174 protein-coding genes, 1 pseudogene and 1 riboswitch (2 of these 176 only partly in view) are annotated in these 230,686 nt (G+C 36.2%); of the genes and pseudogenes, 72 read left to right on the plus strand and 103 right to left on the minus strand.

Translation table 11 applies throughout. The annotated features are described in order from the left end of the window. The 8 genes from D7004_RS02895 to D7004_RS02935 form a co-directional block, all read right to left on the minus strand. Nucleotides 1-435: the start of a bestrophin family protein gene (locus tag D7004_RS02895; protein ID WP_123204374.1), read on the minus strand. Its footprint begins 576 nt before the window's first position; the window shows 435 of its 1,011 coding nt (coding positions 1-435); its start codon is at nucleotides 433-435; its stop codon lies off the left edge, out of view. Nucleotides 436-696: 261 nt separating this feature from the next. After that, nucleotides 697-1,947: a sulfate adenylyltransferase subunit 1 gene (locus D7004_RS02905; protein ID WP_123204376.1), complete on the minus strand. Its 1,251-nt coding sequence runs from the start codon at nucleotides 1,945-1,947 to the stop codon at nucleotides 697-699. A gap of 153 nt (nucleotides 1,948-2,100) precedes the next feature. After that, the gene (gene cysD, locus D7004_RS02910) at nucleotides 2,101-3,006 is read right to left on the minus strand and encodes a sulfate adenylyltransferase subunit CysD (protein ID WP_123204377.1); all 906 of its coding nucleotides are present in this window, start codon (nucleotides 3,004-3,006) and stop codon (nucleotides 2,101-2,103) included. A gap of 322 nt (nucleotides 3,007-3,328) precedes the next feature. Beyond that, nucleotides 3,329-4,048 carry a phosphoadenylyl-sulfate reductase gene (locus tag D7004_RS02915; RefSeq protein WP_167459382.1) on the minus strand — a complete coding sequence of 240 codons (720 nt, stop codon included), beginning with the start codon at nucleotides 4,046-4,048 and terminating at the stop codon, nucleotides 3,329-3,331. After that, nucleotides 4,049-5,560, minus strand: a complete 1,512-nt coding sequence (locus D7004_RS02920) for a TSUP family transporter (RefSeq protein ID WP_123204378.1) — start codon at nucleotides 5,558-5,560, stop codon at nucleotides 4,049-4,051. It abuts the gene before it with no gap. Beyond that, entirely contained in the window at nucleotides 5,544-6,314 is a 771-nt protein-coding gene (gene cobA, locus D7004_RS02925; RefSeq protein ID WP_123204379.1) for a uroporphyrinogen-III C-methyltransferase, read from the minus strand. The genes D7004_RS02920 and cobA overlap by 17 nt, the downstream gene beginning before the upstream one ends. Before the next feature lie 156 nt (nucleotides 6,315-6,470). Then, entirely contained in the window at nucleotides 6,471-8,564 is a 2,094-nt protein-coding gene (locus tag D7004_RS02930) for a HEPN domain-containing protein (RefSeq protein ID WP_123204380.1), read from the minus strand. A gap of 234 nt (nucleotides 8,565-8,798) precedes the next feature. Next, nucleotides 8,799-9,245, minus strand: a complete 447-nt coding sequence (locus tag D7004_RS02935; RefSeq protein ID WP_123204381.1) for an RrF2 family transcriptional regulator — start codon at nucleotides 9,243-9,245, stop codon at nucleotides 8,799-8,801. Between the two features lie 385 nt (nucleotides 9,246-9,630). On the opposite strand from D7004_RS02935, the gene D7004_RS02940 reads away from it, so the two are divergent. The 3 genes from D7004_RS02940 to mgrA all read left to right on the plus strand — a co-directional run bounded on the left by D7004_RS02940 (nucleotide 9,631) and on the right by mgrA (nucleotide 13,572). Further along, entirely contained in the window at nucleotides 9,631-11,127 is a 1,497-nt protein-coding gene (locus D7004_RS02940) for an ATP-binding protein (RefSeq protein WP_167459383.1), read from the plus strand. Between the two features lie 102 nt (nucleotides 11,128-11,229). After that, nucleotides 11,230-12,456, plus strand: a complete 1,227-nt coding sequence (locus D7004_RS02945) for a metallophosphoesterase (protein ID WP_123204383.1) — start codon at nucleotides 11,230-11,232, stop codon at nucleotides 12,454-12,456. A 117-nt stretch (nucleotides 12,457-12,573) separates the two neighbouring features. Beyond that, on the plus strand, nucleotides 12,574-13,572 hold the full coding sequence (gene mgrA, locus D7004_RS02950) for an L-glyceraldehyde 3-phosphate reductase (protein WP_123204384.1): 999 nt from the start codon (nucleotides 12,574-12,576) through the stop codon (nucleotides 13,570-13,572). 81 nt (nucleotides 13,573-13,653) lie between these two features. On the opposite strand, the gene D7004_RS02955 is transcribed toward mgrA, so the two are convergent. Then, nucleotides 13,654-17,100, minus strand: a complete 3,447-nt coding sequence (locus tag D7004_RS02955) for a PAS domain S-box protein (RefSeq protein ID WP_123204385.1) — start codon at nucleotides 17,098-17,100, stop codon at nucleotides 13,654-13,656. 722 nt (nucleotides 17,101-17,822) lie between these two features. On the opposite strand from D7004_RS02955, the gene D7004_RS02960 reads away from it, so the two are divergent. From D7004_RS02960 to D7004_RS02970, 3 genes are all read left to right on the plus strand, one after another. Continuing rightward, a complete protein-coding gene (locus D7004_RS02960) occupies nucleotides 17,823-18,227 on the plus strand; it encodes a response regulator transcription factor (RefSeq protein ID WP_123204386.1) in 405 nt (134 codons plus the stop codon). Nucleotides 18,228-18,229: 2 nt separating this feature from the next. Continuing rightward, nucleotides 18,230-19,429: a sugar transferase gene (locus D7004_RS02965; protein WP_208646779.1), complete on the plus strand. Its 1,200-nt coding sequence runs from the start codon at nucleotides 18,230-18,232 to the stop codon at nucleotides 19,427-19,429. A gap of 339 nt (nucleotides 19,430-19,768) precedes the next feature. After that, a complete protein-coding gene (locus D7004_RS02970) occupies nucleotides 19,769-20,488 on the plus strand; it encodes a 3-keto-disaccharide hydrolase (RefSeq protein ID WP_123204387.1) in 720 nt (239 codons plus the stop codon). Between the two features lie 104 nt (nucleotides 20,489-20,592). Here D7004_RS02970 and D7004_RS02975 read toward each other — a convergent pair whose 3' ends face one another. The 14 genes from D7004_RS02975 to D7004_RS03040 form a co-directional block, all read right to left on the minus strand. Next, entirely contained in the window at nucleotides 20,593-20,796 is a 204-nt protein-coding gene (locus D7004_RS02975; protein ID WP_123204388.1) for a Sec-independent protein translocase subunit TatA/TatB, read from the minus strand. 1,907 nt (nucleotides 20,797-22,703) lie between these two features. Next, on the minus strand, nucleotides 22,704-23,747 hold the full coding sequence (locus D7004_RS02980; RefSeq protein ID WP_123204389.1) for an NAD(P)-dependent alcohol dehydrogenase: 1,044 nt from the start codon (nucleotides 23,745-23,747) through the stop codon (nucleotides 22,704-22,706). A 144-nt stretch (nucleotides 23,748-23,891) separates the two neighbouring features. Beyond that, nucleotides 23,892-25,859, minus strand: coding sequence for a glycoside hydrolase family 127 protein (locus D7004_RS02985; RefSeq protein ID WP_123204390.1), 1,968 nt, complete (start codon nucleotides 25,857-25,859; stop codon nucleotides 23,892-23,894). A gap of 28 nt (nucleotides 25,860-25,887) precedes the next feature. Beyond that, the gene (gene rhaM / locus D7004_RS02990) at nucleotides 25,888-26,202 is read right to left on the minus strand and encodes an L-rhamnose mutarotase (RefSeq protein WP_123204391.1); all 315 of its coding nucleotides are present in this window, start codon (nucleotides 26,200-26,202) and stop codon (nucleotides 25,888-25,890) included. 19 nt (nucleotides 26,203-26,221) lie between these two features. Then, entirely contained in the window at nucleotides 26,222-28,048 is a 1,827-nt protein-coding gene (locus tag D7004_RS02995; RefSeq protein WP_123204392.1) for a glycoside hydrolase family 35 protein, read from the minus strand. Nucleotides 28,049-28,119: 71 nt separating this feature from the next. Continuing rightward, nucleotides 28,120-29,232, minus strand: coding sequence for a glycoside hydrolase family 43 protein (locus D7004_RS03000; RefSeq protein WP_123204393.1), 1,113 nt, complete (start codon nucleotides 29,230-29,232; stop codon nucleotides 28,120-28,122). A gap of 100 nt (nucleotides 29,233-29,332) precedes the next feature. Next, nucleotides 29,333-30,958 (minus strand): RagB/SusD family nutrient uptake outer membrane protein, encoded by a 1,626-nt coding sequence (locus D7004_RS03005; RefSeq protein ID WP_123204394.1) that lies wholly within the window; start codon nucleotides 30,956-30,958, stop codon nucleotides 29,333-29,335. 10 nt (nucleotides 30,959-30,968) lie between these two features. Continuing rightward, nucleotides 30,969-33,962, minus strand: coding sequence for a SusC/RagA family TonB-linked outer membrane protein (locus tag D7004_RS03010; RefSeq protein WP_123204395.1), 2,994 nt, complete (start codon nucleotides 33,960-33,962; stop codon nucleotides 30,969-30,971). A 348-nt stretch (nucleotides 33,963-34,310) separates the two neighbouring features. After that, the gene (locus D7004_RS03015) at nucleotides 34,311-35,564 is read right to left on the minus strand and encodes a DUF2264 domain-containing protein (RefSeq protein WP_208646780.1); all 1,254 of its coding nucleotides are present in this window, start codon (nucleotides 35,562-35,564) and stop codon (nucleotides 34,311-34,313) included. A 16-nt stretch (nucleotides 35,565-35,580) separates the two neighbouring features. Beyond that, nucleotides 35,581-36,705: a glycoside hydrolase family 88/105 protein gene (locus D7004_RS03020; RefSeq protein ID WP_244214228.1), complete on the minus strand. Its 1,125-nt coding sequence runs from the start codon at nucleotides 36,703-36,705 to the stop codon at nucleotides 35,581-35,583. Next, nucleotides 36,702-38,873, minus strand: coding sequence for a family 43 glycosylhydrolase (locus D7004_RS03025; protein WP_123204397.1), 2,172 nt, complete (start codon nucleotides 38,871-38,873; stop codon nucleotides 36,702-36,704). Before D7004_RS03025 ends, D7004_RS03020 begins: the two co-directional genes overlap by 4 nt. Next, entirely contained in the window at nucleotides 38,866-40,221 is a 1,356-nt protein-coding gene (locus D7004_RS03030; RefSeq protein ID WP_244214229.1) for a BNR repeat-containing protein, read from the minus strand. The genes D7004_RS03025 and D7004_RS03030 overlap by 8 nt, the downstream gene beginning before the upstream one ends. A 126-nt stretch (nucleotides 40,222-40,347) precedes the next feature. After that, nucleotides 40,348-41,316, minus strand: a complete 969-nt coding sequence (locus D7004_RS03035) for a glycoside hydrolase family 43 protein (RefSeq protein WP_123204399.1) — start codon at nucleotides 41,314-41,316, stop codon at nucleotides 40,348-40,350. Nucleotides 41,317-41,390: 74 nt separating this feature from the next. Next, nucleotides 41,391-45,428 (minus strand): hybrid sensor histidine kinase/response regulator transcription factor, encoded by a 4,038-nt coding sequence (locus D7004_RS03040; RefSeq protein WP_123204400.1) that lies wholly within the window; start codon nucleotides 45,426-45,428, stop codon nucleotides 41,391-41,393. 212 nt (nucleotides 45,429-45,640) lie between these two features. Between D7004_RS03040 and map the strand changes: the two genes are divergently transcribed. The 6 genes from map (at nucleotide 45,641) to D7004_RS03070 (ending at nucleotide 51,773) form a co-directional block, all read left to right on the plus strand. Next, nucleotides 45,641-46,435 (plus strand): type I methionyl aminopeptidase, encoded by a 795-nt coding sequence (gene map / locus D7004_RS03045; RefSeq protein ID WP_123204401.1) that lies wholly within the window; start codon nucleotides 45,641-45,643, stop codon nucleotides 46,433-46,435. Nucleotides 46,436-46,824: 389 nt separating this feature from the next. Next, nucleotides 46,825-47,028 carry a hypothetical protein gene (locus D7004_RS03050; RefSeq protein ID WP_123204402.1) on the plus strand — a complete coding sequence of 68 codons (204 nt, stop codon included), beginning with the start codon at nucleotides 46,825-46,827 and terminating at the stop codon, nucleotides 47,026-47,028. Between the two features lie 146 nt (nucleotides 47,029-47,174). Further along, entirely contained in the window at nucleotides 47,175-48,263 is a 1,089-nt protein-coding gene (locus D7004_RS03055) for a glycosyltransferase family 4 protein (protein WP_123204403.1), read from the plus strand. Beyond that, complete coding sequence (locus D7004_RS03060) at nucleotides 48,260-49,399, plus strand: acyl-CoA dehydrogenase family protein (RefSeq protein ID WP_123204404.1); 1,140 nt, start codon at nucleotides 48,260-48,262, stop codon at nucleotides 49,397-49,399. The genes D7004_RS03055 and D7004_RS03060 overlap by 4 nt, the downstream gene beginning before the upstream one ends. Further along, the gene (locus D7004_RS03065) at nucleotides 49,383-50,714 is read left to right on the plus strand and encodes a bifunctional PIG-L family deacetylase/class I SAM-dependent methyltransferase (RefSeq protein WP_123204405.1); all 1,332 of its coding nucleotides are present in this window, start codon (nucleotides 49,383-49,385) and stop codon (nucleotides 50,712-50,714) included. The genes D7004_RS03060 and D7004_RS03065 overlap by 17 nt, the downstream gene beginning before the upstream one ends. Nucleotides 50,715-50,717: 3 nt before the next feature. Continuing rightward, a complete protein-coding gene (locus D7004_RS03070) occupies nucleotides 50,718-51,773 on the plus strand; it encodes a glycosyltransferase (protein ID WP_123204406.1) in 1,056 nt (351 codons plus the stop codon). Here D7004_RS03070 and D7004_RS03075 read toward each other — a convergent pair. From D7004_RS03075 to D7004_RS03090, 4 genes are all read right to left on the minus strand, one after another. Beyond that, on the minus strand, nucleotides 51,770-52,588 hold the full coding sequence (locus tag D7004_RS03075; RefSeq protein WP_123204407.1) for a galactosyltransferase-related protein: 819 nt from the start codon (nucleotides 52,586-52,588) through the stop codon (nucleotides 51,770-51,772). The two genes, D7004_RS03070 and D7004_RS03075, sit on opposite strands and share 4 nt — an antisense overlap. 3 nt (nucleotides 52,589-52,591) lie before the next feature. Further along, a complete protein-coding gene (locus D7004_RS03080) occupies nucleotides 52,592-53,791 on the minus strand; it encodes a glycosyltransferase (RefSeq protein ID WP_123204408.1) in 1,200 nt (399 codons plus the stop codon). A gap of 322 nt (nucleotides 53,792-54,113) precedes the next feature. After that, nucleotides 54,114-54,875 carry a DUF72 domain-containing protein gene (locus tag D7004_RS03085; RefSeq protein WP_123204409.1) on the minus strand — a complete coding sequence of 254 codons (762 nt, stop codon included), beginning with the start codon at nucleotides 54,873-54,875 and terminating at the stop codon, nucleotides 54,114-54,116. Between the two features lie 11 nt (nucleotides 54,876-54,886). Then, nucleotides 54,887-55,534, minus strand: coding sequence for a response regulator transcription factor (locus D7004_RS03090; protein ID WP_123204410.1), 648 nt, complete (start codon nucleotides 55,532-55,534; stop codon nucleotides 54,887-54,889). Between the two features lie 279 nt (nucleotides 55,535-55,813). Between D7004_RS03090 and D7004_RS03095 the strand changes: the two genes are divergently transcribed. Beyond that, nucleotides 55,814-56,236 (plus strand): DUF4385 domain-containing protein, encoded by a 423-nt coding sequence (locus D7004_RS03095; RefSeq protein ID WP_279634722.1) that lies wholly within the window; start codon nucleotides 55,814-55,816, stop codon nucleotides 56,234-56,236. A gap of 66 nt (nucleotides 56,237-56,302) precedes the next feature. Here D7004_RS03095 and D7004_RS03100 read toward each other — a convergent pair whose 3' ends face one another. The 3 genes from D7004_RS03100 to D7004_RS03110 all read right to left on the minus strand — a co-directional run bounded on the left by D7004_RS03100 (nucleotide 56,303) and on the right by D7004_RS03110 (nucleotide 59,270). After that, the gene (locus D7004_RS03100) at nucleotides 56,303-57,463 is read right to left on the minus strand and encodes a zinc-dependent alcohol dehydrogenase (protein ID WP_123204412.1); all 1,161 of its coding nucleotides are present in this window, start codon (nucleotides 57,461-57,463) and stop codon (nucleotides 56,303-56,305) included. A 64-nt stretch (nucleotides 57,464-57,527) separates the two neighbouring features. Next, on the minus strand, nucleotides 57,528-57,707 hold the full coding sequence (locus D7004_RS03105) for a hypothetical protein (protein ID WP_123204413.1): 180 nt from the start codon (nucleotides 57,705-57,707) through the stop codon (nucleotides 57,528-57,530). Nucleotides 57,708-57,980: 273 nt separating this feature from the next. Then, a complete protein-coding gene (locus D7004_RS03110) occupies nucleotides 57,981-59,270 on the minus strand; it encodes an MFS transporter (protein ID WP_341867662.1) in 1,290 nt (429 codons plus the stop codon). Nucleotides 59,271-59,413: 143 nt separating this feature from the next. Between D7004_RS03110 and D7004_RS21215 the strand changes: the two are divergent. After that, a pseudogene (locus D7004_RS21215) lies at nucleotides 59,414-59,542 on the plus strand (hypothetical protein); the annotation flags it as partial. A gap of 592 nt (nucleotides 59,543-60,134) precedes the next feature. After that, complete coding sequence (locus tag D7004_RS03120) at nucleotides 60,135-60,587, plus strand: GNAT family N-acetyltransferase (RefSeq protein WP_123204415.1); 453 nt, start codon at nucleotides 60,135-60,137, stop codon at nucleotides 60,585-60,587. Nucleotides 60,588-61,847: 1,260 nt separating this feature from the next. On the opposite strand, the gene D7004_RS03125 is transcribed toward D7004_RS03120, so the two are convergent. The 5 genes from D7004_RS03125 to D7004_RS03145 all read right to left on the minus strand — a co-directional run bounded on the left by D7004_RS03125 (nucleotide 61,848) and on the right by D7004_RS03145 (nucleotide 70,176). Further along, complete coding sequence (locus D7004_RS03125; protein WP_123204416.1) at nucleotides 61,848-63,338, minus strand: redoxin domain-containing protein; 1,491 nt, start codon at nucleotides 63,336-63,338, stop codon at nucleotides 61,848-61,850. Nucleotides 63,339-63,372: 34 nt separating this feature from the next. Continuing rightward, nucleotides 63,373-64,761, minus strand: coding sequence for a RagB/SusD family nutrient uptake outer membrane protein (locus tag D7004_RS03130; RefSeq protein ID WP_123204417.1), 1,389 nt, complete (start codon nucleotides 64,759-64,761; stop codon nucleotides 63,373-63,375). A 12-nt stretch (nucleotides 64,762-64,773) separates the two neighbouring features. Next, on the minus strand, nucleotides 64,774-68,067 hold the full coding sequence (locus D7004_RS03135) for a SusC/RagA family TonB-linked outer membrane protein (protein ID WP_167459385.1): 3,294 nt from the start codon (nucleotides 68,065-68,067) through the stop codon (nucleotides 64,774-64,776). 280 nt (nucleotides 68,068-68,347) lie between these two features. After that, a complete protein-coding gene (locus D7004_RS03140) occupies nucleotides 68,348-69,496 on the minus strand; it encodes a FecR family protein (protein ID WP_123204419.1) in 1,149 nt (382 codons plus the stop codon). A gap of 86 nt (nucleotides 69,497-69,582) precedes the next feature. Beyond that, the gene (locus D7004_RS03145) at nucleotides 69,583-70,176 is read right to left on the minus strand and encodes an RNA polymerase sigma factor (protein ID WP_167459386.1); all 594 of its coding nucleotides are present in this window, start codon (nucleotides 70,174-70,176) and stop codon (nucleotides 69,583-69,585) included. Between the two features lie 177 nt (nucleotides 70,177-70,353). Here D7004_RS03145 and D7004_RS03150 point away from each other — a divergent pair, with 177 nt between their 5' ends. The 16 genes from D7004_RS03150 (at nucleotide 70,354) to D7004_RS03225 (ending at nucleotide 85,125) form a co-directional block, all read left to right on the plus strand. Further along, on the plus strand, nucleotides 70,354-71,463 hold the full coding sequence (locus D7004_RS03150) for an XdhC family protein (protein ID WP_123204421.1): 1,110 nt from the start codon (nucleotides 70,354-70,356) through the stop codon (nucleotides 71,461-71,463). After that, a complete protein-coding gene (locus D7004_RS03155) occupies nucleotides 71,463-72,053 on the plus strand; it encodes a nucleotidyltransferase family protein (RefSeq protein ID WP_123204422.1) in 591 nt (196 codons plus the stop codon). Before D7004_RS03150 ends, D7004_RS03155 begins: the two co-directional genes overlap by 1 nt. Further along, nucleotides 72,050-73,030, plus strand: coding sequence for a GTP 3',8-cyclase MoaA (gene moaA, locus D7004_RS03160; RefSeq protein WP_123204423.1), 981 nt, complete (start codon nucleotides 72,050-72,052; stop codon nucleotides 73,028-73,030). The genes D7004_RS03155 and moaA overlap by 4 nt, the downstream gene beginning before the upstream one ends. A 4-nt stretch (nucleotides 73,031-73,034) precedes the next feature. Next, complete coding sequence (locus D7004_RS03165; protein ID WP_123204424.1) at nucleotides 73,035-74,213, plus strand: molybdopterin molybdotransferase MoeA; 1,179 nt, start codon at nucleotides 73,035-73,037, stop codon at nucleotides 74,211-74,213. Between the two features lie 8 nt (nucleotides 74,214-74,221). Continuing rightward, nucleotides 74,222-74,962: a sulfite exporter TauE/SafE family protein gene (locus tag D7004_RS03170; protein ID WP_123204425.1), complete on the plus strand. Its 741-nt coding sequence runs from the start codon at nucleotides 74,222-74,224 to the stop codon at nucleotides 74,960-74,962. Between the two features lies 1 nt (nucleotide 74,963). Beyond that, entirely contained in the window at nucleotides 74,964-75,461 is a 498-nt protein-coding gene (locus D7004_RS03175) for a molybdopterin-binding protein (protein ID WP_123204580.1), read from the plus strand. Nucleotides 75,462-75,465: 4 nt separating this feature from the next. Next, nucleotides 75,466-75,699: a MoaD/ThiS family protein gene (locus tag D7004_RS03180; protein ID WP_123204426.1), complete on the plus strand. Its 234-nt coding sequence runs from the start codon at nucleotides 75,466-75,468 to the stop codon at nucleotides 75,697-75,699. Nucleotides 75,700-75,705: 6 nt separating this feature from the next. Then, nucleotides 75,706-76,821 (plus strand): HesA/MoeB/ThiF family protein, encoded by a 1,116-nt coding sequence (locus D7004_RS03185; protein WP_244214230.1) that lies wholly within the window; start codon nucleotides 75,706-75,708, stop codon nucleotides 76,819-76,821. Then, nucleotides 76,818-77,261 carry a molybdenum cofactor biosynthesis protein MoaE gene (locus tag D7004_RS03190; RefSeq protein ID WP_123204428.1) on the plus strand — a complete coding sequence of 148 codons (444 nt, stop codon included), beginning with the start codon at nucleotides 76,818-76,820 and terminating at the stop codon, nucleotides 77,259-77,261. Before D7004_RS03185 ends, D7004_RS03190 begins: the two co-directional genes overlap by 4 nt. Before the next feature lies 1 nt (nucleotide 77,262). Next, nucleotides 77,263-78,168, plus strand: a complete 906-nt coding sequence (moaCB, locus tag D7004_RS03195; RefSeq protein ID WP_123204429.1) for a bifunctional molybdenum cofactor biosynthesis protein MoaC/MoaB — start codon at nucleotides 77,263-77,265, stop codon at nucleotides 78,166-78,168. A gap of 111 nt (nucleotides 78,169-78,279) precedes the next feature. Then, nucleotides 78,280-79,059, plus strand: a complete 780-nt coding sequence (locus D7004_RS03200; RefSeq protein ID WP_123204430.1) for a 2Fe-2S iron-sulfur cluster-binding protein — start codon at nucleotides 78,280-78,282, stop codon at nucleotides 79,057-79,059. 19 nt (nucleotides 79,060-79,078) lie between these two features. Beyond that, nucleotides 79,079-80,092 carry an FAD binding domain-containing protein gene (locus tag D7004_RS03205; protein WP_123204431.1) on the plus strand — a complete coding sequence of 338 codons (1,014 nt, stop codon included), beginning with the start codon at nucleotides 79,079-79,081 and terminating at the stop codon, nucleotides 80,090-80,092. Between the two features lie 16 nt (nucleotides 80,093-80,108). Beyond that, nucleotides 80,109-82,235, plus strand: a complete 2,127-nt coding sequence (locus D7004_RS03210; RefSeq protein WP_123204432.1) for a xanthine dehydrogenase family protein molybdopterin-binding subunit — start codon at nucleotides 80,109-80,111, stop codon at nucleotides 82,233-82,235. A gap of 41 nt (nucleotides 82,236-82,276) precedes the next feature. Beyond that, entirely contained in the window at nucleotides 82,277-83,104 is an 828-nt protein-coding gene (locus tag D7004_RS03215) for an MOSC domain-containing protein (RefSeq protein ID WP_123204433.1), read from the plus strand. A gap of 71 nt (nucleotides 83,105-83,175) precedes the next feature. After that, nucleotides 83,176-83,451: a hypothetical protein gene (locus D7004_RS03220; protein ID WP_123204434.1), complete on the plus strand. Its 276-nt coding sequence runs from the start codon at nucleotides 83,176-83,178 to the stop codon at nucleotides 83,449-83,451. Between the two features lie 36 nt (nucleotides 83,452-83,487). Then, a complete protein-coding gene (locus tag D7004_RS03225) occupies nucleotides 83,488-85,125 on the plus strand; it encodes an ArnT family glycosyltransferase (protein WP_123204435.1) in 1,638 nt (545 codons plus the stop codon). Nucleotides 85,126-85,208: 83 nt separating this feature from the next. Here D7004_RS03225 and D7004_RS03230 read toward each other — a convergent pair whose 3' ends face one another. Further along, a complete protein-coding gene (locus D7004_RS03230) occupies nucleotides 85,209-85,553 on the minus strand; it encodes a hypothetical protein (protein WP_123204436.1) in 345 nt (114 codons plus the stop codon). A gap of 155 nt (nucleotides 85,554-85,708) precedes the next feature. On the opposite strand from D7004_RS03230, the gene treZ reads away from it, so the two are divergent. Together treZ and treY are read left to right on the plus strand one after the other, a co-directional pair. Then, nucleotides 85,709-87,577: a malto-oligosyltrehalose trehalohydrolase gene (treZ, locus tag D7004_RS03235; protein ID WP_123204437.1), complete on the plus strand. Its 1,869-nt coding sequence runs from the start codon at nucleotides 85,709-85,711 to the stop codon at nucleotides 87,575-87,577. Continuing rightward, nucleotides 87,570-91,628, plus strand: a complete 4,059-nt coding sequence (treY, locus tag D7004_RS03240) for a malto-oligosyltrehalose synthase (RefSeq protein WP_123204438.1) — start codon at nucleotides 87,570-87,572, stop codon at nucleotides 91,626-91,628. The genes treZ and treY overlap by 8 nt, the downstream gene beginning before the upstream one ends. 420 nt (nucleotides 91,629-92,048) lie before the next feature. Here the strand turns inward: treY and D7004_RS03245 are convergent, their stop codons facing one another. Next, entirely contained in the window at nucleotides 92,049-92,489 is a 441-nt protein-coding gene (locus tag D7004_RS03245) for an Hsp20/alpha crystallin family protein (protein ID WP_123204439.1), read from the minus strand. 636 nt (nucleotides 92,490-93,125) lie between these two features. Between D7004_RS03245 and D7004_RS03250 the strand changes: the two genes are divergently transcribed. After that, nucleotides 93,126-101,891: an Ig-like domain-containing protein gene (locus tag D7004_RS03250; protein WP_123204440.1), complete on the plus strand. Its 8,766-nt coding sequence runs from the start codon at nucleotides 93,126-93,128 to the stop codon at nucleotides 101,889-101,891. Nucleotide 101,892: 1 nt separating this feature from the next. Further along, on the plus strand, nucleotides 101,893-102,879 hold the full coding sequence (locus D7004_RS03255; RefSeq protein ID WP_123204441.1) for a PorP/SprF family type IX secretion system membrane protein: 987 nt from the start codon (nucleotides 101,893-101,895) through the stop codon (nucleotides 102,877-102,879). A gap of 64 nt (nucleotides 102,880-102,943) precedes the next feature. On the opposite strand, the gene D7004_RS03260 is transcribed toward D7004_RS03255, so the two are convergent. After that, nucleotides 102,944-104,794: an alkaline phosphatase gene (locus tag D7004_RS03260; protein ID WP_244214231.1), complete on the minus strand. Its 1,851-nt coding sequence runs from the start codon at nucleotides 104,792-104,794 to the stop codon at nucleotides 102,944-102,946. A 412-nt stretch (nucleotides 104,795-105,206) separates the two neighbouring features. On the opposite strand from D7004_RS03260, the gene D7004_RS03265 reads away from it, so the two are divergent. Beyond that, nucleotides 105,207-106,244, plus strand: a complete 1,038-nt coding sequence (locus tag D7004_RS03265; protein ID WP_123204442.1) for an aldo/keto reductase — start codon at nucleotides 105,207-105,209, stop codon at nucleotides 106,242-106,244. A 47-nt stretch (nucleotides 106,245-106,291) separates the two neighbouring features. Further along, complete coding sequence (locus D7004_RS03270) at nucleotides 106,292-107,197, plus strand: helix-turn-helix domain-containing protein (RefSeq protein WP_123204443.1); 906 nt, start codon at nucleotides 106,292-106,294, stop codon at nucleotides 107,195-107,197. A gap of 60 nt (nucleotides 107,198-107,257) precedes the next feature. On the opposite strand, the gene D7004_RS03275 is transcribed toward D7004_RS03270, so the two are convergent. The 3 genes from D7004_RS03275 to D7004_RS03285 form a co-directional block, all read right to left on the minus strand. After that, on the minus strand, nucleotides 107,258-108,691 hold the full coding sequence (locus D7004_RS03275; protein ID WP_167459388.1) for a RagB/SusD family nutrient uptake outer membrane protein: 1,434 nt from the start codon (nucleotides 108,689-108,691) through the stop codon (nucleotides 107,258-107,260). A 21-nt stretch (nucleotides 108,692-108,712) separates the two neighbouring features. Further along, nucleotides 108,713-112,216, minus strand: a complete 3,504-nt coding sequence (locus D7004_RS03280; RefSeq protein WP_123204445.1) for a SusC/RagA family TonB-linked outer membrane protein — start codon at nucleotides 112,214-112,216, stop codon at nucleotides 108,713-108,715. 115 nt (nucleotides 112,217-112,331) lie between these two features. Next, nucleotides 112,332-113,492, minus strand: coding sequence for a FecR family protein (locus tag D7004_RS03285; protein ID WP_123204446.1), 1,161 nt, complete (start codon nucleotides 113,490-113,492; stop codon nucleotides 112,332-112,334). Nucleotides 113,493-113,661: 169 nt separating this feature from the next. Here D7004_RS03285 and D7004_RS03290 point away from each other — a divergent pair, with 169 nt between their 5' ends. The 4 genes from D7004_RS03290 to D7004_RS03305 all read left to right on the plus strand — a co-directional run bounded on the left by D7004_RS03290 (nucleotide 113,662) and on the right by D7004_RS03305 (nucleotide 118,640). Beyond that, nucleotides 113,662-114,237 carry an RNA polymerase sigma factor gene (locus D7004_RS03290; protein WP_167459390.1) on the plus strand — a complete coding sequence of 192 codons (576 nt, stop codon included), beginning with the start codon at nucleotides 113,662-113,664 and terminating at the stop codon, nucleotides 114,235-114,237. Between the two features lie 150 nt (nucleotides 114,238-114,387). After that, nucleotides 114,388-115,389 (plus strand): SDR family oxidoreductase, encoded by a 1,002-nt coding sequence (locus D7004_RS03295; protein WP_123204448.1) that lies wholly within the window; start codon nucleotides 114,388-114,390, stop codon nucleotides 115,387-115,389. A gap of 848 nt (nucleotides 115,390-116,237) precedes the next feature. Then, complete coding sequence (locus tag D7004_RS03300) at nucleotides 116,238-116,606, plus strand: hypothetical protein (protein WP_123204449.1); 369 nt, start codon at nucleotides 116,238-116,240, stop codon at nucleotides 116,604-116,606. A gap of 165 nt (nucleotides 116,607-116,771) precedes the next feature. Further along, complete coding sequence (locus D7004_RS03305; protein ID WP_167459391.1) at nucleotides 116,772-118,640, plus strand: sialate O-acetylesterase; 1,869 nt, start codon at nucleotides 116,772-116,774, stop codon at nucleotides 118,638-118,640. A 431-nt stretch (nucleotides 118,641-119,071) separates the two neighbouring features. On the opposite strand, the gene D7004_RS03310 is transcribed toward D7004_RS03305, so the two are convergent. Genes D7004_RS03310 through D7004_RS03330 form a run of 5 tightly spaced genes read right to left on the minus strand, consistent with a single transcriptional unit; the run spans nucleotide 119,072 to nucleotide 125,585 of the window. Next, nucleotides 119,072-120,265, minus strand: a complete 1,194-nt coding sequence (locus D7004_RS03310; protein WP_123204451.1) for an AGE family epimerase/isomerase — start codon at nucleotides 120,263-120,265, stop codon at nucleotides 119,072-119,074. Between the two features lie 9 nt (nucleotides 120,266-120,274). Beyond that, a complete protein-coding gene (locus D7004_RS03315) occupies nucleotides 120,275-121,450 on the minus strand; it encodes a glycoside hydrolase family 130 protein (protein WP_123204452.1) in 1,176 nt (391 codons plus the stop codon). Nucleotides 121,451-121,470: 20 nt separating this feature from the next. After that, nucleotides 121,471-123,297 (minus strand): sodium:solute symporter family protein, encoded by a 1,827-nt coding sequence (locus tag D7004_RS03320; protein WP_123204453.1) that lies wholly within the window; start codon nucleotides 123,295-123,297, stop codon nucleotides 121,471-121,473. Between the two features lie 30 nt (nucleotides 123,298-123,327). Next, nucleotides 123,328-124,458, minus strand: a complete 1,131-nt coding sequence (locus tag D7004_RS03325) for a glycoside hydrolase family 26 protein (RefSeq protein WP_123204454.1) — start codon at nucleotides 124,456-124,458, stop codon at nucleotides 123,328-123,330. Between the two features lie 5 nt (nucleotides 124,459-124,463). Then, nucleotides 124,464-125,585, minus strand: a complete 1,122-nt coding sequence (locus D7004_RS03330; RefSeq protein WP_123204455.1) for a glycoside hydrolase family 26 protein — start codon at nucleotides 125,583-125,585, stop codon at nucleotides 124,464-124,466. A 218-nt stretch (nucleotides 125,586-125,803) separates the two neighbouring features. Here D7004_RS03330 and D7004_RS03335 point away from each other — a divergent pair, with 218 nt between their 5' ends. Beyond that, nucleotides 125,804-126,679, plus strand: a complete 876-nt coding sequence (locus D7004_RS03335; RefSeq protein ID WP_123204456.1) for an AraC family transcriptional regulator — start codon at nucleotides 125,804-125,806, stop codon at nucleotides 126,677-126,679. Between the two features lie 624 nt (nucleotides 126,680-127,303). On the opposite strand, the gene D7004_RS03340 is transcribed toward D7004_RS03335, so the two are convergent. The 7 genes from D7004_RS03340 to D7004_RS03370 form a co-directional block, all read right to left on the minus strand. Continuing rightward, the gene (locus tag D7004_RS03340; RefSeq protein ID WP_123204457.1) at nucleotides 127,304-128,539 is read right to left on the minus strand and encodes a glycoside hydrolase family 27 protein; all 1,236 of its coding nucleotides are present in this window, start codon (nucleotides 128,537-128,539) and stop codon (nucleotides 127,304-127,306) included. A gap of 11 nt (nucleotides 128,540-128,550) precedes the next feature. Beyond that, the gene (locus tag D7004_RS03345; RefSeq protein ID WP_123204458.1) at nucleotides 128,551-129,525 is read right to left on the minus strand and encodes a glycoside hydrolase family 5 protein; all 975 of its coding nucleotides are present in this window, start codon (nucleotides 129,523-129,525) and stop codon (nucleotides 128,551-128,553) included. 5 nt (nucleotides 129,526-129,530) lie between these two features. Next, nucleotides 129,531-130,688, minus strand: coding sequence for a glycoside hydrolase family 26 protein (locus D7004_RS03350; protein ID WP_167459392.1), 1,158 nt, complete (start codon nucleotides 130,686-130,688; stop codon nucleotides 129,531-129,533). Nucleotides 130,689-130,788: 100 nt separating this feature from the next. Beyond that, entirely contained in the window at nucleotides 130,789-131,325 is a 537-nt protein-coding gene (locus D7004_RS03355) for a carbohydrate binding domain-containing protein (protein WP_123204460.1), read from the minus strand. A gap of 147 nt (nucleotides 131,326-131,472) precedes the next feature. Continuing rightward, nucleotides 131,473-132,612: an IPT/TIG domain-containing protein gene (locus D7004_RS03360; RefSeq protein WP_167459393.1), complete on the minus strand. Its 1,140-nt coding sequence runs from the start codon at nucleotides 132,610-132,612 to the stop codon at nucleotides 131,473-131,475. Between the two features lie 7 nt (nucleotides 132,613-132,619). Beyond that, nucleotides 132,620-134,272, minus strand: a complete 1,653-nt coding sequence (locus D7004_RS03365) for a RagB/SusD family nutrient uptake outer membrane protein (RefSeq protein ID WP_123204582.1) — start codon at nucleotides 134,270-134,272, stop codon at nucleotides 132,620-132,622. 10 nt (nucleotides 134,273-134,282) lie between these two features. Next, the gene (locus D7004_RS03370; protein WP_123204462.1) at nucleotides 134,283-137,444 is read right to left on the minus strand and encodes a SusC/RagA family TonB-linked outer membrane protein; all 3,162 of its coding nucleotides are present in this window, start codon (nucleotides 137,442-137,444) and stop codon (nucleotides 134,283-134,285) included. A gap of 478 nt (nucleotides 137,445-137,922) precedes the next feature. On the opposite strand from D7004_RS03370, the gene D7004_RS03375 reads away from it, so the two are divergent. After that, a complete protein-coding gene (locus tag D7004_RS03375; protein ID WP_123204463.1) occupies nucleotides 137,923-139,032 on the plus strand; it encodes an SGNH/GDSL hydrolase family protein in 1,110 nt (369 codons plus the stop codon). A gap of 241 nt (nucleotides 139,033-139,273) precedes the next feature. Here D7004_RS03375 and D7004_RS03380 read toward each other — a convergent pair whose 3' ends face one another. Continuing rightward, complete coding sequence (locus D7004_RS03380) at nucleotides 139,274-140,104, minus strand: transporter (protein ID WP_123204583.1); 831 nt, start codon at nucleotides 140,102-140,104, stop codon at nucleotides 139,274-139,276. A gap of 117 nt (nucleotides 140,105-140,221) precedes the next feature. Between D7004_RS03380 and D7004_RS03385 the strand changes: the two genes are divergently transcribed. Then, a complete protein-coding gene (locus D7004_RS03385) occupies nucleotides 140,222-140,743 on the plus strand; it encodes a GNAT family N-acetyltransferase (RefSeq protein ID WP_123204464.1) in 522 nt (173 codons plus the stop codon). 33 nt (nucleotides 140,744-140,776) lie between these two features. On the opposite strand, the gene D7004_RS03390 is transcribed toward D7004_RS03385, so the two are convergent. The 3 genes from D7004_RS03390 to D7004_RS21345 all read right to left on the minus strand — a co-directional run bounded on the left by D7004_RS03390 (nucleotide 140,777) and on the right by D7004_RS21345 (nucleotide 142,097). Continuing rightward, nucleotides 140,777-141,049 carry a UBP-type zinc finger domain-containing protein gene (locus tag D7004_RS03390; RefSeq protein ID WP_123204465.1) on the minus strand — a complete coding sequence of 91 codons (273 nt, stop codon included), beginning with the start codon at nucleotides 141,047-141,049 and terminating at the stop codon, nucleotides 140,777-140,779. 231 nt (nucleotides 141,050-141,280) lie between these two features. Beyond that, nucleotides 141,281-141,895: an alpha/beta fold hydrolase gene (locus D7004_RS03395; protein ID WP_279634718.1), complete on the minus strand. Its 615-nt coding sequence runs from the start codon at nucleotides 141,893-141,895 to the stop codon at nucleotides 141,281-141,283. Beyond that, nucleotides 141,876-142,097 carry an alpha/beta fold hydrolase gene (locus D7004_RS21345; protein ID WP_279634719.1) on the minus strand — a complete coding sequence of 74 codons (222 nt, stop codon included), beginning with the start codon at nucleotides 142,095-142,097 and terminating at the stop codon, nucleotides 141,876-141,878. Before D7004_RS21345 ends, D7004_RS03395 begins: the two co-directional genes overlap by 20 nt. Nucleotides 142,098-142,575: 478 nt before the next feature. On the opposite strand from D7004_RS21345, the gene D7004_RS03400 reads away from it, so the two are divergent. Next, nucleotides 142,576-143,673 (plus strand): adenylate/guanylate cyclase domain-containing protein, encoded by a 1,098-nt coding sequence (locus D7004_RS03400; protein ID WP_123204466.1) that lies wholly within the window; start codon nucleotides 142,576-142,578, stop codon nucleotides 143,671-143,673. 10 nt (nucleotides 143,674-143,683) lie between these two features. Here D7004_RS03400 and D7004_RS03405 read toward each other — a convergent pair whose 3' ends face one another. Beyond that, nucleotides 143,684-144,352, minus strand: coding sequence for a DUF4142 domain-containing protein (locus tag D7004_RS03405; RefSeq protein ID WP_123204467.1), 669 nt, complete (start codon nucleotides 144,350-144,352; stop codon nucleotides 143,684-143,686). Between the two features lie 100 nt (nucleotides 144,353-144,452). After that, the gene (locus D7004_RS03410) at nucleotides 144,453-144,731 is read right to left on the minus strand and encodes a DUF6958 family protein (RefSeq protein WP_123204468.1); all 279 of its coding nucleotides are present in this window, start codon (nucleotides 144,729-144,731) and stop codon (nucleotides 144,453-144,455) included. Nucleotides 144,732-145,033: 302 nt separating this feature from the next. On the opposite strand from D7004_RS03410, the gene D7004_RS03415 reads away from it, so the two are divergent. From D7004_RS03415 to D7004_RS03450, 8 genes are all read left to right on the plus strand, one after another. After that, the gene (locus D7004_RS03415) at nucleotides 145,034-146,212 is read left to right on the plus strand and encodes a sensor histidine kinase (RefSeq protein WP_123204469.1); all 1,179 of its coding nucleotides are present in this window, start codon (nucleotides 145,034-145,036) and stop codon (nucleotides 146,210-146,212) included. Between the two features lie 75 nt (nucleotides 146,213-146,287). Continuing rightward, complete coding sequence (locus tag D7004_RS03420; protein WP_167459394.1) at nucleotides 146,288-146,686, plus strand: sensor histidine kinase; 399 nt, start codon at nucleotides 146,288-146,290, stop codon at nucleotides 146,684-146,686. Nucleotides 146,687-148,132: 1,446 nt separating this feature from the next. Next, nucleotides 148,133-148,852 (plus strand): LytR/AlgR family response regulator transcription factor, encoded by a 720-nt coding sequence (locus tag D7004_RS03425; RefSeq protein WP_123204471.1) that lies wholly within the window; start codon nucleotides 148,133-148,135, stop codon nucleotides 148,850-148,852. Between the two features lie 357 nt (nucleotides 148,853-149,209). Then, on the plus strand, nucleotides 149,210-150,493 hold the full coding sequence (locus D7004_RS03430; RefSeq protein WP_123204472.1) for an OmpA family protein: 1,284 nt from the start codon (nucleotides 149,210-149,212) through the stop codon (nucleotides 150,491-150,493). Nucleotides 150,494-150,517: 24 nt separating this feature from the next. Then, nucleotides 150,518-151,099, plus strand: a complete 582-nt coding sequence (locus tag D7004_RS03435; protein WP_123204473.1) for a hypothetical protein — start codon at nucleotides 150,518-150,520, stop codon at nucleotides 151,097-151,099. A gap of 105 nt (nucleotides 151,100-151,204) precedes the next feature. Continuing rightward, nucleotides 151,205-152,218 (plus strand): hypothetical protein, encoded by a 1,014-nt coding sequence (locus tag D7004_RS03440; protein ID WP_123204474.1) that lies wholly within the window; start codon nucleotides 151,205-151,207, stop codon nucleotides 152,216-152,218. 26 nt (nucleotides 152,219-152,244) lie between these two features. After that, nucleotides 152,245-152,631 (plus strand): hypothetical protein, encoded by a 387-nt coding sequence (locus tag D7004_RS03445; protein WP_123204475.1) that lies wholly within the window; start codon nucleotides 152,245-152,247, stop codon nucleotides 152,629-152,631. Between the two features lie 205 nt (nucleotides 152,632-152,836). Beyond that, nucleotides 152,837-153,022: a CsbD family protein gene (locus D7004_RS03450; protein ID WP_123204476.1), complete on the plus strand. Its 186-nt coding sequence runs from the start codon at nucleotides 152,837-152,839 to the stop codon at nucleotides 153,020-153,022. Nucleotides 153,023-153,098: 76 nt separating this feature from the next. Here the strand turns inward: D7004_RS03450 and D7004_RS03455 are convergent, their stop codons facing one another. Further along, on the minus strand, nucleotides 153,099-153,377 hold the full coding sequence (locus tag D7004_RS03455) for a DUF427 domain-containing protein (RefSeq protein WP_123204477.1): 279 nt from the start codon (nucleotides 153,375-153,377) through the stop codon (nucleotides 153,099-153,101). Between the two features lie 291 nt (nucleotides 153,378-153,668). On the opposite strand from D7004_RS03455, the gene D7004_RS03460 reads away from it, so the two are divergent. From D7004_RS03460 to uraH, 9 genes are all read left to right on the plus strand, one after another. Beyond that, nucleotides 153,669-154,784, plus strand: coding sequence for a Gfo/Idh/MocA family protein (locus D7004_RS03460; RefSeq protein ID WP_123204478.1), 1,116 nt, complete (start codon nucleotides 153,669-153,671; stop codon nucleotides 154,782-154,784). 261 nt (nucleotides 154,785-155,045) lie between these two features. Then, nucleotides 155,046-155,417: a hypothetical protein gene (locus D7004_RS03465; RefSeq protein WP_167459395.1), complete on the plus strand. Its 372-nt coding sequence runs from the start codon at nucleotides 155,046-155,048 to the stop codon at nucleotides 155,415-155,417. A gap of 127 nt (nucleotides 155,418-155,544) precedes the next feature. After that, complete coding sequence (locus tag D7004_RS03470) at nucleotides 155,545-155,925, plus strand: hypothetical protein (RefSeq protein ID WP_123204480.1); 381 nt, start codon at nucleotides 155,545-155,547, stop codon at nucleotides 155,923-155,925. A 129-nt stretch (nucleotides 155,926-156,054) separates the two neighbouring features. Further along, a complete protein-coding gene (locus D7004_RS03475; RefSeq protein ID WP_123204481.1) occupies nucleotides 156,055-156,678 on the plus strand; it encodes a cupin domain-containing protein in 624 nt (207 codons plus the stop codon). A 459-nt stretch (nucleotides 156,679-157,137) separates the two neighbouring features. Then, nucleotides 157,138-158,388: an NAD(P)/FAD-dependent oxidoreductase gene (locus tag D7004_RS03485; RefSeq protein ID WP_167459396.1), complete on the plus strand. Its 1,251-nt coding sequence runs from the start codon at nucleotides 157,138-157,140 to the stop codon at nucleotides 158,386-158,388. Beyond that, a complete protein-coding gene (locus D7004_RS03490; protein WP_123204483.1) occupies nucleotides 158,385-159,452 on the plus strand; it encodes an oxygenase MpaB family protein in 1,068 nt (355 codons plus the stop codon). Before D7004_RS03485 ends, D7004_RS03490 begins: the two co-directional genes overlap by 4 nt. A gap of 6 nt (nucleotides 159,453-159,458) precedes the next feature. Beyond that, nucleotides 159,459-160,028, plus strand: a complete 570-nt coding sequence (locus D7004_RS03495) for a Crp/Fnr family transcriptional regulator (RefSeq protein ID WP_123204484.1) — start codon at nucleotides 159,459-159,461, stop codon at nucleotides 160,026-160,028. 53 nt (nucleotides 160,029-160,081) lie between these two features. After that, nucleotides 160,082-160,621 (plus strand): heme-binding protein, encoded by a 540-nt coding sequence (locus D7004_RS03500; protein ID WP_208646781.1) that lies wholly within the window; start codon nucleotides 160,082-160,084, stop codon nucleotides 160,619-160,621. Between the two features lie 32 nt (nucleotides 160,622-160,653). Beyond that, nucleotides 160,654-161,061 carry a hydroxyisourate hydrolase gene (gene uraH / locus D7004_RS03505; protein ID WP_123204485.1) on the plus strand — a complete coding sequence of 136 codons (408 nt, stop codon included), beginning with the start codon at nucleotides 160,654-160,656 and terminating at the stop codon, nucleotides 161,059-161,061. 313 nt (nucleotides 161,062-161,374) lie between these two features. Here uraH and D7004_RS03510 read toward each other — a convergent pair whose 3' ends face one another. From D7004_RS03510 to D7004_RS03585, 15 genes are all read right to left on the minus strand, one after another. Then, on the minus strand, nucleotides 161,375-162,856 hold the full coding sequence (locus tag D7004_RS03510) for a RagB/SusD family nutrient uptake outer membrane protein (RefSeq protein WP_167459397.1): 1,482 nt from the start codon (nucleotides 162,854-162,856) through the stop codon (nucleotides 161,375-161,377). 29 nt (nucleotides 162,857-162,885) lie between these two features. After that, complete coding sequence (locus tag D7004_RS03515; protein WP_208646782.1) at nucleotides 162,886-166,233, minus strand: TonB-dependent receptor; 3,348 nt, start codon at nucleotides 166,231-166,233, stop codon at nucleotides 162,886-162,888. Nucleotides 166,234-166,970: 737 nt separating this feature from the next. Further along, nucleotides 166,971-167,870, minus strand: a complete 900-nt coding sequence (locus tag D7004_RS03520) for an NmrA family NAD(P)-binding protein (protein WP_123204487.1) — start codon at nucleotides 167,868-167,870, stop codon at nucleotides 166,971-166,973. Nucleotides 167,871-167,905: 35 nt separating this feature from the next. Then, nucleotides 167,906-168,844: an alpha/beta fold hydrolase gene (locus tag D7004_RS03525; RefSeq protein ID WP_123204488.1), complete on the minus strand. Its 939-nt coding sequence runs from the start codon at nucleotides 168,842-168,844 to the stop codon at nucleotides 167,906-167,908. A 73-nt stretch (nucleotides 168,845-168,917) separates the two neighbouring features. After that, nucleotides 168,918-169,481, minus strand: a complete 564-nt coding sequence (locus D7004_RS03530; protein ID WP_123204489.1) for a Crp/Fnr family transcriptional regulator — start codon at nucleotides 169,479-169,481, stop codon at nucleotides 168,918-168,920. 812 nt (nucleotides 169,482-170,293) lie between these two features. Continuing rightward, nucleotides 170,294-171,772 (minus strand): glycoside hydrolase family 30 protein, encoded by a 1,479-nt coding sequence (locus D7004_RS03540; protein ID WP_123204491.1) that lies wholly within the window; start codon nucleotides 171,770-171,772, stop codon nucleotides 170,294-170,296. Nucleotides 171,773-171,897: 125 nt separating this feature from the next. Beyond that, entirely contained in the window at nucleotides 171,898-173,070 is a 1,173-nt protein-coding gene (locus tag D7004_RS03545; protein WP_244214232.1) for a glycoside hydrolase family 88 protein, read from the minus strand. A gap of 2 nt (nucleotides 173,071-173,072) precedes the next feature. Continuing rightward, on the minus strand, nucleotides 173,073-174,266 hold the full coding sequence (locus D7004_RS03550; protein WP_123204492.1) for an alginate lyase family protein: 1,194 nt from the start codon (nucleotides 174,264-174,266) through the stop codon (nucleotides 173,073-173,075). Between the two features lie 3 nt (nucleotides 174,267-174,269). Then, nucleotides 174,270-176,732 (minus strand): glycoside hydrolase family 2 TIM barrel-domain containing protein, encoded by a 2,463-nt coding sequence (locus D7004_RS03555; RefSeq protein ID WP_123204493.1) that lies wholly within the window; start codon nucleotides 176,730-176,732, stop codon nucleotides 174,270-174,272. Between the two features lie 86 nt (nucleotides 176,733-176,818). Beyond that, entirely contained in the window at nucleotides 176,819-179,458 is a 2,640-nt protein-coding gene (locus D7004_RS03560) for a glycoside hydrolase family 2 TIM barrel-domain containing protein (protein ID WP_123204494.1), read from the minus strand. A gap of 222 nt (nucleotides 179,459-179,680) precedes the next feature. Beyond that, entirely contained in the window at nucleotides 179,681-181,555 is a 1,875-nt protein-coding gene (locus D7004_RS03565; protein WP_123204587.1) for a RagB/SusD family nutrient uptake outer membrane protein, read from the minus strand. 11 nt (nucleotides 181,556-181,566) lie between these two features. After that, nucleotides 181,567-184,653: a SusC/RagA family TonB-linked outer membrane protein gene (locus D7004_RS03570; RefSeq protein ID WP_123204495.1), complete on the minus strand. Its 3,087-nt coding sequence runs from the start codon at nucleotides 184,651-184,653 to the stop codon at nucleotides 181,567-181,569. 603 nt (nucleotides 184,654-185,256) lie between these two features. Next, on the minus strand, nucleotides 185,257-187,146 hold the full coding sequence (locus tag D7004_RS03575) for a 7TM diverse intracellular signaling domain-containing protein (protein ID WP_123204496.1): 1,890 nt from the start codon (nucleotides 187,144-187,146) through the stop codon (nucleotides 185,257-185,259). Nucleotides 187,147-187,360: 214 nt separating this feature from the next. Then, nucleotides 187,361-188,794 (minus strand): SusD/RagB family nutrient-binding outer membrane lipoprotein, encoded by a 1,434-nt coding sequence (locus D7004_RS03580; RefSeq protein WP_123204497.1) that lies wholly within the window; start codon nucleotides 188,792-188,794, stop codon nucleotides 187,361-187,363. 6 nt (nucleotides 188,795-188,800) lie between these two features. Continuing rightward, a complete protein-coding gene (locus tag D7004_RS03585; protein WP_123204498.1) occupies nucleotides 188,801-191,974 on the minus strand; it encodes a SusC/RagA family TonB-linked outer membrane protein in 3,174 nt (1,057 codons plus the stop codon). A gap of 333 nt (nucleotides 191,975-192,307) precedes the next feature. After that, nucleotides 192,308-192,412, minus strand: a riboswitch (SAM riboswitch). A gap of 125 nt (nucleotides 192,413-192,537) precedes the next feature. Here D7004_RS03585 and D7004_RS03590 point away from each other — a divergent pair. Beyond that, a complete protein-coding gene (locus D7004_RS03590) occupies nucleotides 192,538-193,818 on the plus strand; it encodes a peroxiredoxin family protein (protein ID WP_167459398.1) in 1,281 nt (426 codons plus the stop codon). A 129-nt stretch (nucleotides 193,819-193,947) separates the two neighbouring features. Here the strand turns inward: D7004_RS03590 and D7004_RS03595 are convergent, their stop codons facing one another. The 22 genes from D7004_RS03595 to D7004_RS03705 all read right to left on the minus strand — a co-directional run bounded on the left by D7004_RS03595 (nucleotide 193,948) and on the right by D7004_RS03705 (nucleotide 216,036). Further along, the gene (locus D7004_RS03595) at nucleotides 193,948-194,505 is read right to left on the minus strand and encodes a hypothetical protein (RefSeq protein ID WP_123204500.1); all 558 of its coding nucleotides are present in this window, start codon (nucleotides 194,503-194,505) and stop codon (nucleotides 193,948-193,950) included. A gap of 27 nt (nucleotides 194,506-194,532) precedes the next feature. After that, nucleotides 194,533-195,069, minus strand: a complete 537-nt coding sequence (locus D7004_RS03600) for a hypothetical protein (RefSeq protein ID WP_123204501.1) — start codon at nucleotides 195,067-195,069, stop codon at nucleotides 194,533-194,535. 162 nt (nucleotides 195,070-195,231) lie between these two features. Further along, a complete protein-coding gene (locus tag D7004_RS03605; RefSeq protein ID WP_123204502.1) occupies nucleotides 195,232-195,780 on the minus strand; it encodes a T6SS immunity protein Tdi1 domain-containing protein in 549 nt (182 codons plus the stop codon). Between the two features lie 6 nt (nucleotides 195,781-195,786). Beyond that, nucleotides 195,787-196,227, minus strand: coding sequence for an immunity protein YezG family protein (locus D7004_RS03610; RefSeq protein WP_123204503.1), 441 nt, complete (start codon nucleotides 196,225-196,227; stop codon nucleotides 195,787-195,789). Between the two features lie 11 nt (nucleotides 196,228-196,238). Beyond that, nucleotides 196,239-197,072: a hypothetical protein gene (locus tag D7004_RS03615; protein WP_123204504.1), complete on the minus strand. Its 834-nt coding sequence runs from the start codon at nucleotides 197,070-197,072 to the stop codon at nucleotides 196,239-196,241. 322 nt (nucleotides 197,073-197,394) lie between these two features. After that, entirely contained in the window at nucleotides 197,395-197,739 is a 345-nt protein-coding gene (locus D7004_RS03620; protein ID WP_123204505.1) for a hypothetical protein, read from the minus strand. Between the two features lie 123 nt (nucleotides 197,740-197,862). Further along, nucleotides 197,863-198,450, minus strand: a complete 588-nt coding sequence (locus tag D7004_RS03625) for a hypothetical protein (protein WP_123204506.1) — start codon at nucleotides 198,448-198,450, stop codon at nucleotides 197,863-197,865. After that, complete coding sequence (locus D7004_RS03630) at nucleotides 198,451-199,581, minus strand: DUF4280 domain-containing protein (RefSeq protein ID WP_123204507.1); 1,131 nt, start codon at nucleotides 199,579-199,581, stop codon at nucleotides 198,451-198,453. Then, the gene (locus D7004_RS03635) at nucleotides 199,578-200,513 is read right to left on the minus strand and encodes a hypothetical protein (RefSeq protein ID WP_123204508.1); all 936 of its coding nucleotides are present in this window, start codon (nucleotides 200,511-200,513) and stop codon (nucleotides 199,578-199,580) included. Before D7004_RS03635 ends, D7004_RS03630 begins: the two co-directional genes overlap by 4 nt. Before the next feature lies 1 nt (nucleotide 200,514). Then, nucleotides 200,515-202,320 carry a type VI secretion system Vgr family protein gene (locus D7004_RS03640; RefSeq protein ID WP_123204509.1) on the minus strand — a complete coding sequence of 602 codons (1,806 nt, stop codon included), beginning with the start codon at nucleotides 202,318-202,320 and terminating at the stop codon, nucleotides 200,515-200,517. A gap of 7 nt (nucleotides 202,321-202,327) precedes the next feature. Next, complete coding sequence (locus D7004_RS03645) at nucleotides 202,328-202,909, minus strand: hypothetical protein (RefSeq protein ID WP_148042742.1); 582 nt, start codon at nucleotides 202,907-202,909, stop codon at nucleotides 202,328-202,330. Nucleotides 202,910-202,912: 3 nt separating this feature from the next. Beyond that, on the minus strand, nucleotides 202,913-203,716 hold the full coding sequence (locus D7004_RS03650; RefSeq protein WP_148042743.1) for a hypothetical protein: 804 nt from the start codon (nucleotides 203,714-203,716) through the stop codon (nucleotides 202,913-202,915). A 166-nt stretch (nucleotides 203,717-203,882) separates the two neighbouring features. Then, entirely contained in the window at nucleotides 203,883-204,278 is a 396-nt protein-coding gene (gene tssD, locus D7004_RS03655; protein ID WP_123204512.1) for a type VI secretion system tube protein TssD, read from the minus strand. An 87-nt stretch (nucleotides 204,279-204,365) separates the two neighbouring features. Beyond that, nucleotides 204,366-204,761, minus strand: coding sequence for a type VI secretion system tube protein TssD (gene tssD / locus D7004_RS03660; protein WP_123204513.1), 396 nt, complete (start codon nucleotides 204,759-204,761; stop codon nucleotides 204,366-204,368). A gap of 1,728 nt (nucleotides 204,762-206,489) precedes the next feature. Next, entirely contained in the window at nucleotides 206,490-207,062 is a 573-nt protein-coding gene (locus D7004_RS03670; RefSeq protein ID WP_123204515.1) for an NAD(P)H-dependent oxidoreductase, read from the minus strand. A 129-nt stretch (nucleotides 207,063-207,191) separates the two neighbouring features. After that, complete coding sequence (locus tag D7004_RS03675) at nucleotides 207,192-208,577, minus strand: DUF5458 family protein (protein WP_123204516.1); 1,386 nt, start codon at nucleotides 208,575-208,577, stop codon at nucleotides 207,192-207,194. Nucleotides 208,578-208,595: 18 nt separating this feature from the next. Beyond that, on the minus strand, nucleotides 208,596-209,042 hold the full coding sequence (locus tag D7004_RS03680) for a hypothetical protein (RefSeq protein WP_123204517.1): 447 nt from the start codon (nucleotides 209,040-209,042) through the stop codon (nucleotides 208,596-208,598). A gap of 53 nt (nucleotides 209,043-209,095) precedes the next feature. Continuing rightward, a complete protein-coding gene (locus tag D7004_RS03685) occupies nucleotides 209,096-211,606 on the minus strand; it encodes an ATP-dependent Clp protease ATP-binding subunit (RefSeq protein ID WP_123204518.1) in 2,511 nt (836 codons plus the stop codon). A gap of 2 nt (nucleotides 211,607-211,608) precedes the next feature. Beyond that, nucleotides 211,609-213,987, minus strand: a complete 2,379-nt coding sequence (tssR, locus tag D7004_RS03690) for a type VI secretion system protein TssR domain-containing protein (RefSeq protein WP_123204519.1) — start codon at nucleotides 213,985-213,987, stop codon at nucleotides 211,609-211,611. Between the two features lie 21 nt (nucleotides 213,988-214,008). Next, a complete protein-coding gene (locus D7004_RS03695; protein WP_123204520.1) occupies nucleotides 214,009-214,995 on the minus strand; it encodes a PKD domain-containing protein in 987 nt (328 codons plus the stop codon). Nucleotides 214,996-215,027: 32 nt separating this feature from the next. Then, entirely contained in the window at nucleotides 215,028-215,513 is a 486-nt protein-coding gene (locus D7004_RS03700; protein ID WP_167459399.1) for a type VI secretion system transmembrane protein TssO, read from the minus strand. 1 nt (nucleotide 215,514) lies between these two features. Then, the gene (locus D7004_RS03705) at nucleotides 215,515-216,036 is read right to left on the minus strand and encodes a hypothetical protein (RefSeq protein ID WP_123204521.1); all 522 of its coding nucleotides are present in this window, start codon (nucleotides 216,034-216,036) and stop codon (nucleotides 215,515-215,517) included. Nucleotides 216,037-216,212: 176 nt separating this feature from the next. Between D7004_RS03705 and D7004_RS03710 the strand changes: the two genes are divergently transcribed. Then, entirely contained in the window at nucleotides 216,213-216,647 is a 435-nt protein-coding gene (locus D7004_RS03710; RefSeq protein ID WP_123204522.1) for a GPW/gp25 family protein, read from the plus strand. A 23-nt stretch (nucleotides 216,648-216,670) separates the two neighbouring features. After that, complete coding sequence (locus tag D7004_RS03715; protein WP_123204523.1) at nucleotides 216,671-218,530, plus strand: type VI secretion system baseplate subunit TssF; 1,860 nt, start codon at nucleotides 216,671-216,673, stop codon at nucleotides 218,528-218,530. Here the strand turns inward: D7004_RS03715 and D7004_RS03720 are convergent. Beyond that, nucleotides 218,521-219,459, minus strand: coding sequence for a type VI secretion system baseplate subunit TssG (locus D7004_RS03720; RefSeq protein WP_123204524.1), 939 nt, complete (start codon nucleotides 219,457-219,459; stop codon nucleotides 218,521-218,523). The two genes, D7004_RS03715 and D7004_RS03720, sit on opposite strands and share 10 nt — an antisense overlap. A gap of 111 nt (nucleotides 219,460-219,570) precedes the next feature. Between D7004_RS03720 and D7004_RS03725 the strand changes: the two genes are divergently transcribed. The 5 genes from D7004_RS03725 to D7004_RS03745 all read left to right on the plus strand — a co-directional run bounded on the left by D7004_RS03725 (nucleotide 219,571) and on the right by D7004_RS03745 (nucleotide 224,773). Next, nucleotides 219,571-220,464, plus strand: coding sequence for a TssN family type VI secretion system protein (locus tag D7004_RS03725; RefSeq protein ID WP_123204525.1), 894 nt, complete (start codon nucleotides 219,571-219,573; stop codon nucleotides 220,462-220,464). An 11-nt stretch (nucleotides 220,465-220,475) separates the two neighbouring features. After that, a complete protein-coding gene (locus D7004_RS03730; RefSeq protein ID WP_123204526.1) occupies nucleotides 220,476-221,615 on the plus strand; it encodes a hypothetical protein in 1,140 nt (379 codons plus the stop codon). A 235-nt stretch (nucleotides 221,616-221,850) separates the two neighbouring features. Beyond that, nucleotides 221,851-222,372, plus strand: a complete 522-nt coding sequence (locus D7004_RS03735; RefSeq protein ID WP_123204527.1) for a GNAT family N-acetyltransferase — start codon at nucleotides 221,851-221,853, stop codon at nucleotides 222,370-222,372. Nucleotides 222,373-222,897: 525 nt separating this feature from the next. Then, nucleotides 222,898-223,854, plus strand: coding sequence for an NADP-dependent oxidoreductase (locus tag D7004_RS03740; RefSeq protein WP_123204528.1), 957 nt, complete (start codon nucleotides 222,898-222,900; stop codon nucleotides 223,852-223,854). A 10-nt stretch (nucleotides 223,855-223,864) separates the two neighbouring features. After that, nucleotides 223,865-224,773, plus strand: coding sequence for a helix-turn-helix domain-containing protein (locus D7004_RS03745; protein WP_123204529.1), 909 nt, complete (start codon nucleotides 223,865-223,867; stop codon nucleotides 224,771-224,773). 744 nt (nucleotides 224,774-225,517) lie between these two features. Here the strand turns inward: D7004_RS03745 and D7004_RS03750 are convergent. Then, the gene (locus D7004_RS03750; RefSeq protein WP_123204530.1) at nucleotides 225,518-225,811 is read right to left on the minus strand and encodes a hypothetical protein; all 294 of its coding nucleotides are present in this window, start codon (nucleotides 225,809-225,811) and stop codon (nucleotides 225,518-225,520) included. Between the two features lie 10 nt (nucleotides 225,812-225,821). Continuing rightward, the gene (locus tag D7004_RS03755; protein WP_123204531.1) at nucleotides 225,822-226,307 is read right to left on the minus strand and encodes a DUF6932 family protein; all 486 of its coding nucleotides are present in this window, start codon (nucleotides 226,305-226,307) and stop codon (nucleotides 225,822-225,824) included. Nucleotides 226,308-226,930: 623 nt separating this feature from the next. Here D7004_RS03755 and D7004_RS03760 point away from each other — a divergent pair. Together D7004_RS03760 and D7004_RS03765 are read left to right on the plus strand one after the other, a co-directional pair. After that, a complete protein-coding gene (locus D7004_RS03760; RefSeq protein ID WP_279634720.1) occupies nucleotides 226,931-227,092 on the plus strand; it encodes an Lrp/AsnC ligand binding domain-containing protein in 162 nt (53 codons plus the stop codon). Between the two features lie 352 nt (nucleotides 227,093-227,444). Further along, the gene (locus D7004_RS03765) at nucleotides 227,445-227,951 is read left to right on the plus strand and encodes a helix-turn-helix transcriptional regulator (protein WP_123204533.1); all 507 of its coding nucleotides are present in this window, start codon (nucleotides 227,445-227,447) and stop codon (nucleotides 227,949-227,951) included. Nucleotides 227,952-228,070: 119 nt separating this feature from the next. Here the strand turns inward: D7004_RS03765 and D7004_RS03770 are convergent, their stop codons facing one another. The 3 genes from D7004_RS03770 to D7004_RS03780 all read right to left on the minus strand — a co-directional run. Continuing rightward, nucleotides 228,071-228,685 carry a hypothetical protein gene (locus tag D7004_RS03770; protein ID WP_123204534.1) on the minus strand — a complete coding sequence of 205 codons (615 nt, stop codon included), beginning with the start codon at nucleotides 228,683-228,685 and terminating at the stop codon, nucleotides 228,071-228,073. Between the two features lie 158 nt (nucleotides 228,686-228,843). Continuing rightward, nucleotides 228,844-229,374 carry a sensor histidine kinase gene (locus tag D7004_RS03775; RefSeq protein WP_167459400.1) on the minus strand — a complete coding sequence of 177 codons (531 nt, stop codon included), beginning with the start codon at nucleotides 229,372-229,374 and terminating at the stop codon, nucleotides 228,844-228,846. 178 nt (nucleotides 229,375-229,552) lie between these two features. Then, on the minus strand, nucleotides 229,553-230,686 hold the 3' portion of the coding sequence (locus tag D7004_RS03780) for an FG-GAP repeat domain-containing protein (RefSeq protein ID WP_148042745.1). 381 nt of this gene lie beyond the right edge of the window; the window shows 1,134 of its 1,515 coding nt (coding positions 382-1,515); the start codon falls outside the window, past its right edge — the gene reads right to left on this strand; the stop codon is at nucleotides 229,553-229,555.

Consider the following 230,686-nt stretch of genomic DNA (forward strand, 5'->3'; position numbering starts at 1 on the left):
GTGATAATTCCTGGCATATTCGATGTTCCTTAAATCATCCATATTTTCCCAGGCACGTGTTTCTCTTAACTGGAAACGCAAAGCCGTTAACCATGCAAAGTGGCGATAGAAGATAATTTGCACATCTTGTTTTTTATCTTTTGAAGAAAGAAAATCTCTTATCATTACCCCAAAAGCCCGACTTCCATTGATGATTCCGCCATAAATTTGGCGAGCCTCCCAAAGCCTGGCATAGCTTGCATTGTTCTTGAAACTAATAATAAAAGAAACCGCAGTACCTAAAAGCGCCACCGGAACCCATGATATTGAGAGGAAAGTAAAGTTAAAAAAGTGATAGAGAACCGTAGGAATAATGGCCAAAATGGCTAAACGGTAGATGTCTCTGCGAGTCCATATAATAAATTCGAAAAACGTGTATTTTTTCCCAGCGTGCATAGTTTTGCTATTTATTTATTCGGGATGTTTGTTTGGGGATAGGCGAAGGTAAAGAAAATGTTTTGAACCACCTTAGACAAGACATCCAGGAAATTATAGGCAGCATTTTTAAATCATCTAAAAGAAAAACGGGGCTATCGTTACCGATGCCCCGCTGAAATTGCTTTCCCTCTAAATTTAGAGTTTTCATTATGATATTTGGTTATGGTTCTTTAGAATTTTGCCAAAAACATCGCCCATCACACATCTGCCAATTTTAAATTATTCAACTGCCGCTCTAAACATCAGCGCTCCAACTGTTAAATTCGTACGACTATCAATCAAAATCGCCGAACCATTGGTACGATTATCATCATATAAATCGAAAGCAAGGGCATCAGCTGTTTTTAATATCACTCTGCCAATATCGTTCAGTTTGAACTCGTCTGCCGCATGTTTCTCTAAAGTGTTAATATCCACTTTGTGCAGAATTTCACTGATTTTACATTTGGTGGTTTTGCTGTTATGCTGAATCAAATACATTATCGAGGTATCCAAAGCACGGGCATCCATCCAACATAAATCGGCCTCAATTAATTTTGATTCTTGTGGTAAGGCTGCAGCATTTACAATGGTATCACCGCGACTAATATCCACATCATCCTTTAAATGAATGGTAACCGATTGACCCGCATGTGCAACATCAGGATTTTGGTCGAAAAACTCGATTTTTTCTATCGTTGAGCTTGCACCTGATGGCAAAATAGTAACCTTATCATTTAAGCTAAATGTACCACTTAAAACCCGTCCGGCATAACCACGGTAATCATGCAGTTCTTCTGTTTGAGGGCGGATAACCCATTGCACAGGCATCCGAGCCAGTTGAGACTTATCTAAATTATCGGTATCAATTTTTTCTAAGAAATGCAATAAACTTTCGCCTTTGTACCAATCCATACGCTCCGAATTCTGAACAATGTTATCGCCCTTCAAAGCACTAACCGGAATGTAATTTACCTCCACCAGCTTTAATTGTTGCGCCAGAATTTGATATTTATCGATGATTGAATTGTAAACATTCTCGCTATAATCTACCATATCCATTTTGTTGATACAAACTACAATGTGTTTAATCCCCAATAAAGAAACCAGGTACGAATGGCGAATGGTTTGCTCTACCACACCGTTTCTGGCATCGATTAAAATAATGGCCAAATTCGCTGTCGATGCGCCGGTAACCATGTTTCTGGTGTATTGAATATGCCCTGGCGTATCAGCTATGATGAATTTTCGCTTTTCCGTTTGGAAGTATTTGTAAGCTACATCAATCGTAATTCCTTGCTCACGCTCGGCTCTTAAACCATCTGTTAAAATGGCTAAATCAATAGTTCCATCATCGTTTTTGCGGTTAGAACTTTGTAAGGCCTCTAACTGGTCGGCTAAAATGGAATCTGTATCATACAACAAACGGCCGATTAAAGTACTCTTACCATCATCTACACTGCCTGCTGTGAAAAATTTTAATATGTTCATGTTTTTCAGATTTGAGATAATAGATATGAGATGTTAGACCGCTGTAAGTCACAAATCTCAAATCACAACACTCGAATTTCTTTTGGTTTTTTATATATGAGATATCACACAGATGCAAGGTTCTCAAATCTCACATCCCAATACTCAAATCTCTTAAAAATATCCCCCTTTTTTCCTATCCTCCATTGCGGCTTCGGAAACTTTATCATCCAATCGAGCGCCACGTTCGGAGATTTTAGATTCGCTGATTTCGGAAATAATATCATCGATTAAAGTGGCCTCAGATTCTACAGCGGCAGTGCAAGACATATCGCCAACGGTACGAAAACGTACTTGCTTTTTGAAAACCACATCTTCATCATCCATATTTAAAAACGGCGATGCAGCCATTAACTGACCATTTCTGGTAATCACTTCACGCTCATGAGAAAAATAAATACTCGGTAATTCAATTTTTTCTCTCCGGATGTAATTCCAAACGTCTAATTCTGTCCAGTTGCTGATTGGAAATACCCGAACGTTTTCGCCTTTATGGATTTTTCCGTTGTAAATATTCCAAAGTTCAGGGCGTTGTCGTTTTGGGTCCCACTGCCCAAATTCATCACGAACAGAGAAAATACGTTCTTTTGCTCTGGCTTTTTCCTCATCTCGTCGGGCACCACCAATACAAGCATCGAATTGATGTTTGGCGATGGTATCCAGTAAAGTAACCGTTTGTAAAGCATTTCTGCTGGCATTTTTACCCGTTTGCTCAATCACTTTTCCCTGGTCGATAGATTCTTGAACGGAGCCAATGATTAATCGCTCACCAATTCTTTCAATCATTTTATCGCGATAACTAATGGTTTCTTCGAAGTTGTGCCCGGTATCAATATGAACTAAGGGAAATGGAAATTTCCCAGGGCGAAAGGCTTTCTCGGCCAAACGAACCAAAGTAATTGAATCCTTTCCACCAGAAAATAATAAGGCAGGTTTTTCAAACTGACCAGCCACTTCACGCAAAATGTGAATTGCCTCGGCCTCTAGTTCATCTAAATAATCAAAATTATACGTACTCATTTATTAAGTTTTGATTGATTGAATTTTGAATGAGCGAATTGACTTACGATAGTCTGTTCTTTCAAATATCCAATTGTTATATCATTTGTTGTTGTTGTTACCTCACTAAATCAAAGTGTAAGCTTTGGCTTATGTGTTGCATTTTCTTCCGTTTAAACAGGTGAGGTTTTATTTTCTAAAAACACCCCGCCCTGCGGGCACCCCTCTAAAAGAGGGGAATTACAAAGTGCATATACATATCGCTTTAGCTTTTGGTCTTTCAGCTTTGGTCTTTCCGCTTTAGTCTTTCAGCTTTAGCCTTTTACCTTAAACCTTTCTAGCCCTAAACCTTTCCTTCCTCAACCTCAGTAGCATGCAAACCGCACTCTTTTTTACTCTGGTCTTCCCACCACCATCTTCCTGCTCTAAAATCTTCCCCCGGCGCTACAGCCCTTGTACATGGTGCACAACCAATGCTTGGGAAACCTTTATCATGTAAAGTGTTATAAACGATGTTATTATCTTTAATATAATTTTTCACATCGTCTAAGGTCCAGTTGAAAATCGGATGGAATTTAACCAACTGATTGCCTTCATCCCACTCTAAATCATGCATATCTTCACGGTTTGCGCTCTGCTCAGCCCTGATTCCCGTAACCCAAATTTTGTTCCCTTTTAACGCCCGTTTCAAAGGCTCAATTTTACGGATGTAACAACATTCCTTTCTATTTTCAACCGATTCGTAAAAGCTATTTGGTCCTTTGGTATTTACCATATCCTGCAACAATTCATTTTGCGGATAATAAGCATAAATCGGTTGGTTATACACTTCTAAAGTTCGGTTCCATACGTAATATGTTTCTGGAAAAAGCCGACCAGTTTCCAATGTAAATACTTTTATTGGGATATTATTCGAGAAAATTAAATGCGTAATGGCCTGGTCTTCCCAACCAAAACTCGTAGAGAAGATAATATTATCGGCGTACTTTTCTGCCAAATATTTAAGTTTATCTACCACATTTAATCCAGATAATTCTGCCTGTATTTCTGATAAATTCACCATCTAAATTAATTTTAAAATAAACATAATTACACTGCGCAAACTTACAATCATTACGATAATTCCAACGGCCACCATAATGGTTTTTGCAGAAATTTTGTTTGAAACCTTTGCAGCAATAGGCGATGCTACCGCACTTCCAATAATTAAGCCTAAAACGGCCTCCCAATGTTTACCGCCCAACATCGTAAAAAAGGTTAGTGAACTTAATGTTGCGATAAAAAACCTGCTGATTTTTACCGTACCCAAAGAAAATAACGGGTGCCGACCGCCAGCAATTAAGCTTGATAATACGATTGAACCCCAACCGCCACCAAAAGCAGCATCAATAAAACCACCTACAAATCCCAGTAAGCCAATTCTTTTTATCTTTTCGTTTGCCTTTTTTCGTTTGATATTAAATGCTTTCATCAAAATTACACCACCCAAAAACAGTGTGTAAACTGCCACTATCGGCTTTACATATGAACTATAATGTTCTAATGATGATAAAATAAAAGCACCTAAAACTGCACCAACAATTGCAGGAATAATGAGTATTTTGAATAATTTCCAATTTACATTACCCATTCGGTAATGCATCCAGCCTGCAATACCATTGCTCATTACTTCAGAAATGTGAATGGCCATACTTGCCGATGCAGGCGGCAAACCCATTGCTAATGAGAATGATGCGGTAGTTACCCCGTACGACATGCCGATGGCACCATCTATCAATGCAAATACAAATCCTGCACCTAAAAACCAATAAAATAATGGGTCGATATTGATTAAGAAAGTTTGAAATTCGGGTTCCGTGTTCCATAAAGAAAAACCAATTGCACCGATTAATAAAATTGATGCCACCCAAATAAGCCACTTAATATTGCGTTCAGCAAAGCTTTTTCGAGGATTGATTAAACTCCGTGTAACCTTATTTAGTTTTTTGACTTTTGCCGAGAAATCGCCGTTTAAAGTTTGGCGCAAAGCACTCATATTTTGTAGCGTTTCGTCTAGTTCTGCTGGCAAACCCTCATTCAAAATCTGTTTTAAACGCTTGGCGATGGTTGGCGATTTTCCATTGGTAGAAATAGCAATTTTTAAATCGCCTTTCTGCACAATTGAACCCAAGTAGAAATCACATAAATCTGGCTTATCTGCAACATTTATCAGCAAACCTTTTTCATGCGTTACCGCTCTAATTTCTTCGTTTAAAATATTGTTGTTTGTGGCCGCAAAAACAATATCGATGTTTTCCAAATCAGTAACATCAAAACTTTTTTGCTTTATTTTTATTTGAGGAAAATTTGCTATTAACGCATAAACCTCTGGCGAAACGTTCTCGGCAACTATGGTAATTTTAGCCTGCTGACTATTATTTACAATCGCCGTTAGCTTCTCCAAACCAATATTTCCTGCACCAATTAATAATGTACGCAACTTGTTCAGTTTTACAAAAACCGGAAAAAGCTGATTCCCTTTCTCCTTTTCTGAGAAAGATGCTGTATCATTAGGTTGGTTAGGCAATACTTGCATATTGTTTTACTAATTTTTTAAATGATGGATGTAAAGAAACCACTTCACCAAAAATTAAAAGTGCGGGCGCTTTAATGTTGTTTTGCTGAACCAAACTCTCGATGGTTTCTACCACGCCAACCACTAATTTCTCATCTTCCGAAGAACCATTTTGAATTACCGCTGCAGGCAAATGATGTCTTCCTGCGGCTTTAAAAATCTCAACGATTTTCGCCAATTTTTTCAAACCCATTAATACTAAAACCGTTGCATTTGATTCTGCTGCCTGATAAATATCGTTAGAGACTTCGCCAGATGTAGTTGTACCTGTAATTACCCAAAAACTCTCGCTCAATCCACGGTGTGTAACGGGGATTTGTTGTAAACCTGGAACACCGATTGAACTCGAAATACCCGGAATCACATCCACCGGAATGCTGTAAGATGCCGCATAATCCAATTCCTCATATCCTCTGCCGAAAACAAATGGGTCGCCACCTTTTAGGCGTACCACATGCCCATAATTCAAGGCGTAATCAATCATCAGTTTATTAATCGTTTCTTGTGGATAAGAATGTTCTCCAGAACGCTTGCCAACGTAAACTTTTATGGCCTCAGCTGGAGCATGTTCTAATAAGGCCTCATTGGTTAAGGCATCATACAATACCACATCTGCTGCTTGCAAAGCTTTAACACCTTTCAAGGTCAGCAAATCCGGGTCACCCGGACCAGCACCTAAAAGCGTAATTTTTGATTCTTTATTTTGATTAACCATAGTTTTTTAATTATTGAATTTTGAATGACTGGATGAGTGAATTCTTTAATAACTAATTATTGAATTTTGAATGAGTGGATGAGTGAATGTTCTTATAGCGATTTGCATACATTATATAATTCTCTCAATCACTCATTCTATCAATCATTAATTCTATCAATCTCTAATTCTCTCATTTCTCTTTCCCTTAATCTGATTCAAAAATGCCTCAGCTTCATTAAAATATTTTTGCGCAAATTCTGCAGTAGGTTCGTTCTTGTTAATTTGTAAAACCAAATCTGAAAAGTTAGTCGATAAATTAAACTCCCCTGTTTCCACATAGTGATTATCAAATTCTCTGATTACGCCAACCTGAGTGCTGCTGTTCACACCTTTATCTAAAAGCAAAGATTTTGCTGCGCTAACGAAAGTGCTGTAAGTATGATAAATTGCATCAGCGTAAGCACCATTTTCTAAATTTTGCTTTGCCCAACCGAATTTCTCATCAGCCTCTAGCAGCAATGTAGCCACCAAATCAATGACTACCCCAGCACATTCCCCAACACCAATTGCAGTAACAAACTGCTCTACATGACCCCAATCCACAAATTCTTCCTGTTGAAGATTGGTTAAATCGGCCAAAGGTTTTAGCAACTGATAAAAATGGTCTTTACCCTTTCTATCATAATATTGATGGAAGTTTTCGTTCTCTTCATTGTTCGCTTTAAAATCATTCAAAATGAAATGCAAAACGCTTGTTGCTCTTTTTGATGGAACTTTGATTACCCGTTCTGCTACTCTACCCACTCCATTTCCAACCGTTCCACCGCCAAGCATAACCTGCACTGCCGGAACAACTTTACCTTCGGCTTTTACCGAGCTTCCATGAAAACCAATCTCTGCCAAACCATGCTGACCGCAAGAATTCATGCAACCACTGATTTTTATTTTGATGTTTTTTTCATAAATAAATTCAGGGAAATCTGTATAAATCACATCTTCTAAAATCTCGGCTAAAGTCATAGAGTTGGAGATGCCCAAATTACAAGTATCTGTTCCAGGGCAGGTTGTGATATCTGCCAAACTATCAAACCCTGCTGTAGTAAAACCAATTTTATTTAAGGCTACATATAAAGAAGGCAAAGCCTCTTCTCTTACATATTTTAAAAGCAAACCCTGGTTTTGCGTAATTCTGATTTCATCGGCAACGTAAGGCTTAATGGCCTCAACAAAAGCTCTGGCCTTATCGGTTTTGATATCGCCAACCTGAACTTTTACATAAACGGCATAAAAGCCATCTTGCTTTTGCGCCACAACATTCGTTGCCGACCAATGTTTGTAATGCGTTTCGTTTAGAATGTCAACCGCTCCGTAGTTTTGTTCCAAAGGTAACTCTGGTTGAGGAACGGTATCTGTATCTATTTTAAAGGTTTTCACTTTATTGGCAATTCGTTCTTCGGCAACCAAACGCAAAACCTCTTCCAAACCCAATTTTTGAACTAAATATTTTAAGCGGGCTTTATTTCTATTGCTACGTTCGCCATAACGGTCGAATACGCGTAATACTGATTCTGTGAAAGAAATAAGCTGGTCTTCAGGTAAAAAATCGTGAATAGCATTGGCTAAAAATGGTTGAGCACCTAAACCGCCTGCAAATAAAACCTTAAAGCCACGCTCACCATTTTCGTTTATTTTTGGGATAAAACCCAAATCGTGGATATAACTGAAAGCGGTGTCTTTATCACTGGAAGAGAAAGAAATTTTAATCTTTCTGCCCATTTCCTGGCAAATCGGGTTGCGCAAAAAATACTTGAAAACGGCATGTGCATAAGGAGAAACATCAAAAGGTTCATCTTTATCGATGCCCGAATTTGGCGATGCCGTTACATTACGAACTGTGTTGCCACAAGCTTCACGAAGTGTAATATCATCCTGCTCCAGTTTAGCCCAAAGCTCTGGCGTTTTATCTAAACTTACATAATGCAATTGAATATCCTGACGGGTTGTTAGGTGCAAATTGCCGCTACCATATTCATCAGCAATATCAGCAATGCGTAATAATTGCTTAAAAGTTACCTTTCCAAATGGCAATTTAATGCGAATCATCTGTACACCTGGCTGTCTCTGACCATAAACTCCGCGGGCTAAGCGTAAACTTCTAAATTTCTCATCGTGGATGGTTCCATCACGAAAAGCTTTTATCTTGTTCTCTAAGTCAATAATGTCCTGCTCGACGATATTGTTTTCGAGTTCTGTTCTGAAACTTTGCATATTGTGTTGTTAGCTTTATTCAAAAAATGCCTCTCTTTAAACGAGAAGCATCCAATATTTATACCTATAAATTACCTTATACCCTCACCTACTTTGTTTTAGTACAACAGCGCATCATTTGGGCAACCATATCCTTAGTTATAAATCTGAAGTTCATCTGTCAAATATATAAAGTATATAGGAATAGTCGTAATTTTTGTGAAAAGAATTTTATTGGATTATAAAAATGAGTTTTTACAAAATATTTATTTCAGATTTTAAAGTGTCTTCTCTACCGATAACATCAGCAATGCTAGTTTCGCTAAGAACTTTAAGTGTTGCATCTCTAACGTCGATAAATGCACTTCTAATTCCGCAGGTTTTTTCATCCACACATTCATCACATTTGTGGTAAAAATTTAAGCTTGCACATGGAACCATGGCAATTGGGCCGTCGGTAACACGCATTACCTGTACCAGTAAGATTTCTTCGGGTTTTTTATTTAAGCTGTAACCGCCACCTGCACCTTTTTTACTGTAAAGAAAGCCGGCATTACGTAAATCTAACAGAATTTGCTCTAAGAATTTTTTAGGAATATGCTCCTCTTCAGCGATTTTGGAAATTTGCATCGGAGGTTTTTCTAAATTTTTGCCAAGTGCAACGAGTGCTTTAATGGCGTATTTTGTCTTTTTGGATAGCATATATCATACAAAGCTAATAAAAGTAAGTAATAATTAAAACAACGATATATTATTAAACGTTGCAATAGTGCATAATTGCAAAAATAGCTAAGTAACTTATCCATAATAGGAAACCGGTATAATAATGCTGAAGAAGATTAAAATATTAAACATAGGAAACCGCGAGATTAGCATCGAATCGAAGTTGTTTGCGGTACTTTGTTTATGCCTGATTATCATTTCCCTTATTAGCATAGTTTGCAATTTGTTTTTAGGCTTAATTTGGACTATCAATTTATTAATTGTCTTCTATCTTATTGTTCATTCCTTCTTTTACTTTTATGCCTTAAAAGATAAAGTTTCGGAAAAGGGACGGCTTATTTACTTTATATTTAACTGTATAACCATGCTGCCCTCATGGTTTTTAAATGCAGGTTCGCAAGGTTCTACACCTATATTTCTAGTTTTTTACTTGAGTGTTGCTGTACTTTCTCTATCCAAAAATTCGAGATTATTATTTATACTATTTTTTATTGCAACTGCAGGTTTGTGTATTGCTTTAGAATATTTATTTCCGGCATTGGTAGTTCCATATCCTAATGAATTTGCCAGAAATTTTGATTTAATCCTTTCGTTTTTCATCATTTCATTTATGATGATTTTTATGTTGATTATGTACCGCAATGTTGCAGATTACGAAAGATTTTTATTAATAAAAAGTACAGAGCGGTTAGAAAATTCTCAACGGAAACTCATCATAGCCAAAGAAGCTGCCGAGGCGGCCACACAAGCCAAATCTACATTTTTAACAAATATGAGTCATGAAATTAGAACGCCGCTTAACGGGATAATTGGTGCTTCTGAATTGTTAAAAATGAGTAAACTCGATGATGAACAAACGCAATTATTAAATACGCTACAAGCCAGTAATAGCATTTTGATTGATGTTGTGAACGATATATTGGATATCTCAAAAATTGAAGCCAATAAAATGGAAATTCATAAACATCCATTTAACATAAAGAAAACCCTTCAAGATATTGGTGATGTTGTTAGGCCAATGCTTAAAAACAAAAACCTGAGCTACAATTTAACAATCGATGAAACTTTACCTCAAACCATTATTACGGATGAAATTAAATACAAACAAATTATAATTAACCTGCTAAGCAATGCCATTAAATTTACCGAAAAGGGCGAAGTTAATTTAATTGTTAAGTATCATCAATCATCTGGAGATGATGTACTTACATCAACAATAAAAGATACAGGAATTGGAATAGAAGATGAAGATATGAACAAGCTTTTCTTACCCTTTTCTCAGGTAAATCAGTCCATAACCAGAAAGTTTGGTGGTGCAGGTTTAGGACTAGTAATATGCAGTAAGCTTGCAGAAATGATGGGTGGGAATATTACTGCCAATAGCCAAATTGGAAAAGGCAGCGAGTTCACACTTAGCTTGCCCATTGAGCGTTTAGATATTCTTCCACAGAATATGATGGAAGATGTGATAACCAAAACAACTCCAGTATCAGGAATTAAAATTCTTATTGCAGACGATAATGTTTTTAATCAGGTAATAACATCAAAAATGTTGAAAAAATCGGGCTATGATTTTGATGTGGCAAGCAACGGCTTAGAAGCTTTAGAAAAGATTGAAGATAGCTTCTACAATGTTATTTTAATGGATATGCAAATGCCAGAAATGGATGGCGTAACCGCTACAAGAAAGATATTAGAACAATTCGCAAATAAAGATTCGGCGGCACCAATAATAATTGGTTGCAGTGCAAATGTAATGGAAAGCGATAGAATTGCTTGTTTGAACGCCGGGATGAAAGACTTTTTAGCAAAACCATTTACGCTTGCCGATTTAAGGACGATACTAATCAGATGGACATAGAAGTGTCTATTAATCAACAGATGGTAAAATAAATCCTCATTAGTTCTATAAACCTTATAATCTCTCAATAAAATATAATTTTACATCTTATATTTTATCTTAATGAAGAGAAGATTCAACTTAATACCCATAATAGCAATCGCTGCATTATTTATTTTATTAAACGCTTGTATTTTTTCAGGATTATCAACCATAATAAGTTCTAAATTATTAACGCCAATTTTTTGGGGCTTTATTGCATTTTTAATAACATCGCTGCTGTTAACCATCCAAAGAATTAAAGGAAGTGGTGGCATGGATAAGTATTTTCAAATTGCCAGTCATTTATTTTTAACTGTTTTTGTTGCCGAATTAATTTTCGCAGCATTTCTTCTCCTAGGAGATATCTACCGTTTGTTTTTAAGTTTAACATCAAACTTTCAACCGGAAGGTTTTCATTGGTTTGCAAGAAGCACATACTGGGTAGATTTTGCATTAGTGATGTTTTGTTTAACCGTAGTACTTTTTATTTACGGCATAACCCGAGGCAAATATGCTTATCGCGTAATTAAACACACTTTATACTTTGATGATTTACCTGAAAGTTTTAATGGATTTACGCTAACTCAAATATCTGATGTGCATGCCGGAAGTTTTACAAATCCAAAAGCTGTGCAGAAAGGAATAGATTTAATTAATGCACAAAAGAGCGATTTATTTGTTTTCACTGGCGATTTGGTGAATAATGCTGCCTCAGAAATTGTTCCATATCTAAAACATTTTTCCCAAATTCAAGCACCCTTCGGGCAGTTTTCTGTTCTTGGCAATCATGATTATGGCGACTACGTTAAATGGCCAACTGAAGCTGATAAAATCAAAAATTTGCAGCAATTAAAGGCTTATCATGCTGAACTAGGTTTTAAATTATTGTTGGATGAACATGTAGAACTCCAAAAAAATGGAGAAAAAATTATACTCGCAGGAGTAGAAAACTGGGGAATTGGTTTTGGCGAACGTGGAGATTTGAATAAAGCACTTCAGCACACGCAAAAGAATGATTTTAAAATACTTTTATCACACGATCCATCACATTGGGATGCCAAGGTAAAGCAATTTCCATCGAAAATTCAGCTTACACTTGCAGGTCATACCCATGGCATGCAATTTGGCATCGAAGCTTTCGGTATAAAATGGAGCCCGGTGAAATACAGGTATAAACATTGGGCTGGCTTAAAATCAGAAAATAATCGTGTTTTAAATATTAACAGAGGTTTTGGCTTTTTAGGTTTCTCTGGTCGCATTGGTATTTGGCCAGAAATTACAGTTATAGAATTGAAAAGGAAAGCATAAATTATTTAAGTTGATATTTCATTTTTTGAGATTGCTCCGTAATCAACAATTTAAATTTGTCTCAATTCAAGAGATAATTATCTTAATTTACGTCCAAATATTTAGTCACTAAAATTTATGAACACTATAGATTTAACAAACCGCTACGAATCGATGATTTATCGCCGTTGCGGTAATAGCGGTTTAAAATTACCAGCATTATCTCTTGGCTTATGGCATAATTTCGGGCATGTAAATGTTTACGAAAACAGTAAAAATTTAATTGCAACTGCATTTAGCAAAGGAATTACACATTTTGATTTAGCAAACAATTATGGTCCGCCGCCGGGCTCGGCAGAAGAAACTTTCGGCAAAATTCTAAAGGAAAATTTTAAAAGCTATCGCGATGAAATGATCATATCATCTAAAGCAGGTTATAAGATGTGGGATGGACCTTATGGAGAATGGGGTTCGAAAAAGTATTTGATATCTAGTTTAGATCAGAGTTTAAAACGCATGAAACTTGATTACGTCGATATTTTCTATCACCATCGTCCTGATCCGGATACGCCTTTAGAAGAAACTATGGCTGCTTTAAGTTTAATCGTTCAACAAGGTAAAGCATTGTATGTTGGCATATCAAATTATCAAGCACAAGATGCCGAAAAAGCTTTTCGATTACTAAAAGAAATGGGAACGCCCTGTTTAATTCATCAACCAAAATATTCGATGTTTGAACGTTGGGTTGAAGATGGTTTAATGGATGTTTTAAAAGAACATGGAGTTGGTTGTATTCCCTTCTCTCCTCTTGCCCAAGGCTTACTTACTGATAAATATTTACATGGCATTCCTGCAGATTCTAGAGTTGCTACAAGTGGTGTTTTTCTGAATGAAAAGAATTTAACGCCCGAAAAACTTGCCGTCATATCAAAACTAAACGAAGTTGCTAAATCAAGAAATCAAAAATTGGCTCAAATGGCAATTGCATGGTTACTAAAAGATGACCGTGTAACGTCCGTTCTTATCGGTGCGAGTAAATTAGAACAAATTATTGATTCGCTTGAGGGTTTGAATAACATTAGTTTTAGCAGCGAAGAGTTGAAAGAAATTGATTCAATTTTGGCGGGAAAAAGTTAAAAGGGAACACATTCAAACTAAAATGCCATACTAATCTTTTCTAATTAAAGCTTGGTATGGCATTTTAAAAACCCTTACATTTTAATTTGCTTCCTCATCGGGAAATTCTTTTTTAAGCTCTTCTACAACTCTAGAAATTATTGTTTCCGTGTCTTTCAAAGCGGTTGGTAATGAAGGGTTTTCTAATCTTTCACGTCCAGTACTTTCAATATCTCTAATGATTTTTTGAAGGGAAACAATGTTTAGATTATCAATGTTGGATTTGAGTTTGTGTGCTATCGCTCCCATTTGCTCCAAATCGTTTTCATGGTAAGCATCAATCATTTCTTTAACTGTTATCGGCGTTTGCTCGCAAAACATATCAACCATTTTTTTAACAAATGCCTCTCTGCCTTTGCTAATTGCCCTTAATCCAGATAAATCATAAAGATCTTCTTCTTGTAGTGATTGTTCCATATCCGATTCTTCTTGAATTTCTTCCTCTGTGACAATCCACTTATCAATAGTTTTTAGAAACTCTTCTTCATTAATTGGTTTTGTAATGTAATCATTCATACCGCAGGCAATGCATTTTTCGCGTTCGCCTTTTATGGCCGATGCCGTTAATGCAATAATAGGAATGGTACTACCCGTTTTCCGAATCTTCCTGGTGGTTTCATATCCGTTCATTATAGGCATTTGAATATCCATCAAAATAACATCAAAATTCTCTTTTGATATCATATCTAAAGCTATTTCCCCATTTTCTGCAACCATTACGGTAGCACCATAATCCAACAGAAGAATTGATGCAACAAGGCGGTTCAAGTCATTATCATCGGTAACAAGCACCTTCCTACCAACCAAAAAATCTTCACTAAATTCGGTTTCTGCTTTTTCAGGCATATCTTCAGTTGCCCCTTTTTGAAACTCTATAATAAAGGAGATTGTAGAACCGAAACCTTTTTTGCTTTCAACAAAAATTTCACCACCCATTTGCTCTACCAATTCCTTACAAATGCTCATTCCTAAACCTGTACCACCATATTTGCGACTAACAGATTCATATTCCTGACTAAATTTTTCAAAAAGGTGTTTAACAAAAGATTCTTCCATCCCGATGCCTGTATCTACTACAGAAAAATGAATGACCTGAGAATTTGGCTTATCTGTTATAACCTTACAAATCAAATCAACAGAACCTTTCTCAGTAAACTTTACGGCATTAGTCATCAGGTTTAATAAAATCTGATTTAAACGGTAAGGATCGCCAATTAAAACCTTGTTGATATTTCCATCGAAATAGAAATTATTAAGATCCAAACCTTTCTCTTCCCCTTTATGGGTAATTACCTGCATTGCATTTTGCAACACATCAATAAGATTAAAGCCAATATTTTCTAAACTTAATTTACCCGCATCAATTTTTGATAAATCAAGCACATCGTTAATAATAACAAGCAGATTTTTTGAAGCCGTATGAATGGTTTCTAAATAAAATTCTTGCTGTGGCTCTAAATTGGTTTTGGCAAGTTGGCTGGCCATGCTCATAATCGCGTTCATTGGCGTTCTGATTTCATGACTCATATTGGCCAGAAAAATTTCCTTAGAATATGCAGATTGTTCTGCTTCTATCCTAGCTTCGACAAGGTCTGTTTCCTGAATTTTCTGATCTGTAATATCTAAGTGAATGCCTATAGAACCAACAAGTTCTGCTTTATCATTATAACGTGGGGCACCACTAATTAACCACCATTTTTTATTGCCTTTTTTATCTTTGGTTTCAACCTCATAGGCATCACCGAGTCCTTTTTCCCTATTTCTCCATTTTTCTCGTTCCGCTTCCGAACTATCTTCTGCAAGAAATAATTTATCTGTAAACTTACCAATAAGCTCTGGCATGGTGTATCCACTCATGTAACAAAAGCTATTGTTTGCGTAGGTTATTTTGCCTTCGTTATCTACCTCGAGCAAGCCCAGCTTCATATTGGCTAAAATGCTACGGTATTTTTCTTCATTTATTCGTAAAGATTCTTCAATGGCTTTGCGCTCTGTAATATCAGACATGAAACCTGTAAACACCTTGGCGTTATTTTGGTCGGTGTAAGAATAAGAAGAATGCATGGCATACCATCTGGTACTTAAGCCTGGAATGATAATTTCAGTTTCATCATAGAATGGCTCTAATGTAGTCATGCTATGTTCTTGCTTTTGGCTTATTCTTTCCTGATCTTCAGGTGATATGTATTTCTGAAACCAGAATTCATCAGGTGTGATACCGAAAACACGTTTAATAGCCGGACTTATATATCTTAAACCGTCTGTTCCATCTTCTCTATATTCGTACTCATAAATTACACCAGGAATATTTTCTGAAAGCGATTTAAATTGCCTAACTCTTTGCTCTAATTCCTGTTCGGTGCGTTTAATTGGTGTTATATCAGTGTGGGTACCAACAACTCTTAAAGGTCTGTTTTGCTCATCTTTTTCGATGACAACACCACGATCTAAAATCCATTTTACATCACCATTTTTGTGTATTATCCGGTATTCTTCATTGTGAGAATCTATAGCACCTCGTCTGTATGCTTTAAAGTTTTTTAGCAATAAATGAAAATCATCTTTATGTACATTATCCCACCAGTTTAATTCCATTCTTTCCAGTTCATCCTCCTCGTAACCCCAAAATTCGTTATTCGTTTTAGAGAAGAAAGTTCTGCCAGTAACAAAATCGTGTTCCCAAACGTTTCCTATTTTTTCTAAAGCAACTCTAAATCTGTTTTCAGAATCCTTTAACTCTTCTTGAGCTTCTTTCTCGCTTGTAATATCTTCTATTAGAGCAAAAAACCCAGTTACATCACCTTTGCTATTGTGTATCGGCTGACCTTTAATGCGGCCCCAATATGGAACGCCAGATTTGGAGTAATTGTAAATATCTGCACTAAAAGATTGCCCGTTTTGTACCTGTTTGTTTAAATAATCTAAAGTTTGTTGATTGGTTTTAGAACCATGGAGCAAATGTTCGGGTTTTCTTCCGATAGCTTCATCAAAGGAATAACCTGTCATGGTTGTAAAACTTTGATTTACCCAGGTAATGATGTCTTTACTATCGGTAATGATAACAGTATTGGTGTTAACCTCAGCAATTTGAGATAAAATAAGTAATTGTTCTTGCTGAGCTCTGCTAGAGACTGGTTTTACAGGTGTTTCAATTTTTACAGCATCAACTATTTCTTTACCAGCAAATAAAATCAGATTTTCATCATCAAAGAATTCGAAATAACCATCGATATACTTTGTCAAATCAGATTTTAATAAAATTTTTGCTCGGCCTGTACCAATAAATTTTAATAAATCGGTATTAATCACCTCATCTTCAAAATTTTCGATTACAAAATTTTCTTTGAAATGCTTGTTGTTCACATCTATATTTAACTGTCCGAAACCAGAGCCGCTAGCATCGACAGTTAAATCGCTATTAATTAATATGTAAAATGGTAGTAAACGGTTTAGTTGATTTTTGTTAAATAAAAACAAAGATTTGCCCATATTTTTCAATAATATTTAGTTTTTGAAGTTTTTACGCCCCAAAGAGAGGTTAATAGTTAGTGGATGATTATTGCTTAAAAAAAACAAGCTATTTTAGTTCTTACAAAAAACAAATGCTTAATGAAGCGAACTAAAAATTAAAGATATGTGATTAATTTTTAATATTATAAATAGCTGATTTTATTTGTACTTAACACATAAAATGAATTTAATGTTTTTGGCACTTCGTCAAAAAAAAATAGGGTAAAGCGCTGAAATATGACTTATTTCGCTAACAAATATTGTTTTCATCAAATTAAAAAAAAAAATAGCATTATTTTACTTAAAAGGAGTTTGTAATTAGCCTGCTTTTCTCTATAATTGCAGAAATATAATCATCCTATTTATTTCATTACAAGTATTCTGCACAGTCTTTTATATTATTATTTGACTAGTTTGGCATACTTTATGAACGATACGGTTTTTTATTAAAGCCCAACAACTAAAATGAAACCTATTTTCGTCCCGACTATTAGCTTACAGTTTAAAAAATCTCGGCAGCTTTCAGGCAGTGTTTATCAGCAAGTGCCTAAAGGGCTTAAGTTATGTTTCGAAATTTAAGTACATAAATTATTGATTTATAAATTACTATCCCTTAAACTCTAATCAATATTTTTGACTAAAAAACCCGAAGTTGCGTTTTTACGTTAGTAGAACGCATAGTTTAAACCACATCCCAAAAAATGAATTTATCAGGTACAAGGACAATAAAAATCTTAATCGTTGAGGATGACGTTTTTATGCAGGCTATACTCGAAGAAATTTTATGCGCTACATATACGGTAGAAATGAGATCAAACGGATTGGATGCTTTAAGTTACCTCCAGAACGGAAACATTCCGGATGTTGTTATTGCAGATTTAAATACACCAAAACTTAATGGCTTAGAATTAATAGAACAAGTAAAAGTTAGCGATTTTTTTAATTCCATTCCTATTATCATTCTTTCTGGCGAGGAAAGTTCCGATAAAAGAATAAAATGTTTGGATGCCGGTGCTGATGATTTTATTGTTAAACCTTTTAACCCAGCCGAATTAGAAGCTAGGATTAGAGTAGTATTAAGAAGAATGGGTAAATTGACTACTTAACGATGAGTGAAAATATTTACGCTACTCAAGGTGCACCAACAATTGCGTTGGTTGGTTTCGAAAATGCTTTCTCAGAAATGTTTGCAGAATGCAACTTCAATAATAAAGAAGTGGTACATTTTGAAAACGGAATGAAAATGGTATCTGCTTGGTCAGATCATAATATAAATATCGTTGCCATCATATCATATAGCGAAATTATGGCTCCGGCAGGTTTAGCTTTAATAGAAACGCTTAAAAAAAGAGCGCTTCCGGCTGTACCCTTCTTTTTAGTTGTAAATTACTTTAATCCTAATTTAAGAAAACTAGCTTTGACGGCAGGAATATCTGATGTATTTAGAATTCCATTAAAAGCTAAGCGGATTGAAAAACGTGTTAATTTTTTAATTGATAACTGGAATTTATTAAAAGACAACATCATACCAAAAGTACCGCCAATAAAAAACATAGGTTTTGCAAAAAGAACTTTTGATGTGTTTTTTGCTGGTTTAGCACTTTTCTTTTTATCTCCTTTGTTTTTAATCATTTACATAATGATTAAAATGGAATCTAAAGGTCCTGTGTTTTATTATTCTCTAAGAGCTGGAACGGGTTTTAAGGTTTTTAAGTTTTATAAATTTAGATCGATGTTTGTAAATGCCGACCAACGCATTAAAGATTTAAAACATTTAAATCAATACGATATCGATGCAGGAGTTAAGGATACAACAGAAAAAATAAGAGAAACGCATTGTAGCCAATGTGCTGCAGAGGGCAAGTGTCAATATCCACTTTACGCAGATAACATCCAATGGTGCGAAAAAGATTTTAAAGATTCTAAAATGGCAAGTTCTGGTTCGGCATTTTTTAAAATAAAGAACGACCCAAGAATTACCAAAGTTGGCAACTTTATACGAAACACAAGTATCGATGAATTACCTCAATTGTGGAACGTTATAATTGGTGATATGAGCATTGTGGGTAATCGCCCACTGCCGCTTTATGAGGCTGAGAAACTAACAACCGATAAGTATGTACTTCGTTTTGCTGCACCAGCCGGCATAACAGGTTTATGGCAGGTTGAAAAACGCGGTAAAGGCGATATGAGTGAAGATGAACGATTAATGCTCGACAATACTTATGCTAAAAACCAAAGCTTTGTTAACGACATTAAATTGATATTGAAAACAATTCCTGCATTGTTGCAAAAAGAAAATGTTTAACAGAATTTTTCTTAAAAACTCCAGACATTCCCTTTCTGTATCCTTCATTAAAAAGTATTTCTTTTTTTAAATTTTGATAAGTAATTCTTTTGGGGCCGACTAATTAATATGGAATGTCATCCTAATCCTTTTTAAAGACTTATAAAAAACTTCCTTTTATAAGCGTTTCGAAAAGCTCAACGCGACAAGCCCCAAAGACCAATTGATTTATTAGACAGTCTCTTCCTAACTATTGAGAATATATGACTAAAACGATTTGTAACAGTCTTAACGCAATTTATTAGAAACAAATAAATATTGAAACTATTTATTACTTTCGAAATAAAAAACTAAAAACCAATGAAAAGAGCATTACTAGTTTTCACAATATTTGTTATGTTTTGCAGCGTAAGCATGGCACAAATGCCAAATACTTTAACCAAAAAAGAAATAAAAAAAGGTTGGAAACTTTTGTTTGACGGAAAGACAACCAAAGGCTGGCACACTTATTTAAGAGATACAGTTGGTTCTAAATGGACCGTTCAAGATGGTGCAATTGTATTTGATCCGTCTAAACCAAGAAATGGTGGTGGTGATCTAGTGACTAACGAATCGTACGAAAATTATGAGTTGAATCTGGAGTGGAAAATATCCAAAGGCGGTAATAGCGGTATTATTTTCGATATCCAGGAAGACCCTAAATACCGTGCTACCTATTTAACCGGACCTGAAATGCAGGTTTTAGATAATATCAATGCAGATGATAATAAGAAACAGAATCATCTTGCTGGTTGCTTGTACGATATGTCGGGCGATGCAACAGTTTCTAAACCAAAACCAGTTGGCGAATGGAACATGGTTAGGTTAATTCAAAACAAAGGACACTTAACGTTCTACCTAAACGGAACAAAAACCTTCGATGGCCAAATTGGTAGTGAAGAATGGAATAAATTGGTAGAAGGAAGCAAATTTAAAGATAAAGCCTTTGCAGATTTTGCCAAAGTTGCAAAAGGCAAAATTGCATTACAAGAGCATCCTGGTTCGAGCCAATGGAGAAATATTAAAATAAGACAACTTTAGGCGGTTGACAATTTATTGGCCTGAAAAATTAACCCATAAAAAAAACTGGTTTGCAATGCAAACCAGTTTTTTTATTTTATAATGTTAAGATATTGAAACAGATATTATATTGTAGAAGCCGGTTTAGCTTCTTTTTTAACATCTTGTTCATCAATACCGTCTTGTCCGTTTTTAAATTCTTTTATACCTTTTCCTAATCCTTTCATCAATTCAGGAATTTTCTTACCACCGAAAAGCAAAAGTACACCTACGGCTATCAAAATCATTTCAGGGCCTCCTAGCAGGGCGGCGATTGTAGTATTTAACATATCTAAGTATTTATATAATTAAACATACGCATAAAATTGATGATTGGTTCTTAATAAAAAAATTAAATTAATTATTATCCGGAGTTCGATTCTAAAACTTAATATTTTGCTATTTTATCATCGTATTGCCTGCACGAAACGTCTTGCTGAATTTATTTTAGCATCTTTCCTGCACAAAAGACCCTGAAATAAATTCAGGGTGACGTTAACTAAGAAAAGCAGCTTTACTAATGCTGATCTCTTCCTTGCACATTGCTATTTGCGCCATGTATCCACCACTGATACGAGTGAGGGTTTTACATTAATATTCTTATCTTTTTTATATGCCAATATCCAAAAATTGCTATAGTTTAAGCTTTATTTTTTTGAAAATTATCGTTAGCATTTCATTGGGAGTTGCAGCCCCGCTAACCGCTTTAGCCCTCATAGAAAAATTCGGGGCTGCCGCTTTTATCGGGTTCAAAAACAAAGGGAAGGTTTTCTTCGGTTAGTTTTTTCTCGCAAGCTTATATGTTCTTAAATTTATTATATGGTAAAGAATTACCAGGCTAACTTTGTGTTCTCTGTAAATTCTGATCTTTCCTTGCACATTGCTATCTGCACCACTTATCCCCCTCTGGAGAGCGTGAGGGTTTTATATTAAGATTCTTATCTTTTTTTACATGCCAATAGCTAAAAGTTGCTATAATTTAGGCTTTATTTTTTATGGAAATTATCGTTAGTATTTCATCGGGGGTTGCAGCCCCGCTAACCGCTTTAGCCCTCATAGAAAAATTCGGGGCTGCCGCTTTTATCGGGTTTAAAAACAAAGGGAAGGTTTTCTTCGGTTAGTTTTTTTGGGCAAGCTTATATGTTCTTAAATGTCTAATATGGTAAAGAATGATCTGGCTAACTTTGTGTTCTCTGTGGATTCTGATCTTTTCTTGCACATCGCTATCTGCACCACTTATCCCCCTCTGGAGGGGGCAAGGGGGAGGATTTTATATTAAAATGAGTTCAATTCTTAAACTAAATAAGCTTGCTGTTTTATCGCGGTATTGCTTGTATGAAACGTGTTGCTCAATTTATTTTAGCATCTTTATTGCAAAAGACCCTGAAGTAAATTCAGGGTGACGTTAACTAAGAAAAGCAGCTTTAATAATGCTGGTCTCTTCCTTGCACATTACTATCTGCACCATGTATCCCCTCTGAAGAGCGTGACAGTTTTACATTAAGATTCTTATCTTTTTTACATGCCAATATCTAAAAGTTGCTATAATTTAAGCTTTATTTTTTTGGAAATTATCGTTAGCATTTCATTGGGGGTTGCAGCCCCGCTAACCGCTTTAGCCCTCATAGAAAAATTCGGGGCTGCCGCTTTTATCAGGTTTAAAAACAAAGGGAAGGTTTTCTTCGGTTAGTTTTTTTGGGCAAGCTTATATGTTCTTAAATGTCTTATATGGTAAAGAATGATCTGGCTAACTTTGTGTTCTCTGTGGATTCTGATCTTTTCTTGCACATCGCTATCTGCACCATGTATCACCCTCTGGAGAGGGCAAGGGGGAGGATTTTATATTAAAATGAGTTCATTTCTTAAACTTAATAAGCTTGCTGTTTTATCGCAGTATCGCTTATATGAAACGTCTTGCAAAATTTATTTTAGCATCTTTCCCGCACAAAAGACCTTGAAATAAATTCAGGTGACGTTAACTAAAAAAAAGCTGCTAATTGATAATTTGAAGGATAGTTGAATCATCAACATCTCGTTATTAATGAAGGGAAATCAAAAAAGGTTGTATCAACAATCTAAACTTACTAAGCTAAGCTTAATAAGGAATGTAAAATTAATTACAAATCACTCAACAAGCTTAATGAGGCAAGTTTATAAATCGCTGTGATACAACCTTTTGTTTGAATACAAAAAATTATTACAATGTTGCCATGTCAATTACAAATCTGTAACGAACATCACCTTTTTGCATACGTTCGTAAGCGGTTTGAATATCTTTCATATCAATCATTTCGATATCAGAAACGATATTGTTTTCAGCACAAAAATCAAGCATTTCCTGTGTTTCTTTTATACCACCGATACCAGAACCAGCAAGGCTTTTTCTGCCACCTAATAAACTAAACGCAGCAATTTCTGCAGGTTTTGGTGGTACACCTACACAAATATGTGTACCGTTTGTTCTTAAAAGAGATAGATACATATTGAAATCATGTTCAGCAGAAACCGTATCCAAAATGAAATCAAACGTTCCTACTGCCGCTTTGATCTGAGCTGGATCTGAGGTTACAACAAAATGATGAGCACCTAATTTTTTCGCATCTTCTTCTTTTTTTGGTGAAGTACTTAAAACTGTAACTTCAGCGCCAAAAGCAACGCCAAATTTAACTGCCATGTGTCCTAAACCACCAAGACCTAATACAGCTAATTTATGCCCTTTACCAACTTTCCAATGGCGTAATGGTGAGTAAGTTGTTATACCAGCACATAATAATGGTGCAACAGCTGCCAAATCCAATTTATCAGAGATGTTTAAAACAAACTCTTCTCTAACTACAATGTTATCAGAATAACCACCGTAAGTAGGTGTTTTGCCATCTCTTTCTAAACCATTGTATGTTTGCGTATTTCCTTCTAAGCAGTATTGTTCTAAATCTTGCTTGCAGTTTTCGCAAACCTGACAAGAATCTACCATACAACCTGTTCCGGCTAAATCGCCAACTTTGAATTTTTTAACATGATCTCCTACCTTAATAACACGACCAACAATTTCGTGACCAGGAACCATTGGAAAAATACCCGGGAACCAATCGTTTTTAATTTGATGAAGATCTGAGTGACAAACGCCACAGAAAAGTATTTCGAACTGTACATCATGTGGACCAACTTCTCTACGCTCGAAAGTCCATGGTGCAAGGTCTGTTTCGGCTGTTTGAGCCGCATATCCTTTTGTTGTTATCATAATAATTTTAATTTACTATACCACAACAAAAATAACGTGCAATTGTTAAATAATTCTTACAGAAATCAAAGAATAGATTACGATATTCAAACAATGGTTTGAAATTACATAACAATGAATTTAAAGCAATTTGAAGCCTGAATATTATTTTGCTTCTGCAAACCAAACGCTCATCTCTCCCTTTCCTCGATTTGCCCAAGCGTAATATGGTATTACCGTAAGTTCAACATTCTTTTGAGCGACACTTGATAATGAATTAATTGCAGGAGTTTTAAGCTTAATTATTCCGTTTAAAATATCTGGGGAGAAGTTGGCTGTAAATTTAGCATTAGATGGAATTTTTATTGAAGCGATAACACCATCATTATCAATTGATTCGCCGCAAAACATTAGCGGACCGCGTTGCAAACTAATCTTTCCTTTATCATCAACCAATTGTTCATTTGCAATTATTTTCTTAACCTGCATCGGCAAGATGAATTCAACCTTATCTCCTTTTTGCCATTTACGGTCGATTATAACATATCCCTTTTCCATACGATAATTGGCTTTTTTACCATTTACTGAAACTTGAAAGGCTTGTTTTTTGTCTGTTTTAAACTTGTATAAGTCTGATGGAATTGCCTCTTCCCTAACCCATCCTGGTAACCGCAAATTAAGACTAAACTGTGTTGCAATGACTGGGTCAACACTAATGCTAAGGTTTCCATCCCAAGGATAATTATTGTTTTGACTAATTTTTACTTTTTCATTGTTAACCTCCAACTCTGTTGAACTGGCTACAAAAAGGTTAATGTAGATTTGATTGTTCAACTGTGCATAAATGTAGCCAGGTAAGGATGGTAAAAACCTAGCCATATTTGTCGGGCAGCAAGAGCATTCAAACCAGCCAGACCTAGCCGGTTCTGCATCTTTATGTGTTACTCTATTAATAATTTGCATTGCATTGGTATAGAAAAAAGACTTACCATCTAAACCAACACCTGAGAGTAAGGCGTTGTATAATACCTTTTCCATCACATCGATGTATTTTGAATCGCCGTGTAATAAAAACATACGCTGATTCCAGTACACATTTCCAATGGCTGCACAAGTTTCGTTGTAGGCAGTAGCATTTGGTAAGTCGTAATTATTACCAAACCGCTCACCATCGGGTACTGCACCTATTCCACCTTGCACATACATTTTTTTGCTGGTCATGTTCTCCCAGATTCTATCGATAGCTTTAATATAGGCTGGGTCGCCGGTTAAAGCAGCCACATCAGCCATACCAGCATACAAATACATAGCTCTAACTGCATGTCCAACAGCTTCATCTTGGTTTATAACAGGTTCGTTATCTTGCCAGTATTTCCCATTTTTCCATGGATTATTATCCTGAAAATCATACTTTTTTTTGCCTCTTTGATCGATAAAAAACTTTGCCAGTTTTAAATAACTTTCATTTGAAGTTGCTCGATATAGCCTCACCAACGCCATTTCTACAATCTCATGTCCTGGCGCTACACTTTGCTTATTATCGCCAAAAGTTGCTACCAAAAGATTTGCATTTTTTATGGCAATATTTAAAAGGTTTTTCTTCCCGGTAGATTGATAATGTGCTACCGCAGCCTCGATTAAATGACCAGAATTGTACAATTCATGGCTCATATTTGATTCATTAATCCATCTATCCTTTCCCGACCACGATGGTGGATTTGCTGGATCAATTGTTCGGGCAGTATATAAATATCCGTCAGGTTCCTGAGCTTTGGAAACCACATTGATTAGGGAATCCAAATAGGCATCTAACTTTGCATCAGGATAAACCGCTAAAGAATATGACGCACCCTCGATGGTTTTATAAATATCCGTATCATCAAACACATAAGCTGTACAAAATTTGCCTTTTTTGGCCGCAGCCATTTCGAAATTTTTAATTCTTCCTGTGGTTTCGCAGCGAGCGAATGATGTTGGAATGGTTACATTTTTATTGGTTTCAATCCGCGGAAGCCAAAATTTGTCATTCAGTTTTACCTTATTAAACTGAATTGGGTTGATTTTATAATCATGAAGATTTTGTGCGAAAGTAAATTTCGTAAGTAGTAAAAAGACGAAAATTGTGTATCTCATGATGATAAAAATTTTAATTATAATGCGCTTATGGCAAATAAAACACTTCTTTTAAAGGAATAGACACAGGAGAATTATCAGTATTGCTCTCCATAATATCGCCCATGTAAGCCCACCATTTTTGCATGATAGGTTGAGCTGGTAAATTACTCATCAATTCAGGATTTTCCACTTTTAAAACCCCAAACAAATCATTGGTCGTTTCATCAAAAAAAATAGAATAATCACTTATTCCGGTTGCGCTTAATAGATTAACCAATTCAGGCCAGATTTCGGTATGCCTTTTTTTGTATTCCTCTTCGTATCCTGCAAACAATTTCATTTTAAACGCTATTCTAGCCATATCTTCATCTCAAGATTTATTATGGATTTACCTTATCTAAAATAGGTGTATTTCTAGCTTTTAAGACATTTTGTTGCGGCTTTAACAATTCTAAAACAACAACATCATTTTTTCCAACCTTTAACCATTCTTTTGGTACATATAAAGTTTGTTGTGGTCCTACAGACCAATATTTTCCTAAATTATGTCCATTAAGCCAAACTACACCTTTTCCCCAATCGGTCATATCTAAATAGGTATCACCAACTTTTGTAAGCGTGAATGTACCTTTTTGCATAGACGGACTTTCGCTTAATTTATTCGATGAAGCATTTTTCTCCGAAACCGTGGCGGTATTGTTAAATGGCAAACTAAACATTTCCCAATTGTAAATTTCTTTGCCTCCAAACAATACTTTTTCGGTAATTCCCTTTTTATTTTCTAATAGATATTTACCAAAATTTATCCTGCCCATATTTTCAACAAAAATATCCAATTGTACTTCACCCTCCGGTAATTGAAGTTCCAAACTATCTAAAAGTGTTCTTCTATCTAAAACGCCTACCCTCTTTTGATTAACAAAAACCAAAGCATAATCTCTTAATTGTTTAACCTGAAGCAAACCTTTTCTGCCTCCAGCAATTTTAGTTCGATAAAGCATATATCCATAGTCTTGCTTTAAGTCTTCGAAAGTTAAAGGCTTTTCGTTTTTTACTGAAGTTGGTAATGAGTTAAGTAAACTCAAACTACTGGTTAGTTTAAATGGTTCTATCGAAATTGTAGGCTTTGCAGCAGGAATAGCAGGTAATTTTTTCCCTTCTGGAAGATGCTTTTCTATAACCGACCTAAATTGTCTGAATTTTTCTGTTGCGTTTCCTGCTTCATCCAGCGGTGCATCATAATCATAACTGCTTATTTGAGGTTCGTACGGAGAAGTATCTTTATAATTGGCACCATTCATAAATGCTCGGGTTGTACCACCGTGAAACATATACATATTAATGGAAATTCCAGCTGCCAATACCGAATCTAATTTACCAGTATATTTTTCTGCCGGAACGGTATGATGCGGCGTTCCCCACCAATCGAACCATGCAGGGTACCATTCTGCAATAAAATACGGACCTTTCCCATTGTGGTATTTATCAATCATCGCTTTTACCCGTAGCGGATTATCCTGACCATTGATAGCCGGCAATAAACCAGATAAGTAACCACCTTTTATATCGGCCTCCGGGTCGCAGGTATACAATAAGCCATCAAAACCTGCTTCGATAAACATTTTTCTGTTGATGTCTAAATATTCCTTATCAGCGGCATAAGAACCATATTCGTTCTCCACCTGCACCATCAACACATTACCACCATGATTAACTTGTAATGGCGCCAATTGCTTGCCGACTTCATTTATATATTTTCTATATTCTTCCAGGTATTGAGATTCTTTACTGCGAACCACTAAGCCTTTCTCGGTTTGCAACCAGTATGGATAACCGCCAAATTCCCATTCTGCACACACGTAAGGACTTGGCCTTAAGATAACCCACAGACCTTCTTCCTTTGCAATTTTTACAAATTCTGCAATGTTATTGTTCCCCGAGAAATCAAATTTTCCCTTTTGAGGTTCGTGCAAATTCCAGAAAACATAAGTGCCTATGGTATTTAAACCCATGGCTTTAGCCATTTTCATACGGTCTCGCCAGGCTTCTTTCGGTACACGTGGGTAATGAATTTCGCCGGAGATAATTTGAAAAGGTTTTCCATCGAGCAAAAAATCATTATTGCCCAATTGAAATGTATGTTTCTGCTGCGTAAATCCATTTAGTGAAAAACACAGGCAGATAATTAATAATATATTTTTTTTCATTTTGATTTTTAGGTAGCTGATTTAGTGCGAGCGTTCGCAAGCACAATTTTAATATCTTGTTCTATAATTATTTATTTGAAGACACTCATATCCCACTTATCTTTCCATTCGATTTTTAATTTGTCATCTTCAAACTGAATTGGAAGCCATAAATATCGCCCATCAATTGCATTTTTAGGTTCCCATTTATCGGCCATAAAAATAAATGCATTTTTTTTGCCTGGTGCAGGAAGCACATAAGTGCTCTGTCCGCCAAATGTTTTATCAGCTCCCGGTCCAACACACGGGTTGCCCATATATTCCCAGTTACCAAAAAGAGATTTTGCTTTAAACCACCTTGCCGGATTTGGTGCCCAACCCGTACAACCCGAACCTACCATGTAATAAGTTCCATTTTTTTTAAATAAGGCTGGCGCTTCGGTTTGTTCGCCAATGTAAATTCTTATAAACTTACCTGTGTGACCTAAATAATCTGGCGTCAATTCAGCTAAATGCAATGTAAAATTCTCTTCAGATGAAAATATATGATAAGCTTTTCCATCATCATCAACAAAAACAGTCATATCTCTGGCCATTTGTCCGCCTGGTAAATCGCGACAAAAAAATCCATCGCTTTTATTGGCGGGCTTATCGCAATTAACTTTTTCGCTTTCTGGTGTTTGAGCTGAATAAAATGGCATTTTGCCTGCATTTGGGCGGTAGCTTTTAATAAAAGTATAAGGTCCTGTAACTTTATCGGCTGTAGCTACTCCAGCCCGTGCAGCTTCGTAACCTTTACCTAAAAGTTCTAAATGAAACCACATTACATATTTTTTAGTCTTTTTATTATAAACAACCTTGGGTCTTTCTAAAATACAACCTTTGGCAATATCACTTTTTAAATCTTCAGAAACTGAAAGTGCGATGCCTTCATCTTTCCAATTATATAAATCTTTTGATGAATAACAATGCACACCCAATTGTGCTGTATTGCCTTTTTCCCCTGCTATTTTATGTTCGCCAAACCAATAATAAACACCTTTACTTTCTACAATACCGCCACCATGAGCATTAATATGAACACCATTATTATCTTTCCAGATTTTACCAGGCGTAAACGCTGTATAGGTTTCTTGTGAAAAAACCTGAAAACCAATAAAACAATAAATAAGTAAAGTGCAGATGAATGGAATACGCTTATTCATAGAAAAGATTTGAGGATGTATTAAAATTGAAATATAGCAATTGAGTTTTAAAAAATCGGGCCATCCGAAGACGACCCGATAAACTAACCAAAATATTTTATTAGTAACCTGGATTTTGTGTTAACACAGCATCCTTATTTAATTGTATTTCACTTAAAGGAATAGGCAACAATAATGCTTTTGATGTTAAACCAGTAATTGGTTTCGATGCATCGTTTGAATTTAAACGCAATGCTCTTTCTACCAAAGTACCTGTTCTCATTAAAGTCATACGTCTGTTTTCTTCGCCAATTAATTCTCTTGCTCTTTCGTCAAGAATAAAATCTTTTGTCATTTGAGCAGCAGTAACCTGATCTGCATTGGCTCTTGTTCTCAGCACATTAATAGTAGCAGCGGCTTCGGTAGTTTTACCTTGTGCAACCTGTGCTTCTGCAAGTAATAAATAAGTTTCACCCAAACGCATCAAGATAAAATCTTTAATCATTGCGTATCCAAATGTATCATTCGGATCGAACGCACCCCACTTAGTTGTACTCGGACAAATGTTAATTAAGGTATCAGGACCAGTAAATGGTACTTGTTTACCAAATCTTGCAGCGTAAGTTGGATTTGGGTCGTTGTAATAATATCTTCTACGGATGTTGTATTGAGAATTACGAATGTCATTTCCTTTATACAAACCATAAAGTACCCAGTTGCTTAAACGTAACCTACCAACCGAACGACCACCTAATGAATCTGCCAAAGCCATACCTGCAATGTTGTAATAAGCAGCACCAAATACCCTTCTTTGTTGAGGGCTATCACTTATTCCACCAACTACACTAGCCGGATTTTCCTGTTCCAACACCCAAATTGCTTCGGTATTGCCTTGAACTCTTCTTTGGTTTCCATATTGAAACATATCAGAATAATAATCACCTCGCTGACTTGTTTTTACGCCGTAACGGTTTCTTATCAAACTAAATTTACCACTGCTGATGATGGCTTGCGCTTGTTGTTCAGCCAAATCTGGTTTACCCATTCTCAAATAAACTTCTGCGAGCAATTGCATAGCCATAAATTTGTTGGCTCTGCCATACATTTTTCCTTTAGTGTTCGTTTTTACAGCTTCGATATCAGGAAGATTGGTTACCGCATATACCAAATCAGAAACGATTTGATTATTTACATCGGCTATTGGCGCTCTAACAAAATCGGTTTTTGGACCAGATAATGCCTGAGTTATTAACGGTACACCACCAAATAGCGTAGCTAGGTTGTTGTAGGCATAACCTCTAAAAAATTTTGCTTCCGCACTTACCAATTTTTTACCATTGGCACTTAAAGTAGTTACACTTGGGTTTTCAACACCATCTATAATGATATTAGTTAAGTTAACCATGATGTAATTTCTGTTCCAAGTACGTGCAGCACCATTATCAGTAGGCGTTAATGTTGCGTAATTGTAATACGGGATTTCTACACCTTGTTGGTTATTTGTTGCATTTGCTACATCGGTACCAACTTGCCACACGCTTGGCCAGCCTTGCTGATCAGACCATGTAAAGATAGTGCTGGTGTGGTTATACAATCCAATTAACGATGCTTCGAATCCTAAAGAATCTGTAAGCGTTAATGGAGTATATGCTGAAAATGGTTTCTCATCCAGAAATGCTTTTTTACATGATGAGAATGCAATAAACAATACTGATAATGATGCGAATATGGTTATATATTTTTTCATGATGATTATATTAACGTAATGAAACATTTAAACCCAGTACGAATGTTCTTGTTATTGGATAATTATTTACCCAATCGCCCGAACCTCTTGATGAGTAATTATTTTCTGGATCCCAACCTACCCAATTGGTAAATGTATGAAGGTTACGGCCGCTGGCATAAACAGTTAGGCTGCCCAAATGCAATTTATCAAGAATGTTTTGCGAGAAAACGTAGCTTAAAGTAACATCTTTAATTCTGGTGTAACTTGCATCAGATGCATATCCATAACCCAAGGTGTTGTTGTAAGATAATGCCGGACGGGTTTGGCTCATATTCTCTGGTGTCCAGTAACCAATTTCAGCAGGTGTATTTCTTCTACCTGTTTCATCACCATACGTTAAATCCTGATTGTTTTTAGTCATGCCTTGTGCGGTTTGAATAAACACACTTAGATTAATGTTTTTGTAATGAAACGTATTGGTTAAACCACCGGTCCATTTAGGATCTATTTGTCCTAAAATGGTTCTATCATCTGCTGTAATTTTACCGTCACCGTTTAAATCTGCAAATTTTAAGCTACCTGGCCTTGCAGTTGGATCTTGCTTAGAAACATCTTCACCTGTTTGCCAAATTCCGGTCATTTGATAATCGTAAACAACCCTGATTGGCTTACCTAAAAACCATCTGTTACCTAAATCATCTTTGCCATCGCCATACAAATCGGTAATTTTATTTTTATTGGTTGCAAAAACTATCATAGTTTCCCAGCGGAAATCTTTTCCGGTAAAGTTTTGGGTATTTAAAGTTACCTCTAAACCTTTGTTGGTTGTTTTACCAATATTTTCAAACACATTGCTATAACCTGTAATTATCGGCAGGCTTCTTCTTAATAATAAGCCGCTGGTTTTATTTTGATAGGCCTCTACAGTACCGGAAATCCTATTGTTTAAAATTCCAAAATCTAAACCAATATTTGCTGTTTTTGTAGTTTCCCATAATAATGAAGAGTTACCTAAATTATTAGGAACTACACCAATCGTACTAATACCATTAAATGGATAGCGTACAGATCCTTCTGTTGTAATTGTTCTGTAAACATCAACAGCCTCATTACCAGTTTTACCGTACGATAATCTTAACTTTAAATTGTTGATTAGCGTCACATTTTTCATAAAGCTTTCATTGGTAATGTTCCAACCCACAGCAGCCGATGGAAATAAGCCATATTTTGTAGTGTTAGCACCAAATACCGATGAACCATCTCTACGGGCTGTTAAAGTCAAAAGATAACGGCTATCATATGAATAAAATAAACGAGCCATTTGCGAATTAAGTCCGTATCTATCTCTATAAGAACCACTTGTTTGTGTTGCTCCAGCACCAATATTATCTAAACCCAATTCATCATTAATAAAACCTACTGCACCTGCTGTCGTTTCGTTATATTTACGTTCTTGCGAACTGTATAAGGCAGTTATATCAAAATGATGTTTTTTAATATCTTTAGAATAGGTTAAAATATTTTCTAATGTGTAGCTATTTGTTGATGCATTAAAACTTCTTGCTGTACCATTTAAATCATTAGCCAAACGGCCAATATAACTTCCTTCTCTTTTGGGTAAATAGGTGTAACCCGCATTTAACCTAAATTTTAAACCTGATAATGCACCAGGGAATTTAATTTCAGCATATCCATTTCCATTAAGATTTGTTGTCCTACTTAATCTTGTAGTAGTTAAGCCTAATAATGGGTTTGTGTATAGTTGCTCAGGCTCCATTGGAAAAATTTTGTATGTCCCATTTGCATTATATTCTTGTCCGTAAGGACTCATTGCAGTTGCAAACAATAAATTTGCTCTTCCACCATCATCGTTATTACTTGTTAAAAATAAAGATGTACCAACGGTTAAGAAACTGGTTACGTTTACATCTAGATTAGACCGTAAACCAATACGTGTAAAATTGTATCCTTTTATAACACCTTTTTGGTCTAAGTAATCTCCAGAGATGAAATATTTAACCTCTGGTGTTCCACCTGAAATACTCACATTATGATCTTGGATAGTTCCTTGCTGTGTAGCTTCCTTTACCCAATCGGTTGTTGTACCAGCATTGTAAGCTGGTAACTCGCCAATATTTGGTACCGGGCGTTGTTGCACCTGACCTGTTTGTTTCAAAAAGTCGGCATATTTTTGTGCATATTCTGGTCCGGTACGTGGTTCTAATATATTGGCTAAATTGTCGATACCAGCATAACCGCTATAACGAATAACAGGTTTACCAGTTGTACCTCTTTTGGTTGTAATTAAGATTACACCATTAGAACCATTTGTTCCATAAATTGCGGTAGCACTTGCATCTTTTAAAATTTCAACAGATGCGATATCGTTAGGATTAATATCATTTAAAGATCCCCCTGTTTTGCTTAATGGTACACCATCAACAACTACATAAGGGCCAGTGCCAGCGGTAATAGAGTTTTGCCCTCTGATTAATGCACTTGGCTGAGAGCCTGGTACAGATAACGTTGTAGTAACGTTCACACCCGCAACAGCACCTTCAATCGATTGTAAAATATTGGTAACCGGCAATTGCGATAATCTTGCTTTTGGAACGGAAACAACCGAACCGGTAACATCAGAACGTTTTTGCGTACCGTAACCAATTACAACAACATCGTTTAATGTTTTATTTGGTTCTTCGGCAAGTGTTACATTAACCTGTGTTTGATCGCCTGCAACAACTGTTTTTGAAGTATAACCTATAAAGCTATACACCAAGGTTTCGCCTTTTGCAGCGGCAATTTTATACCTTCCGTTACCATCAGATATGGCGATTTTAGTTGTGGTTTGATTTTTAATGGTAACACCTGGGATGGGTCCACCTTTTGCATCTAATATAACACCTGTTACATCAGTATTTGCTGTTTGTGCATACAAGTGATTTGGGTTTATCTCAGCAATAAGAAATACTGCAATTAAAACCATAATGCACCTTAATGGTGATAGTAAATTTTTTAGCATAATAGTTATTTGGTTAGTTTGTTCTATAATTAGGGATTGATTTTTTATCAATCTATTTTCAAAACCTAGAAGATTTTAAAAATTTTGGCCATGAATGGCACTGTTAGTTATGGATGACTTTCTTCGCTCATAAGCTTGTTGTATAATTTGGTTAAAACAAATAACAATAAATTATCTGCCATTGATGAGGGGTAATACGGTAATTAATAGGGGTATAATTGTTATTTTATAGTACAAATTGACATTTAAAGACAATATTGATTAATATGTTGCAAATTTTAAACGTAAAACAGACGTTTATTTATTTAAGCAAGAAATGCTCTTCATCTTAAATTTAGATGGGTTAAATTATCTTAAATCTGCACTATGGTCGTTAGGGAAATCTTCTCCAGCCCAGATTTTTTGCGAGCTCCACTTTGCGGGAGGATTTGCCCAAAAAGGATCTGTTGATGGTAAACCCAATGGAAGAAAAATATTTGTGCAGATGTAAGGGCTGCCCTGGTTATTATAAAAATCGCCCAAATCTGGCTGTGAACCATATAAGCCAATTGTTAACCATCCATTTTTATAAGTTGTAGGACTTTCTAAAGTCTTTTTAATTACTGCAGTTAATGCACAACGAACTTGCTCAGGACTAAGCTGTTTTGGTAAAGCCTTTCTTAAAGCCATATCTGCCAAATGATGAAACGCACCACCGCGATATACAATTGAACGACCAGTTGCCGGGTAAGTTCCATCCGTATTGATTAAGCGCTCCTGGATAATTGCATAACGCTCATTGCGTTTTCTGATTTTTTCGAACAGGTTGTTATAATCTTTGGTTTTGCTCCCTATAATCGCAGCTATGCCAGCCAAATATGGATGAATTACATAACTATTGTAGTAATCAAATGCATAAGTGCTGCCATCTTTATACATGCCATCGCCAACATACCATTGTTCCATTTGTTGCATGGCGTAATCAACACGCATAGGATCCCAGGTGTAGCCAAACTTTGCCAGGAATGCTTCATTCATTGCAGAAAACAATAACCAATTGCTAAATACTGGTTTAAATTTTCTGGTTGTAACGATAGATTTCATCATGAGCTCCTGATTTTTTTTATCCAAATTTTCCCAAAGCCATGGTGCACGAATAAATGCCAACGCAACATAAGAGGCATCTACCAACTGCTGACCGCCAATATCATAGTTCATAAAATCTTTGGCGTTCGAATCCAACGAATTTTTTAAACCTTGAATTACCCACTGTCTGTATTGATTTCTTAAGGCAACTTCAGCAGCATCTCCACCTTCTAACTGTAGCCAGGGTGCAATTCCGCTTAAAACCCGACCTAAAACCTCAACATACTGAACTTTAATTCTATGCTCTTTGTTATCAATATGGATTGATGTAACCTTTGGCATATTTATGCGTAGACTATCTTTTGCGAGATTATACAAAACGGGTTTCACCATTTTATCCATCTGTTGCAGCCAGAATTGCCTATCGCTTAAAACTGCTGTCTTTTTATTGGTTTTCTTTTGCTGAGCAAATCCAAATATTGAACAGCATGCAAGCATCAATACGGTAAGCGATAATTTTTTTATAGGGATATTCATGAGTATTTTAGTTCGGTTATTTTTTTAAGTATCTGTACATTTCGCAGTTGGCCAAAAGAAAAGCACCAACGCCAAAGTTTGCAGTTGAGTTGGCATCTACAATTTGTCCGGGAATTGCCTTTTCTCCAATCGGTTGAACGTAGCCAATCTTTCCATTATCTTGTAGAGCTGTTTTTGTTAGGTAATTCCAACCTTTTAATGCAGCTGGTAAATAGGTTTTTTTATCTAAGTAGCCATTGTTTATTCCCCATAACAATCCGTAGGTAAAGAACGCAGTTCCGCTGGTTTCACGGCCCGGAGCATGCTCAGCATCTAGCATACTGCGTGTCCAGTAACCTTCTTGCTGTTGGCTTTTTAAAATGGCATCGGCCATGCCTTTGTATTTTGCTAAGTACTCACTTCTGTGCTTATCCGATTTTGGTAAATCTTTAAGCACTTTGGCTAAACCAGCAAATACCCAACCATCGCCTCGGGCCCAAAAATCTTTCTTCCCGTTTGTGCTTTTGTGTTGAGGATAAACGTATTTAGCATCACGATAGTAAAGCTTTGCTTCCGCATCGTACATAATGCTGTTCGCATAGGTAAAATATTCATAAAGCTTATCCAAATACAAAGTGTTGCCAGTGGTTTTGTACAATTTTGTCATAACCGGCATTACCATGTACAAACCATCCGCCCACCACCAATAATCGTTTTGCGGTGTACTCATTTCATATTCCATCACTTCTTTTGCCCTGGCAATTTTATACGGTTCGGGTTTTAAATGGTATAAATCGATGTAAGTTTGAAAGCATATTTGCCAATCGCCAAATAAAACGTGTTCATCTGTTTCGCCATATTTATATTTCCATACACTTCTATCGGTCGATTTTGCACCCATCCATTGGTTATGAATCGCCCAGTCTTCTGAATATTTGCGATACGTTTCATTTTTTGTTAAAGCCACTACTTCCATATTTCCGGTATGATAAGCTGCGTTATCCCAAAAAGAGCGCACTTGGGGTTTATTATTAGCTTGCCAATAGGTATTCGCTTTATCAATAATGTTAAGCACTTCTTTTTTTGATGGCAGTTTTTGAGCGTTCGATACAAGCGCTACAAAAAGTAACATCAAAAAGCTGAGGTAGGATTTCATCTTCATTTAGTTATTGGTGTTATTCCGGTAATTGTTGGTATAATTTTTTTGATGCTTCCATCTGCATTGAATTCTAATTTATCGATGCAAACTTCTCTATTAAAACCCGCAGCACGGCCCATTGTAATTCCATTAGGACGCGTAAAACGGTGGTAAATCATGTACCATTCATCTTTGTCTGGTACCTGAATCACACTATTATGTCCTGTTCCATAAATACCATTATCCACATCTTTTACTAAAATCAGATTGTTATTGGGGATGGTAATTTTACCGGTTGGCGAATCAGAATAGCCATATCTAACGCGATAATTTTCGCTTCTTGTATCATCTTCCGACCATAAAAAGTAATATTTTCCATTGCGATAAAAAACCTCTGTTCCTTCTCTAAAATCTTTATTTGGGGTAATGATTTTGATAGCATTGGTATCGATGGAAATCATATCCGCATTGAGTGGTGCAACGGCCATGTAACCATTGCCCCAATACAAATAACTTTTATTGGTTTTTGGGTCGGTAAAAACATCAGGATCTATCTCTTGCCCACCTTTTATGCCAGCAGGCTTAGAGGCGATTAATGCTTTTCCACTATCTTTAAACGGACCAGTAGGATTATCAGCTACAGCAACACCTATTTTCTGTGCAGCGGTAAAGTAGTAGAAATATTTATACGTACCATTTATTTTTCGCTCGGTAATGGTTGGCGCCCAGGCGTTTCGTTTTCCCCAACTAACATCTTTAACCAAATCTAAAATTACACCTTCATCTTTCCAGTTAACCAAATCTGGTGATGAAAATGTTTTAAAGTAAGTCCCACTCCAACTCGTAAATCCATCGCTGGTTGGGTATAAATAATACTTTTTCGTTTTGTTAGCATACAATATTTCCGGGTCTGCATAAAAACCTGTTAATACCGGATTATTATTTACAGCGGCATGTACCTCATAAACTACACTTGGTTGTCCGGTAATTGAAACCGTTATTTTCTGTGGACCTTTTGTAAAATCTAACTTCCCTTTCGGGCTAATTACTACTCCAGGAAAGGCGGCAAACTCTGGGTCGAAGCTTTTTAAATTTGTACCATAACTTACAGGCAGGAATAATTTTTTATTAACACTATCTACAACGATATTATTCTTTTTGATGAATGTAGATTGTGCAGATTTAAATACCGATTTAGCATTGTACCACTTGGCAACCAAGCGTTCCATTTCCGAACCAGTAATTGGCAATACTGTTCCATGCCTTGGATGAAAATCCATTGAAACCTCATTATCAACAACTTTAAAGGTTTCTAAATCTTTGCTTTTTGTAAATTGATATTTCCCTTTCATATACACATCGTACATCAGAATGTAATCGTCACTGTTGTTTAACTTAAAAACACCTGCTCCTTCTACCGCATCTGTTGTTTGCTGCAAATATTTATCCTGCAAAACATAACCTTTTGTTAATTCATTCGATACGGCTTTTTTTATGCCATTACCATTGCCTTCGGTTTTAAAAAACAAGTTGTATTTTCCGTTCTGATAAATGATATCGCCATCAATACAAGAACCATTAGTCGGACTAAAAAACAATTGTTTTGGTTCGGTTTCTAAATCAGTAAAATCGGCGTTTGCGTAAGCATAATAGATTTTATCTGGGTCTTTTCCATGTTTCATAGACCAATACACCATATATTTTTTCTGCTTGCTATCGTAAATGGTTTGCGGCGCCCAAACCCGAAGCAAATTCTCGTTATTAGGAAATCGGTTTTGAATGTTAATAACAGAGGAAGTCCAGTTTATTAAATCGGTTGATTTTAACAACACCATCGCCCGATTAGAATCCCATCCTTTGGCCGAAACCATATCCGTAACCACCATATAAAATGTTTTTCCATCAACACCACGCAAAATATGCGGATCGCGAACACCACCTGTAGAGCTTATTTTTTCGGAAGAAATAATGGCTTCATCATTATTTAGAGCATTAAAAGAGTATCCATTTTTGCTTATGGCATAATGTATTGCTTCTTCTTTTTTATCATTTCCGGTGAAATAAACAAAAAGATAGCCTGAGTTTTTTTCGGTATTGCTTGCTGCTTTTTGAGCAAAAGATTGAAACGAAAAAAGGCAAACAAGCAAAGTAAATATGTAATTCGGATGCTTTTGTATGGTTGGTCTATTCATGTAACTTTATCAATTTTGGATTCCATTGTAACACTTTAACTGCCGTAGGTTTTGATGCTGCTTTTCCTTCACCATCAATTTGAATTACATTTTGAAGGTAAAGGTTTAATATGGTTTTATTTTTCCATAGTTCGGTGTCGTAACTCGGTTCCCAATCACCTACGCTTTCTGTTGTAAAATCTTTAATTTGCCATTTATTTGATGTGATGTCCTGATTTATAGCGATTGATGCTTTGTTTCCCCGCTCGGCATCTCTAAAAATTATACCCGCAGCAAAACGATTTTTGTTGGGCCAAACGATAATTTGCGGTCGTGAGATTGGAATTTTTTTAGTGCCACCGCCGCTTAAACTAAAAGGAGTTTTTCGGAAGGATAAATTGTTTACTTTCCAGTTATTTCCATCATTAAAAACAATATGGTATTGAGGAATTGAATCTTGATTTTCCCGCCAATAACCAGCTATAAAAACTTTTCCATTGGCATCGGCATACATCGATGTTTGATTAATCAACTCACTTTTTTGTGGAATTTTTAAAGCGTATTCTGCGTTAGATTCTACTATTGGCAAGTTATACTTTTCTCCTGTTGATTTTTGCCAGGTTATGCCACCATCTAACGATTTTGCATAACATAAATCATGATTGCTGGCTACATCCGGACTTTCTCTCCAAACCCATGATAGATGTATTGCACCTTTGGTATCGATTGCAACCTGCCAATATGCGTTTCGTTTCCCTTCACCGTCAATCATTCCATCCTGAATGCGCTGCCACGATTTGCTTTTGACAGCATAACGGTTTATCATTAAATTTCCGTTTCCAGAACCTCCATCGCGATAAAAGAAAAGTAAATCTCCGGCAGGAAGTTTATAAAATTCGGGATAACTGACCTTGCCTTCTTTATCGCCAACCATCACTAATTTTTCGCCTAATGTAAGCGAACCCGGAGAAATCCCTTTGGCATAATTTAACGAATTATTGTGCTGACCCCATGCTACATGCAAAAAACCAGAACCATCAATAATTATACTTATCGATTTATGCGCATCAGTAGCATCACCTTTATACTGTGTTTTGTTTATGCTCCAATTATTCGAGCCGCTTTTCCTCTTAGCCAAAACAACAAATTGTTCTGAATCATAATATGCGGCATATTGATAATTATTAAAAGTTACGAGAGAATTTTTTCTGAAAATAACCGCATTTACCGAATTATTGGCCCATCCGTTTTCGGCTATTGTACTAATTGAAATTTCTTGCGCTTTTAAAAAACTCGGGAAAAGGAAAAATAATGATGAACATAAAATCAGCCTAATGGCAATCGTTCTCTTGAAATTTTGGTTAGTCAACTTTGTATATTTGGTTAGCCGAAGTACCGAATTTAACCAATTTTGTATAGGGGGTGAAATCATATTTAAAAGGGGGCTTTTTGAGATTAAGACAGGTCTAATCGCACAATACACTTGAAATCACATTTAGTTGGCTTTCTTAACGCCTTCAGATGTCATTACAATTCTTTTTATTGTACCATCATTGTTGTAATGCAAATAGTCGATACAAACTGAGCGCCTGTAACTTCCACCATCGGTATTAATTGAACCATTATGGTAAATAAAATATGATTTGCCCTTGAAATCAATAATAGCTTGATGATTGGTATTTGAGTTACCGGCAATCTTATTCAAAATTCCTTTGTATTCCCATGGTCCGTTTATATTTTTGCTCATGGCATATACAATCTTTTCCGGAAAACCCGATGCATAAGAAAGGTAATACCAGTTTTTTCTTTTATGAATCCAGGGTGCTTCAGTAAAATCTGGAATATTGATGGTTTTTATTGATCCATCAAGCTCAATCATATTTTTTTTGAGTTTTGCATAATAGCATTTTTGATTGCCCCAGAAAAGATAAGCCTGACCATCATTATCTATAATAACCGACGGATCAATATCATCCCAGGTAATTTTCACATCTGTGGTCATATCGTTTGTAATCAAGGCTTTCCCAAGAGCATCTTTAAAAGGCCCTCTCGGGTTATCAGCCACGGCAACACCAATTGATTTCCCACGGATAGTTGCATGTTCTGTAGCCACGTACCAGTAAAATTTGCCATCTCTTTCTACGACCTGTGAAGCCCAGGCATCGTCTTTTGCCCATTTAAAATCTTTTACATTTAGCGGAGATGGATGCGCTTTCCAGGTAATCATATCTGCAGATGAATAGCAAAGCCACTCATGCATTTCGTAATTGTTTTTGGATTTGGGAGCCACATCATGACCAGTATAAAGGTAAACCGAATCGCCATAAACAAAAGCAGCCGGATCTGCAGTGTATTTATCCGTAATGACTGGATTTCCCTTTGCGATAATAATGCTTTCCTGGGCTTTAGCGTGTAGGTTGCAAAGCACAACAATCAGGCTTAACAGGGTAAATTTATATAACATATTTTTGTCTTTTTTAAATTGATTTAGGTATTTAATTATGAAATGACGACCGCGGTAAAAACCAAAACTTCAGCCTAATTCATTGCATGTATGTTGTAATATTTATGAAAAGTTCTCCGGTGTTTTTTTATAAAATCAGATGGTGTGAGCTTAAATAGTTTTTGAAATTGCTCTCTGAAATATTTGATATCATTAATGCCAACTCTAAATGCAGCTTCGTTAATATTTAAATTTGTATTAATAAGCAATTCGGCGGCTTTACGTAACCGTATATAGCGAACAAAGCCGTTAATGGATTGGCCAGATGTCGCTTTGATTTTTTTGTACAAATTAGAGTGGCTCATACCTAAATCTGCCGCTAATGTTTTAACATTAAAACTATCTTCGGTAAGGTTACTTTCAATAATATTTATACATTTTTGCAAAAAGCCTCTATCTTCTTGCGATACTTTATGCGTATCAGATTTTAAAGTTATCTCGTTATAAAAATACGATTGCAGGTTTTTTCGATTCTTAATAATTCCGTTTATTTTTGCGGTAAATAGCTCCTTATCAAATGGTTTACTGATAAAATCGTAAGCACCAACTTCTATTCCTTGCAGCCTGATTTCAGCATTTGGATCGGCTGTTAGCAAGATTACCGGAATGTGGCTCAAAGCAGAATCATCTTTTATGGCTTTACACAGTTCAATTCCGTTTAGTCCATCCATATTCACGTCAGAAATTACAACATCAGGAAGAAATTCTTTGCAAAGTTCTAAGCCTTCAATACCATTTGTTGCCCTATAGATTTTAAAATTATCTTTAAAAATTTGGTTGATGTAATCTATAATTTCTGTGTTATCATCAACAACAAGTATAGAATGTAAATCAGAAATTAATAACGCTAGATTTCCAATGTTTTCTTTTCCTGCCAATTCGTTTTCTAGTTCTTCTTCAGCAATTAATTCATTTACATAAGTAAGTTCGGTTTCCAGTGGCTTATCGTCATATCCTGCAGGTTCGCCAATAGGCATTTCAATAAAAAAACTTGTACCAATGCCACTTTTGGTTATGAAATATATTTTGCCCTTATGCAATTCAACAAAGTTTTTCGCCAGATAAAGTCCTATTCCAAAACCCATTTTTAAAGAGGTTTTATTGATCACTTTATAAAATTTATCAAAAAGTTTTTCGCCTATTCCATCCGGAATTCCAGGTCCGCTATCACTAACTTCAATTTTAATGTCGCCAACGTTAGCGGTAATTTTAAACTTTACGAAGCCATTATTTGGTGTAAATTTTAAGGCATTTGATAGGAGATTAAAAAATATAATTTCCAGTTTATCTCTATCTGCAAAGATATTTAACTCTTCATCATCACATTCGAAAGTATAATCAATATTGTTATTTTTTGCGAGGTAACTAAAGCATAAAAAAATCTCTTTTGCAAAGCGATACAAATTAATTTTTACAACGTTTAGCGTATCGTTTTCACTTTCGGTTTTTCGAAACAACAATAATTGATCGACCAAACTCAGTAACCTTCGCGAGTTGCGATAAACAACGTTTAAATCGTTTTTCTCTTGTCCTGATTCCTTGCTATTTAAAATATCCTTTATAGGATTTACAATTAAAGTTAGCGGCGTTCTCAATTCGTGAGAGATGTTGGTGAAAAAGTTTAATTTCTTTTCATTCAAATCTTTTGCACGCTCCATTTTCAGGTTGGTAAGCTCTACCTCGTGTTTAAGGTTTCGTTGCTTGTTTCGGTAGGTTTGCAGCACATAATAACACACCGAAAATAAAGCGAGGTAAATTGCGTATGCCCACCAACTGCGGTACCAAGGAGGAAGAATTTTTATCACAATTACTTTTTCATTGCTACTCCAAACACCTTCTGTATCCGTACTTTTTATGTGCAGCTTATATTCACCTTCACTTAACCTGGAATAAAATGCGGTTGTTAGTTTGTTTACATTGTTCCAGCCCCTATCCCATCCTTCTAAATAATAGGCATAAGAGATTTGCTCCTGAAACGAGAATTCGATAGCAGCATAATTAATAGATAAGGAAGAGTTATATGGGACGGAAATTTGTTGCAAATCAACAATGGATACATTCTTATACGTCGAATCCAAATCGAGCGGAATATTGTTAATTCTAAAATCGGTTAATACGATTTTAGGGATACGCTTGTTTTCTTTAATACTGTCTGGATAAAACAGGTTAAAGCCATTAATTCCACCAAATAGGAATGCACCATCTTTAAGTTTTAACGCTGCGTTATAATTAAACTGATTGCTTTGTAAGCCGTCAGAAGAAAAGTAGTTTTTGAAGGTTCCGGCTCTGGCATCAAACTTTGATAAACCATTGTATGTGCTGCACCACAGATTATCTTTTGCATCAATTAAAATATTTAGGATAGAACTGCTTGGTAAACCATCCTGCTCGGTGTATTTTTTGATGCTTTTTGTTGATGGGTTGAATTGTAATAGACCACCACCTTCGGTTCCAATCCACAAACGTTGTTTCGAATCCTGATTTATTGCCCTTACCGCCAAGTTAATGTTGGTAAACTGATGATGTTTTTTTAAAGGGTCTATTTTTATTAAAGCGGTATAATTGCCAGCCCAAAGGTTACCAGCCGCATCTTGAAACAAAGCATGAATATCTTTCAGGTTATTATCAAAAAGCTCAAATTTATCGGTTTGTGCATCGTATTTATAGAGTGCGCCACCTCTTGTTGTACCCGCCCAAATATTTTTATCCTTGTCTCGAAAAAGTTTCCAGATATTTACTTCTTCAACACCTTTTACATTGTTGTAGCAAGAGTAATGGATAAATTTTTGTGTTTTTTTATCAAGCCTATCTATGCCACCGCTAAAGCTTGCAATCCAAATGTTATTATCCGCATCGTTTAAAATACTGGTTATAAAGTTGCTCTTAAGCGACCCTATTTCATTGTTTTTTACAAAATTGGTAAATGTATTTTGCTTCCGGTTCCATTTGCTTAATCCACCTCCATCGGTTCCAATCCACACATTCTGTTGCTCATCTTCGCTAAAAGAAAGCACAAAATTATTAACCAAAGAATTACTCTTTAAGGCATCGTTCTTTATGGTTCTAAATTGAGTACTCTGCTGATCGATTAAATTTATACCACCTCGTAAAGTTGCAATCCATTTTCTTGATTCTCTATCCTCATAAACTTGTGCAACGGAGTTACTGCTCAGCAAACCCTTCTCTTTGCCTGCCGATAAATGATTAACATTATTGTTTCGGATATCTAAAACATAAATTCCTGAGCCATCGGTAGAAACCCAAAGTTTTTTCTGCTTATCCAGCATCAGGTTCATAATGTTATCGTTATTAGGATAGTTTTGAGGCTTAGCTAATATTGTAGATTTAGTATCAAATTTGTAAAGCCCTGCCTCGGTTCCTATCCACAAAACATTTTGTTCACCTGCAATAATTTTGGTTACATTTTTTACATCAGGTTTTATAAGTTTTAATTTGGCATTTGATGGGTTGTAGTTGCACAAACCTAGGTCTTTCACATAAAACCACAACAGTCCATCATTGGCTAAACAAAGTGCCTTTATTGCATAATCTTTATCATTTAATGAAACTTTATTTGCAATAGCACTTCCCTTTTTTAGCAAGTAAAGTCCATTTTCATCAGTAGCTATAAAAACAGCTCCGTTTTTATCTATCGCAATTGAATTAACTGAAGCCGTTAAAACAGTTTGCTTACCACCTTCTTTTACTTTTAACTTATGGAATTTTGAATCAGCATAGCCATAATATGAAACGCCCTTTTGCGTACCAATCCAAACACGATTCTGATTATCGCCATTTAAAACGGTTATATGGTTGTTTATAAGAGAATTATCTACGTTTTGATTGTTCCTGAAGACCTTAAAGTTGTAACCATCATACCGGTTTAAACCATCATAAGTACCCATCCACATAAAACCATAACCATCTAAATAAAGAGAATTAACGATGTTATTTGAAAGGCCACTTTCTACACCAAGATATTTAAGTAAAGGCTGCGATTGTGCGAAGCAAAACTTTATGCTGAGCAGGAAACAGGTTGCAAAAGCAATTAATATCTTGTTTGCAGATGGCATAAATTATAGAGAAGAGATATTTGGTATTAACGAATATACAATTTTTAGCAAACCATAAATCAGCTTTAACAAATAAACGTATTATTAACGTTAATACAAGAATAAACTGAATTTATGGTTAATATTTGATTATTTATTATGAAAAAATGAATGGTAACTTTTGATATTACTGAGAAAATACTTTTAAATATTTATTAGTAATTTTGCCACCAATGATTTTTTACAAAACTGATGAACAAGTAGAACTGATGCGAATCAGTGCGCTATTGGTAAGCGAAACCCTTTCTGAAATCGCTAAAATTTTACGCCCGGGTTTAGCAACCATTGAGATTGATAAATTAGCAAATGAATTTATTTTAGATAATGGTGCTGTACCATCTTTTTTCAACTACAATGGTTTTCCGCACCACATTATTACCTCTGTAAATGATGTTGTTGTACATGGTTTCCCCGGTAAAGAAACCTTAAAAGATGGTGATATCATTTCTGTTGATGTTGGTGTTATTAAAAATGAATACCATGGCGACCATGCTTATACTTTTGTAATTGGCGATGCCAGCGAAGAAATTTTAAAATTGGTTAGAACTACCAAAGAATCTCTTTTTGTTGGTATAAATGAGGCTGTTGTGGGCAGAAGATTAGGTGATATCGGTTTTGCTATTCAAAATCATAATGAGAAGCAAGGTTATGGTGTGGTAAGAGATTTTGTAGGTCACGGACTTGGAAAAAGCATGCATGAAGACCCACAAGTGCCCAATTATGGCAAACGTGGTTCGGGACTAATGCTTAAAGAAAACCTTGTTTTGGCGATAGAACCGATGATTAACCTTGGTAAAAAAGAGGTGTATATTGAAAGAGATGGCTGGACGGTTAGAACTAAAGATGGTAAACCTTCCGTTCATTTTGAACATGATGTATGCATTAAAAAAGGTAAAGCTTTAATTTTATCTGATTATACACCCATAGAATTAGCAGAGAGAAATAATATTAATCTAAAGGTGGTTTAGGCTTTAACACACTTAACGATAATAAATCTTATAAATCAGCTTATTCACCCAAGTTCGATTGTTAAACTTAATATTTTGTTGTTTTATCGGCGTATTGCTTGTACGACACGTCATGCTGAATTTATTTCAGCATCTTTCCTGCAAATAAGACCCTGAAATGAATTCAGGGTGACGTTAGCTATAAAAAAGTGGCTTTACTTAGGTGAAGAAAAATTAATAATCGAGCTCAGCTTAACATATTATAGCATAGCAATATTTAGTCTGGATTTGAAACTTGTGCTAAATTTTGTAAAACATAAACATTCAGTTGATGTTAAATAACTGGTAAATTATTACTGTGTTGAATATTCAGTTTTCAGATATTAATACAAATTAAAATCATCCAGATTATGAAAAAGAAATTAATGTTAATTGCCTTGAGTATAGGCATTTCAGTTGCAGCTTGTAACGGCAAAAAAGCCGATTCAGAAAATGCAGATAAGATGAATACATACAGCGATTCGACAACTTTAGATACGAATTCTAAAGACAGTACACAAGCAAATATCATGGCCGATTCTACAACAAATGCGCCAGCAGATGTGAATCATTAAAAAATCTATTAAAGACTTACGAAGTTTCCATCTGCTCTTTGCCTGTTGAAACTTCGTGAGTCAACCTTAAGCACAATATTTTTCGATTTAAAAAACTTAGCTGTCGTTTTGATTGTCATATATGATATAAATAATCGCTATCATTTATGAAGATTGGAATCATCGCACATTTAAAACATCCTATTTCCGCTCCGTTTGCCGGTGGATTAGAAGTTTTTACCCATCAAATCACCAAACTGCTTGTTGAACGTGGTCATGAGGTGATTTTGTTCGCAAGTTCCAATTCCGATTCATCACTTCCTGTCGAATCGATTTTATCTGATAATGATTACGATAAACAAACTGGTGTAAGGATTAAAAGAAAAGATTTGCCTTCAGAATATATTGCCGAACACCATGCCTATTTCAACTTGATGATGCATATTGACAATTACGATTTGGACGTAATTTTTAATAATTCATTGCATTACATTCCAATAACCATGGCAAATACAGTACAAACGCCAATGCTTACCGTACTGCACACGCCTCCATTTTACGAGTTAGATTTAGCCATTCGTTCAGAAAGGAAAAATCCGGTAATTAATTATGTTACCGTTTCAAAACAAAGTGCTGCAAACTGGCAAAAGCAAATAGAAAACTGTGCGATAATACCCAATGGAATTGTTATAGAAGATTGGGTTTCCTATCCAGATAAAAATATAGATGAGTATGCGGTTTGGTTTGGCAGGATACATCCAGATAAAGGATTACACCTAGCAATTGAAGCCTCCAAAAAAGCGGAAATTAAACTTAAGGTAGCGGGAGCAATAGCCGACCAACGCTATTATGATAGCAAAATCGCTCCAGTACTTGATGAAACCATAGAATGTTTAGGCTTATTAAATCACCAGGAATTAAATGCATTGATTGGTGGGGCGCAAGTTTGTTTAATTACGCCATGCTGGCAAGAGCCATTCGGTTTAGTCGTTGCCGAAGCCATGGCTTGCGGCACACCAATAGTTGGTTTTAAAATGGGTGCGCTACCAGAACTTATTGATGAACATTGTGGCATTTTAGTTGATTTCGCTAATACGGATGCACTTGCAGCTGCCATCCAATCGGCATCTAACTTCGACAGAACGTTAGTGGCACAATCTGCAATGAGGTTTGACATCCATAAAATGATTGATAAATACGAGCAAATGCTTGAAAACATAATATCGCAACATCCAGTTAAACAAGCATACCAATGATAGATACAATAAAAGAAGCTTTTAACCCAATTACCTTTCAAAATGCACTTGCTGAAATTGAGCAGATGGCATCTGTTTCAGAACATCATACCGATGGATTGAGTAAAGAATTTGAATTGTTGCGTGAAATTAGTGTATTAAAAATTGTGCTTCCTGGTGAATATCTTGATTTTAACAAGCCAAACACGCCAGCATTATTAACGCTTTTAAAAGACGTTGGAAAGGCAAATTTATCAGTTGGTAGAATTTTCGAAGGACACATTAATACTTTATACCTAATTCATTTATATGCTGATGAAGACCAAAAACGAAACTGGTTTGAAGGTGTTAAAGAATATGGCCATTTATTTGGGGTTTGGAATACACAAGCGCAAAATGGAATAGAGTTTAAGTCTATCGATAATAAATTGATTGTTTCTGGAAATAAAACATTTTGCTCTGGCGTTGGCTTAGTTAATAGAGCATTAATTACCGGAAATATAAATCATGGAGAAAGGGCTGGCTGGCAAATGTCAATCGTTAATATGGGGAAGATTAGCGATGACAAAGTAAATAAAGAAATCTGGAAACCTTTAGGAATGAAAGCTTCAGGAAGTTACACCGTTGATTTTTCGGGTTATGAATTAGCTGATAGTGAATTGCTATCAAAACCAGGAATATACCTCAAACAACCTTATTTCAGTGCTGGTGCGATACGGTTTGCAGCCGTGCATTTAGGCGGTGCAGAAGCAGTTGCACACAATACCATAAAATATTTAAAAGAGTTAAACCGTACTGAAGATCCCATTCAAAGAATGCGAATTGCCAGTATAATGACACAGCTGGTTGCAGGTCAATTGTGGTTGGAAAAGGCTGGTGAAAATTATGATAATTGGCTCGAAAATAAAGAATTTGAGCAAAATCTTATCGCTTTTGCAAATATGACACGTACAACTATTGAAGATATTTGCCTGCGAATTATGGATGAAAGCAACAAATGTGTTGGAGCAAGAGGATTAATGGCTCCATATACTTTAGAGCGTATATTCAGAGACTTAACATTCTATCTTCGCCAACCTGCTCCTGATGCTACTCGATTAAACATTGCCGATTTTTTCATCAATAAAAACAGTGTTTCTTATGGAACAAATATTTAATAAGGAGGCTTTTAAAAATTCGGCAACGGAGATTCGTGCTAATGATTTGGATGCTGTAAAACGATGCTTGATATTAGTGCCACATCCTGACGATGAATCTTTAGCTTGTGCGGGTTTAATTTGTTTGCTACAAGAAAAAGGCACTGAGTTTACAATAATTTTAACCACGGATGGAAGCCGATCGCATCCAAATTCTAATATATATCCATCAGAAAAGCTTGCGGCATTACGTAAAAATGAATTGGAGCAAGCGCTCAATTTCCTTAATTTAAGCAATAATATATTAACCTGTTACAATAGCGTAGATTCTGCCATGCCCGCAAAAGGTGAAAGTGGTTTTAATGAACTTGTTTCAAAATTAGCTGAAGACATAACTTCTTTCCAACCAGATTTGGTGCTGGTTCCTTACGAGCTAGACCCACACCGAGACCATCGTGCAACCTGGCAACTTTTAATGGCAGCTTTAGAAAAAGGAAATACACACAGACCAAAAATTTGGGAATACCCGATTTGGTTGTATGAAAATGCAGTACAAGATGATATCCCAAATCTCAAAGAACACGAATTAAAGTTTATCGATGTAGCTAAATACACCGAAATTAAGCAGAATTGTATTGCAGCACACGCATCGCAAACAACAAATTTAATTGATGATGATCCTACCGGATTTATGCTTAGCGACGAGATGATTTCAAACTTTACTAATGGTAAGGAATATTTTATGGAGCGCAGGAAAATAAATCCTTCATCAACATTAACAGAAGATTATTTTGATACGCTTTACAGTGGTAATGACGACCCCTGGAATTTTGAAAAAAGCGAATACGAGCAGAAAAAATATCAAAATTCTATTGCCGCCATTCCGAATAAAACTTACAATAATGCATTAGAAATAGGTTGTTCTATTGGTGTTTTTACCACAATGCTTTCGCAATTTTGCAATAATTTATTGGCTATGGATATCAGTTCTACTGCGCTTGCAATGGCCAAAAAACGCCTTGTTGATAACATAAAAGTAGAATTTCGCTTGGGAGCAATTCCAAATGATTTTCCGGATAAGATGTTCGATTTAATTGTAATGAGCGAAGTTGGATATTACCTTGTCAAAGAAGATTTACTTAGCACCAGGACAAAAATTTATAACCAACTTAACGATAATGGAATTTTATTGCTAGTGCATTGGACACATTTTGTTGTAGATTATCCAATTTCTGGCGATGATGTGCATGAGTGTTTTAAGGAATTACCACTAAAACATTTAAGCAATTTTAGAAATGAAGATTACCGAATTGATGTTTTTCAAAAACAATCTTAATAGATGAAATTCACCATCGCGTTTTATATTCATCACCATGGTTCTGGTCACCTGATGCGCACTTTACAAATTGTTGAAGGGTTAAAAGACTATTTAATTATATTGATAGGAAGTGGATTAAAGGATTTGACAGGCGTGCCATCAAACGTGAAAATCATTCACTTACCTTTGGATATTGCCATTGAAAGTGAAAATCTATCCGATAGAAATTCTAAATCAATGGGTTTCCATTATGCACCAATTGATGTTAAAGGCATTAGAGATAGGGTAGCCATACTAACTGAAGTTTTTCAAGAAAATTATCCATTGGTTTTAGTTGTAGATGTTTCTGTAGAGGTTGCATTATTGGCTCGCTTAGCTGGCGTACCAACCATAATAATAAGGCAACAAGGTAACCGTACCGATTTGCCGCATCAGCTCGCATATGATAGCGCAGAATTACTTATTGCCCCCTTTTCGAGTGAAATGTATGTGGGCGAAAAAGATAAAACGTATACAAAAACAGTTTTTACAGGTGGCTTCTCCAGGTTTGATTCTATAAAAAATAACGTAAATGGTAATTTAAATACGGTTTGTATTTTGGTTGGAAAGGGAGGCACGTCAATCACAGAAATAGTAATAAAAAAAATGGCTTTTTCTTGCCCTGAACTTCATTTTAAGGTATTAGGCTTGAAGCAAAGCGAGAACAATAACTTTAGCAATCTTGAGTTTCTGGGTAAAGTTGACAATCCAGTTGAAATCTTAAACGGAGCCCAAATCATCATCGGCAATACCGGACATAACACAGTGATGGAAGTTGCGAGTTTAAATAAGCGTTTTATAGGAATACCTGAAAATCGTCCATTTGATGAGCAAGTTGAAAAAGCAAAATCATTTCAAAATCGAAAGGGAATTAAGATTGTAACTCCAGATGAATTGCTCCAAGTAGATTGGCAAATCATTCTTCAAAATCTAAAGAATGAGCCAGTAGATTGGAAAGGTGTAATTGCGCCAAATGCTGTGGCTACGCTTGCAATAACAATTGTAAATACTGCCGAAAACCTTTTTAAGAATAGTTAATCTTTTAAGGCTGCATCAATTTCTGATTTGATTGGGTATCGTAAAATATCGATATGATTTACCTTTTTAAAAATCAACCCCATATCTACAAACTGCTTTAGCCAGCCTTCCATTGGCCAAATATTCCACTTCGCAAAAAACCTTTCGGCATTTGAAACGATATCTGCAAAATGATTAAGCGGAGGTGAATAACTAGCATGATATTGGTGATAAGCGCAAGCATTAAGCGTTTTTAATTCAATGCACTTTTCTCTTGCTGTAAAACTAAAGTCGGTATCTTCTGCACCATAGCCTTCAAAGTTTTCGTCAAAACCACCAATAAATTCATAATCAGCCTTATTACAGGCAAAATTGAGCGACCAAAATAGTTCATAAGAAATTTCTGGTAAATCCTTCCGAATGGGATCTGGCTTACTAAGCGATTCCAATTTAGCTAAAAACTCATCTTGCTCTGTCGCACCAATATTCAAATATCGAACTGAACCAACCAGTAATTTCTTTGGTTCAAAATTGTTGGCATACATAGAAATTAAATCCTTTGAAGGAATGCAATCCACATCTAAAAAAATTAGAGAATTAAATTCAGCTTTGTTGGCTGCTTTGTTTCTCGCTGCAGCAAGTGGAATCTGGTTTTCGTGAAATATTTGAAAGCATCTAACCGGAAAAGGCATTTGTGGTAATTCTCCTATCGGCTCATTCATAAAAACGATTACCAATTCATCGGGCAATTTTGTACTGATTTTAAGTCCGGAAAGAAAGTTTATTAGCGCCGACTTTCTACCATTAACCAAGGTTAGCACAGAAATTTTATCCATAATTTAAACAGCCAAAGCTTCAGCATTTAGACGCAAATCGGTATTGATAGATTTAATTGTTAATTCACTTCTATGATTAAAATACAAACGCATATCCGAAATAACCAGATTTATTGGTTCAAACTTTAAGACATTTTTATCGTCTGCATGAAGCAACTGCTCTATTTTTTCCCATAATGATTCGAAATAAATACTGGTGTTAAAAATATTGTTAAGAGTAGTTAACTCTACTTCAGCCCAATCAGCAACTTGTGCTAAACTTAATGCATTTGTAAGTTGTGCATCTGCATTCCAAATTTTTCTGAGCCTGTTTTTAAATTCAAACTTAAAAATTAAAGTATCCAAAGATTCTACGAGTTGCTCTTCACTTCCCAAACTCATTTCCGACCAATGTTTAAGTTGTACAGAAAACCCAAACTTCACTCTACCATCAAGTCTGCCGGAAGTATAAATGCGAACATTTGGCGAATGTCGAATCTTTGCATCAACCCTATTTAAGGCTTTTCTAAATTCTTCATCCTCTAAAAAAGGGATAACCGGCAAACGTCCGGCACGTTCGTACATTTCGCAGGTTACAGCTAAACTCGGTCCGTAACATTGAAAGTGGCGAGGCCATGGATTTGAATCGCATGGGTCTATCGATGATTCTAATCTACTTTTCAGAAAACGATAGGTTACATCTCTTAAATGATGCTTTCTGCTGACTTCAGGTGTATCTCGAGGTAAAATTCTACCACCAACAACATCAGCACCCGTTGCTATTTCCTTTAAAATATGATAAATCCAATCGGGTGCAACTTCGCTATCCGCATCAGTTGAAACAATAATTCCTTTTAAACCAGTTACGCTCATCAACCGGTCATGAGCCGCATCCATTAATAATCTTCTGGCTGTGCCAATATGTGCATGTTTTTTCTCAAACTGTATGCATTCTACATGCAAATGAAAAGTTTTATATCGCTGCTGATATTTTCTACAAATTTCATAAGTATCATCATTGCAATTATTTGCCAGCACCAAAACTTCATACAAACCAGAGTTGATAGCTATGCCCAAATCATTAAGCTGCATGCGAAGCGCATCAAGTGTTTTAACGATAAAGTCAGATTCATCTTTAGCCGGAACAATCACAGATAATTTTAATGAAGGATGTACTTTTCCCCGAAATAAAAATTTGGCTTCTTTTGGTAAACTTTGATTCATAAATGCTTCTTAATCGGATGGTTTGCTAAATAATTTACAGGATGAGAATTGATGCTGTAATTCGAACCATGTGTAATGAACTACAGTTTTACAACATCAGATTTCAATCAATTGTTTAGTTTATTTAGCTAGATAACTACTTAATTAGCAAAGCCGTTTAATACCACTCTTATTCATCTTTTTTTTGAGAAATGACAAAATAAATGGAAAATAAAACCCATTTAAAATCATAAATACGCAGCTACAGATATAAGTACTTGCTGTACGATGTGAAATACTCGGTTGTTTGTTTGGTTAAATTAGAATGTGAATCCGACCCGGGTTATCTGTTTTCATTAATCATATTTTGCAGCATTTTTAAATTGCCATGTGCATCACCCATGGTATTATTAAAATAGGTAAACACGGTTTTACCTTCATCAATCCAATCTGTAATGTAGCTGGCGTATTCGGCAAGTAATGCATCAGAATAACTGCCTTTATAATCTCCACCCGGACCGTGAAAACGTAAATAAACGAAAGGAGATTCATCTAAATGCATCGGACTAGAAGCATTGCTTTTATCATGAATAACAGAAGCCAGATTAAATTCGGTGAGCAGTTCGGTTATTTCTTCGGTGTAAAGAGATGTATGTCTAAATTCCAAAGCAATTTTCCATTCATTTGATGGATCATAGTTGCGTAATGATGCCATTAAATTTTGCAGTTGAGCAAAGTGAGCGATGCGAACACTTGGCGGAAATTGAACCAATACACAACCTTTTTTATGTGCAACATTTGCAATTACATCAAAAAATTTAGAAAGCTCTGCTTCATCGAAGTTTAAACCCGGTTGATGGGTAATGCCTTTAAAAAGTTTAAATGTAAATTTGAAATCATCAGATACTTCTGCGAACCATTTCTTTATAGTTGCAGGTTGCGGAATTTTGTAAAAAGAGCTATTAATTTCTATGCTATTTAACAAAGAACTGTAATAGCATAATCTAGAACGGTTTTGAAATTCTATCGGATAATAGGTTTTATTCGGAACAGGTAAAAGTAAACCGCTTGTACCAGAATAATAATGTGTTACAGAATTATCCATTTTATAAATTATTATTCGATAATACCGTTAACATAGGCATATCGCATCAGAACAGCCGTGTTTTTCGATCCTGTTTTATCAATCAAACTTTGTCTATGCCCTTCTACCGTTCGTTTGCTGATGAAAAGTTTATCGGCCATTTCTATATTGGTAAGACCTTGACTAATAAGCTGTAAAATTTCAATTTCTCGTGATGAAAAATCCATATTATTTACTTGCGCATTCGAAGATAACTCTCTTTCGATAACCTGATCTACAATTGGTATAACTAAGCTTGAACAAATATAACGCTCACCCATTAATAGCCTGTTTATGGCAAAGAAAAGTTCTTCAGCATCAACAGCTTTAGTTAAAAAGCCTTTTGCACCAACATTTATTGTTTGATATAAATTCGTGTAATTTTCCATCATCGACATAATAAGAACGGGAATTTTAGGATGAGATTGATTTAGTTCCTCAATCATTGCAATGCCATCCATTTCAGGCATGCCAATATCAGAAATAATTATATCAGGAATCAAACCTCTATCCAATGCATCAATAACTTCTTGTCCGTTGCTGGCTTCGAATAAAACTTGGTACTGGTTAGTTGATTCCAGTAACATTTTGACGCCGTTTCTAATCACTTTATGATCTTCGGCCAGTATAATTTGCTTCATTTATTTTCTTAAGGATGCCCACATTTATCTATAGATAAGTTGGTTAATTATTAACACCAATTATTCCAAAAGGTTTTAAATTCTGCATAATATTGGTGATATTAACTAATATCCTACTTAACAATTTTTGCTTTTAAATGTTATGTCTCCTTACTAAAAATTTCGAAAAAACATTTCCGAAAAACTTTAACTAAACCATGGCGTTATAAATTTATTCCTTCAAATAGCAAACCATCATACCTTAATTTTGAAATTGATAGTTATCCCTGGAAACCCGATATTGATTATAGGGCGCAACCTGAAAAATATAAAGTTGGTAAAGGCGAACAAGGAGTACTGATTTGCGAACCGTATAAATCGGAAATTGGACAATTTTGGCGATTTAAGACCCCTGAAATTGCTACCGAAAGCAGCAAAAAAATACTAGAAATGTTTTATAAGTATATCGAAGCTAATGATTTTGTTGGTGCAGATATGGCCAGAAAATACCTGCAAATGGGTTACACTCGAGCCAGACGATACGCCAACTACAAAGGCGGAAAGAAATATGATAAAGAGCATGATTATAAGGCGCTTGAGCGAGGTACAGGCTCAGAAGAAAAAGCAAAATCTGCTGAAATTTTCTATAAAGCGTATAAAAGCGCTGAAGCTAATCCGATTTACGCATCTATGAAAAAGGATTGGAAAAAACTAAAGGGTTGAGGTTTCAATAAATTTATCATAAAGAAAATGAGGCTGCCATAAATATGTACGACAACCTCAATCCTTTTAAAATGGTTTCAAAACCACCTTAACGCAATCTTCTTGCTTTTCATCGAATATTTTGTAGCCATGAGCTGCATCTTCTAAAGGCAACGTATGGGTAATGATATCATCCAATACAACTTTTCCTTCATCAACCAAACCGATAAGCTTATCGATATAGTTTACAACCGGTGCCTGCCCTTGTTTGATGGTGATGCCTTTATCAAACATCCTGAATAGTGGAAAATTATCGTAAGGCGAGCCATAAACTCCAACTATGGAAACGGTACCCATTCTTCTAACTGATTCAAAACACATTTCTAATACCTTCATAGAGCCTTTTTCAAAATTGAAAGTGGCTTTAACTTTATCCATTAAGCTGCGTTCAGGTTCGAAACCTACAGCATCAACACAAACATCAGCACCGCGGCCGCCAGTCATTTCTCTAATGGCCTCAACTACATCAACTTTATGAGGGTTTAAGGTTTCTACATTATTTGCCACACGGGCTTTTTCCAAACGATAATCTAGTGGGTCGATAGCAATAACCCGAGCTGCTCCATTAATCCATGCTGCTTTTTGCGCCATTAAACCAACCGGACCAGAGCCAAAGATTGCAACGGTTTCACCGCCTTTAAGCTGTGCCCAATCTATAGCCGACCAGCCAGTAGGAAAGATATCTGTAAGGAAAAGTGCCTGGTCATCGCTAAGGTGTTCGGGCACAATTCTAGGACTAACATCTGCATACGGAACCCTAACATATTGGGCTTGACCGCCAGAATAGCCACCATATAAATCGGTATAACCGAAGAGTGCACCACCTTTTTGGTCGGCAACGTTACCTGCCGGACCATAGTTTTTATAATTCGATTCTTCGCAAGCTGGAGATGCTTCGTGGGTACAAAAGAAGCATTTGCCACATGATATTGGGAAAGGAACAACTACCCTATCGCCAACTTTTAAATTTGTAATTGCCGAACCAACTTCTTCTACAATTCCCATAAATTCATGTCCCATAACCATTGGGTCTTTTTGAGGAACTGCACCACTCAAAATATGTAAATCGCTACCGCAAATTGCTGTTGAAGTAACTTTTAAAATAACGTCTCTTGGATCTAAAATTTCCGGATCCGGAACGGTGTCAACCCGGATATCGCCGGGTTTGTGAAATACTGCTGCTTTCATGTAGGTAGATTTTAATCAGGCTTTCACCCATTCAATTTTTTAGGTATAAATTTTATTGATTTGCTTAACTATCAGCATCGCTGCCCGGAGGTGTGTCAGTTTTTTTTGCATCTTTATCATCAACCTGAGGTTTTGCAAAATCTCCATTTTCATCGTAGGCCTTATCGGCATCACTTCCTGTAATATCCTCAGCCGGCACAACGCCAACTTTACCTTTCTCTTCTTCTTTTTTGTTGTTTTCCATGTTATTTTCCTTATCCTATTTCCTTAATTACAAAAGGCATAGTATTAGTCCAACATAATTTTTTGCCGATTGTTCCTTAAATTTTTTAATAGTTTTAACAGCCGTTTTTGATAGACGAAACGAGAAGAATAAGAATTTTAAGACTGTTTTAAAGAATGAAATTCGACCAATTAAAAAGTCATCTTACATAAAATCAATGGCTTAGGCATAGCAATTTATCAAATATTGATTCATCTGACACATCAGCTTATGGAACAGGTTTAAAGCTTTAAATTAGATATCGGAAGGTAAATCGTTAACCTTTCGCTGGCGATAAAAAAGAATTACTGATAGAATGGTCAGACCGCAGGCTATCCCAATTTGAGATGCAGAGGCAAATGTCATTGCCCAGCCAGAAAAGTACGATCCTAGTACATCACAAAAATTTACCATAGCCATATAAGCTGTAAATTGGGACCCTTCTATTCTCTTTCGGCAGAGCAGCATTAATACTGGCATTGCAGCAACGCTGAACATTGGGTCGGCAAAATTGAACAATAATAAACCCGTTATGCTGATTGATTTTACATACCAAAAACTTCCTAAAAGGGAAAAGGTGATTAGAAAAAGTGCGATGACTATCATCACCTTACGCTGGAGTTTTGCTGCACCAATTTTATCGGCAATGTATCCTCCAGTTAAAGTAACTGTAAGGGTTGCTATGGTTCCCCAACCGCCTTGCAAAACCGAAACGGCGTTATTTTCCCAATGTAAATTATGAATTAAATGATACGAAAAACCCCTGATAAATATGCTTAGGCAAGTATATACCAATGCAATTTGTAAAAAGGTTTTAATGCTGGTTTTCTCGGTTACTGCGCTATACAATTCGGTAAATAACCATTTTAATTTTGGATTTTCAAGAGATAGTGCATCGTTGTTTACAATTTTGGGTTTAAAAACAGGTAGGTAATTATCTGATGAATCGAGCTTAATAATGAATGTTAATAGCGTAAAAATTAGTAAAAGTGCCGACTGAGTTGCCGCTGCATAAAAAAAGCCGTAATGATTTAGAATTGTTGATAAACCCGCCGAACCCGCAGCAATTCCTAATAAATATCCGCCTCTCATAAAAGCATTTACACGTCCCCTTTCTTCTTCAGGCACTATAGAAATGGCAATGGCATCTACACTTGCATCCTGAACGCTCGCAAAATTACTATGGATGAAAAAGAGGATTGATAAAAGAGAAATTTGTTTAACCGGATCTCTTACCATAAGCAAACCCAATGATGCAATAAACGCCAAGATTTGAGTTAGTACAACCCAATGTTTACGATGACCAATAACGGAGAATTGATACCTATCTATTATGGGTCCCCAGATAAATTGCAACACCCAGGGCAAACCAACAATAGCGATAAATGAACCAACAGAATAGGATGATAAACCCTTGCCAGCCAAATAATTTGCCACAGCCGTAAGTGCAAAACCCGAAGGTATGCCCTGCATAATATACAAGTAGAAGAAACTAAAATACCTTAAGGTTTTACTTTCTTTTAATACGGGAAGGTTTCTTAACAATTTAGGATGATGAAATTAGTGTCCAGTGCAAAAAAATGGATATAAACTCAACAGCAATTTTAAAGGATTGTTCAGCAGGTTCTTAAATTTATTTTATTTCTATTGAAGTCTTTGTGAATGAAGATTAAACTGTCGAATACGAATTATCTGATTCAGGAAAATCAATTGCAGATGTTATGGATAAGATGATCGAATGGGGCATAGAACATAGATTGTCTGTGCTAAAAGTTCACATCCAAGTGAGAATTACCAACAGCCTCAAATTTTTGTGAAGATTTTTTGATTTCAACAAAATACATTTTCCGGCTAAATCGCCAGAACCTAAATTTATACTATGTATGGGATTTTTTTTACAGTTTATTAAAGACTATATTTAAACATACTGTCACTGAATAGATTATTGTTTATAGTTACTTGGAATATAGATTTATGAAAAAGAAATTTACTATTGAGCATTTTCAACAGTCACTCATTGTAGCCACACTTTGCTCTTTAATATTTTTTTTATTTGAATCAAGCAAAAACATAAATTGGGTACTGATGGCAATCATGTTTGTAATTTTTTTCTTCATCATCTTTTTCTTCAGAAGTTTTTACAGTTATTTTTCAGAAGCGCAGCATAAGATTATAAAACGAAAAAATAAGTTTAATTAAGCTAATAATTTTGTCCTCTGATAATTATTCCACAAGATAAATTCAACCAATTTCCATTCCCCTGATAGTATCTTGAATATTATATTTTTTCTACTCAAGAAGTGCTTATATTACCGACGCTTAATAAGCGACCTGTCGCAACTATGAAATTTATGTAATATCAAAAAAAAGCAAAATACTTTTATATTTAGCAATCTTACCTGCCTCCTGATGCAAAATCATAAGATTTTAAAAGCCAAAAAAACCGACTATGATTTGCTTATAATTCTTTGGGAAGCTTCGGTAAATGCAACCCATCATTTTCTAACCCAGAAGGATATACAGCAATATAAACTGCTAATCTATGAGTATTACTTTCAACAGCTCGAAATCTTTTTTGTTAAAAGAGAAGGGAATATTGCCGGATTTATAGGTTTAAAAAAAGATTTTATTCAGATGCTATTTTTTGCGCCAGGCGAAATGAGAAAAGGAATTGGGAATGCACTAATTGAATATGCTATCAAGCATCGAAATGCAAAATCTATTGATGTTAATGAGCAAAACATTAACGCCATACGTTTTTATAAAAAAATGGGATTTGAAATTACAGGCAGAACAGAAACTGATGCGGTAGGAAAACCATACCCAGTTATCTCAATGAAGCTTAATAGTTCATTAAAATGAAGGTATTGAGGTCATATCCTATCCAATTAATTCTGGTTTTTTATTGGTCCTTTTTGTAGGAAAGATGCTGAAATGAATTCAGCATGACGTGTCGTACAAGCAATACAGCGATAAAACAGCAAGATATTAAGTTTAAGAATCGAACTAAGGTTACAAAGACTTCTCGGCTACGCTCGAAATGACGCCTTGTATTCCTGTCATCTCGATTGGAGCGCAGCGGAACAGAGAGATCTTTGACCAATAGTTTTGCTAATTGTAAACTTTAGTTCGATTATTAATATTTCTTTACATTATTATTAAGCTGCTTTTCTCTAGTTAACGTCACCCTGAATTTATTTCAGGGTCTTCTTTGCTGAAAAGGAGTTGAAATAAATTCAGCAAGAAGTGTCTTACAAGCAATACGACGATAAATAGCAAAATAGTAAGTTTAAGAGTCGAATTCAGGTTACAAAGATTTCTCGGCTACGCTCGAAATGACGCCGTGTATTCCCGTCATCTCGATTGGAGCGCAGCGGAACAGAGAGATCTTTGACCAATAGTTTTGCTAATTGTAAACTTGAGTTCGATTATTAATATTTCTTTACATTATTATCAAGCTGCTTTTCTCTAGTTAACGTCACCCTGAATTTATTTCAGGGTCTTATTTGCGGGAACGATGCTGAAATAAATTCAGCATGACGTGTCATACAAGCGATACGGCAACAAATAGCAAAATAGTGATTTTAAGAATCGAACTTACGCTATCAAGATTGCCACAGAAACACAGAAATCACGGAATAGAGCGTTTGTAATGATAAAAAGTATTCGAAAAGCTGTTTTTCTTAGTTTACGTCACCCTGAATTTATTTCAGGGTCTTATTTGCGGAAAGATGCTGAAATGAATTCAGCATGACGTGTCGTACAAGCAATACAGCGATAAAACAGCAAGATATTAAGTTTAAGAATCGAACTAAGGTTACAAAGATTGCCACAGAAATCATGGAATAGAGCGTTTGTAATGATGAAAAGTTTCAAAGGTGTTCGAAAACCTATTTTCATTAGTTTACGTCACCCTAAATTTATCTCAGGGTCCTATTTGCGGGAACGATGCTGAAATAAATTCAGCAAGATGTGTCATACAAGCAATACGGCGATAAAATAGCAAAATATTAAGTTTAAGAATCTAACTAAGGTTTAAAGAAAAAACGAGATGCTTTTGCTAGGCATTTGCTCCAGTGCAAGCATCTCGCTTTTAATAAAATAATGTATCAGAAAATCCGGTTAAGATTTGGCTTTTGCAATATCAATCATCATGGTTAATTCATCAACAGCAGCTTCATTACTTCCATCAAAACCGGTAAGTTTAAACCTTACATCGCCATTTCCATCTATCACAAATTTAGCTGGGATACCAGCAACATTATAGCTGCTTACAACTTTATTCTTTTTAGTTTGTGCATCCTTAATATCCATTAAAACTTCGAAATTGTACTTTGCACCGGCTATAAATGCCTTCGCATCTTCGGTAGGATTGGCTACGTTTTCCCAGGTATGGATAAATAAAAACTTAACGTTAGAATCGTCTTTATATTTATTTACTGCCATTTGCATCGCCGGGAATGATGCCTTACACGGACCACACCAGGTAGCCCAAAAATCTAAAATCACGATTTTGCCTTTATAATCTGCCAGCGAAACCTGTTTGCCATCTAAATCAGTTAAAGTAAAACCTGCAGCTGGCTCCTTTACCATATCTTTTGTTAATTTTTTACTTAATGCTTCAAGGTAACTTTTTCTGATGGCGGAGGCATAAGCATCAAAACCTGCATCACTGCCTTTAACTGTAATGTACAGGTTTTTAAAATCTTCTGCCATTTTCGGGTTTGCTTTTCCGGCCTTAACAACTTCCTCCAGTTTATCATAAGCTTCTTGATTTCTATTCAAACCCATTAAAATTTGAGCGTAACGATAATTTAACTGCGGATTTAAAGTTGTACTTTTTTGATAAGCCATTTCCGAATATTTTAAAGCTTCGGTAAATTTTTTCCTTTCGAATAAAATATTGGCATAAGTGCTCGTTAAACCAGGATAGCCCGATGCCGAAAATTTAGCATAGTTTTCATTTCCTTTTTTACCATCCAAATATGAAAATGCATTATCCATTGCCATTTTAGCGTACATTTCTGCGTTAGCCAAATCACCATTTTTGTAAAAAGCAGTAGTTAAGCCCGAGTATGCGTTTCCTTTCCAAAAGTCAACTTCAAGCATTTTGGCATAAGCATTGGCTTTTGCAACATTTTTCTCTGCTGCAAATTTATTGGCTATCATAGAACGCACATAATCATAATCCAAACGATCTGGCACTTCTTTATTTTCATAATTTTCTGGTGGAAACTTTTTAATCCAAGCCTTATAAGCTGCCTCTGCCTCTGCAGCAGTTTTCAGTTCATAAAAACCTTTCGACGCTTCTCCCCTGGCCTGAGTACCTAAAGGAAAACGCGTTGGTAATTCTTTATACAACTTTTCAGATTGCTTCGTATCACCAATTTTATAATAATAATTTGCAGCTGTTAGAACAGATTTTTCTGTCTTCGCGGCAGATAAACTTGCCAATTTGCTTCTCAAAATTTGTTTATCGGCAGAATCTTTAGACAAAACCAATTTATCCAGATACTTAATTGTGGTATCGGCAGATGGCTTGCTTTGGGCGTTTGCTACATTCCCTATTGCAATAAGCAACAGTAATGCATAGGTTGATTTTATTAATTTCATAATACGTTCTTTGTTGGTTTATAAAGTTACAGGCTTAATTATAGCCGGGGTTTTGGGTTAAATTATTGTTCAAAACGATTTGAGCTAATGGTATTGGATACAATTGCGCAGTTGTTTTATAAGTAGATTTTAGTGGCCCTAAAACCGCATCAGCAGTACCAGTTCTTTTCAAATCGAACCATCGGTTTGCAAATTCTCCAAACAACTCTAGCTTTCTTTCTTTGGCAATTGCACTAAGCAGTGTTGCTGGTGTTGTAGCATTTGTATTCGCCAATCCGGCCCTGGTTCGAATGACGTTTAAATCACTTTGTGAGCCTGTTACATTAGTTTGTTGCGCTCTGGCTTCTGCTCTTATCAAATACATCTCTCCTAGGCGAAAAAGTACAGTATATTCATTACCCAACGTAGCAGCCGTTGCCGTTTGAACTTTATATTTATTAATTCTGTAGTATTTTACGGCATTAAAGGTTGTAGAATCTACCCAACTGGCTTTGCGACCATCATTTAATTCAAAATCCTTCGTAAAATTATTATACAATACATATTGTGGCGGCGCTACATTATTCGCCGAGCTTGTGGTACGATATGTTGTAAAACTAGAAGTGCCAAAAAGCGTAGAGAGTTGTAAAATGGTTTCCGGACTCGTATTTATGAAAGTATTTGCAACTGTTGCCATACTGTACGTACCAGAACCAATTACCTTCGTTGCCTCTACTTCAGCATTAACATAATCTTTGTTATATAAGTAAACCTTTGCCAATAAGGCTGTTGCTGCCCATTTATTTGCCCTAACTTTTAATGCCGCTGTACCTACATAGTTGGTTGGCAAAAGGTTTTGAGCATCTTTTAAATCAGCTAAAATTTGCGCATAGGTTTCTGTAACAGATGCTCTTGGTTTAAAAGCATTATTTAATTCTACAACATCCGAACTGATTGGCACACCTCCAAAATAATTCACCATATTGAAATACATCAATGCCCGAAAAAATTTAGCCTCACCAGTTAATTGATTTTTGGCATTGGCAGAAACGCCTGAAGATTTATTTACGCCATCAATAATCAAATTACATTCTCTAATCACCTGATACGGATAATCCCATAGGTAAGATGAGGATACTGAAGTGTTTGAGGGGATTGTATTTTGAGAAAACTGAATCAATTCAGAATTGGAGGTTGTATTTTGCAACTCATCTGCCGAAAGGCCGCCAAGCCAGCTAACATATTGAAGCGAATTAACGGTAGGATAGTAAGAATACAATGAAAGTGTAGCACTCGTTGCGGAAGCATCTGTAGCAAAAGCATTTTCCCGCGAAATTAGGTTTGTTGCCAAATCAGCTTCAACAAATTTCTTACAACAAGTAAAGGATAAAGCAACTAAAGAAAGTAGCATAATCCTTTTAAAAAATATATAATTTATTTTCATGATTTTGATGAATTAAAATGAACAGTTTAAACCAAAAACAATTGTACGCACTTGTGGCGCTGCGATATACTGACCTGTACCCAATGCCGAGCCAGTGCCCGGAACGGTAGATTCAGGATCGTAAGTATATTTTTGTTTAGCCCACGTGTACAGGTTTTGCCCCTGCACATATACTGTTAAATTGGATAATTTTAGTTTGCTGATAACCGATTTTGGTAAGGCATAATTTAAGCTTACGGTTTTTAATTTCAGGTAAGATGCATCACCCCAATTCACATCTGATGATGTTAAATTGCCATAAGATGGATCGTTCACTGTTGATGCAGCCGGGAAAAGTGCGGTATCGCCTACTGCTCCCCATCTATCAAGCAATGCTGTACTTAAATTGCTGTAATTTATGCCAGCAGGACTAGAACTTAACGTAGAATTTAAAATCCCGTAACGGTGATTATATTGAAACATAAAATCAAGAGATAAACCTTTATAGCTAATGCTGTTGTTTATCCCACCAAAATATGGATGACCGTAATACCCAATATATCTATCGCCGGCGAAACTGATAACGCCGTCACCATTTAAATCTTTATAAGTTGGTAATCCTGTAGCCGGATTTACGCCAGTATAATTATAAAACCTCCTGATATCGGTTGGTTCACCTACGACATAAGTACTTGCATAAAAAGTGTTAGCCAGGTTATCAAACTCCAAAAGCTTATTTCTCATTATGGTTAAGTTGATATTGGTTGTCCACCTAAAATCGCCATTAGCAACATTTATAGTATTTAACTCAAACTCAAAACCCTTATTTTGTACGGTAGCATCCAGATTTGCGGTATAACCAGTGCTTCCCGTTTGCGATGCAATTGTAATGGTGTTTAGCAAATCAGAAACGCGGTTGCGGAAATAATCTGCTTTTAAGAAAATCCTATCGTTAAAAAAGCCAAGCTCTAATGCGATATCCAATTTTTTATTAGTTTCCCATTTTAAATCCGGGTTTTGGATGTTTGAAGGTATAATGGCAGTAGAACCATCATAATTAGAACTTGAACCCGAAGTAGCATACAAACCTAGATATTGATAGTTCGGGATTTGGTCGTTACCTGTTACACCATAACTTGCCCTTAATTTACCGAAGCTTAAAAACGATAAATCTTTCATGAAATCTTCCTGCGTAAATATCCATGAGGCACCAACAGCACCAAAATTACCAAACTTGTTATTGTCGCCAAAACGAGATGAACCATCTCTTCTAAAGGTTCCATCAACAATATATTTGCCTTTCCAATTGTAATTCAGGCGACCAAAAAAAGCATTGTACTTATAAATACTGCTTGCATTTGCAGAAGTTGTAACGGCCGATGCGCCGGTTAATGAGTACAGCAATCCTTCGTTATTGTAACCGGTGCCTAACAAAGAAATGCCTGTTGCATTAGTTTTTTGAAAAGTTGTTCCAAGCAAAGCTTCTAAATTTCCTTCACCAAGTTTTACATTGTAAACGGCTTGTGGTTCGATTATATAATTATCGTTGTTATTATCTGCGTAGCGCAATGTACTCACCTGTGAGGTGGCAGGATTTTGTGAACTCGCAGGATTTATTTGTTGCTGTTTTAACCGTGTTGTGGTGTAACCTAAATTTGCTCTAAGCGTTAAATTCTCCAAAACTTTGTAGGAAAGGTTTAGGTTGGAAAACAGATTTGTAGTTTCTGAATCTGTTTGCTTTGGGTTATATGATAGTGGACTGGTTGATGTCCAGTTTACGGTTCCGTTTGCATTATACAGCGGGTAGTTTGGCGCTAAAGCATAAATCGTACTTAAATCTGTATTGGGCAATAAGTTTTTCATGTAGGCATAATTTACAGAAGCATCGATGCTGAATTTACCATCTAAACTTTTGTGCCCGGCATTTAACCTGCTAGAGAATGTTGTAGCTCCAAAGTCGTTTCCATAAATGGTTCCTTGCTTGCGATAAGTTGATGAAAACAGAAATGAATTCTGTGCGTTTCCACCCGAAACCGAGCCGGTTAAATTGGTTGTATGTGCGGTATTACCGATAAAATATTTCTGCCAATCTGTATATGCATTTTGGTCCCAGCTTACCAAATCCAATGCATTTGCAGTAGTTGGTGTAACGCCCGACCTTGCAAAAGCCGCTCTCCGGGTAGCCAGATATTCTTGCGTATTCATCATCGGTATATAATTGGCCACATCAGATACGCCTGTATTTAAATTAAAGTTGTAGCTAGTTTTGCCTTTACTGCCTTTTTTAGTGGTAATTAATACCACACCATTCGAACCACGTGAACCATAAATTGCAGTTGCATCTGCGTCTTTTAAAATATCAATACGCTCTATATCTTCTGGTGCAATAACACTAAAAGGGCTTACTGCTCCATTAGCAGCCGAAAAGCTATTCGAATTCAGGTTGTCAGAAGCAGGCTGAGTACCGTTAAATAAAGTAAATGGTACACCATCAATTACATACAATGGAATAAAACCAGCACCAGAAAGACCTGTATAAGCACCACGAATGTTCATTCTGACACCGGCACCTGGTAAGCCATTATCTTGCGTAATTTGAACACCAGAGATTCTTCCTTGTAAAGCTAACAATGGATTTTCGATGGTTTGCTTACCGATTTCCGCAGCTGTAATAGAACTTACAGCACCTGTATTATTTCGTTTTGTGGTTGTTCCGTAGCCAATTACCTGAACCTGATCTAACGAGGAAGCAGACATATTAAGTTTAATATCTAATAAACTCGCTACTCCACTTTGCAGTATGCCCTGGGTAATTTTGAGTTCTTTAGTTTCATATCCAATGTATGAAATTACCAAAACATCATTAGCCTCCAAATCGAGCACAAAACTACCCGTTGAACCAGTTATAGCATATTTCTTACTTCCTTTAACTGCTACAGTTGCACCAACCAATGGATTGTTGTTTTCATCAACCACCCTTCCATTAAATCGCGAAGCGGAAAATACGGATGTAATTTTATCTAAAAATGAAGGCTCTTCTTTTTTAATTAGGATGGTATTTTGTTCGATGGTATAGGTAAGTGACTTATCTTTTAATAGAGTTTTTAATACCTGTTCTAGTGGTGTAGCTTTAAAATTTACCGTAATTTTTGCATCATCATTTAAAATATTGGTTGCGTACAATACCCTATACTGAGTTTGTTGTTCAATTGCTTTAAATAGATTATCAACCGTAACATTTTTGCCTGAAAAAGTTAGTTTTTGGGCGAAACTGCTGGCACTAGCATGTATGATAATGGTCATCATAATCATAACGGTGAGTTTCATAATTAAAAAGATTTTTTTTGGCAGGCACGAGGAATGCCTTCCTTGATGAAAAGGATTAAAATTCATATTTTTGTTTGTTTGGGTTAATGCGTAAATGGACCTAAGAATTCGTTTTTATAGGGTTAACTCAGATATTTATCCATGGATGTGCTGGTAACACTTTCATGGTTTTTTTCTTTTAAACCTGTTTTCCTTAACGCTGCTGTTGTAGTTTTTTCTTCATGTTTGGTTTGATTTAGTTGATATTATTTGATAATTCGGGATGGTTAGTCCAAAAATGTTATGGTTTTACGGTTATGGTTTTGCCATTGATGTAGAATTTTATGTCGCCGGTTTCTTCTAGCATTTTAAGCACAACCGAAATCTGATCAAAACGTGACACCGAACCTGAAAACGCAGGGAGTTTATCAACACCTTTTTCTACAACAAATTCTACCTGGTACCATCTTGATAGCTTACGCAGGATACTTTCTAATCCTTCGGCTTTAAATCTAAACTCACCGTTTTTCCAATCAATTGCCGATGATGGATCGATTTGTTTTACATCAAAACGATTGCCTTTCAAGGTAATCTGTTCGCCCGGTACGATAATTTTTTCGGAAACGGAGTTGGAAACTTTTACTGAACCTTCTAATAAAGTAGTTCTTACTAGGGGTTCATTGCTATAACTATTTACATTAAAATGCGTTCCTAAAACTTCAACTTGTTGTGCATTGCTACTTACCAAAAATGGGTGAGTTTTATCTTTCGCAACTTCAAAATAAGCTTCTCCAGAAAGTTCAACTTTTCTTTTTGCATCGGCAAAGCGGTCTGGAAAAGTTAATTTTGTACCCGAATTCAACCAAACTTTTGTTCCATCGGGTAAGTTTATTTGATACTGTCCGCCAAACGGAGTTTCGATTGTATTAAAATTTATTTTACGTTTTGGTTCAGCATTTAAAACAGAAAATACCAACAATCCATCGGCTGCTTTCTTAATACTAATCCCGTTTAATTTTGCCAATTCGCCATTACCGCTATTGTTTAAATCTATTTTTTGCCCATTGCTTAAGGTTAAAATTGCTTTGTTTTTCCCGGGAGGAATATCATTTGCGTATCGTTCAGCTATCGATTGAGTTCTTAAAGAGAAGAAATAGATTGTTGTAAGCATTAAAACGGCGATTGTCGCAGCGGCAGAAAAATACCAAAGCCTTCTGAACTTAGGCTTATTTTTAGATATTGTATTATTCCGACCATCGTGCTGATGAATTTGAGTGCTTAAACGATTTCTGAGTTTCTGAGCAAATGCTAATTTTTCATCTTCAGTTGCTTCCCAGGTATGAGTTAGAAGTTGCTCTTCGATAAATGCATCTACCAAATGTTGTTCTTTCGGACTAACATTTTCATTGAGATATCTGGACAATAATTCTTTGGCTTGCTCCTTTTTCATAGGTAATCAACGTGTTGAAGGCGTTTTATACTATGATGTTCCAAAAAGATGTATTTGGTGGTAGATTTATTTTAAAATAATTTAACTTATTTTAAAAATTGCAGCAATAATGCATAAGTGACCACAGAAATTTTGCCTTTTAAAGATGTGCTGATAATTTTTAAAGCATTACTGATTTGTTTTTTTACTGTTCCTTCAGAAATTGAAAGTTTTTCTGAAATCTCACGGTAAGATAATTGCTCATCTCTACTTAATAAATAAATTGCCAGCATTTTTTTTGGAATTTTGGCTATCGCATTATCAATTTCTATTTGCAATTCTTTTAATGAGATGTTTTCTTCAATATCTTGCGAATTATCTGCTATAAACTCGGCAAGTTTTTCGACAAATTCTGTTGAATGAACATTTCTTTGAATGTATCTTAGCGATAAATTTTTAGCACTTTTAATTAAATAAGGCCCTAAACTTCCATTTATCGAAAGATGTTCTCGGCGATTCCATAACGAAATAAAAATTTCCTGAACAATATCAGCTGATTCTTCTTCAGATTTTGTCAATCCGATAGAATAAGAACTCAATCTTTCCCAGTAACGGTTAAAAATTTCAGAAAAAGCTGCTTCATCTCCTGTTTGAAGAAGCTGGAGCAATTCTTTATCCGATAAATGGGTTATAGAAACCATAATTTGTAAGCATACGAATATAATTACTAAATGGTAATATTGCCTATTGAAATTTAGTGCAGGAATTAGCATTTGCAAGTAATTTATTTCCTTCACCCACACATAAAAGCCATCAGTCTGTTATCTTTGATTAGGCTGAACATCTCAAACCAGGTTTTCAGGCAAAATAAATTCCCTATGAAAGAAATTGTTGATATTCTAAACGCCTATAAAAAAGCGATTTCGAGCGGTAAAAAATCTGCATTGGCAACTGTTGTAAACGTTGAAGGTTCATCTTACCGCAGACCAGGAGCAAGAATGTTGGTAACCGAAGACGGGATGTTAACCGGTGCAATAAGCGGTGGTTGCCTGGAAGGTGATGCACTTAGAAAAGCGCTATCTGCAATTCATCAGGGCGAAAATAAACTTGTTACCTACGATACAACCGATGAAGATGATGCAAAATTTGGTGTGCAATTGGGTTGTAATGGCATTGTACACATCCTGTTCGAACCCATTTTTGCCGATGATGCGCTTAATCCAATCGAGTTATTAAAATCGGCAAACTCCAATCGCGAAAACTGTGTTATTGCTACACTTTTTTCGATGAACGATAAACATCAGCCAGGTTCTGTAATGTTGTTCAGGGAAAAAAGTTTTATAGAAAAACTTGATGAAGAAATCGCTGGCGCTGTTAAAAATGATGCCTTTGATGTATTAAAACTTAAACTTTCACGAATTGAAACATATACCGTTAACGGAGTAGAATTTGATGCTTTATTAGAGTTTATTCCGCCGCCCATACAACTTGTTATTGCTGGTGCCGGCAACGATGCACAACCCTTAGCAGAAATGGCCAACATTTTGGGTTGGGAAGTTTTAGTTGTTGATGGAAGGCAAACGCATTGCACACCACAAAGGTTTCCAAATGCGAAAAACACTTTGATAGCAAAACCAAACCAAATATTAACGCAGGTGGCAATTGATGAGCAAACTGCTTTCGTGTTGATGACACACAATTACAACTACGATCTCGAATTGCTTGAGATTTTATTAAAAACAGAGGCAACTTACATCGGCACCTTAGGTCCGAAAAAGAAATTGGTTAGAATGTTGGATGAATTAAAACAAAACGAAAGTTTATCGAGGGTGTACGGACCAATTGGTTTAGATATCGGTGCAGAAACTCCGGAAGAAATTGCAGTTTCTATTGTTGCCGAAATTAAAACTGTTTTCACAGGTGCATCGGCAATGATGCTAAAAGAAAAGAAAAACCCTATTCATTTCTACGAAGTAAAAAACGATTAATGAATACCGCAATTATCATTTTAGCAGCCGGAAATTCGAGCAGATTGGGTAAACCAAAACAACTTTTAAAATACAAAGAGCAAACATTGTTGCAAATAGTTACAGACGCTGCCATGAATACTCAATTTCATCCTGTTATAGTCGTTCTCGGTGCTTACGCTAATGAGATTAAAGCATTGCACAATCATCCGAAGGTTGTTTATGTTATAAATGAACAATGGGAAAGTGGTATGTCATCAAGCATTGCCGTTGGGATAAATAAAGTTTTAAACGATTTCCCTGAGACAGAAAATGCAATTATAACCGTAGCCGACCAGGCGCATATAACTGCAAATGTATTTACAGCGCTATTAGAAAAGCACCAAACCGAAAATAAAAGTATTGTTACCTCTTCTTATTCGAAAACAACAGGTACACCAACGTTGTTCAATAAAAAGTACTTCGATAAATTGATTAATTTGCAAGGCTCGGTTGGAGCCAAAGAATTAATAAAACAAAATATTGTTGATACTGCTTCGGTTCCTTTTGAATTGGGCAGCATTGATATTGATACAGAAAGTGACTACAACAATTTAATAAATTATAAATGATAGCAGATTCGTTTGGAAGAGTGCATGATTATTTGCGCATATCGTTAACAGATAATTGCAATTTCCGCTGCTTTTATTGTATGCCAGAAGAAGATTATGATTTTACGCCTGCATCGCGATTAATGCAACCCAACGAAATTTTAGCAATTGCTAAAACATTTGTAGAGCAAGGAGTTAAAAAAATCAGACTTACAGGTGGCGAACCTTTGGTAAGAAAAGACGCTGCAGAAATTATTTTAGGTCTTGGAAAATTACCTGTAGAATTGGTAATTACGACCAATGGCACACGTATTTCAGAAATGCTACCGGTTTTGTTAGAAGCTGGAATTAAGACAGTTAATATCAGTTTAGATACGCTCCAACCCGAAAAGTTTTTTATGATAACCAGGCGGGATGTTTTCCACCAGGTGAGAAGTAATATCGAATTATTGCTTCAACATAAAATTACGGTAAAGGTTAATATGGTTGTGATGAAAGGTTTAAACGATGGCGAAATAAAAGACTTCATCAACTGGACAAAGCACAATCCTATTCAAATCAGGTTTATAGAATTTATGCCTTTTACAGGTAATAAATGGACAAGCAATAAAATGTTTTCGCTAGAGGAAATACTCAAAACCGTAGAACAGGATTTTATAGTTTTGCCGGTTAAATCTGCTCCAAATGATACGGCAAAAGGATTTATGATTCCCGGACATGAAGGTTCGTTTGCGATTATTAGCACCATGACAGCCCCATTTTGCAGCACTTGTAATAGAATGCGGTTAACTGCGGATGGCAAATTAAAAAACTGTTTATTCTCTGTTGGTGAAACTGATTTATTAACTGCATATCGTGCCGGAAACGAAATTTTACCTTTAATTAAAGCATCAATATGGGCAAAAGAAAAAGAACTTGGCGGTCAGTTAGGTAAACATTTCGAAAACCTTGATGCAGATACACTTACCAATAGAAGTATGATTACCATTGGCGGCTAAATTGATGATAACGGTACAAGAAGCAAAACAATTAATTGTTGAGCATACATTAAAATGTTCACCGATTATTCAGCACATTTCTGCGTCACATCAGCACGTTTTAGCTGCCGATGTTTATGCCATTTGCAATATTCCTGCTTTTAAACAATCCTCAATGGATGGTTATGCCATAAAATTTTCTGATAAAGATTTGCATCTTAATTTGGTTGGTGAAATGGCAGCCGGAACCTCGCAAAATCTTGCAATTACAACAGGACAAGCCAGTCGGACTTTTACGGGAGCACCTTTGCCACATGGAGCCGATACAGTGGTAATGCAAGAAAAAATATCCCTAGAAAATGGTAAACTCATCATTCAAGATAACAATCTTTCTTTGGGTTTAAATACAAGAAATGAAGGTTCGGAAATAGAAATTGGTGCGCTTGCCATGCAGAAGGGAAACTACCTAACTGCCGCAGCAATTGGTTTTTTAGCAGGTATAGGGATTACCGAAGTTTTAATTTATCCTTTACCAAAAGTTTCAATAATTCTTACCGGAAAGGAACTTACCAAACCTGGTTTCCCTTTATTGTTTGGCCAAGTTTATGAATCGAATTCCTACTCCCTAACCGCTGCTTTAAATCAATTTGGAATAACAAATGTATCGGTACTTGAAGCTGATGATGATTTAGAAATTTTAACTCGGGTTATTCAGAAAGCATTATCGCAAAGCGATATTATTATTTTAACCGGTGGTGTTAGTGTTGGCGATTATGATTTCGTTTTGGAGGCTTCCAAATTATGCAACATCGAACAGATTTTTCATAAAGTTAAGCAGAAACCCGGCAAACCATTGTTTTTCGGAAAGCTAAATCAGAAACTGATATTTGGTTTGCCTGGTAATCCATCATCCGTTTTAAGCTGCTTTTACAACTACGTTTTGCCGGCCATATCTTTGTTCTCGGGCAAGCAAAATCCAGTGAAAAAAATTAAGGCAGAATTGTTAAATGATTATAAAAAACCCATCGGATTAACACATTTTTTAAAAGGAAATTATAATGATGGAAAAGCAACTGCTCTTGGTGCTCAAGATTCGTATAGATTAAGTTCCTTTGCGCAAGCAAACTGCCTGATTATTTTAGATGAAGGAGAAGAACATTTTGCAAAGGGTGGTGTGGTTAACGTTTTATTAATACCAGAATAGCGTAGATAATGCAGGCAGAACTTTTACTATTTTTCGGACTTTTATTTATCGTTGCGTTCTTATATTCTTCTGTTGGGCATGGTGGCGCGAGTGGTTATCTGGCTTTAATGGCAATTTTTGCCATTTCGCCGTTAATTATGAAACCAACTGCACTCCTACTTAATCTGTTTGTTTCTTCAGTTTCGTTCATTCAGTTTTACCGTGGTGGCCACTTTAAATGGAAAATATTTTGGCCCTTTGCTTTAACTTCTGTACCACTTTCTTTTGTTGGCGGCACTATGGCAATAGATAGCAACATTTACAAAAAAATACTTGGCGCCTTGCTATTGATACCTGTAGCCCGTTTCTTCTTTTTTAAAAATACAGAATCTAAAGATTTTAAACCTGCAAATTTTGCACTATCACTAATTATCGGTGGTATTATCGGCTTACTTTCAGGCATGATTGGTATTGGTGGCGGCATCATTCTATCACCTATTCTGTTGCTCTTAAAATGGACAGACCAAAAGCAAACAGCAGCCATAAGTGCGGCATTTATTTTCGTAAATTCGGTAGCCGGGCTTGGCGGCCAGTTGGTTAAAGGCATCACTTTTAACACGGATATGATTGCATACGTTGTTGTTGCATTTGCGGGTGGCTTATGTGGCGCATACTTTGGAGCTTTAAAATTTCCACAAACAATTTTAAAAAATGTGTTAGCATGTGTTTTGGCACTTGCTGCTTATAAACTTCTTTTTACTTATGCTTAAAATGAAATATTTAACCATCATTATTTTACTTTTTGCTTCCAAATCATATGCACAAGAAAGCAAACAATTTACTATTGATGGTAAAATCAAAAATACTTTGAGTTTAGATTTAGGAGCGCTTAAGGATTTTAAATCTGTAAAGTTGGATAGCATGGTGGTTTTTAATCACTTAATGCAACGCAAAAGCGTTATACAAAACATTAACGGGGTTCTGTTAAAGGATGTCTTATCCAAGGTAGAAATACTATCCGAATCTCCTAAAAAGCTGAGTGAATATTATATTGTTTGTACTGCAACAGATGGCTATAAGGTTGTGTTTTCATGGAATGAAATTTTCAACACCGATTTAGGTAAACATATCTTTGTATTAACATCGTTCGATGTCAATCCTTCAAAAATTGAAAAAGGTAATATTGCCTCAATTTCACCTACAGATTATGCAACTGGAAGAAGATTTGTAAAAGGGTTAAACAAAATTTCTATACTTCAGGTAAATTAACAATATGGAAATCAATATTTTAAGCTTTGGCAAAATTGCCGAATTTATTACCATTAATCGTTTGGATACCGATGAGATTTTTGATACAGATGGTTTAAAACAGCAACTGGAAAAAACATATCCCCAGCTTAAAGAAATTAAATATAAATTAGCCTTAAACAAACAAATTGTACAAAAGAACATCGAACTTTTACCGGGTGATGTTGTTGCAATTATGCCACCGTTTTCTGGAGGATAAAATTTGATGAACGAGAGATACAGCAGACAAGTTATTTTAAATGGTTTCGGTTCAATGGGTCAGGATAAAATTGCTAATGCAAAGGTTTTAGTGATTGGTGTTGGCGGTTTGGGTTGCCCGGCGCTACAATATCTTGCGGCCGCTGGTGTTGGCACATTGGGTCTTATCGATGGTGATGTGGTATCATTAAGTAATCTACATCGGCAGTTATTATTTACAACAAATGATATCGGGAAATTAAAAATCGATGTTGCTACTGAAAATCTTACTGCATTAAATCCTGAGGTTTCACTTAAGCCTTATCCATTTTTTATCACTCAAATTAATATTCTAAACATTTTAAAAGAATACGATGTAATTATCGACGGTACAGATAATTTTGAAACCAGGTATCTAATAAATGATGCTTGTGTTTTGTTAAAAAAGCCCTTGATATTTGCTGCAGTTTCCGCTTATGAGGGTCAGCTGGCAATTTTTAACATATTTGATGAAAATGGAATTATTACAAACTATCGTGATATTTTTCCAATTCCACCGGCAAGTGGCGAAATTCCAAATTGTTCAGAAAATGGGGTGATTGGTGTTTTACCAGGCATAATTGGAACCATGCAAGCAGCCGAAGCCATAAAACTTTTAACAGGAATCGGTAAGCCGTTGATAAACAAGTTATTAAATTATAACTTATTACAGCAATCTTTCTATGAAATTGAACTTTCTCCTGGTTCGGTAAATAGCTATGAAATTCCGAAAGATGAAACCTCATTTTTAAATGCGAAATTTGGGTTTTCAAAAAATAAAGAAACTTACCGCGTGATAGAAATAGACATTGATGAACTTCAAAACATAAATAAAGAAAACGATACCATACTCATTGATGTTCGTGAGGTTTACGAAATACCGCAGTTAAATCAGGAAAACTATAAACAGTTTCCAATGTCGAATTTTGAAAAGCTGGTGAACGAAAATCTCGTACAAACCAATATTGTATTAATTTGCCAGCACGGCATAAGAAGTTTAGCAGCCGCAGAACAACTTCACGAGAAATACGGAACCGCTAAAAACATTTACAGCCTCAAAGGCGGAATTGCTCGTTGGAAGCACTTTTTTACATCCCAAAAATGACAGATAAAAAAATTAAAAATATTTTTGTTGAAGGTGCGATAAGTACCAGCTTTATTGCAGATAGCATTGCAAAACACAGTTCTAAAAAAGAAATTGGTGGCCATAGCATTTTCTTAGGTCAGGTAAGGGCCGATGATATTGACGGGAAAGTAGTATCAGCAATCGACTATACCGCATACCAAGAAACTGCATTAGCACAAATGCATGAAATTAGAGAAGCAATATTCAATAAATATCCTTTAACCTGCATGCATGTTTACCAATCTTTAGGCACTATAAAGGTGGGTGAAATTTGTCTTTTCGTATTTACTTCATCGGCACATAGAAAACCGGCAATTGCTGCTTGTGAGGAAATTGTAGAACGATTAAAAGCAGAACTTCCAATTTGGGGCAAAGAAATTTTTGAAGACGGAACACATCAATGGAAAGAAAATAAATAACATGGTTAACATCACTTATAAATCGAACACGCTCCGCATTGCCATTGCAACGGCCACCGTAAAAGTTTCAAAAAAAGAAACCATTGAAGCAGTAGAACAACGCAAAGTACCTAAAGGAGATGTGTTTGAATTTGCTCGTGCGGCAGGTTTATTGGGCGTTAAAAAAACAAGTGACGTTATACCTGATTGCCATCCATTACCTGTAGAATTTACAGCAATAACTTACGATATTAAAGACTTATCCATCATAATTTCTGTTGAGGTGCACACCATTTACAAAACTGGTGTAGAAGTTGAAGCCATGCATGGCGCCTCGGTTACGGCATTAACCATATACGATATGCTAAAACCAATAGATAAAGGTGTGGAAATCGAATCTATTAAATTGCTTAAGAAATCGGGAGGCAAAACAGACTTTAATAAATTAGATTATGTTGATTTAAAAGCAGCAGTAATTGTTTGCTCAGACACCATATCAGCCGGAAATGGAACCGATAAATCGGGTAAGGTAATTGTATCAAAACTCGATGCTTTTGGTATTAATACTGAAGTTCACGAAGTAATTGCTGATGATTTCGATATCATTCAGTCGAAAGTTAAAACGCTGGCACAAAAAGTTGATCTGCTAATTTTTACGGGCGGAACAGGATTATCTCCACGAGATGTTACCAGCGATGCTATTGCTCCATTGATAGAAAAACCGATAGATGGTATTATGGAAACCGCAAGGCGATACGGACAAGAACGGATGCCTTATGCCATGTTATCGAGAAGTGTTGGTGGATTAATTGGCAATACTTTGGTACTAACATTTCCAGGCTCCGTTAAAGGTGCACAAGAAAGTATGGATGCACTTTTCCCTCAGGTTTTACATGTTTTTAAAGTAATAAAAGGCGAAAGGCATTAAATTCTGTAATATTTCTGATTCCATAAAACCTTAGTTCGCCTTCGCTGTTCTTCCAAAGTATATCTGCTAATCAATTCTTTAGCAAATTACGATAACCATCAGAACAGAAGCATGAATCAGAATAAAACTCAACTCACAGAAGAGGAAATAAAACTTTTCGGCGACCTTATGCCCGAAGAATTAGCAGCAATTGTACATTCGGGACTAAATAGAAGGCATTTTATGAAATTGGTAGGCTTGGCTTCGGCAGGGTTACTGGCAAGTCACCTGATTGGTGCCGAGCAACTTTTCGCCCGAGCCATTGATATGGAAATTGAAGATTTACCTGAAGTTGCTATTGAAAATGGTGTAACCGTAAATTTCAAAGTAAATGCTAGCAGCAAGAAAGTTCTAATCGATTCAAGAAGCACACTACTTGATACTTTGAGAGAAAGATTAGGCCTAACTGGTTCTAAAAAAGGTTGTGACCACGGTCAGTGTGGTGCTTGTACCGTTATTGTTGACGGAAACCGCGTACTTTCCTGCCTTACACTTGCCGCAACATGCGAAGGAAAATCAGTAATAACTATTGAAGGCTTAGCCAAAGACAACGAGTTAAATCCAATGCAAGCTGCATTTTTAAAACATGATGGTTTTCAATGTGGTTTTTGCACTCCGGGGCAAATCTGTTCGGCGGTTGCCTTGATGAAAGAAGCAAAGGATGGTCAGGCAAGCTACATTACTCAAGATATTCGAGCAAATAAATCTTCCATTCTGCTTTCTGATGATGAAATAGCCGAAAGAATGTCTGGCAACATTTGCCGTTGTGGTGCATATCCAAATATTGTAGCTGCAATAAATGAAGCTCAAACTGGAAAAGATGTTGAACAAAACTGGCTTTTTGCAGGTTAAATTTAATCGATACTAAATTATGAGACCATTTAAATATACCAGCACGAACAGCACCTCTGACGCAACAAATCTTTTGGTAAAAAATCCAAACGCACATTTTTTAGCTGGCGGAACAAATCTAATTGATTTGATGAAGGAGGACGTTGAAAGACCTGATGAATTAATTGATTTAACCAGATTAGATTTGACATCAGTTTCAGCAATTACCACTGGATTAAACAATGGTGGTGTTACCATTGGAGCTGTTGGAAAAAATACAGATGCTGCAAATCATCAGCTTATCCGTCAAAATTTTCCATTATTAACTAAGGCAATTTTAGCCGGTGCTTCAGCCCAGATTAGAAACATGGCTACAAACGGAGGCAACTTGTTGCAAAGAACACGGTGCTCCTATTTTTATGATACGGCAATGCCATGTAACAAGCGTTCTCCAGGCACGGGTTGCGCAGCAAAAGAAGGCATTAACAGGATGCATGCGATATTTGGCTGGTCGGAAGATTGTGTAGCAGTTTATCCCTCAGATATGGCAATTGCACTATCTGCTTTGGATGCAAATGTAAAAGTTATGCAGGCTGATGGTAAAATACGAAGCATTCCGATACAAGATTTTCATAGGCTACCAGGAAATCATCCTGAAAAAGATAACAATCTTAATAGAGGAGATTTAATCACCTCTATTGAAATTCCGAAAAACAAATTTGCAGCACATTCGGCTTACGTAAAAGTTCGCGACCGTAATTCTTACGCTTTCGCTTTAGTATCTGTTGCAGCCGGTTTAGAGCTTGATGGCAATAAAATTGTTTCTGCACATATTTCTATGGGTGGTGTTGCACACAAACCATGGCGAGCTTTAAAGTCAGAGGCTTTTCTAAAAGGCAAAGCGGCAACAACAGCCAATTTTAAAGCTGCAGCAGAGGCAGAAATGGTTGATGCTAAGACCTTATCACACAATAAATTTAAGGTTGATTTGGGTAAGAACACAATAGTTAGCGCTTTAGAAATAGCGTTGAGAGGAACGGATAGTAAAGCATAGTTTACAATTTATCATCATGGAAGAAAAAAATAAATCGATTGGTAAAGCCGTTAACAGGATTGATGGAATTTTAAAAATAACAGGCAAGGCAACCTACGCTACGGATTACCCGGCTAAAAACATGGCTTTTGCGGTAATTTTTAAAAGTACGATAGCAGCTGGAACCATTACGAACATCGATACAACGTTGGCGGAGAAAGCTAAAGGTGTACTTACCGTTATCACTCACAAAAACGCTCCAAAACTTAACGAGAAAGGCGGGATACGTGGCGGAGCCTTGTTGCAAAGCCCCGAAATTCTTTTTTACGGTCAGAATATTGGTGTAGTAGTTGCCGAAACTTTTGAACAGGCAACGCATGCAGCTCATTTAATTAAGGTTGATTACCAAAAGAAAGAGGGTAAAACCGATTTTGAAAAATTAGCTCCGTCAGCAGCAACACCAAAAGGAAAAGAGCTTGCAGATTTAGTTCGTGGAGATGCAAAAGGCACATTAAATACTGCTGCAATAAAGGTTGAAGAGATATATGAAACACCAATTGAACACCATCACCCAATGGAGCCACATTCTACCATTGCAGTTTGGGAAGATGATAAAGTTATTTTATACAACGGCTCTCAAATCATCAATGGTGCTCAAACTGCTGCCGCCGAAACACTCAATTTAAAACCCGAACAAGTTAGAATTGTATCTCCATTTATTGGTGGAGGCTTCGGTTCAAAAGGTGGGCAATGGGCAAACTTAATTCTTACCGCTGTTGCTGCCAAAGCTATTAGCCGCCCTGTAAAATTGGCTCTGACACGCCAGCAAATGTTTAACTCGGTTGGTTTAAGGCAACAAAATATTCAAAAAATTAGTTTAGGTGCTACAAAAGAAGGCAAATTAATTAGCCTTGCACATGAAACTACCACACAAACTGCTATTGATAATGAATTTTTAGAACCTTGTGGAGATTGCTCTAAAATTATGTACGAGGTGCCGAATTCATTAATTTCTTATAAGGTGGCGCCTATGAATATTATTCTGCCAACTTATACTCGTGGACCAGGAAAATCGACAGGAAGTTTCGCTTTAGAATCAGCAATGGATGAGTTGGCTCATAAATTAAAGATGGATCCGATTGAATTGAGATTAAAAAACGAACCTCAAAAAGATCCATCCAACGGCAAACCATGGTCATCAAGAAAAACAGTTGAGTGTTTAAAAGAAGGCGCCAAAGCTTTTGGATGGGAAAAGAGAAAACCGACACCTGGAACCAACAAAATTGGCGATGATTTAATTGGTTATGGTGTTGCCTGCGGCACCTATCCTGCCCGACAAAGAGATAGTTCTGCCATTGTGAAATTAACAAAATCTGGAGCTAACGTTTTAGCAACTGTAGAAATTGCTGCATCCGATTTAGGGACAGGAACCAATACCATTTTGGCCCAAACTGCAGCCGATGGATTGGGAATTTCTTTAGAATACATTACGGTAAAACTCGGCGACTCTAACTTACCTCCTGCTGCAGGTTCTGTTGGTTCTGTAGGAGCGGCAAGTTTTGCAAATGCCGTAAACGATGCCTGTACAAAAATAACCGATGAACTTTTGGTTAAATCTGGAAAACAGTTTTTTGTTCGTCCTACAGCCTACCAATTAATGGTTTCGGAAAACATTAGCGAATTTCAAACCCGTGTTGATGCCAAAGCACCAAAGGAAGCAGACCAATATTCTGCACATAGTTTTAATGCAAACTTTGCCGAAGTAAGGGTAAATGCATTAACTGGAATGGTAAAAGTTACCAGATTTTTAGCTGTTACCGGTGCAGGTAAAATATTGAACCCAAAAACTGCCCGTTCTCAAATTATTGGCGGAAATATTTGGGGCATTGGTATGGCCTTAAGTGAAGAATCTGTTATCGACCCAAGATGGGGCAATTTCGCAACTCGCTCTTTTGGAGATTATCACGTGCCTTCAAATTTAGATGTCGGAAAACTCGATGCCATGTTTATTAATGAAGATGATAAAATCCCTAATAAAATGGGTGTAAAAGGTATCGGTGAAGTTGGCATTGTTGGTGTTGCTGCAGCCATTGCAAATGCAATATTTAACGCTACAGGAAAACGCATCCGTAAATTGCCAACTACACCAGATAAGTTGATTTAAACACTTTTGAATTGCATTAAACTCTTTGCTATCTTTAATGCATGGATAAATTACACCTTTCTGCCATTTACATTTACCCGATAAAATCATTAGGTGGAATAAAGTTAGAAGAGTCGATTATTGAGGAAAGAGGTCTTCGATATGATAGAAGATGGGTTTTAATTGATGGCGAAGGAATGTTCATTTCTCAAAGAAAATATCCGCAGCTATCTTTATTACAAGTAAATATTATGGATGATTCCTTAACGGTAACGCACAAGGAAAATTCACAGCATAAAATCTCATTTTTAATCGAACAACAAACCGGAGGCAATATCCCGGTTACCATTTGGGATGATTTAACCAATGGTGTTGAGGTAGCAGAAAACGTTAGCAACTGGTTTTCTGAGTACTTAAATATGCCAGTAAAGCTGGTGAAAATGTCTGATAAAGCTCATCGAGCTGTTGATAAGAAATATGCTTTAAAGAATGAAATTGTAAGTTTTGCTGATGGTTACCCATGCTTAATCATTGGTCAATCAGCGCTTGATAACTTAAATTCGAAACTTCAGATGCCAATTAAAATGGATAGGTTCCGACCAAATTTTGTAATTACAGGCGGCGAAGCTCATGTGGAAGACAGCTTTAAGGATTTCACCATTGGAGAAGTTTCATTTTCTGCGGTTAAACCTTGTGCCAGATGCGTTCTGATTACCGTCGACCAGCAAACCGCTATTAAAAGTGCAGAACCATTAAAAACACTTTCTACATATCGAAGCTGGAATCATAAAATTATGTTCGGACAAAATTTATTGCATCAAGGTTCAGGAATTATTCGAGTTGGAATGGAATTAGAAATTAAAACATTTAAAGAAAAAATCTGCTTGTAGAAGATTAATGGTTTTTGAAAAATAAACTGTTTTTTTTAAATCAATTTCTAATCTATTGTGTTTCAATTGATATGCAAACCAAAGAAATTCAGTTTAAATTAAAACCAATACTTGTTGAACAAGTCATTTTAGTTATTGAAAAACTGATTTGCAATTTCAAAAACGAGCAGGTTTCAATTGGTTTTCAAACTCCTGATACCATTTCATTACATTTTAAAGAAAATTTACCAATTTTAGTTATGGATAGAATTGTTAAAAATTTAATTGATGCCGATATTGATCTACCATTAAATTTACAATTAACCGTCTATCAGAACAATTGTCTTTCGCAGCAGTTTTATATTTAAAGAAATAGTAGAACTCCTATACTATATTTGCAAAATATGACCTATGCCAAAATCAATGAAAAGTTTGAGCAATTCCCAAAACTTGATACACTCATCTTTTCTTTTGGTATCCTAAAACTTTTAATTCATCTAATTGCCCTTAATGCTTACGGTTTACACGCAGATGAACTTTACTACATCGAATTAAGTAAAGATTTTGCCTGGGGTTTTTTAGATATATCGCCATTTGTAACTTGGATTGGTAAACTTTCATCCATATTATTCGGCTCATCTATTATGAGTTGGAGAATTTTTCCATGCTTATTTTCAGCTTTGACGGTTATGCTGACTGGGTACATTGCAAAATACCTTGGTGGTGGCAAGCTTGCCGTAATAATTGCATGCTCTGCAATAATTTGCTCACCATCATTTTTAGCCACATCATATTTACTGCAACCGGTAGTATTCGATGAGTTTTTCTGGACTTTATTAGCCTTTGCCGTAATTGCCTTTCAAAAAACGAAGAAAGAATCATTCCTTTATCTCGCATCTGCCGCTTTTGCATTTGGAATGCTGAATAAATACACCATTTTAATTTATGTGGTTTCATTGGGTTTTGCTTCACTCCTATTAAATCCAACATCTTTTTTTCCAGCATTCAAAAAATTTTTAAAGCCCGGTTTACTCTTTTTGTTAATTGTAGCTCCAAACATCATCTGGCAATGGCTGCATGGCTTCCCTATTTTCCACTATTCTACTATTGTTGGTAAGGGCTCGTTTTCGTTTGAGCCCGGCGATTACCTTTTTCAACTATTTTTCTTTCATGGGGCAAGTGTTGCTGTTTGGTCTGCTGGTTTTGTATTCCTGCTATTCTATCAAAAAAAAAGAGACCCTTTATTGATATGGCCAATTTCATTCCTAGTCGTTATTGTGGTTCTTGCTGTGTTAAAAGGCAAACTATATTATGGTCTTGGCATTTTCCCTTTATTTTTTGCGGCCGGAGGATATTGTTGGGCAATTTTGATAGGAAAATTTAAGTTAAATAGGCAAATAGCATTTGTAGCCACACTTTACCTTTTTGCATTATTTAGCTTGCCTGTAGTCATTCCGGTTTTATCAATTGCAAAGTGTAAAAGATATCTATCAGATGTAGTTTCATTAACAGGCTTTTCGCGACCATTGGTATGGGAAGATGGAACTCAAGGCTCTATTCCACAATTTTTCGCAGATATGTGTGGCTGGGAAATGCTGGCAAAAAAAGTAAATCTTGCGGCTGACATTAAACATGCTGAAAACACCATCGTTTTGACAGATAATTATGCAATTGCAGGAGGATTAAAATATTATGGCGGCAGTAAAATGCCAAAAGTAATTTCGGTTAATAATAGTTTCCTGCTCAATTCGCCTGAAAAACTAAAATCAGAAAGTATTATTTATTTATCTAAAGAGCAACCAAATCAAGTGATTAATTTAGCAAAGCATGTTCAACTCATGGAAATATTGAAGATAGAAAACTCACACTTAAATGGAATTAAGATTTATAAACTCTCTGGCTTAACTGATGTAATTAAGCGAAAGTATATACAGGATAGGTATAGTTTTTATCCAAATTTAGAAAACGTAAACCAACAAGAAATTTATAATAAAAGCACTAAACCTAATGGAAACTCTTTATTATGGAAAATTTTTAATTAACTGGTTTAGTTACATATAGATGAGAATGGTACAAGTTTGGAAATAACAGAGGTCATCTCCAAACTTGCAATTACTAACTGATTTTAGCCTTCGTTGATATGGCGATGCACATATTCTTCAACATTTAATAAGTCGTTGTCAACTTGTTCTTTTGCAGTCATAGAATCGTAATGCGTAGAATCTTCGTCAAACTTACTAAACAATGAAAGTTTAATTAATTCTTCGCCAGTAGCAGATTCTTCAGTATTGGCTTGCCCGATTACAGTAAATATTCCTGAAATACCATCATGTACAAAACTGTATTTCACCTGCAATTCGTTCACATCATCGGTAGGAATTTCAGAAATTTCTGTATATTCTCTATCCATAACTGTTTCTAATCCTTGTTTTATTAAAGCAATAGCTTTTTGTTTTTTCTCGTCGTTCATATTCTACGTCTAAGGTATTTTATTCTCCTAATTAACAGAAAAGGACATGCGTATGTTTTGAATCACACATATAAATATTTAAGGTCTTGTAATATAAATTCTCCGAAACTATAGTTGTTGAATTTTGTTGTTTCCAAAAAACAGATTAAGAATTGATGCAACTCGACATATCTAAAAGAAAAATTGGTTTAAATTTCGATGAATATGGTAGTGCAGAAATTTGGTTGTGGGCGCCAAATTTAATTGATGTTTCTATCGTGATAGAAGAATTGAATATCATTATTAAGCTGGAAAAACAAGATAAAGGCTATTGGTATTTAAAAACTGATAAAATAAAATCCTTGAACAGATATTGTTTTGAAATCACAAGGTTTTCTGCAGCTGAAAATCTATCAAACCAAAACATAAAAACGCTTCGAGCAGATCCGGCAGCTCTGTTTTTAGATAAAGAAAATTCAATCGCATTTGATACAAGTTCTTATCAATGGACCGACCAAAACTGGAAAGGAATTAAGCTTAAAGACTATCTTATTTATGAATTGCATACTGGTACATTTACACCAGAAGGAACTTTCGAATCTATCATTTCAAAATTAAATTATCTGGTAGATTTGGGCATCACCGCAATAGAAATTATGCCGATAAGCCAATTTTCTGGCGATAGAAATTGGGGTTATGATGGTGTTTTCCCTTTTGCAGTGCAAAACAGTTATGGTGGCCCGCAACAATTACAACGATTGGTAAATGCTTGTCATGATAAAGGTTTAGCCGTAATTTTAGATGTGGTGTACAATCACCTTGGTCCGGAAGGAAATTATTTTAGCGAATTTGCGCCTTACTTTACCGAAAAACACCACACACCTTGGGGAAGTGCTATAAATTTCGATGATTTTGGCAGTGAGGGTGTAAGAAACTACTACATTGAAAATGCGTTAATGTGGTTCCGCGATTTTCATATTGATGCACTGAGATTAGATGCTGTTCATGCAATCAAAGATTCAAGCGCAGAACATATTTTGGCCGAAATCAAACATCGCACCACTCAGCTAACTGAAATAACCGGACGTACTTATTATTTAATCGCAGAGTCTGATTTAAACGATAATCGATATATAAATCCTCTTGAGCATGGTGGCTATGGTATGGATGCCCAATGGATTGATGAATTTCATCATGCTTTGTGGGTTGCTGCCGGACAAGAAAAAAATGGTTATTATGCAGATTTTGACGGAATAACACACCTCGCCAAATCGTTTAATGATGCGTATGTGTATGATGGTCAATTCTCTAAACACCGCAACAAAAATTTTGGCAAACCGGCTAATAATCCAGGCGAACAATTCGTGGTTTTTTCTCAAAATCACGACCAGATTGGCAATCGTATGCTAGGTGAAAGAAGCAGCACTTTGGTGAGCTTCGAAATGTTAAAACTAATGGCTGCCACCGTTTTTGTTTCTCCATTTTTGCCCTTAATTTTTATGGGCGAAGAATGGGCTGAAACCAACCCTTTCCAATTTTTTATCAGCCATAACGAAAAAGAATTGGTTGATGCTGTGCGAAAAGGTAGAAAAGAAGAGTTTATTGCCTTTCATAGTGAGGGCGAAATACCCGACCCACAATTAGAATTGGCTTTTACGGCTTCAAAACTCGATTGGGAAAAACCTGCAATGGGCAATTATAAATTAATGCTCAATTACTACAAAAACCTGATTGCATTAAGAAAAAATAACGCTGCATTAAATACATTAGATAGAAAAGGCACTAAGGCGAAAGCCTATGAAGCCAAGAACACAATTGTATTAACTCGCAAAAGTACCAACCAAAAAATAATCTGTCTGCTTAATTTTTCAATTGATATTCAAAATATAGAAATAGAAAATTTATCAGATAAATGGGAACTTTTACTTGATTCATCAGATAAAAAGTATGTTGGACCTAACTTAAACAACACAAATTTTACGCACAACGGCATGGTAGATATTAATCCAGAATCCGTTTTAATTTTTTCACTTACCGATGAATAATCCATCTTCTACATATCGAATTCAATTTCACAAAGATTTTAATTTTAATGATTTTGAAAGAATTATCCCTTACTTGATAGATTTAGGGATTGACACCATTTATGCATCACCAATTTTTGAGGCAATTCCTGGGAGCACACATGGCTACGATGTAGTAAATCCACATAAACTAAATGCAGAAATTGGCACAGAAAAACAGCTTCTGGCTATTTCTAAAAAATTAAAAAAAGCAGGTATAAAATGGTTGCAGGATATTGTGCCAAACCACACGGCATTTCATCCTAAAAACCAAATGCTTATGGATGTTTTAGAAAATGGTTCCAAATCAAAATATGCTAACTTTTTCGATATCGATTTTGAAAAAAGCGATGGAAGATTGATGGTTCCTTTTTTGGGGGAAGATTCACAGCAAGCAATCAAAAATGGAAATGTTATTCTAAAAAAAATTAAAGGCAAATTTTTCTTAAGCGCAGGCGATTCAGATTGGCCGGTAAATCAAGAAACAGCAAATATTCTTCAAAAAGAAAACCTTAAAAAACGCAATAGCCAAACAGATTTCATACAGCAAATTGCCGATGCACAACATTACCGTTTATGCAACTGGCAAGAAACCAATAGCAATATCAATTACCGTCGGTTTTTTACGGTAAATGCGCTTATTTGTGTTAATATTCAACACGAAGAAGTTTTTAATGATTACCACAATTATATTTTCGAACTTTTTAATAAGGGCGTATTTCAAGGTTTTAGAATTGACCATATAGATGGACTTTACGACCCAAAATTATACCTGGAAATGTTAAGGAAAAAAGTTGGTGATGAGACATATCTGGTTGTAGAAAAAATTCTGGAACATGGCGAAGAAATGCCATCAGACTGGAAAATGGAAGGAAATACAGGTTACGATTTCCTGGCGATTTCAAATAACCTATTTACCAATACCGAAGCTGAAAATTCATTTAATAAACTTTATCAAAACGTTATCGGTAAAAAGCTAAACCCAGAAGAGCTTATTTATCAGAAGAAAAGCAACATTTTGTGGAAACACATGGCAGGCGAATTGGATAATCTATTTGAATTGTTTAATTCCTCAAATCTTTCACCAGAAAATGCAATTAGCAATAGGGATTTAAAAGAAGGAATAGCAGAGTTCTTGATTCAAATGCCTGTTTATAGATATTATCACTACGAATTTCCTCAGAAAGCGACTCATGTAGAAAAACTGCAAAGCATCATTCAAAAGATGATGGATAAAGAGGCTACAAAAGAGGTTGGTGAATTATTTTATAAGCTATTTATTCAAGAGCCACTTAAAAATACTGCTGAAGAAAATCAGAAACTGAGTCAATTTTACCAGCGCTGTATGCAGTTTACTGGTCCGCTGATGGCCAAAGGCGTTGAAGATACATTGATGTTTACCTACAACCGTTTTGTAGGGCATTCGGAAGTTGGCGATGCACCACATGCGTTTGGGCTTTCTATCAGTCAATTTCATGAAACCATGATTGACAGACAGAAAAACTGGCCTTTAAGTATGAATGGAAGTTCGACGCATGATACAAAAAAAGGAGAAGATTTTAGGGCAAGGTTAAACGTACTGACAGATGTTCCGCAGCAATGGAAAGAACTAATTAAGAAGCTTCAGGTTTCTGCAACCGAAATTCAAAACAGTTATCCAAAATTAAAAAAACTTCATAAAAACGACATTTACCTAATCTTTCAAACCGTTATCGGATCATTACCTTTTCCAGGTGAAGACAGCGATGATATTGGTATTCGCTTAGAACAATTCATAGAAAAAGCACTTAGAGAGGCAAAAAAACGTTCGAACTGGGAAAATCCAGATGAAAAATATGAGCAAAATTTGAAAGAATTTACTCAGAAACTTTTAGATAAAGAGCATCCAGCCTTAAAGTTGATAAATGATTTCATCAGTTCCATTTCAGAATTTACAATAATCAATAGTTTGGCTCAAGTAACTTTAAAATTTATGAGTCCTGGTGTTCCTGATGTGTATCAAGGAACTGAGCTTTGGGATTTAAGCCTGGTTGATCCAGATAACAGACGACCTGTTGATTATAATTTACGAAAGGAATTACTAAGTAGCATCAATGAAAATGCTTCATTAAAAAATATTTGGGAAGAAAGGTTATCAGGAAAAATAAAACTTTGGCTAACCCAAATTTTAGCTAAGTGCAGGAAGTCAGAAAAAGAAATTTTTGATTCTGGCACATACATTCCAATTTCAGTTACAGGTAAATATGCCGAACACATTTTGGCATTTGCCCGCCAGCTTAACGAAAAATGGATAATTACGGTAATACCTGTGGGTTTAGCAAAAGTAGCTGAAGAACAAAATTTGCCTGTTAATAAACTCAATTGGGATAATACGCAGATTATACTTCCACAAGAGGCGCCGCTAGAATGGTTAAATTTGTTGCATCAAAAAGAAGGGCATAAAGATATTTTAAATAACGGCATATTAATCAATCAGCTGTTTGTTGAGTTGCCAATTGCGATTATAAAATCTATACCGAAAAAGAAGAGTCGTTCTGCAGGTATTTTAATGCACATTTCATCTCTACCTTCAAAATTCGGTATTGGTGACATGGGTGCGGGCGCTTACAATTTTATTGACTTCCTACACAAATCAAGACAAAAATATTGGCAAATATTACCTTTAAATCCAACCAAGGCAGAAAATGGATATTCTCCGTATTCCAGCAATTCATCAACAGCGGGTAACATTTTGTTAATCAGTCCGGAAGAATTGCTAAACGAAGGCTTAATTACAGCAGCAGAGTTAAGTGCTGCAAAAATACCAATATCAAACAAAATAGATTTTGAAAAAGTAGAAACGCTAAAATTTAAGCTACTTAAAACGGCATATTCAAACTACTGTGAAAGCAGACCGAAAAGCCTTGAGAAAGCCTTTATCACTTTTTGCAAAACCGAAAGCGATTGGCTGGATAGCTTTGCTATTTATACTGCTATAAAAGCTCATCACCAAAATTTGGAATGGTACAATTGGCCTAAACCATACAAATTCCGCGATGCTGAAACCCTTCTGGATTTTGAAAAAACGTATAAAAGCGAAATAGAAGAAATAAAATGGCAACAATTTATTTTCTTTCGCCAATGGAAAAAGCTAAAAACTCTAGCCAATAAGAATGATATTCAAATCATTGGAGATTTACCTTTTTATCTGGATTATGATTCGGTAGAAGTTTGGTCGACACCTGAAAATTTTATTTTAGATGAGCAGTTAAACAAAGTTTTAGTTGCGGGTGTACCACCAGATTATTTTAATGAATTGGGCCAGCTTTGGGGTATGCCAATATTTAATTGGCCGTACATGAAGGGCAATAAGTATTCCTGGTGGCTAAATCGATTACAAAAAAACATGGAATTGTTCGATTTGTTGAGGTTAGATCACTTCAGAGCGTTTGCATCTTACTGGCAAGTTCCGGCAGAAAATACAGATGCAATTCATGGCAGTTGGGAAGACGGTCCAGGTGCCGAATTTTTTGAAATCATGAAATCGCATTTTGGCAAATTACCTTTCATTGCTGAAGATTTAGGAGAAACATCTGAAGCAGCGGAAGACATTATTAAAAAATTCGAGTTACCAGGAATGAAGGTACTTCAGTTTGCCTTTGGCGAACATATCGGAGATTCAATCCACGCCACACATAATTTTGACACACCGGATTGCACAGTGTATTCGGGAACGCACGATAACAATACAATTAAAGGTTGGTTTAAAAATGAAACCGATTCTGCTTTGCACAAACGCCTATTTGCATATACAGGAATACATGTAAATGAGAAGAATATAAATGAGATTATAATACGTTTATGCTATTCATCCATTGCAAAATTGGCAATTTTACCTATTCAAGATGTTTTAGGACTAGATAGCGAAGCACGAATAAATATGCCCGGAACAAATAATAATATAAACTGGAGATGGGTTGTTTCTGCTGAAGCTTTGAATAAAAAAGTTGCAGATAAGATTAAATTTATGGTAGAACTTTATGGCAGGGTTTAAGTTATATAGCTAACGTTTAAGTGTGCTTAATAAAAGCACTTATCACTAATAAATCAATGCCGGCTAAACCTCACCCTGTCAATGTCAGTAGTTTTTTGTTTTGTCATAACATCCCTCTCCTGAAAGAGAGGGAAAACAAGGACTGTGCTTTTAACCCTTGATAATGATGAATATAAAAATAACTTCATATTTCTTAAGCAACTTAAAAATCGACTATTAATACCCCATCAAAAAAACTGAATGTTAAAACCTGTGCATCACTCACTGACTGCAAATCCCTCTCTTCAAGGAGAGGGAAAGCACAACAAAGGCCAAATCAAAACCTTTGATAGGGTGAGGTAAAAAAGGTTTTTGATTTGGCCGGTACAGATTAGAAAATTTTAATAAATGATACAGCCTCTTTGCTATCCATTAAAAAAATTATTCAATTTCGATTTGACGAGAAACCATTTTAGCTTCTTCACGCTTTGCGATGTTTATGGTTAAAATTCCATCGTTGTATTTAGCATCGATTTGTTCTGCGTTTGCAGTTTCTGGCAGTGTGAACGACCTTGTAAATGAAGTATAGCTAAATTCACGTTTTGCATAATTTCGGTCTTGATAATCATCCTGATAAGATTTATCGACTGAAATTGTTAGCACATCTCCATCCAGTTTTATTCTGAAATCATCTTTCTGTAGCCCTGGTGCAGCAAGTTCGATGTGAAAATTATCGGTAGATTCACTGATATTGGTAGCAGGTACACGCGATACCAATCTATCTGCAAAAAATGTGTCGTTAAAGATAGAATCGAACACATTACTCATTTCTGGTAAAGCACCATTTTTCTTGTTTTGAGAATTAAATTTAACCAGTGTCATAGGTTTTTCCTCCTTAATTTGATTTAATGATTAAAACTAATAATTAATTAAACTCTTTATTTTTCGTGATGGATAAATCAAGCTATATGCCAATTGAATATTGAATAATAATTGCTGAAAATTTTTCATAAAATCCGCAAATTTTTCAGTTTAAAATGTCAAAAATTCAGACAGCTTATTCCAAAATTGGTATACATTCTAGCGATATCTAACGCATTTTTATTAAATAGAAAAATTGTCCCAAATCTGGGTTTTCATCACAAAAAATAGCAATTACAAACTCATAACACAATTTTTAATATTTCTAATGCCATTTTAATTTAAACAGCTGATAATTAACAACTTTACACGATGTGATCATTCAAAATAACAACACATACCGTATTATTAAAAATACAGACTTTTTAATTTATGTAATCATTTGTTTTACTGCATTTTAAGTTCGTGTAAAAATCGCTTTGATTAGAAACTCTACTCTTGATTAGGGGTTACTTTTGTTAGAAATTACAATCTTAAACTACATTCCTATTAGTTTTAAGATACGCTCTCATTAACCTAGTTTTTGAATTTTTTTTTCCAAATGTCCACTATAAATTATTAACGGACATGGGATTTATGTGCAAGTGATTAAGAAAAATGAATAAAAAAGCAGTATATACCCTATTATGCTTATTGTTTTTTAAAATACTTACCGTTGGAATTGCAAATGCATTTCCGAACAGTACACCTATTGCAGATGATTTCTTACCTAATGAAAAAGGGAATTTTAAGACATCATTAACATTTAAATCATCTTTAAACGATTTATTAGCAGATTCTGATAATCATAAATCCAATCTATTCGTACCAACCTACTCTACCCATTATATTGCACCTGCGCCTTGGCAATATTGGAATAAAGCCAATCAGATTGTAATTACGACAGAAAGTACATCAACTATTTCTGGTAGTATTTATAAAAGTAACGGAGCTAAACTGTATGATTTTACAACTGTTGCTAATACACCTTTTGTAAGAGTTGTAACTAATGATGCACCTTCAACCACTCCCACCCATCAACTCAATACAGTTTTAGCTGGTGCCGGTTTAATCGTAATTGCAAACGGAACAATTGCTGTAAACTTGCGAAACATCGCTTCTGATAATTTGGGCGGCGATGGAAATGACGCTCAGATTAAAGGAAATGCATCGTTATTCAGTTTTGGTGATGCTGCAATTGGAACTGCATTTAGGGTAGGCTATTATAGAGATGGAACACTAAGTGGTTCTGAATTACCTATTTATAGCATAATGGCTATAGAAAACAATACGGTGGTTAAAATTGCTGGTGTTGCAACTGCAACCTTAAATAAAGGGGAGAGTTATCTATTTCAAAGCCCCATTGGAACGCTGGTCGAGTCGTCAGGTCCGGCAGTTATGAATACCGGAGCCAGATTAGATGCACCGGAAGGATGTGGTGATGGCGCCTACAATCCTATTCCCCCAATCGTGTCTTTAGGTTCTGAATATGTTATTGTTAAAGGTGAAGGTAATCTTACAGCCGAACAAACCACTGTAATAGCTTCAGAACCAAACACAAAATTTTATGTTGAATTTTATGATGAGAACGGGGTTTTTAAGCGTAGAGAAGATTTTACGATTTCTGCAGCTGGAGGTTTTAAAACCTTTAAACATGGCTATATTAATGGTACAAACTGGAGTACGACAAATAATGGAAAGTTCTCATCATCAAGAATTGTAGCTGAAAAAGACGTACTTGTATTTTCGGGAACGGGTGGTATTTCTGTTGGTGGAGGTTGTGAAGTAGATGTTGCAGCACTTGTGCCAATTGAAAAATGCGGTGGTTCCAAAAATGTAGAAACTTATAAGTTTACCTCCTATACAGAAAGTGCATTAAGTTATTTTGGATACATTTTAACCAATTCACCAACTGACGTTATTAATCTAAAAACGACAACAGGTAACAAAAATATCGAAAGCATTCCATCAGTAGGAAATAGAAAACCACTAGGCACTTCGGGTTTATATCTTATTAAATTTACCGATGCTGATATTGGCAAACCAAACGTGATAACCTTAAGTAGCAACACGAGGCTTACCGTTTCGATGGTGCAGCAAGGTGATGGTTTCTCGATGTCTAATTTTATATCTCGATTTGCGGAAAAAGCCGGACAACCAACAGTAGATAAAACGGACTGTTCGGCTGCCATTTTAACTGCACAACCGTCTGATGCAAGAGGATATAAATGGTATTTCAATGGTGTTGAAATTAATGGTGCTACAGCTAATACTTATGTGGCTAAGGCTTCAGGAAATTATACGTTAACTGTAGAACTTGAATGCGGAATGAGTGCACAATCTTTGCCGCTTATTATTTCGCTTTGCGATATCGATCGCTCTATAAAAAAGACGGTAGATAAAGCATTACCAAATTTGGGCGAAGAAGTTTCATTCAAACTGGTAGCCGAAAACTTAGGTTCGGGCAATGCGATTGGGGTTTCGGTTTTAGATAAACTTCCGGCTGGATATACCTATGTATCACACACGACTGCTACTGGAAGTTATGACAGTGCTACCGGTATTTGGTCGATAGGTGGAATGAATAGTGGAGCAAGTGCTGAACTAATTATAAATGCGAAGGTTGCACAAGATGGTACTAACATAAATAAAGCAAAAATTACTGGCACGCAGACTGACATCAATCCTAATAATGATGAAAGCGAAATATCAACTCGTACAGAGTTGGGTACGGTAACATTAGTACCCCAAGGTTCTCCCGACCGAAGTGTTTGTTTGAATACTGCAATCGAAGAAATAGTTTACAAAATTGGAGGTGGAGCATCATCAGCTGTTGTTACAAATTTGCCTGCAGGATTTAATTATACCCAAGAAGGTGATTTGATTAAAATTACTGGTTCATCCAATGTTCCTACACTACCAGAAGGAACTACTTATACCATTACCACAGTTGGTGGCATTCCTGCTTCAAAATCAGGTATTATTGTAGTGAAACCAAATGTAAGCGCTCCTGTATTTATGTCTGAACTTGCTACAGAACGTTGTGCTGGAAGTGGTGAAATCACTTATTCGGCAACTGCTACAAATAGCGAATCAATTGTTTATCAACTTGCTCCCACGAATGCAGGTACGATTAATGCCGCTACGGGACTTGTTAGTTGGGCAGCTGAATTTGTAGGAGAAGCAACTGTTAGAGCTACCGCAAAAGGTTGCGATCAAAAGTTTACTGAATTTAAAATTAACGTATTACCTCGGCCGTTAGCACCAACTGCACCAGATCCAGTATATTGCCAAAACCAAACTGGAGTTTTAGCACTTACAGCAACCACCGAACGCGATGCAACTTTAGTTTGGTATGATTCAAACAAACAAGTTCTTTCGGAAGCACCAATACCTTCCACTGCTACAGCAGGAACTCAAATATTTTATGTAGCTCAGAAATTCGATATCGGTTGCGAAGGTGAAAAGACTGAAATTAAGGTTACCATCAATCCTACTCCTTCTAAGCCAACTGCACCAAATCCAGTGTATTGCCAAAACCAAACCGGAGTTCCTGAGCTTACTGCAACTGCATCAACTGACGCAACTTTGGTTTGGTACAATGAATCCGGACAGGTTTTGCCATCTACACCAACACCTTCAACTGCTACAGTTGGAACTCAAAAATACTATGTTGCTCAGAAATTTCCTACAGGATGCGAAGGTCCGAAAGCAGAAATAGTGGTAACTATTAATCCGCTTCCTGCAGCTCCAGCTGTTTCTGCTACTTTATCGTATTGCCAAAATCAAACTGGAGTTCTTGCACTTTCTGCAAATCCAGACGCCAATGCAACCTTAGTTTGGTACAACGAATCCGGACAAGTTTTGCCATCTGCTCCAACACCTTCAACTGCTGTTGCTGGAACATTTAAACATTATGTTGCGCAGAAATTTTCTACAGGCTGTGAAGGTCCGAAAGCAGAAATAGTGGTAACTATTAATCCGCTTCCCGCAGCTCCGACTGTTTCAAATTTAACATATTGTCAAAACCAAACTGGAGTTCCTGCACTTACTGCGAATCCCAATTCCAATGCAACCTTAGTTTGGTACAATGAATCCGGACAGGTTTTGCCATCTACACCAACACCTTCAACTGCTACAGTTGGAACTCAAAAATACTATGTTGCTCAGAAATTTCCTACAGGATGTGAAGGTCCGAAAGCGGAAATAGTGGTAACCGTTAATCCACTTCCTGGAGCTCCAACTGTTTCTGCTACTTTAGCATATTGCCAAAATCAAACTGGAGTTCCAGCTCTTACTGCAACCTCATCAAATGGTGCAACTTTAGTTTGGTATAATGAATCCGGACAGGTTTTGCCATCTACACCAACACCTTCAACTGCTACAGTTGGAACTCAAAAATACTATGTTGCTCAGAAATTTCCTACAGGATGTGAAGGTCCGAAAGCGGAAATAGTGGTAACCGTTAATCCACTTCCTAGAGCTTCAACTGTTTCTGCTACTTTAGCATATTGCCAAAACCAAACTGGAGTTCCTGAGCTTACTGCAAATCCAGACGCCAATGCAACCTTAGTTTGGTACAATGAAGCCGGACAAGTTTTGCCATCTGCACCAACACCTTCAACTGCGACAGTTGGAACTCAGAAATATTATGTTGCACAGAAATTTTCTACAGGATGTGAAGGTTCGAAAGCGGAGATAGTGGTAACCATCAATCCGATTCCTGCAGCCCCAACTGTTTCTGCTACTTTAGCATATTGCCAAAATCAAACTGGAGTTCCTGAACTTATTGCAAATCCAGACGCCAATGCAACCTTAGTTTGGTACAATGAAACTGGACAAGTTTTGCCATCTGCTCCAACACCTTCAACTGCTACAGTTGGAACTCAAAAATACTATGTTGCGCAAAAATTTTCTATAGGATGTGAAGGTCCAAAAGCGGAAATAGTGGTAACCATTAATCCGATTCCTGCAGCCCCAACTGTTTCTGCTACTTTAGCATATTGCCAAAATCAAACCGGAGTTCCAGCTCTTACTGCAAATCCAGACGCCAATGCAACCTTAGTTTGGTACAACGAAACTGGACAAGTTTTGCCATCTGCTCCAACACCTTCAACTGCTACAGTTGGAATTCAGAAATATTTTGTTGCCCAGAAATTCGCTACAGGATGTGAAGGTCCGAAAGCGGAAATAGTGGTAACCGTTAATCCACTTCCTGGAGCTCCAACTGTTTCTGCGACTTTATCGTATTGCCAAAATCAATCTGGTGTTCCTGAGCTTTCTGCAAATCCAGACGCCAATGCAACTTTGGTTTGGTACAATGAAGCAGGACAAGTTTTGCCATCTGCTCCAACACCTTCAACTGCTACAGTTGGAACTCAAAAATACTATGTTGCTCAAAAGCTTATAAATGGTTGCGAAAGTGAAAAGGCGGAAATAGTGGTAACCATTAATCCTCTTCCAGCAGCCCCAACTGTTTCAAATTTAACTTACTGTCAAAACCAAACTGGAATTCCTGCACTTACCGCATCGGCGTCAAGTGGTGCAACTTTGGTTTGGTACAATGAAAGTGGTCAAGTTCTTTCTGCTGCTCCAACACCTTCAACCGCTACAGTTGGAACACTTAAATATTATGTTGCGCAGAAATTTTCTACAGGATGCGAAGGTCCAAAAGCAGAGATAGTGGTAACCATTAATCCGCTTCCAGCAGCCCCAACTGTTTCTGCCACTTTAGCATATTGCCAAAATCAAACTGGAGTTCCAGCTCTTACTGCAACCTCATCAAATGGTGCAACTTTAGTTCGGTATAATGAAGCAGGACAAGTTTTGCCATCTGCTCCAACACCTTCAACTGCTACAGTTGGAACTCAAAAATACTATGTTGCTCAAAAGCTTATAAATGGTTGCGAAAGTGAAAAGGCGGAAATTACGGTTACCATCAACCCAACTCCTTCTAAGCCAACCGCAACAAATCCAGTATATTGCCAAAACCAAACTGGAATTCCTGAACTTACTGCAAGTACATCAACTGACGCAACTTTGGTTTGGTACAATGAAGCAGGACAAGTTTTGCCATCTGCTCCAACACCTTCAACTGCTACAGTTGGAACTAAAAAATATTATGTTGCTCAAAAGCTTATAAATGGTTGCGAAAGTGAAAAGGCGGAAATTACGGTTACCATCAATCCTACTCTTTCTAAGCCAACCGCACCAAATCCAGTATATTGCCAAAACCAAACTGGAGTTCCTGAACTTACTGCAAGTACATCAACTGACGCAACTTTGGTTTGGTACAATGAAGCAGGACAAGTTTTGCCATCTGCTCCAACACCTTCAACTGCGATAGTTGGAACTAAAAAATATTATGTTGCTCAAAAGCTTATAAATAGTTGCGAAAGTGAAAAGGCGGAAATAGTGGTAACCATTAATTCGCTTCCTGCAGTTCCAGCTGTTTCTGCTACTTTATCGTATTGCCAAAATCAAACTGGAGTTCCTGAGCTTATTGCAAATCCAGCCGCCAATGCAACCTTAGTTTGGTACAATGAATCCGGACAGGTTTTGACATCTGCTCCGACACCTTCAACTGCGACAGTTGGAACTAAAAAATATTATGTTGCTCAAAAGCTTATAAATGGTTGCGAAAGTGAAAAGGCGGAAATTACGGTTACCATTAATCCGCTTCCTGCAGCTCCAGCTGTTTCTGCTGCTTTATCGTATTGCCAAAATCAAACTGGAGTTCCTGAACTTTCTGCAAATCCAGACGCCAATGCAACCTTAGTTTGGTACAACGAAACTGGACAAGTTTTGCCATCTGCTCCAACACCTTCAACTGCTACAGTTGGAATTCAGAAATATTTTGTTGCCCAGAAATTCGCTACAGGATGTGAAGGTCCGAAAGCGGAGATAGTGATAACCATTAATCCGCTTCCAGCAGCTCCGACTGTTTCTACTACTTTAGCATATTGCCTAAATCAAACTGGAGTTCCTGAGCTTACTGCAAATCCAGACGCCAATGCAGCCTTAGTTTGGTATAATGAAGCAGGACAAGTTTTGCCATCTGCTCCAACACCTTCAACTGCTACAGTTGGAACTCAAAAATATTTTGTTGCTCAAAAGCTTATAAATGGTTGCGAAAGTGAAAAGGCGGAAATTACGGTTACCATCAACCCAACTCCTTCTAAGCCAACCGCACCAAATCAAGTGTATTGCCAAAACCAAACTGGAGTTCCTGAACTTACTGCATCTGCATTAACTGGCGCAACCTTAGTTTGGTACAATGAATCCGGACAGGTTTTGCCATCTACACCAACACCTTCAACTGCTACAGTTGGAACTAAGAAATATTATGTTGCTCAAAAATTTTCTACAGGGTGTGAAGGTCCAAAAGCAGAGATAGTGGTAACCATTAATCCGATTCCTGCAGCTCCAGCTGTTTCTGCTACTTTATCGTATTGCCAAAATCAAATTGGAGTTCCAGAACTTACTGCAACTCCATCGACTGACGCAACTTTGGCTTGGTACAATGAATCCGGACAGGTTTTGACATCTGCTCCAATACCTTCAACTGCGACAGTTGGAACTCAGAAATACTTTGTTGCTCAAAAATTTTCTACAGGGTGTGAAGGTCCAAAAGCAGAGATAGTGGTAACCATTAATCTGCTTCCTGCACTTCCAACTGTTTCTGCTACTTTATCGTATTGCCAAAATCAAACTGGAGTTCCTGCACTTACTGCAAATCCCGATGCCAATGCAACCTTAGTTTGGTACAACGAAACTGGACAAGTTCTGCCATCTGCACCAACACCTTCAACTGCTACAGTTGGAACTCAAAAATATTATGTTGCGCAGAAATTTCCTACAGGATGTGAAAGTCCGAAAGCGGAAATATTGGTAACCATTAATCCGCTTCCTGCAGCTCCAACTGTTTCCGGTACTTTATCATATTGCCAAAATCAAAAGGCAGTTCCTGCACTTACTGCAACGGCATCAAGTGGTGCAACTTTGGTTTGGTACAATGAAGCCGGACAAATTCTTCCGTCTGCTCCGACACCTTCAATTGCGACAGTTGGAATTCAGAAATATTTTGTTGCCCAGAAATTTTCTACAGGATGTGAAGGTCCGAAATCGGAAATAGTGGTAACCATTATTCCTTTAGGTACTAAACCTTTAATTACCAGTAGCGGCAACCTTCAATTTTGTTTAGGCGGTTCAGTTATTTTAACATCTTCAACTGCTCATCAATATCAATGGTATAAAGATAATCAGCCCATAAATGGTGCGACAGGCAAGAGCATAACAATTACTTTGAGCGGAGAATATCGTATCGAAACCAAGAATATCAATGGTTGTTCTTCCTTAATTTCTGATCCTGTTATCATTATAAATGAAGGAACGCCAACAAAGCCATCGATTACTGCAACTACTGCTATAGAACTTTGTAAAGGTGAAAAAGCAACGCTAAAATCATCTGCATCAACGGGAAATCAATGGTACAGAAATGGAAGCATCATCCCAGGGGCAATTGATCAGATTTTTCAAACCTCTCTAGATGGTAGCTACACAGTAAAAACTAAAACCCCAGCTGGTTGCGAAAGCTTAATGTCTGAACCAATTTCTATAATATTTAAAGATTTATTGCCTCCGCCATCAATTTCTCCTGTTGGTGAGCAAGTAATTTGCAGAGGTGGCAGAGTAACATTAAGCTCGTCATCATCTACGGGCAACCAATGGTTCAAAGATGGGGTATTAATTCCGGGTGCAGTAAACCAAACCTATGTAGCTACTTCAGGTGGCATTTATTCGGCAAAAGCTATTAATACAACGGGTTGCGGAGGTACGATTTCAAACATCGTTCAGGTTAACGAAGTTGATTTTAAAATTTCCCTATCAGCAAATGATGAATTTAGCCAACCAGATGGAAGCATCGTTTTAAAAACATCATCAAACTTAAAATATAAAGTGGTTAGTTGGTCGCCTCAAAATTTATTTCAAAAACAAGATGCTACAACTCAAAGCTTAAATTTAAAATCCAATGTAAATGTTGTTGTAAATGTGATGTCGGAAAATGGTTGTATAACCTCTGCTAGTTTGGCTTTAAACTATACAAAGAAAAGAGATTTATTTATTCCAAACACCTTTACACCAAACGCTGATGGCAAAAACGACTTCGTTAAAGTTTACGGTAATGAAATAGATGCCGTAGAATTTATGGTATATACCCAATGGGGCGAATTAATTTATAGATCAAAAGAAAAAGATGCATCTTGGGATGGGAATTACAGAGGTTTGCCTCAACCCGTTGGTGTTTACTTATATAAATGTGTGGTTCGGTTTAACGATGGAGAAGAACTTACAAAACATGGTGCAATTAATTTGTTGAGGTAGTATGAGGAACGTGTTTTTTTTAGTTTTTTTTCTGGTGGCTTTTAAAACCTATGCCCAGGTAGATCCTCATTTTTCACAATATTATGCTTATGCCCTTTGGATGAATCCTGCACTTGCAGGCGCATCTCAGATGGATTACAGAGCAACACTGATACACAGAAGTCAGAGTTTTGGTAATGTAAATACCTTTAATACTGATGGTTTATCGGCCGAGCTAACCACTAACCGAAACATAAATATTGGTGTAAATATTTTAAACCAAACGGCTACAAGTGGCGGCTATGGTTACATAAATGGTAGTTTATCTCTTGCCTACACCGGTATAAAATTTGGTTATAACGAAGATTATAATTTTATTTTTGGGATAAACGCCGGTTTTTTGAATCGAAGATTTGATAGCAGTAGATTTCAACTTGGCGACCAATATCAATCTGGAGTTGGTTTTAATCCAGTAATTCCTACTGCAGATAATTTCAACAACAATGCTTCTACTGTTTTAGATGCTGGTGCAGGTGTTGCCTTTTTTGATACCAACCCGCTCAAAAAAGCCAATTTATTTGCTGCATTTTCTATGAATCATTTAACCCGACCGGTAGATCCGTTTGTGAACTCGCAGGGGAAATATTATTTACCAATTCGTTATCTGGTAAATGCCGGTGTGAGTATTAAATTGAAAAATAATATGGTGGTTATTCCGCACATCATGTATGCAAGGCAAGGCAATGCACAAGAACGTATGGCAGGTGTTTATCTGTCAGTTCCATCGGGTAATACATCTGAAGTGATATTGGGAGGAAACATTCGTTATAAAGATGCAATCGTTCCTTACGGAGGATTTACATTTAATAATTTTACGCTAGGCTTAAGCTACGATATTAACCCAGCACTTAACACAGCAGGAACAAACACAAATACTTTCGAAATTTCATTAACTTTTTTCAAACGTAAATCAGAAAATTACCGAGGCATTCGGTGTCCGGTGTTTTAACAGGATAGATTATTTCCATCCTAAAGCTATTCGTCTCAACCTCTTCAAATCTAATTTTCGTAAATTATTTTAAGGTGATTATTACTTTTAATATTTTCTTAAAAATTAGGTTGTTGGGATATACTCCTCTAAATTCATCAGCATGTGGACCATAAGCAAAAACGGGCACCATAATGTTTGTGTGGTCATCTGTACTGAAATTTCCAGTAATTTTTCCGTTTTTCGTATCCGCATCAAGAAGTGATAAACCACCGGTTTCATGGTCTGCGGTAACGATAACAAGTGTTTCACCATCTTTATCGGCAATTCGCAAAGCAGCTTCAATCGTTTTATCAAAATCAAGCATTTCGGTAACCAAATAAGGTAGATCATTCGCATGTCCTCCATGGTCTATTTGAGCACCTTCAGCCATAATAAAATAGCCTTTTTTATTCTTTTTGAGTAGTTCAACAGTTTTTAACAGCGACTGTTTTAAAACATCTCCTCGCCCTTTCAATACCGAACGGGTATCTTCGTTTGGTAGCAAAACCAATTGCTTACCCGAAACCTGTTTCTCAAATTCAGGAAAGCTTTTGTTCAAAACAAATCCTGATTGTGTTAGTGCACTCGCTAAACCTGTATTTTTATTATTTAAAAAAGCTTGCTGATTGGAGCCAACCAAAATTTCTACTTTTGATTTTAACAAATCAGCAGCGATTTCATTGCTCATGGTGCGTTCGGTTTGGTGAGCATAAAATGCCGCTGGAGTTGCATCGGTAATATCGCCAACGCTTATAATTCCACTCTTAATACCAAAGCCGTAAAGCGTATCAACCAGGTTTGTTCTCTTTTTATTATCAGTTCCCATACCAATGTACCTGTTATTTGTTTTCTCTCCTGTAGCCATTGCTGTAGCTCCAGCTGCCGAATCGGTATTATCAGAATTAGCTGCACCAGTTTGAGAAAAGCCAATGTTTTTAATTCTGGCTAGATTTAAATCTCCGTGATTGGCAATTAAACCGGCATGAATCTGGGCAAGTCCCATCCCATCGCCAATTAATAAAATAACATTTTTAACTTTCTTATTTGCTCCATCTGATTGATAACTGGGTGTGTAAATCGGGTATGGAGTAGCGTTGGTAAAAGTCAATTTATCTTGATGAGCGTAAAAATCGGCCAATTGAGCCGGATGATCGGTATTTATCCAATCTACACCTAACCTACCAAGAACAATCCATGTATTCTTACTATCAACTGTAGCCCAAAACCTAAAAGGCTTTTTAAGATTATGTGCATCATCAACTACTTGTTTAAGCTTGGCATAATCTGTTGGCGTTGGTACGCCTTTACCATTCCAAACCGTATATTTTTTAATATCCTGACTTATCATTGCAACATGCTTCAATTCATCAGCAGAATATTTTATGCCTGGACGACCATCAAAAGAGATATAATCTGGCCAATCCATAAATTTTGAAGGAACAGGCATATCTCCACTAATTACGATTTTAATTGCTTTGCTATTTTTGCTTACATCGAATACATCGCCGAAGGCCTTCAATTCTGATATAAGCTTGTTCAAAACATTAATATGGTCTTGCTTTATATCGATAACCAATTGAAGCGTTTGCTCAGAATTTTTAAATGCCTGGTTGCCATTCTCTTTAAATAATTTTGCTAATGGCGATAGATAAAGCTGAGTTAATGTACGTCCAGGTTTAATCTCTGAATTTTCATGCGCTACGTAAAGTTCGTTGTCTTTTAAAAAAACATCAGCTTCTACTGATCCCATTTTAGCATAATAGGCCTGTAAAAGAGGAATATCTTGATGGTAATCGTTATGACTGTGTCCTCTAGTATTGCCATTTGTTTGTGCCCAAGTTAGTGAAGGGAACACCAACATGATGGCTAAAATTTTTATGTAGGAAATTTTCATTTTATGCAATGTGATAATATTATTATTTAAAGGACTTACCGTATTCAGGATTTTTCGCGGTGTTCGGCTAATTTTTTTTTGCAGCAAAAAAACAACTTTGGTGTGAAGTTAATATTAAGCTGATGATAACAAACAGAAGTGGAAGTAACAAAAGCTAATTAACCTGAGTTCTATTATTAATTGCCTTCACATTAGTAATGAGCTGCCTTTTTTTTTACAGGAGAGATGCTGAAATAAATTCAGCATGACGTGTCGTAGAATCGAACTCATGTAAATAGTTAACCAAAATTTAAAATCTCTTTGCATAATCAGCAAATTATTTATCGCTCATTTTGAACACAGATTCCTGCGTTTTAAATACAACCCAGAATCTGCAATCAATGATATTTGTATTCGTTAATCAACAGAAAAGATGAATTATAAAATTTTAGGAAATACAGGATTAAAGGTATCAACACTTTGCCTGGGCACAATGAATTACGGCGGAAAAGGTTTTTTTGGCTACATGGGTAATTTGGATCAAAAAGAGGTTGATGAACAAATTAAAACCGTAACGGATGCAGGCGTTAACTTTATTGACACGGCAAACATTTATTCGGAGGGGCAATCGGAAATTATGATTGGCAATGCTATCAAAAACCTTTCGATTAATAGAGATGATTTAGTACTCGCTACAAAGGTTAGAGGTTCTATGGGGCAAAGTGAGAACGACAGAGGACTTTCGAAAAAACACATCATCCAGCAGGTAGAAGCGAGTTTAAAAAGATTAGGTACAGATTACATCGACCTTTACCAAATCCACACGGTAGATCCGCTTACGCCAATTGAAGAAACGATTAGAACTTTAAATGATTTGGTTCGCAGTGGTAAAATAAGGTATTTTGGCGCAAGTAATATGGCTGCATGGCAATTGATGAAAGGTTTAGCCTATTCACAGTATAATAATTTAGATAGATTTGCTTCGCTTCAGGCCAATTATTCTTTAGATGTTAGAGATGTTGAGCGTGAAATTGTTCCTTTATTATTGGATCAAAAAGTTGGTATGATGATTTGGAGTCCTTTAAGTGGTGGCTTGCTTACTGGAAAGTACAAACGAGATGGAAACAAAGAAGCTGGTAGGTTGAACAGTTTTCCATTCCCTCCTTTCCACGAAGAACGAGCGTATGATGTATTAGATGTTCTTGCGCCAATGGCCGAGGAAAAACAGGTATCAATCGCTCAATTGGCATTAGCCTGGTTGCTACAACAACCTGTGGTAAGTAGTGTAATCATTGGAGCTACAAAACTGCATCAGCTTAAAGATAATTTAAAAGCCGTTGATGTTAAATTTTCACCAGAAGAATTAAACTTATTAAATGATGTAAGCAAACTACCAGTCGAATACCCTGCAAATGTGCTCGAAGCTATGACATCTGACAGAAGTTCGGGAGTTGACTTTTTAAATGCCTAAATTTATAAATCCCAAAAGCATAATTTAAAAAGGCTTTAGTTTTGATAATGAAAAATACATCTCCTAACATCAAAAAAATAGATTCGGTAAAGGAACTGCATTCGTTTATGGGTTTACCAAGTCCGTTAAATCCATTAATTACCATTATAGATCATTCTAAAATCAATAATATTAGCGACCAGAAAATGCTTTTCGCATTCTACAATATTTCGATTAAAAGAGGCTTTAAAGGGAAATTAAAATATGGTAGAAACCACTATGATTTTGATGATGGAAGCATGTCTTTCATAGCGCCAAACCAAATTCTAAGCGTAGATAAAGATGAGGATAGAAACATGGATGGATGGTCTTTAATGTTTCATCCCGGTTTAATTGTGCAATATCCATTAGGTACGGCAATAAAAAATTATGGATATTTTTCGTATTCCGTAAATGAGGCTTTACACCTTTCAGCTGAAGAAGAAGTTACAATAGAAACAATTGTAAAAAACATTCAAAAAGAGATAGAATCCAGGTTGGATAATTTTAGTCAGGATGTAATTGTATCCAATCTCGAATTGCTTTTAAGCTATTGCAATCGTTTTTACAACAGGCAATTTATTACCAGGAAAATGGCAAAAAGCGACTTACTAACTAAATTTGAAACAATTTTAGAACAATACTTCAGTGGGAATTCTGATTACATCATACCAAGTGTTGAAAAATTAGCCGGCGAATTAAATGTTTCATCAGCCTATTTGAGTGATATGTTAAGAACTGTAACCGGACAAAATACGCAGCAACACATACATGATAAACTCATTGAAAAAGCGAAAGAAATTTTAATGAGTACAAATTTAACTGCTAGTGAAATTGCATACCAGTTGGGTTTTGAATATCCACAATCGTTTAGCAAGTTATTTAAAAGCAAAACGAAGTTAACACCAATTGAATACCGAAACAGTTTTAACTAATCGATTTTTCATTTAAATCAGTTTTCCGAAACCGAAAAAGGTTTCGGAAAACTGTACATATTAGTAACCTGGATTTTGGGTTAGGTTTTTATTTAATTGAATTTCTCGGGTTGGAATTGGATACAAAGCCAATGTTGAAACAATATTTCCAATCTGACCATTTGCAGGAACAAAATTCGCTTTATGGGCTTGCATTACTGGAACCATGGTTCCCCATCTAATTAAATCAAACCATCTTTCTCCTTCAAAACAAAGTTCAACCCTTCTTTCATGTTGTATGGTTGCTCTTGCATCTGTTTGAGAAAGACCAGTTTTAGGTGCAAGATTAGATCTTGTACGAATAAGATTCAATTGCGTTAATGCTTGCGTTGTTTTATTATTTTCGTTCAAAGCTTCAGCATACAATAAAATCACATCGCTGTAGCGTAAAATCGGCCAATCGTTATCGCCCTCGCTATTTGCACCAACACTTTGGTAAACAAACTTTTTAGCATAGTAATAAATCAATGTACCAGAAGCGTACACACCAATTGCTGTATTTAGGCGATTATCGCCAGGTTCGAATGTGGTATAAAGATCCCGCGTTCCGCTATTGTTACTATTTCCGGTAACCGCTGTAATGGTAGTACCCGATGGTTGAGGCACAAAACTTCTCGCAAAAGTATTGCCTTCTCCAAAACCTCCACCAATGTACTGAACGGCAAAGATTATATCTCTGTTGTTATCTTTCCCCTGTCCAAAAATTTGATCGTAAGGCAACAATGTTCCAGAAGTAGATGCAACAGTAGCAAGAATTGCTTCAGCTTGCGGAAACTTACTTTGAAACATATATACTTTACCCAAAAGTGCGTTGGCTGCAATACTTGTTGCCCGACCTACATCTGCACTGGTATAACTTGCCGGCAAAACTGCTGCAGCTTCTGTTAAGTCTTTCTCTATTTGTGCATAAACTGCCGCGGCAGATGCCCGGTTATAACTATAAGCCTGGCTTTCTGATGTAATCTCATTAAGAACCAATGGCACACCACCAAACATTCTTACCAAATTAAAATACATTAAAGCACGAAGAAATTTAGCTTGCCCGATATAACTATTGCGGTTTGCATCCGTCATAGGCGGTGTAGCAACATGCTCTAATACAATGTTTGCGTAGGCAATGGCAGCATAAAACCTTGCCCAGGCTCCCTGTAAATTTGCTGAATTAGCCGTCCAGGTTAATTTATCTTGTTCGCCATACAAAACTTCGCTTTCTCCATACGTTTGAGCATTATCTGATGGAAGTTCTCCAAAACCATATTGTTCATTATAAATCGGTCGCAAACTACTGTAAGCACCAGTTAAAGCAGATTTTATATCAATTTCTGTATTGTAAAATGTGTTTACCGGAACAATACCCTTCGGCGTTAATTCTACAAAAGATTTTTTGCAGGACGTTATAACCAAACTAAAAGTAAGTAAGGATATACTGCAGATGATTATTTTATTAATTTTCATGATCATTTAGTGTTAAAGCAATTAAAATCCAAAATTGATACCCAATATAATTGTACGTGCAGTTGGATAGGTTCCCTGATCTACACCTGGAGTTGTAGGATCGCCACCCATTATATTTGCCTCCGGATTATAGCCAGAATATTTAGTGATAAGGAATGGATTTTGAGCAGTTACATATATCCTTGCAGATTTAATGGCTATTTTTTGTAATAAATTATCATTAATGCGATATCCTAAAGTGATATTTCTCAACCGCAAGAAGGATCCATTTTCAACCGCTAAACTTGATAAAGCTGGTCCGGGAAGTGCCCCTGTTGAAACCGGACTTGGATATAAAACATCTCTTGTTGGAAAAGCCGGATCGAAATAGTTATTAAAATATTTACTTAATGAGTTTTGATTGTTGTTACCAGTTATGGTTTGCCTGTTGTTTCCGTTAATAATATTAACACCTTGAACACCTTGCACTAAAATACTCAAATCGAAATTTTTGTACTGAAAGCTATTGGTTAATCCGTAGGTAAAATCTGGTAAACCATGTCCAAGTTCTGTAACGTCATTTACATCAATTTTTCCATCGCCATTCTGGTCTTTTATCATAGAATCGCCAATATTGTTTCCTGACGTTACTTTTGGATTATTGGCTAAATCATTCGCGTTTCTAAACACACCAACAATTTCATATCCGTACATAATGCCTAATGGTTCGCCAACTTTAACCTGATACACATTGTTCCATCCGTTAATTGCTCTTACTGCAGGCAACGCGGTTGGTCCACCCAAATCAAGCACCTTTGTTTTATATGTCGAGAAATTAGCATTTGCACTCCAGGTAACCGCTCCAATTTTAAAGTTTGTATTTGCCGTAAATTCGAAACCTTTGTTTTCCAGCTTGCCAAGATTAGCCTGGTATGATGTTGTGTAACCTACATCAAGCGGTAAAGCCTTGTTCAAAAGCATTCCATTTGAGTTTCGGATAAAATAATCAAACGTCAGCACGATTTTATTTTGTAATAATCCTATATCTGTACCAATGCTGGTCTGGTCATTTTTTTCCCAGGTTAAATCCGGATTTGCAAAACCAGTTTGTTGCGTACCAAATACTCTGCCGCCACCGAAAGAATAGTTTTTGTTTAAGGCGATGGAATTAACGTAGGTAAAACTTCCAATATTAGCGTTACCTGTTCTTCCATAACCACCACGCAATTTAAATTCATTAATCCCGATTGATAAAAGTGGTTCTTTTAAAAATGGTTCCTCAGCCAATCTCCATCCCACAGAAAAAGATGGAAATACTGCAAATTTATTATTGGTTCCAAATCGAGATGACCCATCCTGACGAACGGCTGCAGTAAATAAATATTTCTTGTTATAATCGTAAGTGAATCTTCCTGCATAAGAAACAAAAGTATTCGCATCAAAAAGCTCAGTTCCAACCGTATTTGGCGAAGCCAACGGACTTTGAACTGATGTTGTGATAAATGTACCCGGTAAACCTGCGGTATAGTTGATTTGAGCTTCAAGTTTCTGGGCAGAAAATAAACCCAATAAATTAAAATGGTGCTTCCCGATTTGTTTATCATAGGTTGCCGTATTTTCCCAAACCCAATCAAAGCTATTACGAACGTTATCTGAGGCAAAAATACCAGCAAGTTGCGGATTAGCGCCCGATGCCGTTGGTGCAGAACTGTAAGCCATTGTGCCTGGAACATATCCGTGTACAATTTCATTTTCTAATGTAGCACCGATATAACTTTTTATCTTTAAACCCTCTATTGGTGCGTATTCTAAAAATGCATTACTCAGTGTTCTGAATGCTCTTGAACGATTAATTGATTGACTTAATATGCCAACTGGATTGTAAAAGTTAGAGGCAGAAAATACCGCTGTTGGCGATAAATTGTAGTTCAAATCCCTATCATAAGGCTGAGCGAAATCGCCATTAGCCCGATATACCGGAACGATTGGCTGAAATGTTAAGGCCTGGTTTAAAGGACTCGGCAAATTCAAATCGGCAAGTAGGCCTGGTACACCAATAATGTAATCATTCGGATTTGCCCCTGCTCCACTAGCCTGACCAGAAGAAGGCTGTCTGTATTGCTCTGAATAAGATGGAGAAACAGAAAAACCAAATTTCAGATTTTTTACTACATCTGCATCGAGATTTAAACGGGTTGTATAGCGGCTATACTCCGTACCAATTAAAACCCCTTTTTGTTTAAAAATACCTGCCGAAGCACTAAAACGAACTTTTTCACTACCACCAGATGCATTAAATTCAAAGCTTCTTATAGGGGCCGTTCTAAAAATTTCCTTTTGCCAATCTACATCAGGTAAGTTAGATATATCGCCATCTAAAATAGCAGGGTATTGAAGATTTTTGATTCGGCTAAGTGCTTTAACTTGTTGTACATATTGGTCTTTAGATAAAACATCAATGTATTTATTTACTTGCTGAATGCCAGAATATGCAGAAACAGAAAATACAGTTTTTCCCGACTTACCTCTTTTTGTGGTTACCAAAACAACACCGTTAGCCGCTCTTGAACCATATATTGCAGCAGAAGCAGCATCTTTTAAAACTTCAATAGATTCGATATCACTTGGATTGATAAGGCTAAAGTTGGCTCCAGTTTGTAAAGGATAACCATCAACAACGTATAAAGGATCGTTTGACGAACTAAGTGAACTAACTCCTCTAACCCTTATCGTTGGTGCAGCACCAGGTTTTCCACCCTGATCTGATTGCACTTGGACACCTGCCGCAAGACCGGCTAATGCTTCTCCTGGCGTACTAACAGGCTGATTGCCAATATTTTTACCTTCAACCTTTGTTATTGATGAGGTTACAGTAGAGCGAGATTGCGTACCATAACCTACAACCACCACATCGTTAAGTGATTGCAATGTTTCTGAAAGGATTACGTTAATGCTAGTTCTATTTGTTACCGGCACTTCCTGACTAACCATCCCGATAAATGAAAAGACGAGTATTTCATTTCCTTCCGGAACTTTTATGCTGTAATTTCCATTATTATCAGAAACTACTCCGGTTTTTGTACCCTTAATTAACACACTTACACCAGGAATTGGTCCGCCTTTACTATCTGTAACTTTACCACTTACGGTAATGGCATCTATTACAGGTTTAATAATCTGGTCATTTTTTTTGATGATAATCGTCGAGTTGTCTCCAAAAAACATCTCTACTTTTTGTTTTGAAAAGCAAGCTTCAAGAACTGTTTGCAGCGATGCATTTTTCAGTTTTAATGTAATGGGTGTAGCGCTGTTAATAACTGCCGCATCGCAAATAAAGTTATAGCTGGTTTGTTTTGTTAACTGGCTAAGAACATCTCTTACAGGCGCTGCCTTAACATTTATGCTTACCAGCTGCGCAAAACTGCCAGCGCTTACCTGCATAAAAGCAGCGAGTATTATTATAGTGGTGAGTCTCATAACTCTAAGGATCTTTTGCTTATAGCAAGGGCTATCCCCACAATGAAGTGGAGTAAAAATTTTATACATTTGGTTAGGATTAATTTAATTGCTTGAACGATTAATATGATCCGTATTGGCTAAGCCAATCAACTCCGGGAGTGCTGAGAACACTTCCGGTTTTTTGGATCTATGGTTTAGGTAGTTATTTTGCGATAACGGTGATCCTCCTTCCTTCTATTTTAAAATGGACTTTATCCGTTAATTCGAAATTTTTAAGCAGGCTTTTCAGGCTTTTAGAACGTGCATAATTTCCTTCAAAATTGATTGCTGAAACATCGCCTTTAAAATCCACATCAACATCATACCAGCGAGAAACCTTTTTCATTATAGAGTTGATATTTTCATTCTTGAAAACAAACATTTCATTTGTCCAGGCCATAACTTCATCAACATCTGCAGGTATAATTTTAAGGTTATCTTTTAGATTATTAACTGCCATCTGACCAGGAATAATCTTGATGTTTGATTTATTGTAATTTATTTTTACCGAACCCTCTAATAAAGTTGTTTCAATGAATTTATCATTTTCAAACGCCGTTACATTAAAGTGTGTTCCTAAAACTTCTATAACCTGTTTGCCAGCTACATCTACTTTAAAAGGCTTTTCCTTATTTTTAGCCACTTCGAAATAGGCTTCGCCGGTTAAAAAAACTTTACGCTCATTACCTGCAAATGCGTTTGGAAAGCTTAGCGATGATGATGAGTTTAGCCAAACATGAGTTCCATCTGGTAAAACTACATCATACTTCCCACCTCTTGGAATGGTTATTTTATTTAGTGTATTGGCGGCTGTTATAGAATTATTATTACTTCCCGATACCACAAGACCGTTGCCAGATTTAGTAATGTTTGAATTATTTTGTGTGCTAATGACACCGTTTTTCGAGCTTGTTAAATCGATGCTCTTACCATCAGCTAATGTTAAAGTGGCTTTGGTACTACCCGGTAAAATTTCGATTGCTTTTTTGGTTTCTGCTTTAGCAACCATTTTTGGCGCCTTGGTTACCGATTCGTTCGTGTTACGAACTAAAAAATAAGTTGTTACAACAAATAAAGCTGCTATTGATGCTGCAACTTTCCAGTTGAACAATCGCAATTTAATCAATGGCTTTTTTTGGCTTTTGATGCTTTGTTGAATCCTCGATTTGATTGTTTCTTTTATTATCTGATTATTATGAACCGAAAAGTCAATATCCGTCAATCCTTTTTCTTGCTGATAAGCAATAAGCAAATTTTCTTCTTCCTGGGTACATGTCCCTTGAAGATAAGCTTCGCAGAGGCTTAAATACTGGTTTTCAGTCATTACAGATTTATAAAATATTTGGTTTACAGGGGCTATTATAGATAGAGAGACAAAAAAGATATTGACACACACATAAAAAAAATATTTTTTTTTAACTAGAATGTTACAATTGCCTTTAAGCTATTTTTTATCTGATTATTTAATCATAGATTTATTTTCAAATATAATTATGCCCAGCAGTAAACTTTCTGATTTTGAATTATTACAAAGTGTAATTTGTGATAACGAAAAAGCCTTCAATGAGCTCTTCGAGCGCCATTGGTCGAAAGTTTATGGCGTATCTTTTAGATATGTAAAAGATGAAGAAGCTGCCATGGAAATTACACATGATGTGTTTTTAAACATTTGGAATAAGAGAGATAAACTAATCATTAATTCGTTTATTAATTACGTAATTGCTGCCGCAAGCTATCACAGCATCAGAAGATTTAAGCAAAAGAAAACCGTAACATTAAGCTATATCGAAAATTACGATCAAGACGATACCAATACACATGTTTCGACCACAAATGATGGTCATGAGAAAATCCTTGTTGAGGAATTAGACCAAAAGGTTTTGCGCTCTTTAGATGAATTGCCTAAAAGATGTCGTGAAATTTATTTGCTTAGCAGAAAAGATGAACTCAGCATCACCGAAATTGCAGAGAAATTAAATATTTCAAAAAGAACTGTTGAAAATCAAATCACAATTGCCTTAAAGCATATCAAATCATTGTTAAAAGGTTCTTACGTACTGTTTCTGTAATATCTCCCCTTCCTATTTTTCAATTATGCCTAAATGCAAATAGGCAGGTTTATCTAGCTACACCTCACACCTTATAAGAGTGCTATCCTAACTACTTTTCAAAACCTTTAATGCTTAAATGATGTCATTAAAGTGAAAAACATTTAACCTATGAAAAACGATTTTATGACAAGACGTGAAGCAGTTACAGGTTTAGGCGTAGGTATAGCCGGACTTGCAGTTTCTCCCGCTTTCGGTGCCGAAAGCAATATAGAACCTAGCAATGGATTTGCAGGAATGGAAAATCCAACTACGAAATATCCAAGACCTCCATTTAAGCCCCAACAACAGCCATTTCCTGGTTTATCCAGTAAAATGGATCCACAGCCAGACAATGGTGAAAAAAGTTATAAAGGTTCGGGAAGATTAACCGGAAGGAAAGCACTAATTACAGGTGGAGATTCGGGAATGGGCAGAGCAGCAGCAATTGCCTTTGCCAGAGAAGGTGCAGATGTAGTAATTAATTATTTGCCTGCCGAAGAAGAAGACGCGAAAGAAGTTATTGATTTAATTACAAAAGCTGGCAGAAAAGGCTATGCCATTCCTGGAGATTTACGTGAAGAGACCTTTTGCAAACGTCTAGTTGAAGATAGCGTAAAACGCATGGGCGGACTGGACATTGTAGTGAGTAATGCAGCTCGCCAACAAACCAAACCATCAATTTTAGATATCAGTAGCGAAGATTTCGATGCAACGATGAAAACAAATATTTACGGGCCATTTTGGTTGTTAAAAGCAGCTATTCCACATTTAAACCCAGGCTCGAGTATTATTGTTACAACATCAGAACAAGCCACAGACCCATCTCCAGAATTGTTTGATTATGCACAAACTAAAGCAGCAAACACAAGTACAGTACGTTCATTAGCTAAATTTTTAGCTCCAAAAGGTGTGCGTGTAAATGGTGTTGCTCCTGGTCCGATTTGGACACCACTGCAGGTTGCTGGTGGTGCTACAAATGAAAAATTAATGCAGTTTGGTAAAGCAACTCCAATGGGTAGACCAGGACAGCCGGCAGAATTGGCTTCGATTTATGTTCAGCTTGCAGATAATGGCGCAAGTTATTCAACAGGACAAATTTACGGTGCAATGGGCGGTGGTGGCCAACCTTAGATAGGTAGTTGTCGATTTTCAGTTGCCAATTACTTATTAGTTTCAACCAATTTTAAATCTTACTGTCTCGAATCTTGTTTGATCGAGATGGTAAGATTTTTAACGATTTAGATGCCAATTGACATCCAATCTGAAATTGTTGTTCAATTGAAATTTTATTAGCCTGACTTCCATTATTAATTTCATTCACATCATTAATGAGCTACTTTTTTTAGTTTACGTCACCCTGAATTTATTTCAGGGTCTTTTTTGCAGGAACGATGCTGAAATAAATCAAGCAAGACATTTCGTACAAGCAACAAAATATTAAGTTTTAGAATCAATATCAGCTTATTTAGATTGCCACAGAAACACAAAATTCACGGAATATTGCGTTTGCAATGAGGTAAAGAACAATAAGGTGTTCTAATGCTAAAAGCACCTTACTTTTGTTAGCTAAACCTGATTGCAGTGTAAAGCCCGCAATCCCGATTTTTCATCGGGAGCGGACTTGAAACGAAAAGCAGGACAGGAAAACCAAAAGAATTACTGAACGTAAGTTTCCAAAAAATTATTACCCTCAGTTAGATATTCATTTCTTCACATAATTAATAAACTGTTTCTTTTAGTCAACGTCACCCTGAATTTATTTCAGGGTCTTCATTGCAGGAAAGATGCTGAACTAAATTCAGCAAGACGTGTCGTACAAGCAATATGGCAATAAAACAGTAAAATATTAAGTTTCAGAATCGAACTTAAGGTATCAAGTAAATCACATATTAAAATAATGAACAAATTACACGCTTGTTCATTTCTGTTCATTCGCCATTTACGAAAACTTGCTAATTGTTAGTTTTCGTAAATGATGCATGACCAAACTAATTACATTCTTGCTTATTGTAATTTCTATTAATGCATTTGGACAAACTGGATGCAGAAGGATTAGTGATGGTGTGCTGTTCCAAAACCAAATACTTTTTAGTTCTGATTATAATTCCTTCATTCCATTTAATGGTGATGTTTCTATGTTTTGCTTACCTCCTGGAAATACAGGAACTTCTTGTAACATTAGAAATCCTATCACGCAAGTGACAAGTCCAGGCCGATTTGGCGCATATAGTGCAATTAATTGTGATATAGATGATTATACAATGGTTGCTGTTTTTATATCAGGAGTTTTCGGCATAAAGATGTTAAGAAGGTTCATTTTGCATAAATTTACAAGCTTTCTTATCTAGATATCAATGCGTTTTATCATCACTTTTAGATAAAATTTGCATACTTCTTCCACGGCCATTTCAGTATTTTTCCTAATGATTAAAATCATTTTATTTATATGCTTAAGCTGCTTAAGCTTTTCTGGTTTCGCAACAATCAAGCTTCCTAGCCTTGTTGGAAACAATATGGTGCTCCAAAGAGAAAAGCCTATAAAAATTTGGGGATATGGCACACCAGGCGAAAAAATTGTATTGAAATTTGCCGAAAAAGATTTTACAACTACAACATCAAGTTCAGGAAAGTGGGAAATTACCATGCCTAAAATGAAAGCTGGCGGTCCTTACCAAATGGTATTAACTGGCGAAAATAAAATTACCCTTTCAAATATTTTAATTGGCGATCTGTGGATTTGCTCAGGTCAATCAAACATGGAATTTAATCTTAAAGATGTTTTCAACGCAGATAGAGAGGTAAATGCAGCTAATTATCCACAAATAAGATTGTATAGCATTGATAAGCAAATTTCGCTCACCGAGAAAGAGGATACTAAAGGAAGCTGGAATTTGTGTACAAGTGATAATGCAAAATACTTTTCGGCTATCGGCTACTTTTTTGGCAGAAGAATTAACCAGGATTTAAAGGTTCCTATCGGTTTAATAAATGCAAGCTGGGGTGGCACGGTTATCGAAAGTTGGATATGTAAGGATGGCTTATTAAACGAAGAAACCTTTGGTAAAAAAGCACAGGAAGTTTCAAAGTTTGACACCGCCACCTACAATAAAAACCAGCGATTGCTGAATAATAAATGGGTAGCTGATTTTAACCGTCAGGATGAAGGCTTTAAAGACGGGAATTATATCTGGGGCAATGCAAACAGCTCAAACTGGAACAACATCAACATGCCTAACGGATGGGAATTTACAGGAAAACCAGATTTATGGGAAATGGATGGCATTGTTTGGTTTAAGAAAGAGGTTGAGCTTACGGAGAAAGATTTACAACAAAATGCAATACTGAATTTAGGTGTAATTTTAAATGCAGATAAAACCTTTTTCAACGGCGTGTTGATAGGAGAAACCGATGATGCATGGGGTAAAGTTCGAAACTATACCATCCCAAAAAAGCTTTTAAAAATTGGTAAAAATACTATCACGGTTCGTATTGAAAATTATGGCGGCGATGGTGGCTTCTCTAACAAAGCAGATCAATTCTATATTTATACGAATGAAAAAACGACTAATTTAGCAGGCGAATGGAAGTACAAAATTGGCTACAAATTAACAACTTATAATCGACCTGAAAAGCAAATCAATCCGAACACGTTGCCGACGCTTATGTATAATAATATGATTAGCCCTCTAGTTGATTTAAGTATTAAAGGTGTGTTGTGGTATCAAGGAGAAAGCAATTGGGATAGAGGATATCAATATCGTGAGCTTTTTCCAAGGATGATTTCAGATTGGAGGATGAAATTTAAGGACAAAGATTTTCCGTTTCTTTTCGTACAACTGGCCAATTACCATAAAAAAAGCGATAACCCTGCTGATTCTTATTTAGCTGAAGTTAGAGAAGCTCAGGACTTAACCCAAAAGGTTGAAAATACTGGAATGGTTACCGCAATTGATGTTGGCGATGCAGCAAATATTCACCCTAAAAATAAACAAGAGGTTGGCAGAAGATTGGCGCTTTTAGCCGAAAAACAGGTTTACAATCTAGATGCTGATTCGTTGAGTTCATCATACGAAAGTTTCAAGATAAATGGCAATTCAATACAGCTTAAATTTAAAAATGTTTATGATGGGCTGAAATCGAAGTCGGGCATATTGGGTAACTTTCAAATTGCCGGAGCAAATAAAGTTTGGTACTGGGCAAATGCAAAAATCACCAGTAAAAATACGATAGATGTTAGTAGCGATAAGGTTCAGGATCCAATAGCTGTTCGCTACGCATGGGAAGATAATCCTGCCGAAGCCAATGTGATTAACTCGAAAGGATTACCATTATTTCCATTCAGAACAGATGATTGGAAAGGAATCTCATATGGAAAGAAATAAATTTAGGTTATTAGGATTGTCATCTGTTTTTACCTCACCCTATTAAAATATTTGGTTTGGCTAATTTTGTGCTATCCCTCTCCTTTAAGAGAGGGATTAAATGGGCTGGTGAGTGGTGATCACTCGCTTATAAAACAGGTTTTCATCTCCCTATCTTCAAGAAGAGGGAAGCGATGCTCAATAAACAACCACCACCTTTCATAGGGCGAGGTTAAAAAACTATGTTTCAAAATTAATGAGCTGAAAACCTCACCCTGTTAAAGTTTTTGGTTTGGCTTATTTTGTGCTATCCCTCTCCTTGAAGAGAGGGATTTAATGGCCTTGTGAGTGATGGTCACTCGCTTATGAAACAGGTTTTCGTAAAGAGATGGTCTAATCACTATTCTCTTGATTTCTTAATGTTTTAAATCACGATATCATAATCGAAGATCTTAATTTCCTATTCTTTTAATTAATTCTATGCAAGCCCGGCTATTGTGGTATGGGCATTTCCAAACGCCAACTTTATCTTCCTTTGGCATTATTTCTCCACCTGCTGTAATGCCCCAAAACCACTCTCCTTTATCGTAATCTATAATTTTGTTCTTTACGAACAACCAGTTTTGAAGGCTGATATTTAAGAATTTTTCGTCATTTGTAATTTGCCAGGCATTAAAAAAACCAACCATAGCCTCTGCCTGTACCCACCAATGTTTCTCTTTGATAATATGGTTTTCAGCAGGTTCATATTCATACCACAAACTTCCATCAGCATCCAAACCATTGATAGAAACTTCCGCTATTTTTACTGATATGGATTTTACTGATGCAATTAGTGCCTCGTCTCCTACTGCCTCTGTTGCCTCCAGAAGCAACCATGATGCCTCAATATCATGTCCGTAAGAAATTATATCTGATTTAGCTTGCCAATTTTCATCAAAAAACAAGATTAGGTTTCCTGTTTCAGGATGTATGATGTGGATTAAAAAGTCGTTAATTAAACCGATGATTTTTTGCTTCAAATCCTCATCGGGCCAATTGCGGTAAAGTGTTGTAAACGCTTCTAGAACATGCAAATGGGTGTTCATTGTTTTCTTTTCGTTGGCATCTTTAGCACTCAAGCGTAAATCATCTAACGATTTCCATTCCCTATTGAAAGCTTCAAAATACCCGCCGTTTTTATCATCAAAACTATGATTGATTAAATCGTTGTACAGCTTAATTGCCATTGTTTTAGCATCTTCATTCTGGCTGGCTATATAATATTCACTAAATGCATAAATGGTAAATGCGTTGGCGTAAACTTGCTTTTTGGTATCAACAGGTTTTCCTTTAGCATCAATTAGCCAATAAACGCCACCATAAACTTTATCAATAAAAAAATTTGTTATGTAATTAAAAGCCCGATGGGCAATTTCCAAGTATTCTGGATTCGCCTTTAAATTATGAGCTGCAGAAAAAGACCAAAGAATCCTTGCATTAAGCACACTACCTTTTGGTGCAGAAAAATTAATGTTATTGTAATTATCGATTTTTCCTACAAAACCTCCATTAATCTCATCTACTGCAAAGTGCTTCCAATAGTATAGAATATTGTCGAGCTCCTGGCTTAATTCTTCCTGATATTTTTCTAATTCCAATCTCAAACCTATCTATTAATTACTAACAACTCTATTTTTCTCAATATTGTCTAAAATTCTGTTTACGGTAGCTGCAGAACGCAATTCATCAGCTGGTGTGTTCATCACATAGTCAAGCAGTATGGGTAAAGTACTGGTTGCAACATGCATTCTCGTATCCGAAGATGCATAATAGATAAAAACTTTGCCATCATCATCCAAAATCCATCCATTGCTGAACACTACATTCGATACATCTCCAATTCGTTCTTCTCCTTCTGGAGCTAAAAAGTAACCGGCAGGCTTATAAATTACCTTGGTTAAATCGTTCAAATCTGTCATAAACATATATAACACATAGCGTAAACCTGCAGCAGTATTCCTCACGCCATGAGCCAAAAACAGCCAACCATGTTCTGTTTTGATTGGTTCTGGACCCATGCCATTTTTAGCTTCGTAAACGGTGTGGTAATTTTTATTATCGACAATTAATTCTTTATCGATAACAGCATTTTCTATCGAATCGCTTAAACCAAAACCAATTCCACCACCGGTGCCGCTTTCTATAAAACCATCCTGCGGACGAGTATAAAAAGCATACTTTCCATCTACAAATTCTGGGTGAAGTACTACATTCCTCTGCTGTGGTGATGGTGTTTTTAAATCAGCCAAACGCTCCCAGGTTTTTAAATCTTTGGTACGCACTATGCCACACTGTGCAACCGCCATAGATTGATCGTGAGCTGGAGCACTGGGGTCTTTTCTTTCGGTGCAAAATAAGCCATACATCCAACCATCCTCATGCAACATAATTCGCATATCATAAACGTTGGTATCGGGCTCGTTTGTTTCAGGAAGCGTTACAGGCTCATCCCAGAAGGTAAAATTATCAATTCCGTTATCGCTTTCGGCAACACCAAAGAACGATTTTCGGTCGGCTCCTTCTACCCTAACCAATAAAATATATTTGTTATTAAATTTTATCGCGCCAGCGTTAAAAGTTGCATTAATACCAATGCGCTCTAACAAGTAGGGGTTTGTTTCCGGATTAAAATCATATTTCCAATTTAACGGCGCATGTGCAGCTGTTAGAATTGGATTTTCGTATCTGTCGAAAATACCATTGCCTATATCTGCCTTATTATTTTTAAGTGCAATTACGTGTTTAAAGTTTTCTTCTAATTGCTGCTTTCTTTTTTCAAAATCTATCATAAAAAAATTCTATATCTTTTTTAATCTTCTAATTTATTCCACCAGGTTTTTTTCAAAATGAATACGATTATAGCGAGTACGGCAATCGTTATAAAGAGTGGAGTGTGCATGCTTAAAATGAGGTACATTGGCAATATGGTTAAGCACAATTGAGCAATTATACCCAGCACAACATTAAACATATCTAGTTTAAATCTCTTATTGGCCTGAAAAGTTGGGTCATCAGCCATTACTAAATTATGCACAGGTTTCCAAAAACCCCATGGCCTCACGGTTTTGTAAAATGATTTAAGTACGGCTTCATCGGTTGGCGGAGCTGCATAAGTACCCACAATACAACCTATTAATGAAAGTACAAATAACAGTGGCCACCAATAAAGTGGTAAACCAGTTGTTAGATATGGCATAGCCAAAGCTGCTGCAATACCAACTGCCATACCACAGAAAAATCCATTGGCATTAAAGCGCCACCAGTACCATTTTAAACAATTGGCTGCAACATAACCTCCATACAAACCGCCCACTATCCATTGAAGAATATCATTAACGTTATTAGCAAAAAAACCAAGGATTACACCGATGGCAACAACCACTACACCGACAATATAATTCATGTTGATAACCTTTTTGGTACTGGCTTGCGGATTGATGTATTTTAGATATATATCATTTACAATATAAGCCTGCGCAGCATTTAAAGTTCCACTAAAAGTACCCATAAATGCACCTAATAAGCCTGTAAGCACAATACCTAAAATACCAACAGGAAGAAAATTATTGATTGTAGCCGGCAAAATTCTTTCGAAATCCGTAACACCATCCGGACCTTTTAAATAAATTTGATTGTAGTATAGAAGCGCTAAAACGGTTAAACCAATAACCATCGAATACCGAATTGGCAATAAAATAATGCTAACAAAACCTGTCATTTTACTTGCATCTTTAGGGCTTCGGGTGCTTAAAACCTTCTGCATATCGTAATTTGGTGCTGGTCCGGCCAGTGATGCAAAAACTCCTTTTAGCAACATCATTCCGAAGAAAATTCCGAATAAACTAAAACCATCATCGGCAATTTTTTTATTGGCATCGGCAGCGATTTTACTCCAATCTAAATCCAGTTTCCAGCTAAAAAATGGGTCGTCCCAACCTTTTGGCACGTTTAAAGTTTGCCCGTGGAGGTGATTCATGGCGATAACAGCAATTGCAACACAACCAATCGTCATGAAGGCATATTTAATCATATCACCTAAAACAATACTATGCATACCACCCAAAATGGAATAGAACATGGCGAAAAGTGTAAACACAATTCCGTAAAAATGTGGCACATACCGGGCAGAAACTTCAAACGGAACGTAAGCTTTTACATACTCCCAGGGAATGAAAATCTCCATAAACTTTCCCAATCCGATAAATCCATAAGCCAAAAACCCAAAGCAACTAATAAGCGCAAATGCAATAACCACGATATGCGAGCCTTTAACGCCTTTCCCAATGCTACCAAAACGAGTTTGTAACCATTCTGCACCGGTATTTGCGTTGCTTCTACGCAGCCATTTGCTCAGGAACATCATCATAAAAACCTGGTTGAAAACCGGCCAAAGCCATGGAATCCAAATGCTTTTTAAGCCATAAACAAAACATAGCGCTACCATCCACATGGTTCCGCTAATATCGAACATGTCTGATGCATCGCTTAAGCCAAGTTTATACCATGGGAGTGATTTACCGCCCATCATATAGCTTTCTTTATTTTGTTTAGCCTTTTTTCTATACCAAAACCCAATGAAAATCATTGTAGCCAAGTACAGTATGATGATTAAAACGTCTATTAATTGTAACTTCATTATAGGGTGATTTCTCTTTAATTATTTTGTTTATTTTACTTTATATATTTCTTTCCCGATATCGTTAAGAAAGAGTGTGCGAGCATCATTGTAAAAGTTTTTGAAATCTGGCTCACTTGGGTGACTGGGATAAGGTGCATAAAAATGACCGGTATGTGCATTTCGCCATACCATGATGTAAGAGATTTTGGATGCAGCGGTGTCACTCATAATTTTGTTAAAAACCGTCGTAAACCAATTTGGCTGCACAATTTTCTCCTGACCTGTTTCTGTTAATGCTGCAATTTTATTTTTGGATGAGGCATAATTACAAATCTGCCCGATTGATTTTACCGCTAACTCAACTGATTTTTCATCATTGATATCTTTTAATTCATAATAATTATCAAAGCCCAAAACATCAACATAATCATCTCCCGGATAGCGCTCCATATAATTATCGAAATTACCAGAAATCCTATCCGGAGAAAAGGCATACAGAATGTTGTGTAAACCCTTTTTATCCCGAAGGTATTGAACGGTAAATTGCCATAAACTTTTATATTCTTGTGCGGTACAAAATGGTTTGCCCCACCAAAACCAGTTGCCTGTATTTTCATGAAATGGGCGAAAAATAACGGGAACAGCTACACCCTTATCACTTTTTAATGATTTTATAAAGGCAGCAACTTTATCTAATGCAGCGGTAAATTCCTTATGCTTTTCTCCGCCTGGTAAAATAGCTGAAACACACTTGGTTGTATCATAATAATTTTTACCTGTAACAAAGTTTTGAACATGCCAGCTAAGAGTATTTATTCCACCCATTTTATAAGCTTGTAAACAATAACTTTCAAGTTTTTCGGCACTTTGAGTTTCTGAACCATCGCCTTTCGCAATGGATTCTAAATCCCAGCCAAAAAGTGCAGGATGTGAACCCGTTACACTTTTAACATCGCTTCTATCAAATTCACCTTTCCAGCCAATACCATACATTAAAGCATCCTGTTGACCTAATAAAACACCTTTGCCTGATACATTTTTTAGGTTATAAAATAAAGCCTTTGTTTCTGTAGTTGCTTTGGCATCAATAGTAAAATTTTGTAAAGTGGCATTTTGTGCGTTACAAATATTCAGCGCAGCAAATAAGAAAATAAGCCAAAGTGGTATAATTTTTTTCATCAGTATTAATTGTATATGGCGTATTTTTTTAGTCCCTTTTGAAGTAGGATTTTCTTACATTCTATCAGTTTTAAAAAGTCTGCTGCCGAGGTTTGCCCAGGATATGGAGCATAATAATGATTATCTTTTTCCTTTTCGCGATAACCTGCATTGCGCCAAAACAAAACATATGATGGTTTATTTGCTTCAATTACCTTTGCAAAAACATTGGTCCACCAGTTCGGATCAGGAATTTCTACTAAGCCGGTTTCGGCGATTGCACTTAATTTTTTATGCTCTTTAGCTATTTTATTCTGGATGGTTAACTTTTCAATTAAATCCAATTTAAATGATTCTCCTTTTTCTATTCCTCCGTATTGGTAACTATCAAAACTCAAAACATCAACAAATTCATTACCCGGATAACGTTCTAAATATTCCTTTTCTGATTTAAAATCGCATGGATTAAAAACATAAATGAGGTTGTGAAGCTGCTTTTTATCTCTTAAATAGTTAACCGTAAATCGCCAAAGGGCAATGTATTCTTTAGGAGCACAAGATTTTGTACCCCACCAAAACCAACCTCCGCCATTTTCATGAAACGGCCTGAATAAAATTGGAATAGATTTGCCATCAGTTCCTTTCAACGTTTTCACAAATACAGCAAACTTATCTAACCAGCTTTTATACAACAAATGTTTAGAGCCGTTTGGTAAAATGGATTTAACAGCAACTGAACTTGTATCCCAAGAAGTTTTGCCATTTGCTGGATTATCCATGTGCCAGCTTAAGGTATTTATCGTCCCTAAATCGTAGGCCTTTTTTATGTATTGCTGCATTTTGGCAAACGGAACACCATCAATATTTTGCTTTTTACTGTTTTCTAAACCTGATACATCCCAACCAAAAACTGCAGGATATTCTCCCGTTAAATCTTTGATATCGCTCCGGCCATTTTGGTATTTCCAACCTACACCATAAGCTAGTGCATCCTGATGCCCAAATAGCACTTCCTTACCAGATAATTTATTCAAGTTTTTATACAAATTTTTGGTTTGTAAAGTGGCTTTTGTATCTATTAATTGACCAAACACAGAAACGAAAGGCAGGCATAACAATATGCAAAATGGAAATACTTTTTTTATCATTTTCTACTATATCTGGCTAGGTATTGCGGCACATTTAATTAGCATCTAAAATACTTCATCATTTAGATTAAGAATAATACTATTTTAACCAATTAGTATATTATTAACATATTTAACGATACAATTAGAGAGCTAAGCTATTCTTAAACATATATATTTTAATTATCTTGCATCAATGTTCTTTTATCTTAAAGATATTTTTTTTGAACGTAAAAATTATGAATAACATCATTAAGGAGATAACTCCACTTACACAAAACGATTGTTTTACCATTTTCTCGAGGGTTAAAAAAGATTTTGATTTTCCCCTTCATTTCCATGAAGAATATGAATTGAACTTAATTTTGAATGCACCTGGTGCAAAAAGAATTGTGGGCGACAATGTCGAAGAAATTGGAGATATGGAATTGGTGTTGGTTGGTCCAAATTTATCTCACGTTTGGACAACCCACAATTGTACAAGCGAAGAAATTACAGAGGTTACGATTCAATGGCATAAAGATTTATTTGATGATAAAATGTTGAGAAGAAACCAGCTCAGTTTTATCCGCAAGATGTTTGAACGTTCTGTAAGAGGGATTTTGTTTCCAAAAGAAACTATCGAAATGGTTTACAAACGCATATTAGATATTAACCAATTGCAAGGATTTGATTCTGTGTTAGAATTGATGAGTATTCTGCATGATTTATCATCATCGAAAAGTATGCGGGTTTTATCTGATGCTACCTTTAATAACGACCAGGTTTTAAATTATAACAGTAGAAGAATTGATAAGGCTTTCGAGTTTATGAACGCCAATTTTAATAAGCCCATCACCCTGAAAGATTTATCGAAACTGGTAAGTATGACTGAGGTTTCTTTTAGTCGCTTTATTAAAAAACGTACCGGAAATACATTTATAGACAGCTTAAATGAAATTCGCTTAGGCCATGCAACACGGATGCTGATTGAAACTACACACTCTGTTTCTGAAATTTCTTATAAATGTGGGTTTAATAATATCTCCAATTTTAACAGATTGTTTAAGAAAAAGAAACATTGTACACCTAAAGAGTTTAGGGAGAATTTCTCTGGTACGAGGATTTTTATTTAGTGGAGCCTTTTTTACCTTACCCTATTAGCGGTTTTGGTTGAAGTACAGTTTTTGCTTTTCCTCACCTGAAAGAGAGGGATTTATGGACAGTAGAAAACCTACCGCACCATACTCATTAGCATTTAGGTTAAAAGCACAACTTTTAGTTTCCCTCTCCTCCCGGAGAGGGATGCAGTGAAATTGCAAATCCACTTACATTAACAGGGTGAGGCTTAAAACCCAGGATTATATTTTTTATGCGCTTTAAGATTCCCACCTACGTGGGAATGACGAATGGCGAAGATTTTTACCTCACCCTATTAGCGGTTGTAGTTTAGGCAAAGCCTTTGCTTTCCCTTTCCTGAAAGAGAGGGATTTGTGGACAGTAGAAAACCTGCCTAGCCACACTTTATTAGCATTTGGGTTAAAAGCAAAACCCTCAGTTTCCCTCTCCTGAAAGAGAGGGATGCAGTGACATTACAAAATCTACTTACATTGATAGGGTGAGGTTTAAAACCCAGAATTATATTTTTGCACTTGTCTTATACTTTTATTTGGGTTAAAAGCAAAACCCTTAGTTTCCCTCTCCTCCTGGAGAGGGATGCAGTGAAATTACAAAATCTACTTACATTGATAGGGTGAGGCTTAAGATTCCTCCAAAATTAAAGTCAATACATCATGCGCTGGAACATCAGCTTTTATACTGTTTTTTGTAGTACCCGAAGATTTTCCTGTCCAGGCATTTTCAATTTTATATACTACTGTATTTGTATTTAGCTGTTTATTAAAAATATCATCCTTCACTTTTTCTTTTTTCCAGTCGAAGTCTAGTTTCTTCACTTCTGATGAGCGGTTTAGAAATGAAACTGCCCATTTACCATTACTTAAAGGCTTAAACCAAATTTCAAAACCATTCGCTTTTGAATATCTAAAGCCTTGAATACCTAAAGAATCTTGATTGATGGAAATGATTTTCTTATTGGTTAATACTTGTTTAGTTTCCTGATTCATATTTCGCAAATCATTTCCTGCAATTAATGGTGCTGCCAACATTGCCCACATTGAAAAATGCGCTCTATCTTCGCCAGCGGTCAGTTTTCCATTTCCTATCTCTAACATATCTGGGTCGTTCCAATGTCCTGGTCCGGCGTATTCGCGTAAGCCATCTTGCTTATCTAAAATTTGCATCACACCCCACGATTTCCATGTACCGTGGTCTTCAATACAATCGAAACAGTTAAAAATATCGCCGCTGGTACGCCACAAATGCCCCACAGCCGGGCCCCAAATCCAGGGTTTATCAGTACCCCATTCGCAAATGCTTAAAACCATTGGTCTGCCAGCTTTACGCAAAGCCGCTGTAATTGTTTTATAAGCGCCCTCGGCTTTTAACCCTTCTGTATTGCACCAGTCATATTTTAAATAATCAACTCCCCAACCTGCATACGTTAAAGCATCTTGAAATTCGAAACCTCTGCTACCCGGGCGACCGCCGCAGGTTTGAGAACCAGCATCAGAATATAAGCCCAATTTTAAACCTTTACTATGAATATAATCTGCCAGCGCTTTCATTCCAGAAGGAAATCTTTTTAAATCTGGGTGAATAAAACCCAAACTATCGCGTTCTCCGTGCCAGCAATCATCAATATTAATGTATGTGTAACCTGCTTGTTTCATACCCGAGCTCAACATGGCATCTGCAGTTTCTCTGATTAATTTTTCATCTACATTACATGCAAATTTGTTCCAGCTGTTCCATCCCATTGGTGGCGTTAAAGCCAAACCATCGTATTTCTTATAGTTTTGAACATAATTATTTCCTTGTCCGAAAGCTGCTGTACTTGCAAGCATTGTAATCAATAGAAAAAATCTAAGCTTCATAAAATCGGTTGTTATTTATTTAATTTTTTAAGTTGAGTTCGAATATAAACACCTGCCGGAGTGAGCATATCAATATTCCATTTACCTTCTACCGAAGCTCCTGGTTTTAAAAGTGCTGTTGTTTCGTTTTTATCAGTTACATTCCAATTTGCCGAACTTAGTTTATTTCTTTCCATCCAGGCAAACCATTTATCAGCATTTTCTACAATAAATTTACCATCACCACTGGCTTCGCCAACGCCCCATTCGGTAACAAATAGTGGTAATTTTAGCGCAATTGCCATATCGGCTTTTTGCATTAGCACATCCTGGTGACTTGGTTCTGAAGCGTAAAAATGGAATGAGTACGCAATGTTGTTAAAACCTTTAATTGGATCTTTCGCAGCCACATCAACATCCTGATCCCAATGTGGGCTACCTACTACAATAATATTTTTTGAATCGTACTTTCTAATTTCCTGAATAACCGCGGTAGCGTAATCTTTAACTGTTTGCCATTCTATCTTTTCGGGTTCGTTAAATATTTCATAAATAACATTTGGCTTACCAGAATATCTTTTAGCCATTTTACTAAAGAATTCTTTAGACTGAGCTAAGTGTTGATGAGCGTTATGATCGTGCCAATCTATAAGCACATATAAGCCATTTTTAATTGCAGCATCAATGGTATTAGTTATGAGTTCTTCTTGCTCAACTGGGTTTTGTAAGTAACCACCATCAGGCTGAACCGCCATAGAAATACGCAATAAATTAATATTGAAATCAGATCGAAGCCATTTAACAACATCTTCGTTATAATATTTTTTCCCTTGCCAAACACTCCAAGATAAGCTTATACCACGAAGTTGAGGTTCTACATTTCTGCTGTTGAGGATTTTTCCATCAACAACTTTTAATGCTCCATTGCGGTTAATCCAGTTTACATTTTGGGCAAAAGTAAGGTTGTAAAACAAAATGCAGATAAATAGAAACGAAAATTTTCTCATAAAAACTATTTGATTTGATATACTGAAGGCATTTTATCGGCAAAAAGCACGAAGCCATCATTTTTAAAATTCATAAAATCGCTGGCCGCCGGATGACCGGGATAAGGTGTCCAATAGGCATCTTTAGTATTGGCCCAAAGTAAAGCATAAGAAAATTCAAGATTCTGATTTTTTAACGATTTTAACAATTGTTGTGTAAACCAATCGCTTTTATTTAAGTTTTGTAATCCTGTTTCAGTAAGCGCAGCCAATTTATTATGTGCTTTTGCATAATCAGAAACAATTTTAAATTTTGATGCCGCAACGGTTGGCGAAACATTGGCCTTCATGTCTTCATAATTGTCGGTACCAACTAAATCTACATATTCATCTCCAGGATAATAAGTTAAATATTGCGATTGAGAATTAAAGTTTCTATCTGGCGACCATGCGAATAGAAAATTTCTAACGCCTAAATCATCACGAAGATATTTAACTGTGTATTGATACATTGCAATGTATTCCGCAGCTGTACAATGTCCGCTTCCCCACCAGAACCAACTTCCATCCATTTCATGAAAAGGGCGAAAAATTATTGGCACCAATTTTCCATCCGCACCTATGAGCGATTTAGCATAATCGGCAACAATTTTTAATGAAGCCTTAAATGTTGCATTTGCTGTACCGCCAGGTAACACCTGATTTACTGCAGTAACTGGTGAATCTGCCCAATAAAAATTTCCTTTTGAAACCGGGTTTGCATAATGCCATGCATAAGTATTGATTCCGCCACGGTTGTACGCTTCGATGGTTAAGGTACGTGCAATCGATTTTTCATAATCAAACCAATTACCAGTAGAAAAATTAGTCATGTGAATAAAATCATGCCCATAAACTGCCGGATAAGCCCCTGTTACAGCCTTAACATCACTTTGTGAAGTACTAACACCTGTAAATTGTTGCTCGTTCGCCCATTGAGTTGTTGCATTGGTAACACCTCTTTTGGTATCGTCTTGATGCCCAAAAAGCACATTACTTTTTGCAATTTGTTTCATGTTGTAAAATAAAGCAGCTGTTTCATCCGTAGCATTTTTATCAACCAAACCGGCTTTAATTGTGGCTAAGCTTGTTGTTGAACTAACTGGCAGGTTAGGAACCGTACCAGGTGTTTGAGTTTCCACCATTTCGGTTTCGCTTTTTTTACATGAACTGAATATAAGAGCGCAGATGGTTATTACGAAGCATAATTTTTTAAAATTCATATTTAATTTTTTTTCTGTGGATTTACTTTTCAAAATCTTCAATAGGAATTAATTTCGCCATCAAATCATCAACAAAGAAAGTTCCCGATGTTTCACTCAAAGCAATCATTAATCTAAAACCATTTGATTCATCAGGTACCTTTAACTTTTTACTAAAGTTGGTCCAATCCTGAGTACCTGCTTTTTCAACTAATGGAATTCCTTCTCCTATTTTTTTATCTCCATTGGTAAACTCTAAAATAATTACTGCTGTATTCCAGGCATTTGCACCTTGCTCTACCGCATCAATTTTGTAAAAGCCCGAAATGGCAATTGCCTTAGTATTTTTAGGAAGTTTAACTTTTTGATCAACCCCTTCCCATTTTCCTTTCACATAAGAAACCAATGCCAAACTTGCTCCGCCAGATTTCCGTACTACTGTACTAACCTTTGCATTACCAGGCTCCCAGCCACTTAAATCATTCTCAAAGCCGCCATTACTTATTAAATTTTTTTGTGCGAAAACTTGATGTAAACTACAAAGCCAGATAATTACAGCAAAACAAATGCATTTATTCATTTCCTAATATGTTAGAAACCAAGCTAAAGACTGCTTCATACCTCGCAATGCAGAACATTTTCTGTTATGGAAGGATAGAAGCAATCTCTGGCAAATAATTATTTTATTACATTTAAATCGTTTCCAAAATATGTGATGCTTTACTGTTTATATGAATCCTAAATCATCAACATAAATTGTACTTGGTACAGCATTGCCTAAGCTTTGCAATACAAATTCGGTTATAACGGTTGGGTTACCCAAATCTTTCAATTGAATGGTGTAATCGGTATAAACCCCAGGCGTTAGTGTTATTGCAACAGGATTACCATAATTACCATTAATGACCAACTGAACTCTACTGCCGGCAACTATGCCAGCGCCGCCATAAATTGAAAATTTTATTGCCGTTAATCCTGACCGAACAACATCAATTGTGGAACCATTATACCCGATTTGTAACGCACCATATCCATCTGTAAAAGTTGTTGTAATGGCATTGGTGCCACGTTTCACATTTACCGTATTGACTAAGTTTATGGTACTGTTATAACCTAAATAAGAACCCCAGCCAGTTGCAAAAACATCATCATAAAGCAAAGCTTTAAAACCAAAAGAGCCTGTTGAGCGGGTTGTACCACCTGGAGTTGTTACCAAAATACGCGATTGAACAACGCCGGCTGGTACTCTTACCTGTATCTGTGTACTGGTTGGCGTACCAACAATTTGTGCCGGGATAGAATCGAAAGTAACTTTTGTAACCCCTTCGAAAATGGTTCCAACTAATGTTACAATTTCGCCTGAACCTGCAGCAACCGGACTAAAAGAAGTAATTATTGGCGGTGGTTGTAAAATTGGAAAATTGAAACTTGCAGTACCAAATTTTGTGGTAACAACTAATTTATTGCTCTGACTTGCACCATAAGGTGTTGTTGCAGGTATAGAAATGATGATACTTTTATCGGTTAATAAAGCAGGATTATAATTAACCTGCACCCCATTAAATGAAACTGAAAGTGTTGTTAAAAGATTTTCTCCAACAATGGCATATTGATTATTTAATCTTCCGGCCACAACAGTAGAGTCGAACTTCACCTGTCTGGTTTCATCATATATAGAATTAGAATCTAACGTAATTCTGTGAACCACATTTGATAGCGTATCTGATTTACTAATAAGCCTCACTTTGGTAATTACAGGTGCTCCGCCTGCACCCTCATCGGTTTTCTTGCATGAAGAATAACCCATTGCTACTGCCATAAACAATAAAAGCAGTGCAAATTTCGATTGTTTGTTTATATTTTTCATGTTCATTTTATTTAAAAACATAAGGTACTGGTGGTTGTAGTAATTTAGGATTTGATGCAACTTCTGTAGCCGGAAAAGGGAATAGGAACTTCGCATTTGTCATGGTAGAATATCCGTTTCCATAGCTATTAGATGGTACACTAGCATCGCCCGAACCTCTATCTTGCTGATTGATAATGGTAATTGCATTTGGATGATTCGAAACATTAAATCCATCTAAACGGCATAAATCAAACCAATAATCAAATTCGAACATAAATTCTCTGCGGCGTTCTTCTAAAATATCATCACGATATAATTGAGCTGGTGCGTTAGTAGGTTTGCCTGGCGTATTGTTTGGCGTGAAATAGCCACGTCTGATTTCTGTTAAATTACCCAAACCCGCACGATTTCTGATTTTATTAATTGCTGCTAATGCTTGTGCATCTGTACTAGTTCTTGCACCAGCCATTATTGCTTCAGCGAGGATTAAATAAACTTCCGAATAACGCATCATATACACATTATTTGCTGATGATTGAGCTGAACCAACTCCTCCATTATCAGCAGGCGTACCAACAACATATTTTTTAACAAATGTGCTTGTACCTTGTCCCTGGTTGGCCAATTGTGTATAACCACCTGTGGCTTGATTTAGCTCAGGATAATTAGATCCAACAACCATTATGGTTGGTTTAAAGCGCTTATCATCTTGTTGAAAACTATATAAGGCATCAAAAGTTACACCCAAAACACCATAACCATCTCCGGTTCCGGTAATTACAGTACTTGCTGCCCAAGATGCTTGCAATGGATTGCCTCTGCCATAACCGCCTGCTCCAGACCATTGAAGTGCTATTACAGATTCTTCGTTATTATTATTGGCTGTTAAAAATAAATCTTTAAATTCTTTACCCTGAATATCACTACCATAAAGTTTAAACTCACCGCTGCTAATTACTTTCTGAGCAGAAATTCTGGCATTATTGTAATCCTGCATGGTTAGATAAACTTTGGCCATTAACGCCGTTGCAGAACCACTAGAAACACGACCCTGTGCAATAGAATTTCCACTTCTTATTTGAGGCGTTAGGTTGGCTTCGGCAAATTTTAAATCATTAAGAATAAATTTGTAAACATCAGTTACCGGATTGGTATTAACCTGAAAATTTTCCACATAATCTAACGTATTTTCGATGATAGGCACATTTCCAAACAACCTAACCAAATGAAAATAAGCCAAAGCTCTAAACAAATGCGCTTCACCTAAAGCATTATTAACAACTTTTGCATCTATCGTTGCAGGAACTTTTGCAGGTAAATTATTTAATATGGCATTGGATTGTGCCACAACAATCCATAATGAATTGTAAGCATTTGCAAGTTCGGTGTTTCCATCAGTTACAGAGAAATTTCCAAAATTTACTACATCTGATGAATATGATCGACCGTTTCCGCTAGCCATTTCTGTAATGGCCCATCCTCCTTTTGCTACCCATCCAAACCAAGGGGCACTGTAAAGCACATTGGTGCTTGATTTTACCTGATCTGCCGTTTGATAGAAATTATCAAGCGTAATTGAGCTTTGAGGTGGGCGATCGAAAAATTCTTTTTTACAACTGGTTACTGTACTCATTAAAAGAACAGCAATTGCAAATGAATATTTTATATATGTTTTCATATTTCTTTTATTAAAATTCTGCATTAATACCAAAAGTGTAAGTTCGTGGTGTTGGGTATCTTCCGCTATCTACATTTGTTAAAAACACGTTGTAGTTTTGGTTTCCAACCTCTGGATCAAGACCTTTATATTTAGTAAATACGTATAGGTTTTGCACGCTGGCAAAAACTTTTAATCTATTCAGTTTTATCTTACGGATAAATTCTGATTGAAGATTATAGGCCAAGTTTACGTTCTGAACACGCAGAAAAGATCCTGATTCTATAAAACGATCAGAGTTTTTAAGGTTTGGGTTATCTCCACTACGAGGTGCAGGAATATTAGAACCTGTATTGGTTGGACTCCAGAAATCAATAGCAGAAGCCAATTGGTTTTGATATAATCCTGATAATCCTTTTAGTTGATAGTTTAGCGCATTTAGAACTTTAGCACCATATGAACCATTTAAAAAGATAGATAAATCGAAAGATTTGTAAGAGAAATTATTGGTAATGCCATAAGTAAATTTAGGGTTTGGATTTCCTAATGATGTTTGATCGGATTCATCAATTTTACCATCGCCATTTACGTCTTCAAATTGGATATCGCCCAACCATGTGCCTGCATTATTATTGATTATTGGTCGCCCAAATTGAACAGGAGCATTTCTTAGCTGTGCATCTGTACGGAAAATATCTTTTACTTTATAACCATAAAATTCACCTATTGAGCCACCAACCTGAGTTCTGGTAACCGTCATCTGAAGGAAGCTTACATTTATTTTTCCATCGATAAATGGAACGCCATCCGCTAAAGAAAGTACCTTATTATTGTATTTAGAGAAAATTACAGTTGTATTCCATTTAAAGTTACCCGTTAAGTTTTTGCTGTTTATGGTAAAATCAAACCCTTTGTTGCTTACTTTACCACCGTTAATGTAAGGCGGACTAATTACACCCGTACTCGAATAAGCTGCCGCTTGTCCAACCAAATAAGCTGGGAGTGGTTTTTGGAAAAGAAAATCTTTTGATGTTTTATTAAAATAATCAAATGAAGCATCTATTCTTCCTTTAAAAAGACTAAAATCAATACCTGCATTGGTTTGCACAGCGCTTTCCCATGTTAAATTTGGATTGGCAACTTTATCAACCGCAAAGCCGGTACCCAAACCTGTAACAACGGGTGTTAAAGCCGAGCCGTACTGATAATTTGGAAGATTCTGATTACCAACTTCACCATAACCTACCCTTAACTTGATATTATCTGCAACATCTTTTATGCCTGACATGAAAGATTCATCAGATAAACGCCATGAAACTGCAAATGCCGGAAAATAACCCGTTTGCTTTCCTTCAACAAATTTTGATGACTTATCTGAACGGATGGTTGCTGTTATACTATATTTATTGTTATAGGTATAGATTCCCCTCGCAAAAAACGATTCTAAAGATTGGCTATCTTTGTATTCGCCAATTACGGCAGTTTTAAGGTCGCCCAAGCCAAGGGTTTGCAAATCATTACTTAAAAAGTTCTGAACCGAAGCATCTGTTCCGCCCCAGCTCGATTCATTAACCTCATAACCCAATAATGCTGTTAAATTATGTTTTTCACTAAATGTGTGTGCGTAGGTTAAATATTCTTTCCAGCCCCAAAATGTAGTGTTTGAATTGTATTCCTGTAATCTAGCCGTTGCATTACCATAAATTCCGTACTGATAAGTAGGAACAAATACTCTTGCTGCAGAATAATTAAAATCACCATTCACTTCTGATCTTAAGGTCAAATCTTTTGAAAATTTGATCTCGCCATAAAGTGCACCATTTAAATTACTTCTGTTTAATACGTTTGTAATTTCCAAAGATTGGGCTACCGGGTTAATCTGTCCACCTTGTTGATTTGAATTTGGAATTGGTCCGGCAAATGATCCATCGGGGTTTCTAACAGCCTGGTCTGGCGCACTTAATAAGGCATTGTAAACGATACCAGTATTATTTGATAAACCTTGATTTTCATTTGAGCGACTACCAGATAATGACAGACCCACTTTTAACCATGGCTTAACCTGACTGTTAGTATTTGTTCTAAAAGTATATCGTTTGTAATCGCTACCTAAAATGGTACCATCTTGTTTTAGGTAACCGCCAGAAATGTAATAATCCAACCCATCTTTACCACCAGAAATTCCCAATTGATGGTTTTGCATTACTGCATTTCTAAAAACCTCATCTTGCCAGTTGGTACCTTCACCCAACAATGTTGGATCGGCAAACTCACCCCTTCTTTGAACGCCTGTAACATCTGCCAAAGCATTTTCTAATACGGCATACTGCTGAAGATTCATTACATCAAGAAATCTGCCTTGCTGCGAAACGGCGCCGTATCCATCATAAGTTACTCTTGCTGAACCATTTTTACCGCGTTTTGTTGTGATGATAATTACCCCATTTGATGCACGACTACCATAAATAGCAGTTGCCGATGCATCTTTCAATACATCAATAGATTCAATATCGCTTGGATTAATTAATGACAGCGGACTTACCGCAGATTCGCCATTATTAGCCGATAAACCAACTGTTCTGCCGCTGGTTGATTGGTTGGTAGCATCTCCAGAAATAGGAACACCATCTACTACATATAAAGGCTCGTTAGAAAGACTTAACGATGTTACACCTCTAACCCGTACCGATGTTGAACTTCCTGGTGCACCAGAATTTTGTGTAATGGTAAGTCCAGAAGCTTTACCTTGCAGCATTTGGTCGATACTTACCTGCGGAACGTTTGCAATATCAGAGGCTTTAACGGATGAAATAGCACCGTTAACATCGCCCCTTTTTTGGTTACCATATCCAATTACCACTACATCTGATAAATCAGTTGCGGCAGATTTTAGTACAACGTTGATAACGCTTCTATCGCCAACTAAAACTTCTTGTTTAGATAAACCGATAAACGAAAATACCAATGTAGTTGCCGAACCTGCCGGAACATTAATAACGTATTTACCATCTGAATTTGTGGAAACAGCTGTTTGAGAATTTTTGATTAGCACACTTGCGCCGGGTAGTGTAGTACCCTTTTCATCTGAAACAGTTCCTGTTATTTGCCTATTTGTTGTATTCTGCGCCATAGCCGGAAACAGCGACGCCAGGAATACTACAAACAGAATAGCTGTTCGTAATTTTTTACTCATAATGTTTATATTTAGTTATTTATTTACTAACTCAAATTTAACGTCGATTTAAAGGATATTTATAATATTATTTTACCCTAAGTTAATCCAAAAAGAACTCTTGTATTACCCTTGTGCTATTAAAACTATCATTATCAATATAATATCGCAGTTGCATATATTTTTAACCTTATACTTTTTTGCCAAAAATTAATATAATTATTACCATATTTTTTGCTTGTATAATAAATTCGTTACATAATTGTGCATTTGGGTAAATTTCGATGATTCTCTGAAAGCAGATCACAACTTGCGGTGTTGAGCCGATTTATCTGAAGTTTGGCGATGTTTTAATTCCGATACCTTGTCTCAATTCTGGATATTTCCTGATCACTCAAAATGAGTAGAACATACTTTTTAAGCTTATGGTAATAGTTTCTTATCAATATTAAATTAAGCCATCTGATTTTGCATATTATTGCATAATAACAATAGCCAAATGAAATTCAAATTCCTTTTCCTGCTACTTATTTCAAGCTCTTTTGCTGGTAAATTATACGCCAGTAACCTACAGCAAACTCCAGATACTCTTTTGGCTACAATGCTAAAACCATTTGGAAGAAGTGTGCTGAACAAAGAAAAAAAATTAGAACTCATAAGTTCGGCAGTACACTTTGGTTTTAAATTTAATGGAGAAAGTTTTAAAATTTTAGCCACTTTAAACAACAAAAACGAACACAACTATTTACAATATGAAATAGATGGGAAATATCAAACACGCATTCGTGTTGATGGAAACAATCAAAAACCAATTTTAATAGAAGCAAATGGTAAAGGCGAACACACTGTGTGGATTTATAAAGCAACAGAAGCCCACACCGGACCAATATTAATTCAAAGCATTGTGGCTAATAAAATCGCAGCCATCGAAGTTCCTAAAGCGCCCTTAATTGAATTTATTGGAAATAGTATAACCTGTGGTGCAGCTTCAGATGCTTCAGATTTCCCTTGTGGCACCGGATCGTATCACGACCAGCACAATGCTTACATGGCTTATGGCCCAAGAGTTGCGAGACAAATAAAGGCTAATTACATATTAAGTAGTGTTAGCGGAATAGGTATTTACAGAACCTGGAATATGGACGGACCCTCAATGCCTCAGGTCTATGAGCGTGAAGATTTCCAGAATAATACAGTAGATAAATGGGATTTTAAGCAATATGACCCGGAGATTGTTAGTATAGCTTTAGGCACAAATGATATGAGCAACGGTGATGGCAAAACCGAAAGAAAACCTTTTGAGCCTGATGTTTTTATCAACGAATATGTGAAATTTATTAAGCTGATAAAATCTAAATATCCAAAAGCTAAAATTGCTCTTTTAAGCAGCCCCATGATACATGGCGCTCAAAAAAATCTATTAGAAAAATCGCTGCTTACCATAAAAGCAAAAGTGGATTCCATGTATGCTAATGATAAGAAAGTTAGTGTGTTTTTCTTTCCAGAAATGCAACCACATGGTTGTAGTGGTCACCCGGATGTAGCTGATCATCTTATCCTTGCAAAACAACTTTATCCATTTTTTAGCAAAATGATCAAAAACAAATGATTGATCTTATAATAAATTATCTCTGGTATTACTTATAACATGAGTTTGATTATTAATTTTCCGTCACACTACTAATAAGCTGCTTTTTTTAGTTAAAGTCACCCTGAAATTATTTGCGGGTCTTTTTTTTGCAAGAAAGATGCTGAAATAAATTCAGCAACAGTTGTCATACAAGCCATACGGTGATAAAACAGCAAAATATTAAGTTTAAGAATCGAGCAAAGGTTTACAGTTGTATTTTCTAAAGTCTAAATGACAAACCTAAAAAATAACTTTTCATGGCATCATGCTGAATTCCATAATTTAAGCCTCCATCAACCTTAACCTTTTTTGCAAGTTCAAGTTGTAGTGCTGCATTTAAAAAATTATTCCAGTGGTGATGTGCAAGGTCATAACTATAATAGGTTTCAGCACTGCCGCTAAGGTGCTTTACTAGGTCATGTTCGATGGAAAGGGACTGAAGAAGTTCTGTATGTAGTCCGGCATCCTCAGTATTCTGCAATCTGTCAACCTCCATCTGGATGCCAAGCTTCCATTCATTAGGCAGCTTTAAAGCCATTGGTATGATAAGACCTCCCTCATATCGGTTCTCTTTTTCCACTTTCGAGGTCGGAAATTTTATGTAAGGCAATACTGCGATTGCAAAATTCCCATTATCATTTCCTAAAAGGTTTTGCTTGATGCGCAAGGTGATATCGCCAAATCCTTGAGCACGTTCTATTGTTCCACCACCTGACTTTTCTGTTTGGTAGATATAACTTTGAACCACAACTTGAAGAGCTGTAGAATTTGTAAGTCCTAGTTTCAGGTTTGACTGATTAAAAAGAAAAGTATTGGTTAAAGCTTCATCGCTCTGCTGTCTCTCTAATCTAAACAAATCACTTTCATATTGAAAATGACCAGCATCAACCGTTATTGGAGATTCTGTAATACCTGGTCTGTCTGTTTCCATTTCCCGGAGAGCAGCTTTTGGAACAGGATGGAAGAGATTATAAGGTTTGCTTTTATTCTCTTGAGCCAAGAGCGATTTACTAAATAAAAGCAAAATGCATATTATAGATATATTCTTCATTTGTTTATTTCTTGAACTCATAACAAGAAAAAACTACTCAAAGTTTTCATTCCCTTAAAGAATTAATTTATGACAAATATTCTTTCTAATTTTAAATTTTAAGACTAGTCAAAATATATGGAAGCTTATAATATCACTCCTGCATCTGTTGAGGATTATAAATCTCTACAGTTAATCGGTAAGGAAACCTTTTCTGAAACATTTGCATCGAGTAACACTGAAGAGAACATGGAAATGTATCTGTCAAAAAGCTTTAGTGATGAGAAAATGATAAACGAACTTTCAAATAAAGAATCGATGTTTTTTATAGCATGGGATAAGAATGTTCCAATCGGTTATTTAAAAGTTAATACTGGAGAAGCCCAGACGGAGCTTCAGGATCCCTTTGCTTTAGAAATTGAACGGATTTATGTTAAAGCGAGTTATCATGGAAAAAAAATTGGTCAATTGCTGTATGATAAAGCTTTGGAAGTAGCACATCAAAAAGATTTAAAATCGATTTGGCTGGGCGTATGGGAAGAAAATCCAAGAGCAATTAAATTCTATGAAAAAAACGGATTTCTAGCTTTTGATAAACATGTTTTTAAAATGGGAGATGATATGCAAACTGATATTATGATGCGCAAGATTTTGGGGTAGTAGGAAACAGTTGATATTAAATACAATCAACTTCTAATACTCCACCATTTCATCGTCCAGATAACAATAAAGCCATCTTTCGCCTGGTTCAGAGGAAATTACCACTGCATGATCCTGTGCTTTGCAATGGTGAGACATATGTTGTTCTGGTGACGAATCACAGCACAAAGTTATTCCGCAAGATTGGCATGTACGTAAATGCACCCATTCTGTTCCTTGCTTAACACATTCTTCACACACAAATTCTTTTGCGGTTTTCAAATCTTTTATAGCCAGAATATGGCTACATATTTCTAAATTTTCCATAGTTATAATTTAGATAAATATTGATGAACCGAGCTAAAAATCCTTATCGGATAAATTTCTTGGGAATTTGGTTTACCATATAATTTCAAACGGTTCATAGATAAAGCCCCTGGCTAGTGAAATTAAAAATTATAAATAATGGGTATAAAAGATTTAAATTTTTTATACCCATTATACTAATCAATATGTCTGTTAATATTTCTACGCAATAAAATATTTACCCGCTACAGATTAAGATTCAATAAAAGCTAAAAGGTCTTTGTTAATGGTTGCAGCTTCCGTTGTTGGCATTCCATGAGGAAATCCGGGATAGGTAATTAGCTTACCATTTTTTAATAGCTTAGCCGATTTCACGCCTGCATTTTGGTAAGGAACGATTTGATCATCCTCTCCATGTAACACCAACACAGGAATATCAACTGCTTTTAAATCTTCCGTAAAATCGGTTTCCGAAAATGCTTTTATGCATTCATAATGAGCAACATTACTACCCATCATACCTTGTCTCCACCAATTTCTTTGTATTCCTTCTTTTATTTCAGCACCTGCTCTATTGTATCCATAAAATGGAATTGTTAAATCGATATAAAACTGTTGTCTGTTATTAAGTGTCTGATCTCTGATATTATCAAAAACTGAGATTGGAACACCATCAGGATTTGCTTCGCTTTGTACCATAACTGGTGGTACAGCGCTTATTAATACTGCTTTCGAAACCCTATCTTCACCATACTTATTTACATAACGGATAACTTCACCACCACCGGTAGAATGCCCAATGTGTATTGCATCTTTAAGACCTAAAAATTCAGTTAGCTCGGCTACGTCAGCTGCATAGGTTTCCATTTCCTGATGTTGTTTGACTTGATCTACCATGCCCCCTCCTATCATGCGCAATTACGCGGTAACCTTTTTGCAGGAAAAATATCATTTGTGCATCCCAATCATCAGCTGATAATGGCCATCCATGGTGAAACATAATCGGCTGCCCAGATCCTAGATCTTTGTAAAAAATTTCTGTTCCGTCTTTTAATTTTAGCGTACTCATTTTATAGGGTTTAAGGGTTTGTAAATCGGTTGTGTTTATTGCCTGTAAATATGGATTCCAAATTTTAACTCTTTTGCAGAATTGAAGGCCTTATTAATCATCAGTTAAAATATTATGAAGCCTAAATATTATAAAATTACCTGCAATGGTAAGATTTTCAGTTTGCACAGCCAAGGAAAAAGCTGTACTGTCGATATGATTATCGATTATTAGGCCATGCATCGATTATTACTTTAGTAAGTTAATCAAATATAACTACAGGTTTTATATTTTTAGCGACGAGTTGATGGATTGTCTAAATTACAAACCAATTAACCAGCCATTACTCGTTCGATACCATCAAACCTATCATATAATTGCAGGTATTCAGTTATAATGATGTTAAGAAATTATTATTTATAGTGATTTGGGAATTTGCCCTTAGACTTCGCATTGGTATTTCTATAATAAATACTATTATTGATAAACCTATTGATTTATGCTCTCCCCTAAAACCCGAAGAAATATTAATCGAGTAGTTCCTTTTGGGGTACTATGGTTTATTTTTAGCTTGATTTATGCAGCATTAGAGGTTGGCATTCTTGGGAATTTAGATTATTATCCTTCAACCGGCATTGAATATAATTTTTTAAGAAATATTTTAACGCTATCCATATCAGGATTGATAATGGGTTTGATTACAGGGACATTGGAAATTCGTTTTTTTAGCAGATGGTTTATTAGAAAAAGCTTTACAAGAAAGATTGTCCTTAAATCCATAATTTATCTGGCAATTGTGATGATTTTCCTCACTATAGCCTTACTTATAAATGCTGCACTGATTCAAAAAAATAACCTAACAATAAATTTATTTGCTCCGGTTTGGACATTTTTTACCAATTACTCACTAATTGGTATTTTACTCTATGTAGCTTCAATAATCATAATCACTCAATTCTATGCGGAGTTTAACGACAGTATCGGTCCAGGAACATTAAGCAATTTTTTTCTAGGAAAATACCATCATCCAATAGAAGAAGAGCGGATATTTATGTTTTTAGATATGAAATCATCAACAACAATAGCACAAAACCTTGGCCATTTAAAATACTTTGAAATGCTTAAGGAATACTTCTTCGACCTCTCGAATGCGGTGATTGATTATGGTGGAATAATTTATCAGTACGCTGGTGATGAGATGATTGTAAGTTGGAAACTTAAAGATGGAATAAGAAACAACAATTGCATCGAATGTTTTTTCGCAATGAAGGCGTTAATGGCATTACAATCAAAAAGATATAGCGATACTTTTGGAGTTGTGCCCGATTTTAAAGCTGGCTTACATGTAGGGAAAGTTACAGCTGGAGAAATTGGCTCGTTAAAGAAAGAGATTATTTTTTCTGGAGATGTTCTAAATGTTTCGGCAAGGATACAAGCGCTCTGCAACCAGTTTAATGTAGATATTTTGATCTCAAAAAATCTTATTCAGGAACTTGAAATATCTCATTTATTCAACTTAACCTCGATAGGCGAGCATTTACTTAAAGGTCGCAATACTTCGATGGAAATATTTACAATTGCTAAAACTAAAGTTTAGAATATTGCTATTACAAACTCATTTTTTCTAACTTTTTTAAATTTGATTTCGTAAGTGTTAACGCTTTTTTAGCAAATTTTTTAATCTCACTATCGGCTGACATGGTACCCTTTTGTAATACTGCTATTAATTTGGTCTGATTATTTACGGCAATTGTTTGATATGCCTTATCAAAGGCTGAACCATTTAAATCCTTAAGCATAACAACTTCTTTAGCTACATCAACATCACTAGTAGTTGTTGAATTAGCCGTTTTAGCTGAACCTACAGCCTCACCTGTTGCATTATTAAGCCTCGAAGTATCTTGCAGATTTATTGGCGCCGAATCTATACGCCCATCTGGTCTTAGTCCGCTTTGAGGACTAGTATTAACGGCATTAACATTTTTAGCCTTACCCAGTTTACGTAGTTCATCCATCACCTGAATATTTTTATCTACCATTTGTTGTCCTAAACTTTTCAACTGGCTATTATTTGCCTTTTCCGCAACAATTTTAGATGTTAAAAGAGCTTCATTTGTCAGGATTGTTGCTTGTTGTAAAAACAATGAAGAACTTAGACTATCTTGAATAGCAGACGATTTGATCGGATTGGAATATGCCTTAAGTGACGAAGCAGATACTGCAACAAGCAATGAAATGCTAATGCTTAGCTTTAAAAAATTCAGATTTTTTTTCATAATTCATGGTTTGAACTAATGATAAAACCATAAGAATAGAAATAAAGTTTGAAAAATCTTTACATGCCTAGAGTTATCGAATATAATATTGTATTAATTGTTATACCAACCGATATCTTTCAGGTTTGCCATCAGTTCTCACAATCAATTTTCTAGCTTCTAAATCTAATTTTACCGTTTCTCCATACCAGTGAACACCACCTTCAAAATTATCTTTTAATTTTTGATACAAAGTCTCCATGAGTTCAGTGTGGGTGTATTCCTTATCTGCTATAATTTCAAGAAGGGCATTTTTAATGGTTTCATATTTAACTACATCAATTTTCTTGTTGGATTTTTCAGGATTTGGATGTAGTGTTTGTATGATCGAATTGTTCATGCTCTTAAGTTGTTAATTAAGCTGATTTAAAAGAAAATATTAGACGTAATAATGAAAAATAACTTATCTAAATAAAAACTATTTAGGTTTTTCATTTATGGCTTATCAAAAAAAATCTTTCGAACCTAAAACAAAAAAAATCTTTTTTACTTTTAAGATAGTTCGATCAAACATGTGAATTTAAACAAGCGCAGAATAAATAATGTTATATCTAGATATTAAGTTAAAATTTATTGAACCTAAACATCGTTACGCTTGAAACATTTATTTGTACTTATTAATATTCTAAGAAAAAATCCCTGATGATAAACAAACGCCAATCTGACAGCTTTAGTGCCATTATCCGAAAGCTATTTGTTATTTTTCTTCTTTTTACATTCATTTTAACCGTTGGATCATTTATACTGCGCCACACAATTACCAATAAATTAGATCGGTTAAGCAGTCAGCTACGTCAGCCATGGCAACAACAAGCCATAAGTAGGTTACTGGTTGATTTAAATTTAACTGAAAATAGCTTTCAACAGGCAAGTGCTAATGGCGAAGTAAAAGATTTGGATGCTTACAAAAAACATCTTAAAGATATTTTAGCGAAAATGGGCAACATACTTCAACGCTATAAAGTTGATGGTAATAGTGATATACCAAAAAGTAAACAGCAAATTGCGCTTGCCCTTCAACAAAAATTAGCTGTTTCAGAAAAACTATTTGATCTTCAAAAAAGATTTACATCCTTACTTGAAAAAACAACATTAGAATCAATTAGTGATAACTCAGCGACAAAGCAATTTGGGAAAGTAAAAATGCAAGCCGATACATCAGTTTCAACCTATCAAGAATCGACGGATAGAGGGTTAATTGAACGTTTAAAAGATGCGGTAAAAAATACTTCTGATGTAAAAGTATTAACCATCAAAAAACAGAAAAATCAAGATATCGCTAATGCTAAGGAAAATCAAAATAAGTTATTAAAAGACTTAGGGCAGCAGTATAGTCTCCTTACCCAATCTAATCAAGAATTGATTTTAGCAAATTTAAATCTGCTTACCGAGTTAAGGCAGGTATTACTCGAGCTGCAAAGTATAGAGCGAGTAGCTTTCGAAAAAAGTCGCGAAGAAATTTTGGAAGAATACCGTTCCACTTCGCTCAGCTTAAATACTTTTACGGGTATAGCTTCTGCTTTTATATTGTTATTTATAGTGATATTGATAATATATATGCGCAAGGCTTCAACATCAGAAAAGCGTTACATAATGGAAAACTCGAGGGCTGTAAGACTGGCTAGTCAGAAATCAGAAATACTTGCTATTATGAGTCATGAAATCCGCAATAAATTAATGGCTATAAATGGTGCTGTTTACATGCTCAAAAGAACAGCACTAATACCCGAACAAGAGAAACCAGTAAAATCAATTAATTTATCCTCCTCCCTACTCCTAGAAACGGTAAATAATGTACTGGATGTTAGCAAACTAGAATAAGCCCCAGCCGAATTAAAAATTGAACCATTCTCTCCATATGAGGCCATTAATGATTCTGTAGAAGCTATGCGTTTTATGGCTGAAAAGAAGAGCGTCGATTTAAATCTTGAATTTAACGGCATGATTGACCAAAAAGTAAATGGAGATAGTTTACGCCTTAAACAGATACTGATAAACTTATTAAGCAATGCTATCAAATACACAGATAAAGGCCATGTAACATTATCTGCTAAGCTTGATGAGCAGCTGAATAACTTCTTACTTACCGTAACCGTAAAAGATACGGGTTCTGGAATACCGAAAAACAAGCAAGCCAAATTGTTCTCTCCTTATTATCAAGCAGGTGGCCAAAAGCCAGGCACAGGGTTAGGTTTATATCTTTGCCGTCAGTTAGTAAAACTTCAAGGCGGCACAATTGATTTAGAAAGTGAAGAAGGGCAAGGTTGTACCGTTCGTTTTACAATACCCTATTAACCTGATTGATTAATATTCTCAAAAAAAAATTGTTTGATCACCGTTTTTGTCACTGCAAAGAACGAAGCAATCCTATTTATTTAGGCTAGAAAGATTGCTTGCGCTCGTAAAAGTCTAATTTCACAATGATGCCCGTTCTTGTTATTTGCTTAACCTATTGTTAAAGCAAAACTACCATTTCGTTAAAAAAAATTGCTTTTTAATCCGTTATAATTATTTTTTTGTTTTGAAGATTTGGAAAGCAATGCAAGAAATACTTCGGTCTGTTTCTGCCCCGTTATTTCTCCAAGCACTATGAAAAATAGTGGCTTTCCGTACTACCGGGTTTAGTTTGCAAGGTATTTCGATTTTTTTAGCGTGTTTGAAGGGCAAACGTAAATAATTATGCTGTACTGCGTTATTTAAACCTGACTGTACGAAAATACTTTTTGTTGCACCAACACTTCGTTTTTATTGCAGGAATTACCCAAAAAGATTGTAGGGAAGGCAGGATTTACATTAATCTGGTCACTGTAACTGCTTTTCTAATAACCTGAATTGATTAATATTTTAAAAAAAATTGGTTTAAACGCTATTTCTGTCACTGCAAGGCACGAAGCAATCCTATTTATTTAGGCAAGAAAGATTGCTTGCGCTCGTAAATTCTAATTTCACAATGATGCCCGTTCTTGTTACTTACTTAACCTATTGTTAAAGCAAAACTATCATTTCGTTAAAAAAAATTGCTTTTTAATCCGTTACAATTATTTTTTTTTGTTTTTGAAAATTTGGAAAGCAATGCAAGAAATACTTTGGTCTGTTTCAGCCCCGTTATTCCTCCAAGCACTATGAAAAATAGTTGCTTTCCGTACTACCGGGTTTAGTTTTCAAGGTATTTCGATTTTTTAAACGTGTTTGAAGGGCAAACGTAAATAATTATGCTGTACTGCGTTATCTAAACCTGACTGTACGAAAATACTTTTTGTTGCACCAACGCTTCGTTTTTATTGCAGGACTTACCCAAAAAGATTGTAGGGAAGGCAGGATTTACATTAATCTGGCTACTGTAACTGCTTTTCTAATAACCTGAGTTTGATTAATATTTTCAAAAAATTGGTTTAACCATCGTTTCCGTCATTGATAGTCACGAAGCAAATCCTATTTATTCAACCAAGAGGATTGCTTTAGCTCGTAAAAGTGGAGCTGTGCAATAACGACTGCTCTTGTTATAAGCTTAAGGCTACTTTAAAAAGCATTCTAATAATCGGACTCTGGTTATTAGTAAACTTAATTAACCCACTAATCTTCAAATAATACGATACCAATAGTATTTTTTATCAATTGATGTAAAATATTAAGGCGTACATCTTTCCAAATCTCTAAGATAAAGTTACCTTTGAGGTCACAAACAAAGAAGTTAGCAACAAATGTTTAATTGGATTAAGATTATATTTACCCATCAGTTGTATGAAAAATAAACTCAACTGTATTATCATCGATGATGATTTGGAGGTAATTGTTTGTGTTAGTGAATTTGTTCGCGAAACTTCTTTCCTTAATTTAGTATCCGTATTTAACAGTCCTGCGGAAGCGATTGACATTTTGGGTAGCTCGGGTATCGATTTAATTATACTCGATATTAATCTTCCGGGAATCGATGGTATGAGTTTCGCCAAAACACTGTATGATCAATATGGCAAAGATATGCCAAGGGTAATCTTTATTAGCGGTTCTGGCGATCATGCCTCAGAGGGTTATAAAGTAGATGCTATTGATTACCTTTTAAAGCCTTTTACTTATGAAGATTTCTTTAAAGCTGCATTTAAAGCTAAAAATCATTCATTACCAACGATTCAGAAAAGTGATGGGGAAGAATTTATCTTTCTGAAAGTAGAGCATGAATTAATACGCGTCCCTTTCAACGAAATTCTTTACGGCGAGAGCCAAAAAGACTACATTAATGTTTACACAAAAGGTGGGAAAATGATAACAGCGCTATCAACAATGAAAGCAATGGAAAGCATGCTTCCTCCAGATCGTTTTATGCGAATACATCGCTCTTTTATTGTGGCATTAGATAAGATAGATGCCATCCAGAATTACACCGTAAAAATTGGAAAAGCAGTGATTCCTGTAACCAACCAATATCGCGAGCAGTTTAAGGGTCATTTTAAATCCTGGCTTTAATTTCAAATTCTCATTTTATTCTCGTCGTTTTAATTCAACCTTCTATCGGACAGGTTAGGCCTTCTGACGAACGGATTTTCGTAAAAAAAATCAAATATCTTTCTTTGAAGTGTTTATAGCTGCAGGCCTAAAAGCCTTCAGAAGATTTTAACACGACTATGAAAAAATAGCTATACATCATTCTTGTAGAGATTCGTTCATAAACGATTTTAGGAAAACTGCTACAGATGAGACAAAATCGGTAAGCTTAAATACACTTGGTATTAAGCTAATCGATTCATTGAGCATTTACTTCACAACGTAATCAAATCTTCGAAAGCAGTAAACGTAAAATTTAGAAAAACAAAAACCGAAAAGATGAACATCAATTTTACAAAAACATCAATGTTGGTGGCTTTAGTAAGCTTATCGACTCAAATGTTTGCGCAAGAAACACCTACAACTACAGATAGGTTCGGCAAACAATCATTAAGAACATGGAGCATTGGTGCACATGGAGGAATATTAAGTCAGAATACCTTTTTAGGTGGCGGAAGCGTAAAAGCTGATGAGTTTAAAAGTATTGGTTATGGTGCTTTTATCAAAAAGCAAATTTTACCAGCTTTAGGCTTACAGGCTGATTTTTTACGTGGCGAAATTAAAACGTTAAACAGCACCAGTACTGTAGAGCAAAAAAACAGCATCAACTACTCGGGCTCGCTAACTGCAGTTTTAAACATTGCAAACTTTAGCCTTAACACAGAGAATGCCGTGTTGATTCCTTATGTTAAAGCCGGTGCAGGTTACATGTCGTCGGATTCGCAATTTGGAAATATTAACACATTTACAGAAAGAGAAGGATGGTTTATCCCAACTGGAGTAGGATTTAAGTTTGGCGTTTCCAAAGGAATTAATATTGATTTGGGCTACGACATCAACTTTATCAAATCATCTCCAACGGTTAAAAATGCCTACAACGAAAGCAGATTTTCTTATGCACACGCAGGATTGGAATTTGCTTTAGGAAACAAAGAAAATTCTCAATTACAAAACTACAGCGCAGTTGCCGATTTACGTAAACAAAGTGCTGAAGAAAGTGCTGAACTACGAAGAGCTTTATCAACAGCAGAGCAAAATGCTGCAAGAGATAGAGAACAATACGCTAAAGATTTGGCTGATGATGATAATGATGGTGTGGCAAACAAATTTGATAAGTGTGCTGGTACACCCGCAGGAACAATTGTAGATGGTTCTGGTTGTCCATTAACAGTTACTCAAACCGTTATTAAAGAAACAACAACTGTTGTAACCGAAGCTGACCGTAAAATTGTAAGAGATGCAATTTCAAATTTAGAATTTGATTTAGGTAAATCAACCATTCGCTCTAAATCATATAGCACTTTAAACAGAGTTGCTGCATTATTAATAGAGAAAAACTTCAGTTTAAAATTAGCTGGCCACACAGATAACACTGGCGGAAGAGAGTTGAACCTGCGTTTATCAAAAGATAGAGCTGAATCCGTAAAAACATATTTAGTATCGCAAGGTGTTAATGCATCGAGAGTTGAAGCAACCGGATATGGTCCTGACCAACCTATTGCAACAAACAAAACTGCGGCAGGACGCCAGGAAAATCGCCGCGTAGAATTTACTTTATATTAATTTAATCAATATCCCTTATCAATCATGAAAAAAATTATAGCAACAATCATTTTATCAGCAACAACAATATTTGCCGTAAATGCGCAAATCCAAAAAGGTAACGTATTAGTAGGTGGAAACTTAACCAACATTAACCTTGGTTTAGATGACCCGAAAATATTTAGTGTAGATATTTCACCTAAAGCCGCATGGTTTATTCAGGATAATGTTGCACTGGGTGGTTACGTAAACTTTGGCCTGGAAACAGCTAAAAACTCAAACACAACAACAAGCTATGGTGTGGGTGCATTAGGCCGTTATTACTCTGGTAAAGATGTAGAAGTGCTAAACCATGGTCGCTTTTTTGCAGAAGCAACTGTTGGTATTGGTGGAGTTAATGTGAGCAAAGGTAGTGGTAATACCAACGGACTTAATTTAAGTGTAGGACCAGGTTTTGCTTATTTCATTACACCAAACATTGGCTTAGAAACCTTATTAAAATACAATGGTTTAGTTGGATTTGGAAGTTCAACAACACAGAACAACCTAAACCTTTCATTCGGTTTTCAAATCTATTTACCTGGTCAGCGAACTGCTAACAAGGTTAAAAGAGACGTTAACAACTAAATAATCCAATCAAGAAGCTGCCTTCTGCTATTTAAGTATTAAGCAGCTTCTTTTTTAACGGGCGAATTATTAGCCCAAATATCATCATACAACTACTATAAAAACATGGAACACAAAATTCATACAATAAGCGATAAATCCGTTGGTGGATTTATTAGCCGAATATCCTGGAGTGCAATAATTTCAGGTGTATTTATTGCCATTGCAGTACAACTTCTACTTAGTTTTCTTGGCCTTGGCATCGGCTTTGGCAGCATAAACCCGCTTGATGAAGCAAAACCATTTAGTGGACTTGGTACAGGTGCACTAATTTGGTGGATAGTAACAATGCTTATTTCTGTATTTACAGGTGGCTGGGTTGCTGGATGGTTTTCAAATCAAATTCAAAAAACAGACCTGATTATACATGGTTTACTTACCTGGTGTTTACTTACTTTCTTAAATATGTATTTAATTACCTCATCAGTTGGAAAAATTGTAGGAGGTGTTGGTACTGTAATTACAAAAGGCTTTTCATTAGCTGGTGATGGGATTAAAGCTGCAGCTCCAGAAGCTGGCGATCTTATTAAAGACCAACTAGGAATGGATAAAAACACCTTTGGAAAAATGAAACAGGAGGCAGAGCTATTACTAAAGCAAACCGAGAAAAAAGAACTGCAGCCAAAAGCATTAGATAAAAAAATTGATAAGGCCGCTAACCAAAGCGAATCAACAGGAAAAGACGTTCTAGAAAATCCTCAGGCTGCACAGCAAAAAATTGATGCCTTGGTTTCGAAACTATTTTCTGAAAATGATTCAACCTTTAATGCTGTTGATCAGGAAGCACTAGTTAATATTGTTAAAAACAGAACAGGAAAAAGCGAAGCAGAATCAAAGCAGATTGTAGAAAACTGGGTTAGCACATTAAAAACCGCTAAAGAAAAGATTAAAGAAGTAAAAGTAAAGGCAGAGCAAAAAGCTAGAGAAGTTGGCGATGAGATGGCTTCAGCGCTTTCTAAGTTTGCTATTTTCTCTTTCATCGGGATGGTTTTAGGTGCGGTTAGCGCAAGTTTTGGAGCGCTTATCGCTTCTAAGAAACGCCTTACCATTATCGAAACCAGACCTGTAGAAAGGGTTTAATAGTATTTAAAATTAAAACAAAAGAGATGACTACAGGAAAGAGAACTAAAACTATTGTTGCAATAATTGGCATTTTGCTGCTTATTGGCTTAGTTTACTACAATTACTTTTTCATTTTTGGAGAAGGTGTAAAAGCCGGAGAGTTAAACTATATCGTTAAGAAAGGTTACATTTTTAAAACCAATGAGGGAAAACTAATCCAAAGTGGCGTCCGCTCTAAACAGACAGGAACACTGCAAAACAACGAGTTTGAATTTTCTGTATCTGATGAAGAGATTGCCAAAAAGATGATGGGCAATAGCGGAAAGTTTTTCGAACTTCATTATAAGGAGTATAAACATAGCCTGCCTTGGAGAGGATATAGCAATTACGTTGTAGATAGCATTTATGCATCGAAAGATATCCCTCAATAAACCTAAAAACCTGAGTTCGATGCTCAAACTTAATATTTTGCTGTTTTATCGCAGGGTGACCTTACCTAAAAAAAGCAGATTTAATTAAGTGACGGAAAATTAATAATCGAACTCAGGTTAAAAAGTAATTCGACCGATTATAAACACAAGGCTCGAATTACTATAGAAAATTAACAGAAGCATTTTACAGTTAAAAACGATAACAATGGATAAATTAGAATTAAAAGGCGCCTGGAATGAACTTAAAGGAAAAGTTAAACAGGCTTATGGACAGTTAACAGACGATGATTTAACGTTAGTAGACGGAAAAGATGATGAACTTTACGGAAAATTGCAACAAAAAACCGGCAAAACCCGCGAACAAGTTATAGATTGGTTAAAGTCTCTATAGTTTTAAACAACAGGAAGCCCCTTAACGTGAAATGTTAAGGGGCTTCTGATTTTAATATTGCTTTTAAGATTTTTGATTATTCTACTTTTACGCCTTTCCAAAAAGCAACATAATCTTTAATCTCTTTGGCAGCATCTTTAGGATTTGGATAAAACCATGCCGCATCTTGGTTTTTTTCTCCATCAACTACTAAGGTATAATACGAAGCTTCACCTTTCCACGGACAAGTGGTATGTTTGCTAGAATCCAAAAAAAAGTCTTTTTTTATGGACGAGGCAGGAAAATAATGATTGTTTTCAATTACAATTGTATCATCACTTTCTGCTATAATTTCATTGTTCCAGATTGCTTTCATAGTTATAATTTTTACATATCAACCTTGCAAACTAAGAATTTGTTTTAATGATGCCCTTGCAATATAATTGGACAGCAATAAAATTTCATAATCCTCGCAATTAGGTTGATTTTATTAAAAATTCGATTCCATTATCATTCAAATAGAGTGAAAAATCTCATCGCAAAAACTAAATAGAAAAACTTATTGTTAAATTACATAATGTAAATCAGTTAATTAGTAATTCAAACGGTGTGATTCTAAGAATTGCTTAGTGTTTTACTAAATTAGATACGCAGCAAAAGTTCAAATATGAATAGCAGAAGAGATTTTCTACAAAAAATTGGTGTTTCAGCATTGATGCTGCAGTTAGGTTCCGTAGCGTTTGCAGATACTCCAAACCATTTCGAACAGCCTTACGATGGCAAGGTGCTCCGTGTAGCCATCATGGGATTAGGTGGCTATGGTACTCGTGTAGCTGAAGCCATGAAAGCATGCACCAAAGCCAAATTGGTCGGTGTAATTAGTGGTACGCCTTCAAAAATTAAAGAATGGCAAACGAAATACAACATCCCGGAAAAGAATTGCTATAACTATGAAAACTTCGATCAGGTAAAAAATAATAAAGACATAGATGCGATTTACGTGATAACGCCAAATGCATTGCACCATAGTCAGGTTATTCGTGTAGCAAAAGCTGGAAAACACGCCATATGCGAGAAACCAATGGCCTTAAATGCAATAGAGGCACAGGAAATGATTGATGCTTGCAAGAAAGCAAATGTAAAGCTATTGATTGGCTACAGAATGCATTTTGAGCCACACACCTTGGAGGTGATCAGAATGAGAAAAGCAGGAGAATTCGGTAAGATTATGTTTTTTCAGGCACAATGTGGTTTTAAGGCAGGTGATCCTAATCAGTGGCGATTAAACAAAGCACTTGCGGGCGGTGGAGCAATGATGGATATTGGCATCTATGCCATCAATGGAGCAAGATATATGGTGGGCGAAGAGCCAATCTGGGTAACGGCACAGGAAACCAAAACCGACTCATTAAAGTTTAAAGAAGGTGTAGATGAAACCATACAATTTCAGTTAGGTTTTCCAAGCGGTGCGGTAGCATCCTGCTTATCTAGCTATAACATCAATTATCTGGATAGATTTTTTATGAGTGGCAATAATGGCTTTGCAGAAATGCAACCGTCTACCGGTTACGGCCCGATTAAAGGCAGAACACATAAAGGCGAACTCATGCAAGCCATAACCACTCATCAAACTGTACAAATGGATGAAATGGCAACCATTATTTTTGATGATAATAAGCCAATAGTACCTGTTAACGGCGAGGAAGGATTGAAAGATCTTAAAATTATTGAAGCGATTTACCTTGCCGCCAAAATAGAAAAGAAGGTTAATTTAAATATCTAAACTGAAAGTGATTTCCTAGCTGGTTTATCTCGCTGCGAAATCCTAAATTTTGATAGTATAGGCCCCCTAATTTGAACTTTTTCACGATAGAAAAAACAAATATTACCTTCAATAAGAAAGTTTATTGTATCATAATTTATAACTGATTTTGCTAAAGCAACATTGTTGTTATAATATAATGCTAGAACAAATAAACGCTATAGAATTTTTGTATCTTAGAAAAAGCTTGATTATAAACAGTTTTAATAAGTATAAATATCTATGAATATGAAATTAATATTGTACCTCTTTCTGGCCGTGTTTTCATGCTCCGCAAAAGCTCAAATAGCCAGCCATTCCCAAATTTCGAATTTAAGAATAACCAATAACCACCTACCCATTTACGATAGTTCAAGAGTTGATAAAGATTCAATTTACCAATTTCGTTCTGGTAAAAATAAAATGGTTCAGCGTAATAATTTGCTTTTGAAAAGCCTGGCTGAAATCAAACAAGAGCAATCAAATTCACTTCCTTATGCAGATAATTTGGTCTCTTCTAAAAGCCAAAAAGTGATAATCAACAGTATTAAAAAAAGAGATTTGCTATTCAGGGATACTGACGTTAAACCTGAATTGATTTATCCGAAACATTAATTAGCAAAATAGTTTTTTGTGAATTGAAGATCTTTATCTCTTTACGCTATTGATATTTCAGGATAATATAGCTTTAAGAGAAAATTACTGGTGTCAAAAAAATTGAATATATATACATAATATACCGATGACCATACTCGAAGGACAGGTATTTTGGGGTTACGATTATGATATCTACAATAAAAGTAATTTCATGAAAAGTATCATGGGCATGTTTTCTCTGATGCCTCCGTTACACCAGTATTCAGGAAGAGTTGTTTTAACTAAAACTGAATTAATTATTTTAGGTGACACCGACCTTAATATACCCTTATATACTATTGATGAGGTTTATATTGGATTTGATGAAATCTTTCCTGCCTCGAGTGTTAAAAACTTAGGGCTTTTTTGGCAACCTTTAAGAGTTAAGTTCAGAGCGGATGAAACGGTTTATATGGTAATTGATTACAACGGAATTAATACAAATAATAAAATTTGGTTTGATGCATTGCAACAAATATTGCAGTAAAAGAGGCTTTTTTGCAAGTAATAACCAATTGGGTGACCTTGGAATTAATTTTATAAAGAACTCCAGTTTAGCTCGCTTAAATTAAGATTTAAATTCTTACCCGGTGAGCGGGTAATATCTCAAAAGCAAATGGAAACATCAACAATCGATCGAAGAAAAACCATACAATGTCTTGCTCTTTTAATGGGCGCAGCTATAATCCCAGACTCAGCGTTTGGTAAAATAGGATATCCAGATCCAGAGGAGATTTCTGGCCCTGAAGTGAAGAAGCCAATACACATAAAGTCTGGAAACGGCAAAAAAGGCAACATTGGCGATGGGGACATTATCTTCAAATTTGATAAACATGCAACGGATGGACATTTGGGTATAACAGAATCGACCCTACCGGTAGGCATACTTGGTGCACCGCCCCATTCTCATAAAGGCTTTGATGAAATTTGTAGAGTTACTCAAGGCACCTTGACTATACTTGTTGGAAATGAAATATTTGAGGTTAATGAAGGCGACTGGCACCTAAGGCCAAAAGGTATTGTGCATAGTTTTTGGAATAAAGGCACAAAGCCTGCAAAATTTATTGAAATTTATTCACCAGGTGGACATGAGTTGTACATGAATGAGCTTTCAGATCTGTTCTTAAATAATCAAAGACCTAAACCAGGTTCTCTTGATTTGCTTGCCAAAAAGTATGATATTACATTCGACTGGCCTAAACTTCAAACCATCATGGATACTTACCAAGTACGCCTTTAATGATTAAGTTCAGATCGGATGAAACGCTTTATATGGTAATCGATTACAACGGAATTAATACAAATAATAAAATTTGGTTTGATGCATTGCAACAAATATTGATGTAAAAAAGTCTTTTCTGCAAGTAATAACTAACTGGGTGAAAGTGGAATTAATTTTATAAGCTCTCTAGTTTCGATGGATTTTGTTCGGAAAAATATTTGCTATTTCTGCGTAAATATCTGAGCTAGTTTATCGTTCAATAATTTGCCTCTCAAATCTTTTGCAATTATTTTTCCTGATGGGTCTATAAGAAAATTCGCGATTACTTCTGAACTCCTAAATTCAAAATTAAGATTAAACTTTGATGACAGATTAATAAAAAACAATCTCAACTCGGATCATTTTTTAGCCTAAATTTGTTGAACAATATTTTTGATAAACATTAAATCATCTTCCAAAAGATAAATGGTAACCAATATGAGTAAAAATGCAGAAGTAATTATAATTGGTGCAGGTTTGGCCGGACTAACTGCAGCAAAGGTTTTGAAAAATGCAGGAAAATCAGTTTTGGTAATCGAAGCTTCTGGTAAAGTTGGCGGAAGAGTAAGAACAGATGAGGTTGATGGCTTTCTTTTAGACAGAGGCTTTCAAGTTTTGCTAACGGCTTATCCTGAAACAAAAAACTTATTAGACTATAAAGCGCTCGACCTTCGTAGTTTTGATTCGGGCGCCTTAATATTGGATAAAAACAACATAAGCAAAATCGGCGATCCGCTTCGGCAACCCAGCTCGCTTATTAGTACTTTATTTTCTAAAGCAGGAACATTTGCAGATAAATTGCGAATATTAAAACTGAAGTTAAAGCTAAATGCTAAATCAATTGATGATATTTTCTCGGAAGAAGAAATGTCAACAGCTTCTTACCTTAAAAAGCAAGGCTTTAGCGATTTAATCATAAAAAAATTCTTTCTCCCCTTTCTCACGGGCATTTTCCTTGAAGATAAACTGCAAACTTCAAGCAGAATGTTCGAATTTGTTTTTAAAATGTTCGGTGAGGGAACTGCAGCAATCCCTTCAAAAGGTATGGGCATGATACCGCTACAGCTCGCTTCTTGCCTCTCTCCAGATGAATTGCTATTAAACAGCAGAATCTCGAAAGTCGAATCGGGAACTGTGACCACAGAAACAGGCCAGTCATATAACGCAGATTTTGTAATCATAGCTACCGATGAATTGAATTTGCCTTTCCCCCATCAAAAAGTTGCGAAAAATTTCTGTTCGGTAACCAATGTGTATTTTACCGCTAAACAAAAGCCTTTTAATGAGCCCTTAATTGCACTAAATTGCTTACCAGGAAAGCTGGTGAATAATATTGCGGTTATAAATACTATTTCAAAAGATTATTCGAAAAATGGACAGGCGCTGATATCGCTATCGCTCATCGGCGATCATGCAGGCAAGGATGAAAAACTTCTACAGCAAGAAATCGTAGAAGAAATGAAATACTGGTATGCTGATGCGGTAAACTGGAAACACCTCAAAACTTATCACATTAAATACGCTCTTCCAAACGACGATCAGGTAACCAATGAATTAGCTGCTGAAGACACCGAATTGAATAAACAATGTTATGTATGTGGTGATTACTTAATGAACGGATCTATTAATGCGGCAATGAAAAGCGGTAGAATTATAGCGGAAGCAATTATCAAGAATAAGACAAAATGATGGCAGAGCAAGGAATTTATAATGGAAAGTTATTAGATATCAAACGACAAACAGGCGATAAGGCAGTTGATGAATTTATAAAATTTGTATTTGCTGATAACGAGCGTAAACAGCAACTCCAGCAGTGGTTGGCGGGAAAATCGTCAATAGCAAATTTGGATGAGCTATTCCCAGGCTTTGATTTCATCAAGCAAAGTAAGGAACTTCCTTTATGGGCCAAACCAGAACTCATTCGTGAGGGAAATGCTTTCTTTGCAAGACATTCAGAAAATATCATGAGCCTACTCGGCTTATTATCACTTCCTTATTGTTATACCGCTGCTGATGGGGCTATGGTATTGTATTTATCAGAAAAGATTAAAAAAAATACCACCAAACGCCTTTACGATACGGCAGTTTTTGTTTGGGAAGTTATGGGTCCTGAGGCTTTCTCGAAGGGAGGAAACGGTTTTAAAGAGGTTTTAAAAGTAAGGATAATACATGCTGCGGTCCGCTATTATACGCTGCAAAGTGGAAAATGGAACGGAAAATGGGGTACACCAATTAATCAGGAAGATATGGCGGGAACAAACCTCTCCTTCTCTTTAATTGTTGTTCGGGGCCTTCGAAAACTGGGCATTACCATAAGCAACCAGGAGCAAATCGCATTCTTGCATTTATGGAAAGTGGTTGGGTATTTCACCGGATTGGATGATGATTTGTTACCGGAAAATGGCAAAATGGCTACACAGCTTGACATTGCGATCAAAAATCGTCAGTTCTGTACTTCAGCACACGGACAAGAACTTACCAATTCGCTGATAGAACACATCCTTACTTTAAATAAAAGAAAAGTGAGTAAAAATGATATTCTTGGTCTGATGCGGAATCTACTGGGTACCGACATCGCAGATATGCTCAACATCCGGGCACCTGAATTATCAAAATATAAGCTCCTGTTGCTTAGAACAGCAAATTTTGTAAAAAGCTTCAAATCTAGCGGTGATAACGTTCATCTTTACCATCAGGCTTATGCTGCATTTAAAAAACGAAGCTTGTTTACAGAAAATATTATAAGTGATTAGGCTCGGATGTTTAAGCTTTTAGAATCTTATATTAAATCCATAACGGAGATTGATGAGCAGAGCCTGAATGTAATCTTTAGTAAGTTCAGCCTGATTAAAGTCCGCCGCAACCAAACATTGGTAGATTACGATGAAGTTTGCAAACACCATTACTTTGTAAACAAAGGTGGCATCAGGGTTTATACAACAAATAGCGAGGGCGTAGAAACTACCCGTTATTTTGCTTTTGAGGGAGAATTCGGCACAGCATTGCCTAGCTTAATTGATCAAAAACCTGCATTTGAATACCTTAAAACTATTGAAAAATCAGAACTGCTAACCATTAGCAGAGCAGATTTCTATTTGTCGGTCGATCAGATTCCAGCATTTGCACTTGTATATCGCCGAATCCTGGAAAAAGGATTTATCATCGCTCAGAAAAGAATATATGGCTTCCAGGGTTTTAGTGCGATGGAAAAAGTAATTTGGATAAAAACCAATCAACCTAACTTTCTACTCAAAGTCTCCAATAAAATGGCTGCATCATACCTCGGGATATCTCCATCTACGCTAAGCAGGATTAAAACTAAGCTTTAAAAACGTTGACTTAGGGCAACGTTTTTAATGTAACGTGAAGCTAACTTTGTATCATGAAATCAATCATACATTTAGCTTTATTCTGTTTTTTAGCGAATACTTCTTTCGCACAGACTAATTATCCTGAGAAAAACACAAAAAATGAAATTCCATCTTCACAGCCATTTATAATACAAAAAGAGGTAATGACCTTACAGGCAGCTATTGAACTTACCAATTTGGCGAGAAAAAAAGCTTCCACATTAGGTAAGGATATTTCAGTTGCAGTTGTGGATGCCGAAGGCCAAACCATTATCATAAGCCGGGGCGACGGTGTAGGGATTCACAATACGGAAGCCGCAAGACGAAAGGCATTCACAGCAGCATCAACAAAAACAGCAACGCTCACTTTATCAAGAAATGCAAAAGCTAATCCAGATACAGAGAACCTCGCAAATTTGCCAGAACTCTTATTGCTTGGAGGAGGAATTCCACTTCTTCATCAAGGCAAGGTGATTGGAGCAATAGGCATAGCAGGTGGTGGAAGCCCCGAGCATGATGACCTTATAGGAAGATCAGTGAGTATTCCACACGCTAATATTATAGCTAAATAGTAAATTCAATTCACATATTAATAAATAAGCACATGAAAAAAATAATTTTAGGTTTGCTATTTAGCTTATCGATAAGCTTAACCTACGCACAAGCACCTGCATATCGCCTATCAAGTCACATACTCGATGTTTCTACCGGACTCCCAGCACAGAATGTAACTGTTAAACTGGAAAAATTAAATGAGACTAATCAAACTTGGGCATCTGTAGATCAAAAGAAAACAGACCAAAATGGCAGGATTAGTAATTTTCTGGAAGAAACGAGGACAGAAAAAGGAATATACAGGTTAACATTTCTTACCGCAGATTATTTTAAATCTAAAAAAACGGAGAGTTTTTATCCTTTCATTGAGGTGGTATTCCAAATCAAAGATGAAAAGCATTACCATGTTCCAATTACTTTATCTCCTTATGGCTATAACACATACAGAGGTAATTAACAGCCTCTGTAAAATCAATTGAGCTTTTAAATTTGAAACATATCCTTCAGGCTTTAAATTTAACCTTAGTATGAACCTATTATCAGGATCATGATTTAGGCGTAGATTTTCGAACTACATAAAAATCGTTTTAAACCCACAGAACAAAGACCCAGTATTGGCGTCCGGTTATGATGTCCGGACGCACTAGCTGAGTAAAACCAAACTAACCAGTTGGAAATATTTTGAAAACTGGATTAAAGTTGCCGATCACAGGTAGAATCCTATAAACCATTGATGCGGCAACTCTAATTTATTTTTTAAAACACATCAATTAATATCCTGGATTTTGAGTTAACAGGTTGTTTAAATTAAGTTCATCCTGTGGTATTGGAAATATTAATCTGTTTGCCGTTACATTAAATGCTAAAGGCGAAATATCAGGACGCGTAGGTTTAAGTTTAGCACCATAAGCATTCATTACCGTAATTGCCTGCCCGGTACGTACCAAATCAAGCCAGCGGTGATTTTCAAAAGCCAACTCTACGCGACGTTCTTTAGCAATCGCTGCCCGTAAATCTGTTTGGCCAGATAGCGCATAAGTTGTAATACCTGCCCTTGTTCTAACCTGATCTAAGTAGGTAATGGCCTCTGCATTTTTACCTTGCTCATTCAAACTTTCTGCTAATAATAAAAGTGCATCCGCATAGCGATAAACTGGCCAGTCGTCATTGGTATTATTGTATTGAAAATGAGGAAGATTTAGATATTTTTTTACATAAAGCTGCTGAACGGTATTGCCAGAACCATCAATATAAGAAGTTGCTATAGATACCGCTTTACGTTTGTCATTTGCTTCGTATGCAGCTATTAAATCTGCAGAAGGAACATTCCATCCACCGGTTGTTTGATTATTACCAACAATACCGGTAAGATTTACGGTTTGACTTGTAGCGGGCAACAACTGATAAACAATACCGTTTTGAAGCCCAAAATTACCTTGCAGATACTGAATTTCAAAGATTGATTCGGCATTGTTTTTATTTGTCGGCAAAAATATAGAAGCATAATCTGGCAAAAGGCTATAACCTAAAGTAGTCACTTCTTTTAATACACGTTCTGCATCGGCATATTGTTTCAAGGTCATGTAAACGTATCCCAATAGCATTTTCGCAGCACCTTTTGCAACCTGACCCTTAACTACAGGTGTGTTGGGCAACAAGTTAGCTGCATCCGTTGCATCGGCAAGAATTTGCTTATAAACATCTGCCTTTGGCGAACGGGGTAATTTTGTCTCCGCAACATTATTTACTTCAGATAAATCTGTTAAATACAACGGAACGTCGCCATAGTATTGAACCAATTCGAAATAATAAAAGGCCCTCAAAAATTCTGCCTGTCCTTTTAAATTACTTTTTAACGTTGCATTAATAGTTGAAGCATCTATACGCCGTAAAACTGCATTCGCACGCGAAATACCTTGATAACAAAACACAAATTTATTTTTTGTATTAAAATTATTTGGTACATCAATAAAGCTGGCAATTTCATATTTCGAAATAAATTGTCCGCCAGATATCGTTGAATTAAACACATAATTGGCATTGTCAGATCGCATTTCGCCCATTACGTAGGCATCATTGTACAATCCTCGTAACGAGGCATAAATACCTGTAACGGCCTGTCTGTAATCGTCTTCAGAAATATAAGATAAGTTTGCAGTAACCCTTGTTTTAGGCTCCAGCTCTAGAAAGCTTTTCTTGCACCCACTGCATACAATCAGTGTTAGTGCAATCATGAGTATTTTCGTTTTCATGTTATTAGTTTTATAAAACATGTTCATGATTATTTAAGGTTTAAGTTAATGCCGAAATTAAAAGTACGCGGAACCGGATAAGTCGTATTATCAATACCCTGAACCAAACCTGTAGAGCTGCCATTATAGCTGTTTACCTCCGGATTTGCGCCATCATATTTAGTAAATACAAAGAGCTGTTGCACGCTCGTATATAGCCTCAGGTTTTTTAGGTATTTGTTCTCTTTAATTGGCAAAGTGTAACCCAAGGTCACATTCTTAATGGTTAAATAACTTCCATCACTAACCCATCTAGAATTGGTATTACGTTCAATAGTATAGGCTCCAGCTTTAGGATGGATGCCGTCTCCTGGATCGGTAACAGATTTCCATCTTCTTGCAACATCTTTTGTTACATTAAACACACCATCTAAATTCTGGATATATTCCAAAGTTCTGTTTTGGATATCATTGCCATAAGAACCAGAAGCTACAATTGTAAAATCAAAATTCTTATAATACAAATTGTTGGTTATACCGAAGGTGAAATCAGGGTTAGGATCACCAATAACGGTTAAATCGTTTAGATCAATCTTTCCATCGCCATTTACATCGGCCATTTTCACAGTACCTACAGCAGAATTTGCGTATTTTGGAGATGAATTAAAATCCTGCTGATCTTTATATACTCCAAGAAATTTATAGCCATAAAATAAACCAATAGGACTACCAACTTGATTAATGGTAGGGTTGTTAGGATCTCCGCGTGGCAATAAACCAACGTATGGATCAACATTAACTACTTTGTTTTTAATAAAGGTGATATTAAAATTTGTCGACCATTTTAATGTTCCAATTAAATTTTGGCTGGTAATGGCAAACTCGTGCCCAGTAAATTTAAACTTGCCTGCGTTTGTAGTAACCGATGAAAACCCCGTTCCTGTAGGTACATCTACATTCAAAAGCATATCTGTCGTTGTCTTATTAAAATAATCATAACTGAAGAATATTCGATTTTTTAATAAGCCTAAATCAAAACCTACATCCAGCTGTTTAGATTTCTCCCATGTTAAACTATTGTTTCCGATGTTGCTTAATGCATAACCTGGAGAAAGGGTGCCGTTATAAGGATAATTAGTTGTGCTTGTGTTAACCAAGTAACTATAATTACCGATATTGAAATTACCGTTTAATCCGTAACCTGCCCTAATTTTTAAATTAGAAACGAAAGTCAGGTTTTTCATAAAATCTTCATCACTAACATTCCAGCCAGCAGAAACAGCAGGGAAATTACCATATTTCACATTCGGACCAAACCTTGATGAGCCATCACGGCGGAAGGAAGCAGATAGAAGGTATTTTCCTTTATAATTATAGTTTAATCTGGATACTAATGATGCTAATGACCATTCTTGAGTATCATAAGTTGGAATAAATTGTGTTGCAGCAGCTAAAGATTGAATCTTATCATTTGGAAAACCGGTTGCATCAACATTGCTATAATCGCTGTGGAATTTTTGCGCCGTGTAACCAACAAGAACATCGAAATTATGATCACCAAATGAACGGGTATAATTTAAAGTATTCTCTGTAAGCCATGAATAATTTACGAAGTTACGCTCTGTAGCACTAGTCAGGTTTGGCGGTGGTGCAAACAAAGCTCCCGCTGTTGATGGACTAAAACGATTATACTGCTGGTTGGTATAATCAATATTAACGCTCGTTTTAAAATTTAAGCCCTTAATAATTTCTACATTTCCAAAAACATTGGATAAAATTCTTCCGGTTCTGGTATCATTTTTCACTTCCTGTGCTACCCTGTACCAATTGGGGTTGGGGAAAAGTCCGGTTGAAGTTGCCGTTAAAGGTAGCGACCCATCTGGATTAATATATGGAGCCAAAGGTGATGTAGCGATTGCACTTTGAATAATACCACCACCAAAAATGTTTCCATCAGTATTTGGTGTATTGTTTGTGGCATAGCTTGGTGCTACATTTAAGCCGATGGTAACCTTATCGTTAAATTTATATTCAGAATTTAAACGAACAGAATAACGTTTATAATCAGAATTGATAAGCACTCCCTTCTGACTAATGTATCCTATAGTTGCAGCCGTACTAAGTTTATCTTTTCCACTGGTTAACGATAAGCTGTAGTTTTGTATTGGTGCAGTTTGTAAAAGCACATCGTACCAGTCGGTACCACCGCCTCGGTATTGAGCTGGGTTTTGATATTCTGCAGGTATACTTGTCGCAGTACCTGCTTTTATTTTATCGCTATACAATTCATTTTGAAATTGAGCAAACTCTTCAGCATTCATCATATCAGGGCGACCTTTTTCTGGTACCGATTGTATGCCATAAAATGCATTTAAACTGATGTTTGATTGCCCGTCTTTAGCCTTTTTGGTTTGAATTAGAAACACTCCATTTGCTGCCCTTGAACCGTATAGTGCAGTAGCAGAAGCATCTTTAAGTACTGAAAAGCTCTCAATTTCATCAGGATTGATGTTGCTAATATCGCCAACAATTGGAAAACCATCTACTACATAAAGTGGTTGACTGCCTCCACCTATTGATAGTGCGCCCCGAATACGAACGGACATACCTTGCCCTGGAACACCACTAGTTTGGTTAATTTGTACACCTGCTATTTTACCTTGCAATTTTTGAGAAAACTGCGTTACTGGTAGGTCTTTTATCTCATTAGCATTCACCGTACTTATGGAACCTGTAACATTAGCCCGTTTCTGCGAACCAAAGGCGACCACTACAACCTCATTTAGAGTACTGCTTTCAGGTTGTAATGCGATGTTTAAAATGGTTCGTTCGCCAACTGTAACGTCTTGCATTGTAAATCCCAGGTATCTAAAGCTAAGTATAGATGATTTACCACTTACACTAATCCTATAGTTACCATTCGCGTCTGATGTTGTACCATTTGTTGTACCTTTTTCGATGATGGAAACACCAACGAGCGGCAAACCTTTTTCATCTTTTACCGACCCTGAAATTGGAATAGCTTGATTTTTTGCACCTGAAATTATTATCAGATTATCACTTTGGAATTCATATTTGAGACTAGTTTTGCGTAACAAAAACTTCATTACTTCATCTATAGAAACATTTTTCATCTCTACCGTATTGTTCTGGAAGTTAGATGTGAACAATTCGTCATGATATAAAAAACGATAATGCGAAATACGCTCGACTTGCTTTAGGGCTTTCTTAAGGGAAACGTTGTTTAAAGAAATATCCATTTTTTGCTGCTCGAAGTCTTTTGAAAAGACTGGTGTTGAAAATGCCAGCGTTAGAATAAGGATAAATTTTAACATAACAATAACCTTAAATAGCACACTGGGCCGCACCACTTTGGTACGGTAATAAAGATTTTTCATACTTTTGTGTTTAGGTTGGTTTATATTTGGTTTTGAAAGGACTGATATGTATGCACATACCTAATTTAAGACGGGGAATGCGCTAACATTTCCCGTTTTTTTTTGTTTTATAAAGCTATTTGTTCATAGGCATGGTTAATAAATGGTTATGTGATTTGACAAGACTTTTTCCATAATACGAACAATAAATTCTATTACTGGATATTTAAAGACGGTTAAATCGCCGATGGCGAAAAGGATGAAACGATAATTTGGTTAGTAAATAAACGACGATGCGTTACAACAACTAAATTAGAAGATAGAGCACTCAAAAAAATATACAATTTGATAATTCTAATACACTATTTGACTTTTTACTAGAATTTCTAAATGCCCTGGTACCTTGTTTTGAAAGTCGAAAGCTTTTTTTAAATGAAATTTGCTTTCTGTGGATGGTTCAGAAACCAAATAATTATGTAGTGGATTGACTACCTTAAAAGAATTATTGCACATTAAAAGCTTATTTATAAAAGTGAGTTCGATTATTAATTTTCCTTCACATTATAAATAAGCTGCTTTTTTTTGTTTACGTCACCCTGAATTTATTTCAGGGTCATATTTGTAGGAAAGATGCTGAAATAAATTCAGCATGACGTGTTGTAGAAGCAATACGGCGATAAACAGCAAAATATTAAGTTTAATATTCGAACTCAGGTTTTTTTGTTTATCGAGCCAATCGCTGATGATTTGAAAACTAGTTATCTTGCTACAAATGACTTTATGTACTCCAAGCTTGGCGTCCAATTAAGGTTATCATAAAGCTGATTCGCCAATTGAGTATGGTGCGTACTAAACATAGAATACATATATTGAGCTTGCTGCCATTTGGCATATAACTCTAATTCTCCTGCGGGATTATCTGTTCTTTGTTTTTTTATAAACTGTGCAAAATCTTCAAGAGTTGAGAGTTGTTGCATCCTGAATTCTTCCCCGGTTGCTTTCTTCACATCCTCCCAAATCATTTTCGGACTAATCTGAAAACTTGCAATCTGTAAATTTCTTGGAGCCTTATCATCTAAAGCTACCTCGGCTGTAAAAGCTGCTGTATTATCCAAGGTAGTGAAATCCAGTTTCCAATCTGATTTTTCTCCCCAATAACTGATGCTCTTATCTTTTAAATTTAAGATTGGTGTATTGTATTTTAGGATATCTGCAAATGCGCCGTTGAAAATAGAAGATGCTTTGATGGAAGTACTATCCAAGTAAGATTTAAATTGTCTTCGCAAGTCAAAATTTCTGTTTTCTCCTGGTACCAAATCGTTATAATCTGTACAAAAATCTGAAGGGATAAACCTCGGTACTTCTGCCTTTATTGCAGCGTCAACCAATCTTTTTTGCAGGTCTATAATCACATCTCCTAGTCCTGCAAGTGCAGAAACTACACAATCAGCACCTTTGTAAGCCTTTGCTATATCATCAATGTTGGCTAAATCTGCTTCAATAACCTTTACACCAATTTTTTCTAGCGCTGCTATTTTTTCAGGGTCGGCAGTGGTTCTTACGATAGCCCTTACTTCGGCATTTCTAGTTATTAATTCACTGCAAATTCTTTTGCCCAAATTACCGGTAGCTCCGGCTACTAAAATTATTTTCTTCATGTTATATCTTATTTCTCGATTAGCAAAATACTTCCTTAAGCACTCAGAAATTTGAGCACCGCATCCACTACTTGTTTGGGCTGCTCTTCAAACAAATAGTGCCCGCTATCTAGTATTCCAATTACGTTTACATCATTTGCAACGTAAGGTAACCCCATTTGCATATAATTGAAACTTACATAGCTTCCAATACCTAGTACAGGCATATTAAGCTTTTGATAGGTTTTTGAATCTTGAATATCCTGCCCAAAACTTTGATACCAACCATTTGATGCCCTGATATTTTCTGTTTCATTATAGGCTGCAGCATATACGGAACGCTCGAAAGTACTCATTTTACTTTCGTCAATCATGACGTACTGGAAAAGCCAGTCCATTAGGTATTGAAAACGACCTTCCAATATCTTTTCAGGCAGTTCTTTTACCTGGTTAAATCCCATCCACCACGCATAAGGCATATTGGCATCCATTTTTTCGTTGAAAGTACCTAGAGCTGGTATCAACGGCATTTGCATCATACCCTCACTCGGGTGTGAACCATCTGCAACAATCAACCTTTCTGTATATTCGGGATAGTTAAAGGCAAAACTCATGGCCACCATCCCACCGATATCATGGCCCATGATGTGCACTTTACCTAAGCCAAGTTGCTTGATCAACTCCAAAACATCTGAGGCCATTGTTTTTTTATCAAAGCCTGCGGCGGGTTTTTCCGAACTGCCCATTCCCCTGATGTCTACAATGATTACACGAAACGATTTGGCGAGCTCCATAGCAATAGGATGATATGAATACCATGTTTGCGGCCATCCGGGCAAGCAAATGAGCGGTAAGCCACTTCCACCATCCACATAATGCAGTTTTATTCCGTTAACGCTTGCGTATCGATTTTCAAAGCCAGGGAAATTTTTAATTAATTCATCATCGGAATATGGGTTTTTATTGTCGCCGATTTGTTCATTCAGTTGAGTCATTTGTTTATTTTTTTATAACTCAAAGGTAAAGGGACATAGGACACGAAAAACTACCAAGTGGTAGAAAATCACATCAGCGTATGTTCTTCCTAATCCTGCTTAATGCATTGGGCGTGATACCAAGAACCGCAGCGAGCTGTTTAATTGGAACTTTCTGCGAGTATTCAGGGTTGTTCATAAATTCCCGGTATCGTTCTTCGGCCGAGAGCGCCTGAAAATTCAGAATCTGATCGATCATTCTTACCGACATTGCTTCCCAGATTTTCCTGCCGAATTCTTCCCAACTGGGTATATGTGCATATAAAAAGTCCATGTCTTTTTTCTCGATTACCACCAGTTCTGTATCCTCGATGGCTTCGATGTTAAACCTGGTTGGCTTTTGAGGGTGGAGACTGGAGATTTCCGTAAAAAATTCATCTTTAAAAGTAATCCAAGTGGTATTTTCATGATCATTCAATTCATAAAAAAATCGTACCCCGCCCGATGCAATGAAAAAATATTGATTGGCAATCTGACCCTTTCTTAAAATAACCTTTCCTTTAACTACTTTTTTTGTGCTACATCTCGATAGCACAAGCTGTAAATCGGAATCAGCTATTGATACGATTGATTTGATGAAGGCAATAAATCTTTCCATTTTTTTAAAGGTCGGCTTTTTTGATGAAAATTGACAAAAGATTCGTTTCAACCCATTTTACGATTTCACCATTTTTCTTAAATATTCTTAGCGAACATTAGGACTTCCCTTTGTAATCATTTCAATGTCGAACTAACCCACATTAATCGAACCTCCTTACCAAAATAATTTTCAATTAATCCCCCTATCTATTAATGAGTTTAATAAAAATTATAAATTATTTAAGAGGGGTCAAGTTAATTCTTGTATCCATCAATTTTCTAATTTTTGATTTCCTAGAAAAATTCTTTCCTGCAAAACCCATGCTGATAATAGAACCAAAAAAAAGGATGCAACCTAGTACCCTAAACCATTTTTCTATCTTTTTGGAACTGAATGATACCGCTTTTTGATCAAGGTTCAGAAAATATTTCAAGTTAACTTTATATAAAAGACACAAACAAATTAAGCTTCCTATGGCCAGGAAATATCCATTAAATTTCCAGTTTAATTGCGCTCCGATGAGAAACAATAGCGTATGGAATAGAAAAAAAATAAAATAAGTTAGGCCATATACCGCTCTATCAATTTTTCCCTGATGGGTGTTCCATATTACCAAGCTTGCAAAACATTTATATATAATATGATAGCACTTAACCATATAAAAACATAAAGCTGATTTCATTTATTTCTGTCTCTTAATTTTTTTATAGCAATGCTTAGTAATATCTGACTAAAATCAGCTTCTGCTAAAAAAATCGAAAATCTACAAATTCAAAATAGATATAATGACTATTACACCATTTAAAATCTAAACTAAGCCTTAAATCAGTCTATTCAACAACTAACGTGGCAATCGAGTGCGGCAAGCTTGTGGTTGTGGCTGCCTGACCTTTTATCCATAAGCTATACTTAATTTTTTCATCTGATTGATTCATCACAACGACAACAAGTTTCCCATCTGTATTCAAAAAAGAGGTTGTTTGCAATAGATCACGACTGGATCCTGTGGCAATTCTTCTAGCTCCTGGACGAATGAATTTTGAAAAATGCCCCATGTAATAGTAGGCGTTGGTGTAGATTAATTTATCCTTCTTAGTATCGGCATGAACCGGGGCAAAACAAAAATTCCCTACATGGTTTGGTCCACCGTTTTCATCTAAAAGAATATTCCAGTCCGTCCACGCTGCAGTTCCTGCGTTAAAGTCATTGATCATCGAATAACCATAACGCTCGCCTAAAGTCCAATCATCTAACTTTTTTACATCATACTTTTCTTTACATCCCTCGGTAAAAATTAGCGCTTTATCCGGAAAAGCTTCATGTGTCTGCCGAACATTTCCAAACTGCATGTCACTTCCGGTCCAGGTTTCATACCAGTGGAAGCCAATACCCCAAACGTATTTCGCTGCATCTTTATCATTTAAAATGGTCGTTGCTCTTTGGAAAATTTGATCGCGGTTATGATCCCATGCAATCAATTTCTTAGAAGACAAACCTGATTTTTGCAGTGTAGAACCTAAGAAGTTTTTTATAAAATCACGCTCCTCTTCTGCAGTATACACACAGGATTCCCATCTCTGCTTAGCCATCGGCTCGTTTTGAACAGATAGACCCCAAACTGGAATGCCCATCGCTTCGTAAGTTTTAATAAATTTAACATAATGATTCGCCCAACTCTGGCGGTATTCGGGTAATAAGTGTCCTCCATTAATCAGACTGTTATTGTCTTTCATCCAGGCAGGTGGCGACCAAGGACTTACATATAATGATAATTTACCTCCGGCAGCCGCAGTTGCCATTTTAATTAAGGGAATTTTAAACTCCTTATCGTGAGCAACGCTAAAGGTTTTTAAATCTTTGTCATTATCCTGAACATAAGTATAACTTCCGCTGGAGAAATCACAGCTCGCAATATTTGTACGGGCCAAGGTGTAACCGATACCTTTATCTTTATCGTAATAGGCTGTAAGCAATTCTTGTTGGTTTTGCCTGGAAAGTTTGGCAAAGGTTTCAGCAGAGGCATCAGTCAATGCTCCGCCAATACCTACCAAAGTTTGATATCTGATGTTCGGATCTACGAAAATTGTTGGTTCCGTTTCAAAGGGCTGTTTATTTTCTACGAAACTTAATGTTTCAGTTTTGCTGATGCGATAGTCAGATTTGTTAGCTGTGGTGTAAACTACAACTTTTTTATTTCCAAGCACATATCCCTGAGGAGATTTACCAGCTACTGCAGCACTTTTTTTGTTTTGTGCCACTGCAGCAAATGTGGTCGCAAAAAGCAATAGGAGACTTATATATTTTTTCATTATACGTTAAATGTTTATATGCTTAATGTATTTCTTGATAATGTGTGTGTTAGGGAATCATTTCTTGCCGCATTGCAAGCAAAAATAGTGTGCACAATAAGGAGAAAACCAATAATTTCATCATATTATTTACTCCTCAAAAGCGCTTCAAGATAATAATAATCAGCATAATTTATGGGTACATCAATTTCTGATTTTGCCGGAAGATGCCCGGTACTGTGCTCGAGAATAAAGCCAAAATTATTACCAATTGTACTGGTATATTTAGAGCTGAGGTTGTATAAAATTTTATCAGCGGCAGCTTTATATTTTTTTCCATTGACACTGTATTTTGCGAGCTCATAAAGTGCAGAAGCGGTGATTGCTGCAGCGGAAGCATCTTTACGAGCATTTGGAATACCAGGGTCATTGTAATCCCAATACGGAATACCGTCTGCCGGTGTAATTTTATTATTTAATATAAAACCTGCAATTCCATCTGCCTGAGATAAGTATTTATTGTTTTTTGTTTCGCGAAAACATAGTGTGTATCCATATAAAGCCCATGCCTGCCCACGGGCCCATGCCGATTCGTTTGCATAACCCTGTGCAGTTATTTTCTGAAGTATATTCCCGGCTTTAAGTGTATCATAATCAACTACGTGATAAGAACTAAAATCCGGACGGAAGTGGTTTTTTATGGTGTTATCTGCATGAGACACAGCGATTTTATAAAAGGATGAATCACCCGTCATTTTCGTCGCTTCAAATAGCAATTCAAGATTCATCATATTATCGATAATTACCGGATATTTCCATTTATCACCATTATGATCCCATGATTTTAGCACACCTGCAGTTTTGTTAAATCTGGTAGAAAGCGATTTAGCCGCCTGAATGATAACGTCTTTGTATGCAGTATCTTTTGTTAAGCGATAGCCGTTTCCAAACGGGCAGTAAATCATAAAACCCAAATCGTGAGTACCGCGATTGTATTGTTCTTTCTTGATATCTGCAGTATATTTTTTGGCAAGATTAAGCCACTTTTTATCTTTTGTGTATTCATAAAAATACCACAGTTCTGCCGGAAAAAATCCACTTGTCCAATCTCTTGAAACCACCATTTTAAACTGTCCTTTTTCAACAGTTCTTGGAGATACCAGATTGGGTTTTAACAAACGGGCTGAATCAACATTTTTAACCAAAACATCAGTTTGTTTTGCTGCTGCAGCAAAAGCTTCTTTAACGTTAACTTTTTGAGCATTTGCTGAGCCAGCTAATACCATACAACATAACGTTATCTTAATTTTTAAATTCATTTTTATAACCATATTAAAGGGTTGCGAATGGGTAAATTTCTAATGACTTCTTCTACCTGAGGTGCATGGTCTAGTTTTTCCCAGGTAGAATACCATTCATGCTGATTGAACTGAACTGCTCCAAAAATTAAAAAGGGCTGTGCAACAGGCCAGTTTTCCCAATACATTACATCGGCTTTTAAAGGCCATTTACTTTTATCTGAAATATAAGGATAAAGATAATCCAAACCTTTACGGATTGATTTTCCATCTGCTGTTTCAAATTTCCATAAATTATCTTTAGGCGTAGATAAAATCTGGCAAAGCATTGTCATGGCATCCAGATTAAAGATGGAATATCCATAGGGTTTCGTTCTGACTGTTTCCAATGGAAAACTTCCATCTGTACCCATTTGATTGGGCAATAAGATTGTTTTATAGCTCGTTCTCAACGAATCCAGCATAGCCTCGTCTTTACATAATTTAGCGAAAGATGCCACTTGCATTGCCCAGCATGTGGCATGATTATTTTTAACTGTTTTTTCCTGTATGCCTGGTTTTGAAGTATTCAGCCAAATTAAATAGTCGGCAAACCATTTCTTAATTCCTTTTAAGCTTGTCTTATCAAATGACTTGGCATTCTCCATCACCAAGGCTCCTTGCGCAACCTCCATTAAATGAATGGTATCGATAATACCATAATTACGTCCGGTAAATTTGCCTTTTACCGCTTGAGCGAAAAGTAGGTTTGGATTCATTAAGGTTTCAGAATTGATAAACCAGGCCTGAAAATGTTTTAGGGCATGTTTAACATAACTTTCATTGCCTGTTATTTTATAGGCCGACGCCAATGCACCGATGATTTTACTGAAACGAATCATAGCCTTCCTATGCGCAACAAAATTATCCGGGTTTGTTAATCCATCTCTGTTGATGTAAGGTCCATCCGGATTTTTGGGGTCGGGCCAGAAGTAATCTGCTTCCGAAAAAAAATCATGTTTGCCGCCAGCACTCCTAGGCGAAGATGATGCCGTAATGGTAATAGGCTCTTGTTCCATTGCCCATTTTGCCTGGTTTAAAATTTGCTTTGTAAGTAAAATGCTCGCTTTCTTTTTGAAATCTGCATGTACATTTTCCAAATCTATAACGGTATTAGAAAATGAACTTAATGCTAGATAAAAAAAAGTTGAGATTAAAATTATTGATATCTTTTTCATGATCTACAAGGTTATGAAAACAGTTGGGATGCTATCAGATTTTACAGAAGCTACGCTTTTGCCTTTATTTAATTTTACTTTGATAATTGCCCTGCCGTTATAAGCCTGCACTTTCCTCGATCCGGACGATGTGCCCAAATCATCAATTAATTTCCCATCACCCGTTAAGCCAAAATTTATCCAGTTAATTGCATCCAGGCACTGTATGCCAGCTTCATCAAAAAGCTTGACCTCCAGGGTTGCAACATCTGCCTCCTCATTTATTTTAGTCAATGTCATTTTAGTGGGTTTAGTCCATTTCTCTGTTTGATAGTTAAATCTTATTTCATCGGTTACTATAACCTTACCTTTTTTAGCTATTACTGTAACAGTGTTTTTCCCTTTGAGAAACGGAAGATTCCAACGTAAACCCGCAGCGGGAAAATCCTGGCTGTTTCTTTTCTTTACCCCAAAGCTTTTTCCGTTCAGAAATAGTTCTGCGTCCGTACAGTTAGCATAAACTTTTACCATTTTTTCCTCTCCTTCATCACCCCAGCGTACTGGCCAGCTATGCCCATAAATATGAACCATTGGTTTATCAGTCCAATACGATTGAAAAACATAATAGGCCTCCTTTTTAGTGAAATCTCTTTCTACAACTCCCTTTTGGTTCATGTAAGGCACCGGATTATCTGGACGAACAGGGGTAGAAAAATCTTTGAATGGCCAGTATGCCGAGCCACTTAGCCAAGGCATATTTTCCTGTTCTTTAAGGTGCCAATCAATTAAATTGGTGATGTACGATTCACTCCAATCACCATCTTTGGATATTCTTGCGGCACCACCAAATAATGATGCATCACCTGCCCGCTCATCTGCGCTGTCACCGGTTTTGATTTTACTCAGGGCTTTATCAGGATTTTCTGAATGGCGCATGGCATGGCTATCCCCTCCCCATTCTACGTGTAAAAAGCGCTTAACCTTTGAAAATTCATCTTCAGAAACCTTTTTATAATCGGTATAGGCACCACGGTACCAACCCGCCCAGATGGATGGAGAATATACATCAACGATATCGGCACAAAAATCGCATCTCCGGATTGCAGTGTACCTGGATGAATCCAATTTATGAGAGCGTCCATTAAGTTCTTTCATAAAAGTTCTGATTTTTTCTTTATCAAATTCAGCAAAATCTCCCGGCCAATCGTTTTCATTTCCCAAGCCCCAGATAATGATGGAGGGATGGTTATAATGTTGCTCAATCATATTTGTAAGCATGTTTCTGGCTTGTTGTTTATAGGTTTCGCCACCTAAACCGCCCCGACACCAGGGGATTTCTTCCCAAACCAAAATGCCCAAACTATCACAAAGGTTTAACACAATTCTCGATTGCTGATAATGCCCCAATCGGATAAAATTCACCCCCATATCCTTCATCATCTGCATCTCAGTGCGAATCATTTCCTCGCTCATTGCTGCCGCAACGCCTGCATGGTCTTCGTGCCGATGGGTACCACGCAAAAGCAAACGATTTCCATTTAAATTGAAAGGACCTTTCTCTACAAAATTGATGTTTCTAAAACCTATTTTATCTTCACTTTTATAACTGCCAGTGGATGAAACGAGGTCATATTGCAAGCGATACTGCAAGGGTTTATCGGTCGACCATAATTGCGGTTTATTGATTTGCAAGCTCCATAACTCCGTATCGCCATTTAAGTTACTAAGCTTTTTTTCCTGCTGTGCAACAACCTTTCCTTTTGGGTCGATTAATTTAAGATGGATAGTAGCATCTTTTAGCCCTGTAGGATTGTAAAATCTTCCGCTCACATTTAATTTACTCAATTTTCCTAGCGCATCCACTTCGGCTTTAGCAAACATTTTATCTACTGATAATGGTGGTACATAAACCAGGTTTAAATAGCGGTAAATTCCTCCATAAACATTAAAATCAGATAAATCTGAGGGAATCATTTCCAAATCTCTTGAGTTATCCGTACGGATGGAAACCGGCACCTGCCCTTTAAACTGCTTTTGGTAAACTTCCTCTTTTTGAAATGCGGCAACCGCATCCGTTATGTCAACTGTCCATTCATCGTAACCACCTAGATGAGTTGCAACTTTTGTAGTATATACATAAACTTCTGTTTTTTGACCAGCACCTTCGAAATGTAAAATGGTTCTACCATTTTGATAAGGATTTTCGATTTTGAGCTTGGTGCGGTACCAGGCGGGTCCTTGATAATAATTCACATCAGGATCTACTGCATCTGTAGCATTAACGCAATGTGGTAAATTTACATTTTCCCATAGTGGAACGGATTCAGGATTACCCAATCCTACGGGACGGACAGCTTCCCAGATACCTCCTAAATCCTGTTTAAGAAATTCCCAACCAGCATTTAACCGGATTGATTTTTGTGCAAATACGATATTGTATGACAGCAAGAAACTAAGAACAAGAAGATATTTGGCTATTTTTTTCATACCTAAAAATAAATTAATTGCATTTTTTTGCTGGCTGGCAATGCATAAACCATCTAATCAACTAGATTCTACAAAGCTTAAATTTACTAGTAAACCTTTTTCAGCTGAATAGCATTTAATATAGGTTTTCCCTCAATTGCATTAAAATCAATCGTAATTCCTTTTCCACTGGTTACAGTAATCCTTGTTTTCTTTTGAACTGCCCTGGTATAACCAAAATCTTTCGCCAGGTTTATATTTTCCATAAAGGGTGTTTCATTAATGCTCACGCTGAAAACTCTGTTTTCTACCGCTTCGGTTTTATGATTGTTATCCAGGTTGTAAGCCAGAGCTTCTTTAGTCTCTCCACCAACCAATTCAGCGAAGTGAAGCGATATATCATATTCACCATCAGGAACATCAAATTTAAATTGCTTAATGCCAACCTGCTGTGTTTGGTAAACCGGATCATTCTCGGTTCCTAATATGTTTTTGTCGCTCCCGTAACTGATTCTGTTATTTGTACCTTTAAAAGGTTCTCCACCTACATATCCCCAGGATCCTTTTTTATAGATCTGATCTGGCATCCAAATTTCATGCGTTTGATTATCGATATAATATCTTTTAGCACCTAAAAGGATATTCATATCTTTAAACGGAACCTGACCCCTAAATTGAAATGGCTGCAATTGAAAATGAATATCTGCCTGATCGCTCTCGTCACCAGAAACAACTCTAATCTGGTTTATGCCATCTGCAAACGGCACTTTCCATTCAATAATGTGATCTACTGCTTCTTTTACACCCAAGCTTTTTCCATTCAAATACAATTCAGCCAACTTCAAATTGGTAGCCACCTGTATATTCTGCGTACTTATCAATTTTCCCGAATCTGCTAAGGCAGTTCGTTCTTTCCATTGCGACGAAGCAATTTTTAAATATGGTTTTTGGAGTAAATACCCCTGGTATAAAAAGTAAGTATCTTTAGGCTGCCGTGCAATAGTAAGCAAACCTTTATTGTTGATGTGAGGCATGGTTTCTTCGCGGGTTTCCGAATTAAAGTCTGCTAAATTCCAGGCCATCCCTCCGGCTACAAATGGCCTGCTTAACATAGCGTTTAAATAAACCTGATGAAATTTCATCGCATATTCAACGCTTTTATCAAAGCGAACTGGATGGTTTGTCCTAATCCGGGGGTCAGCATCTGCGCCGTATTCAGTAACCATAAAAGGTGTATTTGGAAGTTCTTTATGGTGTTTATCTAAAAATTTAGCAAAATCTTCAGGTGCACCAGAGTACCAGCCTGAATATAAATTCCAGCCAACAATCATTGGGATTTTAGTTAAACCAACTTTATTATAAATATCCCATGCACCATGATTTACCAGTAAGGTATAACGAGATGGGTCTAATTTCCGCGTCAAACTATCCAGCTTTTGGGCGAGTTCCCGAACGTGATCAAAATAAATCTGCTGTCGGGGTTTATCATTTGAAAACTTCAAACGCAGCAAAATTTCGTTCATATATGCCCAGATGACCACACTGGGGTGATTGAAATTTTGGGCGATCATCTCCGTTTGCATGTTCAAACAGTTGTTCGTGAAGGCTTCTGATTCGGTAATGGTATTAACTACGGGAATTTCTACAGAGGCTAAAATTCCAAGCCTGTCGCAAGCTTCCAGAATCAGCGGATCCTGAGGATAGTGTGCTACCCGTAAAAAATTCCCTCCCATGGCTTTTAGCAATTCTACATCCTTTATCTGAAGTGCATCAGGCGTAGCATTGCCTAAATTTTCATAATCCTGGTGGCGACTAGCGCCCATTAGCTTCATTGATTTGCCATTCAGGAAAAAACCTTCATTGGCATCGAATCTGAACCAGCGAAAACCTAAGGGATTAGAAACCTGGTCAATTACTTCACCCGATTTTGTATCGATAATTTTGGTAATTACACGGTATAGATATGGGTTTTGTGGCGACCAAAGCAATGGACTTTTAATGGATTTTAAATCCTGAACAATTGATTTTTTTTCTCCTCTTATCACTGATATTGTTGATGACCCTGAGCTTACCTGTTCTCCGTTGGCATTATAAATGCTATTGATTATTTTAATCTTCTTATCAAAAGCAGATGAATTTTCTACAACACCATTCACCTGAACACTTGCTGATAAGGTTGAAACCTCTGGGGTGGTGATGAAAATCCCGGAGCTTCCATTTTCTTTTTGAGAAAAATGAACGGGACTGGTAATAAGCAAACTTACATTTCGATAGATTCCGCCAAAAAAGGTAAAATCAGCAGTTAGTGGAGGAATATCTTCGTTAAAACGGTTATTCACCCTTACTTCTACCACATCCTCTTTATAATTTAAAAATGCAGAAATCGGAACGATAAATTTAGTGTAGCTCCCAATGTGTTTCCCGGCAGATTTACCATTGATGAGCACTTCTGATTCTTGCGCAACGCCATTAAAAACTAGAAAAACAGCTCTTTCTTTTACCGAATCATCTAGTTTTAACTTTCTTTTATAAATACCAACACCACGGTAATATCCAGGAACATCGTCAAGCACATCTTTATCGTTCCAGGTATGCGGCAGAGTAACTTTTTCTATTTGAGCATCTGGTTTATGAAATTCCCATTGGTCATTTAAACTTATAGTTTCTCTTCCTGTGCGCTGTGCAGCACAATTGTAACCAGAAATAATGACTATCCATATCCATAAAAGTGATTTGTGCTTCAACATATCTTAATTCGTATCCTTTAATCTAAACTCTTGTTCAAACTTAATGTTGCCAGGCCAAGCCGCTTGCAGTTCAAAATCCCAAGCTTCTTTTTTCTTATTAACTTATGTATGTACTTTAAAGGTTTTGGTTTCATCCGGATCAGGGAAAAAAGCAGTCCTTGCTTAAGGGACTGCCCATTCTAACCAAAACCATGTACAACTTAGCATGGTCTTTATCGGGTATTAAGGTAATTTATCTAATGCAGGTACATTCTGATCATATCCTGCATAGCCCTTATTCTGATTGATTCTTCCTTCCGTATTAAACCGTTGCGCACTTGCCGGAACAGGCCACAACACGTGGTAAGGTGCAATCTTGTAGTTTACACCTTGTAATGTTGGCACCTGGTTTTTATAAAAATCATTTTTTTCTATAATCCTGTCGTACATAAAATTGTTATCAGAAAAAGTAGCCAGGCTATAACTCTTACCATTATAGGCAGGCTTACCTGTTTGTGCGAAAATATATGCAATGCGGGTAAGTTCTGTTTTACGAGGTTCTTCCCAATACAATTCACGGGCACGTTCATCTAAAATAGTTCCTATTGTTATTTGTGAGGCGTTAGTTAACAGCGTTGCATTGGCCCGGCTTCTTACTACGTTCAAGTCTGCCATAGCCAATCCAAGTTCACCCTTCCAATAGTAAGCTTCTGCCCTAAGCAAATAGGTTTCTGCCAAACGAAATACATACCAATCGGTATTCGTTCCGCGTGGCGGTGTCCAGTATGGGTCATTTGCTAAAGCGTTGGTCGAATTGATGAAAACCTTATAATGTGGCCATCCAAACCAGTGACGAATGGTATCAAGTGCACCATTTGTAAAACGTTGTTTGATATTTGCATCCGAATACATTTGCAAAGGCTGACCATATAAGGCTCTGTCAGCAGCATTTGTTGAGGTTTTCAATGCCGGGTTATTGTACACTAAATCTGTCATATCCATCCACATGCCTTTTGCATGTCGGTAATCGGTATTATCCGTCCAGATGTATTTTGTACTGTAAGGCGTACCTCGGTAGCGGCCAATTCCTCTGCCGTACATTCTGGTCAGTGGAATTTCTGCAGTAACCAAATCGACAATTGCAGTCGCTCCTGATGGGGTTTTTACGTTTGCAAAATGCCATGCCGGAACGGTGTTTCTCATCAGCTGTGAACCTAGGGCTGTAAAACCGGCAAAAGCTTCTCTATCAATCACTAAAAACAATGCTTCTCTATTGGTAGTGAGCGATTTATTATCCATTCGGTGCAAATCCCAAATCACATTTTTTGTTAAATCAGAAGCAGTGCTCCCAAAGCGGGTGGTCATCATACCGTATTTTCCACCTGAAATTACATTAGAAGCTGAAGCAATTGCATCATCAAATTTACCAAGTGCCAGGTTTACTTTAGTGAGCAAATGGCTAACAGCACCTTTTGTTACATCGCCCTTATTGCCTCCATCAGTAACCCAGGTTTGTGCAAATTCAAGATCTGTTTTCATTTTACCCAGGATGACTTCTCTCTTTGTGGAATAAAAATTTGCTTTTGGAAATTCCAAATCGTTCAAAAGCAACGGTACATCACCAAATTGATGAACAAGCCTGTAGTAATAATATGCCCGGTAGAAATATGCTGAACCTAAAATCAGATTTTTTTCAGCTTCAGACGCATATGTTGGTTTATCAATGTTTGAAATGATGGTGTTGGCTTGGCGTACCGCGACAAATTCATTATCCCAGTACCAACCAATTTTGTTGAAGTCATCACTATTTAGATTGGCATCCGGAGTAATTCTGGAAATTAAATCCTGTGCAGGCGTGTTTTTATCGGTTGTTCCATCTACAGCAACATCTGAAAAAATCGATTCCGTTAGTAGTGGAGCAGAATCGCCAAAAAACTCTCTTCGCGTCGCCAATCCAAGACCATTAAGTGCGGCTTTCATTGCGGTAAGGTTGTTTAAATTCTCTGGTGCATAAGCGGAGAGTTGTTCTGAATCCAGGTATGCTTTTTTACATCCTGCAAAGCCCAATAATGCAGCAAAAGCAAATGGGATGAATATATTTTGATTTATTTTTTTCATTTTCATTTAAGTTATAAATTAACATTAAGACCTAAAGTGTAGTATCTTGGCGTAGGGCCATTATTTTGCGGATCCCAGAATGTCCATGTTGGTGCATAGTAGCCTGCATTATTTACATTGGCATAAATTTTAGCGCTTTTTACACGAAGCTTAGTAAGCAAATTTGACGGTACCGAATAAGATACCGCTACTGTGTTTAAGCGTATGAAAGAATTATCCCAATACACATTGTAGCTTGTACCGCTCGAACCAGAATTTAGTCTGGCGTAATCGTTTATTGGGTTTGCGGGCGTCCAATATGGCAAAACATACGATGATGAGCGGGCAAAACCTACGCTACCAGGTTGGTTTTTTGCCGAGTTGTATTGTTTAAGCTGGCCCCAGTTGGCAAGTAATTGAAATGAAAAATCAAAATTTTTGAAAATATTGAATTCATTTCTTATCGCGAAGAAATAGCGTGGTGTACGGTAACCTAAAAACTTCTTATCATTATCAGAATAGGCATAATCTCCATCAACATCTTCCAATTTAAAATCGCCGGGTTTAATGGCTGCCTTTGTAAATTTTGCCGCTTCGGCCAATTCACTTTGCTGCCATACACCCTGAATGTTATAATCCCATATGATGTCGATATCTTTACCTATAAACCATCCATTACCAGGATCGTCTGTTGGCAAAGCAAGGGCAACAATTTTATTTCTGTTGAAGGAAAAATTGAAATTGGTATTCCATTTAATAGGACCATCAACAATATTTTTACTATTCAGGTTCAGCTCTCCTCCACGATTATTGATACGGGCAAGGTTTGAATAAACATTAGAATAGCCACTCACATTCGGCAGTGTCTGTCTAACCAATAAATCACTTGTTTTCTTGTTATAGGCATCAATGGAGCCGCTAATGCGATCGTTAAAAATTGAAAAATCCAACCCGGCATTCATCGCTGTGGTTTCTTCCCACTTTAAGTCTGAATTGGCCATTTTTGCCCCAATCTGAACGGTGTTCACATCTGAGGCGGCACCACTACCGTTTACGGTTTGGTATTTACCACTCGTTAGTTGAGCAAGTGCAGCATAGGGATCAACAGTTCCATTATCAGGGTTGCGTAAATCACGGTTACCATTTATACCATACGACAAACGAAGTTTACCGTAGCCTAACCATTTCTGATTTTTCATAAAGGCTTCATCAGTAAATACCCAAGCTAATGCTGCTGCCGGGAATGTAGCCCGTTTGAAGTTGACTCCAAAAACAGAATAACCATCTCTACGAACCGAAAGGGTTAATATATAACGGCTCAATAAACTATAATTTATTCTTGCCATCAATGCATCTCCTGTATATACTTTATCTTCACTATTTGTTACGGGTTTAATTCCGCTCGAAAGGTTATGATAACTTAGTACATCACTTGGAACGAAGCCTTCATTTGAAGCTTGTGTCCACCATGTCTGGTATTTTTCAGCATTTGCCAATAGTGTTACATCCACGTTATGAATGTTGGCGAAGGTTTTATTCCATTTAAGTAAATTATCCACCTGCCAGTTGTAGCGTGTTTCGTTGGCACGTGTTGCAGATCCTCCTGGAGTTACTACATCCGGATTTCTGGAAGATCGATAATCGAACGTTCTGTAGAAATCCAGACCTGGACTAAAATTCAATTGATAGGTAATTCCGAAAGGCAATTTTACACGACCATAAACGCTTGCAAAAATTGTATTCTGCTTATTCATGCGTTCATTGTATGTCATACTTAAAAAAGGGTTTCTGGCATTTAAACCGCTATCATCTGTTGGAATGCGCCTTAATTGTCCGTTTGGAAGGTATTTATCTCCGTATGGTGACAAGTTTAATATTTGCGTCCAGTCTGCCTCGGTTGATCCATCTCCCGTTCTGGCCTCATCTCTATCAGCGAATTGGACATTCATACCCAGGGTTAACCATTTCGCTGCTTCGCCTTCAAGATTTATCCTTCCCCTGATTGCGGTATAATCACCACCTTCTATAACATTTTGGTTTTTCTGGTAGTTTAAAGACATATAGTAGGTAACTTCCTGCTTCTTACCGCTTAAAGAAAGGGTATGATCCTGACGGAAACCGGTTCTAAAGATATCATCATACCAGTTAACTGTTTTTCCGGCCAGATAATTTGCCTTCTCATTTGCAACCAGGCCAAGTCTGTTAAGCCATAAATCAACAGGATCACCGGTTTGCCCATTCAACCATTGGGTGAGGTTAACGCCTTCAGGAAGATTTCTTGGATCGGTATACAAATAATCTGGGGTTGTGGCGCCGCTACGCAACACATCACCTCTCCATGCCAAAAATGCTTCATCCTGGTAAGGTCGCATGTTTTTAGCAACCTGGGCAAGACCAACATTGGTATTAAAAGTAATTGTTGGAGATTCACCTCTACCCTTTTTAGTCGTTATTGCAATAACTCCTGTTGCAGCTTTAGCACCGTAAACCGCAAGAGAACTTGCATCTTTTAAAACGTCTATTCCATCAATATCATTTGGATTAATATCAGCAAGCTGCCCATTGTAAATTACACCATCCAAAACAATAAGTGGTGAGGTTCCTGCGCTTAAAGTCGACTTCCCCCTTACCAATAGGTCTCCGCCACCCTTGGCACTTGAACTCAATCCAACAGACAGGCCCGGAATATTACCTTTCAATACATCGGCTATACTTTGTGGATTTTCATTTTCAAGCTGGGTTGCTTTAACGCTGGAAATGGCGCCGGTAGCATCGCGTTTTGTAGTGGTTCCATAGCCTATTACGACAACATCAGTTAGGCTTCTGGATTCTTCAGCCAAAGTAACAGAAATGCTTGTTCTCTGACCAACTGAAATCTCTTGCGTGGTAAATCCTAGAGCAGAAAAAACAAGCGTTGCATTAGGTGGAACAGCTATCAAAAAACTTCCGTCAGCTCCTGTAGATACTGCAATTTGAGCATTCTTAACTTTTACCGAAATGCCTGGCATGCCTGCCCCGGATTTGTCTTTTACAGTTCCTTTTATAGATATGCTCTGTCCAAAACATAGCGTAAATACAAAGCAAACCAATGCAATTAGTAGGGTAATGGTTTTTCTCATCTTATATTTGGTTTAGAATAATTGGATAATACAAACCTATTCTAAATATTCCATTTTCCAAACAAAAATAAATCATAACTACCTATAAAATAGATAGTTATATAACTTTATAATACGATATAGCAACAATGGTATCTCCTTAAAAAAGCACTCTACCCGTTCCATTTCAACTATGCTTAATTTTTATTAATACGGCTGAGCAACATTTATTATTTGGTGATTTTTTTTCAGCCTATCAGTTCTATGCCGTTTTTGGAGTGCTTATGCTATATCAATCATGCAGAAAAACAAGCATAGCTGGTTGACTTGATTTGCTCAACTATCAACTAGAATTTAAAAACAGTACGAGGAAAGAGGGCAAAATGCCAGAGAAAAATGTGCAATCGAATATTTTGTTTCTACGTGAATGAAAACGTTAAGAGCGATAAGGCTAACAAACTTATCTTATATTCAATAAACTGGAGATGCTGCCTTTTATATCATTTGTTTGATATGGCATTCAACCTTAAACCTGGGTATAAAAAGGATTTTCTTGAATTCTAATAATCAACTAATCAGTATTACAAACTAGATGTTTGATGTTTAAAATGTTAACCGAGAAGCTTACGCAACTGATGGATCCAGAAGAAGCTTTCCCCAATCTCCATCTGAATTTTTTTTAAGCAAAGCTTTTTTATCAAGCAAAAGCTTTTGCATTTTCGAATTATAGGTCCAGCAAGTGCTTTGACGAATGTTTAAAATCTCGGATAACTTATAGGAAGAGATGGTACCCTTAGAGGTGTAAATAAGGATAAACATATACAATGCCTTATTTATGGGAATCTTCGAATTTTGCAGGATGGTGTTGGCGATTGCAGATTCATCATAACCACACTTGGTACATCTTCTGCTGAATGCGGTTTGACCTGCAGAGTGTTGCGTGTTCTGACACCTTCTGCAGGCATATCCTTGACTCCATTTCAATTCGGAAAGGTATCTAAAACAACTATCCTTATCTGGATATATCCTGCTGAATTCTTCAAAATCCAAACCCTTTTGCATAACCCTTGCACGGGTAACTTTCTCTATATTAAGATGAAGTTCAGAAATATCTTTTTTCAGCAGGCGGTTCATCACCGAGATTTCTGCATTTTGTTTTTCGATGGTGAAAGTCTTCTGCTGAATTTCTTGTGTACGTTCATCAACAAGCACCTGCAATTGCTCATTTAGGTTTTGGTTTAAATCATCATTTATTCTAAGCTGTTCAATTATCCTTTTTTGTACTCTACTTTTTTTCTTTCGAAGTGTACGTATCGCATTACCTATTGCGAAGGAAACCAATATCATTTCAACAACAAAGCAGATACTTAGACTATAATAAGTAAGGGTACCATAAGGAATCCACTTTAAAAGGAGTAAGATTTTGAGTACAAAACCTGCAACCAGAAATCCATAACCAATTACTAAAAAGCTGGCCGGTTTATAGCCCGATGAGAGTACGGAAATTCCGGCGCTGAATGCAACCAGCAGCGGAATAAATTCGATGATTTTAAAATTAAATAATGGGGTATAAATCAGACAGGTGATAAAGAAAATACTTCTTAGAACAATAGTAAGTATCACTAACTTATAAAAAAATGGTGATTTTGACTTCAGATACAAAAAATTACTGGTAAATAATAACCCGAAAATGCTGCTTAAAAAAAGGGAAATGCCAAATCCATAAACATTGATATGAGGATTTGTTGGCCACAGGTATTGAAAAGCTATACCATCATTACACATTTCATACATACCGATACTTAAGTTATACAGCACATAAAACAAATACTGTTTTCCCTTTACGGCAAAGTACATTAGAAGGTTATACAGGCAAAATACCGCTATCATCCCATAAAAAAGTCCAAATAACAGATATTCCCCCAGCGCGTAGCTGACAAACCACCTAAGATCCCGCAAAACAATAATCGTGCTTACCGAATGCGGTGATTTGATCCGGAGGTAATATGTGAGGGTTTGATCAGTGTGGTTATTTAAATCATAAATAAAATTTTTGTGGTCGTATCCTCTTTTCGAGAAATTATAATTGGTCCCATAATAATTTGCTTTGTATTTGCCAGATCCATCAGGTGCAAATAATGTCAGTTCGCTTATCGACTGATCAAAAAACTCAAGTATCCATTGTTTTGAGCTCTCCTGATTATGCTTGATTTTAAATCGATACCAATAAGCTGACTGTGGGTTATCATTTTTAGGAATTCTAAGGGTATTTGAACGGAATTTATGCTGAAATTTTTCACTTAGTACTTGGCTAAAATTCAGGGTAGCTTTAGGGTCTTCCAAAACATCTATCTGACCGAACGATAGCATTTGATGCGGCGAGTCATTCTGAATTCGCACAGCTTGCTGCGCATGGGTCATTTGCCCGTAGCAAATTAACATCAACAAAATTAATGTACATTTAATTCCAGTATATTTTACACTATAAGCGTGAAAGAATGAAATAGGGTACATTAAATTTGGTTAAGATAACCCTAAAAGTATTAAAACATTACTTTATGTCCAAACTTTACTGTATTGAATTATTGGCCTTTAGTGGATTGTAATACTATGTTAGCTATAGGATTTAAAGGTAGATTTGTTAAAAGGCTTTATTTATAACATAGTTTTTAGCAAATAACTAAGCAGTTTTAACATTAAAAAACTGCTTAGTTATTCAAATTAATACCTAAAAAGTATCAAACCACAATTTTGTTGTAAGTAAATCAGCGCCCTGGCTAGCTACCGCATCTCTATAACTTTGTGCATTTAAAGATTGCTCAGTACCTGGATATATAAACCGGACCGGAATCTGACCATTCAATACTGTGTTTACAGAAACCGTTAACTTAGGATAATCCAATCTTCGTTGTTCAGTCCATGCTTCTAAACCCTGACCAAAAAGGCTAATCCATTTTTGCTCACTAATTGATTTTTTATAATTTGTTGCATCATACTGAACCGCTGACTGGGAAAGATAATTGGTTACCAGCGCATCTGAAATGCCGTATTGTTTTAAAGAAGCTGTTATCGCTTGCCTGTATAAAAGTGGGGCATCTTCAGTAGTCAATCCCCGGGCAGCCGCTTCTGCCCTATTAAACAATAGTTCGGCATAACTGTAAATCACAGCCGGCGATTGTGGAGCAAGAAAGTAAACGCCAGGTTTGGATGTTTTTGCAAAACCCAGGTTGCTGGCTTCCGAATTGGTTAATCCGTTAGGTACACCTACATATTCTTCCGGTGTGGCAGTTTGGGTTTTACTTGCAAAAATTGGCAAGCGTGGATCATTGAGCGTAAACAATTTGTCTACAATCGTTTTGCTAATGCGATAATCATCACGCGTATCAAACTGTGCGCTCACCGGATTTTGTTGAGGCGATATTTGATATATCAGTTGCGCTATATCGGTATTATCGCTAAAATAGGCATCACCATCAGCTTTTATTTCATCTAAAACCTGTTTAGCTTTTGCTGGCTCCTTATCGGCAATTCTTAAGGCAATTCTTAATCGCAAGGCATTAGCAAATTTTTTCCATCTGGTAATATTCCCATTGTAGATGATATCGCCTGCAATGCTCTTCCCTGCCGGATCCAGCGCATTTTTCGCAGCTTTTAAATCTTCCAACAAGCCAAAATATACATCTCTTTGTTTATCGTATTTTGGGGTAATAAATTCATTTAGTTTGCCGGCCTGGGTATATGGAATATCTCCATAAGCATCTGTAAGCAGCAGGAATGACCAAGATCTCAGCGTTAGCGCAACTCCTATGTAATTAGAATTTGAAGTGCTGTTACCAATCTCTATAATTTTATTAAACCCGTTAATACTTTGTGAATACAAGGTTGACCAAAGTGAGGTAAAACTACTGTTGGAGTAAATAAATCTATCTTCTTCGGTGTATTGAATTTTGGCCCATTGTTGGGCAAATAACAAACTGGAGTTCATGTTGTTGGTTGTACCCCAGTAGGCATCTGTCGTATTCTTTATTGCAGCTGTCAGCAAATAATCGGGCTGAGCATTTTCAGTTGCGTTCGGGTTGATGTTTACCTCATCAAGTTCTTTACTGCAAGAACCAGACAAAACGGCAAATAAAATCAGTATATAAATAAAATTATTTTTCATGTGTGATTAAAATTTAATGTTCAGGTTAATGCCAAAAGTTCGGGTTGTAGGATTTGAAAGGCTTTCCAGTCCTTGTCCATTGCCTGTATTAAAAGCCACTTCAGGATCTATATCTTCTACGTTACGGTGTAGTATGGCTAGGTTTCTTCCAACCAATGCAACAGAAACGCCTTGAAGTTTTAATTGACGAACCCAAGTGGAAGGCAGATTGTAGCTCAGCTTTACCTCGCGTAATTTTACGTAGGAGGCATCAAAAATATTAGCCTCATCAATGGTGCGAAAAGATTTGTAATAGGTTTGGGCAGAAAGTATTTTATCGTTCCGTTTTCCATCTGCTGTAACACCATCAAATATTATCCCATCATCATAAACCGTTACACCCTGCGGGGCGGCAGTTCCAGTAGAAAGCCTTACCGCACCATTGGCTTTTAAATTTCCTGGATAGTAATAAGATATGCCACCAAATTCTGCGGCTCTTCCTGGTAAGGTTGACGCCAAAACGCCTGTATATGTTCCGGTTGAATAGGTGCCATTGTAAATGGAACCGCCGAAGCTCGCATCGATTAAAACACCCAGGCTTACCCCTTTGTAGCTAAATGTGTTTGATATCCCTCCAATCCAATCAGGTGTATATTTGCCCAACACCCGTTTAGTCGGGTCAGTTTGGGGAGCGCCAGTTGCATTAACCACAATATTGCCACTGTTATCCCTTAAAAATGCATTTCCAAAAAGGGTTCCATAAGGTTGCCCAACTGCTGCGATAACCTGCGCAGAACTGGTAGCCACTACATAGTTTTGCAGCAAACCTGCTTTATCCAATTCTATAACCTTACTTCTGTTAGCCGCGTAGTTTACATCAATATCCCAGGTAAATTGCTTCTTAATTGGCGTTAAACCCAATTGAATTTCTATCCCTTTATTGTTGATTTTACCAGCATTAAGCAATTTAGAACGGAAACCCGTACTTTGGCTTACATCAACACTTAAAATCTGATCGTAACTATTGGTATTGTAAACACTCAGATCAAACCGAAGGCGTTTATTGAACAAAACCCCTTCTGCCCCCAATTCGGATGAAGTTGTTGTTTCGGGTTTTAAATCAGCATTTAAATCTGTTGTAGATGCAGTAAGTTGAGGATTGCTGCCAAATGGTGCGCTAAAGGAATAAGTATTGATTAACCGATAAGGGTCGGCATCTTTACCAACTTTAGACCAACCACCGCGGATTTTTGCATAATCTAACACTTCGCTTTTGATATCAAAAGCTTCAGTAAGCACGATACTGCCATTAAACGAAGGGTAAAAATATGATCTATTCTGTGCTGGCAACGTTGAAGACCAATCGTTACGGGCCGTAACATTTACAAACAGATAGTTTTTATATCCAAGTTGAGCGGAAGCGTATCCGCTGTAAGATTTTAATTTACTGTAATTGTTGGATGATGTAAGTGGATCTCTTGAATTGTTCAATGTGTACAACTTGGCCACAGCTAACCTTGGGGCACTCTGGTCATTTTGCTCTATATATCTCGAACGGATATTGCTTCCTAATAACGCTTCCAGACTAAAATCATCGTTTAATTGTTTGGTGTAACTTAGCGTTGCATCGGTATTATTTTCGTTTACTGTAAATGCACTTTCGGTATAGGAGCCGAATGGGGTGCCGTTAGTTCCATATGCAACTTTTATTTTACGGCGGTCGTTATAGTAATCTGTTCCCGAACGAAAATTGAAGTTCAGTCCATCAATAATTTTATAATTTAAGCCGATGCTCCCAATAAGCCTGTTCCTATTTTGCGAAACCGTATTTTCATAAGCTACCCAATACGGATTACTGTAATAACTATTGTTCCAATTAAAAGTGTTACCATTTTCATCAAGATAATTTTTGAGCTGATTGATGTCAACTTGTCGACCGAACCAGGTAAATTGCAGCATGGTACTTGTCGATCTCGATCCGCCTGTACCGGGCAGATTATCCGACCCAAGCTTGCTATAATTTGCATTTGCCGTAAGCGTTAATTTTGGAGTAACCCTTAACGTTGTGTTTAAAGCAAATGAATTTTTATCCTGCCCAGAATTTGGTACCACACCAACCTGTTTTAAGTTATTATAAGATAGCCTGTAATCAAACTTCTCACCTGCGTTTTCTATCGCAACGCCATTAGAAAGGGAGTAACCTGTTTGGAAAAAATCGCGAACATTATCTGGATTGGCTACAAAAGGTACAGCAACGCCTTTAGAAAAGAACTGTGGAATCAGCCGTCCATCCATCCTTGGACCCCAACTTTCATCTACTCCATCGTTTATACCTGCGCCCTTTCCATCCACATAACTAAACTTTCCTTCAGAGCCCTGACCGAAAACATCCTGATATTTCGGAAGCGTTAATAAACCTTCTATTACCGCATTGGAGTTAAAAGATACGCCGAGTCCTTTTTGGCTTTTACCAGATTTGGTTTTGATAATGATTACCCCGGCCGCTGCCCTGGAACCATACAAAGCCGCAGCATTTGGCCCTTTAAGTACGCTTATCGATTCGATATCGTTAGCGTTTATATCAGAAATTGTATTTGCGTAATCTCTTGCTCCTGCCGAATTGAGTTGGGAGTTATCTACCGGAATACCATCGACAACAAAAAGCGGTTGGTTATTGCCAGAAATTGAGGTTTCGCCACGGATAACCACCCTTGATGAACCCATATCGCCCTGGCTATTAGTCACACGAACACCAGCAACTTTACCAGCAAGCGCATTTACCAGATTGGTTTCTCTGGCTTCAGTTAAATTTTCTCCTTTTAATTCCTGAACGGCGTAACCTAGAGATTTCTTTTGTCGAGAAATGCCAAGCGCTGTAACCACAACTTCGTTTAAGGCATTATTTTGTTCGGTTAAAACAACCTCTACAATTTTATTGCTTTCTGATACCTCAACCTCTTTAGATGAGAATCCGATGTAAGAGAAAATCAAAATGCCTTTACCGTTAATGGCAATGTTAAAACTGCCTGCATTATTGGTAGTTACAGCCTGTTTTGTACCCTTTAATAATACAGAAACACCCGGGAGGGTTTCTCCTGTTGAACTTTTCACCGTACCCGTAATGGAAACGCTTTGAGCATCAACAAAAGCGGGGAGCAAAAGCAAAATTAAAATAATGAGTCGCTTAAAAATTTTGTACATAGAAATAAAAAATATTAGTTAAAAAATTTGTAAAAATTTGGGCAAAACAATCCCACAACGCCTTTTTTGGCGCATTTTACATTTAAAATTGAAGACTAGTTTTTAAAAATTCACAGCATCAATGATGCTTGTGATGGTTTATCCATACTAAATGAATGTATTAATGGATGGCTGATTTACAGCAATAGATAGAATTTGGCTCGTTAGATTTTTTCATATTATTTATTTTTAAAAGTTAAATATTCTATAAAATTGGATTTCACTAAACAAAAAAAGCACACCTGTAAATCAGGAGTGCTCTCATATATTATTTTAATAATTTCGCATTCAACTGACTTAACTACCCCAAATAATTTGGGATGGAATTAGCACCATATCTTTTAAAGACTGGTTGCTAAGGTTTCGCAGGGCCATTCCCTCCACCTTTCTTGATAAGTATTTCAAAACAACTGGCGCAAAGATAATATTTAAATTCAATAGTCTATTAATTCTATAGATTTTATTGAATTTATTTTTTTAAGGATGAAATGATAACTACCTTTGACATTCCCAAGAATACATCCATGAAAATCATTTCTATATCCTTACTAATTTTTGCATCACTTTTTAAACTTCAAGCCAGTGCCCAAGAAGCGAACTCAAAATCTAATGGTTCAAAGTCCACGATAAATGCTACAAGCAAATTTTCTGCTATTGGAAATTGGAGAGGTGTATTTTTAATTAAACCTTGTACAGAAGTTCCTTTCAATTTCGAGATAAAACAAAAAGATAATAAACCATTTTTATCATTTATTAATGCGGAAGAACATTTTGATGGTGGATGGGTGATTCAAAAAGATGATTCACTTTTGATTAAGCTTGACCAATTTGATAACGAACTTGCTTTTAAAGTTCAAAACGATTCACTAGTTGGGGTACTTAGAAAACAAAATAAAACGGGCAAACCAATATCCCTATCAGCAAATAGAAAAGATAATTACAGGTTTAAAGAAAGTGGCAAAACTCCTGCTGCAGATTTCTCTGGAAAATATGACATCACCTTTAAATCCAAAGAAGGAAAAGATGAACAAGCGGTTGGACTGTTCAAGCAAACAGGCAATAAATTAACCGGAACATTTTTACGTATAACTGGCGATTCCAGATATTTAGAAGGCATCGTAGACGGTCGAAATTTTTACCTATCGAGCTTTATTGGTTCTAATCCCTCCTATTATAAAGGTTCATTTGCAGATGACGGAACCATATCTGGAGCAATAATAAGTGCCAGAGGAAATACTGAATTTAACGGTAGTAAAAATAAAAATGCTGCACTACCTGATGCAACAAAACTTACCTTTTTAAAAGATGGATACCAAACATTGTCATTTTCACTTCCAGATGTTAATGGAAAAAAGATTTCGTTAACTGATGAGAAATACAAAAACAAGGTGGTGATATTAACCATTACCGGAACCTGGTGCCCAAACTGTGTAGATGAGGCTTCTTTTATTGCACCCTGGTATGAAAAAAATCGCGACCGTGGCATTGAAGTGATTGGCATACATTATGAAAGGCAGCTTGATTCGGCCTATGTTAGAAAGGCGCTTACAAGATTTCGGGAAAAGTTTAACATAAAGTACGACCAGGTTATTGCGGGTACACCAGATAAAACACAGGTTGCCAAATCGCTTCCAGGACTCAAGAACTTTATCTCCTTCCCTACCATGATAATTATTAACAAAAAAGGAGCGGTAGCACAAATCCATACCGGTTATAGCGGACCAGCAACCGGGAAATATTACACAGACTTTGTTGAATCCTTTAATAACGAGATTGACAAGCTAATGGAAACTGATTCTAAATAATTCAAGCGGTAAGCAAATCAGATAAAAACTTCTTTGTGTACAAAACATATAATTTATAGGATTAATGATGATTTGCGGTACAAAATGCAATTGGAATATGGTAGATGTTCTTTGAAAAAATAATTGATATTAATAGATAGCGATTAGAGCAATAAAAAGTGCATTAAAAAAATAAGAAGCTGAAATTATTTTTTGATGTGGTTGATTTATGTATTGGTAATCTCTGCCAAATTCTTTTGTACAGATTAAAAGGGTGAGTATTAATGGTAAGCAAATTATAAGAAGATAGTTGTTAATCAGATAGGATATCATCTCAAAAAATATTCGTAACCGCCCTGGCTTGTGATCTGCAATGCTGTAAAGTTGAAACTCATTTGACTTAGATTTGTTTTCAGAAACTACCATCCAAATCGAATTTGCCTTCTGAAGTTTTTCTAAATCAATAAAGCCATTTGATAGCGCTAGCGTTTTATAGGAGCGGGTAAAAACTTCTTGTTTATTTGTAGAGACCGTAAGCTTAAAACTAAATTTACCATAAGTACCGCTGCTTTTTTTATTGATTTGAACATCTGTGCTTTTAAAAGAAATGATTTTTAAATCAGCAAGTTTGATGGTCATTAATACTAAGAAAAAAATCCAGGTTACTGCTGTAAGTAGTGGAAATCTATAAGTTAATAAAGAGCTCATATATGTTTCTTTTTATTTTCATAGATATTATATGAATAGAATCTCAATACTTAATCTTACGATTACAAATAAAAAAAATTCTTTAGGAATAAAAATTGCAAACGGGGTAAACTTCAATACAATAAATAAACATAAAAATAGAATGGCAAAAATTATGATTGTTCGAGTAGAAGAACGGTAGGCGAATAAATCCCAACGAAGTTTTCCTATTTCTGGCTTATGATTCGCTATTCCAAAGGCAATCTTGTCACCATTGTCATTGTTATCCGTCGAAAGCTTTTCAACTGTGTAGAAGTAAACATTATCTCCTACTTTTGGTAAAAATTGCATCCACCACCTCACATTTGGTTTAAAAAAAGAAGTTGTTTGGATAATATTATTGTCTGAACATTTAACTTTCATACTGAGTTCACATCTATGATATCCTGTATTTTTTCTCACAAACATTACCTTGCCATATATCAATTGAGCGCTCGAATTTTTGTTTTCAATAAAGAATAAATAAAAATCTATTATTACCCAAAGAAACATACCTAGAATAATTATTATCTTGAATATCATCATATATAAGTTTCAATAAGATTGATTATTAGGGCATTATATTATTTCAACTTTTGAGTTATATTTCTTTAGGTATTCAATTTTACTCATATACTAACCTTAATTCCACCTATGATGAAGTACGGACTGAAAAATTATTTAACTGCTAAATTTTTGCTATTGTATTTATCCTAATGCTTGCGCCACTATTGAAATATATTCTTTAATCTTAACTTTTTTCAAATTCTCTGTTTTTTCTGCTCCACCCATACCAATTAAGGGCGTGTATCCATAACATTCATCTTTTGAAAGTTCGCCCAGTTTTTCTCGAGCTTTTAAATAGTTTTTATAAGGTGTTTTTTTATCTAAGAAACCACTATCGGTCATTTTTAGATCAAAAAAAACATTAGCTTTTGTTCCTACAACCTCTTGTTTAGTGAAATTTATATCAACATAAATTATACTATTATCTTCCCACAGGTACAAAGAACCAAAAGCATCTCTGGCGAAACAAACTGAAGGCGATGTTAAAGGCAAATAGATTTGATTTACTAAATCAGCATACTCAACCGGATTAACAACCCATAAAAAACCATTCATATAGCATCCTTCCCCTTGCTCAAGCAACTCATATAGTTCTGGAGTGAACGCACCTTTAACTTGTGCTAAATCATCGGAAGGGATTTCTTGCTTATTTTCTAAATTTCCGTAAGTTTCTATAAATTTTGTAAACATAAATATTTATACCTGTATTAATGGGGTTAACCAACTTGGTGTAGACGCTTCATCTCGGGGAAATTCCTGATTGTCTATTACATATTCTTCTTTATCTGGTTCCATTTCAAAGTTGGGTTTGTTGTCGTAGTCATAGTTAATTTCGAAATCTCCGTCTTCACTAATAACCAATTCAACATTATACCATGCTCCTTTATTTGGAGATAATTTGTACATCTCTTCCCTTAACTTTATGAAAAGATAATCTACTGTTTTTTCTTCCGGCGCATTCTCATAATTGGGATCAAATGATTTTCCCTTAACATCATTTATATAATAGGTTGCCGTTAGCTCCACATAAGTAGATAAGATGGATGTTTGAACGATAACTTTATTCCAATTATCAACGGGTACGTTATCAAATACGGTTTGCGCAATTTCTTCTACTAGATTATTAATTATTTCCATAGCTGTTTTTATCAATATTCACCATCTAAGAAAGTAGATTTATTCCATCCATCTATCCAATAATCGGCAATGATAGAAAAACGTTCGTCGTTAGTCTTTTGTTTAAGCTGTTCTAAGCCATTTGCAACATCTTTTAACAACCAACCTTTACTATTAAGTGTAAGCCAAGCTTCTTTTAATTTGTTATTGCTTAAGTAAGTATCAAATAAATTCTTTTTATTTTCATTTCCTTTTAACCAAGGAGATAACTCCTCTATTTTACTCAGCTTTTCAATTGGGGCTATTTCTAACTGAGATGCATTTTGTAGATATATACTTCTATTCAATATGTAAATTGATGAAGGAAAATCACCATTATATTCTTCAAGTTCTTTAACATATTTAAACGGTCTATTTTCTTTAAAATATACCAAATGTTTAAATTCTTGTGGTTCATCTCCAAAGTCTAATGTGAACTGATCTATTTCCTCATATTTTTCGAGTCCTATCTTTTTGCAAAAGTCAATAATCTCTTCGGTTAAGCCATCCTTAGTAATTATCATTCTTAATACTATGAGAGTAATAAACTGATCAGCATGTCTTGCTATTTCAGAAATGTAGCCATGTTCTAGAAAATATTCTACAAGAGTTAATTTCCTATCGCAAAAAAAATGATTGATGATGCCTTTGTAGGAAGCTCCATGACCTAGGAAAAGAGGAATCAAACAGGGAGGGTGCGGATACCAGTAGTCAGTTACAGGATTAAAATCATCTATATAGTTAGGTAATAAAATTTCTTTTTTCATCAATTTTATTATCCTGCTATCTACGTTTAGGTTTTCAGCAATTTTATATTGATTAGCCATTGTTGATAAAGTTAATTATATTATAGAAATCAATCAACTTGTTTCTGCCAGGAGGTTCTGATAAATCATAAGCAGGAGGATTTAAAGAATACGGAACACAGGTTTTGGATTTTCTCTCGTGCCATATTTATAATCAGTCTAATCATCCGTTAGTAGAATACCACCTATCAATTTGGCGATTTATTTCTATTAACTGCTTTAAAATGCAAATACATTGGTATGTTTGAGAACCTTGAAACAAGAGGCTCAGTTTCTTTATTTAGTTCATTAATCAATTCGCGATATGCCGTTTTTGTTTTGGTTTAAAGGAAAGAAAAGCTGCTTATAAATTCCAAACACTCTCTAGGTATAAAATAAAACGCATAGGTTGAAATTCTCCAAAAGAAAATAGATATAGTCTGTTTTGAACTATTAAATAATAAACTTCAAGGTTTTGCTCTGTGTAAAAATTTTGTATCAGAGCACCTTCTTTATGAAGCTTTTCAGCTTTAATAATTGTGTCAAAATCATCAGTATTAAAATTATCTTTTAAAAGGTTTCTCAATGGATTATCAAGAAAATCTGAAATCTTAAAAGTTAAGCTTGGTATATCGAAAGTTATTTTACCTAGTACTGATTCATCCCCATCAAAAAGCTTCTTCTTAATTGTTGTGTTGTCTTTTGTCACTTTAATCTAACGGTTTATTATCCTTTTTAAATCAATACAGATTATTTGTAAATAAAATCACTCGTAAAACAACTACTGCTCCAATAATGAAGCCTAAAACACCGCCCATGTTTTTTAACCACGTCATTTACCTCTCCCAAACCGTTTTTTAAATTCTTCTTTGGGCATAATGTAGGTTAGATATTGCTCAACATTATATTTAAACTGGTTATCGGTAATGTCAACATTCCAGCCATCCTCGGGTCCTCTATTTCTGCTAACCGAATCAGGTAGGTCCTCTCTTACCCGAAACACTGGTATAGGATTTTCTTTTGTGCCATATATGGAATTATTCAAATCATCTTTGTTCAAATAAATAATTATTTTTTTATCATGCAGTACCGTTGTAAACTTTGAAGCTTCAAAGTCTGGATAATTAAAGAAAGTAATCTGACAATTTTTCTTAATAATTGAATCAAAAAATTTTATTTTATATATAGTTTCAGATGGACTCAATAAGGATGTTGTATAGTGATCATATGATAACTTATAATCGGAATAGTTCGGAAACTTAGTACTTACCTGATCACAACTTTCTAAATATTTTTTAACATACTTTTTTCCATTATTTTCTTTGGATTTAAACAAAATGTTAACTCCGTAAATTATAAATGGAAATATAACTAGTACACCAATAGCCCAGCCAAGTGCTTGAGAAATTTGTCTATTCATTTATTTAGGATTATTTGAAACTACACCAATGTTATTATTAATATCTTGATTATTCGAGTTGTCAGATTCTATAAAAGAATTCTTAGCTTTTGCCAACTCATAACTATCAGATCCTCTATCAATCAGATAATTTGCTATTGCTCCTGCAACACCTTTAGCTAAACCTTTCCAAAACTCAGGACCTATAAATGCCGTTCTAGTACTTGGATACATTCTTGACAAACGCATTGCGGTTAGTTCAGCAGCTTCTGCACCGGCTACATTTCCTTCTGCCCTCAACAAAGCTGCTTGTAGATTATGTTCAGCAATTTCTTTAGTAATAGCCTTATTTTCAATAGTTAGATTTACTCCGCTTTCAACCATTGCGCCACTTACACCTAAAGGTTGATTTACCATACCTTCAGTCTTTGCTGCATCTCCTACATCGCTCCATCGCCAAATAGGAAGATTTTTCTTAGCCGCTTCTTCTTTAGTATTTTCGCCGTCCACATAACCATAAACGGCAATGGGTGCAGCAACCAGTAAGCCAATTGGCGTAAAAGCAGTTGCCGCAGTAATTACCCCAATTACTGCTTGAGAAGCTAAATGGGCATTAATCTCAGCATTGTTATTGCTCGTAATTTCTTTTGCTGCAGCCATTGCTATAACAGGATCTATTATAATTGAAACTACACCTCCTTTTGGACAATTCATTAATGACTGACTAAGCAGCGCCTTCTCTTTATCTAATTTAACTGCACCATGCGGCAGCATCCATTGCCCTTCTAAAGTGGCATCGCAATCATGTGCACGTTTATATAGGCCGGTAACCCCAGCACCAATGCTAGTAGCTGCTGCAGCAAGCATAACACCGGCTGCAACTAATGCAAGACCTCCTGTCGCAACAGTTGCCACGGCTAAGCCAGCTACAGCAATTACTGCAGTTAGAATTTGAAGCCCCCCCCAAAATTTACTGGCAACTTTACAAGAAAAAGTATCGCTTATCTTGCGATCGTTAATATTTAAAAGTGGTGCTTTTTTACCTGCTAAAATTACAGTTGATACTCTACTGATTCCGATTTGGAGTGGCTTCCCATTAGTCATATTTGTACATATGACATTTGCGCCTTCATGTACATAAGAATAACTCATTCTATCCTCCTTAATTTGTAATCTACAATTACTTCGACATTATTTTTAACCTCTTCCATTATGAATACATCTGTTTCTTCAATTAACGATAATTCGGTATTAATTATCTGCCTTACTTGATATTGAAAATCATAACTAGAAAACTTATACCCAACAATAGGCTGAAATTTTTGATCATATTTCTTTTTTATAGTGCTAATATCTACCTCATTAACATCAATTTTGCTTTGTTTTTTAAGCTCTACAAATAAAGGTTTCTCAAAAACTATTTCTGAAGAAATGTGTAAAGGAACAGAAATACCTTCAAAAAGCTGTGAATTATATCCTAGTGTAAACGGCTTGTAAACTTCTGACAAGTTGACAAGATATCGATCAAAAAAAAGATCAAAGAACAATTTGGTATGTATATCCTCAATTAGAATTTTTTCATCCTTAATTTGAGCCTCAGCTAGATAAATAAATTTCTTAAGCTCAATTTCTGCACCACTTGACCTCAAGAATGAATATCTTTCTTTTAAAAGTGCTTTAAAATTCTCCCAACTATTTAGAACTTCGCTGTAATTAAGTATTTTCTTTATTTTGCCTGTTTCCTGGTCAACAAGCACTTTCACATTACATTTAATTAGGTCTAATGAAGAAAATAAATCCATTGCCTCCGATAAATGAGTTGGATTTATTTTAATAATATTATCTACCAAAGAAACTTCTACGATTAGACTTCCATTGTCAATTATATTTTTAATATGAAATTCTCTTTTTGTGGTTGCATGATTAGTAATGACATTATTCAACTTAGTTGCAACTGTTTGCTCACAGCGATATTTTAATAAAACAGGTTCTGATATTTTAGGTTCAGCCTTTTTATTAAGTTTTGTTTTGTGATCATCAACAATGTTTACCTGCTCCTCCTCAAAAAATTTAAATCTGCTCATATTAATTTATATCTACTTGACTTCCATTGATTGTTTGTACACCATCCGATTTTGAAAGAATAGTTGTGCCACTTGTTACGGATATTCCTTCGGTTACAGCTTCTTTTTTTGTTTTTCCATCGAAACTATAATTTGTATAACCCGATTTACCCACGAATACACTAATTCCTGATTTATCTCCCCAATTAATATTAACAGCACTCTTCCCTTGAATATTAATGATCTCGCCAATAATATCAATCGTCCCATCCTTTTTCATAGTAATGCTGCTCAGCCCGGTTTTAATTACAATGGTTTCTGCAGATTCTGCAGTAATTAATCCTGGACCATTCTCTATTTTCACGAAATTTTTCGCGTTTGTTCCGAGATTTAACGCATGGTTTAAATCGTCAAAAGTTAGGCAGCTTCCCTTTCTAGAGGTCATTCCTTTAGTATTGCTATTCTTAAACCCACTACTGTCGCCACTTCCCCCATGGTAAACGCTTCCCATAACAACCGGCCTGGCCACATTTCCTTCTTCAAACCCAATTACAACCTGGTCGCCTTTTTCGGGAATAACATGAAAACCTCTATTTTTTCCGGTATCACCACTACCCGCATTCGGGCTGATAACCCTTAACCATTCTGTTGGGTCATTGGTTTGGCAGTTCCATTTAAATTTTACCTTAATTCGCCCCTGCCCTTTTGGGTCATCGTTATCCAACACGTCTGCCAGTTGCATATCTGGCGATGGTTTTTCAAAGTTCGTTACCAACAATCGCTCGGTGGTAGAAACCAGTCCCTCGAAAGTATTATGGTATTTGCCTGTCCCATCAATATGGTGAGAAATTTGAGTAATTAAAAATTTGCCTAAACTCTCCGTTACGAAAGCGATTTCCTGGCGTAAACTCATTGTTACCTCGGCTATGGTACCAATACCAAGTCCTGCATTGTCTCCGCTACCATTGATTTTTAAAAGTTCGCTAACATGTGCTTTTTCTTCATTCTCTACATGACTTTTAATATCACTATCTGTATCCACACGAATTAATGATGGCTGATTAAAAGTTTTGCTATACATCTTATTAGATGCTTCTATAGCATGTGCCAAATCGGGGTGTCCGTCAGGCTTGCCGGTACTTTCACTTTGTAAAATCTGATCCTTTTCGGGATGGTAAGCGAAGCGTCTGTTTTTAATCGGCGCAACTTCCATCGAATATTGAAGATTGTGGACATCTCTACCATAAAAAAGAGATACTTGTTTTTGTTCATCTGGCTTACCAAAATTAAGTTGTGCACCATCATAAAAGAACCACTCGTAGTACTCGCCCGACAAACGGTTAAGAAATTCAAAATCACTTTCACGATATTGAATTACATAATCTATAGGTTCGGTACGTGCAGCTTTTGTTACAATCTTCAAATCATTTGATGGAGTATCTTTCGTAGCGAGTTTAACGATATCATTTAAATCTTTATCTAAATACGAACCTAAATCTGCGCCTCTATCTATCAATATCGTTGGGCTGTAACCGCTAACTATTAATATTCCATGGTAACCATGGCTTTGTGCAAGCTCTACTTTGGTTACCAATCCGGAGAAGGTTTGTAAGCTCCCCATGGTATGACCAAAAGAAATGGTTAAAGTTTTACCAACAAAATCTCGGCTATCATCTAAGGTTATCATGCCAGGAGCACCCATTTGATCGTGGTTAAACCTCAATTCAAAATAATGGTGATCGTTAAAAGACTGTTGTAAACTAAAAGAAGAATAATGTAAAATACTTTTACCTTCAATATTTATTTCTGTAATTAATTTCTTTTCCATAACAACGTTATTTGATTGGCCATTTGCTGTACATTGCTATTGCCTTATATTTGCCTTTAATTTTTCCAAATACAAAGCCAAAAAAGCTTTCTGCATTTGTTCCTTTCTCTGGGTACTGGAAATAAACTTCATATAGATGACTTCCTTTGTCGGTTAGCTTTGCCAATTTGCGGTAATATGGGTCATCTGTCTTTTCGTCAATTTCTGATAACTGTTCTTCAGTTTGCTTAGGCATTAAACGCAGAATATCAGTATTGAAAACATCACTTTTATATTGATTGTATTCAGATTGAGCGATGGGATCCACGGCAGCTTCTCCGCTACTATTTTCTTCTGAAGCCTTAGCCGTAAAAAAAGGAAAATTTAAAAAGGCCGAAGATGCATCCAGGTTTTTATTTTTCAGCTGTATTTTTAATTGTTGCAACACTTGACGAAAAGCCTTTTCATCATTTGTATTAGATGCTTGTTCAACAGGAACAGATTTCTGAGATGAATCCGGTACATGGTATTCCTCTGAAGCGTTGCCACGACAAGACAAGCAGATAATAAAGAGAAATAGAACTCCTGAAATTTTATTCAACTTCTTCATTATTTAGTGTCTTGGAATTGAAATTAAAGTACGTTCTTCCATCCTTTTCAGAATTACAGCAGCACCCATTTGCTTAGAAACCGCTTTAGAATCAAATTTACCATCTGATACATATTTTCCTTTTGAGTATTGATTTGAATAGCTCCAAAGGTAAGGCGAGTTAATTTGATGATACTTAAAATAACCGAAGCCGTTATAAGCCTCAAGTTTTCTTAATACCGTGGGTAGATTCCAATTTGAAATCTCATTAAACTTCATCAATTTCAATGCATCAACGGCACTTTCTTCAAAGGTAAATGGCGGTGGATGCCCAACTTTAGGCCGGTTTGCCGGTACTTTTACAGTATAATTGGTTAGAGGATCTCCGTTATGTAAATGCTTTTTGAAACTAAAACTACATTCCAAATAATGTGCACATGCAATAAAATACCAAGGTATTTGATTTCCTGCAACTATAAAATCATTTATAGATGTTTCGAATGGATTCTTAAACTGAAACGGACTTTTATTTATCGGAAACGAAAAGGGATCATTAGAGAAATTCATGGTAAGTGGGCGGGTGTTTAATGCAAACCCCGGAGCAAAACCATAAAAACTATTTGCTGTGGTGGAAGGATTTCTGCCTGCAACCAAGTCTGAAATATCAGTGTATTTGCTTTTATTTGGATTAATCTGGTCATCAATTGTTTTATCAATCGCTCCAAGAAAGTCCTTATCAATAACGCAGTCATTAAATAATTTAATGTATTCTAAATCTGTTGGCTGCGATGGCTTGATGATTTTTGCAACTGATTTCTTTTTTTTCATTATTAAAAAGGCTGAAGGAGAAGCAATGCCAAACGTTATATAAGCAATACCCAAAACCTTTGGAATGTACTATCATCCTTTAGAAAAAGGATAGTTGAGCAACGTTAGTATAATAATATTTTGTGTTAAAAAACGGTCGGAATGCATTCCGACCGTTAAATATAAATTAGCTCTTTGGCCAATCATTTTCATGAACAGCATTCCCTAATTTTAGGGAGCGTGCTGAAACTACAAAACTCAATGTCATTGGGGTATTATCATTCACAGCTATGCCTTCATTATATTGAATGATGTATCCATCTTCGAAAGTAAGCTCTTTCATTTTAGCGTCTTCTTCGCCTTTTTTGAATATGATACTACCAGATTGAGGTTTATATTGGTTGTTCACCATTGATTCTATCACCGAAGTATCTTCAGTAGATTCGATTTCGATATTAATTGTACCACCATAAACACCTGAAGACGGACGACCTTTTGCGTCAACATCACGGTTTAAGGAAAAACTGCACTGAAGGACATCAAACTCTTTTGAGCCTAAAGTTAAACGGGATTTAAATGCCATTTTGAAATAAATTTAAATGTTTTAAGATGAATTGATTTACAAATCCTACACGGGCTAAACACCTCACATAGAAATTTTCATAAAAGACTATGCCTTCGGCCAGTCGTTCACTTGCTCAGCATTTCCGATTTTAAGTTTTCGAGCTGAAATTTGGAATTTTAGTGTCATTGGATGATCACCAACGATGTTAATTCCTTCGTAATATTTGACGATGTAGCCATCTTCAAAATCAAGTTCCTTCATCTTTGCATCTTCTTCTGTTTTTTTAATCAGAAGACTGCCCGCGATAGGCTTGTACTGATTGTTCACCATAGCCTCGATGATGGATGTATCTTCTGTTGATTCCAGCTCAACATCAATAGTACCACCATAAACCCCAGATGAGGGTCTGCCTTTGGCATCTACGTCGCGATTTAGCGAATAGGCACAATGGAGCACATCGTACTCCTTGCCTGAAAAATTTAATCTAGCTTTGAAAGCCATAGTTTTAAAATTTAAAGGTTAAAAATTGTTTCGGGTAGCATCTCGCTACAATTTTAGTTGTCCAAATATCAAGCCAAAGCGCTGAATATGAACAGGAACGTTGCTAGTCTGAATACAAAATTATTCTGTATTTCAGCTTAGAACGGGTTTACGAAATGAAAAATAAAATAAAATAATTCACAACCTGAGGTTGTAATATAAAAATGACACTTGATTGTAGAAATATGCTACAAATTGTAGTGAAATTGGACAATCCTTATCACCAAAAATAGGACAACCATGTATTGAAACAGAAGCATGTTATTAGCTGAATTTATTTCAGCATCTTTCCTGCAAATAAGACCCTGAAATAAATTCAGGGTGACGTTAACTAGAAAAAGCAGATTATTAATAAGTTGCTGCATATCTCCGTATTGCTTGTACAACACGTCTTGCTGAATTTATTTAACATCTTTCCTACAAAAAAAGAGGCTGTATCATAAATCAATTTATCCTTGAATCTTGTCACGTTGAGCTTGTCGAAACGCCACAAAAGGCAGTTTTGTAAGTCCTTCGACAGGCTCAGGATGACATTTCGTATTTATGATACAGCCTCGACGTTGAATAAAAAAGCTGCTTTAAAACACTTTTGAATACTATTCTCCAAATTATGGGAAATATTAAAGCGGTAGTGCAAACACCATATTCCGTGAATTCTGTGGCAATCTTAAAAAGCTACGTTCGATTTTTGAACTTACTAAATTGGTGTTTATCGCCTTATTGCTTATACAACACGTCTTGCTTAATTTATTTCAGCATCTTTCCTGTAAATAAGACCCTGAAATAAATTCAGGGTGACGTTAACTAGAAAAAGCAGATTATTAATAAGTTGCTGCTTATCTCCGTATTGATTGTACAACACGTCTTACTGAATTTAGTTTAGCATCTTTCCTGCAAATAAGGAGGCTGTATCAAATAGAAAAATTGTTATGGTGAAACGGAATAAAATTTTGTTATAACAGCTACTTCTTAAACCTCTCCTTAGAAATTTTGTGGTTTTTGAGTTGGCATCGCATCCCTCTCCTAGAAAAGCTGCATTGTAATCACAAATATTCTCTTTAAATAAGGATTTATCTTTCTGCTCATGCCGCAGGGGCACAAACTTTTGAGGCATCAAAAGTTTGCAAAAATGCATGTCAATCCAGCAAGGTGGCTCCGCACAATCCAACACTCATCAAAAAAACAGAGGCACTTTGTTTTGTTCGCCCTGCTAACTGAAAGTTTTGTGGCGTATTTTCACAAAACCACTGCGTTTTAGGTTTGGTAGTGCTGTTTGATCTTTAATGCACCTGTTTTTTTGATTTCCCTGCCACCTGGGATTGACGGCGTTCTTCGGTAAGACCTTTTATTAATGTAAGGAAGTCAAGCAAATCGTTCAAAAACTCCCAATAAAAATTTGATACTCAGTAGCCTTGAAGAGAGCGAAACGAACGACAGTTATTTGAACTTTGGGTTTCTCTCACAGGTCATTAAATCCCTCTCTTCAAGGAGAGGGATAGCACAACAATAGCCAAAGGAAAAACTTTAACAGGGTGAGGCAAAATCAATTGCTGAATTTATTTCAGCATCTTTCCTCCAAATAACACCCTGAAATAAATTCAGGGTGATGTTTAAAAAAAAAGCAGCTTTTTAATAATATGAAGGAAAACTAATAAACGAACTGAGGATATTAATTTGTAAGCATTAATCTTATATCAGTTGTACACCAAATTTTTCCATCTTGGAAGCCCACTTTTGGCTATAATGGTTATCGAAGGAATGTAGTTCTCCTATGGTATTGGTAAGTACCGGCGTAATGCGTCGTTTTTCAAAAATATTTTTTTTTATGGAGAGATAGGTTGTCCGCTTATTTAATTTCCATTCTTTGAAAGTAGATTCGTCTAGAATTGAAACGATCCGCCCAGATTTGCCTTGAAAGTTATTATCAAAATTAAGTTTATTTTCTTTGAACAATTGGTCAGGGATAAACAGCCTATCGAAAAAGCCTTTGATTTTTGCCGGAATGTGATCTACATACACCGGGCAAAACAAAACAATGTGATTGCTTTTATGAATGGCTTGAAGAGCTTTTTCCAAATCGGGTTCAAGTTCTGCAATTTGCCTGTTACTAAAAAGTTTATTGGAATTGAATATTAAATCTGTAATGGCAATTACTTTGACCATAGCACCGGCAGACTCGGCGCCCTTTTTATAAGCCTGCAGCAAAAATTCTGTCGATATCGTCTTTTCTATATCCCCATTAAGGATAACTACTTGCTTCATTTGTGTGTTTTTAGCTATGGAGGCGAGTGTTAAGTTACAAAATTATAAAGTTTTTGTTAAACGAAACCATGAACCAAAAAAAAACCAGCCTTTAGGGGCTGGTTTCGTTCTAATAAAATTTACAATTTGTTATTGTTGTGCATACTCTGATGCCCATGTTGTACTTTCATCCTCACCTTTCTGACCATCCAATTTAACAACAAAACTTTTCGCTGGAAAATACGGTGTGATGTGAATGTCCAAATGAATACGGTCTTTTTGCTGCTCATCTCTTTCGAAACGCATAATTTTAAAGCGTTCAATCAGCCTGTCTGCACCTTGAATTCCATCCAGGAATTTCACAATTTGTGCTCTTAAATCCTGCTCAGTTTTAGATGTCCAGTTTTCAAAAGCCCTTCTGTTTAAAAAGTCAAATAAAACTTTAGTTATGTAATCAAAAACACGCACAACAGAATACGTTTGCAAACCAATGTTATCACCATTAAACAAAGTTTTAGCAGAAAATGCCATCACTTTTCCATATTCATTTACCATAGGCACCAAACCAACTCTTTCCAGGTGGGAAATTTCACTTTTTTTCAAATCAAATTTTACCCCATCTACCTCGTTGATGGCACCATGTTTTTTACCTGCTGTTACTTGCGACATTAATGTATAATACATTTTCCCAGCAAGAGCAGCCGAACCCGGTACGGTTAAATCATCCTCTTCACCTACTTCAGCAACCTTTCCTCTTCCCACTAACCAATTACAAGTCATGATCACATTTGAACGGAAGGCATCTGCACCGGTTAAATTTGCTGCAGTAAACAAATCGATTACGTCATCAGGCTGATCTAAATCTGCAAAATCGGTTACTAGCATCGCTTTATTATTATAAGCAATTTTACCCCAGCGCTCTACCACTTTATTTGATCCCATATAACCGGGAACAACCATAATAGAATAATTTTGTCTTAGATCAAGTCTGTCGTAATTTTGCTTCAACTCATCATCTACATAATCGATAAAACGTGGATTATCCAGATCTTTAATCTGATCCATCGATGCGTTAAGCAATACTACATTTTTAAGTTTATCTGCCTCAGTATTTTTGTAAAACAAATGAACTGAACGGTAAGCTTGTTCTAGCGCACGTGTTTCTTCAAGTACGGTTGCAATGTTTTTTCCTAGATTTTCTTCTGCTGCATTAAGCTTTTGTGTGCTTTGCTCTACCATATCGGCTACCGATTCGGAAGATTCCAATACATCAATCCAGAGTTGAATTTTCTTTTTAAGTTCTTCACGCTCCTTTTTTTTCTCATCACCAGTCAGAAATATCTGTTTTCTGGCTTTTCTATCCGGATTTAAGTTTTGAAGACCTTCTACTGTAGCTTCAAGCAAATCAAAACCTCCCACACGAGCAAGTTTTTCAAGGTTATCTTGAAGCGATTTTTTTTCGGTTTTCTGAGGTTCGTTTTTGAAACCAGACTCAGAATTATGTTGATTTACCTGATTTTGTTGAGGAGTTGCCATGTTTTAGATTGGTTTAAGTTATTTGGTCGATTCCAACTCATCAATAAAGTTTCTCAAAGCACCAATAAATGCAGCTTTGGTATCCTGATCATCTAACGTTGTTTTAAGTGTCTTGTTAGATTTGAGTTGCTTAATTACATTGAGCGACATCTCTTTTTCGATATTGATATCACTCAAATAGTTACTTTGCTTAATCACACTTTTTACGCTAAAGTCTCCCATATTACGAAACTGAAGTGTTTCTGGAACTGTTGATCCATCCTCTTTTTCAAAAGAAACCTGAACATTGGGCTTGTAGTGCGCAAAAACTTCATCTACAGTTTTCAACCCTTCTACCTTTTCAGGCTTTATAGGTTCATTATTGGTTAATTGTTGCACAAACAATGTTTTGTTATAAGCAATATCTGCAAAAGCTTCAGAGGTATCTATTTTTCTTTCATTTCCCCCTATTTCATAGTTGAACATAGTATGTTGATTTTAGATTGGTTTAAATTTACAAAGTATTAATAGCTAACAGATTAAAGGTTGTTTTGTTCGCTGACCATATTATTTTCTAATATTTCCCAATGTAGCTTTTCTTCTCCGCTTCCGATGGTAACCAATATTTTGGAGCCTTTTTTTAAACTTCCTGAAATAATGTATTTAGAAATTGGTCTTCTTAGAAGATTTCTAATTACTGCAGAAAGCTGACGAGCACCATATTTAGGGGTGAAGCCATCAAGCGCTATTACTCTTTTAGCTTCATCTGTAATATCAAAAGCTATGCCCATTTTTTTCAAAGATTCTACAAGACTACGAAGTTGAATATCAAAGATGCGAACAACATTTGCCTCATCAATCGGAGCAAAAGGAACAATCTCTGTAATTCTGGCTAGAAATTCGGGCCTAAAGTTTCCTGCCATTACCTCCATTAACTGGTTGGAAGTAGGCAAAATATTTTTGCTAAACTGTTGGGCAATCCATTCACTACCAATATTTGATGTGAATAAAATAAGTGAATTGCTAAAATCGCCTTCCTTTCCAAGCCTGTCATGCATATGTCCTTCATCAAGGATTTGCAAAAAGGTATCAAAAACCGATGGATGAGCTTTTTCTACTTCATCAAATAGCAATACAGAATAAGGCTGCCTACGGATTTTGTTTACCAGCAATCCACCTTCTTCGTAACCAACGTATCCCGGTGGGGCACCGTATAATAAAGCAGCGCTATGTTCCTCTTTAAATTCTGACATGTCAAATCTAATCATGGCTTTCTCATCATTAAAGAGAAATTCAGCAATTGATTTGGCCAATTCGGTTTTACCAGTACCTGTAGGACCAAGTAGAAAGAAAGATCCAATAGGTTGCCCCTTTTTATTTAATCCACTACGAGATTCGAGAATAGCATCAGATACCGCCTTTAAGGCATAATCTTGACCAACAACACGCTTGCTAAGGTATTGCTCCATATTTAAAAGCTTTTCCTTCTCTCCTGCCTGAAGTTTGCCCATTGGAATACCGGTTTTATAGGAAACCACAGAAGCAATATCTTCCTTACTTACTGACTCAGATTTTTCGACAGTAAATTCTTTTAATTCAACCAGGCAACGCGATATGTAGTTATCGTATTCCTCAATTGTTTCAAAGTGATCTGTCTGAGCATCATCATTAAGTCTTCCTAGCAAAATCGGACTTACCTTACTATTAAGCAGAGAAAGTTGCCATTTATATTCGGAAAGAAGATCCGGGTTATTCGCTTCTTCTTCTGTACGCAATTGATTTAAACTTTCTTCCAAATCCACAATAAGCTGGTCAGAAGTATCATTCATCATCTTCATTGCCGCCATCGTTCTATCCAATAAATCAAAAGCGGCATCAGGAAGACGCCTGTCTTTCAAATATCTCTTGGCTAGCCTAACGCAATCTACCAAGGCATCATCTTCAACATTTAGTTGATGATGCGCCTCGTATTTACCTGAAAGTTGCTGCAACATTTTGATGGTGCTTTGTTCATTCGGTTCATCAATTTGCAGCACTTCAAATCTTCTACTAAAAGCTTGTTCGGGCTCTATAATTTTGCGGTATTCATCAACTGTTGTAGCTCCAATTACGGTAATTTCTCCCCGGGCAAGTTCTGGCTTTAATAGATTTCCTATACCAGATCCAACAGGACCTTTACTATCAAGCAGGGTATGAATTTCATCAATAAAAAGAATCGCTTTATCAAATCTTTTAATTTCAGCAATGATATTTTTCAGCCTATCTTCAACTTCTCCTTTATAGGATGCTCCGGCAATTAATGAACCTAGGTCTAGCTCAAACAATTGTACAGCTTTAAGATTTTCGGGTACTTTTTGGTCAACCAAATCTCTTGCAAATCCATCTATTAGTGCTGTTTTACCAACACCAGCATCTCCTGTTAAAATAACGTTTGGTTTAGTCCTGCGACAAAGGATTTCCATCATCATGCGCATTTCCTTATCACGTCCGATAATTTCATCTGTTTTTCCGCTTCGCACCAATTCCAAACGGTCAATGCAAAATTTATGTAGCGCCTTAGTTGGCGGTGCCGATGTATCAGTTGTTGGCGATTGCACGCCCACAGCTTTACCTATTTCATCGTTATTGATATATAGGTCTAGTATTTCTCGTTCTTTGATGGGAAAAGATTTGAGTTGATCAGCAGGAAAGCCTATGCCTGGTTTTGCTAATGCTGTTAACAAACAGATGGGCGTAATTAGGTCTAAGCCAAGTTTTATTCTAACATTATCTGCTTCTTCGATTACATTTGGTATTTCTGAACTTCCCTTTGCGGCATCAGCTGATACGGAACCTTTCGGTAAATCATCAATTCTAACTTCAGCCCAGTCTCCCAAATATTCGAAGTCTTTACCAATAGAAGCTAAGAAACCTCTTAAACCCACATCATTGTGCATTAAAGCCTTTAAAAGATGTGCTGCTGAAAATGAAGTGTTACCATATTCTTTAGCTAGTGACTGTGCAATGTGAAGGGCTGTTTTGGCAGATTCACTTAAATTCGTAATTGCCATAATTATTTTGTTTTAGCTTGCTGAATGGTTTGAAAATTACCCTCAGTGATGTAATAATAAGGATTTCCGTTAGAAATGAACTGCTGATCAATTTGCGCTGCACGTTTGATATTTTGAACAGCTGAAGACAACAACCTAATGTACGACTCAAAATCTTCTAATGGCATAAACGAATTACTACGCATGTTAGCTACGGTATATTTTGTGAGCAGCTCATTACTGATAGGTAAACCTGTAACCAGTTTCAAATAATCTGCCAAGGTCATAGCTTTAATCTCGCTTTTAGAAAGCTTAATACCCAAAAGTGAACGAGGCATTGAAACATAATTTTTTACCAGTTTACTCCTGAAATTTGATTGATCTTGCTGAAGGTTCTCTCCCAACATCCCCGAAAAAATTTCCATAACCTGTCTATACTCCATCGTATTTAAAACTACAACATACTGAAGTGTGTTTGAATTGGATTTGACCACTTCCGGAGAAAAATTTGCCTCTGAATAATATTTAAAGGCATTATGCGGCATACGATCTGCAACATTTTCTTCCACAGGCTGGGTCAACATGGATTCGACAACCGGATTTAAGTTTTTTCTTGAGATTCCTGTAAGTCGAAAGGCGCTATCGAGAGAACTAATTTGATTTTGTATATCCATATTGGTTTCACGAAGAAATCGGCGCATGGCAGAAGTCATACTCGAATTTGCATTAACTGAACCTTTTGTCGGGAATACTACCCCACCCTGAATAAGACTGTTTTTTGGATAATCCAGATAATAAGAAATGGAATCCTGAAGTGAAGTGTTATAAGGCTGAAAGTCTTTAAGTCCTTCGCCTTTAACCATTGTTCCTTTTCTAAATTCTGCAGATTGTATAGCCGACTCTGACACAAGCTTACGAGACTGAATAACGAAATTATTAAATGATTGCTCAAAATCACTATACACTTGAAGTGCTAGTATTCTTGCATCATTTTTGCCTGTTTGGCGGGCCAATTCGCGTATCGTTAAATTATTTGCTCCATCCGAATTACCAGTGCTGCCAATCAGAACAATCAGGTTGGTTTCATTCTTTTTTTCCTTAAACAAATCCAAGCCTGCCTGAATTCCCTGGAAAACGGGTTGATCATTAGGCTTTCCATCGCATTGACTTACTTTAGAATTTTGAAGCGTAAGGAACTGCATTAACTGCCTAAAATCATCTCGTAGCGGACTACTAGACACACCTGATACAGTACATCCAGTTGCTCCTTGATAGACAACTCCACCATAGGAAATGGTTCTGCCTCCACCAAAATCATTAAATATGTTTTCGAATGACTGTATGGTATTCGTGATGCCAGCATAATATTTGGCCATTGGGCTACCACCATCAACTACGAAAATGACATTAATTTTATTTTTGTTTTTACGGAGTGAAACATAATCTTCATAAGAAAGGTACGATCCGTTAATGGTTAGAATTTTATTATCTTTTTTGTTAAAAACATTATTTGCTAAACCCACCTTAGAATTACCGTCTTCTGCCGTTAATACAGGTACACTTCTTAGTATGATATTTTTGGCGGGTAAAAGTGGATCTACCTCAAATCCAGTGCTAACAGCAAGACCTTTATTTATTGCGGTAGCGGTAGAATCGTCAACATCGTAATTACCAGGTTTCTTGGCAGAAATATATAATCGCTCACCCCAGCCATGAACGGTTTGTGCAGAAACCCAACCGTATATACTTTTTGCCGCAGTATCAACTACCAGTTGGTCTTCAGAACCAATTAGATAGGTTTTGCCGTCTTCAGATTTTTTGTAAACGTAAATGATTTCGTGCAAACGTACTTTGGATTTTTTATCCTTAAGTTCAGGAGTGCTATAAACGTAAACCGAATCTGTTGTATCAAAATAGTATTTCGGTTCTTGCAATGGGCTTTTGCCATTTATCATGGTAAGCGCTTTTTCTGGAAAACCACTCTTTTGGTTTGAGTATGAGCGCTGCCATAGCAAAAGTCTTGATTTGGGAATCCATCCATAGCTTATTGCAGATTTTTTATCATTTATCTTTCTTCCACGTACCATCCCTGCCTTGTATTTAATCAATTTCAGGTATCCATTCTCCTCTTTTGAAACGAAGAAAGGTTCCATAAACTTTAATTTTTTCATCATTAAGCTTCCACCTGGAACCGTAGTGGTGTTATTGTCAGCTCTATCCGAAAATACAATCCAGGGAAGACTGCTCTTTGATGAATTATCGCTTATACTGATTGATTCTGAAGGACGTTCAAACGCCTCTGGCATATAGATAACCTTTCTACTGAACGATAGTGGTGATTGCGCCTGCGTAAGAAGGAATGTAGAAAGAAATAGTAAAGAGAATATGAGATGCTTTTTCATTGTTTGGGTAGATATAGATGGTTATTTATTAGTTGGTAGAGGCATAGAATTTGGCTGTGTTTCGTTAGGAATTGGCTGAGCGGTAGCCGAGTGTTGCTTGATGTTAACCAAACTGGCACAAGTTGAATTCGGCTTAATGGTTAGTTGAGCTTCATCTACAGCAATTTCTCCTCCAAATGTTAATCCCATGCAATAAGAATAAAAGTCGGTTTGTTTGCGTTTTCCATTCATTTCCACATTAACACTTACTTTTTCGTTACCACACATATATTTACGAATCAGGTAGTAGTAATTGGAGTTAAAGTCTGCACCATTTGCAATGGCTTGTAAACGGGCACGAATATCATCAATGGCTTTTTGTTCACCATCTCCTGGAGCAACCATATCATCTATAATCTCTGCATTAGGATCTGTGATAATGATGGTGTGATATACTGGTCTCCTGCTTTTATCTGTTCTTAATCTCACCACGAAACGACCTGGAGAACGATACGTGTACAATGCTGTTTTACCTTTAACATCTACACGTCCGGTTTCACCAAAAGACCATTCGAATTCTCGTCCCTGGCCTTCTCCTTCTAAACGTACTTCTTCATTAACAAGTCCTGAAGTTGGTCCGCTTATGGTGAGCATACTATCTACCAGTACCCTAACAGTATCTATTACATTAAGCGGAAACTGTTCTTTTAGCTCGCCATCAACGGTAAGGCGAACGATATAAGAACCTGGTTTTTCATAATGATAGGAACCGGTTTGTGTGGTTGATTTCGCACCATTTCCAAATTCCCAAAGCCATTTTTTGGCGTCAGGAGTATTGTCTGTATATACCAGGTTTTCATTTAATGAAATTTCTCCTTTCAGTATTCGGGCATCCACGCTGCGTTTTTCAAACAAAGAGCTTTTGAATAAAAAAATGAGACCGGTTAATAATAAAACGGCAAGTAGAATATATAAGATTACGTAAGCTTGAGAATTTGAGCTTACTTGTTTTGTATTTGATGTAGACATTTTGTAGCGTTTTTTTATCTGGTTTTACTAATTTATTTCGATTGTAGAGTTTGCTGGAGTTGGCGGCGGGATATAATACAATCATCTAATGAGCGCTTAACATCCTCCAAATCTCTTTGGTTACCACGCAATTCCTGCCTATCAAAAAAAAGGATGTTGTATAATTGCGAAGTTTGAATAAACGTTTTATAACGATAATCAGAGGCTTTACGTTCATAGGATGATTTTATTGAGTTCAAGGCAATTTGGATATCGTTCTTCAAAAATACTGCCTGAACGTTTGGATTGAACCGAATAATCTGTTTAAATGCAGTATCAATTGTTGGTCGGGTTTCAACAACCATATCTTCAAATAGCTGATTTTCTGAAATTTTGAGTTCAAGTTCCTGCTTTGATATTGGGTATCGAGACTTTGAGCTATAGAAAATACCAAAACTCAATAACCCTGTAGTAATCACAAATAATGCAAGAAAAAACTGAAACTGGATCCTGCGTTCTTTAATACTTAATTTTATCATGTTATTTTCTAAATCTTCCGTAACGAATTCTATTGGCGGCCGCCTTGTTCATTTTTGCACAATCATTCAATTGCTCTCTGTAGCTCTCAATACGAAAACGAGATTCAGAAAGCGAATCTTGCTGTAGAGCCATTGCGCCTACATCGTTATTAAGGCGTTCATATAATTCAAAACTAGGGCTATCCATAGTTTTCTTAGAAATAAGTTCTTTAAGTTTGGCATTGGCATCAGTAATATCTCCAAGAAGAATGGCCTGTTTGCTTAATTCATCTGCGTTGTAGGTTCTGAACTGCGAAAGTTCTTTGAAACGCATTAAGATAATATCGAACTTTAAATTGATTTCTTTTCTTAATGATGTTAGTTTTTCGCTTTCTTGTACTTTTTGCTCGAGTAGAGCATATTCTCTATCAGAAGCCGCAAAAAATAAATAAATGCACAGTATTGCGCAAATGGTAAGAAGTAGGAAATTGAGAATAAAAAAACGGTAGGATTTTTTTATCTCGAAAGCATTAATTGGTTTCATTGGCCTAATCAATTGTTGCGTTAATACAATTCTCGGCTAATCTAAAAGGGCGATTTCACGGTTCATTAAATATTCCATTCAAATTAACCAAAGTCTATAACAATTTGACCTTTGCTTTGTTTGCTGAATATCATAATTTTATTTATTCTTACAAAAATTAACGCTGGAGGCAGATTATGTCTGATCAATTTTATAGGAAGCCACTTACTTTAGGTGCGGTATTTAAGGGAACAGATTTGGCTCATGTAGATGCCGGAAAATCTATTTCCAACCATATTCAGCTGATTATTTTTACCAGGTATGGCGAAAACAGACAAAATCCAGAATTTGGCTGTGAAATCTGGGATCTGGATTTTGAGCTTATTGTTAGTGAAAACCTTTGGGAAGAAAGATTTAGAAAATCACTTCTCCGCTCCATTTCAAGTCACGAACACAGAATTGAAGAAATAGAAGTTGAGGTAAAAATTACTGAAGTTGAAAATATTTTTCCGTTAAGAAAAATCACAGAAATAAAAAAGAAGGTTGATATCACTATAAGAGCATTAATTAAAGCTACTGGTGAAAAATATTATTTCAATTCGAGTCTTTTCCTAAGTCCGCTAACCACCTGATATAAGAATCTAAAAAGCCAAATATGAAGCCCGTATTTTATTCGTCAAAAGAGGAAATCAAAAACAGAATCTTAAAAAATGCTCAGGATTTCTGGAACATTAAACACAGTAGTGATTTTGATCCACTTGTGAAACTCATACTGGAAGCATTAAGTAATGAATTATTCAATATATCAAACGAACTTAAAAATCTTGAAAATAGAATTTTTGATAAAATAAGCAGAATACTTGCTCCAGATCACCTAACCGCATCTTTACCGGCACATGCAATTATGCATGCCAGATGCCTGGAAAAATTTGATGAAATCGGTTCACAAACCCAGTTTTACTTAAAAAAAAATCAAGGTAGAGTTGAAGAAAATCAAAAAAGAGTAGAGATTTTTTTTAGTCCGATAACTAAAGTATCCCTTCATAGCGGGCAACTTAAATACATGGCGTCGGGTAGTTCCCTTTCGCATATAACATTAAACGAAAAGAAAACAATTTTACGGACAAATCCTGGGTCATCATTTGAGCCTCATACCGCTTACATTGGTTTTGAAGGTTTTCAATCAAGCGAAGATTTAGGAGGAATCAATCTGTTTTTTGATTGGAAGAATTTTTCGGTTCCGGCAAATACGTACGAACTTTTATCACTATGTAAGTTTTACCTGAATGATCAGCCTGTATCAGTACACAACGATCGCTTCATGAATGAGCATTCAGCTCAAAATAATCATGCTCCATTTCATCACAAACAACTAATGCATGTTATAAAGGCTGATGTTCAGCAGTTTTACAGCAATCGTTTTTTAACACTCGATGACTCTCAAAATCTAATTGGAACCACCCAAGAGAAGTTTCCGAAGGTGTTTGAGCAATTGTTTAATATCGAGAGCCAAAATAGATTGGAAAACGGCATTATTTGGATGAAAATAGTTTTTCCCGCCTCTATTTCTCCTGAAATGATACAGGAACTTTTTATTTATATCAATGCTTTTCCTGTAGTAAATAAGAAATTGTATCAAATAAAACATCGTCTTAAAACCATGACTAATATTTTGCCCATCAAAACTGAAGATGATGAGCAGATGCTGGCTGTTGAAAAACTTGGAGATAATCATGGGTCGGTATATACAGAAGTGCCCTACACCAATGAAAATCATAAAGAGGATGGTTCATTTTCGATAAGAATAGGTGGAACCGAGCGCTTTGATACGAGAAATGCAAAGGAAATGATTGATTATCTTTTCGAACTATTAAGAGATGAAAAAGCTGCTTTTTCTGCCTACGGACCAGACTTTTTGGATACTACATTAAAAACGCTTGAAAGAACCATAGCATTAATTGAACAAAAAAGTAAGGCATCCATGCAATCGAGTAAAGAACTTCCAAGCTATCTGGTGGTTAAACCGATTAAAGATGCGGCAATAATGTTTTTAGATTTATGGGTAACCCAGGCCGAAAATGCTAATGGTATTGCCTCAGGTACAGGTTTATCCGTCAATTCGGATAGTCGCTTTTTACCTGATAGTTTAATATTGCTAAGTCAGACAAAAGGCGGGCGTTCCAGATTGAATTCATCAGGACGGGTTCAGGCTTACAAATATGGATTGACAACCGCCGATAAGATAGTTACAAAGGCAGATATCATCAATTTTTGCAAATACGAACTTGGCGATAAGATATCAGCTATCTCTATTGAAAAAGGTATTGCAATGGGAAACAGACCCAACATAGGTTTTATCAAGACAACTGAAATAGTTATTACTCCGAGTACCAATCTGGCATTTAGCGCTCAGGATTGGGATGATTTAATTGAAATTACCGTTGCAAAGCTAGCGCAAAGAAGCACCATGAATCTTACCTTTAGGATGAGGATAAAGGAAACTATTTATAGATAAACGGTGTAGCCTAGATAAACATCCAGACTTTCATCACTAAGTATTGATGGCTGATTCGCCAAACTATGTACAAAGGAAATCTCAATTTCAGTATCAACGGGAACAAGATAATCCAATGCCATATCTAAAATTTTGCGCTGATGCTTACCAGGCATTAGCGATATCACCTCATGAGCACTAGCCGGACCAATTTCTACCAATAACCTGTCATTTTCAGGAATAAAATTTTGCCCTATAATACTGTCGATGCCCAATGAGCCTTGGCCGAGAATAAAAAGATGCTCTTTCTCAATTGTAACAGGTTTAACCTGATGAGTTACATCTTGGAGGAGGAAGGGAAGATTAAATAAAGCGCTTAATACATTTGAAATAAATACGAGGTCATTGCGCTTTTGATTAATTTCAGGCAACAGATGCATCCAAATAATACTCTGCTCTTTATTTAAAAGATTGAACTCATGCCAGCCGAGTTGAAAAATCTGATTGAGATCATTATAAGTTGTTCTTTTATCAAGTCGGTTTTCATAGATTTCGGAAATGAGCCTGATGTGATTCAATTCAAGATCAAAGGGACTGAAGAACAACCTTGCATCTTTTTCTTCTTCTCTCCGATCAATAATATCCTGAATCATTCCATCTTCATCCAAAGAACTGCTACCTTTTGGCGGACTATGAAATAACCCTTCTGGAAGCATATCATACAAACCTTCTCGGTTAACTTCCAGGCGATACCTTGTAACGGAACGATTGTTTGAGAAATAGGAATAACTCTCACTTAAGTCTTTCGAAAACGCACGCTTATCACCCCCAACAGGCACAATCTCGATATTTTCGATATCTACTAAACCACGTTCGATAAGATCTGCGCCAAGTACAACCGCTTTGTAATCGGTAAATAATTCATTTGAAATCAAAGATTTTTTTTTCATTTAAACATTACTCTTGTATGTTTGTTATAAATAAACACGTACTTTACAAATTAATACTACCCAATTAAAGCAACTCAAAATACAAATTCTGAATTAATACTTTCTTTTTAAATGGACGTCCAATCATTTTTCGTTAGATACCTCCTTTTCCCATTGATAGCTGTAGTATCAACAGCAATTCTGGCAATATTAAACAGGAAGAATCAATTCCTAAGTAACAAAAAACTAATCATAAGTGTTCTACTTTCTGGAATTATTCTTGCACTACCAGGTTTGTTGGGATTTCTTGATTTCCATTTTATGCCATGGGGATACATTATATGTCAGATTACTTATACCATGCTGGGCAGTTTGTACGTTTACCTGCTCACAAAACACTATCCTACAGAGTTACTTGAGCGTAAAGGCTTCATTATTTTCGCTACTTTTATTGCAAGCATTCTTGGCATTTATCTTTTTCAACTTCTTTACCATTGGTTGGGAAATGTTGAGTTTGGCTGGTGGGCAGGAGGTTCCATTTTTACATTTTTTATTCCGCTGATATTTTGGTGGGCCTATGTCTCTTTACTCAGCATTCCTCAGGAAATCTATAAAATATGGAAATATCCTACTACTCCACTTGAAATTAATATGGACCACGTTGACTTTGATAATTTATTGGTTTTAGAGCTTGAGTTATACAAAAAAAGCACTGACCCTGAGCCACTAAAAGTTAAAGTTAAAGCGCCTGAGAACATGAATTTTGGCATGTGGTTTCATAAATTTATTGATGACTACAACTTAAAATTTGCAAAAAGCCCAGTTGAGTTTAAGATTTCAGACCACGAGAACCACAGTTGGATTTTTTTTGTTAAGACATCTTTTTTCAAGCGTAATTTATTTATAGATCCTGATTTGGATATTAAGCAAAACCAAATTACCGAAAAAATGACCATTTATGCCAAACGGGTTTCTGAAAATGTAAACCTTCCTAATGAAATAGGTGAAAGTGCAATTGTATTATAAAATAAAATCTTATGATAAAGCCATTAAAATACAAGCCGATCAATTGGATCAATGGGATGAAGCTTTCTAGTAGCCAATTCCTTACTAGCGACCTTTATATGCAGGATGTTGTAAGAGATGCTATATCTATCCAAATAAACAACAGTAATTACGGTTTGTTACCTCCATTTGCAGGGTATCCATCATCTCATGATATTGAAATCATTGAGAAAGCGACAAATCAAATTGAAATACGCATCAATTACTGCAATGCAATAACGCCAGAAGGTGTACACATCGATATTACGCAAAGAGAACTTGGAGATGCGCTGGTACACAATCATTATTTCGGGCAGGCAGAGCCAAAAAATTATCACATTATACTGGAAGTAAATCCATTTAAACCACAACCGAGTGGAATACCCGATCCTGAAGAAACTCCCTTACGTTATCCTGAATTGAGTAAAAGTTATAGTATATCTGTAATCCAGGAGAGTGAGATATCAACCAAGCTACCAGAAAGTTATTTTATCACCGTTGGGCAGGTTTATTACGATGGACAATCGATGATGATTAACCGGGATTATATATCACCAAGTACGGCAATTACCAGCCATGCTATTTTAATTGCTTTCTATGAAAAATTCAGTACGCTTCTTAATGATTTGCAACTAGCGAGTTTTAAGATAATTGATAAAACTAGTGGTAAAGATAATGTGAGTCAGCTGGGTAAGAATATTAGACTTATCTCTGAAAAAATTACCAATTATATTGCAACTATATTTTATGATTATAGAAATGTAGCTTACCGTGAATCGCCTATAGTGCTTGTTGGATACTTTTCTAGTCTTGCCCACCATTTTTTCACGGCCATCAAACTCATCGCTCCGCATGAAAGAGAGGAGTTATTGAAATACTTTTATGAATGGAAAGATGTAACCCCAGGAAACTTTGAAGAATTGCTTTCCCGGACAATTGAAGAGGTTTATGATCATAAAAGGATTAATGAATCGATGAAAACGGTAAATGAGTTTATGAACGTTTTGGTGGCATTATGGAATAAGTTAAGCAGTTTAGAATACATTGGTCAGCGCAAAGAAAATATTGTAGTTGCTGAGCAACAGGTTGTCCAGCAGGTGCAGGCCAGAAAAACCTGGACTTTGCTCGATTAACGATTGATGACCGAATGATATTAGCTTAAAACTCCAGCTCCGATTTTAATGGAACAATGAATAACTAGCGGTGAATAACTATTCAAATCTATTCTCCGATGTTGATGGGCCATAAACTCAACGTCATTCGTATGAACGAACACATTTAAGTTTCGTTTAAGATAAGCGTTGATATTTTAGGTAAATATCATTCTATTCTCTGCGCTGTCTTATATTTGAAAAAATTCGAATACCAATGTCAATAACCACAGCCACAATAGAAGATGTAGCAAAACTAAATCAGCTAATAAATTTTGCTTACCGCGGGTCCGAATCTAAAAAGGGATGGACAACTGAAGCAGATATTTTAGATGGAATCCGAATAGATGAGTCTTCATTGATAGAAAATTTTAATAACAGCGCTATCAATATTTTAAAATATACGGATGAAGATGGGCAAATATTAGGCACAGTCTGTCTTGAAGTAAAACATCCAATTCTATATTTAGGTATGTTTGCAGTATCCCCGATATCACAAGGAAAAGGTATTGGAAAAGCTTTATTAAAAGAGGCAGAAGTTTTCGCAAAACAATCAGGTTGTAATACGATAGCAATAAGTGTAATTAGCAGCCGAACGGAACTTATTGACTGGTATGCAGGTAAAGGGTATGTTCATACCGGGAATTCTACTGCATTTGAAGAGATTGAAGGAAAATTTGGAGAACCAAAAATAGAAGGAATAAGATTGGATAATATGGAAAAAAAGCTAACAAGCTAATTTGATATCTGTGAACTTCAATAATAGATCATAGGAATTTTTTAACCGTATTACTGTTAACTTATTGTTTTAGTAAAATGATTGTTATTTGATAATGGTTTGTTCAAAAATCTTACTATTTAAAATTGAATCATAGAACGAGTAATAAGAAACGAAAACTACCTATTTACTCTTTAAAGACTTAATTAAGATATTTCCATTTTCTATGAGTTCTAGGGTATCATATGTTCTTCCACCGTCCGAACTAGAGAAAACCACTTCGATGTTGGGACTTGAAAGCAGGAAAATCTATGATTGCCAACATAATGCAACGACTCAGGAAAATCACCAGTCATCTCCAATTTTCCATTAATGTTGTTAATGGTAAGATTAGCTTCGCCATTAGAATATTTTCCTAGAACTTCCTTGATTAAGGCTAGGTACTAGCGCCACAAACTTTTACAGCCATTTTGGCTAAACCAAAGCGTATTTCGGCTAAACCCCTTGTAAAATTAACCTCTAGTTTTACATCAAGAAAATATAGTTATGAAAGCGATAAGAATTGATGAATTTGGTGGGACGGAAGTTCTGAAATTAATAGAAGTAGAACGCCCGGTCCCGGCCCCAGATGAGATATTAGTAAAAGTACTTGCAAGTGGTGTAAATCTTGTTGATTGTGTAATTCGTAGTGGCACAAATGACAATTTCAAATCTCTGCTGAAGTTACCATTGACTTTGGGGTGTGACGCAGCAGGTATAGTAGAAGAAGTAGGCAGCGATGTAACAAACTTCAAAAAAGGCGACCAGGTGTATGGTTGTCCAAACTTTCCGGGTGATGGCAGTTATGCAGAATATTGTGCCGCAAAGGCGAGTCAGTTCGCCTTGAAACCGAAAAGTATCTCTTTTAATGAAGCTGCGGGTGTACCATTGGCCGCACTTGTTGCATGGGAGGGGCTTTTTGAACTTGGACAGCTGCAAACAGGGCAGCGTATTCTTATTCACGGTGCATCGGGTGGAATCGGTAGCTTTGCTGTTCAGTTTGCAAAAGCGAAAGGTGCGTATGTAATTGGAACGACTTCAGCAAACAATATTGAATTCTTGAAGCACATCGGCGCTGACGAAGTACTCAATTACAAAACGCAAAATTTTGAAGAACTGCTACAGGATATTGATATTGTATTCGATGCTTCGCCTATTCGTGACAATAATGAGCGGTTAAAAGGCGTAAGTGTATTAAAAGATGGAGGTATATTTGTTAGCGTAAATGTTGATTTTCCTTTTGATGATGCTGTTAATGAAGCTCTTGCCCGAAAAAATGCAAGAGGCGAAATGGTTGCAAGTCAAAAACACGAGAATTTATCTAAAATTGCGAAGATGATTGACGAGGGCAAAGTGAAAGTTACCATCAGTAAGATTTATCCTTTGGAACACGTTGCACAAGCACACGAGGAAAGTATAACAGGCCACGTCCGTGGTAAATTAGTGCTAGAAATATCAAAATAACTAAAGAGGCATGAAACACATCAAAACGATCAGCGAATTTCATCAGTTTAGGGAACTCCCAAAACCTGAACATCCACTAATTAGCGTAATTGATGTTGCAAGCGTTAAGCAGTTGACTAGTGATGAACCGACAGCTTTACTCTTAGATTTTTATGTTATCGCTATGAAAAAGGTTTCGGGTGCCAAGATGAAATATGGGCAACATCAGTTTGATTTTGATGAAGGCATAATGTCTTTTATGGCCCCCAATCAGGTTTTCAGTGTTACACCGGTCAAAATTGAGGAGAAAATAGAAAATTCAGGATGGGTACTAAATATTCATCCTGACTTTTTATGGAATACCCCTTTATCAGGAAAAATCAATCAATACGATTTTTGGGATTATTCGGTAAATGAAGCATTATTCCTTTCTGAGAAAGAAGAAGCTACTATAAACAGTATTATCTCGAACATTCAGCAAGAATACCGGTCCAACATAGATAAGTTTAGCAAGCAAATTATCATCTCCCAAATTGAAAGTTTGCTCAGCTATGCCGACCGATTCTACCACCGCCAGTTTATCACGCGTGAAAAACATAACCACCAAATCCTTGATCGTTTGGAAACATTGGTTAACGATTATTTTAACAATACTGATTTAATCAATAAAGGGTTGCCATCAGTTGGATTCATTGCTGGGGCATTAAATCTATCGCCGAAATATTTGAGCAGCCTGCTTAAAACGCTCACCGGACAAAACACACAGCAATACATTCACGAAAAACTGATTGCAAAAGCAAAAGAAAAGTTATCAGCAACAGATTTGTCTATTAGTGAGATCGCCTACCAATTAGGGTTTGAACATTTACAGTCCTTCAGCAAATTATTTAAAACAAAAACCAAACTTTCACCTTTGGAATTCAGGCAGTCCTTTAACTGATAAATTCTATGCTAATAAAGTAAAAATAAACAGAATAGGTATTAAGCGTTTCTTTAGATAAATTTATGCAATACACTGAAACTTTAAAATCTTATGTAAATCGATATACATGAAAATCAAAGCCCTATAAGCTAAACACTTACATGACTTTTACTTACTTTATCGTACCGATCAACGGGAATACTTTCAATATCTGAAAGCCTTTTTATTGCTTATAGAGCCCATAGTGGAGGATTTAAAACTGAAAGGCTTTATAAAATAATGAGCAAATTTTAGCTAATTTGTAATTTGGAAAATACCTCAACCGGGAAACTTTGAACTGAAAAACTTGACATTCTAATTGATATAAGTGTATTAATAAAAAAAGATTTATTTTTTAAGATAAGGACTTGGTGCCATTCCGGAAAACCACTAATTATGTCAGAAAAAGATTTCTTTTCCGTTACAGTCAAACGCATGGAGCCAATTTCTTATAATATTTTCTTCCTCTCATTCTGAACCGAAACGAACTTGTAAGTGAGGAACTACAGCCCATGAAATTCAAAATTACCTAAAATTAGGGATTTAGTAAGAGCTTGTTAGATGCCAGGTTAGATCTGTAATGTGAACTCAATTTTGTCCCTGGGCCTATCTGTCCTTCGGCATAGACCCCTGACTATTTATTTTCCGATCCCGTTGATTGCCTGAACTTTTTGCCAGCAGGCTTTTTCTGGTGCTGGGAGTGATCTACTGATTCAACGTACTTTACATGGCAGCAAATAACTGTCCTAATTGTTTATCATATTGAACATCACCTTTCTGCGATGAGGGATAAAACTTGACAATAATTTCATGGATTAAATGAAAGCTCTGTTCGGATTGAATAGATGGTGATACTAGTTCATCTATGAATTTACCAACAAGCCTGTTTTTTTTTGCCAGATATTGACTGGACATGAAATCTGAGTCGTCGAGCTGCTGATGTAATAGGATCATAGAATCAATCTTTTTTATATTATCAATGAGGTCCATCAACTTATTTAGTTCTACCTGTTTCATATATTCAAATTTAATAAATTATTTCCAAAAAACCTTTAGGATGTTTTTGTCCGTTCCTACTTCTTTGGGTTTTGTCGAAAAGATCCATCCAGTAGATCTGGTCCCCTATAAAAAGTGGATATCGCTTGTCCCCACGGTCATATACTTTGACCAGATAAGCATCAACGCCGTAATTAACGACTGATTGTGGGTATTTAAATGGTTCAAGCAACGCTTCAAGACTATCAACAATTGTTCCATCAATAAAGGTAACTAGATCGATATCGCTGGGTTCCTGTTTTTTTGTGACATAAGAACCATCAATCCACTGCAATAGACTTTCCCTTTGTAGTACGGTCTTTAAGTCATTGGAGTACTGAAGATAATTCTTATATAAATCTGAGCGTTTAGTGCTACTAAATGTAAATGCGTCCACGAACTCTGTTTTGAGCTCGTCCAAGGTTGATCTGATATTGTTATTCGGAACTAAATGGCCTTTATGATTAAATGTCAGCATTGGAGATGTTAAATGAGGTTATGCAAAGATATTTACAAAATTTCTAAAAGACCAAAATCAGTATCTTAAAAAGCTGGAACAAATAATTTATAAGCATCTATCATTGATCAATACCTTTACGGTATCCGCCATTATTATCATGGAAAGTATTATAGTGAAATCCGCCTTTTGATACAATCCAATCCCCAATAACGATACTCTTTCTTTGATTTCAGTCAGGAAAAGCATGGACTTTCGCAATACTCATTTTTTTCCTTTAGATTTGAATTTTAACTATATGATTGTTTTGAGACGATTATAAAACCGCTCAAGGTCCGCTGGGTACCACTAAATATCTCAGTGTTATATTTTTTTTCCAAACCTGTCTGCTCAAGTTCATGTTTTCTTTGTTTGTCAGTAAAAAGCAGGTCAGCTGAAGGAAGGCTCGTTGAGAGACGCATAATATCAATATGGTCATTGATTGTTTCTTTTTTATGCTAAACAATGATATTGGCGGACAAACTCCATCTAATTTCCATTGGTGGAATGTGATCAAATCCTGATGAAGTGATTATTTGCTGGAGTTTTAAACTCTCCGTATAGGTTAATTTGTGTTTAATGAGGAGCAATCGTAAAAGAACCATGTGACTGGTAATTTTGATTTTATGTTAAAGATAGTGACTACTGATATGATTGCTTACAATGATTTTCTAAGGGAAAATATTGCGCCAAATCCTTTGGTGGGCAAGATCCAGAGCTTTATGGTATTATCACAAAGTAAAAGAGAAACTGCTTACCTGCTTTAGCTGTAGTAATATGAAATATTTGTTTAAAGGATAGTGTATCTAAACCACTTCCTTCTATAAAAATTTGATGTTGGTAAAAATTGTAGTTAAGAGGGTAATTAGAGAAAGGCAAAAAAAGTGTTTTTACAAATCGGGTTTTTGAAAACTGGCGGTGAGGGTGACGTTTGACGCAGGGGAATTTGATTTACGAAAATGAGTGTTTGCAGCGATCATCGCTGCAATTTTAATTTTTGCTAGACTCTCCCCCTTTTTATTTTGGACTTCTACATCTTATTTTCATGGATATTCTTTTTTGTTATTATAAAAATGTATAAACTTAAAAATGTAAACGCAATTGTTTTTCTTTGTAGGCATGGAAACGGTAATGGAAAAATATAAGGGGATTCATCCAGGTATTATCCTGGATCGTGAATTAAAGAAAAGGAAGCTGAAAAAGGGTCCTTTTGCGCTGGCTTTGCCGGAGTATCCGCAGACTATTACGGCTATTACTAAGGGAAGGCGTGCGCTGACTACAGAGGTTTCGCTAAAGATTGACAAGGCTTTGGGCTTTGAAGAAGGCACTATGTATCTGCTCCAGGCATATTACAATATTATGCTGGAAATCAAGAAAGAGCAGTCGAAGGATCGTCCGGATTTGAGCCTTTTACGCAAAACACTTTTTTGGGATACCGATATTAAAAAGCTGGATTGGCAGAAGCAGTATGTTTCGATCATCAAAAGGATTTTTGAGCGGGGAAATGAGCAGGAGAAGAAGGTGGTTTTTGATTTTTATGGTAAGGAGAAGATTAAGCAGGTTACCGGGCGTGCTACGGTTGTGGGAAATACTTTGCCGATTATGCAAACCAACAAACCTCGTTAGGAATGCTTCACTGGAATACGGTCAGTGATCAGCTGAAAAAATATTTACTCGTTTGATGGATGCTAAGGAGTTGGCCGAGCAGGAAAGTAATTTCGAAGGGTCTCAAGCGAAATTTCGCTTTATCCATGCTGAAAGTATCCGCCAATCATCTTATACCAGGGGCTTTGGGATTGTGAGCGGGCTAACCTTTTTCCATCGGGAGTTTCAAGTTCCTGAATTTGCTTTATCAAATCAATCAATTGTGTTAGATTGCCATCCAGTCTTATTTTCTGGTCTGGCTCGTAACGGCTTAGTAATTTGATTTGCTTTTTTAACAATAGAATTTCTTTTTTGAGCTTTAATATCTCAATATCCTTTTCAGAAACAACTGTTTCCAGGCCCATTTTGATGTGCCATTTGTCGAACTTTTCAACAACCTCTTTAAATTTTGTTAATGCATCGAGGATCTTAATTGTATCCAAGGCCGTAAGACTTTTTTTATGATAATGGGCAATCTGGTCATCAATTTTATCTAGAACATGCGCAAAAAAGTCTTTTTCGGTATTTTCATTATTAAGAACAAACCAATCAAGATGGAATTGATAGTATCCTGCATATTCTACGGGCTCAAGGCTGAAGAATTTTTTGAAGAAAAAGTTATCGCCTTTTTTCCGGTCAAATTTAATTGGATTACCTATTTCAAACTTATGGGGGCTTTTATCAAAAGGATCTCTGAATTTAAAATATTCTTTCATAAAGTAATTCTGCTGATTATTCTAAATTAAACATTTAAAATAATTAGAGGATTTGAAGTGTAGATAACTAAATATGGCTTTGAATGGTATCTCTAGCAACCAGTTTCATGATCGATATAATCATAAAACGTTTGCAAAATTGTTGGGAGTACAAATTGTCACGATTCATTTTTGTTCTCTTGGCTCAATAAGGGCAAATTAAAATAGAAACTTGATCCTTTATCTACTTCACTTTCCACCCAGACTTTGCCATTATGATGCTGGATAATTTCCGACGACAGATAAAGCCCTAACCCAAAGCCAGCTATTTTTGGGGTGTCCTGGCTTTCTATGCGGTAGTAACGGTCAAAGAGTTTGGCCTGGTCCTGTATTTTAATCCCCAGGCCTTCATCATGCACACCCACCTGTAACATGCCATCAAGCGCCTTGCAGGACAATTCGATCTTACCACCTTTGGGAGAATATTTAATGGCATTACTAAGGAAGTTTTGGATGACCTGCCCAATCTTATCGCGGTCAGCGTTAACAGAAATGGGCGTACAAGGGGATAGTAGTACTTGATGGCTGGAATTCAATAACTTGGTATCTTCAAGAATCTCATCGATCAGCAGATTCATTTCAAAGGTCTCTTCATTTAAATATATTTTACCGGCTTCGAAACTGGAAGCATTTAAAAATCCTTTGATCATAGCGGTCATCTTTTTAACCTGGTTTTGGGTTCTGTCCAGTTTATCAATCGCAAAGTCATCGTTCGCCTTTCTTACTACCAGACCTGGCTTTCTTATCTAAAAAAGTTACTGAATCAGTGATTGAAATAAGCAATGCTCATATACTATGAAGCAGTTTCATTAATTTTTATAAAAACGCTTACTTTATATTGTTCCTTAAAATGATAAAAAGAGGTTCTTTATGGTTATCTGCTTCTTTACTATTGTAGTAGCCATTTCCTAAAAGGATATCTAACCTACCATCCTGATCCAAATCCGCGACATCCATCGTAATTCCTTTTTCAAATGGTGTTGTTATAGGTAATTTAAAGGCTGAAAAGTTATAATTTCCATTGTTTTTTAAATAGGTAAAGGCTTCTTCTGGTTGTAAAGAAGATGGAAAAAAACTAATTGCTGCAATATCTTTTTTTCCGTCATGATCAAAGTCTTTTGCTATCGCTTTATAGCAACCGTTTATCGGGTAAAAATATTTTTGTTTAAAATTGTTTTTACCATCATTTAAATAGATATACACTCCATGGTAGGGCTTTAAAATTGGCGTGTAATCTGCATTATCTCCGCAGGTGTAAATAATGTCCTGGTAACCATCATCATTAAAATCTACCAGATCGAACCAGGTGGAACCATAACTTGGTGGAAATCTTAACACCTGTTTTTCTTCTAAATTGCCTTTCCCTTTATTTGTAAAAACAAAAACCCCTTCATCACCTTGGGCAAAAAGTGCCCATATATCTTTCAGGCCATCTTTGTTATAATCATCAACAATAGTGTTAAGTACCCCAGGCCGATCTCGCACAATTTTTTTTTGAAATATACCCTTGCCCTTGTTTTGCATCCAGGTTAAGTTTCCAATGATATTGCCAAATTCCGAAGTTATATAATCCATTTTACCGTCATTATCTAAATCTACATGGGTGATCTTAACTGGTCTAGCCAGCTTATCGAAAAGCGTTTTGACTTTAGAAATGACTCCGTACTTATCCATTTGAATCTGACTGACATCTCCTTTTCTTTGGTTATTTGCCTCCACATTATCACCTAGATTACTTGCCAGGATTTGGTTCGACTGAAAATCGATGTCTGTTATCAAACCCAGTCCCTGATTAATCTTGAGCAGGTTCAGCTGAGCATCAAAAACATAGAGTTTTTGTGACATCGCATCATTAACAAGTATCCTTCTAGGATTTATACTAGTGTCTATCTTGACGTAAGATGTCATCGCTACTTTACCAAAAACCGATTGATCTTTTGGTAATTCGATAGAGAAATAAGG

This window comes from Pedobacter jejuensis, from assembly GCF_003725795.1.
Classification (GTDB): Bacteria; Bacteroidota; Bacteroidia; order Sphingobacteriales; family Sphingobacteriaceae; genus Pedobacter; species Pedobacter jejuensis.

Bases quoted from the DNA above. Each gene is read 5' to 3' on its own strand.
- D7004_RS02905 (WP_123204376.1), bottom strand. From the start codon at position 1,947: ATGAACATATTAAAATTTTTCACAGCAGGCAGTGTAGATGATGGTAAG.
- cysD (WP_123204377.1), bottom strand. From the start codon at position 3,006: ATGAGTACGTATAATTTTGATTATTTAGATGAACTAGAGGCCGAGGCA.
- D7004_RS02915 (WP_167459382.1), bottom strand. From the start codon at position 4,048: ATGGTGAATTTATCAGAAATACAGGCAGAATTATCTGGATTAAATGTG.
- D7004_RS02920 (WP_123204378.1), bottom strand. From the start codon at position 5,560: ATGCAAGTATTGCCTAACCAACCTAATGATACAGCATCTTTCTCAGAA.
- cobA (WP_123204379.1), bottom strand. From the start codon at position 6,314: ATGGTTAATCAAAATAAAGAATCAAAAATTACGCTTTTAGGTGCTGGT.
- D7004_RS02930 (WP_123204380.1), bottom strand. From the start codon at position 8,564: ATGCAAAGTTTCAGAACAGAACTCGAAAACAATATCGTCGAGCAGGAC.
- D7004_RS02935 (WP_123204381.1), bottom strand. From the start codon at position 9,245: ATGCTATCCAAAAAGACAAAATACGCCATTAAAGCACTCGTTGCACTT.
- D7004_RS02940 (WP_167459383.1), top strand. From the start codon at position 9,631: ATGCTGCCCTCATGGTTTTTAAATGCAGGTTCGCAAGGTTCTACACCT.
- D7004_RS02945 (WP_123204383.1), top strand. From the start codon at position 11,230: ATGAAGAGAAGATTCAACTTAATACCCATAATAGCAATCGCTGCATTA.
- mgrA (WP_123204384.1), top strand. From the start codon at position 12,574: ATGAACACTATAGATTTAACAAACCGCTACGAATCGATGATTTATCGC.
- D7004_RS02955 (WP_123204385.1), bottom strand. From the start codon at position 17,100: ATGGGCAAATCTTTGTTTTTATTTAACAAAAATCAACTAAACCGTTTA.
- D7004_RS02960 (WP_123204386.1), top strand. From the start codon at position 17,823: ATGAATTTATCAGGTACAAGGACAATAAAAATCTTAATCGTTGAGGAT.
- D7004_RS02965 (WP_208646779.1), top strand. From the start codon at position 18,230: ATGAGTGAAAATATTTACGCTACTCAAGGTGCACCAACAATTGCGTTG.
- D7004_RS02970 (WP_123204387.1), top strand. From the start codon at position 19,769: ATGAAAAGAGCATTACTAGTTTTCACAATATTTGTTATGTTTTGCAGC.
- D7004_RS02975 (WP_123204388.1), bottom strand. From the start codon at position 20,796: ATGTTAAATACTACAATCGCCGCCCTGCTAGGAGGCCCTGAAATGATT.
- D7004_RS02980 (WP_123204389.1), bottom strand. From the start codon at position 23,747: ATGATAACAACAAAAGGATATGCGGCTCAAACAGCCGAAACAGACCTT.
- D7004_RS02985 (WP_123204390.1), bottom strand. From the start codon at position 25,859: ATGAGATACACAATTTTCGTCTTTTTACTACTTACGAAATTTACTTTC.
- rhaM (WP_123204391.1), bottom strand. From the start codon at position 26,202: ATGGCTAGAATAGCGTTTAAAATGAAATTGTTTGCAGGATACGAAGAG.
- D7004_RS02995 (WP_123204392.1), bottom strand. From the start codon at position 28,048: ATGAAAAAAAATATATTATTAATTATCTGCCTGTGTTTTTCACTAAAT.
- D7004_RS03000 (WP_123204393.1), bottom strand. From the start codon at position 29,232: ATGAATAAGCGTATTCCATTCATCTGCACTTTACTTATTTATTGTTTT.
- D7004_RS03005 (WP_123204394.1), bottom strand. From the start codon at position 30,958: ATGAAAAAATATATAACCATATTCGCATCATTATCAGTATTGTTTATT.
- D7004_RS03010 (WP_123204395.1), bottom strand. From the start codon at position 33,962: ATGCTAAAAAATTTACTATCACCATTAAGGTGCATTATGGTTTTAATT.
- D7004_RS03015 (WP_208646780.1), bottom strand. From the start codon at position 35,564: ATGAATATCCCTATAAAAAAATTATCGCTTACCGTATTGATGCTTGCA.
- D7004_RS03020 (WP_244214228.1), bottom strand. From the start codon at position 36,705: ATGAAGATGAAATCCTACCTCAGCTTTTTGATGTTACTTTTTGTAGCG.
- D7004_RS03025 (WP_123204397.1), bottom strand. From the start codon at position 38,873: ATGAATAGACCAACCATACAAAAGCATCCGAATTACATATTTACTTTG.
- D7004_RS03035 (WP_123204399.1), bottom strand. From the start codon at position 41,316: ATGTTATATAAATTTACCCTGTTAAGCCTGATTGTTGTGCTTTGCAAC.
- D7004_RS03040 (WP_123204400.1), bottom strand. From the start codon at position 45,428: ATGCCATCTGCAAACAAGATATTAATTGCTTTTGCAACCTGTTTCCTG.
- map (WP_123204401.1), top strand. From the start codon at position 45,641: ATGATTTTTTACAAAACTGATGAACAAGTAGAACTGATGCGAATCAGT.
- D7004_RS03050 (WP_123204402.1), top strand. From the start codon at position 46,825: ATGAAAAAGAAATTAATGTTAATTGCCTTGAGTATAGGCATTTCAGTT.
- D7004_RS03055 (WP_123204403.1), top strand. From the start codon at position 47,175: ATGAAGATTGGAATCATCGCACATTTAAAACATCCTATTTCCGCTCCG.
- D7004_RS03060 (WP_123204404.1), top strand. From the start codon at position 48,260: ATGATAGATACAATAAAAGAAGCTTTTAACCCAATTACCTTTCAAAAT.
- D7004_RS03065 (WP_123204405.1), top strand. From the start codon at position 49,383: ATGGAACAAATATTTAATAAGGAGGCTTTTAAAAATTCGGCAACGGAG.
- D7004_RS03070 (WP_123204406.1), top strand. From the start codon at position 50,718: ATGAAATTCACCATCGCGTTTTATATTCATCACCATGGTTCTGGTCAC.
- D7004_RS03075 (WP_123204407.1), bottom strand. From the start codon at position 52,588: ATGGATAAAATTTCTGTGCTAACCTTGGTTAATGGTAGAAAGTCGGCG.
- D7004_RS03080 (WP_123204408.1), bottom strand. From the start codon at position 53,791: ATGAATCAAAGTTTACCAAAAGAAGCCAAATTTTTATTTCGGGGAAAA.
- D7004_RS03085 (WP_123204409.1), bottom strand. From the start codon at position 54,875: ATGGATAATTCTGTAACACATTATTATTCTGGTACAAGCGGTTTACTT.
- D7004_RS03090 (WP_123204410.1), bottom strand. From the start codon at position 55,534: ATGAAGCAAATTATACTGGCCGAAGATCATAAAGTGATTAGAAACGGC.
- D7004_RS03100 (WP_123204412.1), bottom strand. From the start codon at position 57,463: ATGAAAGCAGCAGTATTTCACAAACCCGGCGATATCCGGGTTGACACC.
- D7004_RS03105 (WP_123204413.1), bottom strand. From the start codon at position 57,707: ATGGAAAACAACAAAAAAGAAGAAGAGAAAGGTAAAGTTGGCGTTGTG.
- D7004_RS03120 (WP_123204415.1), top strand. From the start codon at position 60,135: ATGCAAAATCATAAGATTTTAAAAGCCAAAAAAACCGACTATGATTTG.
- D7004_RS03125 (WP_123204416.1), bottom strand. From the start codon at position 63,338: ATGAAATTAATAAAATCAACCTATGCATTACTGTTGCTTATTGCAATA.
- D7004_RS03130 (WP_123204417.1), bottom strand. From the start codon at position 64,761: ATGAAAATAAATTATATATTTTTTAAAAGGATTATGCTACTTTCTTTA.
- D7004_RS03135 (WP_167459385.1), bottom strand. From the start codon at position 68,067: ATGAAACTCACCGTTATGATTATGATGACCATTATCATACATGCTAGT.
- D7004_RS03140 (WP_123204419.1), bottom strand. From the start codon at position 69,496: ATGAAAAAGGAGCAAGCCAAAGAATTATTGTCCAGATATCTCAATGAA.
- D7004_RS03145 (WP_167459386.1), bottom strand. From the start codon at position 70,176: ATGGTTTCTATAACCCATTTATCGGATAAAGAATTGCTCCAGCTTCTT.
- D7004_RS03150 (WP_123204421.1), top strand. From the start codon at position 70,354: ATGAAAGAAATTGTTGATATTCTAAACGCCTATAAAAAAGCGATTTCG.
- D7004_RS03155 (WP_123204422.1), top strand. From the start codon at position 71,463: ATGAATACCGCAATTATCATTTTAGCAGCCGGAAATTCGAGCAGATTG.
- moaA (WP_123204423.1), top strand. From the start codon at position 72,050: ATGATAGCAGATTCGTTTGGAAGAGTGCATGATTATTTGCGCATATCG.
- D7004_RS03165 (WP_123204424.1), top strand. From the start codon at position 73,035: ATGATAACGGTACAAGAAGCAAAACAATTAATTGTTGAGCATACATTA.
- D7004_RS03170 (WP_123204425.1), top strand. From the start codon at position 74,222: ATGCAGGCAGAACTTTTACTATTTTTCGGACTTTTATTTATCGTTGCG.
- D7004_RS03175 (WP_123204580.1), top strand. From the start codon at position 74,964: ATGAAATATTTAACCATCATTATTTTACTTTTTGCTTCCAAATCATAT.
- D7004_RS03180 (WP_123204426.1), top strand. From the start codon at position 75,466: ATGGAAATCAATATTTTAAGCTTTGGCAAAATTGCCGAATTTATTACC.
- D7004_RS03185 (WP_244214230.1), top strand. From the start codon at position 75,706: ATGAACGAGAGATACAGCAGACAAGTTATTTTAAATGGTTTCGGTTCA.
- D7004_RS03190 (WP_123204428.1), top strand. From the start codon at position 76,818: ATGACAGATAAAAAAATTAAAAATATTTTTGTTGAAGGTGCGATAAGT.
- moaCB (WP_123204429.1), top strand. From the start codon at position 77,263: ATGGTTAACATCACTTATAAATCGAACACGCTCCGCATTGCCATTGCA.
- D7004_RS03200 (WP_123204430.1), top strand. From the start codon at position 78,280: ATGAATCAGAATAAAACTCAACTCACAGAAGAGGAAATAAAACTTTTC.
- D7004_RS03205 (WP_123204431.1), top strand. From the start codon at position 79,079: ATGAGACCATTTAAATATACCAGCACGAACAGCACCTCTGACGCAACA.
- D7004_RS03210 (WP_123204432.1), top strand. From the start codon at position 80,109: ATGGAAGAAAAAAATAAATCGATTGGTAAAGCCGTTAACAGGATTGAT.
- D7004_RS03215 (WP_123204433.1), top strand. From the start codon at position 82,277: ATGGATAAATTACACCTTTCTGCCATTTACATTTACCCGATAAAATCA.
- D7004_RS03220 (WP_123204434.1), top strand. From the start codon at position 83,176: ATGCAAACCAAAGAAATTCAGTTTAAATTAAAACCAATACTTGTTGAA.
- D7004_RS03225 (WP_123204435.1), top strand. From the start codon at position 83,488: ATGACCTATGCCAAAATCAATGAAAAGTTTGAGCAATTCCCAAAACTT.
- D7004_RS03230 (WP_123204436.1), bottom strand. From the start codon at position 85,553: ATGAACGACGAGAAAAAACAAAAAGCTATTGCTTTAATAAAACAAGGA.
- treZ (WP_123204437.1), top strand. From the start codon at position 85,709: ATGCAACTCGACATATCTAAAAGAAAAATTGGTTTAAATTTCGATGAA.
- treY (WP_123204438.1), top strand. From the start codon at position 87,570: ATGAATAATCCATCTTCTACATATCGAATTCAATTTCACAAAGATTTT.
- D7004_RS03245 (WP_123204439.1), bottom strand. From the start codon at position 92,489: ATGACACTGGTTAAATTTAATTCTCAAAACAAGAAAAATGGTGCTTTA.
- D7004_RS03250 (WP_123204440.1), top strand. From the start codon at position 93,126: ATGAATAAAAAAGCAGTATATACCCTATTATGCTTATTGTTTTTTAAA.
- D7004_RS03255 (WP_123204441.1), top strand. From the start codon at position 101,893: ATGAGGAACGTGTTTTTTTTAGTTTTTTTTCTGGTGGCTTTTAAAACC.
- D7004_RS03260 (WP_244214231.1), bottom strand. From the start codon at position 104,794: ATGAAAATTTCCTACATAAAAATTTTAGCCATCATGTTGGTGTTCCCT.
- D7004_RS03265 (WP_123204442.1), top strand. From the start codon at position 105,207: ATGAATTATAAAATTTTAGGAAATACAGGATTAAAGGTATCAACACTT.
- D7004_RS03270 (WP_123204443.1), top strand. From the start codon at position 106,292: ATGAAAAATACATCTCCTAACATCAAAAAAATAGATTCGGTAAAGGAA.
- D7004_RS03275 (WP_167459388.1), bottom strand. From the start codon at position 108,691: ATGAAAATTAATAAAATAATCATCTGCAGTATATCCTTACTTACTTTT.
- D7004_RS03280 (WP_123204445.1), bottom strand. From the start codon at position 112,216: ATGTATAAAATTTTTACTCCACTTCATTGTGGGGATAGCCCTTGCTAT.
- D7004_RS03285 (WP_123204446.1), bottom strand. From the start codon at position 113,492: ATGACTGAAAACCAGTATTTAAGCCTCTGCGAAGCTTATCTTCAAGGG.
- D7004_RS03290 (WP_167459390.1), top strand. From the start codon at position 113,662: ATGCCCAGCAGTAAACTTTCTGATTTTGAATTATTACAAAGTGTAATT.
- D7004_RS03295 (WP_123204448.1), top strand. From the start codon at position 114,388: ATGAAAAACGATTTTATGACAAGACGTGAAGCAGTTACAGGTTTAGGC.
- D7004_RS03300 (WP_123204449.1), top strand. From the start codon at position 116,238: ATGACCAAACTAATTACATTCTTGCTTATTGTAATTTCTATTAATGCA.
- D7004_RS03305 (WP_167459391.1), top strand. From the start codon at position 116,772: ATGGTGCTCCAAAGAGAAAAGCCTATAAAAATTTGGGGATATGGCACA.
- D7004_RS03315 (WP_123204452.1), bottom strand. From the start codon at position 121,450: ATGATAGATTTTGAAAAAAGAAAGCAGCAATTAGAAGAAAACTTTAAA.
- D7004_RS03320 (WP_123204453.1), bottom strand. From the start codon at position 123,297: ATGAAGTTACAATTAATAGACGTTTTAATCATCATACTGTACTTGGCT.
- D7004_RS03325 (WP_123204454.1), bottom strand. From the start codon at position 124,458: ATGAAAAAAATTATACCACTTTGGCTTATTTTCTTATTTGCTGCGCTG.
- D7004_RS03330 (WP_123204455.1), bottom strand. From the start codon at position 125,585: ATGATAAAAAAAGTATTTCCATTTTGCATATTGTTATGCCTGCCTTTC.
- D7004_RS03335 (WP_123204456.1), top strand. From the start codon at position 125,804: ATGAATAACATCATTAAGGAGATAACTCCACTTACACAAAACGATTGT.
- D7004_RS03340 (WP_123204457.1), bottom strand. From the start codon at position 128,539: ATGAAGCTTAGATTTTTTCTATTGATTACAATGCTTGCAAGTACAGCA.
- D7004_RS03345 (WP_123204458.1), bottom strand. From the start codon at position 129,525: ATGAGAAAATTTTCGTTTCTATTTATCTGCATTTTGTTTTACAACCTT.
- D7004_RS03350 (WP_167459392.1), bottom strand. From the start codon at position 130,688: ATGGTGGAAACTCAAACACCTGGTACGGTTCCTAACCTGCCAGTTAGT.
- D7004_RS03355 (WP_123204460.1), bottom strand. From the start codon at position 131,325: ATGAATAAATGCATTTGTTTTGCTGTAATTATCTGGCTTTGTAGTTTA.
- D7004_RS03360 (WP_167459393.1), bottom strand. From the start codon at position 132,612: ATGAAAAATATAAACAAACAATCGAAATTTGCACTGCTTTTATTGTTT.
- D7004_RS03365 (WP_123204582.1), bottom strand. From the start codon at position 134,272: ATGAAAACATATATAAAATATTCATTTGCAATTGCTGTTCTTTTAATG.
- D7004_RS03370 (WP_123204462.1), bottom strand. From the start codon at position 137,444: ATGAGTAAAAAATTACGAACAGCTATTCTGTTTGTAGTATTCCTGGCG.
- D7004_RS03375 (WP_123204463.1), top strand. From the start codon at position 137,923: ATGAAATTCAAATTCCTTTTCCTGCTACTTATTTCAAGCTCTTTTGCT.
- D7004_RS03380 (WP_123204583.1), bottom strand. From the start codon at position 140,104: ATGAAGAATATATCTATAATATGCATTTTGCTTTTATTTAGTAAATCG.
- D7004_RS03385 (WP_123204464.1), top strand. From the start codon at position 140,222: ATGGAAGCTTATAATATCACTCCTGCATCTGTTGAGGATTATAAATCT.
- D7004_RS03390 (WP_123204465.1), bottom strand. From the start codon at position 141,049: ATGGAAAATTTAGAAATATGTAGCCATATTCTGGCTATAAAAGATTTG.
- D7004_RS03395 (WP_279634718.1), bottom strand. From the start codon at position 141,895: ATGGAAACCTATGCAGCTGACGTAGCCGAGCTAACTGAATTTTTAGGT.
- D7004_RS21345 (WP_279634719.1), bottom strand. From the start codon at position 142,097: ATGAGTACGCTAAAATTAAAAGACGGAACAGAAATTTTTTACAAAGAT.
- D7004_RS03400 (WP_123204466.1), top strand. From the start codon at position 142,576: ATGCTCTCCCCTAAAACCCGAAGAAATATTAATCGAGTAGTTCCTTTT.
- D7004_RS03405 (WP_123204467.1), bottom strand. From the start codon at position 144,352: ATGAAAAAAAATCTGAATTTTTTAAAGCTAAGCATTAGCATTTCATTG.
- D7004_RS03410 (WP_123204468.1), bottom strand. From the start codon at position 144,731: ATGAACAATTCGATCATACAAACACTACATCCAAATCCTGAAAAATCC.
- D7004_RS03415 (WP_123204469.1), top strand. From the start codon at position 145,034: ATGATAAACAAACGCCAATCTGACAGCTTTAGTGCCATTATCCGAAAG.
- D7004_RS03420 (WP_167459394.1), top strand. From the start codon at position 146,288: ATGGCTGAAAAGAAGAGCGTCGATTTAAATCTTGAATTTAACGGCATG.
- D7004_RS03425 (WP_123204471.1), top strand. From the start codon at position 148,133: ATGAAAAATAAACTCAACTGTATTATCATCGATGATGATTTGGAGGTA.
- D7004_RS03430 (WP_123204472.1), top strand. From the start codon at position 149,210: ATGAACATCAATTTTACAAAAACATCAATGTTGGTGGCTTTAGTAAGC.
- D7004_RS03435 (WP_123204473.1), top strand. From the start codon at position 150,518: ATGAAAAAAATTATAGCAACAATCATTTTATCAGCAACAACAATATTT.
- D7004_RS03440 (WP_123204474.1), top strand. From the start codon at position 151,205: ATGGAACACAAAATTCATACAATAAGCGATAAATCCGTTGGTGGATTT.
- D7004_RS03445 (WP_123204475.1), top strand. From the start codon at position 152,245: ATGACTACAGGAAAGAGAACTAAAACTATTGTTGCAATAATTGGCATT.
- D7004_RS03450 (WP_123204476.1), top strand. From the start codon at position 152,837: ATGGATAAATTAGAATTAAAAGGCGCCTGGAATGAACTTAAAGGAAAA.
- D7004_RS03455 (WP_123204477.1), bottom strand. From the start codon at position 153,377: ATGAAAGCAATCTGGAACAATGAAATTATAGCAGAAAGTGATGATACA.
- D7004_RS03460 (WP_123204478.1), top strand. From the start codon at position 153,669: ATGAATAGCAGAAGAGATTTTCTACAAAAAATTGGTGTTTCAGCATTG.
- D7004_RS03465 (WP_167459395.1), top strand. From the start codon at position 155,046: ATGAATATGAAATTAATATTGTACCTCTTTCTGGCCGTGTTTTCATGC.
- D7004_RS03470 (WP_123204480.1), top strand. From the start codon at position 155,545: ATGACCATACTCGAAGGACAGGTATTTTGGGGTTACGATTATGATATC.
- D7004_RS03475 (WP_123204481.1), top strand. From the start codon at position 156,055: ATGGAAACATCAACAATCGATCGAAGAAAAACCATACAATGTCTTGCT.
- D7004_RS03485 (WP_167459396.1), top strand. From the start codon at position 157,138: ATGAGTAAAAATGCAGAAGTAATTATAATTGGTGCAGGTTTGGCCGGA.
- D7004_RS03490 (WP_123204483.1), top strand. From the start codon at position 158,385: ATGATGGCAGAGCAAGGAATTTATAATGGAAAGTTATTAGATATCAAA.
- D7004_RS03495 (WP_123204484.1), top strand. From the start codon at position 159,459: ATGTTTAAGCTTTTAGAATCTTATATTAAATCCATAACGGAGATTGAT.
- D7004_RS03500 (WP_208646781.1), top strand. From the start codon at position 160,082: ATGAAATCAATCATACATTTAGCTTTATTCTGTTTTTTAGCGAATACT.
- uraH (WP_123204485.1), top strand. From the start codon at position 160,654: ATGAAAAAAATAATTTTAGGTTTGCTATTTAGCTTATCGATAAGCTTA.
- D7004_RS03510 (WP_167459397.1), bottom strand. From the start codon at position 162,856: ATGAAAACGAAAATACTCATGATTGCACTAACACTGATTGTATGCAGT.
- D7004_RS03515 (WP_208646782.1), bottom strand. From the start codon at position 166,233: ATGAAAAATCTTTATTACCGTACCAAAGTGGTGCGGCCCAGTGTGCTA.
- D7004_RS03520 (WP_123204487.1), bottom strand. From the start codon at position 167,870: ATGAAGAAAATAATTTTAGTAGCCGGAGCTACCGGTAATTTGGGCAAA.
- D7004_RS03525 (WP_123204488.1), bottom strand. From the start codon at position 168,844: ATGACTCAACTGAATGAACAAATCGGCGACAATAAAAACCCATATTCC.
- D7004_RS03530 (WP_123204489.1), bottom strand. From the start codon at position 169,481: ATGGAAAGATTTATTGCCTTCATCAAATCAATCGTATCAATAGCTGAT.
- D7004_RS03540 (WP_123204491.1), bottom strand. From the start codon at position 171,772: ATGAAAAAATATATAAGTCTCCTATTGCTTTTTGCGACCACATTTGCT.
- D7004_RS03545 (WP_244214232.1), bottom strand. From the start codon at position 173,070: ATGAATTTAAAAATTAAGATAACGTTATGTTGTATGGTATTAGCTGGC.
- D7004_RS03550 (WP_123204492.1), bottom strand. From the start codon at position 174,266: ATGAAAAAGATATCAATAATTTTAATCTCAACTTTTTTTTATCTAGCA.
- D7004_RS03555 (WP_123204493.1), bottom strand. From the start codon at position 176,732: ATGAAAAAAATAGCCAAATATCTTCTTGTTCTTAGTTTCTTGCTGTCA.
- D7004_RS03560 (WP_123204494.1), bottom strand. From the start codon at position 179,458: ATGTTGAAGCACAAATCACTTTTATGGATATGGATAGTCATTATTTCT.
- D7004_RS03565 (WP_123204587.1), bottom strand. From the start codon at position 181,555: ATGAAAAAAATAAATCAAAATATATTCATCCCATTTGCTTTTGCTGCA.
- D7004_RS03570 (WP_123204495.1), bottom strand. From the start codon at position 184,653: ATGAGAAAAACCATTACCCTACTAATTGCATTGGTTTGCTTTGTATTT.
- D7004_RS03575 (WP_123204496.1), bottom strand. From the start codon at position 187,146: ATGTACCCTATTTCATTCTTTCACGCTTATAGTGTAAAATATACTGGA.
- D7004_RS03580 (WP_123204497.1), bottom strand. From the start codon at position 188,794: ATGAAAAATAATTTTATTTATATACTGATTTTATTTGCCGTTTTGTCT.
- D7004_RS03585 (WP_123204498.1), bottom strand. From the start codon at position 191,974: ATGTACAAAATTTTTAAGCGACTCATTATTTTAATTTTGCTTTTGCTC.
- D7004_RS03590 (WP_167459398.1), top strand. From the start codon at position 192,538: ATGAAAATCATTTCTATATCCTTACTAATTTTTGCATCACTTTTTAAA.
- D7004_RS03595 (WP_123204500.1), bottom strand. From the start codon at position 194,505: ATGAGCTCTTTATTAACTTATAGATTTCCACTACTTACAGCAGTAACC.
- D7004_RS03600 (WP_123204501.1), bottom strand. From the start codon at position 195,069: ATGATGATATTCAAGATAATAATTATTCTAGGTATGTTTCTTTGGGTA.
- D7004_RS03605 (WP_123204502.1), bottom strand. From the start codon at position 195,780: ATGTTTACAAAATTTATAGAAACTTACGGAAATTTAGAAAATAAGCAA.
- D7004_RS03610 (WP_123204503.1), bottom strand. From the start codon at position 196,227: ATGGAAATAATTAATAATCTAGTAGAAGAAATTGCGCAAACCGTATTT.
- D7004_RS03615 (WP_123204504.1), bottom strand. From the start codon at position 197,072: ATGGCTAATCAATATAAAATTGCTGAAAACCTAAACGTAGATAGCAGG.
- D7004_RS03625 (WP_123204506.1), bottom strand. From the start codon at position 198,450: ATGAATAGACAAATTTCTCAAGCACTTGGCTGGGCTATTGGTGTACTA.
- D7004_RS03630 (WP_123204507.1), bottom strand. From the start codon at position 199,581: ATGAGTTATTCTTATGTACATGAAGGCGCAAATGTCATATGTACAAAT.
- D7004_RS03635 (WP_123204508.1), bottom strand. From the start codon at position 200,513: ATGAGCAGATTTAAATTTTTTGAGGAGGAGCAGGTAAACATTGTTGAT.
- D7004_RS03640 (WP_123204509.1), bottom strand. From the start codon at position 202,320: ATGGAAAAGAAATTAATTACAGAAATAAATATTGAAGGTAAAAGTATT.
- D7004_RS03645 (WP_148042742.1), bottom strand. From the start codon at position 202,909: ATGAAGAAGTTGAATAAAATTTCAGGAGTTCTATTTCTCTTTATTATC.
- D7004_RS03650 (WP_148042743.1), bottom strand. From the start codon at position 203,716: ATGAAAAAAAAGAAATCAGTTGCAAAAATCATCAAGCCATCGCAGCCA.
- tssD (WP_123204512.1), bottom strand. From the start codon at position 204,278: ATGGCATTTAAATCCCGTTTAACTTTAGGCTCAAAAGAGTTTGATGTC.
- tssD (WP_123204513.1), bottom strand. From the start codon at position 204,761: ATGGCTTTCAAAGCTAGATTAAATTTTTCAGGCAAGGAGTACGATGTG.
- D7004_RS03670 (WP_123204515.1), bottom strand. From the start codon at position 207,062: ATGAAGCAAGTAGTTATCCTTAATGGGGATATAGAAAAGACGATATCG.
- D7004_RS03675 (WP_123204516.1), bottom strand. From the start codon at position 208,577: ATGGCAACTCCTCAACAAAATCAGGTAAATCAACATAATTCTGAGTCT.
- D7004_RS03680 (WP_123204517.1), bottom strand. From the start codon at position 209,042: ATGTTCAACTATGAAATAGGGGGAAATGAAAGAAAAATAGATACCTCT.
- D7004_RS03685 (WP_123204518.1), bottom strand. From the start codon at position 211,606: ATGGCAATTACGAATTTAAGTGAATCTGCCAAAACAGCCCTTCACATT.
- tssR (WP_123204519.1), bottom strand. From the start codon at position 213,987: ATGAAAAAGCATCTCATATTCTCTTTACTATTTCTTTCTACATTCCTT.
- D7004_RS03695 (WP_123204520.1), bottom strand. From the start codon at position 214,995: ATGTCTACATCAAATACAAAACAAGTAAGCTCAAATTCTCAAGCTTAC.
- D7004_RS03700 (WP_167459399.1), bottom strand. From the start codon at position 215,513: ATGATAAAATTAAGTATTAAAGAACGCAGGATCCAGTTTCAGTTTTTT.
- D7004_RS03705 (WP_123204521.1), bottom strand. From the start codon at position 216,036: ATGAAACCAATTAATGCTTTCGAGATAAAAAAATCCTACCGTTTTTTT.
- D7004_RS03710 (WP_123204522.1), top strand. From the start codon at position 216,213: ATGTCTGATCAATTTTATAGGAAGCCACTTACTTTAGGTGCGGTATTT.
- D7004_RS03715 (WP_123204523.1), top strand. From the start codon at position 216,671: ATGAAGCCCGTATTTTATTCGTCAAAAGAGGAAATCAAAAACAGAATC.
- D7004_RS03720 (WP_123204524.1), bottom strand. From the start codon at position 219,459: ATGAAAAAAAAATCTTTGATTTCAAATGAATTATTTACCGATTACAAA.
- D7004_RS03725 (WP_123204525.1), top strand. From the start codon at position 219,571: ATGGACGTCCAATCATTTTTCGTTAGATACCTCCTTTTCCCATTGATA.
- D7004_RS03730 (WP_123204526.1), top strand. From the start codon at position 220,476: ATGATAAAGCCATTAAAATACAAGCCGATCAATTGGATCAATGGGATG.
- D7004_RS03735 (WP_123204527.1), top strand. From the start codon at position 221,851: ATGTCAATAACCACAGCCACAATAGAAGATGTAGCAAAACTAAATCAG.
- D7004_RS03740 (WP_123204528.1), top strand. From the start codon at position 222,898: ATGAAAGCGATAAGAATTGATGAATTTGGTGGGACGGAAGTTCTGAAA.
- D7004_RS03745 (WP_123204529.1), top strand. From the start codon at position 223,865: ATGAAACACATCAAAACGATCAGCGAATTTCATCAGTTTAGGGAACTC.
- D7004_RS03750 (WP_123204530.1), bottom strand. From the start codon at position 225,811: ATGAAACAGGTAGAACTAAATAAGTTGATGGACCTCATTGATAATATA.
- D7004_RS03755 (WP_123204531.1), bottom strand. From the start codon at position 226,307: ATGCTGACATTTAATCATAAAGGCCATTTAGTTCCGAATAACAATATC.
- D7004_RS03765 (WP_123204533.1), top strand. From the start codon at position 227,445: ATGGAAACGGTAATGGAAAAATATAAGGGGATTCATCCAGGTATTATC.
- D7004_RS03770 (WP_123204534.1), bottom strand. From the start codon at position 228,685: ATGAAAGAATATTTTAAATTCAGAGATCCTTTTGATAAAAGCCCCCAT.
- D7004_RS03775 (WP_167459400.1), bottom strand. From the start codon at position 229,374: ATGATCAAAGGATTTTTAAATGCTTCCAGTTTCGAAGCCGGTAAAATA.